This window comes from Streptomyces sp. V4I2, assembly GCF_030817655.1.
GTDB lineage: Bacteria > Actinomycetota > Actinomycetes > Streptomycetales > Streptomycetaceae > Streptomyces > Streptomyces plumbiresistens.
In genome coordinates this window covers 5,532,960-5,760,559 of the sequence record NZ_JAUSZM010000003.1, presented here as the reverse complement: position 1 = coordinate 5,760,559, position 227,600 = coordinate 5,532,960, and the positions used below count along the sequence as shown (strand labels likewise).

The following is a 227,600-nucleotide window of genomic DNA, read 5'->3' as shown; positions in this document are numbered from 1 at the left end:
CAGGACGCCGGCCGTACCGGCGATGAGTCCCACCAGTGCGCCCTCGACGGCGAGCGCGCGGACGAGCTGGCCGCGGTGGGCGCCGATGGTGCGCAGGAGCGCCAGTTGGCGCAGGCGTTGGTCGAAGACGACCCGGAACGTCGAGGTCGCGACGAGGGCGGCGGCCACGACAGCGATCGCCAGGAACATCGCGATGAGCCGGAAGACGTCCGCGTACTGGTCCACCGCGGCCCGGGCCTCCTCGGCGCGCACGGTGGCACCGGGGACGAACTCGAAAGCCGAACCGTCGGTGCGCTGGAACACCGCGGACAGCCGCTCGGTCAGGGCCTCGGCGGAGACACCGTCTTCCGCGCGGACGTCGATCCGCGGATAGCCCTCTATGTGTCCCATCGCGTTGAGGGCGGCGGCGGGGGCGTAACCGGTGGCCTCCCGGTCGGAGTTCGCCTCCACCACACCCGTGACGGTCACGGTGACCGTCCGCGTCCCCTCGGTGCCGTCTTCCGCTTCGGCGTCCCCGCCCACGGGGACGAGCAGGCCGACCCGGTCGCCCGGCTCGATGTCCAGTCGCTGCGAGGCCTGCCGGTTCACGGCCAGTTCGAGGGGGCCGTCCGGGTAACCGCCCGCCACGAGCCGCACCCGCGACAGCGGTCCGCTCCCGGGGTCGCCCTGAAGCTCCAGATAGCGTCGGGAGACCTCGGCGAGCGACACCCCGTTCTCCGTACGGGCGGCGACCTCGGCGACTCCCGGTATCGCCTGGACGGCTTTGGTCTGCGCGTCGGTGATGACGTCGTCGTCCCCCAGCACGACCAGGTCGGCGGCCTCGGGAGTGCCGCGGAACCGGTCGACGGTGGTCTGTTCGGTGATCTGCTGGGCCATCACGGTGCCGAACACGACGAACGCGGCGACGAGCACGGACAGTCCGGTCATGAGGAGCCGACCGGGCCGGGCCAGCGCCCCGGCGAGCTGGGTGCGCAGCACGGCGGCCAGCGGTCCCGGACGCTCTTCAGGACGCGGCCCCGGGCCCCGGCTCATCGGGTGCCCGCCAGGTTCTGCAGCGCGTCGGTTACCGATGCCCGGCCGGGGGTGTCCAGGTCCTCGACGACGCGGCCGTCGGCGAGGACGAGGACGCGGTCGGCGTACACGGCGGCGCCCGGGTCGTGGGTCACCATGACGACCGTCTGCCCGAGGTCACGCGCCGAGTCCCGCAGGAAGCCCAGTACTTCGGCGCCGGAGCGGGAGTCGAGATTGCCGGTGGGCTCGTCGGCGAAGACCACGGCGGGCCGTGCCACCAGGGCGCGGGCCAGCGCGACCCGCTGCTGCTGGCCGCCGGACAGCTCACCGGGCCGGTGGGTCATCCGGTCGCCGATGCCGAGGACGCCGATGAGATGGCCGAGCAGCTCCTGGTCGACGGGCCGGCCGGCCAGGTCGAGCGGCAGGGTGATGTTCTGCCTCGCGGTCAGCTGCGGCAGCAGGTTGAACGACTGGAAGACGAAGCCGATCCGGTCCCGCCGTACGGTGGTCAGCGCCCGCTCGGACAGGCCGGTGAGGTCCGTACCGTCGATCAGCACCCGCCCGGAGGTGGCGGTTTCGAGGCCGGCCAGGCAGTGCATGAGGGTGGACTTGCCGGAACCCGACGGCCCCATGATGGCGGTGAAGCGGGCGCGTGCGAAGCCGACGGTCACCCCGTCCAGGGCTCGTACGCCGGTGTCGCCATGGCCGTAGACCTTGACGAGGTCCTCCGCGCCGACGGCGGTGTCGTCGCCGACGTGGCGGGACATGCTTTCAGTTCTGTGCGCGATGGCGCGGATTCCCATGGGTCTGATTCCCCTGTGTAGCTGTTTCGGCTGTGTAGCTGTTTCGGCTGTGTAGCTGTTTCGGCTGCGTTGCCTCGTGGCGTTGAAATACGTCAGGACGACGCGATCTGCGGGACCACGAGAGTGCGTTTGGCCTCGGTGCAATGTGAATTGGCCGTCTTCGTCATGTCGGCCAGTTCCTGCTTCGTCGGTGCCTCGGCCGCACCCGTCGCATGGTCGGCGGCCCACTGCTCGTACGTGGCGATCCGCAGCCCGAGGTAGCCGTCCTTCATCTCCGCGATGCGCAGGTCACGCGTGTCCTTACGCCACTTCGCGACGGCTGCCTTGTCCGCGGGAAGCTTCTGCGCCTCGTCGATGATCTTCTGGGCCAGAGCGCAGTCGGCCGCCGACGCCTGGCTCGGCGCATCGCGCTGCTGCAACCAATAGGCGCCGCCGATTCCCACGGCCGCCATCACCACGACCGCTAGGGATATCCCGAATACCAGCGCTTTCTTGCTGCGGCTGTCGCTCTGAACGGTGATAACCATCGGATGCCCCCGGAGAATCGTCGGTGAAACGTGCTTTCGTTTCGTCAACAATCCTTGCGGAGGCGGCTTTCACGCACATCCGATCGGGAAACGACCCCCGGGCACGCGCTCGTACGACCCGGGTCGTACGCCGAGGCGCGACCGCTTCCTACACCGGAAGGATCAGCCGGTCGGCCGGACCAGCCCGGTCTGGTACGCCAGCACCACGGCCTGCACCCGGTCGCGCAGCTCCAGCTTGGTGAGGATCCGCCCGAGGTGCGTCTTCACGGTTGTCTCCGCGACGTACAGGCGAGCGGCGATCTCGGAGTTGGACAGTCCGCGGCCGACCAGTTCCAGCACGTCCCGCTCCCGCTCGGTCAGGACGGCCAGCCGGTCGTCGTCCTGCGGCTCGGGGGCGGGCACCAGTTGGCCGGCGAACCGTTCGAGCAGCCGGCGGGTCAGCCGGGGGGCCACGACGGAGTCACCCGCCGCCACCACGCGGATCGCGGCGAGGAAGTCCTCGGGCGGCACGTCCTTGAGCAGGTAGCCGCTCGCGCCGGCCTGGAGCGCGGCGAACGCGTCGTTGTCGGTGTCGAACGTGGTGAGGACGAGGATCTTGGGCGGGTTCGGGCGCTCGCCGATCCGCTCGGTGGCCTCCACCCCGTCCATGACGGGCATGCGGATGTCCATGACGACGACATCGGCCGTGGTCCGCTCCAGCAGCGCCAGCGCCTCCGCCCCGTCCCCCGCCTCTCCGACGACCTCGATGTCGGGCTGTGCGTCCAGCACCATGGCGAACCCGGCGCGCACCAGGGGCTGGTCGTCCACGACCACCACCCGGATCGGGCTCGCCGCAGCACCCGAACCGTTCATGCCGCCGCTCATGCCGCCGTTCGTTCCGCCGTTCATGCCGCCGCCTTCGCCGGAAGTTCGACCTTGATCTGCCATCCCGGGCCGAGCCGGGGGCCGGCGGTGAACCGGCCGCCGTGCACATCGACCCGCTCCCGCATGCCCACCAGCCCGTTGCCGCCCGATCCGGGCAGCACGGGAGCGGAGCCCGCCAGCTTTCCGGCCCCGTCGTCGAGGACCTCCAGTACGGCGGTGCCGTCGCGGAACTCCAGCGTGACGGTGACGTGTGCCTCGGGTCCGGCGTGCCGCAGCGCGTTGGTCATGCTTTCCTGGGCGATCCGGAAGAGGGTCAGCTCTTCGGCGGTCGAGAGCCCCTGCGGCTCACCCTCCACGCGCAGGTCCACGTGGAGTCCGGCGGCGCGGGCCCGCTCCACCAGCGGTTCCAGATGGGCCAGCCCGACCCGGCGACGGTCGTCGGCACCCTCACGGCCGCCGTCGCCATCGCCGTCGCCGTCGGTGCCGGACTTCTTCGTACCGCGCAGCACCTCCACGATGCTGCGCATGTCCTCGAGCGCGTCCCGGCCGGTGCCCGCGACCGCCTGCATCGCCTTGCTGGCCTTGTCCTGATCCGCGGCGATCGCGTATCTGGCCCCGTCCGCCTGGATGATCATCACGGCCAGGCTGTGCGCCACCACGTCGTGCAACTCACGGGCGATCGCCGCGCGTTCCTCGACGGCGGCCAGCCGGACAAGGTGGGCACGCTCCCGCTCGGCGCCGGCGGCACGCTCCTCCAGGGCCGCCACCAACAGCCGACGGGTCCGCAGTACGTACGCGGTCAGCCACACCGCCGCGCAGATCCCGGTGAAGGTCAGGTTCTCGTTGAACTCGTCCCAGTCGGCCGCCGAGCTGAGCGAGGAGATCCCGCCGAAGGCCAGCACGTTGCCCACGACAACGATGGCACCGGCGGTATAGGCCCTCCACGTCTCCTCGGCGTGGATCACCACCGTCACCATCGCGATGAGGAGGGCGATGTCGTATCCGGTGAGTTCGCCCGCCAACGGCTCGGCGAGGGCGGCCAGCAGATACTGCGTCAGGGCGAGGGCGGCGACGACCGCCATGACGGTCAGAGGAGCGCGACGGCGGAACACCACGGCCAACGCCATGGAAAGGCCGATGAGTTGGTCGTAGCCCGTGTCGTAGAACAACGTCGTGTAGGCCACCAGCACCGCGAGTGCCAGGTCGTAAGCCCTGTGCATCCACGGTTGCGGCAGTAACGGGCGCACCATGGCCGTCAGCGTACACGGCTGATCAGCGGGCACTGATGGCGTTCACAACCCCGCGTCAGCGCCGGAGGCCCGCCAGCGCGTAGGCCGACGTGCCTACGGCCGCGAGGGTCAGCGACGTCCAGGTGGCGGCGGCGGTGTCCGAGGGCTGCAGCATCCAGGTGGCCACCTGACCGGTCCCCCGGCCGAGGGCGGGACGAAGAGCGCCGCCGAGAGCCAGCCGAACGGCAGGGTCCAGCCGTATCGCCCGCCGAACGCCGCGGCCCCGATCGCGACCAGTCCCGTCAGCCCGGCGGCGTCCCGCACGATGAACCCCGTAGGTGCCAGGCCGTCGCCCATGACCGCCAGGGCCGGCGGCACCGCCCAGGTGACCGCGCCGATGAGCAGGACATGCGCCGCACGCCGGGGCACCCAGCCGAACGCGGCCGTCCGGTCCAGCGTGTGGTCCTGCCCGCTCAGTCCTGCCGCGGCCACCGCGACCGCCGCGGTCAGCACCAGTGCGGCCGTCCTCGGATCCCCCGGCCCCTCGCCCGTGCCCTGCGTGAGCGCCCACACCGTCCCGCACCGATCAGCACGAGGGCCAGCGAGGCGGGTACCTGCCGGGAGCGCGCGTACAGCGTCACCCACCTCACCGGGCCCCCTTCCCCGCCAGTACGTCCAGCAGGTCGCCCTCGCAGAACAGGGCCGCGGCCCGCAGCGCGGCCACCCGCGCCCGCTGTTCGGATGCCGGCAGCGTGCGGAGCGCGTTTGCGGGACGCGATCGTCCACAGCCAGCCGAGCGCCGAGCCGCCGACCGCCGAGCCGCCGAACGCGCCGGCCGCCCGCCACACCGCCAGATACGACTCCTGCATGACCTCGGCGACGATCTGCTCGTCCGAGCAGCGGCGGCGCAGCCGCACCGCCATCCACGGCGACGTGCGCCGGTACAACTCCTCGAATGCGGCGCGGTCGCCCTTGGCGACGAGGCGGACGAGCCGTTCCTCGTCCGCCTCCGCCAACGTTCCCTGTCGTGATCTCACGCCTGACAGACGCCCCGGCCGGCTCGACGGCTTTCCCGCGGAGGTGTTGTCCGTCACAGGTGTCAGCGGGGCGGTCGGACCGCGCCGTTCTCCCAGGCCCAGGCGGCGATCTCGACGCGGTTGCGCACACCCAGTTTGCTCTGGATGTTCGTGAGGTGCGTCTTCACCGTGGACAGGGACAGGACCAGCTCCGCGCGGATCTCCTGGTTGGTCCGGCCGACCGCCACCAGTCGCGCGACGTCCAGCTCACGGTCGGTCAGCGGGTGGGACGCCGCGCCACCGCGGTGCGCCGAGGGCGGCTGCCGGTCCTGCAGTTGCTCCAGCAGGCGCAGGGTCACGGCGGGCGAGACCAGTGCGTCGCCCCGTGCCGCGGCCCGTACGGCTTCGATGAGCAGCGCGGAACCGGCGTCCTTGAGCAGGAAGCCGCAGGCGCCGTTGCTCAGTGCGGTGTGGACGTAGTCGTCCTGGTCGAACGTGGTCACCACCACGACTCGGAGCGGGTCCAGCACGCCGGGCCCGGCCAGCGCCCGGGTGACGTCCAGGCCGTCCAGCTTCGGCATCCGGATGTCGACCAGGCAGACGTCGGGGCGCAGCCGGCGGGCCATTTCCACGCACTCGGCGCCGTCCTGCGCCTCGCCGACGACCTCGATGCCGGGCTGGGTGTTCAGGATCATGCGGAATCCGGTGCGCACCATCTCCTGGTCGTCGGCTATCAGGACCCTGGTCGCGGAGGTGCTCACGCCGGCGATCCTTCCACAGCTGTGGACAGTACGGGGAAGGCGGCGGTGACGCGCCAGCCGCCGTCCGCCGTGCCCCCCGTCTCCAGCGTGCCCTCGACCGCCTCGACGCGTTCGCGCAGGCCGACGATGCCGAAGCCGCCTCGCCCCCCGGCCGGGACGGCGGACCGTTCGCGGGGGGCGGAGTTGCGTACCTCCACCCGCAGCCGGTCGTCCTCGGCGTCGACGCGGACCGCGACCGTGGCACCGGGGGCGTGCCGGCGCACGTTGGTCAGCGCCTCCTGCACGACGCGCTGCACGGAGGTCTCCACCTCGGGCGCGAGTTTCGTCGCACGGGCCGCCGTCCCCAGGTGCAGGCTCGCGTCCTGCTCGCCGCCCGAGGAGAAGTCGGAGACCATCTTCGCGAGTTGGGGGACGAGTTCGCCGGGCCGCAGCGTGCGGTTCTCCTCTTCGCGCAGCACGCGCACCAGGCGGCGCATCGAGTCCAGCGTCTCCATCCCGGCCTTGCGGATGTTCTCGAGGATCGGGTCGACCTGGTCGGGGGCGATCGGCAGTACGGCACGGGCGGCGTCCGCCTGGACGACGATCCCGGTGACATGGTGGGCGATGAAGTCGTGCAGATCCCGGGCCAGTTCCATCCGCTCGCCCTCGCGCACGGCGACGACCGCACGGGCCCGGCGGGCGTCCAGCGACCGCAGGTAGCAGCCCAGGGCGATCGCCCCGCCGGCGGTCACCGTGATGAAGGTGGCGAAGTTGCTCGGCCAGAGCGGATCGCCCCACATCCGGTAGGGAACGACGATCGCCGCGCCGCCGAGCGTCACGACCAGCGCCACCGCGACGGCGGGTGCCGACGTCGTACGGCAGACGCGCACCAGCAGGATCAGCAGGCAGGCGAGCTCCAGGAAGCTCCACTCTTCCGGCAGCAGGTGGGTGGTGACAGCGAAGACGGTCAGCGCCAGTGAGAGGAGGGCGGTGAGCCAGGCCCGGGTCTCCAGACGTATCCAGCGGGCGGGCAGGAGCAGGATCAGGGCCGCCACGAGCCCGCTGCACAGGGGCACGACACCGAGCCGGTCCACCTCGGAGTCCGTGACCCCTGCCGGAACGTCCCATGACGACCAGGCCATCACGTCGAACAGCCACAGCAGGGCAAGACCGGCGTAGGTCGCCAACGAGACGACCGGCAGGTTCAGTTGGAGACGCCGGGTCCGAGCACGCCCTGCGGGGAACGGTGTTTTCGTGTTCACGGTCGAAGGCTAGGCAACAACGGCCGGCCGGCGGGTCGGCCGAATGGCCGAGGTGTGCCGCGGCGAATCGGCTGTCCGGCCGAGGGAAGGACCTGCCGTCCGGGCGGGATCGTCGAGGCATGCTGATCGCGGGTGCTCGACCTCATCGTCTACCGCACCAGGCAGGGGCGCTTGCCGTCGAACTCCCAGCCCGGGATGAGGTGCTGCATGGTGACGGCGTCGTCGCGTGCCCCCAACGCCTTCTCCCGGTAGAGGTCGTGGGCCGCGAGGAGCCGGTCCATGTCGAGGCGGACGCCCAGTCCCGGGCCGTCCGGGACGGCGATCTCGCCCCCGACGATGCGCGGTGGGGAGGTGGTGAGCCGTTCCAGCCCTTCCTGCCAGATCCAGTGGGTGTCCAGGGCGTTGTACTCGCCCGGGGCCGCGGCGCCGCAGTGGGTCACCATGGCCAGGGAGATGTCGAAGTGGTTGTTGGAGTGGCAGCCCCAGGTCAGGCCCATCGCGTTGCACAGCTGCGCCACGCGCACCGAGCCCTGCATGGTCCAGAAGTGGGGGTCGGCCAGCGGGATGGACACCGACTGGAGGGCCAGGGCGTGGGTCATCTGGCGCCAGTCGGTGGCGATCATGTTGGTCGCGGTGGGAAGGCCGGTGGCGCGGCGGAACTCGGCGAGGATCTCCCGTCCGGAGTAGCCGCCTTCGGCTCCGCAGGGATCCTCGGCGTAGGCGAGCGTGCCGACCAGGGGCCGGCACAGCTCGATCGCCTCACGCAGTGACCACGCGCCGTTCGGGTCGAGGGTGATCCGGGCCTCGGGGAAGCGGTCCTTGAGGGCGCGTACGGCCGCCACCTCCTCGGCACCCGCAAGGACGCCGCCCTTGAGCTTGAAGTCCCGGAACCCGTAGAGGTCGTAGGCCGCCTCGGCCTGGCGGACGATCGCCTCCGGCGACAGGGCCTCCTCGTGCCGGACCCGGTACCACTCCACCGGCGAGTCCGGTTCGCGGACGTACTCCAGGTCGGTCCGGTCCGGGTCGCCGACGTAGAAGAGATAGCCCAGCACTCTTACGGAGTCCCGCTGTTGGCCGTCTCCCAGGAGCGCGGCGACGGGCACGTCGAGGTGCTGCCCGAGGAGGTCGAGCAGCGCCGACTCGACGGCGGTGACCGTGTGAACGGTGGTCCGCAGGTCGAAGGTCTGGGCGCCCCGTCCCCCTGCGTCGCGGTCGGCGAACCGGTCGCCGATCTCGCGCAGGACACGCTTGTAGTCGCCCACCTTCGCACCGAGGACGAGGGCTTCGGCGTCGCGGAGCGTCTGGGTGATCTTCTCCCCGCCGGGCACCTCCCCCAGTCCCGTACGGCCCTCCGAGTCCTTGAGGACGACGATGTTGCGGGTGAAGTACGGGCCGTGCGCGCCGGAGAGGTTCAGCTCCATGCAGTCGCGGCCGGCGACGGGGTAGACGGCGAACTCGGTGACGGTCGGCTGACTGCTCATGATGGTCCAAGTCCCTTGTGTCATGGATGAGTCGAGTTACAGGCTGAGGACGTCGAGGGCCCACTCGGCCGCCAGGACGCCTCCCAGGCCGAGGACGGCCAGCACCGTCGTATAGGTGGTACGGACCTTGATCGCTTCGATGACGGAGAGGTTGAAGTACTCCTTGAACAGCCAGAATCCCGGGTCGTTGACGTGGGAGCACGCGATGGAACCGCAGGCGACGGCGAGCACCATCATCTCCGGGTGGACCCCGCTGCCCGCCAGGAGCGGCAGCACCACGCCGGAGGCCGTGACGACGGCGACCGTGGCCGAGCCGAGCGCGATGCGGAGGATGACGGCGACGAGCCAGGCGAGGACGATCGGCGAGATGGACCAGCCGTCCGTGGCGTCCTTGATGTAGTCGGAGATCCCGCCTTCGACGAGGACGTTCTTGAAAGCCCCGCCGGCGCCGATCACCAGGAGGATCATCGCCATCGCCTTGGCCGCCGAGGTGCAGGAGGCGCCGACCTCCTCCAGACTCCGGCCGATCCGCGGCCCGAACGCCCAGACCGCCAGGCACAGCGTCAGCAGCAGTGCGATCGGTGCCGAGCCGATGAAGGCGACGAAGTTCAGGAACGGGCTCTCGCTGGAGGTGGCCATGTCGGTCACGGCGGCGGCCACGATCAGCGCCACGGGGAAGAGCGCCACGAACAGCGACCAGCCCAGTGAGGGCATCTCCTCGTCGGTGAACTCGCGGTCGCTGACCAGGCCCTTGGGGATGGAGGGGTTCATCGCCCTGATGAACGGAAGGCGCGGCCAGGTCAGGGCGATGAGCGCGCCGGCGGGAACGGCGATGAACAGGCCGTAGAAGAGCGTCAGTCCGACGGAGGCATGGAAGGTCGCGGCGACGGCGGTGGGGCCGGGGTGCGGCGGCAGGAAGCTGTGCATGGTGGACAGGGCGATGGACATCGGCAGGCCGACCCACAGCAGCTTCGTTCCGGTGACCCTGACCAGGGTGAACGCGATCGGCACGATGATGATGAAAGCGACCTCGTAGAACATGGTCACGCCGATCAGCATGGCCGTGACCACCATGGCCACCTGGACCCAGCGCGGGCCGAAGGCGTCGAGGAGCTTGCCGGCTATCCGCTGTGCGGCGCCGGAGTCCCCCATGACACGGCCGACCATGGCGCCGAGTCCGATGGTGAGCATGGTGTCACCGATCTGGTCCCCGATGCCTTCGGAGAGGACGTCCGGGATGGTGGCCACCGGGATGCCCCGGACCAGTGCGACGCCGACCGCCACGAGCAGGAGGGCCGCGAAGCCGTTGAGCCTCAGCCTGGTCATCAGGAGAAGCAGGACCAGAACACTGATCCCGACTACGAGGAGAGGCATGGCAGTTCTCCTTTGAACTGTTGGGTGAGCAGTCGCAGGCGCCGGCGACTGTGTGGCTCATCCCCGTATGCAGATGGCGTCTACGTATGCAGATGGAGGTTAGATGGGTGAACTGAGTGGGTCAACGGGTCGGGCAGACTCGGATCGACGCGGATTTACGATGGGCCCATGTCGGAGGGGAGAGGTGTCCGCGGTGTGAAGTCGGCGGCCCGGACCGTGGCGCTGCTGGAACTGCTCGCCGCGCGGGGCGAGCAGCCCTCACGCCTGGACCAGCTCGCGGAGGAACTGGGCGTGCCGCGCAGCAGCATGTACCAGCTGCTCCAGACCCTCGTCGACTCCGGTTGGGTCCGCACCGACGCCACCGGCTCCCTCTACGGCATCGGCATCCGCGCCCTGCTCACCGGCACCAGCTACCTCGACGGCGACCGGCGCATACGTACGGTCCGCCCGTACCTCGACGAGGCGTCGGACGCGCTCGGCGAGACGATCCACATGGCACGGCTCGACGGCCCGGACGTCGTCTACCTCGCCACCCGTGAGTCCCACGAGTACCTGCGCACCATCAGCCGCGTCGGCCGCCGCGTCCCGGCCCATGCCGGCGCCCTCGGCAAGGCGCTGCTCGCCGAGCGCCCCGACGACGAACTGCCGGTCGCAGGCGGGCCGTTGACGGCCCTCACGGAGAACACGCGCACCGACCGTGCCGCACTGCTCGCCGACCTGGCCCAGGTGCGCGAGCGCGGCTACTCCATCGACCGCGAGGAGACGGTGACCGGTATCGCCGGCTTCGGCTTCGCCCTGCGGTACGACGCACCGGCCACCGACGCCATCAGCTGCTCGGTCCCGGTGGCCCGGCTGACCCGGGAACACGAGGCCCGCATCGTCTCGGTGATGCGTGAGGTACGAGCGAAGATCGAAGCCCACCTGCCGCCCGTCTCGGGCATACCCGACTGGCGCTGAGGCTGCGGGTGGTAACTGACCCGGTCACACCAAAAAATCGTGCCAGTACGCTCCGGTCATGACGGCACCTCCGACCGGCTCCGAGACAGCCCACCGCCCGACCGCGTTGCGGGGTCTCTCCCTGGCCTCGCTGGGCGTCTTCCTCCTCAGCTGGGCGCTGTGCTGGGCGAACGCGTACGTTCTCAATGACGACCTGCCGAACACCTGCGGCGACCTGCGCCGGCAGAGCTTTCCGCCGGAGGTGGCATGCGCGTCTGCGGACGGCACGCTCACCGGTGCGAACGCCGGCGGGATCGAGGTCCTGTTCTTCGCCTCACTCGTGATGTTCGTGCTGCTCACGAGCATGGTGCTGGCGCTCGCGGCCGTCCGCAGGAAGTGACGCGTACGGCGAGCTGCGGACCAGCCGCCGCAGGGCGGTGTGCACAGGATCGCGGGCATGGCATTGCGGCTTGTTCGGAGTGCGATGAACGCTCGGGACGACTCCGCGCTCGGCCGGTTCTGAGCGGAGGCGCTCGGCTGGAGTCGGTGAAGAACCGTGTGCACATCGACCTCGCCACCACCTCCGCGGACCATCAGGCGGACCTGGTCGCGCGCCTGAAGGAGCTCGGCGCGACGCCCGTCGACGTGGGCCAGGGCGATGTCCCGTGGACGGTCCTGACCGACCCGGAAGGCAACGAGTTCTGCGTGGCGGAGCCCCGGGAGATCTACCGCGACACCGGGCCGATCGCCGCGGTCGTGGCCGACTGCACCGATCCGCGGGCCATGGCCCGGTTCTGGGACGAGGCGATGGACCGGACCCTGCACGAGGTCACCGACGATCATGCAATGCTGCGCTCCGCAAAGGGCGTCGGCCCGTATCTCAAGCTCCTGCGCACACCCGACGCCCAAGACCGTGAAGCGGCGGAGGTCGTCCGGCTGCGGGCCCTCGGCGTCGCCGACTTCGACTTCGACCTCGACCTCGACCTCGGCCAGGGCAACGAGTTCGACGCCCTCGCTCCGGGCTGACGCGGAGCGTTGTTGATGACCCTGGTCACGCGGATCGAGCTGTGGCCGAGGGCATCCGGCTCCGCGCCGCCGACGCCCCGTCAGGACACGACGGGCCAGGGACGTTTGCGTCCAGACCATCTCCCTTCCAACCGTTCCTAGAGACTGAGCGGGAGAAGCTCCTATAGACCGTCAAGCGGCTTGTTTGAGCTGTTCGGCGGTGATGTGAGGGCGGGGTAGATGCTGGTAGACCTCGCGGGCGACGAACCGTTTCAAGCAGCGCATGATGTCCTTCTTGGTCATGCCTTCGGCGGTGCGTCTGGCGACGTACTCGCGGGTGCGCTGGTCGTGGCGCATGCGGACCAGCACGATCGTGTGCAGGGCCCGGTTGGCTTGGCGGTCTCCGCCCCGGTTGAGGCGGTGCCGGTTGGTGCGGCCGGAGGAGGCCGGCAGCGGGGCGGCACCGCACAGGTGGGCGAAGGATGCTTCCGAGCGCAGGCGGTCCGGGTTGTCGCCGACGGTGGTCAGCAGCTGGCCCGCGCTCTCGGGGCCGACGCCGGGCAGAGCGATCAGCCGTGGTGCGGCCCGGGTGACCAGCGGGCCCAGGTCCGCGTCGGCTTCGGCGATTTCCTCCTCCAGCCGCTGGCAGCGGCGGGCGAGCCGTCGCAGCGTGATCCTGACCGCGCAGTCCGGATCCGCGAGGTCGCCCACGGGCCGGGACCGGGCCAGGGCGTCTATCAGCTCGCCGGTGGCCAGGCCGCGCAGCCTCTCGCGCACCGCGGCCGGTGCGGTGATGATGAGCGTGCGGATCTGGTTGATGGTCTGGGTGCGGGCCTTGACGGCCGAACTGCGGGCCACCCGCAGGGTGCGGATGGCCTCCACGATCCCGTTGCGGGTCTTCGGAATGCCCGAGGCCCGGCCGGACAGCACGGCGGTCGCGGCGGCGTAGGCGTCAACCGGGTCGGACTTGCCATTGTCCCGCCTGGCCTTGCGGTCGGGTCGGTCGACCTCGATGACGGTGACACCCTTTGTGGTCAGGAAACGGGCGATCTCGGCCCCGTAGGCGCCGGTGCCCTCGATGCCTACCGCCAGAACCTCGCCGTGCGAACGCAGCCAGTGGAGCAGCTGCTCATAGCCGGCGGGACCGGTCGGGAACGGCTCGGTGGCCAGGTGCCGGCCCACGGTGTCGATCGCGGCCGCCTGGTGCAGGTCGGTGTGGGTGTCGATCCCGCCAATGACCGCTATCTCATCTGCTGCCATGCTGGACGTGCTGTCCTTCCGTACGACGCATCAGGGAGGGCACGCGCCGGTCGGGCGGACGGACAAGACAGTGATGGGACCTTTGGCCGGGCTCCTATGAGGTCACGAACGCCTGACCGGCACGCGCGCGCGGTGGCACCGCCCGACAGGCCGACGGTTCTCCCGACAGACAGCCGAAGCGCCAGTGAGTCCTTGAGTCAGACCTCCGAGCGGTGCCACCGCAATCATCACTGTGAGTCCTTTTGCCAGGACTGCTGCTCAGCCGGGTGTCCCGAACGGTGGTGGGCACCCTGGTCGTCCGCTTTCGCTCCACCACCGGGCGGCGCGCATCCGGTGCGCGGTCCGGGCAGGTGGGGGCGGGTTTCCTCACGCCTGCGGGTGTCAGGCGCCCACGGGGGAGGTGGGACCGGGGCCGGAGCCAGGGCCGGAGCCAGGGCCAGGGCCGGGGCCGGAGCCAAGGCCGGACCGGGACCGGGAGCCGGAGCCGGAGCCCGGACCGGGGCCGCCAGGTCAAAGTTGGCCGCTTCCGCCATGCACGCGTCGTCGCTTCCCAAGCCGCGGGCGCGAGTTCGGTTCTCGTGTCGCAGGCGTCGCCTCGTCCGGTCAGTCGTACTCCGGCTGCCACATGGCGTCCTGGGTCTGCTGGATCACGTCGTCGAGGCGGGCCCGGGCGACGCCCTCCGCGTCGGCGCGGCGGGCGACGGCCGTGGCGACCACGGCCGACGAGGTGCGCAGGTTCTCCACTTGCGGCAGCAGCGCGGCGCCGGGCTCCGACAGGTCGGCGAGGCCGGCGACGGCTTCCGCCGCGGCCTGGAGCATGCCGTCGGTGATCCGCTCGGCGCGGGCCACCACGGCGCCGAGCCCCAGCCCCGGGTAGAGAAGGGCGTTGTTGGCCTGGCCGATGACATAGGTGGTGCCGTCCAGCTCCACCGGAGGAACCGGGATGCCGACGGCGACCAGGGCCTTGCCGCCGGTCCACCGCAGCACGTCCGCGGGCATGGCCTCGATCTTCTCCGTGGGATTGGACAGCGGCAGCACCACCGGTCGGTCCACGTGGCGGGCCATGGAACGCACGACGTCCTCGGTGAAGGCACCGTGCTGGGTGGAGGTTCCCACCAGCACGGTCGGGTGCACATGGTCCACCACGCCTGCCAGGTCGGCCGGCCGGTCGTCGGGCCACTCGTCGTCGGGACGTGCGTACGGCTGCTGGTAGTCGCGCAGTCCCTCGGTGGAGCGTCGCAGCAGACCCTGGCGGTCCACGCACCAGATGCGGCGGGTGGCCTCCTCCCGGTCCAGTCCGTCGCGGACCATCGCGTCGCGCAGCTGGTCGGCGATGCCCACGCCCGCCGTCCCGGCGCCGAAGACCACGACCCGCTGGTCCCGCATGGGCGTACCGGTGACCCGCACCGCGTTCATGACGCAGGCCAGCGTGATCGCGCCGGTGCCCTGCATGTCGTCGTTGAACGTGCAGATCTTCTCGCCGTACTGCTGGAGGATGCGGCGGCCGTTGCCGGGGCCGAAGTCCTCCCAGTGGAGCAGCGCCTGCGGGAACAGCTCGCCCACCGCCTCCACGAAGGCGGCGACGAACGCGTCGTACGCCTCGCCGCGCACCCTGCTGTGCCGGTTGCCGATGTACAGCGGGTCGTTGAGCAGTGCCTGGTTCCCGGTGCCGACGTCGAGCATCACCGGTACCGCACGTCCCGGGTGGATGCCCGCGGCGGCGGTGTACACCGCCAGCTTTCCGACCGAGATCTGCATGCCGCCGACGCCCCAGTCGCCGATGCCGAGAAGCTGCTCCGCATCGGTCGCCACCACCAGGTCGACGTCATCGGGGCCGAGGCCGAGTGCCTGGAAGGCGGGGCGGATGTCCTGGGGGCGGTCGATGGAGAGGTAGACGCCGCGCGGGCGCCGGTACTCGTGGCTGTAGCGCTTGATCGCCTCGCCCACGGTCGGGTCGTACACGATCGGCAGCAGCTCGGTGAGGTGGTCGGTGAGCAGCCGGAAGTAGAGGACCTCGTTGCGGTCGTGGAGCTGTTCCAGGCAGACGTTCTTCGCCAGGTCGTCCGGCTGCGCCCGCAGCTGTTCCCAGGCGCGGCGCGCCTGCAGCTCCAGGGACAGCACCGCGGGCGGCAGCATCCCCACCAGGCCGTGCCGCTCCCGCTCCTCCTGAGCGAAGGCGACGCCCTTGTTGCTCAGCGGGTCGGCGAGCAGCGCGCGCCCGCCCGGTTGCTGGTGGTCGTCCTGTGCACGGTTTCGGGGCGGGGCCATCGGCTCTCCTTGCGTCGCACGACTGCCGTCGGGGCTTGTTCCTGCCGGGCCGGCTCGTTTCCTGCCAGGCGCCCCGGGTACCCCGGTCGGCACGACAGGCGCACCGGCGCTCATCCCTTTGCCGCACTTTGACGCGGCCCTTCGCGATGGACGCGGCCCTTCGCGATGAAAGAGCTGAAAGAAAAGAGGGGAATTTCCCCATGCCCAAGCCCGCCCAGCAGCAACAGCCTCCGGGTACCGAGCGGCTCGGGTGCGCCCGGAGCCTGCTGCTGCCGGCCGCGCTGGGCCGCGTACGGATCCAGGGGCCCGCCGACGTCCTCCTCGGCTACCTGCCCGACCTGGAACAGGACATCCGCACGCCGCTGCTCGCGGCCGGACACGGGGCCGCCGCCGTGGCCGCGCTCGGTGAGTGCCTCTCCCCGGTGCCGCCGGGACCGGGCGCCGGGCGGCACTGAGACGAGCGCTCCGCCGGGACGGTCGCGGTTCAAGACGGCGCATCGACGAACCGCCGTCCACAGCCGATGTGTTGCTGTGTCACGGCTGTGCCACGGCGGTGTCCTGAAGGGAAGACGGGCGTGACCTGCGGGCTCTCGGACCCCTCATAGTCAGCACAGAGCGGGAAACCGGTGGGGAACGTCGCCGGCTCCCCACTGCCCCTGCCTCGGAAGGAACCTCCCGTGATGAACCGCCACCTGCGCAAGGCCGTCGTCGCCGCTGCCGCGATCACCGCCGGACTGCTGATGACGGCCTGCCAGAACGGCACCGCCGACAGCTCGTCCGGCACGAGCCCGGCGGACACGGCAAGCCCGGTGGCGGCCGCGGAGAAGGCCTCGGACTCCAAGGACTCCAAGGGCGTCAGCGGCTCGTTCAAGAACGGCAAGGTCACCTACCTCGCCCCGGGCAAGTACATCGTGTCCGTACCGGGCAAGGAGGACCAGCAGTTCTGGGTCGCCGACGACACCGAGGTCTACGGCGCCGGCACGATATGCGGCGAGGCGGGCTCCAAGGTGGACGCGCCGTGCACACCCGACCAGCTGGAGGCGGCCCTCAAGAAGGGTGCCGTGAACGCCGACGTGGAGATGAAGAACGGCGCGGCGACCCTGGTGACCGAGCGCCGCGCCCCTCAGCAGGACACCGGATCCGACGCCGGCTCCGACTCCGACTCTCGCGAGACTGTCATCGAGGGCATCAACGAGGGCAAGGGCGTCAACGGCACCTGGTTCGGCAACGTCTCCTACCTGGCGCCGGGCAAGTACACCGTCTCCGACATGAAGGGCACCGAGCAGCAGTTCCTCGTCGCCGAGGACACCGAGATCTGGGGCTACGGCGACATCTGCGGCGACACGAACACGGGCGAGGGCGGCCAGGGCGGCATCGAGTGCACCGAGGCCGAACTGGAGACGGCCGCCAAGAAGGGCTTCAGCGCCGAGGTCGAGATCAGCAACGGCATCGCTACCACCATCACCGACGACCACTGAGCACACCGCGCGGCAGGTCCGCGGCTCGTCGCCCCGCCCTCCGCCCCGGACCCCCTGCGTGGTCCGGGGCGTCTTCGGGTGTCAGAGGGCCGAACCGGGGTTCTCGGGCCGGATCCGTCCTCGCCAGGCGCCTGTCTCTCCCCCGCGCCCTTCGATGTAGTCCTTGAAGCGGTGCAGGTCTCCCTTCACCCGGCGATCGATCATGCCGAGCATGTCCCCGCCCTTCTCGACCATGCCGGAGGGCTCGACGTCCATGGTCAGTTCCACCCGGGTGTGCGTGTCGTCGAGCCGCTCGAACCTGACCGATCCCCGCTGCCGGACATCGCCCTCGACGACCCGCCACGTGATCCGGTCGTCCGGCAGCTGGTCGACGATCTCCGTGTCGAACTCGCGCTGCACTCCCCCGATCTTGGTCTTCCAGTGGTTGTGCCGCTCGTCGAGCTGGCGCACCTCCTCGACGCCCTCCATGAAGTTCGGGAACTCCTCGAACTGCGTCCACTGGTTGTAGGCGGTGTGGACGGGAACCTCGACGTCTACTGCTTCCTTCACCGTGCTCACGGGCTCCTCCTCGCTGAGAGTCGTCGACGGTCGTTGCGCACGCCGCCGAGTACCCGTGCGCCGGGGTACGAAGACCCACATACCGCACCGAATCGCGTATCACCGCAGGAGGACGCCACCGGTACGGTCCCGCGAGCCCGGAGCCGTACCGGGTCGGCGGTCGGGGCCGGGTCGGCGGTCGGGGCCGGGTCGGCCGCGTACGGCACTTACACGCGAGCCCGGGAATCCCCGCAGGAGTTCCGCACAGCCTCCACATAGCGTTTCTGAAGCGTCGCTACTGTGTGCTGGCCGCTCGATCCCACGTACGAACGTGACCGGGCCGCGGCCCGGTGGGTCGACGGCATGTCAACTCAGGAAGACCGCACATGGACTACTGCTCCACATGCCGCCGGCATCTCAACGGCGCCCTGGTGTGCCCCGGGTGCGGTGCCTACGCCCCGGACATCGCTCCGACCACCGCCGGCGGCCGCATCGTCCCGGCCCCGGCCACCACGGTGACCTCCGTGACCACGGGTGCGGCAGCGGCATCGGAGCCCATGGCCTTCGGCGCGTGGCACGGTCGCGACGGCCGACTGCGTCACGAGGTGGCGGCCGGGGGCGGCATGGACGAGGTCCCGCAGAGCGACCCGACCGGCGGTCCTGAGGGCGGGCCGAGCGCGCCGCAGGGGCGGGCCGCGCGGCGTCGCCAGCGTGCCCGCTGGAAGAAGAACCAGCGCAAGGCCGTGGTCGCGACCGCGGTCGCGCTCATCGGCGGCGGACTGACCCTGGCCTCCATGGACCGGCAGTCCGGCGACCGGACACAGGCGGCCACGGCGCCGAAGGACCCGGCCATGGGGGCCGTCGAGGAACAGGCGGCACAGGACGCCCGCCCGACGTCGACACAGCCCGACATACAGCGCTCCTCGCCCACATCTCCCGCACAGTCGCCCGCGTCCGACCGCCCGGGCCGACAGCAGGCCACCGCCTCCCTCCCCACCACTCCGCCGAACACCCGGCCGGACGCGGCTGCCCCGCCTCGTACGACGGAAATGTCGCAGCCTCAGCCGCAGACCACTGCCCCGTCCTCGGACGGAACGGTGTCCGACCGCACCGACACGGCCGATTCGACGTCTGCGCAGACGCCCGCGCCCGCCGCCACCGGCGGTTCCGACTCCACGGAGTCGGGAACGTCGCCGGCGAGCACCGCGCCGGCCACGACGTCGCCGCCGCAGGTCTGCCTGCTCGTACTGTGCATCGGCTGACCGCGCGGCACGGGAAACCAGCCCGCTCCTGCGGTCGGTGCCCGCGTACCTCCCCATAAGAGCGGGCGCCTCGACGCCGGCTCGCCGGACTCTGTCGCCGGACTCTGTCGCCGCACTCTGTCGCACGACCAGCCGCCGCGCCCGCCCGCGGCCCCCTTCGGTGGCGCACCCCGCGCCGACAGAGGACGCTGGATGCAGGGGAAACGCGATGGAGAGACACCCCATGGCTCAGACCAGCTCAGACCACAAGGCGCACACGCCGTTTCTTTCCCGCCCCGGTGTCCGCCGCCTCGCACCGTTCGTTCTGATCACCGCGATCGCTCTGGTCTTCATCTTCGAGAACCGCGAGAGCGTGGAGATCCGCCTTCTCGTCCCAGAGGTGACCATGCCCCTGTGGGGCGCCCTTCTGATCGCCTGGGGCCTCGGCATGCTCGCCTGCGCCGTCACAGTGCGTCGGCGCCGCAGCCGGCATACACGACGGCCTCAGTAGGTTCCCGCGCCGTCTGCGACCCTGCGAGTTCAGGGGCCGCGGGATCTTGACCCGGGTTTGCTCAGCACGTACGTTCCCTGCGTCGGTGAGTAAACGGTTACTACCTGATTACCCTCAATGGGGAGGTCCCTTCACGATGAGAGCCGCAGGAGACCGGGAAGAGCTCAGCACGGACAGCGGCGACAGCGCGGGGGCGTTGTCCCGTCGGGGAATACTCAAGGGCGCGGCCGTCACCGCCGGGACGGCGGCGGTGGGGCTGGTCGCCACGCGGCCGGCCCACGCGGCGGACGCCCCGGCCGGTGTGGTCCGTGCGACCGCGCGCATGGGCGGTACGTCCATCACCATGTCGGTGGTGAACGGGGCGCTCCAGTGGTCCGCCGAGCGCAACGGCAAGACCGTGATCGACACCTCGGCCCTGGGCCTCAGGCTGAGCGACGGGACCGTCCTCGGCAGCGACGTGACGGTGCTCGGGCACCAGCACGGGACCACCCGTACCACCTGGTCCCCGGTGTACGGCCGCAACGCGACGGTCACCGACCAGTACCAGGAGCAGCGCTGGAAGCTCCAGGACACCGCTTCGGGCATCCGCTTCGGCGTCCGGATCCGCGCCTACAAGACCGGCGTCGCCCTGCGCTACGTCCTGCTCGACACAGGCACCGACACCGAGACCGACACCGTCACCATCTCCGACGAGCTGACGACGTTCGTCTTCCCGGACGACACCACCGTCTACAGCGCGCGCGACGAGGACGCGTACCTCCCGGTCGCCCCCGACGCGATCCCGTCGAGCGGAACGTCGAGCACGGACCAGGGCCCGCTGACCGACCTGCCGCTGACCGCCGCCCTCTCCAACGGGTACCTCGCCTGCGTCTGCGAGTCCGCCCGCCTGAACTTCCCCCGTCTGATGCTCAGTTCGGTCCCCGGGCAGCCGGGCACCCTCTCCGCCTTCCTGATGGAGCACACCGCCCGCGGCAGCGGCCCGGTCGAGACGACCGCCACGGTCACCGCCCCGTTCGCCACACCGTGGCGCGCGGTGGTGATCGGGGCCACGCACGCCGAACTGGTCGACAACGCCGAGCTGGTGCTCAACCTCGCCCCGCCCACTGCCCTGACCGACACCACCTGGATCAAGCCCGGCAAGGTCTTCCGCTGCGAGCTCAGCACCGCCGCCGGCCTCGTGGGCGTCGACTTCGCCGTGGCCCGCGGCATCGACTACATCGAGTACGACGCCGGCTGGTACGGCCCCGAGTTCACCACCGTCGACGCGACGACCCCGATCGCCGCCATCGACCTGCCGTCCGTCATCTCGTACGCCACGAGCAAGGGCATCGGCGTCTTCCTCTACGTCAACCGGATCGCGCTGTCCGACGCGAACGCGCTGTTCGGCCTCTACAAGAGCTGGGGCGTCGCGGGCATCAAGCTCGGCTTCATCAACGAAGGCACCCAGTCGATGACGAACCAGATCACCGGCTGGGCGCGGACGGCCGCCGAGTACGAGCTGCTGATCGACATGCACGACGACATGCGGCCGTTCGGCTACGAGCGCACGTACCCGAACTACATCAGCCTGGAAGGCGTCCGGGGCAACGAGCAGTTCCCGACCGCCACCCACAACGTGACGCTGCCCTTCGCCCGCAACATCGGCGGCCCGATCGACTACACCATCTGCTACGGCCAGTCGCGCAACAAGACGACCAACGCCCACCAGATGGCGATGGCCGCGGTGTACTACCAGCCCCTCAACTTCCTTTTCTGGTACGACAAGCCGTCCAAGTACGCCAACCCGGCGAGCTGGCCCGGACTGCCCTGGTTCAACGCCGTCCCCACCACCTGGGACGAGAGCAGGACCCTGGCCGGATCGATCGGCGAGTACGTGGCGGTCGCCCGCCGGAACGGCTCCACCTGGTACCTCGGGGCGATGACCGACGAGACGGCCCGGACGCTGCCGATCCCGCTGTCGTTCCTGGGCGGCGGAACGTACACGGCGACCGTGTACGCCGACGGCACGCCGGGCAGCAGCCCGTTCCGCACCCCGGTCGTGGTCGGTACGCAGACCGTCACCTCGGAGACCACGCTGGACGTGGCCATGGCTCCCGCCGGCGGCCAGGCGATCATCCTGAGGCCGAGCTGAGGCCGAGCTGAGGCGTAACCCGCCGTGTGTGACGTCTGGTTGGGGCTCTGCGCTGGATGAGTGCCGCTTGTCGATCAAGACAGTGGCGTGGAGTTCACCCGCAGACGCCTACCGAAGGAAGCGACCGACACGTGCGCATAAGACAGTTCGCCGAAAGAGCGGCACTCTCCGCCGCCCTGAGCCTCTCGCTCCTCGGCCTCGGAACGACCACGGCCGCCGCGGACACCAGTACCTCACTGCCGATCAGCTCGTATCGCGACATGGCTGTCGACGCGGCTCATCAGCAGGTGTTCCTCAGTGACCCGTTCGGTGGCAGCGTTCTGGTGACGGACTACACGGGCCAGGTCGTGAAGCAGATCGGCGGGGAGGCCGGTGCCTGGGGAGTCGCGCTGTCCAGCGACTCCCGGACGCTGTACGTGGCTCTCCGCGACGCCGGCGCGATCGCCGCGATCGACACCGCCACGCTGCAGGAGACCGCCCGGTACGACACCGGCACCGGTGCGGGCGCCTACGCCGGCCCGACCTCCCTCGCGCTCGCCGGCGGGAAGATCTGGTTCGGCTACAGCACCGACACCTGGCACGGCGCCCTCGGCTCCCTGGACCTGAGCGGCGCGCAGCCGGTCGTCACACGGGACCAGGGCCTCGACACGTTCCGCGGCGCGCCGCACCTCGCGGCCACGCCGCAGGATCCGGACACCCTCGTCGCCGCCGAGTCCGACGGCAACGCCGCCTCCCTGGCGGTGTACGACGTGAGCACCGGCCGGGCCGACGCACAGGCCAGGCGCGTCGATCCGGGGCCGGACGGGTGCGCGAGCCTCCAGGACCTGGCCCTGACGCCGGACGCCGCGCGGGTCGTCGTCGCCTGCGCCAACCCCTATTACCACCAGGCGTTCCGCACCGCCGACCTGTCGGACGACGGCCGCTACACCACCAGCCACTACCCCAACTCCGTGGCCATCGCCCCCGACGGCACGATCGCGGCGGGCATCGACGGCGCCTCCTCGCCCGACGTGTACCTGTTCCCGCAGGGCGACTCCACGGCCTTCCACACCTGGGACTTCCCGGCGTCGTCCCCCTACACCACCAACACCCTCCAGTCCGGCGGTCTGGCCTGGGCGCCGGACGGCAGCCGGATCTTCGCGGTCACCGAGGACAGCGGCTCCTCGTCCCTGTCGCTGCAGGTCCTGAACCACCCGCAGGTCGACACCACCGTCACCGTGCGGGCACCCGCCTCGTCGCCCCGGAACCAGGACCTCACCCTCACCGGGAAGCTCGTGGCGCCCGTGGGATTCGGCACCGGAAGCACCGTCGACATCTGGCGGCTCGACGACCCCCTGGCGGGTGAGGGCACGATGATCGGGTCCGCGACCGTCGCCGCCGACGGCACGTTCAGCTACACGGACCGGCCGAAGGCCAAGGGCAATGTCCAGTACACCGTCCAGTACTACGGCGACGCGCGGCACGCCTACGCCTATGGCTCGGTCACGGTCGACATCACCTCCGACTGAGCCCCTCCCACGACAGGCGCTCGGCCGGGGTTTCCCTGCCGAGCGCCTCTGTACGCGGACTCGCGTCGGTGAGCCGGTACGTCACCAGGCCAGGGCGTCGGCCATGGTCGACTGCCAGTACGAGACGCCGATCGAGTCGTCGACGTACACGCCCTTCGCGGGGAGTGACGGGCGGGCGCTCGCGCCCTCGCCGTAGGAGACCTCGAGGGACTTGGCCGTGTAGCCATTGGAGCCGCTGCCGTCCGCGGCCGAGAGAAGGACGCTCGCGTAGCCCGACTCGCCGGGGGCCAGCGTGACCACCGCCTGCGGCTTGGAGTCCTCGAAGGCCGGCGGGACGGACTGGGCCGCCCCGAGCCGGACGGCCGGGAAGCCGGTCAGGTCACAGTTCTTCGAGCCGGTGTTGGTGACGGTGAGGAGAAGGTGGTTGAGCGGACGGGCGACCACCGTGGCGGCCATCCGGGTGGAGGCGCTGGAGCAGGGGACGGAGGCGGACGCCGAGTCGTCCGAGCCCGCGGAGACCGAACCAGTGGAACCCGAGGAACCCGACGAACCCGAGGAACCCTTCGAGCTCGACGAGCCCGTCGTGCCGCTCGAACCGGCCGCGCCGCCCGTCGAGCCCTTGGAGGTAGAGCCGGTCTGGTCGGTCTGGTCGGTCTGGCCCGCTCCGGTGGACGTTCCCCCGCTCGCCTTCTGCGAAGGCGTGGTGGAGGCCGTGGGCGCCGCCGTGGACGAGGATCCGGCCGACGCCCCCTCGTCGCGGACGCCCTCTCCGCCGTTGCATGCCGCCAGCGTCAGCGTGGCGGCCGTGATCGCGGCGGCGACGAGCATGCGGGAGCGGCGGGTGCGGCGGGTACGTGTGGACATGAGATCCCCCTGGTGCGGTACGGGTGTTGGCATGGGCCGCTCGACCGGGTGCCGGGAGCGGCGTGCTTGGATGGCCCAAGCTTGTGCGGTGATCCGTCCCGGCCGCCACGACTGCCGGGGCATCCGGAACGCTGGAACGCTCGCAATACCTCTGACCTGGGGGAATGACCTCCCCCTGGAACGGAGGTCCGGGACGTGAGAGAGGGAGGAATGGTGGCGGGGGACGAGTTCTCGGAGCTGCTGGGCCAGTTGAAGGAGCGATCCGGGCTCAGTTACGGGGTGCTCGGGAAGCGGCTGCACACGAGTACGTCCACGCTTCACCGGTACGTCAACGGGGACGCCGTACCGACGGACTACGCGCCCGTGGAGCGGTTCGCGCGCGTGTGCAAGGCGACGCCCGAGGAACTGGTGGAACTGCATCGGCGGTGGGTTCTCGCGGATGCCCGGCGGGGGCAGAAGGCGGAGCCCGAGACCGGAGCAGGTACGGCGGCGGAGCCCGAAGCGGCGGCCGAGCCCGTTCCCGAACCCGAACCCGTTCCCGAGCCCGTTCCCGAGATCGAGCGGCCGCCCCTGACGGAGGCTCCCGTGGCGCGACGGCGGCGTACCGCCGTCCTCGTCGGCGCCGCCGTGGCCGCCGCCGTCGTGTCGGCCGTGCTCGTGGTGAATCTCGTGCCCGGCGCGAGCGGTGACGACCAGGGCGCGAAGCAGCCCGCGGGCGCCGCCTCCCGGTCCGTCGACGAAAGTCCCGGCGCCTCCGAGTCGGCCGACGGGAAAGGCAAGTCTCCCTCGCCGTCCGCGTCCCGCAGCGGCAGTCCCACGGCTTCCGTCTCCGCCTCCGCCACCCGGAGCGGTGGGGCCGGGGCGGCCCAGGGCGGCGGTGTCGAGGACGGGGCCACCGCGCCCGCCGTCGACGTCGATCCGTACAAGTGGGAAGGGCCGTGCAGCCAGCACTACCTGCTCGACCGGGAACCCGAGGACGTGCCCCCGCCGCCGCCTGAGCCGGACGCGCGCGGGTGGGTCACCGCGTTCGGCGGGGTCGCCGCCGGGCAGCAGATGCTCGAACTGACCGTGCAGGGCACCGGGAAGGCCACCGTCGTCCTGGACGAACTCCATGTGCGGATCGTGGAGAAGAGCACACCGCTCAAGTGGAACGACTTCGCGATGGGCGTCGGCTGCGGTGGCGGCGTGGAGACGGCGGCGTTCGGTGTGGACCTCGATGCCGGGCGGCCCGCGATCTCGCCCAAGGCCGGTCAGCGCGACTTCCCGTACAAGGTGAGTGAGTCGGATCCCGAGGTCTTCTACATCTTCGCCAACGCGCGGGCGTACAACGTGAGCTGGTACCTGGACCTGGAGTGGTCCAGCGGCAACCAGAAGGGCATCCTGCGCATCGACGACAACGGCAAGCCCTTCCGGACGAGCGGAAACGTGGGCCGGCCCGCGTACAACTACCCGCTCGGCGACTCCAAGTGGGCACGGGACGAGTGGAACCCGACCATCCCCGGCTGAGATCTCAGACGGTCGACCAGACCCGCGGAGGGATCCGGTCGAGTACGTCGCACAGATAGGCGAGCCGCTCGTCGATGCCCTGCGGGCTGAGGCGGCCCTGGTACCAGGTGAGCAGCTCGTCGTTGTGCAGCCGGACCGGGGCGTCCTTCCCGGCTCGCGGGTGCGCGGCCAGGAAGGGCACCACCTCGCCGGTCAGGGCGGTGCGGGCGAACGCCTCGTCGTCCGTGATCACCCGGAACGTCTCGTCGAACTCCGGCACGCCGAGCTCGACCAGGCGCCCGCGCTGGGTCATCCCGTCGAGGGCCTGCGGCCGCCGCACGACCAGCTCGGGTCCGGGGCCCGGCGCGGTGACCGCGAACACCGTCCAGAAGACGGCCTGGTCGTTGCCCGGGTCGTCGTTGACGCCGCCGGCGCCGGTCGTGTATTCGAAGGCGCAGAAGGCGCGGCCCCGGAACTCGCCGGTGATGTAGTGCCGCCCGTGCAGGTTGCTGCCCCGCTTGGGCAGCGGAGCCATGCCGCAGAGCCGGTCGACCAGCCCGTACGTGTTCGCCTGGTAGCTCCAGCCGCGCTCCTGGGCGACCCGGATCGCCTCGGCTCTCCCCTGGAGGCCGCGCGTCACGCTCCTGCGGTTGCGTACGAACATGGTGATGACGAGGGCGAACATCCCGAACACGAGCAGGATCATGAGCATGGGCATCAGCACGTCCATGGCAGGCGATTATGTTCTACAAGTCCTCGTCCCCGAACGGCAGGGCGTCCAGGTCTCCGTCGAACTCCTCGGTGTCCGGGAGCAGTTTCGGGAACATCAGGGACAGGGCGTCGTCGGACGGGTGGTCCTGGCGGCCGGTCGGGCCGGGCAGGGGCTGTTCGGTCCAGATGCATTTTCCGGTCGGGGTGTAGCGGGTGCCCCAGCGTTGGGAGAGTGCGGTGACGAGTTGCAGGCCGCGGCCGCCCTCGTCGGTGTCCGTGGCGCGGCGGATGCGGGGCATCGTCAGGCTGCCGTCGAAGACCTCGCAGATCAGGTCGGCGTCGTACAGCAGGCGGAGGCTGACCGGGCCCTTGGCGTGGCGTACGACGTTGCCGACCAGTTCGCTGGCCAGGAGTTCCGTGGTGGGGGTGAGGTCGTCCAGGTCCCAGGCGGAGAGCTGTTCGCGGACGTGGCGGCGGGCCTGGCCGGCCGCTTTGGGGTCCTCGGGGAGCGGCCAGGAGGCGATCCGGTCGCCGGTCAGGGCGTGCAGGCGGGCGACGAGGAACGCGGCGTCGTCGGCCGCCTGGTGCTCGGCGGGGAGCAGGCCGGCGGTGAGGGTGTCGCAGAGCTGTTCCAGGTCCGCGGCCGTGCCGTTCTCGTGGGCCGTGCGCAGGAGCCGGGCCAGGTCCGCCATGCCCTCGTCGATCTCGCGTGTCGACGACTCGACCAGGCCGTCGGTGTAGAGCACGAGCAGGCTGCCCTCGGGAACGTGCAACTCGACCGTCTCGAACGGTGGTTCCGCCGCGCCCAGGGGCGGGTCCGCGGCCAGGGCCGGGAAGTGCACGGTGCCGTCGGGGTGGACCAGGGCCGGCGGCGGGTGTCCGGCGCGGGCGATGGAGCAGACCTGGGTGGTGGAGTCGTAGAGCGCGTACAGGCAGGTGACGTACGACTCCTCGCCCATGCCGCCGACGATGTCGTTGAGGTGGCTCATGATCTCGTCGGGGGGCAGTTCGAGGTCGGCCAGGGTGTGGACGGCCGTGCGCAGGCGGCCCATGGTGGCCGCCTCGGGCAGGCCGTGGCCCATGACGTCGCCGACGACGAGAGCGACCTGGCCGCCGGAGAGCGGGATGATGTCGTACCAGTCGCCGCCCACGTCCATGCCCTGTCCGGCGGGGAGGTAGCGGGCGGCGGCGGTGCACGCGGGCAGGTCGGGCAGGCCCCGGGGGAGCAGGCTGCGCTGGAGTTCGCGGGAGCGGGTGTGTTCGGCGTCGTAGAGCCGGGCCCGTTCCAGGGCCTGGGCGACGAGGGCGCTGATGGTGGTCAGCAGGGTGCGTTCGTCGTGGGTGAGGCGGCGCGGCCGGTCGAAGGAGACCACGCACACCCCGAAGGTGTGCCCGGACGCGGTCAGCGGCAGGAAGGCCCAGGCCTGCTTGTCGCCGAGGTCGAGCAGGTGGGCCAGGTCGGGCCAGCGCGCGGCGAACTCCCGCACCGAGGACAGGAACAGCGGCGCGTCCGCCTCAATCGCCTCCCAGGCCGGGTTGTGCGTCGTCCACCGGACGCTGTTGACGGCGTCGAGGAAGTCGGCCGGGTAGCCGACGGCTCCGACGTTGTGGAGCCGCCGGCCTTCGACGGCCTGGACCAGGAGTCCGGCGGCGGCGAACGGCGGCAGAACCCGCTGGGCGACCGCCTCCACCACGTCCCGTGACGTCGTCGCCTTGGCGAGCGCCGCGGTCAGCTCCGCGATCCGGGCCGCGCGCTCGGACGCGGCGCTCTCGGACGCCTCACGCTCCTGTGCCAGGCGCCGTTTCTCGGTGACGTCGGTGAAGTAGAGGGTGCGGCCGTCGGGACCCGGAACCAGCCGCAGGTGGTAGCGGCGGCCGGTGTCCGGCATGTGCACGTCGAAGCCGGCGGGCTTGTCCTCGGCCGCGGCCTGCCGGCAGCGCTTCTCCAGGCCGGGGACCTGCCGTGCGGAGGGCAGGTCCCACAGGACGCGTCCGAAGAGCTCCTCCTCGGAGAAGCCCAGCGTGCGTTCCGCCTCCAGGTTGGCGAAGGTGATCCGCCACCCGTCGTCCACGGCCAGGAAGCCGTCGCTCATGTGCCGCAGGGCCCGGCTGAGCGCGTCACGCGCGGAACGGGGCTCGTCGCTGTCCCACCCCACGCCGATCATCCGCTCGGCCTCGCCCTGCTCGTCGTACGTCGCCCGGCCGCGGGCCTGGGTCCAGCCCCACGTTCCGTCCAGTTTGCGCACCCGGTACTCGGCCTCGTACACGCCGTGGTCGCGGATCGCCCGCCCCGCCGCGTCCAGGGTCGGCGCCAGGTCGTCGGGGTGGACGATCCGCATCCAGTTCTCGATCCTGCCGGTGTAGTCCTGCGGCCTGGTGCCGTAGAGCTCCAGGGCCGCCTCGTCCCAGACCAGGTCACCGGTGCGGATGTTCCAGTCCCAGGAGCCGACGCTGACCTCCTTCAGGGCCTGCCGCAGGCGGTCGGCGCTCAGCTCCGTCTGCGAGGGACCGGACGGCGGCGGCGCCTGGGCCATGCGCTCCTCGGTCCAGGCGATGACGGCCCGCAGGAAGTCCCACTGCCCGGGGGTGGGCTCGCCGCTGTCGCCCATCAGGACGGTGAGCGCGCCGATGCTGCGGTCCCCGCTGAACACCGGTACGGCGGCCAGGCCGGTGCCGGGCCACCCGGCCGGGCCGGCCTGCTCGCCGGATTCCAGCGGCACCCATACGCCGCTGCCCCGGTGCAGGGCGCGGGCCGGGGCCAGCGGGCCCTCCTGGTCGACGATCTCCCAGGAGCGCGTCAGGACGGGAGGCAGGCCGGTCGCCGACACCCAGGCGCAGCGCGGACATGGGGCCACGGAGGTGAATCGTTCCCCCCAAGGCGCCGAGCTCGCCCACCGCATGCTGGAGCGCCAGCCGGAAGACCTCGCTTTCCGCGATACCGGGGTCCACCGTGCTGAGCAGGGCCAGCCGTGCGTTCATACCCGGTATCTAACCGTTCCCGTCTCATCCGAAGCAGTGCTTCGCAGGATTATCACTCCGGGGCCGGCCACTGCTCGCGCGGGGAATCAACAGCCCGGAAACCAGGCGGAGTTATCTTGGATCACCTTCGACCACCTTGGATCGCCGACGTCACGTGACCGTCCGGCGTGACACCACGGCCCCGACCCGCCAAGGAGCGGCATGGACATCGGCGTCTTCCTCCCCATCGGCAACAACGGCTGGCTCATCTCCAAGAGTTCTCCGCAGTACATGCCGAGCTTCGAGCTGAACAAGGCCATCGTGCGGAAGGCCGAGGAGCACGGGCTCGACTTCGCCCTGTCGATGATCAAACTCAAGGGCTTCGGCGGCGAGACCGAGTTCTGGGACCACAACCTCGAGTCGTTCACACTGATGGCGGGCCTGGCCGCCGTGACCGACCGGATCAAGCTGTACGCCTCCACGCCGATCCTCGCGCTGCCGCCGGCGATCGTCGCGCGCATGGCCGTGACCGTCGACTCCATCGCCCCCGGCCGCTTCGGCGTCAACATCGTCACCGGCTGGGCGCCCGGCGAGTACTCCCAGATGGGCCTGTGGCCCGGCGACGAGCACTTCGGCAACCGGTACGACCGTGCCGTCGAGTACGTCACCGTGATGAAGGAGCTGTGGAGCGAGGGCGTCAGCAACTTCAAGGGCGAGTTCTACGAGATGGACGACTGCGTGCTGTCCCCGCGGCCGGCGAACGGGCACATTGACATCGTTGCCGCGGGCCAGAGCAACACCGGCATGAAGTTCGCCGCCGAGCACGCCGAGTACAACTTCATCCTGGGCAGCGGCGTGAACACCCCGCTCGCCCTCTCGGACACCACGGCCACGCTCGTGGACGCGGCGAAGAAGACCGGCCGCGACGTCGGCGCGCTCTCCCTCTTCATGGTCATCGCGGACGAGACCGACGAGGCCGCCCAGGCGAAGTGGAAGGACTACCACGACAACGCCGACCGCGCGGCGCTGGCGTACATGGCGGGGGAATCGGCCACGGACATGACCGCCGACGACTCCTCCACCGCGAGGACCATCGTGCTCCCCGAAGGCGCCGTGAACTTCAACATGGGCACGCTCGTCGGCTCGTACAAGACCGTCGCGAAGATGCTCGACGAAGTCGCCGAGATCGCCGGCACCAAGGGGATCATGCTGGTGTTCGACGACTTCCTCGAAGGCCTCGAGAACTTCGGCACCCGCATCCAGCCACTGATGAGCTCCCGGTCGGGCGAGCCGACCGCGGCGGCCTGATCCCCGGGTACCGCCCAGGGATCAGGAGCCGTCCGGTAGGCAGTGCGGGCAGGTCCGGTCGGGGGCGTCACGGTGGTGGTGCGCCAGGGGTCGCGGGGCGGGCGGGTCGGCCGCGGTCCGAGCCCGCCCCGTGGTGCGCCCAGGTCTCACGAACCGTCCGGCTGGCAGCGCGGGCACCACACCGTCGTGCGGCTTGCCAGGCGGGAGCGGCGTAGGTGGGTGCCGCAGCGGGGGCAGGTGGGGTCGGGGGCGTCGCGGTGGCCCGTGAGCCAGGAGTCGCGGGGTGGGACGCGGCCCGCGGTGACCGCGGAGCGCAGGGTGCGGCGCATGTGGGTGTAGAGGCGGCGGCGTTCGGGCTCGGTGAGGTCGTTCGCGCGGCCGGTGGGGTTCAGCTTGGCCCGCCACAGGATCTCGTCGGCGAGCAGATTGCCGAGTCCGGCCAGGACGGACTGGTCGGTGAGGACGGTCTTGACGCGGCCTCGGCGGGCAGTGAGCGCCGCCTCGAAGTCCTTGCGGTCCACCGCCATCGCGTCGGGACCCTGCCCCTCCAGCAGCCGTGCGACGTCGGAGTCGTCGTCGGCCAGCCAAAGGCCCCGGAGCTTGCGCTGGTCGCGGTACCGGAGCCGGCGGCCGCCGTCCAGGGTGAACAGGACGCGGTCGTGGGGTTCGGGTTCGTCGTCGGGACGGTCGCAGAGCAGCGCGCCGGTCATGCCGAAGTGCAGCATGAGGGTGGGGCCGTCGTCGGTGCGGGCGAGCAGCCATTTCCCGTGCCGCTCCGGCCGGCCGAAGCGCCGGCCCTCCAGCGCGTCGCGCAGCCGCCGCGCGCTCACCCCGTGCAGGACGCCGGCGTCGCGGACGTCGACGCGGCGGATGACCCGGCCCTTCGCGCAGCTCTCGAGCACCTCGCGGAATCCCTCGACGTCCGGCAGCTCAGGCATGGGATACGTCCTCTCTCCCCGAGGGCACCCGGGGCACTCAGGGCTCCCAGGGCTCCCAGGGCTCCCAGGGCTCCCAGGGCTCTCCCTCAGAGACATGGTGGCTCCTCGTCGGCCGCGCTGCAGCCCCGGACGAGGCCACCGAGATGACGGACACGGGCACGGAAACTACCGCCGGGTAGTGGAGAGATCCCGTAAAAGGGCGATCACATCGCCACTCGTGTCCCACTTTCCCCTCGGGTTCGGCTAGACAGTCCCCGACCCGCCATGCCGAACTCACCTCGACCAGTGAGTACTTGGCATCGCACCAGCCCCAAGGGGGAACACGCAGTGACTACGCGGGCGCGGAGAGGCTTCGCGCGCTTCAGGATCGCCGGGGCCGTCGCGCTCGCCCTGGCCGCCGCCGGTACGGGGGTCCAGGTGATGGCCGCCCAGACCGACCCGAAGGCCGCCCAGGGGGCGCCCCCGGTACCGTCCCTGACCTGGTCCGACTGCCAGGACGGCTTCGAGTGCGCGAACGCTGCGGTGCCGGTGGACTACCGGGAACCGCAGGGCCGCACCATGACCCTGGCGGTGATCCGCAAGAAGGCCGCGGACCCGGCGCAGCGCAAGGGCACCCTCTTCCTGCAGCCCGGCGGCCCCGGCAACTCGGGAGTGGACTTCGTCCGCGGCAACTACGCGAGCCTGCCGGCCGCCCTGCGTGACTCCTTCGACGTCTTCGGGTACGACGTACGCGGCGTCGGGCGCAGCTCGGCGGTGCAGTGCTGGGACGACCAGCGGTACACCCAGGCCGTCACGCAGGCCAAGGGCGCCCCCGGCCCGGACGCCTTCGAACCGGCCGTACGCCAGGCCGCCGAGTTCGACCAGGCGTGCGAGGACAACGCGGGCGACCTGCTGCCGTACGTGGGCACCGAGTACGTCGCCCGGGACATCGACCTGCTGCGCCAGGCGCTCGGCGAGGACCAACTGACGTACTACGGGCGGTCGTTCGGCACCTACATAGGAACCGTCTACGCCGCCCTGTTCCCCGAGCGGGTGCGCGCCCTCGCGCTCGACGGGGCGTACGACCCGGTGCACTACGCCGACCGGCCGTACGCCTATGACCGGCCCCAGTACCTCGCCCTGGACGGCGCCATGGACCGCTTCCTCGGCTGGTGCGCCGCCGACCCGGCCACCTGCGGGTTCGGCGACGGCGATCCGCGGGCGGCGTTCGAGAAGCTCAAGAGCGACCTGGACGCCGATCCGGTGCCGACCGCCAACGGCGGGCAGGCGAACGGCTACACCCTCGTCTACCGCCTGATGTTCAACATCAACGAGGGCAAGGTCATCTGGCCCTCGCTCGGCGAGGCCCTGCGCAAGGCGCAGCAGCGCGACAACACGTCCTTCCTGCTGCGGCCGCCGTCCCCGGCCAGCTTCGACTTCCTGGGCCCGAACGTGGCGGTCGAGTGCGTCGACAAGGACTACCCGAGTGACCCGGCCCTGCTGAAGCGGAACGTCACCGCCTTCGCCGAGGCGGCACCACTGCTCGGCCCGGCCATGGCGTACGGCCCGCCGACCTACGACCACCAGCACGCCACCGCCTGCACCCAGTGGACCGGCGAACACGTCAGCCGCTACGACGGCTCCTTCCGCGCGGAGGGCTCCGCGCCGATCCTCGTCCTCGGCACCACCGGCGACCCGGACACCCCGTACCAGGACGCGGTGGCCCTGTCCCGTGAGCTCGACAACGCCTCGCTGCTCACCTTCAAGGCCGAGGGTCACACCGCCTTCGGCAGGAGCGCCTGTGCGACGGACGCGGTCACGGCCTACCTGGTGGACCTGAAGGTCCCGGCCCGGGGCACGACCTGCGCGGACGAGACCCAGCCGCCCTCCTCCACACCCACGGTGGCCCCGCCCGGCACGACGCTCGGCGAACTCCGCAACGGTGTGAGCGACCGCCTCGACCACCTCGGCGTCCTGCGCTGACCCGCCGGCAGTCGTACGCCGCGAAGCTGCTGGGCGGCGGCACGAGCGGGTCGGCTACCTGGTCAAGGACCGGTTGGGCCGGGCTCCCTGCCGGGCGCCCGGCAGGGAGCCATGGAACTTCGGGGAGCCGACGGGCGTTGCAGAAGGACGCGCGGAACGCACGCGCGCGACCGGAACGACGTGGGCTGAAGCCGAGGTGGCACGCATGGCGATGTGGGATCGGATCAAGGACCAGGCCAAGGGTCTGCAGCAGCAGGCGCAGGGGACACGGAGCGCCGGCGGCGGACACGGGCGCCCGGGTTCGGGTTCGGGTTCGGCCGGGGGATCGCGGGCTCAGCTGGTCAGCACCCTGAAGACCCAGCTCACGTCCCTCAAGACGGAGCTGAAGAGCGGCGCCTACCGTGACGCCAGCATGGCCATGTGCGCCCTGGTCGCCGCCGCCGACGGGCATGTCGACCCGGCCGAGCGGCAGCACGTGGAGTCGCTGATCCTGAACAACGACGTCCTGCAGAACTTCCCGTCCGAACAGCTGCGCCAGCGCTTCAACAAGCACGTCGACCAGCTGGCGCTCAACTTCCAGCAGGGCAAGGCCGCGGCCATGCAGGAGATCGCCAAGGCCGCGAAGAAGCCGACGGAGGCCAGGGCGGTCGTACAGACCGGCTTCGTCGTCGCGGGCGCGGACGGCTACGTCGCGCCGGCCGAGGAGCAGATCCTCCGCGAGGCCTGCTCCGTACTGGGCGTCTCCCCCCAGGAGTTCGGCCTCTGAGCCACGACCCCGAACCGGCAACAGCAGCGGCAGACCGCGACCGGCCTCGCATCCGTACCCGGATTGCGGGGCCGGTTCGTGGTTCAGGGCGCCGGCCCGGCTTCATCAACTCCCCGTCCGCGGGCAAGCGGGGTGGGCCGGCGTCAGGGGCCGGTGCTGGGGCGGCGCCCCCGTACGAGCCGACCCGGCTTCAACATTCATCCTGCACCTGGTGCAGTCGCCGCCCGGGGATGCTCACCGAGCAGATCGTCTACCTCGGCGCCTCCGGCCTCGCCGGCATCGGCCGCTTCGTGGTCCTGTCGGCGGCGTGACGCCCCAAGCACGTCCAAGCACGTCCAAGCACGTCCAACACCACAAGAAGGCCCGGGTCTCGGACCCGGGCCTTCTTGCTGTGCAGGGTGATCGGATGCCGGGCGTCGGGCTCAGCCGTACAGGGCCACCCTCGGGTGCACCGTGCCCTCGGCCTCCGGGTCGGTGACCGTGACGCGGTAGACGGCGGTGAGGCTGTCGCCCGCGTGCAGGGTGCGCTGGGCGGTCGCGAGGTCCGTGTACAGCGTGCCGGTCTGGCTTCCGAGCTCGACGGCCTTCCAGCAGCCGCCCGGGGTGCGCCGCTCGACGGTGATGTCCGAGGGCTCGAGGAACGGTCCCGCGTCCGGCGACTCCACCAGGAGCTGCGGGGCGACGGTCTGGTCCGCCGACGATGCGTTGCGGTAGGTGACCGTGAACTCGTGCTGCTCGCCGTCGGCCACGAGGGGGGCCGTGGGCAGGTCCACGAAGTCGACGAGTACGGGCTCGGCGGGTACGGACGACACCGCCGCGGCGGTGTGCTGTGGGGTGGCCGCCGCGGCGGGTCCCGCCGCGGCGAGACCGGCCAGGCCCACGACGACAGCCAGGAGAGCAATTCTGAGGCGACTGTTCTTCGACGACACGTGCTGATCCTTCGGTTCGCACAGGTGAATTGGAACGCAGCGTAACCCGCGGTCGAGGCCCCGCGGATCAGCCTTGTGGCCGAGGCGGGAGTTCACGAAATGTGACAGCAACTCGACGCTGCGGAGCGAGAGATGAATTGCTCTCACTCTCTCGTGGATATTTCGTGGATACCCCCCGGTAGCGCTCCCCGGGCGCCAACTGCAGTCATAGCGGACTGATAACTTCCGCTCACCGGCCAGGGGGAACCATCAAAGCCGGTACCAGACCTTGAAAAATGAACCCGGACGGAATGCCTTGCGCGCTTCTCGTGAAAACCCCGGAGGAAGGCACCGCTGGCGGGTGCCGAAGAGTCGACGCGGTCGGATACTCGTGGCCGGCGGGACAGCCGTACTGGCGATGGCGCTCGTCGCACCGCTGGCGTCGGCGGCCCTGACCGGCTCGTCCCGGCCCGGTGCCACGCCGCTGCCGGACCGGGTGACCGACACCTCCCAACTTCCGTCCGGCTGGCGGCAGTCCGACGACCGCGTCGTCACCTACGACGGAGACGGCACCGGACTGCACGTACTGGTCGCCGATGCCGCCAAGGCCTACAAGTGGCGCACCGCGGCCACCCTGTCCGAGCCGGGCACCGACACCGACCAGTGGATCGGGCAGAGCTGTGTGACGGCGTCGGGCGACCGTGCCGTGGTGGTCTACGCGCCCCGGCAGGTGATCAACGACCAACTGGGCTTCCAGCAGGGCGCGTTCGCGGCCGTGGTCGACCTGGTGGACGGCACGGTGACCAAGCTGCCGGAGCTGGTCTCCCTCGCCTACTTCAACCCCGGCTGCGGCGACGGCGAACAGGCCGTGCTGTCCCGGCCGCAGGGCGAGGGCACGCAACTGCTGACCGTCGACGCGCGGCGGGCGAGCGTGACGCGTGAGCAGACCGTGCCCGGTCAGGTCACCTCGGCCGTGCCCTTCGGGACCGGCATCGCGGCGGCCACCGGCGACTCGGTCGTGTCGGTGGACCGGCAGGGCGACGTCCACACCCTGGCCCGTACAACAGAGGGGACGCCGTTCCGGCTGGTGCCGGACGCGCACAGCGGCCTCGCCTACCAGGTTCCGGCCGCCGGGAAGAAGGTGGAGGTCCGCCGGGTCACGGACGCCGGCTCGGACCGGCTGCTCGGCTCCGGCGCACTCGGGGCCCTGGCGGTGCACGGCACCGGCGGCCACGTCTTCGTGACCGGGAAGGGCGCGCAGGAGGACACACCGGGCTCCGTACTGCCGAAGAGCTGGCCGCAGGACTGGCGGGTCCTCGACGTCCCGGCCGCGTCCGAGGTCTCCACCACCGGTGATCTCGCCCTGACCCGCGTCAGCAACGGCGGCGAGGCGGCCGGCGGCGACACCGTCACCGTGGTCGCGGCCGACGGCGCCGCCCAGCCGGTCGGCATCAACGCCCTGGCAACCGACACCGGCGCGGCCTTCGACTTCCGGGTGAAGCCCGAGGCACCGCGGCAGAGCCAGGGCGCCGAGCAGTCCCCGGCCCTGGGCCGGAGCGCGGACGACCAGTCGACCGGCATCACCACGAACAGCGTCGCGGAGGACCCGTCGGCCGCCCTGCACACGAACAGCGTCGCGGAGGACCCGTCGGCCGCCCTGCACACGAACAGCGTCGAGAGCCCGTCGGCCGCCATGCGGCTGGACAGCGCCGACGACGACAGCCCCGAGCACACCACCACCGATCCCGACCGCGCCTGCGCCGTCACCCGCAACGACCCGGAACTCCAGGCGCTCCAGCCGTCCCCCGCCATGGTCGAGTGGGCGACCGACCTCGCCGTACAGGGCAAGCTCGACGTCCGCCGCCGGTCCGGCTGGAACGGCACCGACCTCTCGTCGTACACCCCGCAGGGGATGTTCCCGCCGGTCGCGCTCGAAGGCGGCGGCCGGGTGCCCGCGCAGATCATGCTCGGGGTGCTCACCCAGGAGTCCAACCTCGTGCAGGCCACCTCCCGGGCGGCCGCGGGCGAGAGCGGCAACTTCATCCAGGGCGGCTACTACGGCAACGGCGGCAGCGTCCACACCGTCGACTGGTCGGCCGCCGACTGCGGTTACGGCATCGGCCAGGTGACCAGCGGCATGGCCCGCTCGGACACCACCTACACCGCCGAGCAGCAGAAGGCGATCACCGTCGACTACGCGGCCAACATCGCCGCCAGTGTGCAGATCCTCCAGGACAAGTGGAACCAGCTGTACAAGCAGGGCATTCTCGCCAACGGCGGTGACCCCCGGTACCTGGAGAACTGGTGGTTCGCGCTGTGGGCGTACAACAGCGGCTTCAACCAGCCCGACGCATCTGACGCGGCCGCCCCCTGGGGCCTCGGCTGGTTCAACAACCCGGCCAACGGCCTCTACCCGCCGGACCGGAAGATGTTCCTGTCGTCCGGCTACGACGACGCCCGCACCCCCAACCTGTGGACCTACCCGGAGCGGGTCCTGGGCTGGGCCGCGTACTCCCAGCAGAAGACCGACCCGACGACCGGCACGACCGGCCCGGCCTTCACCGTCGGCACCTGGCCGACCGGCAAGGCGCCGGACGCCCAGCCGCCGCACGACGCCTTCTGCGATCCGGCCGCCAACGAGTGCGACACCTCCAAGCCCCGCAAGGTCGAGGGATCCAGCCAGCCCGAGGGCCCTTGCCAGCGGGACGACTTCAAGTGCTGGTGGCACGAGGCGTCGACGTGGACGGACTGCACCGCCACGTGCGGCACCGAGGTGCTGGCCTACGAGGCGACCGACCCCGAGCCGAAGGCCACGTCACCCCGCCCGGCGTCCTGCGCCTCCACCCTCCCCGCGAACGCGCTGATCGTGGACGACGTGCCGAACACGGTGAAGTTCCGGGTGGGCAGTACCAACCCCTGCGCCGGCGAGAAGAACTGGACCAGCCGGGGCACCCTGTCGTTCACCTTCGGCTCCGCCCAGCAGAACGGCGCGACCGTCTACCCGTCGAAGATCGACTTCCATCAGCTCGGTTCGGGCTTCGGCGGCCACTTCTGGTTCACCCACACCCGCGTGCCGACCTACACCGATTCGGTCGTCACCGGCACCTGGACGCCCGACCGGTCGATCGACGGCTGGGCGCGGGTCCTGGTCCACCTGCCCGACCACGAGGCCAACACCGGCCAGGCGACGTACCGCATCGATCTGGGTGACGGAACCGTCGTCGAGAAGACGATCTCCCAGGACACCGGCGGCAAGAACACCTGGGTCTCCCTGGACTCGTACGAGTTCCACGGCACCCCGACCGTCTCCCTGAGCTCGGACACGGCCGACGGCACCGGCGACGACTCGATCGCCTGGGACGCCCTGGCCTTCGAGCCCCTGCCCGCCGAACCCTCGGACGCCACTACGGCATCCCCGTCCCCGCAGAAGTAGGGGAGCCGGCACGACAGACAGCCCCCGGGCCACGAGCCCGGGGGCTGTCCGCTGCCCGGAACCACGACCACAACGGCCGGGTACGCCCTGGTGCCGGAGGGTACTTCCGGTCATACGATGACAAGTGGGCCAGATCACAGGGAGCAGGCATGATTCGTCCAGCCGACATCCGCGAGTGGCGCAACCACGACGTGGTCGATCCGAAGGGCCACAGGATCGGCATGCTCGAGGCGATCTACGTCGACACGACCACGGACGAACCGGCCGTGGCCACCGTCCGCACCGGTCTGCCCTCCCGCCGGCGACTGGTCTTCGTACCGCTCGACGAGGCCGTCCTCGGGCCCGACTACGTCAAGGTCTCCCACCCACGCGGGGAGGTACGGAAGGCCCCTTCCATCGGCACGGACGACGTCCTGCCCGCCGAGCGGGAGGAAGAGATCTTCCAGCACTACGGCATGAAGTACCGGCCGGGTGCCAACGGCGAACGCCAACTCGCGCGCCGGTGAACCCCACCCGCGGCACCAGGAGGTGTTCGAGTTGATGGTGGCCTTCCTGCTGCTCCTCCTGGTGGCCGTCACGCTGGGCATCATCGGCGCGGCGGCGGACGGTCTGGGCTACCTGCTGGCCATCGGCATCGTGCTGTTCCTGGCCGATGTGGCCTTCATCACCGTACGAGGCGCCCGGCGCCTCCGTCGGCGGCCCATCCGCTGAAAACGGAGCAATATCTGTGACCGTGAAGTGAGAAATCGGCGCGAGGCGCGATGAGTATTCCCCGGTCGACAGACTGAGCGAAATCATCGACCGTGCACGGCCGATCGCGCCATGCTACTGTCGATCTCAGTTGCAGGTGTGGTTGCCAGAAGGTTTTTTCCGACGGGCTGATCATCACGGCGACCGGAGTGCGCACACGGCAAACTCCGAACACCGTCCCAAAGGAGAACAATATGGCTACCGGCACCGTGAAGTGGTTCAACGCGGAAAAGGGCTTCGGCTTCATCGAGCAGGACGGCGGCGGCCCCGACGTCTTCGCCCACTACTCGAACATCGCCGCCCAGGGCTTCCGCGAGCTGCAGGAGGGTCAGAAGGTGTCCTTCGACATCGCGCAGGGCCAGAAGGGCCCGACGGCCGAGAACATCGTCCCCGCCTGACGCTGAATCAGACGCTGACTTCGCAGCTGGGGCCCGCACCTTGGGGTGCGGGCCCCAGCTCGCTGCGTTCCAGGGCGCACCACAGGAATACCGCGCCCGAAACCGGATATCGAATTCCCGATATCCAATGCTCGACCATATCGGTTGGAATTCACATTCGGCCCGTTCTTGCAATTCTCTGCGCTGCTCATCTGCTGCGGGAATTCCTTGGTACGTGCCGCATCAAGGAAGGTTCCGTATGAACCGCGCCTACACGCGCACTCGCACCAACGACCGCTTCTCCCGTACCCGCACCGGAGGCGCTGCCTCCGGCTCGGCCTCGGGCTCGAGCTACTCCAAGAAGCGCGGCAATCCCGGCCGCGGCGGCCGACAGGCCGCACCGCAGGGCGAGTTCGCCCTGCCGAAGACCATCACACCCGCTCTGCCCGCCGTCGAGGCGTTCGCCGAACTCGACATGCCGGAGCGGATGTTGGCCGCACTGGGCCACGAGGGCGTGACCGTTCCGTTCCCGATCCAGGCGGCGACCCTGCCGAACTCCCTCGCAGGCCGTGACGTCCTCGGCCGCGGGCGCACCGGTTCCGGCAAGACCCTCGCCTTCGGCCTGGCTCTGCTGGCCCGTACCGCGGGTCGCGTCGCCGAGCCCCGGCAGCCGCTGGCCCTGGTGCTCGTGCCCACCCGCGAGCTCGCCCAGCAGGTCACCGACGCGCTCACCCCGTACGCCCGCGCCGTGAAGCTGCGGCTGACCACCGTCGTCGGCGGCATGTCGATCGGCCGGCAGGCCGGTGCGCTGCGCGCCGGGGCCGAGGTCGTCGTCGCGACGCCGGGTCGGCTCAAGGACCTCATCGACCGGGGCGACTGCCGGCTCGACCGCGTCGACATCACCGTCCTCGACGAGGCCGACCAGATGACGGACATGGGCTTCATGCCCCAGGTCACCGCGCTGCTCGACCAGGTGCGTCCCGACGGCCAGCGGATGCTGTTCTCGGCCACCCTGGACCGCAATGTGGACCTGCTGGTCCGCCGCTACCTGACCGACCCGGTGGTGCACTCCGTCGACCCGTCCCAGGGCGCCGTCACCACGATGGAGCACCACGTGCTCCACGTGCACGGCACGGACAAGCAGCAGACGACCACCGAGATCGCGGCGCGCGACGGCCGGGTGATCATGTTCCTGGACACCAAGCACGCGGTGGACCGCCTGACCAAGCACCTCCTGAACAGCGGCGTCCGCGCCGGGGCCCTGCACGGCGGCAAGTCCCAGCCGCAGCGCACCCGGACCCTCGCCCAGTTCAAGGACGGGCATGTGACGGTGCTGGTGGCGACCAACGTCGCGGCCCGCGGCATCCACGTCGACAACCTCGACCTGGTCGTGAACGTGGACCCGCCCACCGACCCCAAGGACTACCTGCACCGCGGCGGCCGCACCGCCCGGGCCGGCGAGTCCGGCAGCGTCGTCACCCTGGTGACGCCCGACCAGCGCCGCGACATGACCCGGCTGATGATCTCGGCCGGCATCACCGCGACGGTGACCCCGGTGCGTTCCGGCGAGGAGGAGCTGACCCGCATCACGGGCGCTCAGGTCCCGTCCGGCGTCCCGGTGGTCATCACCGCGCCGGCCGTCGAGCGTCCCCGCCGCGCCGCGTCCTCCTCGTCCCGCGGTCGCCGCGGCCGTGGCGGCCAGGCCGGACAGGGCGGTCAGGGTGGCCAGGCCGGTCAGGGCCGTAGTGGTCAGAGCGGCCAGAGCCGTGGCGGTCAGAGCGGCCAGAGCGGACAGGCCCGGAGCACGAGCGAGGCCGGGCGCCGCGCGCCGGCGCGCCGGAGGTCTTCCTTCGGCTCGGCTGCGTAACGCTTTCGGGGAGGGGGAGCCCAACCGGCTCCCCCTCCCTTTCTCTCTGTCGTTCTCTCTGTCGTGACCGCCATACGCGCCACTCCCGCCATGTCCGCCATCTCGCAGGAGGCACTCTTTGACATCGGTTCAGATGCAGCGGCACCCGGCGGTTCCGGTCCCGGCTACTGTGGTGGACGTGGATGCGTCCGGGCCTCGGGTCTGTGACGACATGACGGTCGAGGTGGCCCTGTCGGTCATGGCAGGCGCCCGTGTCCAGTATCTGCTCGTGTGCGACGGGGACGACGAGAGCACCGGCTCGATCACCCGAGCCCAGCTCGCCGGCCTCCGGGACAGCTCCGCGTACACGGACCGAATGCGACTGCGGGACATCCTCGGCGGCCACTCGGTCAGGCCGTTCCCCTTCTCTTTGTGAGGCATCATGCGCTGTGTCATCGCCCGCTACCCGTTCGACCTCACCAAGAACGGGGTGCTGGACTCGATGAAGGGCATCAAGCCCGAACTCGTCACGGGTGAGTCCGTGACCATCGGCCGCCGCCGCTACCCCGTCAAGCAGGTGGGGGAGGTCCTCACCCGACAGGACCGCCGCGACTTCACCGCCGGTGAGGTCACCCGCGCGATGACCCGCCTCGGCTTCACCTGCCACGAGCACCCCGAGGTCGTGCCGGCGCCCGCGCCGGTCCTCAGCCCGCTCCAGACCGCTTCGGCGCTGCTCGGCAGCCCCGAGCCCCAGGAAGTCTGAGGACGGGCGGAAGCCCGCCTCATCGCAGCCCCAGTGAGGGCCCTGCCGACGCGCGTCGGCAGGGCCCTCACTGCTGTGCTCAGTGGTCTGTTCTCAGTGGTCGGAGTAGCTGAAGTCGCCCACGGTCCAGGCGCTGACGTCCTTGATCGCGACGCGGTACATCCCGCCCGTTTCGGGGATCCCGACGGTTCCCTGCAGGATCCGGGCCAGATGGAAGTGCAGATGCGTGGGCGCTGCGTCGGGTTCGGGCTTGTCCTCCGCCCGGCCGGCGGTGAAGACGTCGGAGAACGGGCCGAGGTGATTGGAGTCCTTCAGTACCTCCGACACCCGCTCCCGCCACACGGCTTCGGGAGCCAGTCGGCCGGTGATGACGGCACCTCCGACGACCACGGTCAGCGACATCTGATTGCTCTGCTCGGACTCCACCATGGCGGAGATGGACATGAGCAGCTCGTCAGGGTTCGGCATGAGAGCCGAGTCTATGCGGCGGACGGCCGGGGATGTGCGGAGGGCAAAATTCCTGGCCCTCCAGGCGAGTGAAATCTACCCTTGCCACGGTAGACATTGGCCTTCGTGATGGGTAACGTTTCTGTCGTAGACGAGATCCAAGGACGGAACGGACGGAGGAGCAGACGCCATCAGGATCGCCCGGACCGAGAACGTTCGGCCCGGGTACCGCAAGACCCCGGATTGGAAGGTGGTCCCCGGTCACGCAGCCGCGATCCCCGCACCCCCGCCTCTTCACCGGGCCGGGTGACGGAAGAAGCAGGTCGGCAGAGCAGTAGAGCCGACAGATGGTGTTCAATTTCCTTCGGGGCCCTGGTGCCGTACGGCACCGGGGCCCCTCGACGCGTTGGTCAACGAGGTGACATGACAGCAGATATTCCGCTCAGCGATCGTCTGGACGACGACGACTTCCCCGCGTACACGATGGGCCGGGCCGCCGCGATGCTCGGCACCACACCGGGCTTCCTGCGGGCCATCGGTGAGGCCCGGCTGATCACTCCGCTCCGCTCGGAGGGCGGACACCGCAGGTACTCCCGCTACCAGCTGCGGATCGCCGCCCGCGCCCGCGAGCTCGTCGACCGGGGCACTCCGATCGAGGCCGCGTGCCGCATCGTCATCCTCGAGGACCAGCTCGAGGAGGCCCAGCGCATCAACGCCGAGTACCGCCGGGCCGCGAGCGACGCGTCCGGCAGCTCCGGTTCCGCTTCCGGCTCCGGCTGAGCGGCGTCAGAGCCGAGCGGCGTCAGGATCGTGCGCGCGCTGCCTTGACGAACGCCGTGATCAGAGCGGGATCCTTGACCCCGCGACTCTGCTCCACACCACTGGACACGTCGACGCCCCACGGCTGCGCGGCGTCGATGGCGTCCCGCACGTTGTCCGGGCTGAGACCACCGGCGAGCAGCCACTTCTCCCCGGATCCGGCCGGCGGCCTGGTGGACCAGTCCCACGTGACACCGGAGCCCGGCACGGGCGCGTCCAGCAGCAGCATGTCCTCGCCCATGTCCCCGAAGCGCGGCACATGATCGCCGAACCCCGCGGCCCGGATCAGCGTCCACCCGCCCGTCGCCAGGTCGTCGTAATAGGCGCGGTCCTCCGGCCCGTGCAGTTGTACGGCCCGGATCCCCGCGTCGGTGGCCACGGACCGCACCTCATCCAGAGGTTCGTCGCGGAAGACGCCGACCGTGAGCACGCTCTCCGGTACGCGACGGCACAGCCGTGCCGCCGTGGCGGCGTCGATCCGGCGCGGACTGGCCGAGAACACGAACCCGATGGCGTCGGCGCCCGCCTCGACCGCCGTGTCGACGTCCCTCTCGGTCTTCAGACCACAGATCTTGACGAACAGGGAGTTGCTCACGCTGGGGCTCCAGTGGGGCGTACGACGGAACGCGGGTGAGACCACGTTACCGGCGTGGCCGCCCCGGCCTGCCCGCGATCAGGCTCCGCGCTGCCACGCGGGGTCGCGGCCCGCCAGGCCCAGGGCGCGGTCGAACAGCGGTGCGGTCGCGGGCACGGGGACCTCGGGCCCGAAGGCGCCGTACCGTCTGGCCATCTCGGCCCTGCCGGAAACGTCCTCGTACAGCGCCGCGGCGAGTTCGTCGTCCACGCCCGGTTTCCGGCCGGTGGCCACGGCCAGGTCCCAGCCGTGCAGCAGCCAGTCGCACAGCAGGATGCCGCCGACGAAGGGGGCCGGCATCCGGCCGCCGCCGGTCAGACCCGTCTCACCGTCCCAGGCCCGCGGATCGCTCCAGACGGCGGCGGTCCGAGCCGAACGGACGGCGTACGCCTCGGCCCAGTCAGGCTCCGCGGTGAAGTCGTGCCCCTCCGCGACCTCGTCCGACGGCGGCTGCTTCAGTCCGGCGGTGTGACCACGTACGGCGGTCCAGAAGATCAGGTGGTTCACCAGCGTGCGCACAGTCCATTCCGCGCACGGGGTGGGCCGTTCCAAGTCGTCGGGCCCGATCCCCCGTACGACGTCCACGGCGGCTGCGGAGGCCCGGGGCATCAGAGGTGCCCTCACAGGTGCCAGTTCCATGGCTGCCATGCTGGCAGGGCGACGGGCGACTCGTATTGAAGAAACGCGACAGCCGGGAACCGGCCGGTGTCAGCCGCCGATTCCGCCGAAGGGGTCCGGCGTCGAGCCGGAGGCGAGCGGTGACTGCGGCTGCGGCTGCGATTCCGATTGCGCCGGTGACGGTGACGGTGACTGCGCCTGAGGAGGCGTCGCGTGACAGGTGAAGCCGAGGCGGACCAGTGCACGGGTCACTTCGCCGGCGGTGAAGTCGCGGCGGTCCTGGCGGGTGATCACCTCGCCGACCTGCTTGACCGGGAACACCTTGCGCCCGATGACCACGCAGGCCCCGGTGACTTCCTCCGGTCGGATGCCGTCCATCTTCGATTCCACCTCGGACTTGACGAGGTCGAAGGGGAAACGGGCGATCACACAGCGCATGGGTGCCTCACCAAGGGTCGGGCGGAGCATGGCGGAAACGCGGGCTACGCGGGGAAACGCGGGCTACGCGGGGCCGGCGCGTGGCCGGTCCCGGGAAAACGAACAGGGCCCGCACCGTGGTGCGGGCCCTGTCGTAGCGCTAGCTAGGCAGGAACGATGTTCTCCGCCTGCGGGCCCTTCTGGCCCTGGGTGACGTCGAACGTCACCTTCTGGCCTTCCTGGAGCTCGCGGAAGCCCTGGGTGGCGATGTTCGAGTAGTGAGCGAAGACGTCAGCGCCTCCGCCGTCCTGCTCGATGAAGCCGAAGCCCTTTTCAGCGTTGAACCACTTCACGGTACCGGTGGCCATGTCATATCTCCTGAGGCAGTGCTGGGGACCCGCACCTCGCGAATCTCCTCATCGCCGTGATGATCACCTGCCCGGAAAAACCGGCAGCAAAATGGCAACCACAACTGCAACTGATGTTGAGCTTAGCACGGAAAGAATTCGGCGCCAGGGCATGACTTCGGCGAGCCGACCTGCTGGAAATGCACCCGGGAGAGAGTCTCCGAGCCGTCCAAGAATCCTTTTCCCGGTACTGCTCGAATTTCTTCCACGGCCGCGCCAGCTTTCTCCTACGGCCGCAGCAGATATTCACTCGGCGTCCTTGCGGGGGTGGCGCAGCTCCTCGTTGTGGCGCAGGGCCTCCTCCAGCTGGTCCTCCAGGGCGATGATGCGGATGGCGGCATCGATCGGGGTTCCCTGGTCTACCAGCTCACGGGCCCGGGCGGCCAGGCGCAGCTGGTGGCGCGAGTAGCGGCGGTGGCCGCCGTCCGACCGCTTCGGGGCGACCAGGTTCGCCTCGCCGAGAGCGCGGAGGAACCCGGGGCGTGGCACCGATCAGCTCGGCGGCCCGGCCCATGGTGTACGCCGGGTAGTGGTCGTCGTCGAGCCGGTCGGCGGCCTGCGACTGGTCTTCCGAGGGCATGTACGCCTTCCCGCGGGCCGCCAGGGCGCGGCCCGCCCTATGGGGCAGTTTCCCCGTACGAGAACTCTAGTCGCCCGGGTGGAATCCCTGCTGTGGCGGACACAGATGTGCGACGCCCGTCGGCCCGCATGCGCCCCCGGCCGGCTCCCCCCGTACCCGTACGGGAACTCCTGGCCGGGCCATGACCCCTCCGGAGTACGGTGGACCTGACCGGGGGCGCATGCGGCGGACCTGCGGCGAAAGAGGAACGGTGACCGACATGGGCTCGACGGCCGACCACCCGCCCGACGGCGACGAGCTCGCCGAGGTCCGCATCATCGCGGCGGACCCCGACGTCGCCCAGCGGGTCGCGCTGCTCCTGCGCCAGGTGTTCCACGCCGACGAGCCCCGCAGCTACCCCACGGGCCCCGACGGGCACGGCACCCTCCTGCATCTGACGGTCGACACCGGCCGCGTCGCCGACGCGGCGCCCGACCCCTCGACCTGGCTGATCAGCAGCCGCTCCCAGGGCCGCCGCGCGCACACGGACGAGCCGGGCTGACCAAGGGCGACCGGGTGGGCGGGCTCCGCCGTCGCTCTCCCGGGCGGGACAGTCCGCAGGAGTGACCGACGCAGGCATCGGACGAGCCGTCCCTGGGCAGCAGCAGGACAGCCGCCCGCCGAAGCCGTCGGACCCCCGGAGGGCTCCGCATCCGTGTCAGCCGTTCCCTCCGGCTCGTAAGGACCGTCCCCCTTGCCGAACGCGCCCCGCACCCTCTCTGTCCCGCCCCAGGGCATACGGATACCGACGCCGGTCACGCATCCTCCGCGTGACCGGCGCCCCCGTCCGCCGGGCCACCGCGACCCGTATCTCCTCGCGGCCGTCCTCTTCGCCGCGTACGCCGCCCTGTCCGTGGCCCGCTTCCGGCACCTGGCGAGCCGCTCCTGGGACCTCGGCATCTTCGAGCAGGCGGTCCGCGCGTACGCCCATCTGCGGGCGCCGGTCGTCGATCTCAAGGGACCGGGATTCAACGTCCTGGGCGACCACTTCAGCCCGATCACGGCGCTCCTCGCCCCCGTGTACCGCCTCTTCCCCTCCCCCGTCACGCTCCTCGTCGCCCAGGCCGCGCTCTTCGCCCTGTCCGCCGTACCGGTCACCCGCGCCGCCGTACGTCTCGTCGGCCGCCGCCGGGGACTCGCGCTCGGGATCGCGTACGGCCTGTCCTGGGGCATCCAGCGTGCCGTCGACTTCGACTTCCACGAGGTGTGTTTCGCCGTACCGCTGATCGCGTTCAGCCTGGAGGCGCTGTTGGACCGGCGATGGCGGCGGGCCTTGTTGTGGGCACTGCCGCTGGTGCTGGTGAAGGAGGACCTGGGTCTGACGGTGGCGGCGATCGCCCTGGTCGTGGTCCTGCGCGCCCGCCGGGTCTCCCCGCGCGCGGCCCGGTGGGCACTCGCCGTGGCCGCCGCGGGCGTGGCCGCGACCGTGGTTACGCTGACCGTCGTCGTCCCGGCCTTCAACACGAGTGGCGGCTACGACTACTGGAGCAAGGTCGACAGCGGCTTCGCCCTCTTCGACGGCACCGGCACCAAGCTGCGTACGCTCGCCTGGCTGCTGATCCCCACCAGCGGCCTGCTGGCCCTGCGTTCCCCGCTGTCGGTGGTCGCCCTGCCCACGCTCGGCTGGCGCTTACTCTCCGGCGACGAGCACTACTGGGGCACCGCGTGGCACTACAGCGCGGTGCTGATGCCGGTCGTCGCCCTCGCCCTCGCCGACGCGCTCACCGCCGCCCGCTGCAGCCCGCGCCCCTGGCTGCGCTCGTACGCGAACCAGCTCCCCGCCGCCACCGCGGCCGCCGCCCTCGCGCTCACGACCGCCCTCCCCCTCTCGGTGCTGAGCGAGGCCGAGGCCTACCGCACCCCCGGCCCGCGTCACCGCCGTCGAGCGCATGCTGGACCGCATCCCGGACGGCGCCACCGTCGAGGCCAACATCGGCCCGATCAGCCGGCTGACCTCGCGCTGCCGCGTCTTCTGGACCGGCGGCACGGGGAACATCACGCCGGACTACATCGCCCTGGAGAACACCGACCGCTCGATCGACGACGTCGAGGAATACGTCCGCGGGCTGCATCCGCGCGCCTTCTACGAGATCGTCGGCGCCACGCAGGGGTACGTCGTCCTCCGCCACCGCACCTGACAGCGGAGGACGACCCTTCCCTGTCGCTTACGGCGCGTCGATCAGGTCGTGCGGCGGCACGGTCACCGTGCGGGCGCCCGGCTCACCTGCCAGGACGACCTTGCGCAGGGCGACGTTGTTGGCGGTGTTCGTCTCCTGGAGGCGGTTCTCCGGGTTGGCGATCACCTGGATGTAGTACGTGCCGTTCGGCAGGTCGGTGACGTCGAAGGACTGGCCGGGACGGTACTGGGTGTACGTGTCGCCGGAGCCGACGTCGAGGACCTCGCGCACGGAGATGGAGTTCTGCTCACCGCAGGCGGTGGACAGATCGGTGTTGTACGGCTTCCAGTTGGCGTTCTTCACCGTGTAGTCGACGGCGTCGGTGTTGGCCAGGCAGAACGCCTCCTTGCCGGAGCGCACCTCCTTCGTCTGGTCCTCGCTCAGCAGCCGGTAGCTGGCGAAGTCCGTGAAGTGCCAGTGCTCGTGGCCGACGCGCGGGTCCCACTCCATGGTGCCGGTGGGCGTGTACCCGACCTGCTTGCCGTCGGCGTCGTAGAAGTACTGGTACGCGTCCATCAGGTCCTTGCCGGGGCTGCGGAACCCGTCCACGACGAGCGGCGCGGGACCGGCGTTCCACACGTTCGCGCTGAACGCGAGGTAGTCCTTGCCCGCTACGTCCCCGTCCTCGCCGTCGGTGATGGCGATGTCCCACGCCGGCAGCGACCGCAGGTCCGGCTTGGGCACGCTCGCCGCGACGCCGGCCCGGCCGGTGGGCCGCTTGGCGTTCGGCGTCAGCGCGGGCGCGATGCGGGAGCCGTCGGTGTGGCCGGTGCCGTCGCCCAGGTGGTGTGCCGTACCGCGGTCTTCGAGGGCGTGGGAGAGGGCCGGGGGTGTGGGTGCGTCGGCGCCGCGGGGGCCGTAGTGGTGGTTGTTGCCCTGGGAGGCGTGGGCGCCGTGGCTGTCACCGTGCTGGGCGGCGGTACTGAGCCCTTCTCCGCCCTCGCTCTCCTCCCGCACGGTCACCTTGATGGTCGGCTGGTCGTCGGGGATGTCGAACAGGTCGCGGTACTTCTTCGCCACCGACACCTTGGCCGTGTACTCGCCCGCCGGCAGGTCCACCGGCTTGTCGTAGTCGACCGTGCTGGAGTTGGACGCCCAGCCCTTCTCGACGCCCCACACCGAGCCGAGGGTGAACGGGTTGGTGGGGCAGCTCTCCGGATAGTGCGAGGTCGCGGGGGCGTCCGGCCGCAGCCGCCCGGAGGCGTTGTTCGGGCAGAAGGTCCCCTCGCTCGTCACCACCTCCTTGCCGTCCGCGTCGGTGACCGACACGTTCAGGAAGCCCCGCAGCCCGGAGAAGTCCTTCACCAGCCCGGCGGGCAGGGTCTTGGTCCGCGTGCTCGTCCCGTCCCGGAGGATCTGGCGGGCGACGACCGGGTCCTTGTACGACTTCCGGGTCACCTTGAACTCCAGCGGCGCGTCGTCGACGGTGACGTACGTGCCGAGGTCGAGATAGACGCCGGAGCTCCACTCGTAACGGTCGAGCGTGACGGAGTTCGACGCGGCGATCAGCTTCAGCTTCGGCTTGCCGGGGGTCGCCGCGGCCGTCTCGGCTCCGGCACCGGGGGCCGCCGCGGCCGCAGTGACGACGACGGTGAGCGCGGCTCCGGCGGCGAGTGCGGAACGTCTTAAGTGAGTCATCGGCTCTTGTCTCCCAGGTGTGCTCGATGTTCTTGACGTGCTCGATGTGCTGGATGTGCTCGATGTGCTTGATCAAGTTGTGAGCACCCTGTGAGAGTTGGGAGAGCCGTGCCGGGGTTGCCTGGTGAGGGCGAAATGAACTCGGGTGGCGTGAAGTGACGTGAACTAGGCGTCCGAGTGGCCGAGTTCGATGGCGTGATCGTCGCCTCCGCGGCCCTTGACGGTCAGTGCGGTCGCCGCGGGCGGATATCCGGTGGCGATGACGGTGTACTCGCCGACGGCCAGGGGGCCGTGCGGGGCTCGTACGACGCCCTGGAGGCGGGCGCCGGTATCGAGGTCGACCTCGACGCGGGTGACGCCGGTGCCGCCGATCTCGACGGCCAGCGCGCGGGGACGGTGGCCGGCCGCGTTGACGGCGAGGGTGACCGGGCCGGGGGTGAGCTCGGCGAAGGCGAACTCGCCCTGCTCCCCGGTGGTCCGGGTGGCCAGCAGATCACCGCGCACGTCCGTGACGACGACCACCGCGTCCTTCACGGTCGGCACTCCGGTCGGTATGGACGACGACGATGCCATGGGCGCCCTTCGCTTCCCGCAGTGCTCGTTGTCACAAAGACTCGGCAAAGGCAGCCGGGCGGCTTCGGTCCACGACACCTTCACGGCTGCGGCCGCGGTCGTTTTCATATGGATGGGGCGGAGGCAGCGCCGGACCGGGCGCAGTCCGATCGCCCCGAACGAGACGATGAGAACCGCCGATCGGCTGGTCTCGCCGCCGCCACCAAGCCGCGGCTACCGCACTGCGGGGTGCGGCTGGATCGGCTTCGGGAGCCTCTTCATCCTGCCCGCGGTGTTCAACGTCGTGGCTGCGATCCGAGGACTCATCGGCTGAGCAATGGAGGAGCTGGGTGTGGCCCAAATACTCCAATACTCCAACTGCGGGAACGGCGCCCACTCAGCCGACAGCGAAGGTGACGATCACCCGAGTCGGGTCGCGGAATGCGTCGGGGTCGATGGGCGAACGTTCCGTCAGGACGTTCACGCCCGGGCCCGCACCTTTCGCGAAGTAGGTCCACGCAGGCCCTCGGAGAGCCGGGCCGCACAGTCCCTTCGGCAGTTCCGTCTCGTCCGGGCCGAGGGCGTACGCGTCGCCGTACTGCTCGTCGAGCAGGGGCTCGCCCTCGGGGACGAGGCCTGCGCGGTGCAAGTAGTCCGGGAGTCGGCTGGTGCGGAAGGAGACCTGGGCGGTGCCGTTCTTGGTGGCGTAGTGGATTTCCGAGGCGTCGGACGGGAGGGGGGCGCCGGCTGCCGAGATCACGTTCGGGAGGCTTGTGTCGCTGCCGTCGCAGGCTCGGGGGTCGCCGAAGGGGCGGAACAGCTCGTCCTGGAAGAGCCAGATCACCCCGCCGGCCACCAGGGCGAGGACTGCCACGCCGGCCGCCAGGCACGACAGGCGACGCCGTGGGGCGGGGGCTCCGACGTCCTGCGGATATGGAGCCTCGTCCGTCTCGTCCGTCTCGTCCGTCTCGTCCGTCTCGTTCGTCTTGTCGGAGACAGTTCCCCCGCCATGGCCTTCGGTCTCAGACATGTATCCCCCACCGTCCGACTGGAAGGACCGAACATACCTACTGGAAGGTCCTGTTGAGCAGGTCCAGCAGGGCCTCCCAGTGGCGTTCCGTCGCCTCCACGCCGTACATCGCCGTGTCCGCCTGCGTGAAGCCGTGGTGGGCGCCCTCGTAGATCTCCGTGCGGTGGCGGACGCCGGCTTCTGTGAGGGCCTTCTCCAGGCGGTCGATCTGTTCGGCCGGGTTGGTGGAGTCCTGGTCGGCGTGGCCGAAGTACACCTCGGCCGTGATGTGTTCGGCGAGGAGGTGGGGGCTGTTCGGGGCCTCGGTCGCCAGGTACGCGCCGTGGAAGCCGGCCGCGGCGGCGATGCGGTCGGGGTAGGTGCCGACCGTGCGCAGGGCGAGGCCCGCGCCCAGGCAGTAGCCGGTGACGCCTGCCGGGCCGTCGGTGGTCAGGGCGGACGCGGACAGCCAGTCGAGGTAGGCGGCGGCGTCCCGCATCGCCGCCTCGGGGGTGAGGGCCTCGGCGGCCGGGCGGAGGGCCTGGATGATCTCCGGACGCTCGGCCGGGTTGATGAAGTCCGGGAGGTCCACGACGGGGGCGGGGCTGTAGCGGTAGAAGACGTTGGGGACCAGGACCGTGTAGCCCGCCGCGGCCAGGCGGTCCGCCATCGACTTGAGGTGCGGGCGCAGGCCGAAGCCGTCCATGTAGAACAGGACGGCGGGGTGCGGGGCGCCGTCGTCGGGGTGGGCCAGGTAGGCGTCGGCGGTGCCGTCCGGGGTGGGTATGCCGACGAGCGAGCCGTGCACGGAGGTCATGGGGGTGCCTTTCCATTCCTGGTCTGCAGCACGGCCCGCAGCAGGACCGCTGCCACATCGGGCCTGCGTGAGAAACAGTGCCGGATGTGACACCGAGTGTCACGCTAGCTCGGAACGAACACGCGCACCGACACCCGTGGTATCGCCCGGGCCGCCGTACGGGCCGAACTCAGCCACGTCGCCTTCGAGTTGTTCCGTCGCGAGGGCTTCGACAAAGTGACCCTCGACGACCTGGCCTCGGCCGCCGGGGTCTCCCGGAGCACCTTCCTGCGGTACTTCGGCACCAAGGAGGACGCCGTCCTCGCCGCCTTCGACGGGCAGGACCGGCGCGTCGCCGACGCCCTGCGTGCCCGCCCCGCCGACGAGGACGACTGGACGGCGCTGCGGCGGGCGCTGGACACGGTCATCGGGCGCTACCACGAGAACCCGGAGGGCGCGCTGGCGACGACCCGGCTGGTCCGGGAGACCCCGGCACTGTGTGCCCGGCACCTGGAGAAGCAGCTCAGCTGGCGGCCCGCGCTGGCCGAGGCGCTGGCCGAGCGTGCGGGCACGCCGGAATCCGTGACCGTCGGGCAGACGGTGCGGGCGGGCGCCGCGCTCGGCTGCCTGAACGTCGCCCTCGACCACTGGACCGCCTCCGACGGCCGCCTCGACCTGGTCGCGCTGCTGGATGAGGCGTTTGCGGCGCTGGCGGCGGGGGCGGGGTCGGAGTCGGCTCCGGCGCCTCGCTGAGCAAAATCATGTGACCCGAACCACACATCAGCGCCAATTCGGCGATAATCGGAACCATGAGTACCGCAACGTATGTACTGGCGGCCTCGTCGAGCGATGTACTCAACGTGATCGCCGCCTTCACCGGTGGCCTGTTCATCGCCGGTGCACTGGTGTGGGCCGTGCAGTTCGGCATGCGGGTCCAGGACCGGGAACTGCCCCGGCCCCGCCCCGAGGAGCAGGCACATCTCCCGGAGACCGGCGCCATCCGCGAGATGCGGGAGGTGCGGGAGCCGGACGAGATCCCGATACACGCGGACAAGCGGGAACGGCTCATGCCGTATCAGCTCCACCACGCCGCGACCCGACGAGGGAAGGACCAGCACCGAAGGCGCTGGCTGCCCGGTTCCAGCGGTTCCTTCGGCAGCGGCGGCATCGGGCACACATAGGCACAGGTCAGGTCCGGGTGCCCGCCGGCCGGTACACCGCCAGCGCCCAGATCACGAAGAAGTTGACGCCGACCATGATGAGCGACCAGACCGGCGCGTACGGCAGGAACAGGAACTGGGCGATCATGTTCAGGGACGCCAGGAAGATGCCGGTCATACGGGCCCAGGTGGCGCCCTTGAGGATGCCCGCGCCGGCGAGCACGGCGACCGCGCCGAGGACGAGCAGGATCACGCCCCAGCCGGTGAGGTTGATCTTGTAGACGTAGTCGCCGATGTTGGCCCACACGTCGTCCTCGGCGAGTGCGGAGATGCCCTGGAAGATCGCCAGGACGCCGTTCATCAGCAGCAGGACGCCGGCGAAGACGGCCCCGCCCGTGGCCCAGCCGGTCTCGGGCGGCATCGGGGCGTAGCCGTAGTCGGCCCGGCCGGGCGTCATGCCCTGGCGGGTGTCGTCCCGGGTCGGCTGTTGCTGCTTGCCCGTCGGCTGCTGCCCTCCGCCGGTCGGCGGCTGCGTCGCGTGCGGTTGCTGGGTCATGGGTGGGCCCCGTTTCTTCCTAGTCTGCGGGTGGTTCGAGTGGTCCGAGTGGTCCGAGTCGTACGACCCCTTCGACGATCGGACGACCCCTTCGACGATCGGGCGGCACAAAGACCCCCGCCATGGGGGTGGGCCATTCGGGTGACGTCCGGCATGCGGGTGCACGCCCACGGACCTTCACTGGAACCGGAATCTGCCAACCCCCAGTCCTGGAGACGACATGGCCCGTTACCGAGCACGCCTGGCGGCCGTCGCGCTGACCGCACTGGCCACGGTGGCCGCACTGGCCGGCTGCTCCGACGACGACAGCCCCTCCGACGTGGTCAGCAGGGCGGAGTCGGCGGCGCGCTCGGTGGGTGCCGAGGCGACGGACGCGTTCGCGTCGGCGACGGCGGAAGCGGGCCGGAGATTCGACGAGGTCAAGGGCGGCGTCGACGCCAAGGACGAGGTGAAACTGGGCACCCCGGGCACGGACGGCGAGGGCCGTACGACGGTCGAGGTCAGCGTGGACAACACGGCCGGCTCGACGAGGTCCTTCCTCGTCCAGGTCGACTTCACCGAGCGGGGCGGCGACCTGGCCGACGTGGCCGTCGTCACCGTCTCCGACGTCCCGTCCGGCGAGTCCGGGAAGGCCACGGCCCGCAGCACACGGAAGCTGGGCGGTGAGGTGGGGGCGAAGGTGGAGCGGGCGGTGCGGTACTGAGCAGCGCGGAGACGCGTCCCTCGTCACCCACCGAAGTCCCCGAAGTCCCCGAGTCCCCGAAGTCCCCGAAGTCTCTGAAGGTCAGCGCACGGCACCGCGACGACAAGGGCAGGACGATGAGCGAGACACCGATGAGCAGGACACCGGTGGCCTTCACCGAGCAGGACCACGCGGAGCGTATGACCCGGGCCGCCCGGGACGCGGCCGACGCCGGTCTCTCCGGGCTGCTCGTCACCCCGGGTCCCGACCTGGTCTGGCTGTGCGGCTACCGGCCGACCGCGCTCACCGAACGCCTCACCCTGCTGGTGCTGGTCCCCGAGTCGGAGCCCCGGCTGCTGGTCCCCGCGCTGGAACGTCCGGAGGCGGAGGCGGCCCCCGGCGCGGGCGCCCTGCGGCTGTCGGAGTGGCGGGACGGCCAGGACCCGTACGCGGCGGCGGCCGGACTGCTGCGCCCCAACGGCCACTACGGCGTCTCGGACGCCACCTGGTCCCTGCACCTCCTCGGCCTTCAGGAGGCCCTGCCGCTCACCACGTACCGCGCGCTGAGCATCGCGCTGCCGATGCTGCGGGCGGTCAAGGACGACCACGAGGTGGCCCGGCTCGCGGCGGCGGGGGCGGCGGCGGACGCGACGTACGAGGAGATCCTGTCCGTACGGTTCGCCGGGCGCCGGGAGACCGACGTGGCCGCCGACCTGGCACACCTCCTGCGCCGGCACGGGCACAGCCAGGTCGACTTCACCGTCGTCGGCTCCGGGCCCAACGGCGCCAACCCGCACCACGAGGCCGGCGAGCGCACCATCGAGGACGGCGACATGGTGGTCCTGGACTTCGGCGGTCTGAAGCACGGGTACGGCTCGGACACCACCCGGACCGTGCACGTCGGCGAGCCCACCGACGAGGAGCGAGCGGTGCACGACATCGTGCGCCAGGCGCAGCAGGCCGCCTTCGAGGCCGTGCGGCCCGGTGTGCCGTGCGAGGAGATCGACCGGGTGGCCCGCACGGTGATCGAGTACGCTGGCTACGGCGAGTACTTCATCCACCGCACCGGCCACGGCATCGGCGTCACCACGCACGAGCCGCCGTACCTCGTGCAGGGCGAGCAGCGGCCGCTCGTGCCCGGGATGTGCTTCTCCATCGAGCCCGGCATCTATCTGCCCGGCCGGTTCGGTGTCCGTATCGAGGACATCGTGACGTGCACGGAGACGGGCGGGCGGCGGCTGAACGGCACGCCGCACGAGATGGCCGTGGTGACGTGACCCACCGTCAGGACCGGTCCGCCGCGCCCGCCGCGCCCGCCACTGTGATCGCGATCTGCTCGCTCGTCCCGCTCACTCCGTTCAGCGTGGCCGTCGCCTGAAGGCGGCCCGGGCCGGACGGGAGGGCGGGGTCCGGGACGCAGGACCAGCTGCCGGCCGCCGTGGCCGTCGTCGCGCAGACCTCGCTCTCGAGGGCGTCGCGCACGGTGACCTGGGCGCCCGGGTACGCCGTACCGGCGATCTCCGGCCGGGCCGGCAACGGCACCCCGGACTCGGGACGCGTCAGCGTGGGCCCTGGCAGGCCGACGGTCACCTCGCAGGTGCCCTGGTCCTGCACCGCGCCCCCCGCGTCCGTGAGCCGCAGCACGCATCCGCGGAGCCGGGTGCCCGGTACCGCGTCCGGGGCCACCGCCAGGACGAAGGGGAAGGTCCGCCCCTGCCATCCCTGCGCCGCCGCGGACCCCGTGACCTCCGCGCCCTCGGCGCCCTCCGTGCCCTCCGCGTCTGACGCGGCTCCCGTGAACGTGTACGTCCCACCGCCCCCGCCGGACACGACCACCCCCCGATAACCGCTCCCGGCGAACGGCACGCCCGTGACCTCGCTGCCCTCGGGAGCCGTCAGCGTCAGCACCGACCCGGCCCCCAGCGCCGCCCCCTCGTATCCGGAGGCCTCGACGATCCCCTCCCGCCCGGGGGCGATGGTCACAGCCCCCCACAGCCCACGCGCCGCCGCAGTGGCGGTCTCCGGCGGCGGACCGGACACGGCCAGCGTGCCCACCACCGCGACGGCCGCCAGCGCGGCTCCTGCTGCCTTCTTCGGCCTGTGCATCGTCGGCACCACTCCTCACCGGACGTCGTAGCCCCCGATGCGTGCGATTCTCGCGGCCCGTTTCCGCAGGCGGCGTGCGTTGTGCGGCCGTATGGGCGAGCGTGGGGGCGAGCGTCGGGGCGCGCTTTGGGCGAGGAAGGCGCGGCCGTACGCCGGAGGGACCGGCCCGGATTCTTTACCAAATCAAAAGGTTTCTCGCGCATCCCCATCCGTACTTCTGTACGTCCGACCCGCCCACAGCGGGCCCCCGACCGGGCAGGAGACACGGTGCGCTTTTCGCGGAACACGACGGGAACGGTTTTCGTCGGCGGTGCCCTCACGCTGACCTTGGCTGCGTTGGCTTATCCGTCGATGCTCGGCCTCGACACCGTCTCCAGCGCTCAGGACAGAGTGATCGCCCAGACACAGTGGGGGCCGTTGACCGAGCAGGACCGTGCCTTCGTGGTCGCTGTGCGCGCGGCCGGACTGTGGGAGTACCCGCTCGGGCAGATCGGCCTGAAGAAGGGGACGACCCCGGAGGTCAAGACGGCGTCCGAGCACCTCGTGGACGGACACGCGGCGCTGGACGCCAGCTGCCGCAAGATCGCCCCGATGCTGAACATCACCCTGCCGAACGTGGCGAGCCCGCAGCAGGTGTCCTTCATAAACCAGATCGACTCGCAGACCGGCCAGGCGTTCAACTCCAACTTCGCCAACATCCTGCGGACCACGCACGGTTCGATCTTCAACACGGTCGCGAAGATCCGCTCGACCACCAAGAACAGCCTGGTGCGCCAGCTGGCCGAGCAGGCCAACAACACCGTCCTGGACCACATCACGGTCATGGAGAACACCGGCCTGGTCAACTACGACCAGGCCCTCTTCCAGCAGACCACCCCGCCGAAGCTGCCCAAGGACGACATGACTCCGCCGCCGCCGCAGCCCGGCGAACCGATGGTGGTCCTCACGCCACCGCCGACCGCGACCGCGACGCCGACCATCACGCCCTGAGAAGCAGCCCTCAGGGAGCCAGCCAGACGGTGGTGTCCGGGCCGAGGCGGCCGTCCTCCAACGGGCGGCTCGCCAGCAGCACTTCGCCCGCCGGCAGCGGTACGGCCGTCCCCGACAGGTTGGCCACGCACCGCCAGCCCTCGTGCCGGGCGAAGTCCAGCACCCCGGCCGGGCTGTCGGCCGCCCAGGTCAGCGACTCGCCCTCCAGCAGCTTGCGGCGCAGCCTCAGGGCCCTGCGGTAGAGCTCCAGGGTCGAGCCCTCTGCCCCGTCCTGTGCCTCGACCGCGTACGCCGCGAAGCGCTCCGGCTGCGGCAGCCAGGCGCCGCCCGCGCCGAAGCCGTACGAGGGTCCCGTCGTCGTCCACGGCAGCGGCACCCGGCACCCGTCGCGGCCCTTGCGGACGCGTCCCGTCTGTTCCCAGATCGGGTCCTGGAGGACCTCGAAGGGCAGGTCGGCGACCTCGGGCAGACCGAGTTCCTCGCCCTGGTAGACGTACGAGGATCCGGGCAGCGCCAGCATCAGGAGCGTGGCGGCACGGGCGCGCCGCAGGCCCTGTTCCTGGTCGATCGCGGGGGCGTGGCCGCCGGACAGCAGCCAGGCGTTCTCGTCGGTGCCGGGCGGGAGCACGAGGCGGGAGGTGTGCCGTACGACGTCGTGGTTGGACAGCACCCAGGTGGCGGAGGCGCCGGCCTCGCGGGCGGCGGCGAGGGAGCCGGTGATGACCTGGCGGAGTTCCTCCGCGTCCCAGCCGGCCTTCAGGTACTCGAAGTTGAAGGCCTGGCCGAGTTCGTCCGGGCGGGCGTACAGCACGCGTCGGGCGCCCGGCACCCAGGCCTCGGCGACCGCCATGCGGGGCGGACGGTAGGCGTCGAAGATCTTGCGCCAGTCACGGTAGATCTCGTGGACGTCGTCGCGGTCGTAGAAGGGGTGGCTGCCGGGCGGGAGCTCGGACAGCGCCTCCTCGCTGCTGAGTTCGGGGGCGCCGAGATCGCGCAGCGGTTCCTCCAGGTCCTTGGCGAGGGCGTGGGCGACGTCGACGCGGAAGCCGTCGACCCCGCGGTCGGACCAGAAGCGCAGGGTGGTGCGGAAGTCGGCGCGGACCTCCTCGTTCGCCCAGTTGAGGTCGGGCTGCTCGGGGGCGAACAGATGCAGGTACCACTGTCCGTCCGGCACCCGCTGCCAGGCGCTGCCGCCGAAGACGGACTGCCAGTCGGTGGGCGGGAGTTCGCCGTGCGGGCCGCGGCCGTCGCGGAAGACGTAGCGGTCGCGGGCGGGCGAGCCGGGCCCGGCGGCGAGTGCCTCCTGGAACCAGACGTGCTGGTGGGAGGTGTGGTTGGGGACCAGGTCGACGATCACCTTGAGGCCGAGGCGGTGGGCCTCGGCGGCGAGCGCGTCGAAGTCGTCGAGGGTGCCCAGGCGCGGGTCGACGTCACGGTGGTCGGCGACGTCATAGCCGCCGTCGGCGAGTTCGGAGGGGTAGAAGGGGCTGAGCCACAGGGCGTCGACGCCGAGTGCGGCGAGGTGGTTCAGGCGCCGGGTGATGCCCTTCAGGTCGCCGAGCCCGTCGCCGTCGGCGTCGGCGAAGCTGCGGGGGTAGACCTGGTAGACGACGGCCTGGCGCCACCAGTTGGGGTCCTTGGAGGAGAGGTCGGGAATGGGGTCGATCACGCGGTCTCCTTCGTGGCGTTCGGGACGATGGGCATCAGCATGCAGGTACCTGTCCACATTGTCGGGAAAGCGAACTCGAACGCTGTCCGGAGCGGTTCATTCCCTGTGTGACGGAATTGTGATGAGCTCTTGAACTCGCCCAGCATCACCGCAGGTTGACAGCGTTCCGTGGGGAGATCCACGATGTGCGAGCACTGTGGCGCATATGACCAATGAGCCCAGTGTTTCTCAGAACCTTTCTCAGGTCCTTTCTCAGGTCCTTTCTCAGAACCGGTGTTCTGAGAACACCTGCCACCCCCCGCACCCCGATGGGATCCCGCATGTCCATAACCAGACGTGTCACCGCGCGCCGCCTGCTGGGGACGGGCGCCGCGGCGCTCGTCCTCTGTGCCGTCTCCGCCCCCACCTCCTGGGCCACCGGCACCCCCGGTGGCGACGGCTGGAAGTCCGGCGGCACCTACCAGCCCGGCACCGGTGCCGGCACGGAGACCGAGACCGACCGCTGCCAGTTCTCGCTGGACGGCACGAGCTTCTACGACTCGGTCAAGGTCGACGACCAGAACCTGAAGCCGACCGACGACGGCAAGGTCCACATCAAGGTCCGCACGGCCGGCGACGCGAACACCTGCACGGCCTCCCTGGCCTCCTACCTCGCCCACGGCGCCACCTTCGCCACCTCCGGCGAGCAGGTCTTCGTCGACTTCGACACGGTGACCGTCAAGCCCGGCCAGACCGAGTCCCTCGACATCGCGGTGCCGGACGCGGGCTGCTTCGCGCAGATCGACCTCTACCGGGGCGCCGTCAAGTTCGACGGCGAGCTCGACGCGAACGACGGCTTCGTCCACGGCGACCTGCCCAAGGGCCCGGACCGTCCGGTCATCAAGGACAAGCTGATCGCGGCCTGGAACGGCGGCACGAAGGACTGCACGACGGCCCCGTCCGAGCCCCCGGCCTCCCCGACGCCGACCCCGTCGACCCCGGAGTCCACGGAACCCTCGACACCGGGCGAGGAGACGACGCCCCCGGCGACGGAGACTCCCTCCGAGTCCGCCTCGCCCTCCACCGAGGCCCCGAGCCCGTCGGCCTCCGAGTCCACCACCGCTCCCGCCGCCACCCCGAACGGCGGCGGTGGCGACCTCGCGGAGACCGGCGGCAGCAGCGCGACCGGCCCGATCGCGGTCGGCGCGGCGGTGCTGCTCGCGGGCGGTGCGGGCATCGTGCTGGCGACGCGGCGTCGCAAGGCGGCTCGCTCGTAATCAGGCGCAGTTGGTGTGGTCAGCGCCGGTCGGGCTGGGTTTCAGCCCGACCGGCGTTCGGGCTTCGGGCTGAGGACACGGGATTCGCCCGCGCCGCCCCTTCCCGTCCCGTCCCTGGGGGCTGCCGCCCCCAGACCCCCGCTGTCGGCCTGAACGGCCTCGTCCTCAAACGCCGGACGGGCTTGAAGCCGTGCAGTGCCGAAGAGCCTCGCCATCAAAGGCCGGACGGCCTGGATGAGGTCGCGCACTGCTTCAGCAGCGAGGCGATGTCGGCGTCCACCACCCGATACCGCACGATCCGCCCCTCCTTCTCCCCCTCCACGACCCCCGCCGCCCGCAACAGCCTGAGCGCCTGCGACACGGCGGGGTCGTTCATGCCGGTGGCGATCGCCAGGTCGGAGACGGCCAGGGGGCCGGTGCGGTGCAGGGCGAGCAGCAGGGCCAGCCGCTTGGGATCGGCGAGCAGCGAGAAGCGGTCGGCCCAGGCGCGGACATGGCCCGGTTCACCGATCGCGGCGATGGCGTCGCACACCCGGTGCCCGTCGATGGTTCGGCGATCCGCTCGATCGGCCGGAACGAGATGCATGCCGCCATCCTCGCAGGACCCCTATGTGATCTTCCATACCTGCGCAGGTACGCAGCTATGCAGGAGACCGCTTGCCACCCTACGGTGGGCTGGCCGTGGTGCTCGGGAAGCCGGTGACGACCCCTCAAGGGTCCATGCCGGAGCGGCCCTCGCCACTGTGATCGGGGAGTTTCCGTCCCGTCCGGCGCCAGCCGGGCCACTGGTCGCACGACCGGGAAGGCAGGAACGGACACGCACGACCCGTAAGCCAGGAGACCGGCCACGGCATCTCACGAGTTGATCCACGAGGTGCTGGAGCGTGACCGAATGACCCTGCCCGAGCCTGCCCGGACGTCCGTGCCCGCCCCGACGTCCTTCAAGTGGCGCCGCGAGGACACCCTCAAGACCGCCGGCCTCATGTCGGCCGTCGCCGCACTGCACGTCGTCGCCTTCGGAATCCTGCTCCTCCTCGTCGTCCCCGGGCACTACGAGGTCGGCAACAAGGCCTTCGGTATCGGCCTCGGCATCACCGCCTACACCCTCGGCATGCGGCACGCCTTCGACGCCGACCACATCGCCGCGATCGACAACACCACCCGCAAGCTGATGGCCGACGGCAAGCGCCCGGTGTCGGTGGGCTTCTGGTTCGCGCTCGGTCACTCCAGCGTGGTGGTCGTCCTCGCCCTGCTGATCGCGGGCGGCACCCAGCTCGCCGGGAAGGTCATGAGCGAGGGCTCCAGCACCCACCAGGTGCTCGGCTTCCTCGGTACGACGATCTCCGGCATGTTCCTCTACCTCATCGCCGCCCTCAACCTGGTCGCCCTGCTCGGCATCCTCAAGGTGTTCAAGGCGATGCGGGCGGGCGCGTACGACGAGGAGGAACTCGAACAGCACCTGGACTCGCGGGGGTTCATGAACCGGATCCTCGGCCGCCTCACCAAGTCCATCACCCGCCCCGGCCAGATGTTCCCGCTCGGCTTCCTCTTCGGCCTCGGCTTCGACACCGCGACCGAGGTCACCCTGATGGTGATGGCGGGCTCGGGCGCGGCGGCCGGCCTGCCCTGGTACGCGATCCTCTCCCTGCCCCTCCTCTTCGCCGCCGGCATGAGCCTGTTCGACACCCTCGACGGCACCTTCATGAACTTCGCCTACCAGTGGGCGTTCTCCAACCCGGTCCGCAAGGTCTTCTACAACCTCACGATCACTGGCCTGTCCATCGCCGTCGCCTTCTTCATCGGCACCATCGAACTCGTCGGCGTCCTGCACGAGAAGCTCGACCTGAGCGACACGGTCACCACCTGGATCGCCGACATCAACCTCGACAGCGTCGGCTACGTCATCGTCGGCCTGTTCGTGGTGGTGTGGGCGGCGGCCATCGGCTACTGGCGGCTCGCGAAGGTGGAACAGCGGTGGGCGGTACGGCCGGCGGCGGACACCCGCTAGGCGTCCACTAGGCGCCCTCCACCGTCGTCAGCCACAGCTTCACGTACCGCTCCACGTCCACGCCCAACGCCACGTCCACCAGCCGCTGTTCACGGGTGCCCTCGTGGATCTCGGACTCGCCGGGGCGGGGGCGCCGGTCGACGATCGTCTGGCCCCGGCTGGTGCCCGGGGCCAGGCTCACCTCGACCGGGAGGCGTTCGGCGGTGATGCCCCCCGGGTCGACGACCGCGCAGACCGCGCCCGCGTCGCCGAGGCCGCCGGTGGGGGTGGGGTCGCCGGAGGTGGCCGGGTCGCGGTGGGCGAGGAGTTCGCCGGCCAGCCGGAGGCGGGGCTCCGCGCTCGCGCGCAGCCGCTGGACGTCCCCGGCCGGGACGAGGACCTGCTTGAAGACGTCCAGGCCGTACATGGTGATCGGCACCCCGGCGGTCAGCAGGATCGCGGCCGACTCCGGGTCGTGCCACACGTTGAACTCCGCGACCGGCGTGGCGTTCCCGGTCGCCACCGCGCCGCCCATGAACACGATCCGCTCGATGTTGCGCACCACCTCCGGATGCGTACGCAGCAGCAGCGCGATGTTCGTCAGGGGCGCCATGGGGATCAGGGTGACCGGCGTCGGCGAGGCGAGGATCTCTCGCCGCAGCAGCGTCACCGCGTCCACGTCGACCGGCCGGCGGGTCGGCGCGGGCAGCCCCAGGTCGCCCATCCCGTCCTGGCCGTGCACATGCCGGGCCGTGCGCACCGGCTCGATCAGCGGGCGCTCGGCGCCCCGCGCGACCGGAATGTCACCGGCGCCGGCCTGCTCCAGCACGGTCAGGGTGTTGCGTACGACGCCGTCCACGTCGGTGTTCCCGGCCACGCAGGTCACCGCCCGCACGTCGAGCGCGGGGTGCCGTACGGCGAACAGCAGGGCCAGGGCGTCGTCGACACCCGTGTCGCAGTCGATGATCACCGGGATGGGCTGACCGGTCACAGCGGCGCTCCTCGCTTCGTGAAGGTGTCTCTGAGGTGTCTCTACGGTCCCTACGTCAGTGACCTTACGCAGGCCCCCACAGTTCGGTCCCGCGGTCCACGACCCGGGCGCCGATCCGGTCCAGCAGCTCCCCGGCCGGCACCGCCCCCGGACGGCTCCCGTCCCGCAGCCGTACGGCCACCAGGTCGCCGGCGGCCTCCCGCTCCCCGATCACCGCCTGGTACGGCACGAGGCGCGCCGCCCGGACCCGGGCGCCGAGGGTGCCGTCGCCGGGACCGCGCACGTCCGCGCGAAGTCCCCGCGCCAGGGCCTGCCGTACGACCTCGTGCGCCCGCTCCTCCTGCGCGTCCGCCACCGGCAGCACCACCAGCTGCAGGGGCGCGAGCCAGGCCGGGAACGCGCCGCCGTGCTGCTCGACGAGGTGCGCGACCGCCCGTTCCACGCTGCCGATGACACTGCGGTGCACCATGACCGGCCGGTGCTTCGCCCCGTCGGCGCCGATGTAGTGCAGGTCGAAGCGCTCGGGCTGGTGGAAGTCGATCTGGACGGTGGAGAGGGTGGCCTCGCGGCCGGCCGGATCGGCGATCTGGACGTCGATCTTGGGACCGTAGAAGGCGGCCTCGCCCTCGGCCGCCTCGTAGGGGATCCCCGAGTCGTCGAGCACCTCCCGCAGCAGCGCGGTTGCCCGCCGCCACAGCTCCGGGTCGGCGACGTACTTGCCGCCCTCGCCGGGCAGGGAGAGCCGGTACCGGGCCGCGCGGATGCCGAGGTCGGCGTACGCGCGGCCGATCAGCTCCAGCGCGTCCCGGGCCTCGTCCACGGCCTGCTCCAGGGTGCAGAAGATGTGCGCGTCGTTGAGCTGGATGGCCCGGACCCTGGTCAGGCCGCCCAACACCCCGGACAGCTCGGCGCGGTACATGCCGCCCAACTCAGCCATACGCAAGGGCAGTTCGCGGTAGCTGTGGGAGCGGGAGCGGTAGATCAGCGCGTGGTGGGGGCACAGGCTCGGCCGCAGGACGACCTCCTCCGCGCCCAGCTCCATCGGCGGGAACATGTCCTCGCTGTAGTGGGACCAGTGCCCCGAGATCTCGTACAGCTCCCGTTTGCCGAGGACCGGCGAGTACACGTGCCGGTAGCCGGCGGCGCGCTCGGCCTCCCGGACGTACTCCTCCAGGGTGTGCCGCACCACGGCCCCGTCGGGCAGCCAGTAGGGCAGGCCCGCGCCCATCAGCGGGTCGGTGTCGAACAGGCCGAGTTCACGGCCGAGTCGGCGGTGGTCGTGCGGGCCGGTCATGGCGTCGACAGCGGTCATGGCGGTCTCTCCTCACGGTGACCGGCGACGAGCCCCCGCACGCGAAAGCCCCGGGGCACTCGCCCCGGGGCTTTCGACTGGGTCAGCTGTCAGCGCGCCGGGACACTCTCCGGCGTCGTCGTGAGAAACACGAGTACTACGTGGGCGCGCTGCATGGGGGGACGGTAACAAGGGGGCGGGGAGCAGCGCGACGGGTTTTCGCACCAACGCCCCTCACCCGTACGGCCCGGCTCACTGGTGGCCCGTCCGTCCCGGTGGTGCCGTAAGAGGGCGCACTCGATCTTGGCAGCCCTCAGGAGAGACCCCGATGACCCGACCCCCGGCCCGCACTCTCGCCACCACCGCGCTCACCCTGTGCGCCCTCCTGACCGCCACCGCCTGCTCCGCCCTCACCACCCCGCCCACCGCCGAGAAACCCGACCTCTCCGCGACGACCACGCCGCCCTCCCCGTCCGCGAAGAGCCCGGCCGCCACCCCCGCCCTCACCGACGCTCAGGCGCAGGCCACGCTGCTCACGGACGTCGATCTGGGGGAGCCGTGGACGCCCACGCAGGGGACGGCGACCTGGCACGACACCGTGCTCAAGGCGAAGACGAGCCGCCCGCACTGCCAGCGCCTGCTCGACACCCTCTACGCCGAGGAGCTGTTCGGCGCGGACGCCCGCCCCCGCGCGGTGGTCGGACTCGACGACGACTGGAACGAGACCCAGCTGCGCCAGCAGGTCGTCGCCCACCCGGCGGCGGACGTGGACCGCACGCTGGCCTGGCTGAAGTCGCTGCCGAAGAAGTGCGCGGAGTTCACGGTCAAGACCGTCCGGGGCGACGTGCACGACGTCGAGGTCTCCGAGGCCTCGCTGCCGCAGGTCGGGGACGCCCGGCAGGGGCTGCGGATCCTCGTGTGGGGCGAGACGGCCGACGGCGAGCCCGCCGCGTTCACCCTGGACGTGGCGGTCGTGCGCGTCGGCGACAACGCGATCGGCCTCACCCACGGCGGCTTCGGCGAGGTGGCGCCCGAGGTCGCGCAGGCGGTCGTACAGCTGGGTGCGCAGCGCCTGACGGAGGTCCGCAAGCGGGGTCGGGTGGAGGCCTGAGTTTCCGGGACGGTACGGCGGTTCCGTACCGCCCGTCCCCCTTCAGTCCCCGTCCCCGTCCCCGTTCAGTCTCCGTTCAGTCCCCGTCGCCGTCGTCCCGGTCCAACCTCGTCCGGTGTCCGACCACCTCACGCGCCATTTCCAGCGCCGTACGGCTCTCCGCGAAGGCGTGGGCTCGCAGGCGGGCCAGGGCCTCGTCGGCGTCGATGCCGAGCTGGGCCATGATCATGCCGACGGCCTGGTAGACCTGGTCCTGGTCCTGGGCCAGGCCGCTCAGCCAGGGTTCCGTCTCCCGGCCCCCGTTCTCGTCCCCCCGGGGCAGCGCCATCAGGGCGACCGTCATCACGCTCGCCACCAGCAGCGCGGTGCGCAGTTCGCGGGGTGTGAGCTCGCCGGGGGTGTCGCGGTAGAGGTCGAGGGTGCCCACGCACACCGATTCGTTGCCCAGCGGGAGCGAGTACATGGCCCGTACACCGACGGCCGTGGCCTGCTGGGCGAAGACCGGCCAGCGCCGGACGTCCCGGCCGGCGGTGAGGTCGCAGGCGAGCACGGGGGCGCAGATCCGGGCGGCGGACAGACCGGGTCCGTCGCCGAGGGTGGCCTGGATCTCCGCCATGCGGGTGGCCCGTTCGCTGCTCGCGCCCAGCCGTACGGGCATGCCCTCGTTGTGCAGCGCCACGCTCGCGCCGGCCACCGGCAGCAGCTCGACCGCCACCCCGCACAGCCGCCCGGGGATCTCCTTGGGCTGGACGTCCCGCACGCCCTCCGCGATCAGGTCGACGTCACGCATGCGGTCCTGTGCGAGCTCGCGTTCGGCGTCGCCGTCCGACGTCCGGGGTGGCTCGGGGTATCCGGGTTGCGGAGCATACCGAGGGCGACCGGAGTCGCCGCCTTCCGCTCCGTACCGGCCGGGCTCGCCACCGTGGGCGCCGTTCGGACCGTCCCTGGGACGCACGGCCACCGCCTCCTTAGATCAGAGCGCGCCCACCGTCGTACAAGCCCCACTCAGGGGCGACGCCCGACTACCCCTCGCCCGAAGGGCGAAACCCGCCTGGCGTTCTCTCCGGCTAGCGCTGCTCGTACGGATCCGCCGGCTGCTTCACCCGCTCGACCGACGTGACGTCGAGCACCGCCGGCCAGGCCTCGTCGCTGCCCAGGCGGCCCTTGGGATGCCAGGTGCCGGTCACGGTGACCCAGGTGTCGACCGGCGGCGCGTCGTCGCCGCGGGCCTCGACCTTGCCGGCCGTCGCGTCGGCGGCACAGCAGGTGACGTAGAGCCGGGTGACGTACCAGGTGCCGTCCTCGCCGTGGGTGACGAAGCCGGTCATCCGGACCGTACGGCCCTTCAGCGACCGCCCGCTGTCGTAGATCGCCCTGGAGTTGAACTCGGCGAGCGTCAGCTCCACCGGGTCCCCCAAGGCGAGCGCCGGGAAGGTCCCGACCCCCTGCGCCGCCCGCTGAGCGGCCTCGCGCCCGGCGCTGTAGGAGCCGAGCGCGGGGGGCGGGAAGAGGAGCAGGGCGAGGGCGGGGAGGGTGAGGAGCCAGGCGACGCGGGGGCCGTGGTGGTGATGACCGCCCTCTTCGTGACCGTCCGCTTCGTGAGCGTCCTCTTCGTGAGCGTCGGGGGCGAACCGCCGTACCCCCGCCATGACGACACCCAGCAGTACCAGCACCACCCCCGACACGATCAGGTACGGCCGCAGTGGCGCCTGCACATACCGCAGGTACAGCTCGCTGAACAGGGATATCCGCAGGACGGCCGCGCCCATGAGGGCGAGGAGGAGGGGGGCGCCGTACCGTCGCAGGCTCACAGCAGCCACCACCCGACCAGCACGCTGCTCGCCACGGCCACCACCCAGGTCGCGGCCGAGAACCGTACGGCGAAGGCGCGTCCGAAGGTTCCCGACTGGAGGGCGATCAGTTTCAGGTCGACCATCGGGCCGACGACCATGAACGCCAGCCGGGCGGTGGGCGAGAAGCCGCTGAGCGAGGCGGCGACGAAGGCGTCGGCCTCGCTGCACACGCACAGGACGACGGCCAGGACGGCCAGCAGCAGCACCGCGAGCCAGGCCGAGCCGGTGAAGACGTCGAGCACGGACCGCGGGACGGCGATGTTGAAGGTGGCCGCGGCCGCCGCGCCGACGACGAGGAAGCCGCCCGCGTGCAGGAAGTCGTGCTGGAGCCCGGCGCCGAAGGTTCGCAGGCCGCCTGGGCCGGCCTGGGCGCGTCGCTTGGGCAGCCGTATCCACTCGTCCCGCCCGAACCGGGCCCACAGCCAGCCCATCACCACGGCCGTCCCGAGCGAGGCGACCAGCCGGCCGAGCACCATCTCGGGCTGCCGGGGGAAGGCGATGGAGGTCGCCACCAGCACGACCGGATTGATCGCGGGGGCGGAGAGGAGGAAGGCGAGGGCGGCCGCGGGGGCCACGCCCCGGCTCATCAGGCTTCCGGCCACCGGCACGGACGCGCACTCGCAGCCGGGGAGGACGACTCCCGCGGCTCCCGCGACGGGCACGGCGAGGGCCTGGTTGCGCGGGAGGAGCCGCTTGAACACCTTCTCCGGCACGAAGGCTCCGATGGCCGCCGAGACGACCGTACCGAGCAGCAGGAACGGCACGCCCTGGACGGCGATCGCCGTGAAGACCGTCCACCAGGCGGCGACGGCCGGGGTGTACAGGTCGAGCGCGAGCATCGGCCCGAGGACGGAGAGGACCGTCACGATGGCGAGCAGCGCCGCCCCGCCGAAGACAGCGTAGAAGAGCGCGCGTACGGCGAGCCGCAGGTGGTCGCCCGCCGTTCGTTGGTTCTCCACGTGCCTGTCCCGGTAGTGCGTGTGTCTGCGCTGTCTCCGCGCACGGTAGCCGGGACCGCTGTGCGACGCCCCGTTTTCGTCACAGAGGAGGCTGCGCGGGCGCGGGCCCGAGGGTGGTGGTGCCCGGGGCCGTACGGTGTCCGAGCCCCGTCCGGTAGGCGTCCAGCGCGGCCTCCACGCGCCCCGTGCGGCGCAGCAGGTCTCCCAGCAGCCGGCACAGGTCGGCCAGGTCGCCGGCCGCGCCCGCCCGCTCCAGCAGGCTCAGGGCGCGTACGTAGTGTTCCTCGGCGGCCTCGGGGTCCCGGGCGTCCTCGGCGATGATGCCGAGGAGGCGGTGGGCGGCGGCGGAGTGCAGGGCGCCGCGTTCGGCGCTGAAGTCGCTGAGCACCTCGTGCAGCAGCTCGGCCGCCTCGTCGGACTTGCCGCGCCGGTGCAGTACGTCGGCCAGCTCGACGGCGACCTGGCTGGAGTAGAGGGCGGCCCGCTTGGCGGAGAGCATCGCGAGGGCCTCCCGCAACTCGGCCTCGGCGCGCTTGAGTTCGCCGTTCTGCGCGTAGACGTACCCGCGCATCCAGTGGCAGTTGGCGAGTTCGGTGCGGAGCTGGAGCTGCCGGTACAGCTCGGCCGCCTTGCCGAGCGAGGCGTCGGCCTCGGCGATACGGCCCTCGGCGAGCAGGGTGCGGGCGACGGAGCGGTGCATCCGGGCCACCAGGGCCAGGTCGCCGGCCTGGGGTGCCAGGGCGAGGGCGAGCTCGGCGGCCTGGGCGGCACGGGCGTGGGCGCCCATGTCCATGTAGGGGCCGATGACGCTCGCGTAGAGGAGGAGCAGCGCGTCGGGGTCGTGCAGGCCGCCGCGGTTGAGCTCGTCGAGGGTGGACTCCAACAGGTAGACGGCGTAGCGCAGTTCACCGCCCAGGTAGTGGGAGACGGCCCGGCCCCGGATCGCCGGGACGCGGGCGGGCAGCGGCGCGGCCACGCGGGCGAGTGCCTCCTCGGCCCGCTCGAAGTAGAGCCGGGCGGCGGCCAGGTCGCCGGTGTCGATGCCGGACTCGCCGAGTCCGAGCAGGGCGTCGGCCTGCTCACCGACCAGACCGTGTGCCTCCGCCTGCGCGAGGACCGAAGCGAACTCCTCGGCGGCGGCCTCGGCGGCGCCGGTCGCCAGGGTGCGCTGGGCGCCGGTCAGTTGCAGCCGCAGTTCGGTGACCAGGTGGGCCGGGCGGCCGGTGGCCAGCTCCTCGAAGCCGATGCCGAGCCGCTCGGCGAGATGCCTGAGCGCGTCGTCGGAGGGGCGGACGCGGCCGGCCTCCAGGGTGGAGATGTAGGCGGGCGTGTAGGCCGGTTCGGCCACCTGTCTCTGGGTCAGCCCGCGGTCGATCCGCAGCTGCTGGACCCTGCGCCCGATGGTCACCGGGTCGTCGCGCTCCGACATGCCCAACTCCCCTAGTGCCTCTTGCCGTTCGACTCCGACAGCCCCTAGGTTAAACGGCGTATTAACCATGCTTAATACGCCGCTGCTTCTGTTTGTTTTCGTTGCTGTTGTTGCGGTTGTTGTCGTCGTCGTCCTGTCGCCGCTGCGAGGTTGTCGTGCTTGATCGCACCAGCGCCACCGAGCGTTACACCAGGGGCATCGTCGCCGCCGTCGTCGCGGTCGTCGCCCTGGTACTGGCGGCGAACGCGGGCCCGGCGAGGGCGGCGGAGCCCCCCACGCGGCACACCACGCAGCTCACGGACTCCGCGGCCTCCGCCGGCCGCTAGGGCCTGTCCGGCGGATCACACGCCGCAGCACGTGTTCTCGCGGAGCGCCTCAGCGGCCGTACGACTCGTCGAAGCAGGTCAGTGCGTGGTCCCGGCGGCCCGGGTGGAGCCGGGTCTCGGCCGGGTAGCCCAGCGGCATGAGCAGGGCGATGTGCACGTCGTCGCGTCCGTCGGCGCCGATGGCCTTCTTGACCTCGTCCTCGTCCCAGCCGTTCATCGGACTGGTCGCGAGACCGGCCGCCTGCGCGGCGATCATCAGGAACGAGGCGGCGATCATGGCGTCCTTGACGGCGTACTCGCGCTCGAGGCCGCGCCGGCCCGGGTCCTCGTAGAAGGCACGGGCGTCCTCGGGAGAGGCGGCGGCGAAGCGGCCCGACCAGGCCCCGCCCTTCAGCGCCGTCTCCCAGATGTCCCCGCGGTCCTCGCGCCAGGCGGCGGACTCGGCGACGAACACCAGCATGACCGGCGCTTCCTTGGGATGCGGCTGCCCTCCGGTGGCCCGGGTGAGGGCCTGACGCCCCTCCTCGCCGGCCACGACCACGATCGAGCGGGCCTGGAGGTTGAAGCTGGACGGCGCTTCCAGGGCCAGCTCGGTCAGCTCCCGCAGCAGCGGGGCGGGGACCGGGTCGGGCCGGTAGTGGCGGACACTGCGGCGCGTGCGGATGACCCGCGCCACGGTGGAATGATCTGCCTCTGCGGCTGCCTCTGCCTCTGTCCCTGCCGCTGCCTCTGCGGTCGCCACGATCGAACCTTTCGACGTCGAACTATCTGACATCGAGAAGCTAAGCGGTAGGCTAGAACTTAGTCAAACCGTTTGACATCGAATTAATGAAGGGGAGGTGGCCGTCTTGCGCGACTCCGTCGACGATTTCCTCGACCAATGGGCCGTCCTGCGCACGGACCTGGACCTCGACGCCATGGGCACCGTCGGGCGCATCATGCGGCTCTCACGGCTCATCGGCGCCGGACTCAAGGACTACTTCGCCGAACACGGCATGGAGACCTGGGAGTTCGACGTCCTCGCCACCCTGCGCCGGAGCAACAGGCCGCTCACCGCGAAGGAGCTGGCCGCCGGCGTCATGATCGGCTCCGCCGCCCTGACCAACCGCGTCGACCGCCTCGTCGCCCAGGGCCTCGTCACCCGCGAGGCCGTACCCGGCGACCGCCGCAGCCTCCACATCGCCCTCACGGAGGAGGGCGCCGCCCGGGTCGACGAGGTGGTGGAGGGCCACGTGAGCAACCAGCGCAAGCTGCTGGCGGGGCTGGGAGTGGAGGACGGTGAGCAGTTCAATGCGCTGTTGCGTACGTTGCTCGTGTCGTTGGGGGATGTGAGGTGAGAGGGCTCGGTGCATGGGTGGGGACGCCGACAGGGCGGCGTAGGCCGACCGATGTCGGCGTACGCCGCCCTGGGGTGGGGCGCGTTGCGGGAGGTGGCCCGCGTTGTCATGGCGGTTACTTCGGGTCGGCGTTGAACTTCGAGGTCGACCAGAAGTAGCCGAGCACGGTGAGGGCCAGGCACCAGGCGAGGGCGAGCCACCCGTTGTGGCCGATCTCGCTGCCGAGGAGGAGGCCCCGCAGGGTCTCGATGGCCGGCGTGAAGGGCTGGTACTCGGCGATCGGCTGGAACCAGCCCGGCATCGTGTCGACCGGGATGAAGGCGCTGGACAGGAGCGGCAGCAGGATCATCGGCAGCGCGTTGTTGCTGGCGGCCTCGGCGTTCGGGCTGATCAGGCCCATGCCGACGGCGACCCAGGTGAGCGCCATGGCGAAGAGCACGAGCAGCCCGAACGCCGCCAGCCACTCCAGGGCCGTGGCGTCCGTGGACCTGAAGCCGATGGCCACGCCGACGGCGCCCACGAGGACCACGCTCATCACGCACTGCAGCACGCTGCCGACGACGTGCCCGATGAGCACCGACCCGCGGTGGATCGCCATCGTGCGGAAGCGGGCGATGATGCCTTCGGTCATGTCGTTGGAGACGGACACCGCGGTCCCGATCGTGGTGCTGCCGATGGTCATGAGCAGCAGGCCCGGCACGATGTAGGCGATGTAGTCGGAGCGGTCCGCGCCGCCGCCTCCGATGCCCGCGCTCATCACGTCGCCGAAGATGTAGACGAAGAGCAGCAGCAGCATGACCGGCGTGAGCAGCAGGTTCAGCGTGAGGGACGGATAGCGGCGCGCGTGCAGGAGGTTGCGGCGCAGCATCGTGGACGAGTCGCGCACGGCGAGGGAGATCCGGGTCGGGCGGGCGGGAGCGAGGGGAGCACTCATCGGACAGCCTCCTTGGGCTGGTTGGGGACGTTGGCCGGGCCGGTCAGGGCGAAGAACACGTCGTCGAGGTCGGGGGTGTGCACGGTCAGCTCGTCGGCCTCGATGCCGACCACGTCCAGCCGGTCGAGGAGGCGGCGCAGGTCGCGCTGGCTGCCGTCGCTGGGGATCTGAAGCGCGAGTGCCTCGTCGATGGGGGTCCCCCCGCTCGAGCGAAGCCGAGAGTGGGGGAAGGTGACCTCGTGGAGAGCGGAGACCGCGGACTGATAGGCGGCCGGGTCGGTGAAGCGGAGGCGGACGTGGCCGCCGGGGATGAGCCGCTTGAGCTCCTCGGCGGTGCCCTGGGCGGCGATCTTGCCGTCGTTCAGTACCGCGATGCGGTCGGCGAGTTCGTCGGCCTCCTCCAGGTACTGGGTGGTGAGGAAGACGGTGACGCCGTCGGAGACCAGTTCGCGGATGATCTGCCACATGTTGTGGCGGCTGCGCGGGTCGAGGCCGGTGGTCGGTTCGTCGAGGAAGATGATCCGCGGGTCGCCGACCAGGGTCATGGCGATGTCGAGGCGGCGCTTCATGCCGCCGGAGTAGGTGGATGCGGGCTTCTTCGCCGCCTCGGTGAGGTCGAAGCGCTCCAGGAGTTCGGCGGCGACCCGCCGTCCCTCCTGCTTGGACAGGTGGTGCAGGTCTGCCATGAGGAGCATGTTCTCCTCGCCGGTGATCAGGCCGTCGACGGCGGAGAACTGGCCGGTGACGCCGATCGCGGCGCGGACCGCCTGGGGGTCGGTGGCCGGGCTGTGACCGCCGATGCGGATGTCGCCGGCGTCCGCGGTGATGAGGGTGGAGAGGATCTTGACGGCGGTGGTCTTGCCGGCGCCGTTCGGGCCGAGCAGGGAGAAGATCGTTCCTTCGGGGACGGTCAGGTCGATGCCGTCGAGGACGGTCTTGTCGGCGTAGGACTTGCGCAGCCCGGTCGCCGCGATGGCCAGGTTGGTCATGAGGGGCTCCTTTTAGAGGCTGCGGGCGGTGATGTCGCCGCTGGCGGTGGTGGCGTGGATGGTGAGGGCGGCGTCGGCGCCGTCGGTGTTCTTGAGCGCGTTGTGGATCCGGCCGTGGCTGGTCCCGGCGTCCAGGGAGGCGGAGACGCCGCGGGCGGCGCCGACCGTGATCCGGCCCTGCTGGGTGCGCAGCGTGACCGTGCCGCGCACGGCCTCGTCGATGCGGATGTCGCCCTGCAGGGTGCTGATCTCCGCGGGTCCGCCCAGGCGGCCGACCGAGACGTCGCCGTCGAGGACGGTGAGGCGGGCGCTTGCTGCCTCGTCGAGCTTGACCGAGCGGTAGCCGTCCGCGAAGGCGACGTCGCCGAGCCGTCCGACGCCGCGGAACTCGGCGACGGCCGACTTCGCCTCGACGCGGGAGCCGGCGGGCAGTTGGACGGTCACCTCGACGGATCCGGTGTGGCCGAGGATCCGGTTCTTCGCCTCCGGGGCCTGGATCCGCAGGACGCCGTCGCTGTAGGAGACCTCGATCTCCTCGGCCGCCTTCACGTCGCGGCTCTTGGCGGCGTTGGCGGCCAGGACCTCGACCGTGGTGTCGGTCCGGTCGGCGGCGATGAACTGGATGCGTCCGGCGGGGATGCCCAGGACGGCGGAGATCGGGGCGGGGGTGGCGAACTTCTGCATCGTGCTCTCCTTCGGCTCGTTGTTTCCGATGGACGAAAAGCTACGTTGCATTCATAGACACGGCAACACATTCGTTGCGCATAATCGCCATAAGTGCAGGTGACAGCGGATAATTCATTGCAATGATCTGGAGCCTAACGCAACAAGCCTCACTCGATTCGTTGCAATGGACCAGAAGTGAACGCTATAGTGGGGTCACCACGGCCCACGAAGGAGACTTGCCATGCCGGGAGGCAGACTCACCCAGCAGGAACGCCAGCAGATCGCGCTGGGGCTGGCCGACGGCCTCGCTTATGCGGAGATCGCCAGACGTCTCGACCGCCCGACCTCGACGGTCACGCGGGAGGTGATGCGCAACGGCGGCCCCACCGGCTACCGCGCCGATCTGGCCCACCGCGCCACCGAACACCGCGCCCACCGGCGCAGGCAGGCCACGCCCCGGGGGACGGTGGCGCCCCCGCAGGCCCACGGACGCGACGCCGAGGCCGTGCGCGAGTATGAGGAGACTTTCACCACCGTCCTCATGGCTTCGGGCATGACCACGATGACGGCCCGGGTGCTGGCCTGCCTCACCCTCACCGACACCGGCAGCCTCACCGCGTCCGAACTCGTCCAGCGCCTTCAGGTCAGCCCGGCGTCCATCTCCAAAGCGATCACGTTCCTCGACAGCCAGGGCCTCGTACGCCGGGAACGCGACGACCGCCGGCGCGAGCGCTACGTCGTCGACGACGACGTCTGGTACCAGTCGATGATGGCCAGCGCCCGGGCCCTCGTCCAGATCGTCGAGCTCGCACGGCAGGGCGTCGGCGTCCTCGGCCCCGGCACCCCGGCCGCCACCCGCCTCGAGAACATCGCCCGCTTCCTCGACTTCGTCAGCGAGAGCACGACCCGAGCGGCGGAACAGGCCCGGGCCATCCTCCACGCGAAAGTCGAAACGCCCCTGTCAGGCGGCGCCGGCTAGCTCGCGACGCCGTCGACGAAAGCGGCCCAGGCGGTCGGAGAGACGGTGAGGTGCGGGCCGGCGGCGACCTTGGAGTCGCGGACGCGATGCGGGAGGGGCGAGGTCGGCGACCTCGACGCACTCGCCGCCGGTGTCGCCGCTGTACGACGACTTACGCCACCGCGCGTTGGTCAGGTCCTCGCTGGTGCCCACAGCGCTCCTCCATCACCCGCTCGATCAGTGCCGCCGATTCCTCTCCTGAGAGGGTGCACCTCGTACAGCTAGTCCGGCAGCGCCTTGCGCAGCGCCTCGTCCAGGCGTCGCGCCAGCTGTGGGTCGGTCGGCGGGCGGTCACCGAACAGGGCGCCCAGCTGGGCGGTGAAGGTCTGGGTGAACGCGCCGTACAGCGGGGTGCGCGGGCGCTGGACGGCGCTGCTGAGCGCCGGGAGGAGGATGCGGTGGGCGTAGGCGGGGCGGCCGGCCTTGTCGCGTGGCATGCGGTCGGCGCGCTCGCCGGTCGGGGAGGGCGAGGGGCTCGCGGCGGCGAGGGGGCACGTCACCGTGTCGTCGCCGTACGCCGAGGTCCGCGTCGCCGCGAACCCCGCGTCCAGCAGACAGCGTTCGCTCTCCCTGCCGGTGAGGAAGCCGATCAGCTCGGCCGCCTTGGCCGACCGCTGGGACGCGGCGGTCACCGCGAGGTTCTGGCCGCCGAGCACCGCCCGGCCGGGCAGCGGCGCCACGCCGAGCTGTTTGGCGGTGAAGGTCTGGTGCAGCGTGCGGTAGGCGTAGGGCCAGTTCCGCAGGAAGGCGGTGCGGCCGGCGGCGAAGTCGGTGAGGGAGGCGTCCTCGTCGGAGTGGACGGCGTCCGGGAGCGTGTACGACGGGTCGGTGCGCTGGCGTAGTTCGGCGATGCCCTCGGTCAACTGCTCGGCGGTGGCGGCGTAGTGGCCGTCGGCGTCGGTGAGCGCGAGGTCCGGCGTCGCGGACGCGAACGCCTCCACGGCGTTGACCGTGCGGCCCTCGTAGGGGGCGAGCTGAGTGGTCCAGCCCTGCTCGTAGCCCTTGGGCGGCTTGTTCTCCAGCGAGCGGACGATCTCCTGGAGCCGGGTCCGGTCGATGCCCGCGCTCAGGTCGGTCTGCTGGACGCCCACCGCGTGCAGGTGGTCGCGCCGGTAGTAGAGGAGTCCGACATCGCTGTTGAACGGCACGGCGTACACCTTGCCGTCCCAACGGGCCGTGCCCGCCACCGACTTGATGACGTCACCGTCCAGCACCCCGTCGGGGAGGCGGCGCACGAGGCCGGCGGCGGCGAACTCCGGTACCCAGGTGACGTCTAGGTTGACGACGTCGTAGGCGGCGCTGCCGGACTGGAGGGCGCCGAGGAGCTGGCTGCGCTGTTCGTCGGCGCTGCCCGGCAGTTCGACCAGGCGGGCGCGGTAGCCGGTGCCGGCCTTCTCCTGCTGCCGGTTCCAGGCGTCGATGAGCTGCTGGCGGATGCCGTTCTTGCCGGTGACGTCCCGGCCGCTGGCGACGACGATGTCACCGGGCACGTCGGTGGCGGGCGCCGCGGGTTCCCCGGCGCTGTCGCCGGTGCAGGCCGTGACGGCCGTGAGCAGCAGCACGGTCAGGAGGGCCACGAGCCGCGCACAGGTGCCGCGCCCGGCCATCAGGGGTCCGGTGCGGGGGCGCCCCGTACCGCGCCCGGCCATCAACCGCGCGGTACGGGAACAACCCGCCCGCACCCCGACACCGCACCCGGCCATCTTCAGCCGCACGATCCCACCCCGGTCCAACAGCCGTACGGCGCCCCCGCATCCCACCCGAACCTCCGCCCCGCGCCCGGTCATCCGTCCTCCCCCATTCCGGCGCGGGCGACCTCGTCGGTCAGGGCCGCGCCGAGGTTCTCGCCGGCGTCCAGGCAGCGGCCGCCGCTCGCGGCGGAGATGCGGGTGGCCGGGCGGCCCGGGTCGCAGCCGCCGGCTTCCAGGGACACCATGGTCACCGGCACGCCGGCCGCCCCCGCCCTGGTCAGGACGTCGTCGAGGTTCGCGCCGGTCAGCCGGTCGTCGTCCTCGCCGTCGGTGATGTGGACGACGAGCCGGGGGCGTTCGTCCGGGCCGTCGGCGGCCAGGTCGTCGAGCGCGGCGAGCAGCGCCGCGTGCGGATCGGCCTCGGCGTCCCGCACCCGGGCCGCGTCGACGGCGCGTTCGGCCTCCTTGCGGGTGTGGCGGCCGAAGGGGAGCACGGTCTCGTACGGGCTTTCGTCGCCGGACGCCCCGGACACCGCCCACACGCCGTACTCGTCCCGGCCCCCGAGCCCGCCCAGGGACTGTTCGAGCAGGCCGGGCCCGCCGCTGGGACCCTCCCACAGGGAGGCCATCGAACCGGAGCTGTCCAGCAGGAACAGGACCCGGCCGGGGCCGTGTGCGGCGCGGTAGTCGGTGAGTGCCGTCTCCATCTCGTCCCGTCCGGCGGTCTCCTCGAGCGGCGCCGGCGCCGACAGCATCCCGGCGGGGACCGGACGGTCGGCGTCCAGCAGGGGACGCGCGCCGCTCACGGAACGGAAGCCGTCCCGGGCGAACGCGGCCTGCCCGTCCGCACCGGTGAGCCAGGCGCGGAAGTTCTCGGCCGCCGCGTCCCGCGCCGCCTCGTCCCGGTCGGCGTCCTGCCAGCGGACCCGTACGAACGTCGGCTCCAGCCCCGGTACGTCGCCGGGGTAGTGGGCGACCCGGGGCGTCCGGGTCGCCAGGTCGCAGCCGACTCCGCTGCGCAGCAGGAACTCGGGGACCAGGGCGGCGGTGCGGTTGTCCACGGCGTCGTCGTCGGGCAGCGTGCACAGCAGGTCGGTGGCCGTCGGGGCGGGCGGACCGGGCTGGGCGACGCGCTGTTCCGCACCGACCGGGTCGGCCCCGGTGCCATGGAGGCCGATCGTGGCGAGCAGGGCGGCGGCTGTGAACTCCGGGTCGGGGCGGCGCACTTCGGCCTTCGTGTCGCGTTCGTGCAGGGCGCTGATCATCCGGGTCAGCGAGGGACCGGCGAGGTCGTCCTGGTTCCCGGCGGCGAGGTTCTTCGGGACGGCGAGCACGACCGGGGAGTACACCAGCGGCTCCTCGTCGGGGTCGAGACGGGCCACGGCGTCCGTGTCCTGGGCGGCCGCGACCCGGGCGGCCTCGGCGGGGGTGGCGGGGATCCAGACGTCCGGCTGCGGGCCGACGTCCCGCTGCGGGTTGGTGTCCTCGTCCCGGGGCTCCTGCCAGGCGTCCGACTGCCCGGCGAGCGCGGTGACCGCGTCGGCGGAGCCCGCGCTGTAGACGGTGATGCCGCTGCGCCGGCAGCCGTCGCCGGTGGTGTTCTCGTCCGACGTCAGATAGGCCTCCGCCGCCGCGCTCACCGTCGGTGCGAGGTCGGGGTCGGTCAGGACCCGCAGTTCCAGCGGCGGCCCGCAGGAGGCGGGACCGCCGGTGAGGGTGACGATGCCGTAGGAGCCGAGGCTCACGGCGGCGAGGGCGAGAACGACGGCGAGGGCGAGGGGCGCGCGCCGGAGGACGGAGCCCAGCCAACGCCAGGCGCGGGTGACGGCGGTGGCTCCGGCGCGGAACGGGGCGAGGAGGGCCGCCGCGGCGGTACGGAGCAGGGCGGCACCCTTCTTTCCTTCCTCACCGGGCTGCCCGCCCGGCTTCTGCTGCTGATCCCCGTGCTCGCCGGAGGGCCACGGCCCCGCCCCGCCCATCGCCCACCTCAGCGGCGGGGCCGACCGGGCGGACAGCACGACGTCCTCCCCCGGCTCCGTCCTGCTCTGCGGCTCCCACGGCTCCCCGCGCACCGTCTTGTGCCCCGCCGCCGTCATCCGGTCCCGCAGCCGGTCCGCGAGCTCCTGGAAGGTCAACTCCTCGTCTTCCTCCAGGAGTTGTACGAGCTCCCCGGTGAACGGCGTGGGTACCGCACCGTCCCCCGCGTCCGTGCGGTGGTTGGCCTGCACGCTCATCAGCAGCAGCACGCGCCGCTTGTCGCGGAAGGTCTCCCAGATCCAGGCGGCGTTGCCCGCGAAGCAGCAGTCGAGGACCACCACGATCCGCTCGGCCGGACCGGCGGCGAGCACGGTCAGCGCGGTGGTGAACATCTCCGCGCCGGGGAAGACCGCGTGCCCGCCCGCGACCACGCTCGCGTTGCGCATCTGCAGGAACAGCTCGTCGCCCGCGCTGGGGATGGCTCCGTGCCCCGTGAAGTACAGGAACAGCAGGCCCTCCGCCTCCTCGGCGGTCCTGCGTAAGGCGTGGTCGAAGTCGTCCAGGGACGGCGAGCGGGCCACGGCGATCTCGTGCGCGCCGAAGACCCGGCCCCGCAGCAGCGCGTCCCGGAGCCGGTTCAGGTTGTGCTTGACGGCGGGAAGGTCGCCGGGCACGCCGTGCGGCGGCTTGGTGAGGTCGTACTCGGAGACCCCCACCAGCAGTGCCCGGTTCACCCGTCCACGCGGGTCGAAGCGGGTCACCGGCCTACCTGTCGTCGAGGCCCACGGTGTCGACGCGGCCCTCGGGCGGATCCCCGTCCTCGACCGCTCTGCGATTGACCCGCCAGGCCTCCACGGACCGCTTGACCTGCCCCAGCAGCTCGTTGAAGACGATGGCCGCACCCGACCCGATCATCGTGACGACGATGTCCATGCCGACGCCCATCGGGGCGCCGGGCTCGTCCGTCCGGTGCCGCTCGTGGATCTGCAGCCGGCCGGCCCGCACCAGTTCGTCGAGCGGTTTCTCCCGTTCCAGCCACTTGCGCAGCGCGCCGACGTCACCCTCGCTGGCGGTCCCGTCCAGCCGAACGCGTATGCCGTGGTTGGCCACTCCATCCCCCTCAGCCATAACTCAGCATCATGTCACCGCTGTTGGAGCCGGGGGAGGGGTCGGCAGCGCCCCGTCTTCACGAACTGAGTGTCTGCAACTGGCTCAGCTGACGCCGGATGTGGTCCAGGGCGCCCTCGCGGCGCCCCGGCACCCGGGCCCGCAAGTCGGCCAGTTCGGTGCCGAGTTCACGGGCCCGCGCCGGGTCGCCGATCTGCCCCCACTGGTGGTGGGCCCGGTCCACGGCCGCCTCCACGGCGGGCGCGTCCACCGCCTGCCCGGCACCCAGCCGGGCCGACGCCACCGCCAGCCAGGTACGGCAACTGCGCACCGGATCCCCCGCGAACATCGCCAGATCCGCCCGGACCTCGGCCCAGTGCAGGGCCTGCTCGGAGGCCCGCCCGTGCGCCCGTACGGCGGCCTGCTCGTGCTCGGCGGCCAGGGCGTCGGCGTCGTCGTGACGGCCGTCCTGGACGGCGGTGGTGATGGCGGCGTGGGGGTCGTCGGCCTGTTCCTGACGGGGCCTGACGATACGTTCTCGACGCTGACCGGCTTCGCTTTCCCGACGCCGGTCCGCATCACCCAGCCTGTCGTGGGGGTCCCCCCGCTCGAGCGAAGCCGAGAGTGGGGGAGTTTGAGGACGAGGCCGTTCAGGCCGATACGGGGGTCTGGGGGCGGAGCCCCCAGGGACGGGCACCGCGACGCCGGGCACCCCCAGGACCAGGTCCCCGTACCCGTCGCTCCCCAGCCGTGCCAACGCCTGCTCGTGCAACTGCGACACCGGCGGACGCCGCCCGCTGCGCAGAATCGTCGCGATCGCCTTCATGTACGCCGGCGCGGCCACCGCCCGCCGGGACGACGGCGGCGGCGTTACCCGGCCGTACACCGCGCTGCTGCGCCCGGAGTCGAGCGGGTGGGTGCGCAGCCAGGCCCAGGTCTCCGCGTCCGCGTGCAGGTCGAGGAGGAGGGTCGTCGTCCCCGGTGTGCGCAGGCGCAGTTCCTCGCGGAACCAGTGCCAGGGGAAGCCGGTGTAGCGGACGGTCGCGGACGTGGTGCGGGCCAGCGCGAGGTGCGGCAGGTGCTGGCGGCGGTCGAGCAGGAGCTGGCCGGTGACGAACACGGTCAGCGGGCCGGGGGCCGTCGCGGCGGCGCGCAGCCGGGTGAGGACGGCCTGGGGTTCCAGCGGGTCGGCGAGCTCGACGACGTTGGCGGTGTCGGTGCCGGACAGCACGGCGGGCGGCACGGCCGCGAGCACGGGGAGTACGGACGCCGCGTCCACCAGACAGCCCTTGCCCACCGGTGATGCGGCCAGCAGCAGCACTGTTCCCGGCATCGGTCCCTCCCCGTCCCCCGTCGATCACGTACGGCAGCACCGTAACCGCTGCGGCTGCAAAGGTGTGTCTCAGGACTGCAAACGACCCGGTACGGGCGTCCTGTTCGCGGCTCGCCGCACCGCGAACACCGTGGTGTCGTCGGCCAGTCGGCCCCGCAGTGCCGCAGCGTGCCGTCCCGTACGAAGGCGACCAGCAGCCTCGGTTCGGTCAGGCTCGGGTCGGCGGCCACGGCCCGGGCCACCTCGTCGGCGAGCGGGTAGAAGCCGCCGGTGCCGTCGCGGGCCTCGGTCACACCGTCGGTGGTCAGGAGCAGGGTCTCGTCGGGGGCGAGGGGCACCTGGTGCACGGGCGGCAGGCCCGCAGCGAGCTCGGCGAGGCCCAGCGGGAGGCCGTCGCCGGGCGGCAGGGGCCGTACGGCGAAGGGGCCGACCGCGGCGGCTCGTGGCCGAAAACGACGGCCTGCACCACGCCGGGCTCATCCGCGGGGAAGCCGAGCAGCAGCAGCGGCGGCACCCAGGCCACGCTGCGGCCGGGCGAGGACTCTCCGGCGACCGCTCACCGGTCTCCGTACTCGGCCGCTCATGGGTCTCGGCGCTCGGCATGGGTCTCGGTACTCGGCCGCTCACGGCCTCACCGATGCACGGGCCCGCGAGGCGCGCATCCGCACCGGAAACCCGCCTCCGCCGACTTGCCAGGGCCTGTCCCCAGGTGTGCTCTGGAAGGCGGGGGCGAGGAGAGAGAGGAGCGCTCTCATGGCTCAAGCGGCACCCACGCCCGGCGGCACGCGGGGCATGCACCGTCGTCCGGCCCGGCGCGTCATGACCCGGCCGCGCCGCACACCCGACCTGTTCAGCGAGCGGGTCCACACGGTGGCGCGGTACGCGATCCCCGTGGTGCTCGGGCTCGTCTACGGCTACTGGGCCGCGGCCAACCGGCGCGACGGCGGGCCCATCACCGGCGGGAACGTCCTGTTCGGCTTCGCCACGGCGATCGCGTTCATCGTGCTGTGCATCGCGGTGGCGACGTTCGCCCCGCGTCTGCAGCGCGAACTGCACTCGATAACGAAGTCCGGCTTCGCGGGCGCGGCGTTCGGCTTCCTGTACAGCCAGGCCGGCGCGAGCGTGCTCAGGTCCACGGTCATGGGCCTGGTGATCGCGGCGGCCATCTTCGGCGTGTTCTTCTACCGCTACTACACGCGCGAGGACGCGCAGGGAAACCGCATCCGCTGAGGTGCCCGGGTACGGTGCAGGGGCCCCGGCCGGTCGCCGGGGCCCCTGCGCCTCCCTCACTCATCCCTCCACTCACGGCACGGCCGGGAGCCATTCCCAGTCGCCCTCGCCCTCGCTCTCGCCCGACGAGGATCCGGTCGCGCTCCAGCTCCACGAGCCCGAGGCGCTCCAGGATCCGGAACCAGAACCGGAGACGGCCCAGGAGCCCGAACTCGACACGGCCCAGGACTCGTTCCAGTCCGGGTCGTTCCAGTCGGGGTTGGACCAGGAGTCGTCCTTCCATTCCGGGCACGGGTCCGAACAGGTCGGTACCCGGTGTCCGCCGGTGTCGACGAAGGCGGCACTCGCCCAGCCCTGGGCGCCGACGAACCAGTACCAGTACGGGTTGCCGTTGACGCTCTGGCCGCGGACCTTGCACTCGACACGGTCCTGACTGCCCGGCGCGAGCCGGTCGACGACTGCTGAGTGGCTGGTGGGCGCCGCTCTCACGTTGAGCGCGGTACCGGAGACGATGGTGCCCCAGATCGGACCGCCGGATCCGCCGCTGCCTTGTCCGTCGGCATACGTCGGCGGGGTCGCGGCTGCTGCCGAGGTTCCCGCTGCCGCGACGGCGAAGGTGCCGCCGGTGAGCAGGATCGCGGCCAGGGTCCGCAGGGCCGGAGTGGTGCGCATGGATCGGCCTCCTTCTCCCCAGAACCAGGAAACACCCGTTCGGGTGAGGCCTCCACCGGAGAGCGGAATGCCCAGTTCCGCGGGGGGTTCCGGCCGGAATCCGGCCGGAACCGGTGCCCGTTCGGCCCCGGCCCGTGCGCCCATTCGCAGTCACGCCGCTCGCACCCCCGCCGTGGCCCGTCTTGCCTGGAAGGGTGTCCACTCGACTCCGGAACGCCCTGTCGGCCGTACTCATCGCCCTGGCCTGTCTGCTCGCGCCGTTCGGCGCGCTGGCGGCCTGGGTGGCGTACGGGCTCGCCGACACGAGCCGGTACGTCACCACGATGGCGCCGCTCGCCTCCGACCCGCACGTGCGGGACGCGATCGCGGACACGGTCGGCGCCGGAATCATCCGGGAGGTGGACGTCGGCGGAGCGATGCGCCCCTTCGTGCGGGACGCGGTGCGCTCGTTCACCCGGACCGAGGCCTTCCGTACGGCCTGGGACGCGGGCAACCGGGCCGTGCACGACTCGGTGTTGAGGGCGCTGCGGGGCGGCGGCGAGGGCGCGGTGACGGTGGACCTCGCGCCGGTCGCCGCCGAGGTGAAGGACGAACTCACCGCGGACCGCGTGCCCTTGGCGCACCGCATCCCGGTCCTGCACATCGAGGTCTCCGTCCTCCCGGCCGAGGACCTGGCCCGGCTCCGGAAGGGGTTCCACGTGCTCGACGTCGCCGGTTTCTGGCTGCCCGTCACGGCGGCCGTCCTCGCGGCCACCGGGATCGCCGTCGCCGCCTGCCGCCGCCGCGCGGTCACCGCGACCGCCCTCGGCACGGCCCTGGGCGGCGCCCTCCTCGCCCTCGCGGTCGCCGTGGGCCGCCGCCTCACTCTCGCCGACCTGCCCGACCCGGCCCACCACCCGGCCGCCGGCGCGATCTACGACGCCCTCACGGCCACCCTGCGCACGGTCTCCTGGCTGCTGGTCGCCGTCGGTCTGACGGTGGCCCTGACCTGCTGGCTCACCGGCCGGTACGGGTGTCCGCCGCCGTTCCGGCGAGGTCCGCGAGCGTCCGCAGCGCCCGCCGCAGATCCGGCTCGGCGGCGGACGCGAGCCCGAGCCTGACCGCGTCCGGCGTCCGGCTCGGGTCGACGACGAAGGCGGGCCCGGGCGTGACCGCGATGCCGTGCGCGGCGGCCGCGGCCGTGAAGGTGTCCGCGCGCCAGGGCGCGGGCAGCTCCCACCAGGCGTAATAGGCGCGCGGATCCGACCGTACGGCGAACCCGTGCAGCTCTTCTTGGAGGATCCGCTGCCGGCGCCCCGCGTCCGCCCGCTTGGCCGCGACCAGCCGCGCCACGGTCCCGTCCCCGATCCACCGCACGACGGCCTCCAGCGCGAACCGCCCGGCATTCCACCCGCCGGACCGGATGGCGGCCGTCACGGCCTCGGCCCGCCACGCGGGTACGACGGCGAGACCGACGGTGAGCCCGGGGGCGACCCGCTTCGACAGCCCGTCGACGACATGGGTGATCCCGGGCGCGTGGACGGCGAGGGGGTCGCCGTCGGCCAGGAAGGACCAGATGCGGTCCTCGACGACCGGGATGCCCAAGTCGGTCGCCACGCCCGCGAGTTGGCGCCTGCGCTCTTCGCTCATCGTCACCGAGGTCGGGTTGTGCAGCGTCGGCTGCACGTACAGGGCGGAGAGGGGGGCCGTGCGGTGGGCGGCGGCCACGGACTCCGGCAGCGGACCGTCCTCGTCCGCCGCCAGCGGCACCGGTGTGATGCCCAGCCGGGCGGCGATCTCCTTGACCACGGGATACGTCAGCGGCTCGACGCCGAGCCGGCCGCCGGGCCGGACGAGTGAGGCGAGGGTGGCGGCGATCGCCTGGCGGGCGTTGCCGGTGAAGAGCAGTTGGCAGGGGCCGGGCTGCCAGCCCGGGGTGGCGAGAAGGCCGCCCGCGGCGTTCCGGGCCGCCGTGGTGCCGTCGGCGGGGGCGGGGAGCAGGGCCTCGGCCAGCACGTCGGGCCGGAGCAGGGGCTCGAGGGCGAGCGCGAGGAGTTCGGCCTGGCCGGGGGCGGACGGGTAGTTGAGCTCCAGGTTGACGGGAGCGGCCGTCGCGGGCTCGGTGAGCGCCCGTCCCACGGGTGCGGCCGGAACCGCCCGCACGAACGTCCCGCGCCCCACCTCCCCGACGACCAGCCCGCGCCGGACGAGTTCGCCGTACACCCGCCCCGCCGTCGACCCGGCGATCCCGCGCCGCCGCGCGAACACCCGCTGCGGGGGGAGCCGTTCACCGGGCTTGAGCCGACCGGCGGCGATGTCGTCGGCCAGCCGGTCGGCGAGGCGCCGGTAGTCGTCCGAGTCGTCCACGGGGTCCCCCCTCACATTGCACCGAGGGCAAAGATCTTATTGCACCGACGAGTTGGGGCGATCTAGGGTCGCTCACATGACCTCTTTCCCGGAGTTCCTCGCGTATGAGAACAAAGGCGCCGATACCTCCGCGGTTCCCCTCGTCCTGGTCCACGGCCACCCCTTCGACCGCACGATGTGGGCCCCGCAGATCGCCGAGTTCTCCACCGCCCGCCGGGTCGTCGCCCCCGACCTGCGCGGCTACGGCGAGTCCCCGCGGACCCCCGGCGTCACACGGTTCGCCCGGTTCGCCGAGGACATCGAGGCGCTCCTCGACGAGCTGAAGGTGGAGACCTTCGTCCTCGCCGGTCTGTCGATGGGCGGCCAGATCGTGATGGACGGCTACCGGCAGTTCGGGAGCCGCGTCCGGGGCCTGGTCCTCGCGGACACCTTCCCGGCGGCCGAGACACCGGAGGGCGTGACGGCCCGCAACGCCATGGCGGACCGGCTCCTGCGGGAGGGCATGCGCGGGTACGCCGACGAGGTGCTGGAGAAGATGGTGGCGCCGTACGCCTCGCCCGAGGCGAAGGCCCACGTCCACCGCATGATGACGTCCGCACCCCCCGAGGGTGCCGCCGCCGCCCTCCGCGCCCGCGCCGGACGCCCCGACTACCGCGAGCTGCTGACCCGCGTCACCGTCCCCGCGCTGGTCGTGGTGGGCGCCGACGACGAGTACACCCCGGTCTCCGACGCCGAGGCCATGCACGCGGCTCTCCCCGACTCCACGCTGCTGGTGGTCGAGGGCGCGGCGCACATGCCGAACCTGGAGCGGCCCGAGGAGTTCAACGGGGCGCTCGGGGAGTTCCTGGCGCGGGTGGACGGCCGCTCGTAGTCTCGGGACGGTGACACGACAGCGCCTGCGCAGACCCGGCATCTGGTTCGCCGCGCTGTTGTTCGCCGGGGTGAGCGTCGTCGTGGGCTGCCGGGTCGCCGACACCGACGGGATCACCCCCGTCCCCCAGCTTCTCGCGTTCCTGCCGTGGCTGCTCGCGCCCGCCGCACTGGGACTGGGCCTCGCGCTGCTCGCCCGCTGGTGGACCGGGGTGGTGTGGGCGGTGGCGGTGCTCGGGCTGCTGGCGTGGTTCATGGAGCCGTACGGGAAGATCGCCGCACCCGGCGGGCCACCCGTCGCTTCCCTGCGGGTGCTGACCTCGAACGTCGAGTTCGGACAGGCCACCGACCCTCTGATCGCGACGGTCCGCCGGGAAAAGCCGGACCTCGTCTTCGTGCAGGAGTGCGAGTCCGCGTGCGACGCGGCGCTGAAGGAGTCCCTCGGCGCCGACTACCCGCACCGGCAGGGCGTCGAGGCCGGCGGATCGGCGGGGTCCGTCCTCCTCAGCCGCTTCCCGCTCCGGGCCGCAGACCGCGTCCCCGGCACGATGGGCATGCCGGGGGCCGTCACCGAGGTGCGCGGCCGGACCGTACGGCTCCAGCTCGCGCACCCCATGCCGCCCCTGCCCGGCCAGGTGGACGTCTGGCGGCGCGAACTGGACGCCTTGCGCGACTTCGCTGCCGCGCACGCGCGGACCCCCACCATCCTGGCCGGCGACTTCAACGCCTCCCAGGACCACGCCGCCTTCCGCCGCATCCTCGACACCGGCCTGCGCGACGCGGCCCGCCTGGCCGGTTCCGACCGCACCCCCACCTGGCCGGCCCGCACGGCCGGGGCCACTCCGGCGCTGGGCGCCCAGATCGACCACGTCCTGGTCTCCGCCGACTTCGCCGCCCAGGAGGCCCGCTTCCTCGACCTCGCCGACACGGATCACCGTGCGCTGCTGGTCGAGGTCACGCTTCACCAGCGGAGATGAACCGGCGGAGATGATCCGGCGGAGATGACTTCTGGGCTCAGACGCCGATGTCCTCGCCGTCGGCACGCCATACGGCCACCACCGACGGGCGGACGTACGTGCCGGGGCCGTCGGGCCACGCGCTGGCCGGCTTCTCCACGGACGCGCCGCTGATCTCGCCCGGGTGCTGCACGGCGACGAGAACCCGTCGGTCCTGGACGATCGGGCCGCAGGTCTCGGCACCGATCGGCATGGTCAGGAACTGCTTGAGCTCACCGCGCCGGTCGCCCTTCGTGGCCACGCCGAAGAGACCGTCGTGGTAGCCGAGCTGGGCGCCGTCGGTGGAGATCCACAGGTTGCCGTACGGGTCGAAGGCCACGTTGTCCGGGCAGGAGATCGGGCTGACCTTGTCCTTCGGGAACCCGGCGAAGTAGGTCGCCGGGTCGTTCGGGTCGCCCGCGACCAGGAACAGCGACCAGGCGAACCTGGTGCTGTCGGCCAGGTTCCAGCGCTCGGTGAGCTCGAGGACGTGCCCGTGCTTGTTGGCGCCTCGCGGGTTGGCCTCGTCGGCCTTGGCGTTCGTGCCGATGCCGCGGTTGGTGTTGTTGGTGAGGGCGACGTACACCTTGCCGGAGTGCGGGTTCGGCTCGATGTCCTCGGGCCGGTCCATCTTGGTCGCGCCGACCTTGTCACCGGCGAGCCGGGTGAAGACGAAGACCTCGTCGGCGGTCATGCCCTCGACGTGCGAGACGGCACCCTTGGCGGTCGCGGTGGCCAGCGGGATCCACTCGCCGCTGCCGTCGAACTCGCCGTCGCTCGGCAGCTTGCCGGTGCCGTCGATCTCGATGGCGGGGGAGTCGCCGGTGAGCTTGGCGACGTAGAGCGTGCCCTCGTCCAGCAGGCTCAGGTTGTGCTCGCGCACCGCGCGGGAGGTCCCGTGCTTCATCCGCTTGCTGCCGACGAACTTGTAGAAGTAGTCGAAGCGCTCGTCGTCACCGGTGTAGATGACCGGACGGCCGTCGTGGGTGAGGCGGACGGTCGCACCCTCGTGCTTGAAGCGGCCGAGAGCGGTGTGCTTGCGGGGCGTGGAGGAGGGGTCGTACGGGTCGAGCTCGACGACGTACCCGAAGCGGTGCACCTCGTTCGGCTCCTGGGCCACGTCGAACCGCTTGTCGAACCGCTCCCACTTGCGTTCGGAGGCCGCGGTCCCGATGCCGTACCGCTTGTCGGTGGCGCGGCTCGCGTTGGCGAAGTACTGGTTGAAGTTCTCCTCGCCGTGGAGCGTGGTGCCCCAGGGGGTGACGCCGCCCGCGCAGTTGTTGAGGGTGCCCAGGACCTTGGTGCCGGTCGGGTCGGCGGAGGTCTTCAGCAGGTCGGACCCGGCGGCGGGCCCGGTGACGCGGAACTCGGTGGTGGCGGTGACGCGCCGGTTGAGCGGGTGCCGGGAGACGGCGGTGAGCTTGCCGGTCCTGCGGTCCCCCTCCACGACGACGGCGGACAGCCCGTGGGCCGCCCACGCGATCTCGACCTGCTCGCGGGTCGGGTTGGCGGCGTCGTAACCACGGAACATGAGCACTTCGTCGGTGTACTCGTGGTTGGCGACGAGAAGCTGCTTGTTCCGCTCGCCCGGAAGGGGCAGGAGCGCGAGGAAGTCGTTGTTGTACCCGAACTGACCGGCCTGGGCGGCGGCGGTCTGCTTCTCCGGGTCGAAGGCCGGGGCACCGCGCAGGATGGGCTCGCCCCAGCGGATGACGACGTTCTGCTTGTAGCCGTCCGGGACGGTCACGGCGTCGGCGGTGTTGGGCGCGACGGCGGTGAACCGGAGGCCGCGGGCGCCCTTGGAGGTGCCGGGCTTGTACGTGGTGGCACCCGCGGCACCGGCGGCGCCGTTTTCGGCCGCGACGGCGGGGGCGGCGAGCCCGGCCCCCGCGGCACCGGCCACGGTGACGACGGCCGCGGCCCGCATGACCGAGCGGCGACTGAGCGCACCGGCGATGACGTCACCGACGTACTCGTTGGCGGAGGTGTTGGGCGCCTCGTGGAAACAGGCGTCACCACACCGGAAACGACAGGTGAGGGCGGACCGCCCACCGGGATGCGACTCCGACGAGGTCCTGATCAACGGCAACTGCATGCGCACTTTTGCTCTCCCCTTGTTTCCCCTTGACTCCGGCGTGACGGACGTTATGGGCACGTTCGTTCGGGAGCTGGGCGCACTGGTGAACGCAGGGTGAATCTGATGTGGCCGTAGGCCAGTTGGCGTCGATGGCCCGGCGAGCAGGTGAAGGCTGGATGTGACCCTTGACGTCGCGTGCGTATCGTGACCCGCCCCTGCCAAAGATCACCACCTGGGGCCGCTAACCTTACGTGTCCGTCCTGGCCAGGGATTTACGGGCATCAACTCATGCGAAGGGTTGCGCACATGGGCATTCTCACTCTCCTGCGGAACGCGTTCGGCCGGTCACGCAAGGGGCACACCACGTCCCCTTCGCAGGAAACCGAGGTTGCCTCCCAGGAGGCCGCACCGAAGGTCCCGGCCCCGTCAACGGAGCCGACCCCGTCCCCGAAGCCGACGGCCACAGAGCCGACGGCCCCCACGGCGACGGTCCCGGAACCCCGCACCGCCACGCCGTCCACCCCCCAGTCCACGCTCTCCACGAAGGACGAGCACGACCTGGTGGCGGCGGCATTCGACAAGGTGGAGGCACCGAAGCCGGCGGAGCCGGCTGCGCCGGAAGACCCGGCGGCGGCGAAGGAGCCGACTCCGGAGCCGGAACCGATCGCGGAGGTGGCTCCCGCCCCCGCCCCTGCCCCCGAGCCGGTCGTCGAGCCGGAGCCGGTGGCGGAGGTCGCCCCCGAGCCCGTCGTCGAACCGGCAGCGGAGCCGATCGCGGAGGCCACCCCCGAGCCGGAGCAGGAGCCCGAGCCGGTCATCGAGGTCGCCCCCGAGCCGGTTGCCGAGGCGACGCCTGCCCCGGAGCCGGTGGCGGAGGTCGCCCCCGAGCAGGAGCCGACCGTCGAGGTGACGCCGGAGCCCGAGCCGGTCGTCGAGCCGGAGCCTGAGCCGGTCGCAGAGGTGGCCCCTGAGGTCGAGGCGACTCCTCAGCCCGAGCCGGTCTCGGAGACCACCCCCGAACCGCTCGCCGCCGACGGCGAGGACGCCCCACAGGGGCCACCCGCAGTCGACGACGAAAGTGGTACGGGTGGTGCGGGTGGGAACACCAAGGCCGAAGGCGAAGCCGAGGCCGTACCAGCCACCCTCCGCACGGCATACACCGCAGCCGAAACCACCCTCAAGGCCAAGAACCTCACCGGCACCCGCGCCAAGGTCTACCTCGTCCTCGACCGCTCCGCGAGCATGCGCCCGTACTACAAGGACGGCTCCGCCCAGGCCCTCGGCGAGCAGACCCTCGCCCTCGCGGCGCACATGGACCCGGAGTCCAAGGTCCACGTCGTCTTCTTCTCCACGGAAGTGGACGGCACCGGCGAGCTGACCCTCACCGACCACGACAACAAGATCGACGAGCTGCACGCCGGCCTCGGCCGCATGGGCCGTACCAGCTACCACGCCGCGGTCGAGGCAGTCGTAACCCACCACGACAAGCAAGCAGCCCCCGGCACCCCCGCCCTCGTCGTCTTCCAGACCGACGGCGCCCCGGACGCGAAGACCCCCGCCACCCAGTCCCTCACGGACGCCGCGAAGAACCACCCCACCGTGTTCTTCTCCTTCGTCGCGTTCGGTGAGCCCGACAACAAGGCCTTCGACTACCTCCGCAAGCTGAAGACCGACAACACGTCCTGCTTCCTCGCGGGCCCGACCCCCCGAGAGCTCACGGACACCGAGCTCTACGAAGGCGTACTGGCCACCTGGCGCCCGTAGCCCCGCCCCTTCGGGGGGTGGACAGCCGACCCGGTTCCACCCCCCGAAACGCATGTGAGTCGATCTTCGCGCGCCAAGTAGGATTTCGGGCATGGCGGCCACTGGATCCGAGAAGCAGGGGGCGAAGGCGTACTACGTCTCGACCCCCATTTACTACGTCAACGACGCTCCTCACCTGGGCCACGCCTACACGACCGTCGCAGGGGACGTGCTCACGCGCTGGCACCGTCAGCGCGGCGAGAAGGTGTGGTACCTCACCGGCACGGACGAGCACGGTCAGAAGATCATGCGCACCGCGGAGGCGAACGGCGTCAGCCCCCAGGAGTGGGCCGACAAGCTCGTCAACGAGGCATGGAAGCCCCTCTGGGAGCACCTGGAGATCGCGAACGACGACTTCATCCGTACGACGGAGAAGCGTCACACGGACCGCGTCCAGGAGTTCGTCCAGGATCTCCACGACAAGGGCGAGATCTACAAGGGCGGCTACGAGGGCCCGTACTGCGTGGGCTGCGAGGAGTACAAGCTCCCCGGCGACCTCATCGAGGCCGAGGACGGCACGAAGCTGTGTGCCATCCACAAGAAGCCGGTGGAGATCCTCAAGGAGGAGAACTACTTCTTCAAGCTCAGCGAGTACGGCGAGAAGCTCCTCGCCCACTACGAGGCGAACCCCGGCTTCATCCAGCCCGAGTCGGCCCGCAACGAGGTCGTGAACTTCGTCCGCCAGGGCCTTCAGGACCTCTCCATCTCCCGCTCCACCTTCGACTGGGGCGTCCCGGTCCCGTGGGACGACAAGCACGTCATCTACGTGTGGATCGACGCGCTCCTGAACTACGCGACGGCGGTCGGCTACAACGAGAACCCGGCGAAGTTCGAGAGCACCTTCCCCGCCGACGTCCACCTCGTGGGCAAGGACATCCTCCGCTTCCACGCGATCATCTGGCCCGCGATGCTGATGGCCCAGGGCCTCCCGCTGCCGGGCAAGATCGCGGCGAACGGCTGGCTGATGGTCGGCGGCGAGAAGATGAGCAAGTCCAACCTGACGGGCATCAAGCCGCAGGACCTGACCTCGCACTTCGGCGTGGACGCGTACCGCTGGTACTTCCTGCGCGCGATCGCCTTCGGCCAGGACGGCTCCTTCTCGTGGGAGGACTTCTCGGCCCGCTACACCAGCGAGCTGGCGAACGACTACGGCAACCTGGCGTCCCGCCTCGCGGCGATGGTCGGCAAGTACTTCGGCGGCGCCCTGCCGGAGGCGACGGCGTCCGGCGAGGCGGAGAAGGCGGTCCAGGACGGCCTGGCGAAGGCGGTCGCGGAAGCCGACCGGAAGATCGGCGACGAGCTGGACTTCCAGGGCGGGATCCTCGCCGTCTTCGACTTCGTCAAGCAGGTCAACGGCTACATCACGGAGCAGGAGCCGTGGAAGGTCGCGAAGGACACGAGTGACGAGGGCAAGGCCCGCCTCGCCACGATCCTCTACACGGCCGCGGAGTCCCTCCGCGCGGTGGCGGTCCTCCTGAACCCGATCATGCCGGACACCTCCCAGAAGCTCTGGGACTCGCTCGGCGCGGAGACGTCTCTCGGCGCCCTCGCGGACCAGCGGGTCCAGGAGGCGGGCGACTGGGGCAGGCTCCCGGTCGGCACGACGGTCACCAAGGGCGCGGTCCTCTTCCCCCGCCTGGAGGAGAAGCCGACGGCGTAACGCACGCGCGCGTCACGGGGCCCGGTAAGCGGAAAGGCTGCTTCCCGGGCCCTCGGCCTACCCGTACCCCCTACCTGCATGTCCACGTCCACCCGTATGGTTTCCGCCATGGCAATGGCAGTACCCGAGGTCATTCCGATCGCCTACATGCCCAGGCGTCACACCGAGTCCATCGGCCGGTTCGCGGACGGTCAGTTCCTTGCGTCGATCTCGTACGCCTTCCCCGAAGGCTTCCGTCCCGACGAGGGCTGGGAAGAACACAAACGTCTCTACGTCGCGCTCCACACCTTCGACGCCGACGGCCACTACCGCGACTCGGAGATCTGGTGCGCCGGCAGCTGGGCGGACCAGCAGCGCGCCCCCGACGGCAACGACTCCGTCCTCGGCCGCGCCCGCATCCACCTGGCGAAACTCCTGCGCAGCCTGCCGCGCCGCGCCTACACGGACATCGCCATACGCCCTTTCCAGCTCACCGTCGACGGCGTCCGCTTCGGCCTGGTGATCCGCAAGGAGGACGGCGAAACCTGGGCTGAGCTCTACCCGGACCGCCTCGAATTCGGCGAACCGTGGGACGGCCGGTACGTCACCTGACCCGCAGCTGTTGAAGGAGGGCGGCGAGGCCGCCCCGGGTCACCTGGAGTATGCGCTCGGGGTCATCGCTCTCGCGGAGGAGCAACGCGTTGTCGGTGTCCGCGAGTTCGACACAGGAAGCCCCGTCCGAGCCGCTGGAAAAGGACGACTTCTGCCACGGGATCACGTCTACAGCTCCTTCGCGAGGCGATGAATGAAGTCCCGCGACCTGGCGGGCTCAAGCGATGCCGACTCCACTTTACGGAAGAGTGTGCGCATCGACAGGAGCTGTGCAGGCGCATCCACGAAGGCCGAGCCGGACGGTGTGTCCTTCTGCACGGTGTCCAGCGCGGGCACCCGCCCGCCCGCGTACAGCAACGCCGCACTCGCCCCGCCGAAACCGTTGGCGGCGAAGGGAATCACCCGCACGGTGACGCCGGGCCGCTCCGACTGCCCAATGACTTCGTCCAGTTGGGCAAGGGCAACCCGTCGGTCAGCGACCCTGGTCCGCAGCACCGACTCGTGCAACACGGCCGTGTACGGGCACTCGCCGCCCATGGCTAGGACCGCCTTGCGGTTCATACGGTGGGAGACCCGCGCATCCAGCTCGCTCGCCGGGAGCTCCGGCCGCCAGTACGCGAACACGGAGCGGGCGTAGTCCTCGGTCTGCAAGGGCCCGGTGACATGCGTGGTGCCGATCTCCTGAACGAAGTTCGCGTGGTGTTCCAGCTCCGCCAGGTCGAGGAAGGGCGGTGGAAGCACATCCCGGTACTCCTCCCACCACCCCTCGGTACGGTCCGTCGCCATCTCCACCAGCGCGTCGATCAACTCGGCGTCCGCACAGGCGTACTGCGCCGCCATCCGCTGAACCCGCGCCTCACTGACGCCCGCGATACCGGACTCGATCTGGCTCATCGTCACCGAGATCGTGCCCAGCAGCGCGGCAGCCTGGCGTGCCGTCATCCCCGCCGCCTCGCGCAGTCTGCGCAACTCCCGCCCCAGCCGCTGCTGTCGAGCCGTCGGCTGTTTCCGTGGCACCTACGCCTCCCGATCCCATCACTTCGAGTGACCATGCTACGACAAAAGGTTGCGGCGTACTAACTTTATTCTCTACCGTCAGTGACGCGACGCACACACTGCGGAATTCTGGACCACCGGAAGCGCACCGCCCCGCCATGCCATGACGGGAGCGACGGAGCCACCGCCCACCCCGCAGCGGACCAGCAACCCCCCACCGCCACCTGGAGTTCACCCATGCCCGAAACCCAACCTCACGCCACCGCCGAACCCTGGGAGTACTCCCTCTCCATCCCCAACGACCCTCGCGCCGTGACCGTCTGCCGCCGCACCCTCCGCCTGATCCTCACCCTGCACGGCCTGATCCGCCTCGCAGACACCGCCGAACTCCTCGCGACCGAGCTGATCGCCAACGCCGTACTCCACACGAAGGGCCCCGCAACCCTCCGCGTCCGATGGTCGGCCGGCGTACTGCGAATCGGCGCGTGGGACGCAGACCCCGAACCCCCGCCCCCACCCCACGACCTGGCGGACCTCACCGACGCGGAGAACGGCCGCGGCCTCGCCCTGATCCGCGCCTGCTCCGACCTCTGGGGCTGGCAGCCGCTGGCGAGGAACGGCAGCCGGGGCAAGTACGTCTGGTGCGAACTCAACACCGCGGCTTAGGTAGAACCGATCTACGTAGATTGAATCTACCTAACCTGGCTGGAGGGCTCTCGGCATGGCGTGGGCGGCCTGTCAGTCCCGGTAGGGAAAGGGGCCAGGAAGCCGAACGCTTCCCAGCCCCGCCGCCCTCAACCAGTGCCCTACTTCAGCGCTCCCGCCCCCGCAGTCGTCACCAGCCCCGTCACCAGGTTCTTCGCCGACGTCTCCAGCCCCGCCGTAAGCACCGGCTTCCAGTTCACCGTCGTCTTCAGCTTCTTCGAGCCCGCGGCGTTGTACGCGGCCACGACATCCGTCGCCGTCCCGTTGACCAGGTTGCCGCTGCCCGCGACCGAACCCGTGCCGTCGCCGCTGAGGAGCTTCGCGACCTTCGCGCCGGACGGCAGCTTGAAGTAGTTGTGCTCGGCGACGACCTGGGCCTTGGCGCGGGAGTCGATGCTGTACTTGGCGGTGTAGCCGTTCAGCGACGTCGTGTCGTAGACGTTGTTGTAGATGTGGATCTGGCCGATGCGGGCCAGCGGGGCGCGCTGGACGATGCCCTTCCAGACGTTGTGGTGGATGGAGACCCGCAGCTTGCCGACGCTGTCGGTGTCACTGCTGCCGATCAGCATCGTCTTGTCGTGGTTGGTGAACTGGTTGCGCTCGACCGTCACCAGGTCTGAGCCGTTGGTGATGTCGAGGGCGCCGTCGTGGATCTGGTACTTGCGGCCGAAGTACGTCTTCTCCGCGCTGTCGAAGAACGGGGCGTCGGTGAAGGTGTTGTGGTCGGCCCACACGTGGGTCGCCCCGCGCAGGGTGACGGAGTCGTAGTTGGAGTTCCACTCGCCCGCCGAGCCGTCCGTCGGGTCCCACTGCGGGAAGCAGTCCTCGGTGGCGGAGAAGGTGAGGTTGCGGATGATGACGTTGTTCACGTTCTGGACCAGGAGGCTGCCGCCCTTGATCCCGGCCGCCGTGCCCGGGACGCCCACGATGCTGGTGTTGGCGGGCACCCTGAAGACGATGTTCTTCTTCTGCTTGGTCTGGGCCGCGGCGCGGGCCTTCTCCTGCGTGCCCGACGGCGCCTTCTTGCCGTAGGAGGCGGGGTCGTACGCCTTCAGGTACGAGGCCAGCGAGTAGCCCGTGCCCGACGCGTAGTCCGCGCAGGTCAGCTTCTTGCCCGCGTCGTTGGTGTTGGCGTCGATCGTGCCCTTGATCTTGATGATGCGGGGGGTGGTGTCGGTGGCGGAGCCGAGCGCCTTCACCAGCTGGGCGCGGGTGCTGACCGTGAAGGTGTGCGCGGAGTCGGCCTTCGCGCCACCGGTCGTGCCGGTGCCGGAGGACGCCCAGCCGTTCTTGGCGGCGAGCGTCTGGTGGTACAGGTCGACGGCATTGGCGTTCGCGTTCATCACGAAGACACCGGCGCCGGCCCCGGCCGCCAGGACGGCGACGGAGACGACGAGGGTGCGCCGCGAGCGGAGGGACCGGCGGTGGGAGGTGGCTGCCACGGAGGAGTCCTTATGTGGTCGTATGTCGCACGTGTTGTGTGCCGCACGTGTTGTCCGTGAAGCTCCGGTGAACGGTGCTTCCGACTCCTCAGTGGTCACCGAGGTCACAAGGGTTGCCGTGGAAAAGGAAATTGATGAGACGTCAGGCCGACGGCAGCCGCTGACCTGCCGCCGGCGCCTCCCTGTATCCCTTACATCCGCCCGCCCCCGAACCCGCCCTCCGGCGCCTCCCCCGCCGTCACCGTCGCGATCTCCTCCGCCGAGCCGAGCTCGCCGGACTTCGCCAGGCCTCCCGTGTTCGCCTCCGACGCCGATCCGCCGGCGTATATCCGGTACTCCTCCCCGCTCTTGACCGCGGAGGACGAGAAGACGACGTTCTGGATCGCCTTGGCCGTGACGTACGTCGCCACGACCTTCCCGTCGGCGTCCACGACCTGCAGCGTCGTCCCCGCGTCGACCGTCGAGTCGAGCGTCGCCGACACCCAGCCCTGCCCGGACTCGCTGCCGGGTGCGACGGCCATGCCCGCGCTGCCCGCGGCGAGCAGCACACCGCCGCTGACGGTGAAGCTGCCGTTGACGTCGAGGGCGCCGTTGCCGCCCTGTTCGGGGCCGTTGACGACGAGGGTGCCGCCGGTGATCTCGGCGGTGCCGTTGGAGTCGAAGCCGTCGCCGTCGGAGTTGATGACGAGGGTGCCGCCGGAGACCTTGAGCGTGTAGTCCCCCGCTGCCTGTCCACCGCCTCCACGACCGCCGCCGCCTTCCTCGGTCGTCGTACCGCCGGACGCGTTCACCCCGTCGTCGGAGGAGGTGATGTCCGTGGAGCCACCGCCGATCGCGATGTCCTTGCCCTCCAGCCCCTCGTTCGACCGCGTGACCTTCACCGTGCCGCCGTCGACGACCAGGTCGCCCTCCGCGTGTACGCCGTCGTCCCCGGCGGCGATCGTGACCGCGGCCCCGCTCAGATGCACGGCGGCGTCGCTGTGCACGCCGTCGGCGGAGGAGTCGACGGCGATCGTGCCGTCCTCCAGGACGGTGATGACCCCCGACTTCAGGCCGTGGGCCGAGGTGTCGTCGGTGGCCTCGCTGTGCACGCCCAGGGTGCCGCCGGTGACGACGAGGTCGGTGGCCGCGTCGACGCCGTCGCCCGCGGAGGTGACCTTGACCGTGCCGCCGTCGACGGCGATGTAACCGGCGTCCGCGTCCTCGGTGTTGTCGGCCTTGAGCCCGTCGCCCCCGGCCTCCGCCACGGTGACCGTGCCGCCGTGCACGACGACGTAGTCCTTGCCGCGGATGCCGTCGTCGGCGGCCTCGACGGTGACCGTGCCGGACGCGATGACCAGGCCGTCCTTGCTCGCGATGCCGTCGTTGCCGTTGCCGCGCACGGTGAGCGAACCGCCGCCCCTGATCGTGAGGTTGCCGGCGCTGAAGAGAGCCGCGTCGGCGCCGTCCTTCTCGGTGGACTCGGCGTAGGAGTCGGCGTCGGAGAGGCTGTTCTGGCTGCCGTCGGCCGGCACGACCACGAGCTCCTCGGCCTCGGTCGCCGCGATCGCCGCCCCGGAGGAGCTGGAGATGTCGACGCCGTCGAGGATCAACGTGACCGTCTGGTCAGGGGCGTTGACGAGGATCTGCCCGTCGGTGAGCTTCCCGCTGATCCGGTACGTCCCACCCGAGCTGATCGTGACCGTGCTCCCGTCGGCCTTCGCCCCCGAGCCGTCCGCGCCCTCCACGGCGGCCGAGTCGCCGTCGAGCGTGATCTCCACGGAATCGGAGGCGTCCACCTCACCGGCAGCCGCATGCGCCTCCTCGTTGGCGGCGAGGACGGCGGCGGCGCCCTGGGCTCCGGCCACGGCGGCGGACGTCGTACCCGAACTCTCCGTCGCCGAGCCGGTGGTGGACTCGGAGTCCACCGAAGCCGAACATCCGGCCAGTGCCGCCGCACCGAGCACCGCGGAGGCGAACGCCCCCGCGGCCCTCGTACGAAATGATCTTCTGCTCATGCCGGACTCCCGTCGAGTGCGGTGGGAAAGTGGCGCCGCAGTACGGGCAGCCAGCGGTGGGAAGGAAGGTCGGGGCGCAGAGCGGCCAGGCCGGTGCCGTACTTCGACACCGGGCATGGGCGGTGCTTCAGCGACCACAGCAGCCGGTCGGCGTCGGACCCGGCGCGGCCCGCCTTGGTCTCGACGATCGCCCGGTCCGGGGTGCGCAGGGTGGCGGTGCCGTCGGGAAGCGACCAGGTCAGGCCGGTGTCGACGGTCAGCCTGCTGCCGGTGGCCGGGAGGAAGAGGGTGGTACGCCGGTACGTCGTCGTCAGTGTCGGCACGAAGCGGAAGCGGGCGGAGTCGATCCCGGCCCCGGCGAGCACGGCGTCGGCGAACGCGCGGGCGTCGGGGCTGAGCCGCAGCGCGTCACCCGCGTACGGGATGCGGTCCTTGACCGTCGTACCGCGCGGGCCCCGCGTCTTGACCTCCACGAAGTGCTCGTCGGAGTCGAGGTAGGTGCGGATGCGGAGCTTGAAGCGCCGGCGGCGGCTCCGGGCGGCGCCCAGGTAGCCGTCGAGCTCCGGGGTGTCGTAGTAGACGGACCGGTACCGGAACTGCCGCTCGCCGCCCAGCTCCAGGACCCGTACGTCCTCGTCCAGGCCGCCGAACACGAAGGGGAGGTCGACGACCGGCAGCACGTACTTGCGGTCCAGCCGGGTCAACAGCTCGGCGCGGGCGAGGAGTTCGTCGAGCGCGATGGGCCGGAGGGTGTCGACGGCCGTCCCGAGGGAGTCGAGCGCGGTCACGCCCGTATCTCCTGCTCGGTGGGCACGGCGACGTCCTCCGCCGTCCGCCCCGCGGGAACCACGTACCGCACTTCGACGAGTGTGGTGTCGTTGACGAGGTCGATGTTCTTGACCGACAGGTTCACCACCCGCCCGCCCAGCAGTACTCCGAGGTGTGCGCGCAGGGCGTCCTCGTCGGTGTGGGCGGAGTCCAGGCGCAGGCTGCGCCGGCGGTGGCGGGGGTAGAGGCGGGGGTGATCGCCGACGTACAGGGCGGCGACCATCAGCAGGGTCAGGCTCGCGGTCAGGACGCTCACGCTGTGCGGCAGCCCGTTCAGCAGGCCGATGGCCAGGGCGGAGAAGTAGTACGCGATCTCGTGCTGGGCGATCTCGTACGACCGCAGCCGGATGATCGACAGCACCCCGAAGAGGCCCATCCCCAGCCCGATCCCGACCGACGTGGAGCTCAGGGTCATCGCCACGGCGAGCACGCCGACGTTCACGCCGAGGAAGGCCGTGACCAGGTCCCGGCGGTGGTGGCGCGGGAAGAACACGCCGAAGGTGAGGACGCAGATGGCGACGAGGTCGCAGGCAACCAGTACCAGCTGGTGCACGGCCGTTGAGGTCATGTGACGACAGTCGGGGACCTTCCTGTGAGGCCCCTTTGAGATCCCTTAAGCGACTTTGAGAAGTCTTGACCGGGTACTGAAGCCGAACTGACGGTGGACGGAGGTCGCTCGGTCCGGCCCGGGTCAGGTCGCGCGTCCTGGTCCGTCTCGGCCCGACCCTCCTCACCTGCGCGGACACCGTCCCGTCCGGCGCTCTGCCCCTGATAACATCCGGCCACTTGTGCGAGGGCGGGGACCCTCGTTGGGGGAGGGAACTTCACGTGGGCAGACACGCCCCGAGACGGGGCGGTCGTGCCGCTCTCGTCTCCGCGCTCGCGGTCGCCGTGGCGGCCGGATCCATCGCTCTGTTCTCCGCCACGGAGGACGGCGGCGGCGCCGCACAGGCCGCCACCACGGCCGCGGCGGCCGGAACCACCGAGATCGTCCTGGACGATCCGCGCTTGGAGCTGCGGCGCGCCGAGCGGCTGCTGGCGGCAGGCGAGACCGGCTTCCTGCACCGCCAGGCGGGGGCCGCCGGCCTGTTCTGGACGGACTACGAGGACGGCAGCACCGTCACCGTCGAGGGACCGTCCGGGGTCTACTCGCCGACCACCACCAGCTGCTACGACGAGCAGAAGCGCTGTGCCTCGGGCGTGTTCGGGCAGGCCGCCGACACGGTGGCGCTGCCGAACAGGACCGACGGCGGCGACCCCGTGTCGCTGTGGAGCCCGGACGGCGGTGCCCTGCGGACCCTGGACCTGAGCCAGTCGGCCGACCGCGTGGGCACGTACGGCGAGACCACCGTCACCGTCGAGTACAACGGCGTCGTCGACGGCACCGAACTGGACGGACACGTGCTGCACCTCGTCGACCTCGTCGACGGCAAGCAGCGCGACCGCGTGGTCACCGGCTACCCGGCCGACGCGTTCTGGGAGTGGAACTTCGCGCGCACCGGCGACGAGAACGGCGCCCTGCTGACCCACCCCGCCCGCGACGAGAACGGCGCCCTCACGTCGTACACCGTCGGCTACCTCGACTTCGCCACCGCGCGGCTCACCCCGGTCTTCACCGGTCTGTCCAAGGAGACGGTGCCGGAGGTCGTGCTGACCGACGACCGCGTCGGCTGGTACACGCAGGCCGCCGGTCTGCACCTCAAGCCGCGCACCGACCTCGCCGGTGAGGAGACGGTCCCGGTGGCCGGGGAGGAGACCACCGTCTCCCCCGTTCCCGTCCTCGTCGGTGACTGGCTGGTCCTGACCGGCGCCCCCGGCGTCAAGGCCGTCTCCCTGACCGACGGCACCACCAAGACCCTGCTGCCCGGGTCGTACGGCACCCCGCTGGCCACCCCGGACGGCGGCGCCCTCGTCACCGGCGGCACCACCACGACCGACTGGTGGGTGCAGCGCGTGAGCCTCGGCGCCGACGGCACCCCGCAGGTGGCGAAGCTGACCAAGGTCCCTCCGTACGAGAACAAGAAGACCGGGCTCGCGCTCAGCCGCGGCAGCCTGCGCGTCGCGGAGGACACCACGAGCAGCACCTCGGACACCACGTCCGTCCGCAGGCTCACCACCAACGGCAGCACCGTGCTGACCGCGTCCGCCGCCACGGAGAGCAGTTCGGTCAGCCCGACGTGCCCGTACCCGAACACCACCTGCTCGGCGATGTGGGGCAACTTCGACGGCACCGATCCCGAGGACGTCTACCTCGACACGTTCTACGACGGCGACGAGGGCGGCAGCGGCCTGGAGAACGCGGACCGGCTGGTCTCCATCGGCTATAACCCCCTGTCGTTCTTCGGCACCACGGGCGGCTCGATCGTCGACGTCTCCGACGACTACGCCGTCTACAACTCGGGCGGCTCCGCCCCGGCGCAGTACGTCGGCGAGTTCGGCTACGCGCAGAAGCTGAAGCGCTCGGTGCGCGCCGCCGCCCTGAACGGCTCCACGCTCTGGAGCGCCGCCGGCACCGGCAAGCTCACCTCCTACAGCCTCACCGAGGACAAGACCCTCGGCACGGTGACGGTCCCCTCGCTCGCCTGTACGCCGAGCGAGCTCCAGGCCGCGGGCCGCTGGGTGTACTGGTCCTGCGGAACGGCCTCGGCCGGCGTCTACGACACCAAGGCCGGTACCTCGGTCGCCGTACAGCCCGGTGACGTGCTGCTCGGCGACGGCTTCACCGTCCGTCACGACCACGACGCCGACCGGCTGGTCCTCACCGACGCGGCCACCGGCACCACCCGCGTGATCGCCTCCGGCCTGCCGGACAGCGGACTCGCGGTGGACCGCCGGTATCGCTGGACGGTGGACGAGTACACGGGCCTGGTCGCCTGGTTCGACTCGTTCGAGCAGACGCACGTCGCCACGACCCGCGTCACGCCGTCCGCGCCGACGGCCTTCGAGTCGGAGGCCGGGAGCTACTTGGAACCGGGCGCTTCCACCGCCTGGACCGGCCAGTGGCTCCTGTCCCGGCCGGTCAGCTCCTGGTCCCTCACCTTCACCTCGGTCCAGAGCGGCGCGACCGGCAAGGCCACCCGTACCCTCACCGGCGGCGCATCCCCGGCGTGGGTGTCGGCGAACTGGAGCGGCAGGACGGCGAGCGGGGGTTACTTCCCCAACGGCGAGTTCACCTGGACGCTCAAGGCCACCGGCCTGAGCACCTCCGCCGCAGTAACGGTGAAGTCCGGCGCGGGCTACCTGCTGCGGGGCGCGCCGGTACCCCGCGACTTCACCAGCCCCGACGGCCCGGACGGCAGGGGCGACCTGCTCACCCTCAGCTCCTCCGGCGGCCTGACCTTCCACAGCGGCACCGGAACGGGCAAGTTCGGCGACAAGTACACCGGCACGGGTTGGCCGACCTCGGTGAAGGCGATCCCCTTCGGTGACCTGAGCGGGGACCGCTGCAACGACGTCCTGGTGCGATACAGCAGCGGAGCGCTCCGCCTGTACAAGCCGGGCTGCGGCGCCGCGGTCAAGCCGTCGACGTCGTACACGACGCTGTCGACCGGCGGCTGGACCCAGTACGACGTCCTCACCTCCCCCGGCGACATCAGCAGCGACGGCCGCCCGGACCTGATCGCCCGCAACAGCTCGACCGGGGCCGTCTACCTCTACAAGGGCACCAGCACCGGCAAGCTGTCCGCCCGCGTGAAGCTCTACGACAACTGGAAGACGTACAAGAAGATCGTGGGCGTCGGCGACCTCAACGGCGACGGCATCGGCGACCTCCTCGCCCAGGACAAGGCCAACACCCTCTACCGCTACTACGGCAAGGGCAACGGCACCTTCTCCGCCCGCACCAAGCTGTTCGCGAACTGGGGCGGCTCGTACAACGTCATCGTCGGCATCGGCGACCTCACCGACGACGGCAGGGCCGACCTCGTCTCCCGCGACACCAGCGGCAACGTCTGGCGCAACAGCGGTGACGGCAAGGGGTCGTTCGGGGCACGGGTGAAGATCGCGACCGGTTGGAGCGGCTACAAGTCGCTTTCCTGAACGGTTGGTTGTGCTACAGGCGCCCGGAGTGCGTTCACCCCGGGCGCCTTCGCGCGTCTCAGGAGACGACAGGGCGCTGTGCGCTCGCCTCCTGCGGATCCTGCGGGGTCCGCGCCAGGGCGTCGGGCGTCCCGCGGGTGTTCCTGACGTAGATCACTCCCAGCACCGCGAGGAGCGACGCGGCGGAGAGTGTGTACAGGCCTCCGTTCGTGCTGCCGGTCGTGTCCTTGAGGTAGCCGAAGAGGGTGGGGGAGACGAAACCGCCCAGGTTTCCGATGGAGTTGACCACGGCCAGACCCGGTGCGGCGATCTTCAGGTCGAGTCCGGACTGGGCCATCGGCCAGTACAAGGTGGCCGCGCACTTCCCGCCGACCGCGGCGAGCGTGAGGGCGGCGAGCCCGAACCAGGGGGAGCCCAGGGTGGCGAGGAAGGTGCCCACGGCCGACAGGACCAGGGCGATCGCCAGGTAGGGGCGGCGGTCGGGAGCCTTGTCGGTGAAGTGGCTGACCGTGTACATCGCGATCACGGCGCAGATCCACGGTACGGCCGTGAGCAGCCCGACCTGGAAGGGCGACAGCCCGCCGATGTCGTCGACCAGGCTCGGCAGCCAGAAGGTGATCGCGTACCCGGTGAGTGCCATCGCGAAGAAGACGCCGGTCAGCAGGGCGACCTGAGGGTGGAACAGGAGCTTGAGCCGCGAGACCTTCGGGGCGCGGCTGCGGGCCTCCTTGTCGCGGTCGACCGCCGCGGTCAGCGCCGCCTTCTCCTCCCGCGTGAGCCAGCGGGCGTCATCGATACGGGAGACGAGGAAGAACCCGGCGATGAACCCGACGAGGATCGAGAAGGCGCCCTCCAGCGCGAACATCCAACGCCAGCCGGCGAATCCGCCCGCCCCGTGCAGCTCGAGCAGCGCCCCGGTGATGGGACCCGTCACGATGTACGCCGTCGCCGAACCGCCGAGGAAGATCGCGCTCGCCCGGCCCCGGCTGGAGTCGGGCAGCCACTGGGTGAAGTAGAGGAGCACGCCGGGGAAGAAGCCGGCCTCCGCGACGCCGAGGAGGAAGCGGAGGGCGTAGAACATCGCGACGTTGTGGATGAAGCACATCGCCACGATCACCAGACCCCAGGTGATCATGATCCGGGTCAGCCAGACCCGGGCGCCGAACCGCTCCATGAGCATGTTGCTCGGCACCTCGAACAGCGCGTACCCGATGAAGAACAGGCCCGCGCCGAGACCGTACGCGGTGGCACTCACCCCCACATCGGCCCGCAACTCGTCCTGGACGAAGCCGACGTTGGTCCGGTCCATCTGGTTGACCAGCAGCATCAGAACCAGGATCGGCAGCATGCGCCGCAGGAACTTGCCGACCGCTCGGCGTTCGGCGTCGGGTGTCACGACTTCTGACACGACTTCTGACATCGTTGTCTCCCTCGTGTGCACATACGTGAACTTCAATCACGTACGCGGGCACTGGGGGACGTTACGGAGGCTGATCTTCCGGGTCAATGGGTTGAGCAGATGTTCATGTACGCGAACGCGAACACGAGCAACTGGGCAGCCCATTGCCCCGGTGGGATCGGGGAGGCGGGGATCAGATGCAGTCGTTCGTCTCGTCCGGCGCGACGCCGTCGGTGGGCTCCTGATGGACCCCGCCGGTGCCGCCACCGCCGGCCGACGAACTCTCATAGCCGGAGTAGATGCCGAGCGCATCGCAGTGCCAGATGTCGACGGCCGCGTTCGCGATCGGCTTGCAGGTCTCGGAGTCGATCACCTTGAGGGTGAGGGTGAGCGGGATGCCCTCCTTGTGAGCTGCTAGCAGACCTCCGCGCCGGTGGCGGTGCTGCTCGCGGAGGCGATGGCTGCCTTCCCGCTCTTCTCACCCGCGAAGGCGCCCGCGGCGACGGCGCCGCCGACACCCACCGCCGCGGCCGCACCCGCTCCGGCCACGACCACCTTGCGACGCGTCAGATCCCGCTTGTGCTTCGGCCCTTCGCCGTCTGGTTTCCCGTCATGTGCAGGGAAGTCAGAGACGGCGTCTGTCAGCAGCATGGGTAAGAGCTGGGTAAGAGCCCTGCATATGAGAGTGGCCCGGAACCGACGTCGGTTCCGGGCCACTCTCACGCTGTCGCCTACTTCGGCTGCGGCTTGCGCACCGACAGGTGCAGCTCCCTCAGCCGCGCCTCCTCCAGCTCCGTCGGCGCCCCCATCATCAGGTCCTGGGCGTTGCCGTTGAGCGGGAAGGCGATGGTCTCGCGGATGTTGGGCTCGTCGGCCAGCAGCATGACGATGCGGTCGACGCCGGGGGCGATGCCGCCGTGCGGCGGGGCGCCGAAGCGGAAGGCGCGCAGCATGCCGGCGAACTTCTCCTCGACGGTCTCCCGGTCGTAGCCCGCGATCTCGAAGGCCTTGAGCATGATCTCCGGCTCGTGGTTCCGGATCGCGCCGGAGGACAGCTCGACGCCGTTGCAGACGATGTCGTACTGCCAGCCCAGGATGTCCAGCGGGTCCTGGGTCTCCAGGGCCTCCAGACCGCCCTGCGGCATGGAGAAGGGGTTGTGCGAGAAGTCGATCGCGCCGGTCTCCTCGTCCTTCTCGTACATCGGGAAGTCGACGATCCAGCAGAACCGGAAGACGTTCTCCTCGAAGTGCCCGGCGCGCTTGGCGGCCTCGACCCGCACCGCGCCCATGATCTTCGAGACCTCGTCGAACTCGCCCGCGCCGAAGAACACGGCGTGACCGGCGGCCAGGGACAGCCGCTTGGTCAGCTCGGCGACGTTCTCCTCGGTGAGGAACTTCGCGATCGGGCCGGTCAGCGAGCCGTCCTCGGCCACGCGCACCCAGGCCAGACCCTTGGCGCCCTGCGAGACCGCGAAGTCACCGAGCTGGTCGAAGAACTTCCGCGGCTGCCCGGAGACGTCGGGCACCGGCAGGGCCCGTACGTGCTTGCCCGCGAAGGCCTTGAACTCCGAGCCCTCGAAGATGTCGGTGATGTCGACGAGCTCCAGCTGGGCGCGCAGGTCCGGCTTGTCGGAGCCGTACTTCAGCATCGCCTCGCGGAACGGGATGCGCGGGAAGGGGGAGGTGACGTGACGGCCGTTCCCGAACTCCTCGAACAGCTCGGTCATGAGCTTCTCGATCGGCTGGAAGACGTCCTCCTGCTCGACGAAGCTCATCTCGACGTCGAGCTGGTAGAACTCGCCCGGCGAGCGGTCCGCGCGGGCGTCCTCGTCGCGGAAGCAGGGCGCGATCTGGAAGTAGCGGTCGAAGCCCGAGATCATCAGCAGCTGCTTGAACTGCTGCGGGGCCTGGGGGAGGGCGTAGAACTTGCCCGGGTTCAGGCGGGAGGGGACGACGAAGTCGCGGGCGCCCTCGGGAGAGGTGGCGGACAGGATCGGCGTCGCCATCTCGTTGAAGCCCAGCGCCGTCATCTTGTGCCGGATCGCGGAGATGACCGACGTACGCAGCAGGATGTTGCGGTGCATGCGCTCGCGGCGCAGGTCCAGGAAGCGGTACTCCAGACGCCGCTCCTCGTTGACCCCGTCCTCGGCGTTGATCGTGAACGGCAGGGGGGCCGCCGCGCCGAGCAGCTCGACCTCGCCGACCTCGACCTCGATCTCGCCGGACGGAAGGTCCGGGTTCACGTTCTCGGTTCCACGTGAAACGACCTTGCCGTCTACACGTACCGTCGACTCCTTGGACACCTTGTCCAGAGCCTCGTACGCCGGGGTGCCGGGGCGGGCGACCAGCTGCGTGATGCCGTAGTGGTCGCGCAGATCGATGAAGAGGATGCCGCCCAGGTCGCGCCGATTGTGCAGCCAGCCGCTCAGCCGGACGTCGGTGCCGACGTCAGAGGCGCGGAGCTCGCCGCAGGTGTGGGACCTGTACCGATGCATCGTCGTTCATCCAGCCTTCGCTGATCGGGGATCTCCGGGGCCCGGTGCCCGGACCTCCCAAGGGTACCGGCCACCCCGCGATCGACTCCCCACCATGAGGAGCCGGTGATCAGATCCGGTGATCAGTGGCACTCTTCGTCCTCGTCTTCTTAAAGTGGGTCAATGCGCACTGGCGAGCCTCTGCCAGCCGTGGGGGAGGTTCTCGCCGCCCTCGCGACCGGTCTGTGGCACTGGGACACCGCCACCGGGCTGGTCACGGTCGACACCGAGGCAGCCCGGCTGCTCGGGCTGCCCGCCGAGGAGACCGTCCTCACGGAAGCCCAGACCCGGGCCCGGCTCCACCCCGTCGACTGGAACGAGATCACCGGAGTGATCCAGCTCGCCGTCGCCGAGGACACCCTCGCCGAAGTGCGGGTCCGGATCATGGACGACCAGGGGCAGGTCGTCCGCGTCGTCCGCAGCCGCTCCAAGCCGTCCTTCGACCCGGTCAAGAAGGTGTACGAGCTGATCGGCACCCTCCAGGAGGTCACCGAACCCAGGCCCGGCACGCCCGCCGGACGCACCGCCGTCACCGGCGACTGGCGCCGCTCCCGCGAGGCCTTCCTGCTGGACGCGGGCCGCGCCCTGGCCGAGGCCCGCTCCACGACCGAGGTCCTGCGGGTCGCCGCCGGCCTGTCCATGCCCGGCTTCTCCCCGGACGGCCTCGCCGTCTTCGGCGTCGAGGGCGACCGCCTGACGATCATCGGCCACCACGGCCACCAGCCCGGCGACGAGAGCCCCTTCTCCCACATGGCCCTCGCCACGGACTACCCCGCCGCCGAGGTGGTCCGCACCGGCCGCGCCGTCTACCTCTCCTCCCCCGACGACTACAGGTCCCGCTACCCCGTCACCTGGCCGCTCGCCCAGCGCTTCGGCCGCCAGTCCTGGGCGTTCCTGCCCCTGACGGTGGCCGGCCGCACGATGGGCGCGTGGATGGCGGCCTTCGCGTATCCGGTGGCGTTCACGCCGGACGAGCGGTCGGTCCTGACGACGGTGGCCCGCATGCTCGCGCAGGCCCTCTCCCGGGCGGGGGTCGCGGAGTCGGAACGGGAGCTCACGGACGGCCTGCAACGCTCGATGCTGCCCACCCTCGGCCCCCAGATACCGGGCATGAGCGTCGCCGCGCGGTACGTCCCCACCGGCGGCGGCCTCCAGGTCGGCGGCGACTGGTACGACATGATCCCCCTGCCCAACGGCCGCTTCGCCCTGGTCATCGGCGACGTCCAGGGCCACGACGTCCGCGCCGCGGGCCTGATGGGCCAGCTCCGCATAGCGCTCAGGGCGTACGCCTCGGAGGGCCACCGCCCCGACGCGGTCCTCTCCCGCGCCTCCCGCTTCCTGCACGGCATGACGTACGGCGACACAGAGGCCACCGACCTCCGCTTCGCGACCTGCCTCTACGTGGAGGCCGACCCCACGACCGGCATCCTGGACGTCGCCCGCGCCGGCCACCCCGACCCCGCGATCCGCATGGCGGACGGCACGGTCCTGACCCGCCCCACGGCCGGCGGCCTCCCCCTGGGCATCGACCCCGACGCCGACTACCCCACCACCCGGATCACCCTCGAACCCGGCGAGACCCTGCTGCTGTGCACCGACGGCCTCATCGAGACCGGCGGCCACGACATGGAGACCGGCTGGAAGCGCATCCGCACGATCCTGGAGGACCACAAGGGCGACCTGGAGGCCCTCGCCGACGCCCTGGTCCAGGCCGTGCACGGCCCCTCCTCCCACCACACCACCGGCCCACTGGCCGACCGGCGCGAGGACGACATAGCCGTCCTGCTGCTGTCCCGGCAGGGCGAGTGCGCCGGCGACCCCGTCGTCGTACGCCCCCGGGTCCGCCGCACGATGCTCTCGGTGGCCCAGGCCGAACCCGAACGGGTCGCGGTGGCCCGGCAACAACTGCGCGAGCTCCTGCACGACTGGGCGTCGGCGGACCAGGTGGACTCGGCGGTCCTGCTGCTCTCCGAAACGCTGACCAACGTCCTCGTCCACACCGACGCGGACGCCCTGCTCCTCGCCGAGGTACGGGGCGACCCGGGCGAACGCCGGATGCGCGTCGAGGTCACGGACACCAGCGACGACCTCCCGCACAAGCGCAGACCGGGGGAACTGGCGTCGTCCGGACGCGGACTGGTGCTCATCGAACTGCTCGCGGATGTGTGGGGAGTGGATCCGCGGGGCGAGGGGAAGAGCATCTGGTTCGAGCTCTGGGAGGCGACGGGGGAGGCGTCTGCGGACGGGACGTCATAGAGAAGGTACGCGTGCAGAATCGATGCGTCTGTCCACGTTCGGATGAACATCCTTGCTATTGACGCGCGTTGTTCCCACGTCTGCCTATTTTCCGAGGCGGAGGTGATGCTCGATGTACGAGCAGAAGAACACCCCGCCGGACCAGTCGGCGGGACAACGTCAGGACGCGATCGACATCAACGACTTCGTGTTCGCGGCCACGGGGGCGCGGGTGCGGAGGCTGACCATGCCGGACGGGACGCACTGGTTTCCTGTGGTGGACGTCTGCAACCAGTTGGGGTACACCACCCCTCGCAAGGCGCTGCTGGACCATGTCCCCGAAGAGCACCGAGACATTCTCGAGACAGTGACTGGAAGTCACTCTCTCAGCATTCCCGCAGGTCGAGAGTGGCGACGAGACATGAACCTCGTGGACCTCCAAGGTCTGATCCGTTTGGTGAACGGCTGCACCAAGCCGGAGTCCCAGCCCTTCAAGGCATGGGTCTCCGAAGTCATCGCCACCATCCAGCGCGACGGCTCCTACTCACTGGAGCCTTCTCCCGCACCACTGGCCCACCCCGGCGGCTCCGCCTACGTCATGCCCCAACAGGTCGCCGACGCCATCATGCGGCTCGAAGAGCGGAACCTTCAGGCGGACGAGATGCTGGCTGCCTCTGCGGGGGAGCGCAACGAACTGCTGCGGCGGATCGGCGAGGGCCAGGACAGGATGGTCGACGCACTGCGCGACCTGACCGAGGCCCTCAGGCGACCCCGCGCCGACTCCCGGCCCGCCGCAGAATCCGAGTTGACGCACCAGCAACTCCTCGCCACCTGGAAGGCGAGGAACCTGATCGTCACCGACGACGTCCACATGGTGGCCGCCTGCCTCGCTCCCGCACTGGTGCAGGGCGGCGCCCGCTACCGGGTCGAGGAGATCGCCAACCGCACGGGACTGCCGTACGAACGCGTCCATGACTGCTTGAGGATGCTCATCAGGCGGGGTTGCGTACGGCAGGTCGGCTGCGCTCCGGACGGTGCGCCGGTCTACGTGTTGCCGTAGCACCCACGCAAGACAAGACAGGCCCGAAGCCGCAAAACAAGGTTGCGGCTTCGGGCCTGCTCGTAGCCTACTCAACTACGGGAGCCTTACAGGCCACCCTCGGACATCCCGTGCACGGCGGGGATCGTCCCCAGCCGTCCCTTCTGGAAGTCGTCGAACGCCTGCTGGAGTTCCTCACGGGTGTTCATCACGAACGGCCCGTAGTGCGCCATCGGCTCGCGGATCGGCTGTCCGCCCAGGAGGACGACCTCCAGGTCCGGCGCGTTGGAGTCCTGCTGCTCGTCCGCGCGGACCGTCAGGGAGGAACCCGCCCCGAACACGGCCGTCTGGCCGAGGTGGATCGGACGCCGCTCCGCGCCCACCGCGCCCCGCCCCGCCATGACGTACGCCAGACCGTTGAAGTCCTCCCGCCAGGGCAGGGTGAGCTCCGCACCCGGCGCCAGCGTCGCGTGGATCATCGTGATCGGCGTGTGGGTGATGCCTGGACCGGCGTGGCCGTCCAGGTCGCCGGCGATGACCCGCATCAGGGCGCCACCGTCGTGGGACGTGAGCAGCTGGACGTTGCCGCCGCGGATGTCCTGGTACCTCGGCGCCATCATCTTGTCCTTGGCCGGGAGGTTCACCCACAGCTGGAGGCCGTGGAAGAGTCCACCGGACATGACGAGAGCCTCCGGCGGCGCCTCGATGTGGAGCAGGCCCGAGCCGGCCGTCATCCACTGGGTGTCGCCGTTGGTGATGGTGCCGCCACCGCCGTTGGAGTCCTGGTGGTCGAAGATGCCGTCGACGATGTAGGTGACGGTCTCGAAGCCGCGGTGCGGGTGCCAGGGAGTCCCTTTTGGCTCCCCGGGCGCGTACTCCACCTCACCCATCTGGTCCATCATGATGAACGGGTCCAGATGGCGGTAGTTGATCCCGGCGAACGCTCGGCGCACCGGGAAGCCCTCACCCTCGAAACCGCTCGGCGCGGTCGTGACGGCGAGCACGGGACGGGCCACGGCGTCGGCGGACGCGGCGACGCGGGGCAGCGTCAGCGGGTTCTCGACGGTCACTGCAGGCATGTCGGTACCTCCTTGGTGCGTCCAGTTTAGTTGAGCATTGAACTTTCTGCCACCCAGAACAGAGAAAGCCCGGAGGGCATTCCCTCCGGGCTCTCGTCGGTAGGCGTCAGCCGTACACTCCGCGCACTCAGCCGTACATCCGCCGCATCGCGAACTCGACCATCTGCTCCACGGCCTTCGCGTCGAAGACCATGCGGTGCTCGCCCTCCATGTCGAGGACGAAGCCGTAGCCGGTCGGGAGCAGGTCGATGACCTCGGCGCCGGTGATGACGAAGTACTTGGACTCCTTGCCCGCGTACCGGCGCAGCTCCTTGAGTGAGGTGAACATGGGGATCACCGGCTGTTGGGTGTTGTGCAGGGCGAGGAAGCCGGGGTTGTCACCGCGTGGGCAGTAGACCTTGGAGGTCGCGAAGACCTGCTGGAAGTCCTCGGCGGACAGCTGCCCGGTGGTGAAGGCCCGCACCGCGTCCGCGAGCGAGGGCGGGGACGGCTCGGGGTAGAGCGGCGGCTGCTGGCCGTAGCCGCCGACGCCGCCGGACATGGGCTGCTGCGGCGGGGCGTACCCCTGCTGTGCACCGACGTTCTGGTCGTAGCCGTACATGGGCGCAAGAGTACCGAGATCGACCGAGGGGCGGGCCGGTACGGGGTGGGTCGGTACGGGGTGGGCCGGCAAACCGACAGGGAATCGACAGTGACTTGACAGCCCGCGGCCTGGTGTTCTCGCGCCCACCGCTCATAGCGTCTGTCATGTCAGATAAAAGCGCCCACGAGACGGCACCGCACGGGCAAGGGGACAGCCATGCACGGACACCACGGCGACGAGGTCCACGAACACGACAGGGGACTCTCCTACGACCTTCCTGTCCTCGCCCGCCGCCGGATGATCCGGCTGATGGCGGGGGCGAGCCTGATTCCGCTGGTGGGCTGCACGTCGGAGGAGGACACCTCGGCGTCCTCGTCCTCGTCGACCGCCCCGTCGACCGAGTCGTCGTCCTCCTCGTCGCCCGTTCAGTGCGAGACGATCCCCGAGGAGACCGAAGGCCCCTTCCCCGGCGACGGCTCCAACGGCGTGAACGTCCTGCGGGAGAGCGGTGTCGTCCGCAGCGACATCACGCGGAGCTTCGGCGACTCCGCGGGCGGCACCGCCGAGGGCGTACCCCTGACGATCACGCTCACGGTGGTGGACGCCGCCTCCGGCTGCGGCACCCCCAAGAAGGGCGCCGCCGTCTATATCTGGCAATGCGACCGGGAGGGCAGGTACTCCCTGTACAACGACGGCGTGACGGACGAGAACTATCTGCGCGGCGTCCAGGAGGCGGACGACCAGGGCCAGGTCACGTTCAAGAGCATCTTCCCCGGCTGCTACCCGGGCCGCTGGCCGCACGTCCACTTCGAGGTCTACGGCAGCCTGGCCGACGCCACTGCGGCCAGGGCGATCACGAACACCTCGCAGCTCGCGCTGCCGAAGGACGTGAGCGACACGGTGTACACCACCGACGGCTACAGCCAGAGCGTGACGAATCTCAGCGAGCTCTCCCTGGAGTCGGACAGCGTCTTCAGCGACAGCCACGACCAGCAGCTGGCGGCGGTCACGGGCAGCGTCGGCCAGGGCTACACCGCGACGCTGACGGTGCCGGTGTGACCTGTCACAGATACCGGATCGGGGTTGCTTCTTATTACCGACGGGTAGCATCATCGGTAGCTACTTGTTGGTATGTGAACTAGGTGCGAGGACAGTCCCTCGCCGATCCTCTACGGAGCCGTCGCCATGGGGCACTACAAGTCGAATCTCCGCGACATCGAGTTCAACCTCTTCGAGGTCCTCGGGCGCGACAAGCTGTACGGGACCGGACCGTTCGAGGAGATGGACACCGAGACCGCGAAGAGCATCCTCGAGGAGTTGACCCGCCTCTCGGAGAACGAGCTGGCGGAGTCCTTCACGGACGCCGACCGCAACCCGCCGGTCTTCGACCCGGAAACGAACACCGCGCCGGTACCGGCGACGTTCAAGAAGAGCTACAAGGCCTTCATGGACTCGGAGTACTGGCGCCTCGGCCTGCCCGAGGAGATCGGCGGTACGACCGCTCCCCCGTCCCTGATCTGGTCGTACGCGGAGCTGATCCTCGGCTCGAACCCGGCCGTGTGGATGTACTCCTCCGGCCCGGCGTTCGCCGGGATCCTCTTCGACGAGGGCAACGACGTACAGAAGAAGATCGCGCAGCTCGCCGTGGAGCGGACCTGGGGTTCGACCATGGTGCTCACCGAGCCCGACGCGGGCTCCGACGTGGGCGCGGGCCGCACCAAGGCGATCCCGCAGGAGGACGGCTCCTGGCACATCGAGGGCGTCAAGCGCTTCATCACGTCCGGTGAGCACGACATGGAGGAGAACATCCTCCACTACGTCCTCGCCCGCCCCGAGGGCCACGGCCCCGGCACCAAGGGCCTGTCCCTCTTCCTCGTCCCGAAGTACCTCTTCGACGTCGAGACCGGCGAGCTGGGCGAGCGCAACGGCGCGTACGCGACGAACGTCGAGCACAAGATGGGCCTCAAGGCCTCCAACACCTGCGAGATGACCTTCGGCGACCAGCACCCCGCCAAGGGCTGGCTGATCGGCGACAAGCACGACGGCATCCGCCAGATGTTCCGGATCATCGAGTTCGCGCGGATGATGGTCGGCACGAAGGCCATCTCCACGCTGTCGACGGGCTACCTGAACGCGCTGGAGTACGCCAAGGAGCGCGTCCAGGGTCCCGACCTCGCGAACTTCATGGACAAGACCGCGCCCAAGGTCACCATCACGCACCACCCGGACGTACGCCGCTCGCTGATCACGCAGAAGGCGTACGCGGAGGGCATGCGCGCCCTCGTCCTCTACACCGCCTCGATCCAGGACGCGATCCAGGTCAAGGAGGCGGAGGGCGAGGACGCCTCGACCGAGCACGCGCTCAACGACCTGCTCCTCCCGATCGTCAAGGGCTACGGCTCCGAGAAGGGCTACGAGCAGCTCGCCCAGTCCCTGCAGACCTTCGGCGGCTCCGGCTTCCTGCAGGAGTACCCGATCGAGCAGTACATCCGGGACGCCAAGATCGACACCCTGTACGAGGGCACGACCGCGATCCAGGGCCAGGACTTCTTCTTCCGGAAGATCGTCCGCAACCAGGGCGCGGCGCTGAACTCGCTCGCCGAGGACATCAAGAAGTTCCTCGCGCTGGGCACGGGCGGCGAGGAGCTGGCGGGCGCCCGCGAGCACCTGGCCAAGGCGGCCGTCGAGCTGGAGGCGATCGTCGGCCTGATGCTGACCGACCTCGCGGCGACCGAGCAGGACGTCAAGAACATCTACAAGGTGGGTCTGAACACCACCCGCCTGCTGATGGCCTCCGGTGACGTGGTCGTCGGCTATCTGCTCCTCAAGGGCGCCGCGATCGCCGCCGAGAAGCTGGAGACGGCCTCCGCCAAGGACAAGGCGTTCTACACCGGCAAGATCGCGGCGGCGAAGTTCTTCGCGGCCAACGTCCTGCCGGGCGTCACCCTGGCCCGCAAGGTCGCCGAGGGTGTCGAGCTGGACCTGATGGAGCTGGACGAGGCCGCGTTCTAGGACACATCAGACCAGCCGTACACAGCTCCACACCGTCCACACGAGGGCCCGCCCCGCATCGCCGGGAGCGGGCCCTCGTACGTCGTTAAGGTGAACCCCATGAGCGCACCCTCCCGCTTCGATCGCGGCCACACCGACGACCTCATGTCCTTCCTCGCGGCGAGTCCCTCGCCGTACCACGCGGTGGCCAACGCGGCCGAGCGCCTGGAGAAGGCCGGATTCCGACAGGTCGCGGAGACGGACGCGTGGGACGGGACGACAGGCGGCCGGTACGTGCTGCGCGGCGGGGCGATCGTGGCGTGGTACGTGCCCGAGGGTGCCGAGCCGCACACTCCCTTCCGGATCATCGGCGCGCACACCGACTCGCCGAACCTGCGGGTCAAGCCGCGGCCCGACACGGGGGCGCACGGGTGGCGGCAGGTGGCCGTGGAGATCTACGGCGGTCCGCTGCTGAACTCGTGGCTGGACCGCGATCTGGGCCTGGCGGGCCGGCTGACCCTGCGGGACGGTTCGACGCGGCTGGTGAACATCGACCGGCCGCTGCTGCGGGTGCCCCAACTCGCCATCCACCTGGACCGTTCGGTGTCGTCGGAGGGCCTCAAGCTCGACAAGCAGCGCCATCTGCAGCCCATCTGGGGGCTGGGCAACGACGTCCGGGACGGTGATCTCATCGCCTTCCTGGAGGAGGAGACGGGGATCGGCGCGGGCGAGGTCACCGGCTGGGACCTGATGACGCACTCCGTGGAGGCGCCGGCCTACCTGGGCCGGGACGGCGAGCTGCTCGCCGGGCCGCGCATGGACAACCTGCTGTCCGTGCACTCCGGGGTGGCCGCGCTGGCCGCGCTCGCCGGGGGCGACCTGCCGTGCATCCCGGTGCTCGCCGCCTTCGACCACGAGGAGAACGGCTCGCAGTCGGACACCGGCGCGGACGGACCGCTGCTCGGCAGCGTGCTGGAGCGTTCGGTGTTCGCGCGCGGAGGATCGTACGAGGACCGGGCCAGAGCCTTCGCGGGCACCGTCTGTCTGTCCTCCGACACGGGCCACGCGGTCCACCCCAACTACGCGGAGCGGCACGACCCGACGCACCACCCGCGCGTCAACGGCGGCCCGATCCTGAAGGTCAACGTCAACAACCGCTACGCCACGGACGGTTCGGGGCGTTCCGTCTTCGCCGCCGCCTGCGAGAAGGCGGACGTGCCGTTCCAGACCTTCGTCTCCAACAACTCCATGCCGTGCGGCACGACGATCGGCCCGATCACCGCCGCCCGCCACGGCATCATGACCGTCGACATCGGCGTGGCCATCCTGTCGATGCACAGCGCACGGGAGTTGTGCGGTGTCGACGACCCGCATCTGCTGGCGAACTCGCTGGTGGCGTTCCTGGCGGGCTAGGTTCCGGCTCCCAAGGGTTCCTCCCGGCATGGGGGTTGACAGCCGGGGTACTCGCAGTCACGGACCGGATCGACCGGACCGGACAGGGAGGCGACACTCATGGGCCTCGGCGGATGCATCATCCTCATCGCCGCGGGAGCCATCCTCACGTTCGCGACCGACTGGGACATGAAGGGGGTCAACCTCGACCTCGTCGGGATCATCCTGATGGTCGTGGGACTGATCGGCGTCAGCACCTTCAGCAGCATCGCGCGGCGCAGGCGCGTCGTGATGCCGCCCAACACACCGGTCGTCGAAGGGGAACGGCACCACAGCAGGCGGGACGGGTACAGCGACGGCTACGGCGTCTGACGCGCCGACAGGCAAGGTAGGGCCACCCGCATTTCAGGCACATACCCAGGAACGGCACAGGACCCCCGGCACGGTATGCACCGGGCAGGCGACGACAAGCTTGAGCATTCCGTGACCGGAGGCGTCTTGTGCTGCTGTGTGAATATCGTAAGGACTCGGGAGTCCTGAGGCCCCGGGGGGAGGAGCGGGACAGATCGGTTCCCGCACCCTCGCGCCTTTGCGTTGAGCTGATCATGGTGCCGCGGGGAGTCGTACGGGCGGGTGCGGGTCTACGGGCAGGTCGAACCACACCGCCTTGCCCTCCGGGTGCGGATGCTCGTGCCCGCCGTACGGGATGTCCGGGCCGTGACCCCAGCGGCCCTCGGTGACGGCGTCCACCAGGCACAGGCCCCGGCCGCCGCCCTGCTCCCACGTCTCCGTGGTCAACTCCCTCATCACCGGTGGGTTCTCGTCCCCGTCGTACACCACCACCCGCAGCCGCCCCTCCTCCACCGCCAGCCACAGCACCGTGCTGTCGCCCTTCGCGTGCACGCAGGCGTTGGTGACGAGTTCGGAGGTGCAGAGAATCGCGTCGTCGACGAGGGTGTCGTCCAGTTCCAGGGTGCGCAGGACGGTGGCGACGAAGTCGCGGGCGATGTGGGGCGACGTGTCGAGGGGTGGACAGAGTGCCTGAAGCGATACCTCGCACGCGAAATCTACCGACTCATCGCCCCCATCAGGACAGCCGCATGCCCTGCAGAGCCCAACGAAACCGCAAGTTGACATCCATAGGGGCATCAACAACCTCTCTTCCGCGCGGCCCCTTAGGAGAGCGCGTGCCCCGTCGTCGCGTCCACATGGTCCGGCACCTCGTCGTGGCGGTCGCCGACGGTGAGGGTGCCGGTGGGTTCGAAGACGAGGATCGCGGTCGCCTCGGGGGCGTACGGCTTGTGTTCCGTGCCGCGCGGGACCGTGAAGACCGAGCCCTTGGGGAGGACGACCGTGCGTTCACCCTCCGTCTCCCGCAAAGAGATGTGGAGTTCGCCCTCCAGGACCAGGAAGAACTCGTCGGTGAGGTCGTGAACGTGCCAGAGGTGCTCGCCCTCGACCTTCGCGACGCGTACGTCGTAGTCGTTGACGGTGGTGACAATGCGGGGGCTCCACCGCTCGGTGAAGGAGGCGAGGGCTGCGGACAGCGAGATGGGATCCATGGGGTCATCGTCGGACGTGGTGGGGCCGCCGTACGAGTGCTAGAAATCGCACATGCCGCAAGGATCCTCTCAGCGCCCTCACCGGGTGGCCGTGATCGTCGACGAGGGCACGAACCGTTCCTAAAGGCTGAGCGGGGGTGAGTCCTGTTGCCAGGATTCATGCTCAGCCGAACGCCCCGAGCGGTGTTGGGCGTTCTGGTTGCCCGCGTTCGCTCCGCGGTCCGGCGGCACGGATCGTGTCCGTGGTCCGGGGATGCGGGGGCGGGTTTCCTCACGCCCACGGGTTCCCGATCTGGCCTGGACGGTCCGATGCCCCACACGATCGCTCCGGTCGTGTGGGGGCGGTGTCGTCCGTCGCCGGATCGGGTGCCCTTGGGCGCGCCGTCCGATCGCCACGGCGGCAGTGTCTTGGCGAGTGGTCTTCCTGTTGCCGTGAGTGAGGGGCTTTTGCCAGTGCTGGGCGCCCCATTTCGAGGTGTAGGCCGGGTCCACGGCGATGATGGCGATGCTGGTCTGGTCGGCCATGGAGGTCAGGCGGGCGCGGAGTCTGCCGGTGGGCATGCCGGAGATGAGCTGCCTGAACCGGCGTTTGCGGCCGTGTTTCTCGCGGGTCTTCTCCGCGCCGAAGTCCAGGTCCTCGACCGCGATGGCCTTCACCCCGCAGGCCTTGGCCCAGTGCAGCAGCCGGGTGAGGGCGTGGCGGACCTGGGCGTCGCGGTGCTGGGCGGTGCCGGAGAGGTCGAAGAGGAACCGGCGCGGGTTCCCGATCGGGTTGCCGTGGGTGTCGAGGCGCCAGGCGGCGAGGTGATCGGCGTTCATGTCGGCGCCGATCACACCGTGCGCGAGGGCGGCGGCCAGCGGGATGGTCTTCGACACCGGGATCTGCCAGGACCGGTGAGGTACCAGCGGCCACGGGCCACGTCCCAGTGGATGCGGTAAGCCACCGCCCGGTTCGCCGCCACCCGGTCCGCCCACTCAGGGCCCCGGTGCGGGAAGGCGACCTGGCAGGCCATGACGTACCGGCCGTGTGGGGCGTTGGCCAGCTCGGCGAGCGGGGCCGGGAGCTTGATGCTGACCTCGCCGTCCGGAGCGATGCGGAGGGTCTCGTTGCCGTACCGCTTGCCGGACTCGCCGTCCGCCTGCAGGAACCAGCGTGATGCTTCCCACCGCTCGCGCCACTGGGTCTCGGTGAGCTGCGCGGCGGGCAGCTGGTGCCGGGTGCGGGCCAAACCCTTGCCGCCCCGTACGACGTGCACGGTCCCGGCCTCGCGGTCGGCGCGTTCGCGCTCCAGGCGGTCTTCCAGCGCGTGCAGGCGGCGGGCTTTGGCGTGCCACTCCTGTGTGCTGCGGTAGCCGCCCGGCGCCTTCTTCGAGCCTTTCGCGCCGACCGGCAGCGACAGCCGGTGCGCGATCGTACGGATCCCCGCCTCCAGGGACTGGATGTGGGCGAGTTGGCCACGGCGGGCGAGCGCCCACTGGTCGTGGCTGGCTTTGGTGATCGACCCGGCCCAGCGGGACGACGACACCGGCGTCAGGCCCCGCTTACGGGCAGCCCACGTTTCCGCGGAGTGCTCCAGACCATCCGCGCACCGCGCCCTCAGATCACCGGAGGCGAGCGAGCCGAGGTGCGCGCCCACCAGCGCGAGGACCTTCTCATCGGCGGGCGCGAGCTGCTTCAACCGGGTACGGACCGCCACACCCGTGGGACCGGGCACGACGAACGACGTCGCAAGCTCCCGCAACCCGCCCACCCCACACCCCCCCATACAGCCCCTCGAAAACCGGTCATCACACCCAACGAGCACCACCCGAAAAGGTCACACATTCGACAGGCAAACTCTGATTCCCATCCCGGGACAGCACCACCCAGCCGCCGACCGGGAGCCTCAGCACTCACTCACACACGCCAGAACACACTCATGCTCAGTCAGACCCCAACAGTTCCCAACCCCTTCGAGGTCGGTGTGGCCACCGAGCTCTTCGGGCTGCCGCGGCCCGAACTGGGGTTGGAGCACCCGCCGTACGAGGTGACGTTGTGCGCGCCCGCGCCCGAGGTGCGGATGAACCACGGCTTCTTCACGCTGACCCGGGTGCCCGGCCTGGACGCCGTGGACGACGCGACACGCTCGTCGTGCCCGGGTGCCCGGACAACGTCGTGCCGCGCGGCGCCGCCGTACTCGACGCGATCGGCCGCACGCACGCGCGTGGAGCCCGCGTCATCAGCCTGTGCACCGGCAGCTTCGCGCTCGCCGAGGCCGGTCTGTTGGACGGGCGGCGGGCCACGACGCACTGGCTGTGGGCGGACTCCTTTCGGGACCTGCACCCGAAAGTCCTGCTGGAGCCGGACGTGCTCCTCGTGGACGAGGGCGACATCCTCACGGCCGCGGGCAGCGCCGCCGCGCTCGATCTCGGGCTGCATGTCTGGCGCCGCGACCACGGCGCCGAGATCTCCAACGCGGTGTCCCGGCGGCTCGTCTTCGCCGCCCACCGGGACGGCGGGCAGCGACAGTTCGTGGAGCGGCCGGTGCCGGCCGTGCCGGACGAGTCGCTCGGTCCACTCCTCGCATGGGGGCAGGAACGGCTGGGGGAGCCGCTGACGGTGGCGGACCTGGCGGCCCGGGCGGCGGTCTCGCCGGCGACCCTGCACCGGCGCTTCCGCGCACAGCTCGGGACGACGCCGCTGGCGTGGCTGACGGGGGAGCGGGTGGCGCTCGCCTGCCGGCTGATCGAGCGCGGGGAGGAGCGGCTGGACGTGGTGGCGGAACGGAGCGGGCTGGGGACGGCCGCGAACCTACGCGCGCGCGTGCGGCGCGAGACCGGACTCAGCCCGTCGGCCTACCGACGGCGTTTCGGACCGGCCGCAGGAGACGCGGTGCGGGTATGAGGACGGTATGAGATTCCTCGTACGCGACCGGCTCCTCGGCATCGGTGACGACTACTGGATCGAGGACGACCGCGGCAACAAGGTGTTCCTCGTCGACGGCAAGGCGATGCGGCTGCGGGACACCTTCGAGCTGAAGGACACCCAGGGGCGCGTCCTGATCGACATCCGCCAGAAGATGTTCGCCCTGCGCGACACGATGGTGATCGAACGGGAGGGCGAACCGCTCGCCACGATCCGCCGCAAGCGGCTGTCACTGCTCCGCAACCACTACCGGGTGGCCCTGGCGGACGGCAGCACCGAACTCGACGTCAGCGGCAAGATCCTCGACCGCGAGTTCGCCATCGAGTACGACGGAGAACTACTCGCCTTCGTCTCCCGCCGCTGGCTCCATGTCCGGGAGACGTACGGAGTCGACATCGTCCGCGAGGACGCCGACCCGGCGCTGCTGATCGCCGTGGCGGTCTGCGTGATCCACCTGGGGGAGAAGGAGCGGGGGGACTGACGCCTCACTCAGCCCGTCCGGCGCTTGAGGACGAGGCTGTTCGTCCAGACCACTGCCCACCCTCACCGACGCGGCGCAGCCACCCCCAACACCCGGTCCTTCAGCGCCGGGAACTGCTCGCGGGTCGTCGCGACCTTCCCGGGGTCGAACTCCACCGTGAGGACCTCCTCGTCGGCCCCGGCCTCCCCCAGCACCTCACCCCACGGACCGACCACGATCGAGTGACCGGCCTGCGGAACTCCGGCGTGCGTCCCGGCCGTTCCACACGCGAGCACGAACGCCTGGTTCTCCACCGCCCGCGCCTGAGCCAGCAGCGTCCAGTGCGCCCGGCGGCGCTCCGGCCAGCCCGCCGGGACGACCAGGGTCTCGGCACCGGCGTCGACGAGACCGCGGAAGAGTTCGGGGAAACGGAGATCGTAGCAGGTCGCCATGCCGACGGTCGTGTCCGGCAGGCGCACCGTCACCAGGTCCGCACCCGCGCCCATCAGCACGGCCTCGCCCTTGTCGAAGCCGAAGCGGTGGATCTTGCGGTAGGAGGCCGCCAGATCGCCGGAAGGAGAGAAGACGAGGGAGGTGTTGTAGAGGGTCCCGTCCGGGGCGCGCTCCGGAATCGAACCGGCGTGCAGCCACACGCCCGTGTCGCTCGCCGCCTTCGCCATGGCCTCGTACGTCGGCCCCTGAAGCGGCTCGGCCTCGCGCCCGAACTGCTCGAACGCGAACGCGCCGGTGGTCCACAACTCGGGCAGTACGACCAGGTCCGCGCCGGCCTGATCGCCTACCAGTGATGCCACGCGCTGCCGACGTGAGTCGACCAATTCGCCCTCGTCCACGGCGATCTGGATCAAAGAGGCGCGCACACTACCACCGTCCTGGCATTCGAGCCGTTCACACGGGCCTACGATCGTCACACGAAAGCACTGCCAGCGTGCCTCACAGCAGCGTAACTTAGCGTCCCAAGACACCCGCTGACAGCCACCTCCCGCAGGCAACGCCGCCGCAACCGCCCGAGTACCGACCGCCGAGGGGTCCCGTTCCGTGAGTCTGCATCCCACTCTCCAGCCCTACGCCGACGCCTGGACCCACTCCATCGAAGCGATATCCGAGCTGGTGCAGCCGCTCGTGGAGGGTGAGTGGAACCGACGAACGCCGTGCCCCGGCTGGTCCGTCCGTGACATCGTCTCCCACGTCATCGGCCTGGACTGCGAGATGCTCGGCGATCCGCGCCCCATCCACACGCTGCCGCGCGACCTGTTCCACGTCACCAACGAGCACCAGCGCTACATGGAGATGCAGGTCGACGTCCGCCGTCACCACACGGCGCCGGAGATGACCTCCGAGCTGGAGTACGTGATCATCCGTCGCAACCGCCAGCTGCGCAACGAGTCCCGTGACCCCGGCAAAAAGGTGCGCGGCCACCTCAGCACCGAGGTCACCCTCGAAGAGGCCATGCGCGATCACGCGTTCAACGTGTGGGTGCACGAGCAGGACCTGCGCGCCGCCCTCGGCCGTCCCGGCAACCTCGACTCCCCGGGCGCGCACATCGCCCGTGACGTGCTGCTCGCCGCGCTCCCCGACATCGTGGCGGTCAAGGCCGAGGCTCCCCGCAGCTCGGCGATCGTCTTCGACGTGCACGGGCCCATCGAGTTCCTGCGCACGATCCGCATCGACATCCAGGGCCGCGGCACCCTCGAAACGGTCCCCGCGCTCGGCCCCGCCGCCACGCTCACCCTCGACTGGGAGACATACGTCCGCCTCGCCTGCGGCCGTGTGACGCCGGAGGCGGTCGCGGACCGGGTGAAGGCGGAGGGGGATCCCGCGCTGACGGGGGCGATCCTGCGGAACTTCAGGGTGACGCCGTAGGGACCTTGTCCCGGACCGAGTCGGGTGGTGGGTGGGCAGGCCTCACGCAGGAACGTGCACAGTCTCCACCCGACTGGCGACCAACCGCTCCCGCTCCCTGCGCGCCGCCCGCTTCCGCAACCGCAGAATCTGGCTGACGCCCACCGCCTGAAGCACGAACACCGAAGAGAACGCGACCCCGTAGTCGTCCCCGGTCGCATCCAACAACACCCCGATGGCGAACAGGGTGGTCATCGACGCGACAAAGCCCCCCATGTTCGTGATCCCGGACGCCGTGCCCTGCCGCTCCGGCGGATTCGCCGGCCGGGCGAAGTCGAAGCCGAGCATCGAGGCGGGGCCGCAGGCGCCGAGCACCGTACACAGCACCACCAGCAGCCACATCGGCGCATGCTCGCCGGGCCAGGACAGCGTCACGGCCCAGATCAGCGCCGTCGCCCCCACGGTCCCCAGCGCGAGCGGCAGCCGCGCCTCGTGATGCCGGGCGACGACCTGCCCGTACACCAGTCCGACGACCATGTTGGACAGCACGACGAGCGTCAGCAGCTCCCCCGCGACGGCCCGCGACAGCCCCTGCGCCTCGACGAGAAACGGCATGCCCCACAGCAGCAGGAACACCATCGCCGGGAACTGGGTCGTGAAATGCACCCACAATCCGAGCCGGGTGCCGGGCTCCCGCCAGGACGCGGCGATCTGCCGCCGTACGTAGGCCGCCCCCTGGTGGGGGAACGGCTCCGGCTCGTGCCCCTTGGGGTGGTCCTTCAGGAACAGCAGGAGCAGCACGAAGACCACGACACCGGCGAGCGCGCTGCCCGCGAAGGCCGCCGTCCAGCCGATGCCGTGCAGCAGCCGTGCCAGCACGAGGGTCGAGACCAGGTTGCCCGCCATGCCGGCCAGCCCGGCGAACTGCGCGACCATCGGGCCGCGCCGGGCCGGGAACCAGCGGGTGCCGAGCCGCAGCACGCTGATGAAGGTCATCGCGTCACCGCAGCCGAGCAGGGCGCGTGAGGCGAGGGCCATGCCGTACGACGGCGAGAAGGCGAAGCCGAGTTGTCCGGCCGTGAAGAGGACGACTCCCAGGCCCAGCACCTTCTTGGTGCCGAGCCGGTCCACCAGCAGGCCGACGGGGATCTGCATGCCCGCGTAGACGAGGAGCTGGAGGATCGAGAAGGTCGACAGCGCGGAGGCACCCACGTGGAAGCGTTCGGCGGCGTCGAGGCCGGCGACACCGAGGGACGTACGGAAGATGACGGCGACGAAGTAGACGGAGACGCCGATGCCCCAGACGGCCATGGCGCGCCGTCCGCCCGGGGGGTCACCCGGCAGGGTGACCGACGACGAGCTCATCGGACCTCCCCCCGCGCCAGGTGGGAGAACCAGTCGACGTGCCGGTGGACGATGCCGACGGCGGCCTCCGCGTCCCCGGAGCGCAGGGCGTCGAGGATCTCCTCGTGTTCGACGAGGGTCTTGGCGATGCGGTCGGGGTGGGAGTGCAGGACGGCGACGCCCATGCGCAGCTGGCGGTCGCGGAGTTGGTCGTAGAGGCGGGAGAGGATGGCGTTGCCGCCGCTGCGGACGATCTCGGCGTGGAAACAGCGGTCGGTGACGGCGGCCCCGGCGAGGTCTCCGGCGGCGGCCTGTTCCTTCTGCCGGGCCAGCAGTTCCTCGAGTCGTTCGATGAGTGCCGCGGAGGCCGGTACGGCCTTGCGCGCCGCGTGTTCCTCGACCAGCAGCCGGGTCTCGACCACGTCCTTGATCTCCTGGGCGGAGACCGGCAGGACGAGCGCTCCCTTTTTCGGGTAGAGCTTGATCAGCCCTTCCACCTCCAGCCGCAGCAGCGCCTCGCGCACCGGCGTGCGGGAAACTCCCACGGCCTCGGCGAGCTCGCCCTCCGTCAGCAGGGTGCCGCCCTCGTAACGGCGGTCCAGGACACCCTGTTTGACGTGGGAATACACGCGGTCGGCGGCGGGCGGGTGCTTGACGGCCAGGCTCATGCCCACAGCTTAGATACAACACGTACGCATGATGGCGACCGTCCAGCATCCGGACGCCGGGCGAACCGGAGCGCCGTCCGCCGGTAAAGAACGGGAACCCGCGCCAGTGGCCGCACAACCTTCTGTGCTAGTTACGAGTCACACACCTGCGGCCCCATCTTCTTCGCACACCTCAACTCGGCCGCATTTTCAGGGGCATTCGACACCAATCGGGGTATCTCAGTTGATAACCGGCATCAAGGACGGCTTCCGGGTTGTCCGCTTCCGCCGAGCCGCCGCCGTCACCGTGACCGCAGGCGCCATGCTCGCGTCCGGAGCCCTCACCGCGGCACCCGCGCAGGCCGTCACCGCGCCCACGATCGTCGCCAAGGGCGGCTACGTGATGAACAACGCGAACAGCGCGGGGCTGTACGGCAAGGCCGCGAACACCAAGCGCTCCACCGGCTCCACCACGAAGATCATGACCGCCAAGGTCGTACTCGCGCAGTCGAACCTCAACCTCGACGCCAAGGTCACGATCCAGAAGGCGTACAGCGACTACATCGTGTCGAAGGGCGCCTCCTCGGCCCGCCTGATCGTCGGCGACAAGGTCACCGTCCGTCAGCTGCTGTACGGGCTGATGCTGCCGTCCGGCTGCGACGCCGCGTACGCCCTCGCCGACAAGTTCGGCTCGGGCACGACGCGTGCGGCGCGCGTGAAGTCGTTCATCGGCAAGATGAACACCCAGGCCAAGAACCTCGGCCTGACGAACACGCACTTCGACTCGTTCGACGGCATCGGCAACGGCGCCAACTACTCGACGCCGAAGGACCTGACGAAGCTCGCCAGCAGCGCGATGAAGAGCACCACGTTCCGCACGATCGTCAAGACGAAGTCGTACACCGCCAAGACGATCACCAAGACCGGCAGCACCCGCACCATGGCGGCGTGGACGAACACCAACACCCTCCTCGGCAGCTACAGCGGCACGATCGGAGTCAAGACCGGCTCCGGCACCGAGGCCAAGTACTGCCTCGTCTTCGCCGCCACCCGCAACGGCAAGACGGTCATCGGCACGGTCCTCGCCTCCACCAGCGCCACCCAGCGCGCGACGGACGCGAAGAAGCTCATGAACTACGCGTTCGCCAGGCTCGGCTGACCCAGACCTTCGTCAACCGGCCACCACGTTTGAGTAAAGGGCCCCTCGCCTTCGGCGGAGGGCCCTTCACCATGTCGGCCGTGACCACTCCCGGGATCGTCCTCCGCCCCGCGCGCCCCACCGACCTGGACGCCATCACCGGCCTGCACACCGAGGCCCGCGCCGCGTACTACCGCGCGGGCGGCTACTCGGGCACGGAACTCACCTCCGCCGAGGCCCGGTCACAACGCCGGGCGGTCTGGCAGCGCGCCGTCCGGGACGACACCCGAAGCGTGCTGTGCGCGATGCGGGGCGAGGAGTTGGCGGGCGTCGCGGCGATGGGCCCGCCGCTCGACACCGACCTGGACGCCACGACCGTGGGACAGCTGCACCAGATCCATGTCCGCCCCGACTACTGGGGCCAGGGCGTCGGCGGCCGGCTCCACGCCGCCTACGTCCGTTTCCTGCGCGAGGCGTCCCTGCACACGGAGGTGCTCGAAGCCTGGGAGCGCAACCGCCGGGCCCACGCCTTCTACGCCCACCACGGCTGGCACCCGGACGGCCACCGCAGGCCCGGGCCCGCCGACGCGGACTACGTGCGGCTGCGCATCGACGTCTCCTCCTGATCGCCCATCACGGCAGGCACCCCGCGTGCCCGTCCCGAATCCAGTTGTACGGGCACCCGTTCGGCGTCTAGCGTCGGGGCATCGGCGTGTAGCTCAGCAGGAGAGCACCGGGCTCTGGACCCGGAGGGCGCGGGGGCGGAACCCGCCACGTCGGCTTATGAAGGACGACGCTGACAAGCAGCACTTCGCGGGGACGGCAAGCTCTTCGTACCCGTCGGCCCAGTTGGCCAAGGCATTCCGGACCGCGCTCACGCACCAGGACGCCGACACCCGCCTCCGCGCGGAGAAGCGGCAGGGGCAGTGGCGGGCCGTCCTCGCGGGCATGGCCAACGGGCTCCTGAAGGTCGGATCGCGTACCCCGGTGAAGGGGTTGCCGGCCTGGGTGACTCCCGAGGTCGTCCGCGGCGGCTTCGTCACCGGAGCGGCGAGCGCCGGAGGACCGCTTCAGGAGTACGAGACCGAGGCAGCCCGCCGGGCGGGCGTGGCCCAGGACCGGGGCGCGCTGTTCGCGCACGCCCTCACCGACGACGGACTCGAGGAGCTGTACGCGCTGCTGGACAGCGGGCGGTACGAGGTGACCGTCCCGGAAGAGGCCGCGCTGCTCACCGCGGCCTGGCTCACGCGTGCCGGGCAGGTGGACGCCGCTCTGGAACTCGTCGTGGAACTGGCGCCGTTCGCGGGACGGCTGCGCTTCACGCCCCGCCCGGCCGGACGGCCGGCGCCCGACCCCACGGCCGTACACCGGAAGACCGTCGCCGATGCGGGCGGAACCCTGGCCCGGCGCCGCCCCAACAAGGCCGTCGAGACACAACGCGAGGCCCTTGCGGTCTGGCAGCCGTTCGGGGACGAACTGCTCGTCCACTGGCTGGAGACGGCCGAGGACGGCGAGGACGGCAGGGTGCTGACCCGCACACCGGACACGGCGTGGGTCGAGCGGGGAGCGGAGCTGCTGCGCCGCTACCGCCTGCTCGCGGCGGACCACACGTACTGCGCCAAGCACCGCAGCCCCAAGGAGAACCTGGGGATTCTGCGGGGCGCGCTGGAGGAGACGGTCGCCGGACGGCCGCTGGACACGCGTCGGCTCGGGCTGCTGCGGCACGCCGTCGCGTCCATGGTGCGCAAGCGTGGGCTGCCCGGCGCCGAGCGGCACACCTCGCTGCGCCGCGAGCAGGCGGCCCAGGCGGCGCTGCCCTCGCATCACGCGCTGGCCCAGCTGGTACTTCGCCGCCTCTCCGGTCTGCCGCAGGAGGCGGGGGTCGCCGAGGTCGCCCCACTCGTCGCTCCCGTGGGCGGGCGGGAGGCGCGGGAGACGGGGCTGCCTGCCGGGGCGGCGATACCGGCGGGCGTCCGGCAGACCGTCGAGGCAGCGCTGAGCGCGCCGATCGGCACGCTCGTGGAGCGCGGTGTCGTGCCGTCCGCCGAGGTGCTCGCGGAACTCGTACCGCAGTTGGTCGCCGTGACCACCGCCCAGGCGTACCCGGACGAGGCGCTGCGGACGCTCGCGGCGGCGAACTACCGGGCGTTCCGCAACCGCCGTTCGCTGCTGCTGCTCAACCTGGAGCGGCAGGTGCGGGTGGAGGAGCTGCCCTGGGTACGGGCGATCGCCCCGCAGCGTGCCGGCGTCGAGGCGGGTGAGGCCTCGGCCGCCGCCCTGCGTCAGCTGGGCGAGCTGGCCGTGCAGGCGTTTCCCGGTACCGTCCTGCCGAATCCGCTGGTCCGCGAACTCGGCGTACTGGCCCGCCAGGCCGAACTCGGCGCGCCGCTGGTGGAGGAGCTGGCCGCGGACATCTTCATGGGCACGTTCAGCCCGAAGTTCCTCACCGCGGCCCGGGTCGCCGCGGAACTGCTCGGCGGCGGCACGCTCTACGAGCGGTACTACGCCATCGACTACCGGGCCGTCCGCAACCTGGCGATCTTCGAGGCCGGTCAGGCGCTGACGCGGTCGTACGGGGCCCGGACGTCCCCGGGCTTCGCGAAGCTGTGCGTGGAGCGGGCCGGCCTCTCCGGTTCGGCGTCCGGGTCGGTGGCCGAGAACGGCATGGTGATCGAGCAGGCGCAGATCCTCACCACGCACAATCTGGCCGCGCTGGTCCACCGGGCCGGTGTCAGCCCGGCCCTGGGCTGGGAGGACCTGGCCCGGCGCTGCTTCGTCACCGTGTGCCGCTTGACCGCCCGGGTGCAGGCCAATCCGCGGCCGCTGAGCACGATCAAGGACGCGGCCTACGCGTGGCGGCAGATGCTCTTCCACCTGTCCCTGTGCACTCCCGAGGAGCAGACGCGCACGCTGGCCTGGCTGACCGAGGAAGCCGCCCGCCACCCCGACCACGTGACAGCCCGACTGTCCCCCGCCCTCACCGGGCTCCTCCAGGTGGCGGAGGGCGGCTCGCCGGACGAGGGCGACGGCCGACGGCTCCTCGGCTGGAGCACGGGCGGGCACTGGATGCGAGGGGATCGGGTGGACCGAGGCGATCGAGGCGATCGGGGGTGGTGAAGCGGGGGCCGCGTATCCCGTCCGGGGTACGCGGCCCCCGCTCTCCTACGCCCAGGTGATCAGCCGCTTCGGCTGCTCCAGGATCGCCGCCACGTCCGCGAGGACCTTCGAGCCCAGTTCTCCGTCCACCAGGCGGTGGTCGAAGCTCAGGGCCAGCGTCGTGACCTGGCGGGGCTTCACCTTGCCCTTGTGAACCCACGGCTGGAGCCTGATCGCACCGACCGCGAGGATCGCGGACTCCCCCGGGGGAAGGATCGGCGTGCCCGTGTCGACGCCGAAGACGCCGACGTTGGTGATGGTCACGGTGCCGCCCTGCATGGCGGCGGGGGACGTCTTGCCCTCCCTCGCCGTCGCCACCAGGTCGCCCAGGGACTCCGCCAGCTGCGGCAGGGTCTTGGTGTGGGCGTCCTTGATGTTCGGGACGATCAGACCGCGCGGGGTCGCGGCCGCGATGCCCAGGTTGACGTAGTGCTTGAGCACGATCTCCTGGTTGGCCTCGTCCCAAGACGCGTTGGCATCCGGGTTGCGCCTGATCGCGACCAGCAAGGCCTTGGCGATCAGCAGCAAGGGGTTCACGCGCAGGCCCGCGAACTCCTTGTCCTCCTTGAGCTCCTTGATCAGCTTCATGGTCCGGGTCACGTCCACCGTCACGAACTCCGTGACATGCGGGGCGGTGAAGGCCGAGCCGATCATCGCCGCGGCCGTGGCCTTGCGGACGCCCTTCACTGGGATGCGGGTCTCACGGGCGGCATCGTACGAGGCCACCGGCACAGCGGAGGCCGCGGGGACGGTGGGCGCGGGCTCCGCGACCGGGGCCTGTGCCTGTGTCACCGGCTCGGGCGCCGGTGCCGCCGCCGCGTGCACGTCCTCCCGGGTGATGATGCCGTCCGGGCCGGACGGGACCACCGTCGCCAGATCGACGCCCAGGTCCTTCGCCAGCTTGCGCACCGGGGGCTTGGCAAGGGGGCGTTGCTTCGCCGGCGCGGCGGAACCGTGCCCGTTCAGCTCCGCCTGGATCGCCGTCGAGGCCTCCTGGGCGGGGATCTCCGGGCCCTTGCGGGGGCGGCGCTTGGTGGAGGAGGTCGCCACGCCGTACCCGACGAGGACCGGCTGGCGGCCCGAGCCCGCCGACTTCGGCTCTTCGGGCTTCGCTTCCACCGGGGCGGGCGCCGACGCCGCCGCGGGAGCCGCGCCGCCGCCCGACACGTCCACCGCGATGATCGACGTACCCACGTCCACCGTGGTGCCCTCGCCGAAATGCAGTGCCCGTACGACTCCGTCATAGGGGATCGGCAGTTCCACCGCCGCCTTCGCCGTCTCGACCTCGCACACCACCTGGCCGTCGGTCACCGTGTCGCCCGGCTTGACGTACCACTTGAGGATCTCGGCCTCGGTGAGCCCCTCGCCCACGTCCGGCATCTTGAACTCGCGTACGGACGCATCCGTCATCGTCGTCACGACCCTCTCCTCAGTACGCCAGGGCACGGTCGACGGCGTCGAGTACCCGGTCCAGGCCCGGCAGGTACTCCTCCTCCAGGCGGGCCGGCGGATACGGGGCGTGGTAGCCGCCGACCCGCAGCACCGGGGCTTCCAGGTGGTAGAAGCAGCGCTCGGTGATCCGGGCGGCGATCTCCGCGCCCGAGCCGAAGAACACCGGTGCCTCGTGGACCACCACCAGGCGGCCGGTCTTCTCCACCGAGGTCTGGATCGAGTCGAAGTCCAGGGGAGACACCGAACGCAGGTCCAGGATCTCCAGGGACCTGCCCTCCTCGGCGGCCACGTCGGCGACCTCCTTGCAGAGCTTCACCATGGGACCGTAGGCGGCGAGGGTGAGGTCCGTGCCCTCACGGACGACCTGGGCCTTGTGCAGCGGACCGGGGATCGCCTCCGTGTTCACCTCGCCCTTGTCCCAGTAGCGGCGCTTGGGCTCGAAGAAGATCACCGGGTCGTCGCTCTGGATCGCCTGCTGCATCATCCAGTAGGCGTCCGACGGGTTCGACGGGGAGACCACCTTCAGGCCCGCCACATGCGCGAACAGCGCCTCCGGGGACTCCGAGTGGTGCTCCACCGCGCCGATGCCGCCGCCGTACGGGATGCGGACGACGACCGGCATCTTGACCTTGCCCAGCGAGCGCGCGTGCATCTTCGCGAGCTGCGTGACGATCTGGTCGTACGCCGGGAAGACGAAGCCGTCGAACTGGATCTCCACCACCGGGCGGTAGCCGCGCAGGGCGAGGCCGATCGCGGTGCCGACGATGCCGGACTCGGCGAGGGGGGTGTCGATGACCCGGCTCTCGCCGAAGTCCTTCTGCAGGCCGTCCGTGACGCGGAAGACGCCGCCGAGCTTGCCGACGTCCTCGCCCATGATCAGGACCTTGGGGTCCGTGTCCAGGGCCGTGCGCAGCGATTCGTTGATCGCCTTCGCCAGCGCCATGCTCTTGACCGGCGTGGAGGTCGTGGAAGTCATCGTCTCGGCCATCTCAGTTGTCCCCCTCTGCCTCGGCGAACGACGCCTGGTAGGCGGCGAACTGCGCCCGCTCCTCGTCCACCAGCGCATGCCCGTCCGCGTACGCGTGCTCGAACAGGGCGAAGTGGTCCGGGTCCGGCATGGCACGGACCGCTTCGCGCACTCGCCTGCCCAACGCCTCGCTCTCGGCCTCGAGTTCCGCGAAGAATCCCTCGTCCGCGTGGTTTGAGGCTTCGAGGAAGCGGCGAAGGCGCAGGATCGGGTCCTTCGCCTCCCAGGCGGCCCGCTCGTCGTCGTGGCGGTAGCGGGTGGGGTCGTCGGAGGTGGTGTGGGCGCCCATGCGGTACGTGTATGCCTCGACCAGCGTCGGGCCCTCGCCGCCGCGGGCGCGCTCCAGCGCCCACTTGGTGACGGCCAGGCACGCCAGTACGTCGTTGCCGTCGACGCGGACGCCCGGGAAGCCGTAGCCCTGGGCGCGCTGGTAGAGCGGGACGCGGGTCTGCTTCTCGGTGGGCTCGGAGATCGCCCACTGGTTGTTCTGGCAGAAGAAGACCACGGGGGCGTTGTAGACCGCGGAGAAGGTGAAGGACTCCGCGACGTCCCCCTGGCTGGAGGCGCCGTCGCCGAAGTAGGCGATGACCGCCGAGTCTGCGCCGTCCTTGGCCACGCCCATCGCGTAGCCGGTGGCGTGCAGGGTCTGGGAGCCGATGACGATCGTGTAGAGGTGGAAGTTGTTGCTGTTCGGGTCCCAGCCGCCGTTGTTCACGCCGCGGAACATGCCGAGCAGGTTGGACGGGTCCACTCCGCGGCACCAGGCGACGCCGTGCTCGCGGTAGGTGGGGAAGACGTAGTCGTCGTCGCGCAGGGCCCGGCCGGAGCCGATCTGGGCTGCCTCCTGGCCGAGCAGCGACGCCCACAGGCCCAGCTCGCCCTGCCGCTGCAGGGAGGTGGCCTCGGCGTCGAAGCGGCGGGTGAGCACCATGTCGCGGTACAGACCGCGAAGTTCGTCGGGGGTGATGGCGGCGACGAACCTGTCGTACTCGGCGCTCTTGACGCGCTTGCCCTCGGGCGTCAGCAGCTGGACGAGTTCGGGCTCACCACTTGGCGATTTCTTTGCGGTCGAGCGCTTGCCGGCCGTGCTCTTCGCACCGGTCGTACCTGCGCTGCGTCGCGGTGTGCGCGCGGCAGTGCTCTCCACGGTCACGTGTGCTCCTCCGTCGGTCCGGCTACCCGGGTTCGCCGGGCGCCAGTGCGGCTCACCTGGGCCCTCCGGACGCACGGGGTGGGTGCGGCTCGTTCGGGAACAGGCGTGACAGGTGCCCCGGCGAGCGCCCTGCAACAGGCACGTTACCCAGTGCTCCACATTTCTGTGAAACCCCTTCTGACCTGCGATTTTGCTTGGATTTCCAAGTAAACCGAGAAATCGGGCACCATCCCTGGTCACAGCCTTGCAGGGGGCCGGAACAACGGCACGTTATCTCGGTGACCCAGGTCACGGGAAGAGTCTCCCCGAAGCGGGCCTCGCGCACGCGTGTGACACCGCCTGCGTGCGCGAAGAAGGAAAAATCACGGTATGTCCCCTCGACGGCCATGAGGTCGTCCGACGCGGTCCCCACGAGCCGCTGTCCGCCGAGACGGACCTCGAGGTGGCCGGCGAGGCGGGTGCGGCCGCCGCCGCGCTGGTACGGATTCCGGCCACCCGGCCCGACGTCGCGGTCCTCGACGTACGGCTCCGACAACCTGGGTTACGCCCCGGCCCGGCCTGGAAAGCCACTTCCGGCACATCCCGTGATCGAAAGCGACTGTCTGTGACAACCCGCAGCTCAGGGGCCTTGATCGTGCCCTAGCATCGGGCAGCGTGCCGCGCTCTTGTGTACCACCCCTGCTGCCCCACGCGCCCCCGCTGGGCGCCCTCCTCAGCCAGTACGCCGCCGGGTCCGCGCTCACCTGCGAGCCCGTCGACCAGGGGCTGCTCAACCGCGGCTACCGGCTCTGTACGACCCGCGGCCGCTACTTCCTCAAGCACCACTTCGACCCCGAGACCGCCGCCCCCGCCGCGATCGCCCGCCAGCACCGGGCGACCCAGTCCCTGGCCGACCTGGGCGTCCCGGTCGCACCCCCGCTGACCGGCCGAGACGGACGCACGGTCGCCGTCGTCGGCGGGCACGCCTACGCCCTGCACCCCTGGATCGACGGCCGGCACCGCCACGGCGGCCAGCTCACCCCCGCCCAGTGCGAACGGCTCGGAGCGCTGCTGGGGGTCGTCCACGCGAGCCTGGAGCGCGTGATGCACAGGCACGCGCGGGCGCGCACGGAACCGGTGGAGTCCGGGGAGCCGCCCGAGACGGCCAAGGCGGCCGACACCTTCGCCCTCATCGACGACCTGCTCGCCCACGTACGCCGCCACCGCCCCGCCGACTCCTTCGACGAACTGGCCCGCCATCGGCTCCTGGAGCGGCGCGCGCTCCTGGAGCAGCACGCCGACCGGCGTCCGCCGCGCGGCGGTTCGGTGGGCTGGGTGCACGGCGACTTCCACCCGTTCAACCTGCTCTACAAGGGGGACGCCCCCGCCGCGATCGTCGACTGGGACCGGCTCGGCGTGAAGCCCCGCGCCGAGGAGGCCGTACGCGCCGCCGCGATCTTCTTCGTACGGCCCGCGGGGGCCCTCGACCTGCCGAAGGTACGGGCGTACGCGCGCGCGTACCGGCGTGCGGCCGGCGCCACGCCCTCCGAACTCGCCGCGGCCGTGCACCGGGTGTGGTGGGAGCGCCTCAACGACTTCTGGATGCTGCGCTGGCACTACGAGCGCGGCGACACCCGCGCGGACCCCCAGTTCCCGGCGGCCTCGGCGCTCGCGGTGTGGTGGACGCGGGAGTACGACGCGGTGTGCGACGCGTTCGCGGACTGAGCCCCGGATCCCGGAGAGGGCTCTGAAACGAGCACGCGCGCGTGGAGCCCGTTTCCGGGCCGCACGCGCGCGTGGATGCCTCTGAGGTCAGGCGACGATCAGCCTCCGGTGGTCCCGCCGTTGCCCGTGACGCCTCCGACGGTCTCGTCCGTCGGGGGCGTGCTCGCCGGGTCGTCCGTCGGGGGCGCGGTCGTCGGGTCGTCCGTCGGGGGCGCGGTCGTCGGGTCGTCCGTCGGCGCCGACGTCGTCGGGTCGTCGGAGAACGACTGCGACGGCGTGGCGGACGGCGTGTACGACGGCGTCCACTCCGAGCCGGACCCCGTGCCCGTGCCGTCGTCCGTGGACGTGTCGGTGGGTTCGTCGGTGGGCTCGTCGGTCGGCGACTCGCTGGCCGTCTGGTTGTCGGTGGTCTGCGAGGTGGTCGGCGACGGACTGGTGTCGTTGCCGCCGCCGTTCCCGTCACCGCCGTTGAGCGCGAGCGCGACGCCCGCCGCGATGGCGATCACCGCGAGGACGGCGAGGATCCACAGCTTGCCGCGGCCGCCGCCGCCCCGGTTGCCGTGTCCCTCGAAGCCGCCTTCGTCCCCGCCGCCGTAGCGGTTGGGGAGTATCGGCTGCGGGATCTGCGTGGTGCCGGAGGAGTCGCCGCCGGGGTGCTGCATGACGGCCGTGCCGGCCATGCCCGCGGCGGGGGTGTGCCGCCCGTCGTGCGTGTCGACGGGCCCGGTGTTCCAGGTGCCGGTGTGGCCGCCCTGCTCGTACAGCATCTGCAGGCCGTACTGGATCAGCCCGCGCATCTCCTCGGCCGTCTGGAAACGGTCGTCCGGCTCCTTGGCGAGCGAGCGCATGACAAGGCCGTCGAGCTCCGGCGGAACGGCGTCGGAGACCTCGGACGGAGGCGTCGGGATGTCCTGGACGTGCTGGTAGACGACCGACAGCGGGGTCTCGCCGGTGAACGGCGGGCGCAGTGCGAGGAGCTCGTAGAGGAGGCAGCCCGTGGCGTACAGGTCGGAGCGGTGGTCGACGGCCTTGCCGAGCGCCTGCTCCGGGGAGAGGTACTGCGGGGTGCCCATGACCATGCCGGTTTGAGTCATCGTCGTGGACGCCCCGTGCAGGGCGCGGGCGATGCCGAAGTCCATCACCTTCACGGCGCCGTTCTCGGTGATGATGACGTTGGCCGGCTTGATGTCGCGGTGCACGATGCCGTGCTGGTGCGAATAGGCAAGCGCCTCCAGCACACCGGAGACGATGATCAGCGCCTGCTCGGGGCCGGGCGCCTCGGCGTTGAGGAGCAGGTCGCGGATCGTGCGTCCCTCGACGATCTCCATCACGATGTAGGGGACGGACTGGCCGCCCACGAAGTCCTCGCCGGAGTCGTACACGGCGACGATCGCGTGGTGGTTGAGCCCGGCGACCGACTGCGCCTCGCGCGTGAAGCGGGCCTTGGAGACGGGGTCCTCGGCGAGGTCGGCGCGCAGCAGCTTGACCGCCACGGTGCGTCCGAGCCGCACGTCCTCGGCAGCGAAGACCTCGGCCATGCCGCCCCGGCCGAGTCTGCGGGTCAGCCGATATCGGCCGTCCCCGACAAGTCCGCCATTACCCCACAGTTCCGGCGCATCTGACATCCCGCCGCCAGTCGCCTCGGGGTCGGACGGGCCCTGAGCGCGCTGCTGCTGTGCCATCAGTCCTCGCCGTCGTTTCTGCCCGCGGTGCGCGCGGTGTTGTTACGGTCTCCGTCGGCCACGCTACAGCCTCCGCGCAAGCCTCCGGTCCGGGAAGACCCCGGGGACCGGCCCGTGACGGACCGGCCATCAAACCCGTAGTACGTGCAGACGTGCAAATCCTGTGTACCGCCGGTACCTCCGCTGTAACGCTTGCGCGACCTTTCTTTCGCGTACGGTCACGGAACGGGCACCGCGCTTGACGTGTCAGTGCCCTCCGGCAGACTTGGCCGGGAATAGCACTTTGGATCAATGGCACGCACGGCGCCTGAAGGCCTACGGGGGACGCAGAGACATGAGCCAGGACGGCGCACACGGCCGGTACGCGGGGCGGGCGCTCGCCGGCGGCCGCTATCAGCTGCGCGACTTGCTCGGCGAAGGCGGCATGGCCTCGGTGCACCTCGCCTACGACGCCGTGCTCGACCGCCAGGTCGCGATCAAGACCCTGCACACCGAGCTGGGCCGCGAACAGGCCTTCCGCGAGCGCTTCCGCCGCGAGGCCCAGGCCGTGGCCAAGCTCACGCACACCAACATCGTCTCGGTCTTCGACACCGGCGAGGACGCGCTGGACGGCACGACGATGCCGTACATCGTCATGGAGTACGTCGAGGGCCAGCCGCTCGGCTCGGTGCTGAACGCGGACGTACGGCAGTACGGCGCGATGCCCGCCGACAAGGCGCTGAAGATCACCGCGGACGTGCTCGCCGCGCTGGAGATCAGCCACGAGATGGGGCTGGTCCACCGCGACATCAAGCCGGGCAACGTGATGATGACCAAGCGCGGCGTCGTCAAGGTCATGGACTTCGGCATCGCCCGCGCCATGCAGTCCGGTGTCACCTCGATGACCCAGACCGGCATGGTCGTCGGCACCCCGCAGTACCTGTCGCCGGAGCAGGCGCTGGGCCGCGGCGTCGACGCCCGCTCCGACCTCTACTCCGTCGGCATCATGCTGTTCCAGCTGGTCACCGGTCGGCTGCCGTTCGACGCGGACTCGCCGCTGGCGATCGCGTACGCGCACGTGCAGGAGGAGCCGGTGGCTCCCTCGTCGATCAACCGCGCCCTGCCGCCGGCGGTGGACGCGCTGGTCGCCCGCGCACTGAAGAAGAACCCGAACGAGCGCTTCCCGAGCGCCGAGGCCATGCGCGACGAGTGTCTGCGGGTGGCCGCGTCCTTCCAGCCCGCCGCCCCGAGCATCGTCCCGGGCGCGCCGACGCAGAGCGGCTCGGGCGTCGGCTCCGCGGTGTTCCCGCCGGTCGACCAGGCGACACCGGGGCCGATGGGCAGCGTGCAGACGCCGTACCAGCAGGCTCCGACGCCGAATCCGTACGGCACCCCGCAGCCGTCGGCGTCTTCTCCGGCGTACGGCTATCCGCAGCAGGCCGGCTACCAGACGCCCGGCCCGGCCGGGTACGCGCCGCAGCACGCGTCGACCCCGCCGCCGTACCACCTCACGCCCCAGACCGCCCAGACGTCGTCCTCCGGCGGCGGCAAGAGCAACAAGACGGTGATCATCGGCTCGATCGTGGTCTCGCTGCTCGCGGTCGGCGGGCTGATCGCGGCGCTGATGATGAACAGCGGCCGGGAGGAGGCGAGCGGCGACAGCGGCCCGACGGTGTCGGCGTCGACGTCGACCAAGGCGGCGGGCTACCGCGGCCCGGACACCACGAAGGTGATCGAGAAGACCGAGTGCACCGAGCCGGAGGAGTCGTACAACGACCCCGACCAGGTGCGGATGCCGGACTTCACGTTCAAGAACTGGGACTCGGTCCTCGCCTGCCTCCAGGCCGCCGGGTGGAACTACGACCCGACCCGCGTGGACGAGAACACCTACGGCGAGGACACGGTGATGAAGCAGTACCCCACGGCGGGGACGGACTTCGACCCGAAGAACCCGCCGGAGATGCAGTTCGACGTCTCCACGGGCAACCCGCCGTCGTGACGCCGGGTTTGTGATGTGAAGGGGCCCGGCAGCTTCGGCTGCCGGGCCCTTTTCGTCCGTGGTGGTGTCTGCGGGTTACAGGTACGGCCCGCCCGAACGGCCGCCCGCGCGCAGGTCCTCGCCGCCCTCCTCGTGGCCGCCGACACCCGGCGGGAGGGCGCGGCGCATCTGCTCCAGCTGAGCGCGCGCGGCCATCTGCTGGGCGAACAGGGTGGTCTGGATCCCGTGGAAGAGGCCCTCCAGCCAGCCGACCAACTGGGCCTGCGCGATACGCAGTTCCGCGTCGCTCGGGGTGGCCTCGTCCGCGAACGGCAGGGACAGCCGCTCCAGCTCCTCGACGAGCTCCGGGGCCAGCCCGTCCTCCAGTTCCTTCACCGAGCTGGAGTGGATCTCCTTGAGCCGGACCCGGCTCGCCTCGTCCAGGGGAGCCGCGCGCACCTCTTCGAGGAGCTGCTTGATCATGCTTCCGATCCGCATGACCTTCGCCGGCTGCTCGACCATCTCCGTCACGGGAACCTCGCGGGAGTCCTCGTCTCCTCCGCCGCCGAGAGCCATCCCGTCCTGGCCAACGACCAGGATCTGGGGATTCTCCGGCGACCGTTCGTTCCTCGGCATCTCCATGCCGCCATTCTCTCGCACCCGTACACCTCACCAGCGTGGTGCCCCCGGTAAGGGCTGATCCACCGTTTACGGAGGCCCGGCCTTGACATCGATCCTCTGGAGCAACCTGGAATGCCGGGATCGTGGGTGAATGTCAGGCTTGGTCCGTGACTTCATGGCTGCGCTCGCTGCGCGTGACGGGGGTGCTGATCGTGGTGGGGGCGGGGGTGGTGGTGCTGCCACCCGGGGGCGAGTGGGCGTACGCGGTGTCCGCCTCTCCCTCTCCTTCCTCTTCCCCCTCCGCATCCGCTTCCCGGTCCCCTTCCTCCTCCGCATCCGCCTCGGCCAAGCCCTCCCGGGCCGGGAGCCGCCCGGGTGAGGGACGCCAGCGGCCGGGGCGGCGGGACGAGGCGGAGCAGGCCGAACCGGTGGACACGGAAGCCGCGGTGCCGGAGGACGAGGGGGCGGCGGACACCGAGGAGAACGCGGACGCCGGCCTGGACGGCGGGACGGACGGGGACTCCACCGCCGTACCGGAACCGCCGCGCGGAACCGCTGCCGAGACCGCTGCCATGCCCCCCGCACACCCACGGCGGCCCGCGAAGAAGACCGCCGCTCACCCCGCCGAGCCCGCACTGCGGATCGTGCCGCTCGGCAGCGGGCTGATCCTCGTCGGGCTCGGGCTGGGGCTCGCCTTCGTGGCGCTCCGGATACGGCGGAGCGCCGCCTGAGGCGTTACGACGTGACGAGCAGCACCTTTCCGATGTGGCCGCTCTCCTCCACGACCCGGTGCGCGGCGGCCGCGTCGCTCATCGGAAGCTCGCGGTCGACGATCGGACGGACGTGACCGGCGTCGAGCAGCGGCCAGACGTGCTCGCGTACGGACGCGACGATCGCCGCCTTCTCGCCCAGCGGGCGGGCGCGCAGGGAGGTCGCGCTGATCGCGGCCCGCTTGCCCAGAAGCGCGCCGATGTTCAGCTCGGCCTTGATGCCGCCCTGCATGCCGATGATCGCGAGCCGGCCGTTGACGGCGAGGGCCTTGACGTTGCGGTCGAGGTACTTGGCGCCCATGTTGTCGAGGATGACGTCGGCGCCGGCCCCGTCGGTGGCCTCCTTGATCTCGGCGACGAAGTCCTGCTCGCGGTAGTTGACCAGGATGTCGGCGCCCAGCTCGGCGCAGCGCTCCAGCTTCTCCCTGGTGCCGGCCGTGACGGCGACCTTGGCACCGGCGGTCTTGGCGAGCTGGATCGCCATGGTGCCGATGCCGCTGGAGCCGCCGTGCACGAGCAGGGTCTCGCCGGGCCGGAGGTGGGCGATCATGAAGACGTTCGACCAGACCGTGGCGACCACCTCGGGCAGCGCGGCGGCCTGCTTCAGGTCGACGCCCTTGGGCAGGGGCAGCAGCTGGCCGGCCGGGACGGCGACCTGCTCGGCGTAGCCACCGCCCGCGAGCAGCGCGCACACCTCGTCGCCGACGCTCCAGCCGGAGACACCCGGGCCGGTCGCGGCGATCCGTCCGGAGCACTCCAGGCCGGGGTAGGGGGAGGCACCGGGCGGCGGGTTGTAGAAGCCCTGTCGCTGCAGTATGTCGGCGCGGTTGACGGCACTGGCCGCCACCTCGACCAGCACCTCGCCCTCGCCGGGCACGGGATCCGGGACCTCGTCCCACACCAGCGCCTCGGGCCCACCAGGTTCGGGAATCGTGATCGCATGCATGAAGGGGACGCTACCCGTCGGTCGTTGGTCGGACCCTTGTCGGTGCTCGGTCGGTGCTCGGTCGGTGCTCGGTCGGTGCTCGGGCCGGTGCTCGGGCCGGTCCTCGGGCGGACCCACTTCCGTCCCTGGGCGGATCCTCGTCGGTCCCTGGGCGGACCTCCGTCGGTCCTTCGACCGATCCTCCGGAAATTCGCTGGGCGCGACCGATGAGTTTGCGCGACCGTAAAGGTCTCCCCATGCGTAACCCAAGTGCGTGGAAGGAAACCCACCATGAGCCAGCACACGTCCGGCCTGGCCATCGAGACCGCAGGCCTGGTGAAGACGTTCGGCGAGACACGGGCCGTCGACGGAGTCGACCTCGCGGTGCCGGCAGGCACGGTCTACGGCGTCCTCGGCCCGAACGGCGCCGGAAAGACGACCACGGTGAAGATGCTCGCCACCCTGCTCCGGCCGGACGGCGGCGAGGCCCATGTCTTCGGGCACGATGTCGTACGGGACGCCGACGAGGTCCGCGGCCGGGTCAGCCTGACCGGCCAGTACGCGTCGGTGGACGAGGACCTCACCGGCACCGAGAACCTGGTCCTGCTGGGCCGGCTGCTCGGTCACCACAAGAAGGCCGCGCGGGAACGTGCCGGGCAGCTGCTGGAGGCCTTCGGCCTCACGGACGCGGCCGGCAAGCAGGTCAAGCACTACTCCGGCGGCATGCGGCGGCGTATCGACATCGCCGCCTCCATCCTCAACACCCCCGAGCTGCTCTTTCTCGACGAGCCGACGACCGGCCTCGACCCGCGCAGCCGCAACCAGGTGTGGGACATCGTGCGCGCGGTCGTCGCCCAGGGCACCACCGTGCTGCTGACCACGCAGTACCTGGACGAGGCCGACCAGCTGGCGTCCCGGATCGCGGTCATCGACCAGGGCAAGGTGATCGCCGAGGGCACCAAGGGCGAGCTGAAGGCCTCCGTGGGCGCCGGTTCCGTACATCTGCGACTGCGTGATCCGGCGCAGCGGCCGCAGGCCGAGCAGGTACTGCGGCTGGCCATGGACGCGGACGTGCAGCTGGAGCCGGATCCGGTGGCGCTGACGGCCCGCGTCGGGAGCGGGGCGTCGAACGGGCAGGGGGCGGCCGAGCAGGCGGCCCGCGCGCTCGCCGAACTGGCCCGCACCGGCGTGATCGTCGACAACTTCTCCCTGGGGCAGCCCAGCCTGGACGAGGTCTTCCTCGCCCTCACCGGACACGACACCCACGACGCGAAGAACTCCACCGACACGGACGACTCGAAGGACGAGGTGGCGGCATGAGCACCGCGACGACCACGGAGACCAAGGACCTCGCCCCGGTCAGGACCGAATCCCTCGCGGCGCTGCTCGTCACCGGTGAGCGGCCGCCGCGTCCGAGCGCCCTGTCGGCCTCGCTGACCTTCGGCTGGCGGGCCATCCTCAAGATCAAACACGTGCCGGAACAGCTCTTCGACGTCACGGCGTTCCCGATCATGATGGTGCTGATGTACACGTACCTGTTCGGGGGCGCCCTGGCCGGGTCCCCGAAGGAGTACATCCAGTTCCTGCTGCCGGGCATCCTGGTGATGTCGGTCGTGATGATCACGATGTACACCGGCGTCTCGGTGAACACCGACATCGAGAAGGGCGTCTTCGACCGGTTCCGCACGCTGCCGATCTGGCGGCCGTCGGTGATGGTCGGCTATCTCCTCGGCGACGCCCTGCGCTACACGATCGCGTCCGTCGTGATGCTCACGGTCGGCATGATCCTCGGCTACCGCCCGGACGGCGGGGTCGCCGGAGTGCTTGCCGGGATCGCGCTGCTGATCGTGTTCTCGTTCGCGTTCTCGTGGATCTGGACCATGTTCGGGCTGATGCTGCGCACCGAGAAGTCGGTGATGGGCGTCAGCATGATGGTGATCTTCCCGCTGACCTTCCTGTCCAACGTCTTCGTCGACCCGAAGACCATGCCGGGCTGGCTGCAGGCGTTCGTCAACAACAGTCCGGTGACCCATGTGGCGTCCGCGGTGCGCGGCCTGATGGCGGGCGACTGGCCGGCCGACGAGGTCGCCTGGTCGCTGGGCTGGGCGGGCCTGTTCGTGGCGGTCTTCGGGCCGATCACGATGCGGCTGTACAACCGCAAGTAGCCCCGCCCCATTACCTCTGCTACCTCTGCTACCAGTCCTGCTCACTGCGATCAGGAGTGGGGCAGCGGGCGGACGTCGGGCGCGATCTGCGAGCCCGGCGTCGCCCGCACGATGGTGATCAGCCGGTCCGTCAACTGCAGCGTGCCGACGGCCGCATCGTCGTATCCGAGCACCCGATGCCCGCGTACGACGCTCACCACCAGGTCGTCCGTCTCCTTCGGGCGCTTGCCCACCTCGGCCTTTATGACCGGCCGTTCGATGATGTCGAGCCCGCTGCCCTGCTGGATCAGGTCCTCCATCACCATGCCGGCCGCGGGGCTCAGCACGGACAGGCCGAGCAGCCGTCCGGCGGCACTGGCGCTGGTGATCACCGCGTCGGCGCCGGACTGCTTCAGCAGCGGGGCGTTCTCCTCCTCCCGTACCGCGGCCACGATCTTCGCGCCCTTGTTGAGCTGCCGGGCCGTCAGCGTCACGAGGACCGCCGTGTCGTCGCGCTGCGTCGCGATGATGATCTTCCGGGCCCGGTGCACCTCGGCCCGCATCAGGACGTCGCTGCGCGTCGCGTCCCCGATGATCCCGGCATACCCGTCCGCGGTCGCCGCGTCGATCACCTTGGAGCTGGGGTCGACCACGACGACCTGCTCCTTCTTCAGTCCCGTCGCACAGACGGTCTGGATCGCCGAGCGCCCCTTCGTGCCGAAACCGATGACGACGGTGTGGTCACGCAAGGTGGACCTCCAGCGGTTGAGTCGCCATTCCTCACGCGTGCGCTCGGTGAGAACCTCGAGCGTGGTGCCGACCAGGATGATCAGGAACAGCACGCGCATCGGCGTGATGACGAGGATGTTGGTGAGCCGGGCGGCGTCGCTGACCGGGGTGATGTCGCCGTATCCGGTGGTCGAGAGGGTGACGGTCGCGTAGTAGAGGGCGTCGAGGAGGTCGATGGAGCCGTCGGAGTTGTCGTTGTAGCCGTCGTGGTCGGCGTAGACGATCAGGGAGGTGGCGACAAGCAGGGACAACGCCATGAAAACGCGCCTGGCGACCTGCCGGAACGGGTGCTCCACCACCTTGCGGGGGAGTTTCACCCGATGGGTCACGAGATGCTCGTCCGCCTGACGGGCGATCGCGTCCTGGCCCGGAAGTTTCACGTGAAACACACCCCGATTCCGGCCGTGGCCCAGGGCAGGTCGAGCAGTTCCGTCTCCTCACCGGGCCGCGCCCCGCCCGGTGGTACGACGGCCAGGGCGTCGGACCCCGCGATGCCCCGCAGCATCGCCGGACCGTTGTAGTGCAGCGGCACGGCACTGTCACCGCGCAGGACCACAGGGATGAGCCGGGTGTCGTGCGGATGACCGTGCGCCTCGTCCCGCAGCGGCAGCGTGTACGGCTCCGGAGCGGGGCGTGCCGCGAGGGTGCGCAGCAGGGGCTCGGCGAGCGTGAGCAGACCGGAGACGGCCGCGAGAGGGTTGCCGGGCAGGCCGACGAGGTGCTGGTTCTCCTTGGTGCGGGCCAGCAGCATGGGGTGGCCGGGGCGCACCTTGACGCCGTCCACCAGGAGTTCGGCGCCGATGCGCCGAAGAGTGGGGTGGACGTGGTCGACGGGGCCGGAGGCGGTGCCGCCGGTGGTGACGATCACGTCGGAGCCCGAGGTGGTGATCGCCTTGTGGAGCGCCTTGGCGTCGTCGCCGAGCCGGCGTACGGCGGTGACCTCGGCGCCGAGCGCGCGCAGCCAGGGCGGGAGCATCGGGCCGAGCGCGTCCCTGATCAGCCCGTCGTGCGGCTTGCCCTCGGTGAGCAACTCGTCGCCGAGGACGAGGACTTCGACGCGGGGGCGGGGTACGGCGGTGAGGGTGTCGTATCCGGCGGCCGCGGCGAGGCCGAGCACCGCCGGGGTGACGAGGGTGCCGGCCGGCAGGAGGTGGTCGCCGCTGCGGCACTCCTGGCCGCGCGGGCGGATGTCCTGGCCGTGCGCCATCTCGCGGGTGGCGTGGAGGTGACCCTTGTCGTCGGTGCGGCCGTGCTCGCTGCGCAGGACGGCGGTGGTGTCGAGGGGGATGCGGGCGCCGGTGGCGATCCGGACGGCCTCGCCGTCGGTGAGCGGCTCGGGCTCCGCGCGTCCGGCGAGTAGGCCCTCCTCCCGTACGGCCCAGGGGCCGGGGCCCGCGACCGCCCAGCCGTCCATCGCCGAGGTGTCGAAGGAGGGCAGGTCGGTGAGGGCGGTGAGGGGGGCGGCCAGGGTGAGGCCGAGGGCGTCGTCGAGGACGACGGAGACGAGGGCGCGGTCGGTGCCGCGGGTGGCGGACCGGGCGGCGCGGGTGGCGATCGCGCGGGCCTCGGGCCAGGGGGTGGCCCGGTGGCGGGGGTCCGGTGGGGAAGACGCGCCGTGCCGGCCGGCTTGCGGGGCGGGTGCGGGCACGTGATCACCGGCGGCGTGGCCGTTCCCTTCCTTCACGAGGGCGAGCACCTCCTCGACGTCGAAGTCCTCGGCGTCCTCGGTGTCCTCGGCGTTCTCGGCGTTCTCGCCGGTCCGGGCGGCGCGGGGGGTCATCCGGCGTCCGGGCGGGCGTCCGGCGTGGCGTCGGGGGCCTTGTCCGGCTTGGCGTCGGCGGTGTCCTCGTCCGCCCAGCGGAGGGCGAGGGCGGCGGCCTTGCGGGACGCCTCGGCCACCGCCTGAGGGCCTCCCCCGGCCTGCGCGGCCGCGTAGCCGACGAGGAAGGTGGTCAGCGGTGCCGCGGGCCTCGCGACGCCGTGGGCGGCGTCACGGGCGAGGTCGAGCAGCACACCGGTGTCGACGTCGAGGTCGATGCCCAGCTCGTCCTTGACTGCGGAAATCCATTCATCCAACACGTGCCCATGCTCCCTGATGCGTGCCCTGGCAGTGGCGATGTCGTCCCAGGTGTCGCAGTCGAAGGACGCGACGGGGTCCGGGACGCGGGTGAGGTCGAGACCGGCGGTGAGCCGGCGCAGAGGCAGCCCGTTCGCGCTGCCGTGCGCCTTGACGAGGGCGGCCAGCTCCCGGCGCAGTGCGGGCGCGCGGTACGCGGCCACCAGCGGCTGGTCGCGGCCGTCGGCGTCGGTCAGCAGCACGCCGTCGGCGCCGGTCGCCCCGAGGGCGGTCAGCAGCCGCCGTACCGTCGCCTCGCCGAGGAACGGCAGGTCGGCGGAGAGGACGACGACCTGCTCGGCCGTGGTGTGCCGCAGCCCGGCGTCGAGTGCGGCCACCGGTCCGCCGCCGGGCGGATCCTCGCGTGCCCAGGTCGCGGGCCGCGCGGTCGGCCGGGGATCGGCGACGACGACGGTGGTACGCGCGTCGGCGCAGGCGGCGAGCACCCGGTCGAGCAGCGCCCGCCCGCCCACCCGTACGCCGGGTTTGTCCGCACCGCCGAGCCGCCGGGCGGCACCGCCGGCGAGTACGACGGCGTCGTACTCGGCGTCAGCCAGGTGCGGCTCGTTGGCGGTCACCCCCCGAGTATGCGTGCCGCCGCGATCACAGGGAACGCCGATCACAGGGAAGGCGGGAGGGTCTCGCCGTCACGGCGTGATCAGAGGGTGCGCAGGAGGACCGTCGGCTGTTCCACGCAGTCCGCCACGTACCGCAGGAAGCCGCCTGCCGTGCCGCCGTCGCACACCCGGTGGTCGAAGGTGAGCGAGAGCTGGACGACCTGGCGCACCGCCAGCTCGCCCTCGTGCACCCAGGGCTTGGGCACTATGCGGCCGATGCCGAGCATGGCGGCCTCGGGGTGGTTGATGATCGGCGTGGAGCCGTCGACGCCGAACACTCCATAGTTGTTCAGCGTGAAGGTGCCGCCGGTCAGTTCCCGGGGGGTGAGTCGGCCCGCGCGGGCCGACTCGGTCAGCCGGGCGAACTCCGCGGTCAGCGACTGAGCGTCCCGCGCCTGCGCGTCCCGTACGACGGGCACGACGAGTCCCCGCTCGGTCTGCGCGGCGAACCCGAGGTGCACGGCGTCGAGCCGGACGATCTCCCTGGCCTCCATGTCCACGGTGGAGTTGAGCTCGGGGTAACGGGCCAGGGCGGCGGTGCAGATGCGGGCCAGGAGGGCGAGGAGGGAGATCTTCGGCCCTGCGGCGGCGTTCATCGCGGTGCGCGCCCGCATGAGTTCCGTGGCGTCGGCATCCACCCAGCAGGTGGCGTCCGGGATCTCGCGCCGGCTGCGGGAGAGTTTGTCGGCTGCGGCGCCCTGGATGCCCTTGAGGGGGATGCGGGTGGCTGCGGCGGTAGGTGCGTTCGGTGCCTTCGGTGCGGAGGGGGCCGGGGTGGCGGTGGTGGTCGGCGCCACGGGCAGGTGGTGTTCGTCGGCTGACGGCATCGCCGTATGCCCGGCCGGGACCGCCGTACGCCCCTGCGCGGCGGCGGCCCGCAGTGCGTACTCGACGTCGGCCCGCAGGATCAGCCCGTCGGGCCCGGAGCCGTTCAGCTCCCTGAGGTCGAGGCCGTTCTCGCGGGCGAGGCGGCGCACCAACGGCGAGATCACCGGAACCGGACCGTCGACCGGCTCGGAGGCGCCGACCTGACCGTTCGCCACAGCGGCTGCCGGGGCAGGCTGTCCCGGCCGCACCCTGCGGCGACGCGCGGGCGCCTGAGACGTGCCGTATCCGACGAGCACGTTGCCCGAGCCCTCGGCCGGGGCGCCGGAGGCCGGCGCACCCACGGCGACCGTGATCAGCGGCGCCCCGACGGGCAGTTCCGTGCCCTCCTCGCCGAAGCGGGCGGTGACGACCCCTGCGTAGGGGCAGGGCACCTCGACCATCGCCTTGGCCGTCTCGACCTCGACCACGGGCTGGTCGACGGCGACGACGTCGCCGACCTCGACCAACCAGCGGACGATTCCCGCCTCGGTGAGCCCCTCCCCGAGGTCGGGGAGCTTGAACTCGAGCACTTGTGCCATCAGCCCTCGGCCTCCCATTGCAGACGCCCCACGGCATCCAGGATCCGGTCCACGCCGGGCAGGTGGTGACGCTCCAGCATCGGCGGCGGGTAGGGGATGTCGAACCCGGCCACGCGCAGCACCGGCGCCTCCAGACAGTGGAAGCAGCGCTCCGTGACACGGGCTGCGATCTCCCCGCCCGGCCCGCCGAACCCGCCCGACTCGTGTACGACGACCGCTCGCCCGGTCCGCCGTACCGAGGCGCAGACCGTTTCGTCGTCGAACGGCACCAGGGAGCGCAGGTCGACGACTTCGAGGTCCCAGCCCTCTTCCCGGGCTGCCTCGGCGGCTTCGAGGCAGACGGGCACGGACGGCCCGTACGTGATGAGTGTGGCGCTCCGGCCCGAGCGCCGCACCACCGCGCGGCCTATCGGTTCAACGGTCTGCGGGTCGTCCGGGTTCCAGGAGTCCTTGGACCAGTACAGGCGCTTGGGTTCGAGGAAGACGACCGGGTCGTCGGAGGCGATGGCGGCGCGCAGCAGGCCGTAGGCGTCGGCGACCGTGGCGGGCGTGACGACATGGAGGCCCGGAGTCGCCATGTAGTACGCCTCGGACGAGTCGCTGTGGTGCTCGACCCCGCCGATGCCGCCGCCGTAGGGGACCCGGATGGTCAGCGGGAGCGGCATCGCGCCGCGGGTGCGGTTGCGCATCCTCGACACATGGCTGATCAGCTGCTCGAACGCCGGGTAGGCGAACGCGTCGAACTGCATCTCCACCACCGGGCGCAGCCCGTACATCGCCATGCCGACCGCAGTGCCGAGGATGCCCGCCTCGGCCAGCGGGGTGTCCGTGCAGCGGTCCTCGCCGAACTCCTTGGCGAGCCCGTCGGTGACCCGGAAGACACCGCCGAGGGTGCCGACGTCCTCGCCCATGACGTGCACGGTCGGGTCGGCGGCCATGGCGTCGCGCATCGCGCGCGTGAGGGCCTGCGCCATGGTGGCCGGCTTGAGGGCGACGGTGGTCATCAGTGCGCCCCTTCCTGTCCCGCCGCCAGCTCGGCACGCAACTGTGCCTGCTGCTCGCGCAGTTGCGAGGTGGGCTCCGCGTACACGTGGGCGAACAGGTCCATGGGGTCGAGCGGCGGGTCCTGGTTCATGCGCTCACGCAGGTCGGCGGCCATGGTCTCGGCGGCGTTCCGGGCCGCCTGGATGCCCTCCTCGTCGAGGAGGCCCCGCTCGGTCAGCTCGTGCTCCAGAAGGGCGATCGGGTCGTGCCCGCGCCAGGTCTCGACCTCGGCGTCACCGCGGTAGCGGGTCGCGTCGTCGGCGTTGGTGTGGGCCTCGACGCGGTACGTGATCGCCTCGACCAGCGTGGGACCGCCGCCCTCGCGCGCGCGCCGTACGGCGTCGGCGAGGACCTGGTGCACGGCGGCGGCGTCGTTGCCGTCGACCAGGCGGCCGGGCATGCCGTAGCCGACGGCCTTGTGGGCCAGCGACGGGGCCGCGGTCTGCTTGGCGAGCGGGACGGAGATGGCGAAGCCGTTGTTCTGGACGAGGAAGACGACCGGGGCCTGCCAGACGGCGGCGAAGTTCAGCGCCTCGTGGAAGTCGCCCTCACTGGAGCCGCCGTCGCCGACCATCGCCAGCGCGACCACGTCGTCGCCCTTGAGGCGGGCGGCGTGCGCGAGGCCGACGGCGTGCGGGAGCTGGGTGGCGAGGGGGGTGCACAGGGGGGCCACGCGGTGCTCGCGCGGGTCGTAGCCGGTGTGCCAGTCGCCGCGCAGGAGGGTGAGGGCCTGGACGGGGTCCACGCCGCGGGCGACGGCCGCGAGGGTGTCGCGGTAGCTGGGGAAGAGCCAGTCGCGGTCCTCGAGGACCAGCGCGGCGGCGACCTCGCAGGCCTCCTGACCGGTGCTGGACGGGTAGACCGCCAGGCGGCCCTGCTTGGTGAGAGCCGTGGCCTGCGCGTTGTACCGGCGGCCGCGTACCAGTTCGGCGTACAGACGGCGCAGCAGCCCGGGATCGGCCTGCGCGGCCGCCTCGGTGCCGAGGACGCGGTACGGACGCACGTCGGGCAGCAGCGGCGCGGGGTCGGTGCGGGGCTGCCAGGCGGGCGGCGGGGTCGGCTTGTAAGCGCCCCGCTGCTCCATGACCGTCATGACGGCACCTCCTCGTGGGAGCGGCTTCAGGCGCGCCACGGGTGTGATGCGCCTCACCTACCGATTGTTCGGTCGTCGGCACATTTTGGCTACCGGCACCCTCAGGCTGTGGACAAACGGTTCTGCACAGCCTCAAATGAACGCAGTACGTCCATGGTAGAGAGGCGGGGGCGCATGGCATCTGAACAAATGGCCGAGAGCCCGGACGGCAGCGGCCCCCAGCCGCCCGCACGCCCGCTCGATCCCATCGATCTGGACATCCTGCAGATGCTCCAGGCGGACGGCCGCGCGTCGATAAGGTCGGTCGCCGAACGGGTCCATGTCTCGCGCGCCAACGCCTACGCCCGCATCAACCGCCTCATCGAGGACGGCGTCATCCGCGGCTTCGGGGCCCGCGTCAACCATGAACGCGCAGGTCAGGGCACCTCGGCGTACATCACGCTGAAGATCGTCCAGAACTCCTGGCGCACGGTCCGCGAGCAGCTCAGACAGCTGCCCGGCGCCTCCCACATCGCCCTGGTGGGCGGCGACTTCGACGTACTGCTCCTGGTGCACACGTCCGACAACAGGGCCCTGCGCGAGCTGGTGCTCACCCGCCTCCAGGCGATCCCCGAGGTGCTCAGCACGCGCACGCTGCTGGTGTTCGAGGAGGAGGACCTGGAACCGCAGGGCTGACGTCAGTACTCCTCGCGAAGCCCTGAGAACACCAACCGCGCGACGGCGTCGGCGACCTCGCGCTCGTTCATGCCCCGTCCGTCCGGCCGGTACCACTCCACAATCGAGTTGATCATCCCGAAGACGAGCCGCGTCGCGAGCCGTACCTCCACGTCGCCGCGCACGTCCCCGTCGGCGGCCGCCGCCTTGAGCAGCTCGGCGACCCGGTGGTCGAAGTCGCGACGCCGCTCCAGGGCCCACCGCTCGGTACCGGTGTTGCCGCGCACGCGCAGCAACAGCGTCACGTACGGCAGTTCGGCGATGAGCACCTCGACCATGCGCCGTACGACGTACTCCAGGCGCTCGGCGGAACGCCCCACGCGCGCGTGCTCCTCGTCGAGGATCCCGAAGAGGCCGTCCAGCGCCCGGCTGACGGCGCGGCGCAGCAGTTCCTCCTTGCCGGAGACGTGGTGGTATATCGACGACTTGGAGATGCCGGCCGCCTTGGACAGGTGCTCCATGGAGGTGCCGTCGTAGCCGCGTTCGTTGAAGACCTGGACGGCGACGGACAGCAGCGTCTCCGGTGTGTACGTGTCGCGCTTGGCGGTGGTCATGAGGTGCTGCCCTCCCGCTTGTCGGTGGCGTACGCGTGGCGGTACAGCGCGAGGGACGGCGCATAGCGCCCCGAGGGGTCGCGCATGTGCAGGTCGTCGAGGAGGGCGTAGGCCCAGTTGCGGCCGAGCCGGCGGCTCCACTCGAAGGGGCCCAGGGGGTAGTTGACCCCGAGGCGCATCGCGGTGTCGATGTCCTCCTCGGTGGCCACGCCCTTGGCGACGGCGTCGTGCGCCAGGTCGACGATGCGCGCGACCGTACGCGCCACGATCATGCCGGGGACGTCACCGATGACGCTGACCTGCTTGCCGAGCGCCTGGAAGAGGCCGACGGCCTCGGCGAGGGTCTGCTGGGCGGTGTCCTGGGAGGCGGACAGGGCGATGCGGGTGGCGCGACGGTAGTCGAGCGCGAGGTCGAAGTAGACGACGTCCCGGAACTCGACCGAGGTCTGTCCGTCGGCGAGGGCCAGCTGGCCGCCGCTCGGCAGCACCAGGCGGGTGCCGTGGTCCTCGTCGTCCTCGCGGACCGGGATGCCCGCCTCGCGGACCAGGTTGAGCAGTTCGGCGGCGGGGCCCAGGTCGCCCTCGGCGACGACGTACGCGGGCGGCTGGGCCGGTTCCGCGGTGTGCGGTTCGGGACGGTCTGCATCGTCGGCGTAGTCGTACCAGCCGCGTCCGGTCTTGCGGCCGAGCCGGCCCGACTCGACCAGGCGGCGCTGGGCGAGCGAGGGCGTGAACCGCACGTCCTGGAAGAGGGCCTGCCACACGGAGTGCGTGACCGACTCGTTGACGTCCTGGCCGATGAGGTCGGTGAGTTCGAAGGCGCCCATCTTGAAGCCGCCGCACTCGCGCAGGACCGCGTCGATGGTGGCGGGTTCGGCACCCTGCGCCTCGTGGACCGCGAGGGCCTCCGCGTAGAAGGGCCGCGCGATGCGGTTGACGATGAAGCCCGGGGTGTCGGCGCAGGCGACCGGGGTCTTGCCCCAGGCGCGGGCCATCTCGTACGCGCGCGTGGCCGACGAGACGTCGGTGGCGAACCCGGAGACGACCTCCACCAGGGGCAGCAGCGGCGCGGGGTTGAAGAAGTGCAGGCCCACCAGGCGGCCCGGGTTGCGCAGGGCGCCGCCGATGGCCGTCACCGACAGCGACGAGGTGTTGGTGGCGAGCAGGCAGTCCTCGCCGACCACGTCCTCCAGCGCGCGGAACAGCTCCTGCTTGACGTCCAGCCGCTCCAGGACGGCCTCGACGACGAGGGCGCAGTCCGCGAGGTCGGCGAGGTTCTGTGCGGGCAGCAGGCGCGCGCGTGCCGCGTCCCGGTCGGCGGCGCCGAGCCGGTCCTTCTCGACGAGCCGGTCGAGGCGGGCGCCGATCGCACCGGCAGCCTCCTGGGCCCGGCCGGGAGCGGCGTCGTACAGCCGTACGGAATGGCCGGCGACCAGCGCGACCTGGGCGATGCCCTGGCCCATGGTGCCGGTGCCGACGACGGCCACGGGGCTGCTGAGGTCGAGTGCTGTCATGTGCGCGATCCTCCCGCACGGGGTTTTCCACAGATGCGGCGGACCCCCTTGTCCCGACCGATCGTTCGGTTACTCTAACTCTGGATGGCTGTTCCTGCCCATGTTTCTGCCCAGGTCATGAGCTCGACGAAGAGTTCTTGAGACGAGGAGTTGGTCCCGCATGGCCGCCGAACTCACCGCGCACAATCTGATCGCCAAGCACCGGCCCACCCTCGACCAGGCGCTGGAAGCGATCCGCACGCGCGCGTACTGGTCCCCGCACCCCGAGCACCCCAAGGCCTACGGCGAGAACGGCAGCCTGGACATGGCGGCGGGCAAGGCCGCCTTCGACGCCCTCCTGGGCACCCGCCTCGACCTCGGCCAGCCCGGCACGGACGACTGGGTGGGCGGCGAGGTCTCGCCGTACGGCATCGAGCTGGGCGTGACCTACCCGCACGCGGACGTCGACGAGCTGCTGCCCGCCATGAAGGCCGGCCAGAAGGCCTGGCGGGACGCAGGCGCGGAGATCCGCGCGGTGGTGTGTCTGGAGATCCTCAAGCGGATCAGCGACCGGACGCACGAGTTCGCGCACGCGGTCATGCACACCTCCGGCCAGGCCTTCATGATGGCGTTCCAGGCGGGCGGCCCGCACGCGCAGGACCGCGGCCTGGAGGCGGTGGCGTACGCGTACGTGGAGCAGGTCCGCACCCCGGACACGGCGGAGTGGACCAAGCCGCAGGGCAAGCGCGACCCGCTGGCGCTCACCAAGCGGTTCACACCGGTCCCGCGCGGGATCGCGCTGGTCATCGGCTGCAACACCTTCCCGACGTGGAACGGCTATCCGGGCCTGTTCGCCTCCCTGGCCACCGGCAACGCGGTCCTGGTGAAGCCGCACCCGCGCGCGGTACTGCCGCTCGCGCTCACCGTCCAGGTCGCGCGCGAGGTCCTCACCGAGGCCGGCTTCGACCCGAACCTGGTGTCGCTGGCCGCCGAGCGTCCCGGCGAGGGCATCGCCAAGACCCTGGCCACCCGCCCCGAGATCCGGATCATCGACTACACCGGCTCGACGTCGTTCGGCGACTGGCTGGAGACCAACGCCCGCCAGGCGCAGGTCTACACGGAGAAGGCCGGCGTCAACACGGTGCTGGTCCACTCCACGGACGACTACAAAGGGATGCTGTCCAACCTGGCCTTCTCGCTGTCCCTGTACAGCGGCCAGATGTGCACCACCCCGCAGAACCTGCTCGTGCCGCGTGACGGCATCCGCACCGAGGAAGGCCCCAGGACCTTCGACGAGGTGGTCGCCGACCTCGCCCGCTCGGTGGACGGCCTGCTCGGCGACGACGCGCGCGCGAACGCCCTGCTCGGCGCGATCGTCAACCCGGACGTCAAGGCCCGCCTGGAGGCCGCGGCCGGCCTCGGCGAAGTCGCCCTCGCCTCGCGGGAGGTGAGCAACCCGGAGTTCCCGGGAGCGGTCGTCCGCACGCCCGTCATCGTGAAGCTGGACGGCGCCAAGCCGGACGACGAAGCCGCCTACATGAGCGAGTGCTTCGGCCCTGTCTCCTTCGCCGTCGCGGTCGACTCGGCGCCCGACGCACTGAAGCTGCTGCGGCGCACGATCCGCGAGAAGGGCGCGATGACGGTCGGCGCGTACACCACCGACGAGGAGGTCGAGCAGGCCGTCCAGGAGGTCTGCCTGGAGGAGGCGGCCCAGCTGTCGCTGAACCTCACGGGCGGGGTGTACGTCAACCAGACCGCCGCCTTCTCCGACTTCCACGGCTCGGGCGGCAACCCGGCGGCCAACGCGGCGCTCACCGACGGGGCGTTCGTGGCGAACCGCTTCCGGGTGGTCGAGGTGCGCCGGGAGGCCTAAGGGATGTGCGGTGCGCCCCCGGTGGCGCTCCAGTGGTACAGCGTCATGGCCACACTGGTCGCGAGGTTGTAGCTGGAGACCTGGGGGCGCATCGGCAGCGCGACCAAGTGATCGGCACGCGCGCGCAGGTCGGCCGACAGCCCGCTGCGTTCCGAGCCGAAGGCAAGGATCGCCTCGTCCGGGACCTTGGTGCCACGGATGTCCTCACCCTCCGGGTCGAGGGCGAACACCGGCCCCGACGGCAGCTCTGCCACCGTCAGCCGTTCCACGGCGGTCGCGAAGTGCAGCCCGGCGCCGCCGCGTACGACGGTGGGGTGCCAGGGATCGAGCGTCCCGGTAGTGACCACTCCGGTCGCCCCGAAACCGGCGGCCAGCCGGATCACGGCCCCCGCGTTGCCCAGGTTGCGCGGGTTGTCGAGGACCACGACGGGCGCGGTGCGGGGGGTGTGCGCCAGCCTGTCCAGGTTGGCCGCGCGGGAGGGACGTACGGCCAGGGCGGCGATCTCGGTGGGGTGCGGGCGCGGCACCAGACTCCGGTACGCCGGCGCCGGGACCTGGGTCAGGAGCGCGTCGAGTGTGTTCCGTACGTCCGGCGCCAGTTCCTCGGCGAGGGCGAGGGCGGCCGCCCGGTCGGCGGTGACCGCCACCGGAACCTCGGCACCGAAGCGCAGCGCGTGCTTGAGGGCGTGGAAGCCGTCGAGCAGCACGGACGTGTCGGCGAGCTTGTGCCAGACGTCGAGGGGGCCGGGGGCGCTCATGCCCTGAAGCCTACGGGCGCGTCCCCCGCGTCCCCCGCGTCCCCCGCGCCTCCGGCGTCCTTCGCACCGCCGGGATCCCCTGCGCTCGCCGTGTGCCCCGCGCTCTCCGGGGCGCGCGGCTTCGGCAGCGGTGTCCCGGCCGTGCCCGTGCCCATGCCCGCGAGCAGTCGTCCACGCGCGCGTGCCGCCCAGCCGCCGAGTCGGCGCAGGAACGACGTCGGCAGGAAGACCGCGTCGGCGGCGATCATGGCCAGCGAGAAGAAGGGCAGTCCGAGGATCACGGCGATCGCGGCGTGCTCGAAAATCATGACCGCCAGCAGGACGTTCTTGACGCGCCGGTTGAAGAGCGTGAACGGGAAGGCGACCTGCGCGGCGACGGTGCCGTACGTCACCAGCATCACCATCGTGCCGCTGGCCGCCAGCGCGTCGGCGAGCGCGGGCCACGGGGAGAAGTAGTCGAGGTGCAGGGGGTAGTAGACGGCGGTGCCGTCCTGCCAGCGCGAGCCCTGGACCTTGTACCAGCCCGCCGTGGCGTAGATCAGACAGGCCTCGGCCATGATCACGAGCAGGGCGCCGTTGTGGACGATGTTGGCGACGACGTCGAGCAGGATCCGGGGCTCGCGGGTCTTCGCACGGCGTCCTATGAGCCACCCCAGGGCCTGAGCGAGCCAGACCGTCCACAGCAGCAGCGGCACGAACTCCTCGCCGTCGAACAGTCGGCCCGACAGGGTCACCGCGGCCAGCGCCAGGCCGAGCACGCCCCACAGGGCCGGGCCCACCCGGTCCGGAACATGTTCCCCGCGCGCGCGTGCCTCGCGTCCGAGCCGCGCCCGCCGCGCGTCCAGCGACCACACCTGGCCGCAGCGCGTGAACACCAGGTAGATGCACATCAGGTGCAGGACGTTGTCGCCGCCGTCCCCCATGAAGATGCTGCGGTTCTGCAGCGAGAGCACGCCGACCATGAACAGCACGGACATCGTGCGGGTGCGCCACCCCAGCAGCAGCAGGACGCTCGTCAGGACGGCCAGCGTGTAGACGGCCTCGAACCAGAACCGGCCGTCGGACCACAACAGGGCCGTGAAGGCACCGTTGTCCGAGACCAGCTGCTGGGCGAGACCCCAGCTCCAGGGGCCGTCGGGGCCGTACATCTCCTCGCGGTGCGGGAACTCGCGCAGCAGGAACAGCAGCCAGGTGCCGCTGAAGCCGATGCGTATCACGGCGGTCTGGTACGGGCCGAGGGCGGACTCGGTGACACGGGCGATGCCGGCGGAGACGCCGAGCGCGAAACGGTTCACTTGACGTCCCTCTCGATGCTGTCCGCCGTGATCGACCACCAGGGCAGCACCCGGTACACCGGCTCGTCCGACACCTTCTCCTGGCTCCACTGCGGCGGGCGCACATTGGTGGTGCGGGAGCGGATCTGGACCAGATCGATCGCACCGCCCTTCCCGGCCGCGTCGTCGCGCTCCAGGCGCAGCAGCACGATGCGGCGCAGATACGTCTCGGACAGGGAGCCGCGCAGGCCCACCGGGCGGTTGTCGCTGTCGTGGGTGGCGACGAAGAAGTCCCAGGCCCGGCGCAGCTCGTTCTGCTGGGTGTGGCTCGGCAGCAGGTTGCCGTCGATGGCCCGGCCGTCCTCGGCGGACAGGTCGTACCAGCCGGTCGTGCGCACCCCGCCGTCCGCCGTGTCGATCTGGGCCCGGACCTGGACGGCGATGTTCTGCTGCAACGGGTTCGGCGCGAACAGTTTCCAGTTCTGCTCGAACTCCGGGTAGATCCAGTCGTCGATCGCCCGGCCGTGCTGCTTGGTCACCGTGTTCGACGGCGCGACGTGCAGGAACACCATGCCGATGTGCACACAGACGGCAACGGCGACGACCGCGAGGGTCACGGCGACGGCGATCTGATAGCGGAGGGAGAGGGCGGCGATGCCGGTGCGGGCCTCGCGGGGTGGTGCCTGGTCAGGCGGCGGGTCGCGGGGATCAGCCGGGTCGGGCGGGGAGCCCTGGGGACCGGCGGGCGCGGCGCCCGGCTCGCCCGGCCCGTGCGGGGCCTTCGAGCCTCCGTCGTGCACGTCCATTCCGCCCCGTTCCCGTTCCGGTCCGTCTTCCGGCCGCCCTGCCGCCTGCTGTGTGCCAGGTGCTGTGGCGCTGTGGCGCTGTGGTCCGCCGCCGCCTGCCACGAGGCACTGGCGAGGGACGCCGTAGCGCCCACGCACCACCATTCCGCCGACGCTCGCACGGAACGGTACTCACGCCCGCGCGCCCGGCACAGCCCCCACCGGCTCTTCCGCGAAGCCACCCCGGTTGTCCACAGGCGTGCCCGGGGATGCCCGGAGGTTATCCACAGCGGTTGACACCTTACGGCGCCCGTCACACCATGGAATCGCACGAACCGAACGATCGGTCGGGAGCAAGCACCGGCAGAGCCCAGGTCGAGGGGGACCTCATGGCGACAGCAGCCACGCACCAGACGGCGCGCACACTGGCGCAGGACGGCCAGGACGGCCAGGACGGCACACAGGCCGACGTCGACGACACCGCCGCGTACGAGAGGGCCTTCGACGCCGCCGTGGCCGCCGACGAGCGCGTCGAGCCGCGTGACTGGATGCCCGACGCCTACCGCGCGACCCTGGTCCGGCAGATCGCGCAGCACGCCCACTCCGAGATCATCGGCATGCAGCCGGAGGCGAACTGGATCACGCGCGCGCCCTCACTGCGCCGCAAGGCCATCCTGATGGCCAAGGTCCAGGACGAGGCAGGACACGGGCTCTACCTCTACAGCGCGGCCGAGACCCTCGGCACCGGCCGCGAGGAACTGCTCGACAAGCTCCACACCGGCCGCCAGAAGTACTCCTCGATCTTCAACTACCCCACGCTGACCTGGGCGGACGTCGGCGCGATCGGCTGGCTGGTGGACGGCGCAGCGATCACCAACCAGGTGCCCCTGTGCCGCTGCTCGTACGGCCCGTACGCGCGCGCGATGGTCCGTATCTGCAAGGAGGAGTCCTTCCACCAGCGCCAGGGGTACGAACTGCTGCTGGCCCTCAGTCGCGGCACCCCCGAGCAGCACGCGATGGCGCAGGACGCCGTGGATCGCTGGTGGTGGCCGTCCCTGATGATGTTCGGCCCGCCCGACGACGAGTCAGCGCACTCCGCGCAGTCGATGGCGTGGAAGATCAAGCGGCATTCGAACGACGAGCTGCGCCAGCGCTTCGTCGACATCTGCGTCCCCCAGGCCGAATCCCTGGGCCTCACGCTCCCCGACCCGGACCTGAGGTGGAACGAGGAGCGGGAGCACCACGACTTCGGCCCGATCGACTGGACGGAGTTCTGGGACGTCCTCAAGGGCAACGGCCCCTGCAACGAACAGCGGATAACGCAACGCAGGCGGGCCCACGACGAGGGCGCCTGGGTCCGGGAGGCGGCCTCGGCGTACGCGGCCAAGCACAGTGCCTCCGGTGCCGGAAGGGGAGTGGAGCAGGCATGACGAACACCGACTGGCCCCTGTGGGAGGTCTTCGTGCGCTCCCGCCGCGGCCTCTCGCACACCCACGCCGGCAGCCTGCACGCGCCGGACGCGGAGTTCGCCCTGCGCAACGCCCGCGATCTGTACACCCGGCGCGGCGAGGGCGTCTCGATCTGGGTCGTCCCGTCGTCCGCGATCACCGCGTCCTCGCCCGACGAGAAGGACCCGTTCTTCGAACCGTCCGCCGACAAGCCGTACCGGCACCCGACCTTCTACGAGATCCCGGAGGGGGTGAAGCACCTGTGACCACCACATCCGTCCCTACGGCTGCCGCCCTCGCCCTCGGTGACGATGCCCTGGTGCTCTCGCACCGCCTCGGGGAGTGGGCCGGCCACGCCCCCGTCCTCGAAGAGGAGGTCGCCCTCGCCAACATCGCACTGGACCTGCTCGGTCAGGCCCGTGTGCTGCTCTCGCTGGCCGGCGACGAGGACGAACTGGCGTATCTGCGCGAGGAGCGCGCTTTCACCAACCTCCAGCTGGTGGAACAGCCCAACGGCGACTTCGCCCACACCATCGCCCGCCAGCTGTACTTCTCCACCTACCAGCACCTGCTCTACGCCGAACTGGCCGCCGCGGACGGCCCCTTCGCGCCGCTCGCTGCGAAGGCCGTCAAGGAGGTCGCCTACCACCGCGACCACGCCGAACAGTGGACCCTGCGACTCGGCGACGGCACGGACGCCAGCCATGAGCGGATGCAGCGGGCGTGCGAGACGCTGTGGCGCTTCACCGGGGAGATGTTCCGGCCCGTGGCAGGGCTGGACGCCGACTGGCCGGGCATGGAGTCGACCTGGGTCGAGGCCGTCGGGGACGTCCTGCGCCGTGCCACCCTCACCGTCCCCGAGGGCCCGCGGTCCGGAGCGTGGGCGGCCGGGGCGGGCCGTCAGGGCCTGCACACCGAGTCCTTCGGGAGGATGCTCGCCGAGATGCAGCATCTGCACCGCAGCCACCCGGGGGCGTCATGGTGACGACCACTCCGCTGGAGGCGGAGTTGCTGGAGCTGGCCGGTTCGGTCCCCGACCCCGAACTGCCCGTGCTCACCCTCCATGAGCTCGGCGTGCTGCGCGCGGTGCACGTCCACGGCCCCGACTCGGTCGAGGTCGAGCTGACCCCGACGTACACCGGCTGCCCGGCCGTCGAGGCGATGTCCCTGGACATAGAGCGGATCCTGCACGAACACGGCGTCCGGGACGTCACCGTGCGCAGGGTGCTCGCGCCCGCCTGGTCGACGGACGACATCACGGACGAAGGGCGCCGCAAGCTCCGGGAGTTCGGCATCGCCCCGCCGCGCACGGGGCGGGCGGCCGGGCCGGTCGGCCTGCAGCTGGGGCCGACCCGCACGCTCGACCGGGAAGCCGGGGAAGCCGGGGAAGCCGCCGACCCCATCCGCTGCCCGCACTGCGACTCCGCCGACACCGAGTTGCTCAGCCGCTTCTCCTCCACCGCATGCAAGGCGCTGCGGCGGTGTCTGTCGTGCCGTGAACCCTTCGACCACTTCAAGGAGTTGTGATGGCCCGCTTCCACGCGCTCCCCGTGGCCGCGGTCGACCGGCTCACCGACGACTCCGTGGCCCTGACCTTCACCGTGCCCGAGGAACTGCGCGAGGAGTACCGGCACGCCCCCGGCCAGCATCTCGCCCTGCGGCGCACGGTGGACGGTACGGAGATCCGGCGCACCTACTCGATCTGCTCCCCCGCACCGGCACCGGGCGACGAGGGCCCTCGCACCCTGCGCGTCGGGGTGCGGCTGGTCGAGGGCGGGGCCTTCTCGACCTACGCGCTCAAGGAGATCAACCTCGGCGACGAGGTGGAGGTGATGACCCCGGCGGGGCGCTTCACCCTCGACCCGGCGCCCGGTGTGTACGCGGCGATCGTCGGCGGCAGCGGCATCACCCCGGTTCTGTCGATCGTGGCGACCCTGCTGGCGCGCGAGCCGGAGGCCCGGTTCTGTCTGATACGCAGCGACCGAACGTCCGCCTCGACGATGTTCCTGGAGGAGGTCGCCGACCTCAAGGACCGCTATCCGCAGCGGCTGCACCTGGTGACGGTGCTGTCCCGGGAGGAACAGCAGGCGGGGCTGCCGTCCGGGCGGCTCGACCAGGAGCGGCTCGGCGCGCTGCTTCCGGCGCTGCTGCCCGTGGGGGACGTGGCGGGATGGTTCCTGTGCGGTCCGTTCGGGCTGGTGCAGGGGGCCGAGAGGGCACTGCGGAAGCTCGGTGTTTCCCGCACCCGTATCCACGAGGAGATCTTCCATGTGGACGCCGCCGCCCCCGTGACCACCGCACCCGCTCCCGCGCACAGCACGGTGACGGCCCGACTCGACGGCCGCGGCGGGAGCTGGCCCGTCCGGCAGGGCGAGTCTCTGCTGGAGGCGGTGCTGCGCAACCGGTCCGACGCGCCCTACGCCTGCAAGGGCGGGGTGTGCGGAACCTGCCGGGCCTTCCTGGTCTCCGGCGAGGTGCGCATGGACCGCAACTTCGCGCTGGAGCCGGAGGAGACGGAGGCGGGCTATGTGCTGGCGTGCCAGTCGCATCCGGTGACGGAGAAGGTGGAGCTGGATTTCGACAGGTGAGGAGCCGCGAAACGCACCGGCGTTCCACAGGTGAGCGTCGGCAGCCCGTTCCCTTCTTCTAGAACCTGTTCTATCTTGACGGACCGTCAGATCGGCGGGCCCGGCGGAAGGACAGGACCGTGGACTTCACCTTCACCGAGGAGCAACAGGCAGCGGCCGAGGCGGCGCGGGGGGTGTTCGCCGGGGTAGCCCCGGACGCGGTGCCCAGCCCCGCTCTCACCTCAGGCGCCGTCGCGGACGACTTCGACCGTGCGCTGTGGGCCAGGCTCGCCGACGCGGACCTGTTGAGTCTGCTGCTCGACCCTGAGTACGGCGGGTCGGGCCTGGATGCCGTCGCCCTGTGCCTGGTGCTGCGCGAGGCGGCGAAGGTGCTGGCGCGGGTACCGCTGCTGGAGAACAGCGCCGCGCTCGCCGCCGTACAGACCTTCGCCGGTGCGGAGTTGAAGTCCGGTCTGGCGGTGCGGGCGGGCCGTGGGGAGGTCGTCCTGACCGTCGCCGCGAGCGGCCGCACCGGCCACGACCCGGCCGAACTCGCCGTGACCGCACGGCGGGAGGGGGAGGAGTGGCTGCTGGACGGGGTGCAGACGGCGGTGCCGTGGGCGTACGACGCCGACTTCGTCCTGGTACCCGCCCACACCGCCGCCGACCGGACCCTTCTCGCCGTGGTCCCCCGGGTGCACGCGGGGGTCGAGCTCGCCGAGCAGATCTCCACCACCGGCGAGCGGCTCGGCGAACTGCGCCTGGACTCCGTACGGATCGCGGACCGGGACGTCATCGACGCCGACGGGGCGTGGGAGTGGCTGCGGGATCTGCTGGCCACCGGGACGTGCGCGCTGGCGCTCGGTCTGGGGGAGCGGGTGCTGCGGATGACCAGCGAATACACCGGCAAGCGCGAACAGTTCGGGTTCCCGGTGGCCACGTTCCAGGCCGTCGCCGTGCAGGCCGCCGACCGCTACATCGATCTGCGGGCCATGGAGGTCACCCTGTGGCAGGCCGCGTGGCGCATCGCCTCGGGAGCCCCGGGGGCGCTGCCCGCCTCCGGTGACGTGGCCGTCGCCAAGATCTGGGCGTCGGAGGGCGTACGGCGGGTCGTGCAGACGGCGCAGCATCTGCACGGTGGATTCGGTGCCGACGTCGACTACCCCCTGCACCGGTTCCACGCCTGGGCCAAGCACCTGGAACTGTCGCTCGGCCCGGCGGCGGCCCACGAGGAGACCCTGGGCGACCTGCTGGCGGCCCACCCGCTGGCCTGAACCTCAAGCCGTCCTGAACCTCAAGCCGACCCTCGGCAGGGCTCGGCTCAGAGGACGAAGCCCGGCTGCCCCTCGTCGGTCACGACGGGGCGGCCCGCCGCCGCCCAGACCTGCATGCCGCCGTCGACGTTCACGGCGTCGACGCCCTGCTGGACGAGGTACATCGCGACCTGCGCCGAGCGCCCGCCCGAACGACAGATCACATTGACCCGGCCGTCCTGCGGCGCGGCCTCGGTCAGCTCGCCGTACCGGGCGACGAACTCACTGATGGGGATGTGCAGCGCCCCTTCGGCGTGACCCGCCTGCCACTCGTCGTCCTCGCGGACGTCCAGCAGGAAGTCGCTGTCCTTGAGGTCCGTGACCTCGACCGTGGGCACACCAGCTCCGAAATGCATGCCTCCGACGCTACCCGACGGCGCTGCCCGACGCGGGCGCGCACCGATCCGGCCACTATCCGAGCAACTCCGCCAGCTCGGCCTCGCGCGCGGCGACGTCGGCCAAGAGCTTCTCGGCGACCTCCTCCAGGAGGCGGTCCGGGTCGTCCGGGGCCATCCGGAGCATCGAGCCGATCGCGCTCTCCTCCAGTTCCCGCGCGACCACGGTGAGCAGTTCCTTGCGCTGGGCGAGCCATTCGAGGCGGGCGTAGAGATCCTCGCTGGGCGTCGGCCCCTGCTCCGGGAGCTTCGGTCCGGCGGCCCACTCCTCGGCCAGCTCCAGCAGCAGCGCCTCGTCGCCCCGGGCGTAGGCGGCGTTGACCCGCGTGATGAACTCCTCACGCCGCTTGCGCTCGGTCTCGTCCTGGGCGAGGTCAGGGTGGGCCTTGCGGGCCAGCTCGCGGTAGCGCTTGCGGGCCTCCTCGCTGGGCCGCACCCGCTGCGGGGGCCGCACCGGCTGATCGGTGAGCATCGCCTCGGCCTCCGGGAACAGCCCCTCACCGTCCATCCAGCCGTGGAAGAGCTCCTCGACTCCAGGCATCGGCATGACCCTGGCCCGCGCCTCGTCCGCCTTGCGCAGGTCCTCGGGGTCGCCGGTGCGGGCGGCCCGGGCCTCGGCGATCTGGGCGTCCAGCTCGTCGAGGCGGGTGTACATCGGGCCGAGCTTCTGGTGGTGCAGCCGGGAGAAGTTCTCGACCTCGATACGGAAGGTATCGACCGCGATCTCGTACTCGATCAGCGCCTGCTCGGCGGCCCGTACGGCCCGTTCCAGCCGCTCCTCGGGCCGGGGCACACCGGCGTCCGGCGTCGGCCGGTTCTCACCGGCGACACCACCCTGCTCAGCTTCCGGGGTCGTCACCCGACCAGCGTAGGCCACGGCGGGAGGAGCCTCTCGAACACACCGTCCTCAGCCTCCCGAGCAGGCCCTCTCAGGACACCGGACACGCCCTTGCCGGGACACCGAGCGCCCTTGATACCCAGCGCCCTGATCCAGAGCGCCCCTGACACCCAGCGCCCCTGATCCCGAGCGCCTCGGGCTCGCACCCCTCACACACCCACCTCCGCCGGGATCCGCCCCGATCGCACCGCCGCCACCAGCTGCGCGTGGTCCGCCTCCGTGCGTTCGGCGTAGGCGACGGCGAACGCGGTGATCGCCTCGTCCAGTTCCTCGTTCTTGCCGCAGTAGCCGGCGATCAGGCGCGGGTCGGCACTGTGGGCGTGGGCGCGGGCCAGGAGGGCGCCGGTCATCCGGCCGTAGTCGTCCAGCTGGTCGGCGGCGAGGGCAGTGGGGTCGACGCTGCCCTTGCGGTTGCGGAACTGCCGTACCTGGAAGGGCAGCCCGTCGACCGAGGTCCAGCCCAGCAGGATGTCGCTGACCACCTGCATGCGCTTCTGCCCCATGACCACCCGCCGGCCCTCGTGGTCGACCTTCGGCGCCTCGAACCCGGCGCTCGCCAGGTGCGGCACCAGCACCGAGGGACGCGTCTCCTTGACCTGGAGGACGAGCGGTTCGCCCCGGTGGTCGAGGAGCAGGACGACGTACGACCGGGTGCCGACGCTGCCCGTGCCGACGACGCGGAAGGCGACGTCGTGCACCGCGTGACGGGCCAGCAGCGGGAGACGGTCCTCGGAGAGCGAGGTCAGGTACTGCTCCAGGGACGCGGCCACCGACGCGGCCTCCTCGTCCGGCACCCGCCGCAGCACCGGCGCGGCGTCGACGAAGCGGCGGCCGCCGTCCTCGGTCGGCTCCGTCGACTTCGCGGCGAAGCGCCCGCTGGTGTTGGCCCGCGCCTTCTCGGAGACCCGCTCCAGGGTGCCGAGCAGGTCGTGGGCGTCGGTGTGGGAGACCAACTCCTCGTCCGCGATGGCGTTCCACGCGTCCAGGACCGGAAGCCTGGCCAGCAGCCGCATGGTGCGGCGGTAGGCACCGGTCGCGTCGTGCGCCGCCTTGCGGCAGGTGTCCTCGTCGGCGCCCGCCTCACGGGCGGCGAGCACGAGGGAGGCGGCGAGCCGCTTGAGGTCCCACTCCCAGGGGCCGTTCACCGTCTCGTCGAAGTCGTTCAGATCGATGACCAGACCGCCGCGCGCGTCGCCGTACAGACCGAAGTTGGCGGCGTGGGCGTCGCCGCAGATCTGGGCGCGGATCCTCGTCATCGGGGTGCGCGCCAGGTCGTATGCCATGAGGCCGGCCGAACCGCGCAGGAAGGCGAAGGGCGTGGCCGCCATCCTGCCGACCCGTATGGGCGTGAGCTCGGGGATACGGCCCTGGCCGGACTCCTCGACCGCGCTCACCGCGTCGGGCCGTCCCTCGTCCAGGTCGAGGACGGCGTGCGCACTGCGCGGGACGCTGCGCCGCAGCGCCCTGCCCTCCTCCTTGGGCGTGCCCTCGGCGGGCCAGTCGGCGAAGCCGCAGACCCTGGGGAGCCGACGGGTGCTCCCGGCACTCGCCGCCGCCTCCTGAACGGGGACCGCGTCCCCGACAACCGTCTCCGCACCGACCTCGGTCACAGCGACCGCCTCCCCCGCGTACGCACGAACATCAACTCGTGCCGACCGTACAGCGAGCGGCTGAAACGCGTCAGACCCTGTGGACAACTCCACAGCTGTGGAAAACGCCGAAAGCCCTCAGCGCATTGATGGCACACACCGACGGCACACCAGCGCCACAACGGCCGCGCACCGGCACCACAGCGGCCGCACCGGCACCGCAGCGACCGTCAGCACCCCGTCGGCCGTTCCCCCTCCGGCAGATGCTCCTCCGCCCAGTCCTTGAGCAGCCCCAGCGCCGGAGCCAGCGCGGCCCCCGCCTCCGTCAGCCGGTACGACACCCGCAGCGGAGGCCCCTCGTCGACCTGGCGGACGACGAGCCGGGCGGCGCCGAGTTCGGTGAGGCGGTCGGAGAGCATGCGCTCGCTGATGCCGGGGATGGCCCGGCGCAGGTCGACGAAGTAGGCGGGCCCGTTGGTGAGGACGGACACGATCGGGCCGGTCCAGCGTTTCCCGAGCAGCTGGAAGACGCGCGTGATGCCGTCGTCGACCCGCTTGCAGGCCGCGGGGTCGTGACTCTGCTCGACCGTCATGCCCTCAGGGTACTTGCCTTTCCCGATCGGACTGAAAAAAAGTAAGCGACTGTGTTATCCATAGTCGAGTACATATTACTAGCCCTCGGAACGAGCATCCCGAGGGCCTTGCCGCCGTCCCCTGGAGACCCCATGGCCACGCTCCTGATCATCGACTCCTCCGTCTTCCCCACCGACGCCTCCGCGTCCCGCTCCGTGACGGACGCCTTCCGCAAGACCTGGGAGGAGCAGCACCCCGAAGGCACGGTGATCCACCGCGACCTCGCCGCGAATCCCGTCCCGCACATCACCGCCGAGGCCCACACCGCCGGCTTCGCCGACCCGGCCGCGCACACCCCGGAGCAGGCGGCCGCCTTCTCCGCGCGCGTGCAGCTGATCGAGGAGCTTGAGCAGGCGGACGCGGTGCTGATCGGCGCCCCGATGTACAACTTCTCGATCCCGTCGACCCTCAAGGCCTGGCTGGACAACGTGATCCTCATCGGCCGCACCGCCATGACCGAGGACTCCAAGGTCAAGGGCACCCCGGTCACCGTCGTCGCGAGTCGCGGCGGCTCGTACGCGCCGGGCACCCCGCGCGAGGGCTACGAGTACGTCCAGACCTACCTGCAGGCCGTCCTCGCCGACACCCTCGCCGTGGACCTCCACTTCATCGTCCCGGAGCTCACGATGGCCCCGCAGAACCCCGCGATGACCGAACTGATCCCGCTCTTCGAGGCCTCGCGCGAGCGCGCCCTCCAGGACGCGTCCGCCAAGGCCAAGGAAGTGGCCGAGCGAGTCGCGGCGTAAGCCCGCCGGCCGGGTGGGGCGGGCATCCGTCCCACCCGGCGAAGCACCTCCACAGCAGGCCACCCGCCCTCAGGCCCTCCCTGCCGCAGGCCACGCCCGTATGCGAGTCTTCGCCGGAGCGACACGAGGAGCAGGCGATGACCGAGAGTGCGAAGGCGGCACCCCGTCGGCGGCACGCGCAGGCGAACCGGCGGCGCATCCTGTGACGTCGCGCGCGAGACGCTGAGCGCAGATCCGGAGACCACCGTCGACGACATCGCCCGCGCGGCAGGGATCGCCCGCCGCACGCTCTACGGCCATTTCGCCGGCCGGGAGGATCTCGTCAACGCCCTGGCCGAGGAGGCCGTGGAGTCGCTCCGGCAGGCGTTCGTCGAGTAGCGCAACCCGCCGAGCCCGCCGACCTGGCCCTGGCCCTGGCCCGCTACATCATGGCCGTCTGGGGCATCGGCGACCGCTTCCGCATGCTCATCGCGCTCGGCCGCCGCGACCTGGACGGCGACATCCGCGGCGCGCTGACCCCCGTACGCGATCTGGCCGGTGAACTGCTCGCGCAGGGACAGCGGGACGGAGTGTTCGCCGACCACCTGCCGGCGCCGGTGCTGGCCCACGTCATGGAGTCGGTCGTCGTCTCGATGCTGGAGTCGGTGAACGACGAGACATGGGAGGGCTCCGCCCCCGCCGCCGCCACGGCGGTGCTGCTGGCCGTCGGCAGGACACGTCCCGAGGCGGAAGCCGTCCTGCGGCACCTGCGCACGGGCGGCTGACCCCGCAGCCCGTCGCCTTCGTGGCAGAGCCTTCTTCGCAGAGGCTCCCGACCGTGAGATAGCTCACCGCCGGGCCCCCGCCACGACCAACGAGAAACGGGCCCTCACCGTGACTTTCGTCACTGGTGAAGACCCGTTCCGTCGGTTCTTCGCTGTGCGCGAGGGGGGAGTTGAACCCCCACGCCCTTTCGGGCACTGGAACCTGAATCCAGCGCGTCTGCCTATTCCGCCACCCGCGCATTGGGTGTGTCTTCGGGCTGTTCCCCCTTGGGGGCGGCGCCTTCCGACACGCAGAACATTAGCACGCAGGACGGGGTGGGTTCACATCCCTTATGGCCGGGCAGCCGCCGACCAGCACACTCTGCGTCAGTCCGCCACCCCGCCCCCGATTCCGTCAGCAGACGTATCAACGCCGACCTGTTCACGTATCAACCTCGTACCGGTCCCGACCGTCTCCGCAGGAGCGGTCCAGGTCCACAGTCCGGTGCGGGACACTTGTCTGCGGCCGCCTCTACGATCCTTGGCAGGACTACGTCCGAGAAGAGTTCGAAGGGGAGCTCCGGAGGGAACTTCGGAGGCGTCGACACCCGTCGACCGGTCCGACAGGGGGAACCAGCCGATTCGACGGCGCGTGGATACGATCAGTAAGCAGTACCAGCAGCAGTACCGGGCAAGGCAGTGCCCGCTCAGCGGGACACAGGACAGCAGCGGCTACGGAGGAGGTGCCCCATGGGAGTCCTGAAGAAGTTCGAGCAGCGTCTCGAAGGTCTGGTCAACGGCACCTTCGCCAAGGTGTTCAAGTCCGAGGTACAGCCCGTGGAGATCGCGGGAGCGCTCCAGCGCGAGTGCGACAACAACGCGACGATCTGGAACCGCGACCGGACGGTCGTACCCAACGACTTCATCGTGGAGCTGAGCACTCCGGACTTCGAGCGGCTCAGCCCCTACTCCGGCCAGCTCGGCGACGAGCTCGCCGGGATGGTGCGCGACTACGCCAAGCAGCAGCGCTACACCTTCATGGGCCCCATCAAGGTCCACCTGGAGAAGGCGGACGACCTCGACACCGGCCTGTACCGGGTGCGCAGCCGTACGCTCGCCTCCTCCACCAGCCAGCAGGCTCCCGGCGGCGCCCCGGCGGCCCCGGCCCCAGGCCGGCCGGCCCCCGGCGGCTACGGCTACCCGCCCGCCGCCGCACCCGCGGCCGCCCCGCCGATGCCCGCCGCGCCGCCGCCCGGCGGCCGTCCCGGCGGTTACGGCTACCCGCAGCCCGCGGGCGGGCAGCGGCCCCCGGTCGCACCTGCTCCCGCTCCCGCGGCCGGCGGTCGCATGCGCCACTGGATCGAGATCAACGGCACCCGCCATCAGATCTCCCGCGCGACGCTCGTGCTGGGTCGCAGCACCGAGGCCGACGTGCGGATCGACGATCCCGGCGTCTCGCGCCGGCACTGTGAGATCCGGACCGGAACGCCCCCGACGATCCAGGATCTCGGGTCCACCAACGGCATCGTGGTGGACGGGCAGCACACCACCCGCGCTACGCTCCGCGACGGCTCGCGGATCGTCGTGGGCAGTACCACCATCATTTACCGGCAAGCCGAAGGGTGAAGCGGGGGCAATGTCAGAGCTGACCCTCACGGTCATGCGGCTGGGTTTCCTGGCCGTACTGTGGCTGTTCGTGATCGTGGCCGTGCAGGTCATCCGCAGCGACCTGTTCGGTACGCGTGTCACCCAGCGCGGTTCGCGCCGGGAGAGCGGACGGCAGCAGCAGGCCGCCGCCCGGCAGGCCGCGCCCCCGCAACAGCGCCAGCAGGCCGCCGCCGGTGGCCGCCAGCGTCGTAACGCCCCCACCAAGCTGGTGGTGACCGAGGGCACCCTCACCGGTACCACGGTGGCGCTCCAGGGCCAGACCATCACCCTGGGCCGGGCGCACGACAGCACCATCGTGCTGGACGACGACTACGCCTCCAGCCGACATGCCAGGATCTACCCGGACCGTGACGGCCAGTGGATCGTCGAGGACCTGGGCTCCACCAACGGCACGTACCTCGACCGAACGCGGCTGACGACCCCCACACCGATCGCACCGGGCGCGCCCCTCCGCATCGGCAAGACCGTCATCGAGCTGCGGAAGTAGTGCTACGTCATGAATGAGCGCGAGCGGAGCGAGCACGCAGCGGCGCCCGGCACCCCGGGCCCCGGCGCGCTCCCGACCGGAGGGTGGGCACCGTGCGGATGTACCCGGAGCCGACGGGCGAGGTGCGCATGAGTCTGTCACTGCGCTTCGCCGCCGGATCGCACAAAGGCATGATCCGGGAGGGCAACGAGGACTCCGGATACGCCGGTCCGCGCCTGCTCGCCATCGCCGACGGCATGGGCGGCGCGGCGGCCGGCGAGGTCGCCTCCTCCGAGGCCATCTCCACCATCGTCGCCCTCGATGACGACGTGCCCGGCTCCGACATCCTCACCTCCCTCGGCACCGCCGTGCAGCGCGCCAACGACCAGCTGCGCGCGATGGTCGAGGAGGACCCGCAGCTGGAGGGCATGGGCACCACGCTCACCGCCCTCCTGTGGACCGGCCAGCGCCTCGGTCTCGTACACGTCGGCGACTCGCGCGCCTACCTGCTGCGCGACGGCGTCCTCACGCAGATCACGCAGGACCACACCTGGGTGCAGCGCCTGGTCGACGAGGGCCGTATCACCGAGGAAGAGGCCACCACCCACCCGCAGCGCTCCCTGCTGATGCGCGCGCTGGGCAGCGGCGAGCACGTCGAGCCCGACCTCTCCATCCGTGAGGTCCGCGCCGGCGACCGCTACCTGATCTGCTCCGACGGTCTGTCCGGGGTCGTGTCCCACCAGACCCTGGAGGACACCCTCGCCAGCTACCAGGGCCCCCAGGAGACCGTGCAGGAGCTGATCCAGCTCGCGCTACGCGGCGGCGGCCCCGACAACATCACGGTCATCATCGCCGACGTGCTCGACCTCGACACCGGGGACACCCTCGCCGGACAGCTGTCCGACACCCCTGTCGTGGTCGGCGCGGTCGCCGAGAACCAGCTCCAGCTGCACGACAACGGCATCATGCAGACCCCCGCGGGGCGCGCCTCCGGCCTCGGCCGCCAGGTGCCCGGACAGGGCGGAGGCGGCGAGTTCGGCCCGCCCGGCTCCGGCGACACCACCGGCTACATCTCCACCGCCGGCTTCGGCGACTACGGCGACGACGACTTCGTCAAGCCCCGCAAGGGCCGCAAGTGGCTCAAGAGATCCTTCTACGGCGCGCTCGCGCTGGCCGTCCTCGGCGGCGGCCTCTACGGCGGCTGGCGCTGGACGCAGACGCAGTACTACGTCGGCGCCAACGGCGAACACGTCGCCCTGTACCGGGGCATCAGCCAGGACCTCGCCTGGGTCTCGCTGTCCAAGGTGCACAAGGACCACCCCGAGATCGAACTCAAGTACCTGCCGACGTACATGCAGAAGCAGGTCAAGGCGACGATCACCGAGGGCGGACTCAAGGACGCCCAGACGAAGATCGAGGCCCTGGCGGTCCAGGCCTCCGCATGCGAGAAGGAAGCAGCGCGGCAGAAGGCCGAGAGCGAGAACAACGCCAAGACCGGCGAGGGCGAGGCCGGCGGCACCACGGGAACCACACCCGCCTCTTGGCCGTCCAAGGCATCGCCGTCGCCGAATCCATCGACGCCGACCTCGCCCGCCCCGTCCACGACTGCGCCCAAGCCCACCCCCGGCCCCAGCCTCTCCGACCAGGAGCAGAAGGTCGTCTCGCAGTGCGACAAGCAGTAGCCGAGCCGTGAGAGGCCCTGTCACACGATGAGCAGTACTACCAACCCACCGACGCACCACACGTCCACCATCGGCGCGATCGGCACGCCGAGCCGGCGCAACACCGAGCTCGCGCTGCTGGCCTTCGCCGTGGTGATCCCGGTGTTCGCCTACGCCAACGTGGGCCTGGCCATCAACGACAAGGTGCCGCCCGGTCTGCTGAGCTACGGTCTCGGACTCGGCCTGCTCGCGGGCGTCGGCCACCTCGTCGTACGGAAGTTCGCGCCCTACGCGGACCCGCTGATGCTGCCGCTGGCGACGCTGCTGAACGGGCTCGGGCTGGTCGTCATCTGGCGTCTGGACCAGTCGAAGAAGCTCAACAACTACGCCGACGCGGCACCGCGCCAACTGCTGTACTCCGCGATGGGCGTCGCGCTGCTGGTGGCCGTGCTGATCTTCCTCAAGGACCACCGCGTCCTTCAGCGCTACACCTACATCTCCATGGCCGGCGCGCTGTTCCTGCTGGTCCTGCCGCTCGTGCCCGGACTCGGGGCGAACATCTACGGCGCCAAGATCTGGATCAAGATCCCCGGCCTCGGCACGCTTCAGCCCGGCGAGTTCGCGAAGATCGCCCTCGCGGTGTTCTTCGCCGGCTACCTCATGGTCAAAAGAGACGCCCTGGCGCTGGCCAGCCGACGCTTCATGGGCCTGTACCTGCCGCGCGGCCGCGACCTCGGTCCGATTCTCGTCGTCTGGGTGATCTCGATCCTCATCCTGATCTTCGAGACCGACCTCGGAACATCCCTGCTGTTCTTCGGAATGTTCATCATCATGCTGTACGTCGCCACCGAGCGGACCAGCTGGATCGTCTTCGGTCTGCTGATGTCCGCCGTCGGCGCCGTCGGCGTGGCGAGCTTCGAGCCGCACATCCAGACGCGTGTGCAGGCCTGGCTCGACCCGATGCGCGAGTACCAGCTCAGCCGCGCCGGGACCAACGACGGCATTCTCCACTCTGAGCAGGCCATGCAGGCCCTGTGGGCCTTCGGCTCCGGCGGCACGCTCGGCACCGGCCTCGGGCAGGGCAACTCCGACCTCATCGGCTTCGCCGCCAACTCCGACTTCATCCTCGCCACCTTCGGCGAGGAACTGGGCCTGGCCGGCGTCATGGCGATCCTCCTGCTCTACGGCCTGATCGTCGAGCGAGGGGTACGCACCGCGCTCGCGGCCCGCGACCCGTTCGGCAAGCTGCTGGCCATCGGCCTGTCCGGCGCCTTCGCCCTCCAGGTCTTCGTCGTGGCCGGCGGTGTCATGGGTCTCATCCCGCTGACCGGTATGACACTGCCGTTCGTGGCCTACGGCGGTTCGTCCGTCATCGCCAACTGGGCCCTGATCGGCATCCTGTTGCGCATCAGCGACACCGCACGCCGCCCGGCGCCCGCCCCCGCTCCCAGCCCCGACGCCGAGATGACCCAGGTGGTCCGCCCGTCATGAACAAGCCCCTGCGCCGGATCGCGCTCTTCTGCGGACTCCTCGTCCTGGCACTGCTCGTCCGCGACAACTGGATCCAGTACGTCCAGGCCGACGAGCTCAAGTCCGACAAGGACAACCGCCGCGTCATCATCGAGCGGTACGCCACTCCACGCGGCGACATCATCGTCGACGGCAAGCCGATCACCGGCTCCAAGGAGACCGCCGGCAGCGACTTCAAGTACAAGCGCACCTACACCAACGGCCCCATGTGGGCACCCGTCACCGGGTACGCCTCACAGGCCTTCGGGGCCAACCAGCTGGAGAACATCGAGGACGGCATCCTCACCGGCAACGACGACCAGCTGTTCTTCCGCAACACCCTCGACATGCTCACGGGCAAGGAGAAGGAGGGTGGCAACGTGGTCACCACCCTCAACGGCGCCGCGCAGAAGGCCGCGTACAACGGCCTGGAGAAGCAGGGCGGCAAGGGTGCCGTCGTGGCCCTCGACCCTGCCACCGGCGCGATCCTGGCGCTGGCGTCCTACCCGTCGTACGACCCCTCCTCGTTCGCCGGCAACTCCACGACGACCGACACCGAGGCGTGGCAGAAGCTCCAGAAGGCCAACAACGACGAGGACCCGATGCTCAACCGGGCCCTGCGCGAGACCTACCCGCCGGGCTCCACCTTCAAGGTCGTCACCGCCGCCGCGGCGCTGGAGAACGGCCTGTACACCGGAGCGGGCCAGCAAACGGACTCGCCGCTGCCGTGGATCATGCCCGGCACGACGACACCGTTGAAGAACGAGGGCAACATCCCCTGCAAGAACGCCACTCTGCGGGAGGCCCTGCGGGTGTCCTGCAACAGCGTCTTCGGCAAGATCGGCGCCGACCTCGGCAACGACAAGATGCTCGCGGAGGCCAAGAAGTTCGGCTTCGGCGAGGAGCAGTTCACGCCGATCCGTTCCAGTGCCTCGGTCTTCTCCGACAACATGAACCCTTCGCAGACCGCGCTGTCCTCCATCGGACAGTTCAACACCGCCGCGACCCCGCTACAGATGGCCATGGTCGCCTCGGCGGTCGCCAACGACGGCACCCTGATGAAGCCGTACATGGTCGACGAACTCCAGGCACCGAGCCTCGATCCCATCGAGAAGACCGACCCGGAGAAGCTCAGCCAGCCGCTGTCCTCGAAGAACGCCCAGATTCTGCAGTCGATGATGGAAACGGTCGTCAAGGACGGCACCGGTAAGAACGCGCAGATCGACGGCGTCACCGTGGGCGGCAAGACCGGTACCGCCCAGCACGGCGTCGACAACAGCGAGAAGCCGTACGCCTGGTTCCTCTCGTACGCCAAGCTCGCCGACGGCAGCTCGCCGGTCGCCGTGGCCGTGGTGGTCGAGGACGACAGCGCCGTGCGTGACGACATCTCCGGCGGTGGCCTCGCGGCGCCCATCGCGAAGAGCGTGATGGAGGCGGTCATCAACAGCAAGCAGTGACCCCGATCACGTCCCCTTCACATCGGTGCACGTTGCGATACCGGTCCTGTATCGGGTGACGGGCTTGGCCAGGTCACACAAGGCCATCCGGGTACGGTAGGCCCGGACGGCAGCCACCCGACCGCACTACTGTGCCGGTCGGGACCGACGGAGAGGGCTGGTAGGAAGCTATGGAAGAGCCGCGTCGCCTCGGCGGCCGGTACGAGCTGGGCCAGGTGCTCGGCCGTGGTGGCATGGCGGAGGTATACCTCGCACATGACACCCGGCTCGGTCGCACCGTGGCGGTGAAGACGCTGCGCGCGGACCTCGCGCGCGACCCGTCCTTCCAGGCCCGGTTCCGCCGGGAGGCCCAGTCGGCCGCCTCGCTCAACCATCCCGCGATCGTCGCGGTCTACGACACGGGCGAGGACTACATCGACGGGGTCTCGATCCCGTACATCGTCATGGAGTACGTCGACGGCTCCACCCTCCGTGAGCTTCTCCACAGCGGCCGCAGGCTGCTGCCGGAGCGCACGCTGGAGATGACCATCGGCATCCTGCAGGCCCTGGAGTACTCGCACCGGGCCGGCATCGTCCACCGCGACATCAAGCCCGCCAACGTCATGCTGACGCGCAACGGCCAGGTCAAGGTGATGGACTTCGGCATCGCCCGCGCCATGGGCGACTCCGGCATGACGATGACGCAGACCTCCGCGGTCATCGGCACCGCCCAGTACCTCTCCCCGGAGCAGGCCAAGGGCGAGCAGGTGGACGCGCGGTCCGACCTCTACTCCACGGGCTGTCTGCTCTACGAGCTCCTGACGGTCCGGCCGCCCTTCGTGGGCGACTCCCCGGTGGCGGTCGCGTACCAGCACGTACGGGAGGAGCCCCAGCCCCCGTCCGTGTTCGACCCCGAGCTCACGCCCGAGATGGACGCCATCGTCCTGAAGGCGCTGGTCAAGGACCCGAACTACCGCTACCAGTCCGCCGACGAGATGCGCATCGACATCGAGGCGTGCCTCGACGGCCAGCCGGTCGCGGCCACGGCCGCGATGGGCTCGGTCGGCTACGGCGGCTACCCCGACGACCAGCCGACGACGGCCCTGCGCGCCGACGCGGGCGCCACGACCATGCTGCCGCCCATGAACCCGGACGACGGCGGCTACGGCTACGACGACCGCCCGGACCGGCGCCGCCAGAAGAAGTCGAACACCTCGACGATCCTGCTGGTCGTGGCCGGTGTCCTGGTGCTGGTCGGCGCGATCCTCATCGGCAAGTGGATCTTCGACGGCGGCGGGGTGAGCAACAGCACGGTCGCCGTGCCGAACTTCATCGGTCAGACGCAGGACGACGCCCAGAAACAGGCGATCAATGCCGGTCTGAAGTTCACGACCTCCGAGAAGGCCTGCGAGGCCCAGCCCAAGGGACAGATCTGCGAGCAGGACCCGAAGCCCGAGACGAAGGTCCAGAAGGACACGACGGTCAACCTGGTCGTGTCGACCGGCGCCCCGAAGGTCACCGTCCCCAGCGTGATCGACCTGACCCTCGACGAGGCCAAGGAAAAGCTCAGCGGCGACGACTACGAGTTCACGATCAAGACGGAGACCCGGGAGTCCTCGGACACGCCGGGCACCGTCCTCGACCAGGACCCGGTCAAGGGCGAGGAAGTGGAGAAGGGCTCCACGATCACCCTCACCGTCGCCAAGGCCGAGGAGAAGGCCACGGTCCCGGACGTCCTCGGCAGGACCTGTGACGAGGCCAAGGCCCAGATGACGGACAGCAACCTGGTCGGCAACTGCACCGAGATCGAGACCGACGACGTCAACCAGATCGGCAAGGTCATCCAGACCACGCCGCCGGCAGGCCAACAGGCCGACAAGAACTCCGCGGTCAACATCCAGATCGGCAAGGCGGCGGACAAGACGGAGGTCCCGAACGTCGTCGGCCAGACCGTCGGTCAGGCCAAGCAGATCCTCAACGCGGCCGGCTTCAACAACATCCAGTTCGCCAACGGCAGCGATCAGAGTGATACCGCGTTCGTGAGCCAGCAGGACCCGGGCGCGGGCAACGAGGTCGACGACCCCGCCGGTACCCAGGTCACCCTGACCACCATCGGCATCGGCAACAACAACGGCGGGAACGGCAACGGCGGGAACGGCGGCGACGACGGCAACATCTTCGGAGGCCCGACCGGAACGGCGGCCCGCACGGAGGAGTGACCTACCCGCTCCCCACCGTCGCTCGCGACGTGATCGAAGCCCCGGAACCCTCACCAGGAGGGCGCCGGGGCTTCGTTCTGAGGTCCTCCTCGAAGGACCCGGGTCAGCTGCTCAGTTCCTTGGGCGGCGTCCGCTCGTTGTTCACCGCGTCCACCCGCACCAGCTCCCCCCACACCACGTACCGGTACCGGGACGTGAACACCGGCGTGCAGGTCGTCAGGGTGATGTAGTGGCCCGCCTTCTTCTTGCCGGACTCCTTGGGGACCGCCGACAGGACCTTGACGTTGTACTTCGAGGTCTCGGGGAGGACGGCGTAGACCTTGTAGACGTACCACTTGTCCTTCGTCTCGAAGACGATGGGGTCGCCCTTTTTGAGCTTGTCGATGTTGTGGAACTTCGCGCCGTGGCCGTCGCGGTGGGCGGCGAGGCTGAAGTTGCCCTTCTTGCCGGAGGTGGGGAGGGCGGACTTGACCGGGTCGGTGTAGTAGCCGGCGACGCCGTCGTTGAGGATCTTCGACGACGTGCCCTTCTCGACCAGGACCTCGCCGTTCTTCATCGCGGGCACGTGGAGGAAGCCGATGCCTTCCCTGGTGTCCAGCGCGCCGGGACCGGTGTCCTTCTGGGTCCAGGTGTCACGGACCTTGTCGCCCTGCTGGTCCGCCTTGCGGTCGGCGAGGACGTTCGTCCACCAGAGCGAGTAGACGACGAAGAGGCCGAGGATCAGGCCCGCCGTGATGAGGAGTTCGCCGAAGACACTGACCGCCATGGCGATCCGGCCCATGCCGCGGCGGCGCGGTGCCGGCGCGGGCCCGGACATGTCGGTCTGCTCTGCGGTGCCGTCGGTGGTCGCTGCCACTTGTCATCTGCCCCTACTCGACGAGCGCATCCGGCTTGCCCTTGCTGCGCGGCCGTTCCTCGACCATCTTGCCCCAGACGATCAACCGGTACTTGCTGGTGAACTCCGGAGTGCACGTGGTGAGGGTGATGTAGCGACCCGTCGTCGTGAATCCCGACCCCGGCGGCACGGGATCCAGCACGCTCGTGTTGCTCGGCGACGTCACCGGCAGCATCTGCGCCATCTTGTAGACGAAGTACTCGTCCTGCGTCTCCACGACGATGGCGTCGCCCGGCTGCAGTTTGTTGATGTACCGGAACGGCTCCCCGTGCGTGTTGCGGTGGCCCGCGAGCCCGAAGTTGCCGGTCTTCGCCTCGGGCATCGCCGTCTTCAGCGGATCCTCGGCGTAGTGGCCGACCATGCCCCGGTCCAGCACCTTCTTGTTGCTGACGCCCTCCGCGATCGGCACCACCACGTCCAGCTTGGGGATGTGCAGCAGAGCGAAGCCCTGCCCCGGCGAGAACGTCCCGGGATTGCGCTTGCCGTTCGCCCAGTCGTCCTGGAGGCTGCTCGCCTCCCTGTCCGCCTGCGCATGCGCCCGGACGTTCGTCCACCACAGCTGGTACGTGACGAACAGCAGCATGAGGACGCCGGTGGTGATGAACACCTCACCGATCGCCCGGCTCGCGACGACCGCCGCACCGGGCTTGCGCGCCCGCGCCTGGCGCCGCGCCTCCACCCGGGAGAGCGGCCTGCCCTCGCCAGAAGACTCCGACGGCTCCGCCGCCGTCCCCCCACCGGCCCCATGGCGCCCGCCACGGCGCTTGGCGGCCCTTCTGCGGGCCGCACGACCGCCCATGGGGGTTCCTGTGGCGGACGAGGCGGATGAAGCGTCAGGGGCGGATATGGACTCGCCGCCGATCGGACGCGTCGGCGGCTCGGGTATCCGCAGCGCCACCGTCTCGTCGTCGAGGGGAGGTTCGTACGGCGCCTCGCGCCCCACGGAGGGTTCGTACGGCGCCTCGCGACCGGCGGACGGTTCATACGGCGCCTCGCGACCGGCGGACGGTTCATACGGCACCGAGTCGTACGACTCGTACGGCACCCCGCCGTACGAGTCCTCGCGCTCGGGGCGCAGCGCGGTCACGCCGTGGCCCTGCCCACCACCGGGGCGAGCCCCACCGACCTCGCCACCGCACCCTGGTCCCCGCACTGCACCAGCCAGTTGGCCAGCATCCGGTGCCCGTGTTCCGTCAGCACCGACTCGGGGTGGAACTGCACACCCTCGACGGGCAGCTCCCGGTGGCGCAGGCCCATGATGATGCCGTCGTGGGTGCGGGCCGTGACCTCCAGCTCGGCCGGAACCGTGGCCGGCTCGGCGGCAAGCGAGTGGTAGCGGGTCGCCGTGAAGGGCGTCGGCAGCCCGGCGAAGACACCCCCGCCCTCGTGCTCGACCAGCGAGGTCTTGCCGTGCAGCAGCTCGGGCGCACGGTCCACGACACCGCCGTACGCCACCTGCATCGACTGCATGCCCAGACACACGCCGAAGACGGGCACACCGGTCGCGGCGCAGTGGCGCACCATCTCGATGCAGACCCCGGCCTCCTCGGGCGTTCCCGGCCCCGGCGACAGCAGCACACCGTCGAAGCCGTCCTGGGCGTGCGCCGTCGACACCTCGTCGTTGCGCAGCACCTCGCACTCGGCGCCCAGCTGGTACAGGTACTGGACCAGGTTGAAGACGAAGCTGTCGTAGTTGTCGACGACGAGAATCCGCGCACTCACTGGTTGTCCACCGTCACATCGTTGAAGGGCAGCAGCGGTTCGGCCCACGGAAAGACGTACTGGAACAGGACGTACACGACACCAACGACCAGCACGAGTGAGATGAGCGCCTTCACCCAGGCGTTCCCCGGCAGATGCCGCCAGATAAAGCTGTACATGCCGTCCCTTCCGTCGCACCACGGCACCAGACTCACGCCGTACCGCACCAGACTAACGGCGCAGGGCCGGTGGTTTCCCTGCCTCCACAGGCTGTGTGGAGTCGAGATGCGCCCAGACGATCAGCCGGTGGCTGTGTCCCCACTCCGGATCGCACGTGGTCAGTGTGAGGTAGCGGCCCGGGCGCGTATACCCCGACTTACGTGGCACAGGGTCGATCACCTCGACGTCCGAGGGCACTGTTTTGTAGGGGCCTTTGTCGATCCGATACGTGAACCAGGTCGTCCCGTCCGTCAGCACCACCGCATCGCCCCGCCGCAGCTTCGGAAAGTCCTTGAAAGGATCCCCGTACGTGCGCCGGTGGCCGGCGACCGCGAAGTTGCCCTTCTGCCCGAGCTGCGCGGTGCGCGCGTAGTGGCCGAGGCCCTTCTTCAGGGTGTTCGTGGCGGTGTTCTCCAGGACCGGCTTGTTCCACGTGAAACCAAGACGCGGGATGTACATGATCGCGAACGGCTTCCCCGCCCGGTACGGCGCCGGCTCGGCCGGATCCTCGGAGGCGCCCGCCGGAGTCGTGGGCCGCACGGGCTCCTGCGCCCACTGGTCCTGCAAGCGGTCGATCTGGTCGTCCATCACATGGTCGGCCTTCACACCGGTCCAGAACAGCACATAGACGACGAACAGCACGATCAGGGCACCGACGGTGATGCACAACTCACTGACGGTCCTGACGACGACGCGCACCGGCAGCTCCTGAGGGGCCTACTCGGGACTCACTCCACGGGCTTCGCGTACTGCAGATCCACTGTGCCCGAGTAGCCGGGCAGAGTCACCGCCCCGTCCTCCTCGACTTTCCAGCCGAGCCCGTAGACGTTGACGTACACCATGTAGTTCTGGATCGCCGGGCTCTCCGCCAGCGCCTTCTGCAACGCGCCCGGTTCACCGACCGCGGTGATCTTGTACGGCGGTGAGTAGACGCGGCCCTGCAGGATCAGCGTGTTGCCCACGCAGCGTACGGCGCTGGTCGAGATCAGCCGTTGGTCCATGACCTTGATGCCCTTGGCGCCGCCCTTCCACAGGGCGTTGACCACGGCCTGGAGGTCCTGCTGGTGGATGACCAGGTAGTCGGGCTGCGGCTCGGGATAGCCGGGGAGCTTGGCGGTCGCGTCCGGCGGGGCGTCGTCGAGGGTGACCGAGATGGCCTTGCCCGTGAGCTTCTGGGTGCCCGCGTTCTCCTCTAGGGCCGCGAGCTTGTCGTCCTCGGCCTTGGTGCTGCCGTCGTCGCGATCGGCCAGCGCCTCGTTGCCCTGCCGCAGAGCGCCGTTGGACTCGTCCAGCTCGCCGTTCTTCTGGCTGCGCTCGTGAATGAGGTCCGACAGCTTCAGCAAGGACGCGTCCGTGCGGATGTTGGTGCCCTTGGCCGTGTTGAAACTCGTGAAGAAGATGAGTCCCGCGAGAGCGAAGACGGCCGCCGTGAGCACCCGCATGGGCCGGAAACGTCGCCGGCCGGCAGGACTGGATCCCGTCCCGGGGAAGTCGGCAGAATTGCTCAACGTACCCTTATCTCCTTCGGCGCCGCGGAAGCACTACGCTAACGGACGCCCGGGGGAGCACTAAGTGTCCCCTTGTACGCTGCCCCGGAGCCCGCCCCAGTTCCCTGCGCGGCCACGCAGCGCATCGACAGGAGAGACCCTCGTGCCGAAGTCACGTATCCGCAAGAAGGCCGACTACACGCCGCCCCCGGCGAAGCAGGCGACCGCCATCAAGCTGACCAGCCGCTCCTGGGTCGCACCGGTGATGCTGGCCATGTTCCTCATCGGACTCGCCTGGATCGTCGTCTTCTACGTGACGGACGGGTCACTGCCGATCGACTCTCTCGACAACTGGAACATCGTGGTGGGCTTCGGCTTCATCGCGGCGGGATTCGGTGTCTCCACGCAGTGGAAGTAGCGGCCGCTGGGCTCTGCCCAGGGGTATCCACTGAGTTATCCACAGCGGTTTTCCACATGGGGAAAAGAAAGACGATCTGTGGATAACCCATCGGGTGTTGACGCCGGTGTGACTGACACACCGGCAACCGAAAACTTGTTCGCCCCCTGTCCGACCTGCGGAAACACAGGTCAGCGACAGGGGGCACACCTGTTCCCGCACGGTATGCACAAGATTCGCCACACACTGTGGACAACCGCAGCTCAGGTGAGCTGCGCGGTCCTCAACACGATCACGATCACGACCACGGCCAGGACCAGCGCACAGGTGCCGTACTGGACCAGCGCGCGGCGTTCGCGCGGGGCGTGGACCATGGCGTAGCCGGTGATCAAGCCGGCGACGAGGCCGCCGATGTGGGCCTGCCAGGAGATGTTGAAGCCCGGGTTGAAGGTGAAGATGAGGTTGATCACCAACAGGGCGATGATCGGCCGCAGGTCGTAGTTGAGGCGGCGCATCAGGACGGCCGTGGCGCCGAAGAGCCCGAAGATGGCGCCGGAGGCGCCGAGGGTGGCCGTGGTCGGGGAGGCGAGCAGATAGGCGAGGGCGCTGCCCGCGAGGCCCGAGGCGAAGTAGACGGCGAGGTAGCGGGCGCGGCCCAGGGCGGCTTCGAGGGGGCCGCCGAGCCACCACAGGCTGAGCATGTTGAACCCGATGTGCCAGATTTCCTGGTGGGCGAACATCGAGGTGACCAGGCGGTACCACTGGCCGTCCGCGACGCCCATGGTGGGCGCGAAGGGGGCCGGCGGCCAGGCGCCGATGAGGGCCAGTTCGGTCGCCAGCGAGTCCGACGCCCGGATGGCGATGAACACCGCGAGGTTGATGCCGATGAGGATCTTGGTGATGAGCCGGGGATCCGCCGCGATGGTCCCGCCCGCGATGGTGCGGGGCTGGGAGGCGGTGGGGGCGTGGCCGGTGCCGGAGCCGCCGCGGACGCAGTCGGGGCACTGAAAGCCGACGGAGGCGCTGATCATGCACTCGGGGCAGATCGGCTTTTCGCAGCGGGTGCAGGTGATGCCGGTCTCGCGGTCCGGGTGCCGGTAGCAGCCGGGCAGGCTTCGGGCGTCCTGTGAACTACTCGCCGCCTGGTCCATGACATCCCCTAAGTCGTCGTACAGACATGCACCGCCCCGTCCATCCTTACGGATGAACGGGGCGTTTGGTTCCCTTCGCGCAGGCCGGAGAGGTTACCGGTCGCGCGGATCGCGGGGCCCTCGGGGGCCTTCGAGGGCTCTCGGGGGTATCAGCCCTGGCGGGTCTCGATGACGACCGACTCGATGACGACGTCCTTGACCGGGCGGTCGTTCGGTCGGGTGGTCGGGACGGCGGCGATGGCGTCCACGACCTTCTGGCTGGCCGGGTCGGTGACCTCGCCGAAAATGGTGTGCTTGCGGTTCAGCCAGGCCGTCGGGGAGACGGTGACGAAGAACTGCGAGCCATTGGTGCCCGGGCCGGCGTTCGCCATGGCCAGCAGGTAGGGCTTGTTGAAGGAGAGGTCCGGGTGGAACTCGTCCTCGAACTCGTAGCCCGGGCCGCCGATGCCGGTGCCGAGCGGGTCGCCGCCCTGGATCATGAAGCCGCTGATCACTCGGTGGAAGACCGTGCCGTCGTAGAGCTTCTTGGTGGACTTCTCGCCGGTGGCCGGGTGGGTCCACTCCCGCTCGCCCTGAGCGAGTTCGACGAAGTTACGGACCGTCTTGGGGGCGTGGTTCGGCAGGAGCCGGACTTCGATGTCGCCGTGGTTCGTCTTCAGGGTGGCGTAAAGCTGCTCGGCCACGATCTGCCTTCCGTTGTCCTTCTGTGCCCTTCCGATCCTTGCATGGTTCCTGCCGTGCGTCGTCCGGCACCCGCCCGGGCGCCCGGCGTTCGGCGGTTTCGCATGCAGAAATCCGGTCGAGTGGCCCCGGGCCGGGGGCGCATGGCATCGATCCGTGGCATTGTCGACGACAAGCTCCTGTTGCCCTGTATTCATCCGCTATTACACGTGATCGGATCTTGAGCAGTTCTTGATCGGAGATCATCCGGAGTCTGTGGCTGTGACCCGGATGCCCGCCCTCACATGCTCCGGCGCTTCCGGACATGCATGATCCGTAAAAGGGTGGAAAGTCGAAATACCGTACGCCACCGAGGAGGAGGAACCCGTGACCCGCATCGACAGCGTGCGCGCCGCGACCGGCTCGGCGAAGGACAGCGTGCTGCACGCCGCGGAAGTGGTGGCGCCCTACGCCGACACGGCCAAGGACAGGGCCGCACACTACGCACACGAGGCACGCGTACGGCTCGCGCCGAAGGTGTCGCAGGCCGCCGAACAGGCTCGTGTCCAGTACGACGCTCATCTCGCGCCGCGTCTGGAGTCGGCCCGTTCGCAGGCTCTCGCACATGTCCCGCCGAAGGTCGACCAGGCCGCACACGAGGCCGCGACCCGTACCCGTATGGCCGCCAAGCAGGCCGCCGACTACTCCCGACCGCGGATCGAGCAGGCCGTGGCCGTGGCCGGTCCCGTCCGCGACGAGGCCGCCGCCCGTAGCGTGGCCGCCGTGGCCGCCCTGCGCGGCCAGGTCTCGCCCAAGGAGATCCAGAAACTCGTCCGCAAGCACGAGCGACGGGCGCGGGCCGGCCGGCTCGCCAAGGCGCTGGCGGTGGCGGGCCTGGTCGCGGGCGGCGCCTTCGCCGCCTGGAAGTGGTGGGACAAGCAGGCCAACCCGGACTGGCTGGTCGAGCCGCCCGCCGCGACCGAGGTACCGGAGTCGAGCCACCTGACCTCGGTCGACGGCAGCGGCCAGGCCGTACTCGACCCTGAGGTACAGGCCAAGCAGGCCGAGGAGGAGGCTGCGCACCGCGACGAACGCGGGTGAGCAAGACTCTCACGTGGGGCGGGGGACCGAGCGGCCCTCCGCCCCACAACTGCCTTGAGCGGGCCACGGGTTGGGCCGGTTTCACGTGAAACAGCGCCCACTCGCCCAGGCCGCCCCGGCATGACCATGCAAAACGCCCCCTGAAACTGCGTCTCCGCAGATCAGGGGGCGTTTGGCGCGTGGAGCCTAGGGGAGTCGAACCCCTGACATCTGCCATGCAAAGACAGCGCTCTACCAACTGAGCTAAGGCCCCGGAAAATGGCCGCCCGCCCGGAAGAACCGCATACCGGGTGACGACGCTGACCAGAGTACCGGGTCACCCCCAGGATCTCGCAAAAAGATGGGGGGTCCCCGTGGACGACCACTCTCCGTAAGATGCTCCGCGTGGTTCGCTACAGCGAACCACCGTTTTTGGGGAAGCGATGGGGAGACGCAATGGACGCCGCACAGCAGGAAGCCACCGCAAGAGCGCGGGAACTGCAGCGGAACTGGTACGGGGAGCCGCTGGGGGCGCTCTTCCGTAAGCTCATAGACGATCTTGGTCTCAACCAGGCTCGTCTCGCGGGGGTTCTGGGACTGTCCGCACCGATGCTGTCGCAGCTGATGAGCGGCCAGCGGGCGAAGATCGGCAATCCTGCCGTGGTCCAGCGAGTGCAACTGCTCCAGGACCTCGCGGGACAGGTGGCGGACGGCAGCGTGAGTGCGGCCGAGGCGACCGACCGCATGGAAGAGATCAAGAAGTCGCAGGGGGGCTCGGTGCTCAGCAACACCACACAGACGACCAGCAGTTCGGGAGCGCCCACGGTCAAGCGGGTGGTCCGCGAGATCCAGTCGCTGCTGCGCTCGGTGGCCGCCGCAGGAGACATCATCGAGGCGGCCGACACTCTCGCCCCGACCCACCCGGAACTGGCAGAGTTCCTCCGGGTGTACGGCGCCGGCCGCACCTCCGACGCGGTCACGCACTACCAGTCCCACCAGAGCTGAACCCGCGGCCCGGCCACCGAAGGGGGTTCGGCAGCCGGGCCGACGGCCGAGGAGGAACGCGAGGGGGTCGCGGCCCTCGCCGGGAGGGACACGCGGGGGTGTGTCCCGAAGCGACGAGGGCGCGAGAGGGGTCGTATCGCTCATCACGGGGGAAGCAGGGAGAAGCAAGGGGGTAACCGAAGGGGGAGGGGCGACGCACAGCCATGGGTGAGGTCTTCGCCGGCCGGTACGAACTGGCCGACCCGATCGGACGCGGAGGAGTGGGTGCCGTCTGGCGCGCCTGGGACCACCGCCGCCGCCGGTATGTCGCCGCCAAGGTCCTGCAACAGAGCGACGCGCACGCGTTGTTGCGCTTCGTCCGTGAACAGGCGCTGCGGATCGACCACCCTCATGTGCTCGCACCCGCCAGCTGGGCCGCCGACGACGACAAGGTCCTGTTCACCATGGATCTGGTCGCCGGCGGTTCGCTGGTCCACCTGATCGGCGACTACGGCCCTCTCCCACCCGCCTTCGTCTGCACCCTGCTCGACCAACTCCTGGCGGGCCTCGCCGCGGTGCACGCGGAAGGCGTCGTCCACCGGGACATCAAGCCCGCCAACGTGCTCCTCGAAGCCACCGGCATGGGGCGGCCCCGGCTACGGCTGTCCGACTTCGGCATCGCGATGCGGCTGGGCGAGCCACGCCTGACGGAGACCAACCTCGTGGTGGGGACGCCCGGTTATCTCGCACCCGAGCAGATGATGGGCGCCGAACCGGACTTCCCCGCCGACCTGTTCGCCGTGGGACTGACCGCGCTGTACCTCCTCCAGGGCGCCAAGCCGGATGCCAAGGCCCTGATCCAGTACTTTGCCGCGCACGGCACCCCGAGTGCCCCCCAGGGCATTCCCGACCCGCTGTGGCAGGTCGTGGCCTCGCTCCTCCAGCCCGACCCGCACGCCCGCTTCCGCACGGCAACCGGCGCGCGCAAGGCACTCGCCTCGGCCGCCGAACTCCTTCCGGAACCCGGCCCCGACGACGAGACGATCGAAATCTTCGACCAACTCGGCCCCCTGCCCCCCGGCTTCGCCCCGACCGGCCCACTCAAGCGGGCACCCGGAGTGGAGACTGGAACGACTTCTCGGTGGTCGGCCGAGGGGGCTTCTTCCCAGTCGACGGCAGGAGCTTTCCCGCCGGCAGAGGGGGCCTCCTCGCCGGCAGCGGACGCTCGGTCGGCGGTGGGGTCTGACGGGTCGGCACTGAGGTCCCGGTCGGTGGAGGGAGCCACGGGACAGGCAGAGGGAGCCGCCGCCAAGGCCGTGGACGAGCTCGGGGCGGTGGAGCAAGCTGCCGAGGCGGTGGAAGTCGCCCGGTCGTTGGAGCAAGCTGCCCGGTCGGCAGAGGGCTCTCGGCGCGTGGAGGGAACAGCCGCGCCGGCAGCAGAGACCGCCGGGTCGGCAGGCGGTGGCGTCTCTTCGACACCAGGGGAAGGCGCGCCTTTCCGTCCCGGAGAAGGTCCGCCCGCCCACCCAGAAGCCGCCGGCATCCCCTTCCGTCTCCGTCCAGAGGAAGGGCATGCTGCTTCCCTGCCGGGAGATGCGACCCCGGTTTCCGGATCGGCCGGCGCGGCCTCGGTCGCACGGCATGGCAACGGCCCCGGGGCCGCCCACACCGGTACGGACTCCTCCTTGCCCGCCTCCGGCCGGGAACCCGTCACGCCCAGTCCAGGCACGGGCTCCTTCACGCCCGCGCCGGGCACGGGCCCCATGGCCGCCGCCCAAGCCGACTCGGGCCACGTACCCAATACCCCCGCTACAGGCACCGCGCCGCCGTCCGAGCCGAGCGCGGCCAATCCAGTCGGCCAGGGCGTGGAGACCGTATCCCCCGAGGGTCGGCAAGGAACCGGATCGGTATCGAGCCCGGTCGGCGCAACGCCGTCGCCGCCCACTCACACCCCTACGCCGCCTACCGTCCGCCCGCGACCGTCCGCCCGCACGCAACAGCCCTCGATGTCGGACACCGGCAGCTTCCTCCTGCCGCCCCCGCAGACCACCGCTGCCCCCTCCTCCCCACAGACACCCACCCCACAGCCGCACCACTGGCAACCACAACCACAGCGGCAGGCACAGCCACAGCCACACGCTCAACCCCACCCGGCTCCCCCGACCCCGCCCTTCCACGTCTCCCCCCACGACCCCACCCACGTCCTCTCCTCCTCCCCACCTCACGCCGCCGCCCCCCACTACTCCCCTCACACCCCCACAACAGCCGCCGCCTCGCACCATCCCGCTGAACCCTCTACTGCTTCGTACACCGCTCAGAGCCCGCAGGTTCCAGCTCCCGCGCAGGCGATTTCACAGCCGCGCCACCGAGCAGCCCGCTCCGCACGCCGCGGCGGCCCGCCCGCCAAGGTGGCGATCTCGCTTTTGCTGCTCGCGTTGACCTGCTATGCCGTGGGTTTCTGGGCGCTGACCCAAATCTGAGCAACCTCGGCCCTACGCCGAGCCGTCAAGCATCACCGGCCGACGGCACCGCGCGTTCTCACCGGCTCCCGCCGTCGCCCCAACCCCATCCACACCCCAAGTACCGCCAGCACCACGGTTCCCCCGCCGAGACCCCCCGCGGCGATGACCTTCATCAAGGCATTCCCGCCCGCCGCAGACGCCGCCCCGCCCTCCGACGCCGCCGTCTCCCGCTGCCCCTGTGCCGTGACCTGGAAGATGTCCCGCGGCTCGGACTGCCCCGCGTACGCGGGACCGGCCTCCGCGCCGTGCGCGACCCGCACGCGCAGGGTCAGGTCGAAGGGACCGTCACCGAAGTCGTCGGCGGTCTGGGCGGCGAGATGGACGACGAGGTAGTAGGAACCGGCGAACCGCATGCCGCTGACGTGGTCGGCCACATCAAACCGGTTGGCGTACGCGACCGGCGGCAGCGGTCGAAGCGTCGCCGACCGCTGGCTGCCGTCGTAGGCGACCCCGTCATAGTCGACATGGGCACGCACGGGGTTGTAGAGGGACAGGGTCAGCGCACTGGGCACGAAGCCCGCGTCACTGCTCGCGCTGCCCAGTTCGGCGGTGGCGTAGAGCTGCTGACCCCAGTCCACGGGTACCTCGTAGAAGAGTGTCTGCCCGGGCCGGACGTCGTCCTGCCAGACTCCCTCGCCCAGGGACGTCGCCGCTCCGAAGCCCGCACCGCCCTCGCGGCGCTCCGGTTCGCCGCTGGGGAGCGCGGGTGAGGCCGAGTCCCAGACCTCGGGCGCGCTCGTCGCCCCGGCCTGCGTGAGTCCGGGCTCCGACACGGGCTCGAGCTCGAGATCCCACTCACCGAGCAACGAAGGGGAGACATCAGCCGTCCTCTGGACACGCTCGACGACCACGTAAAAGGTGCCGGCCCCCTTGCATATGGACCCACTGCGCGTGGCCTCGCGCTCCCCCATCGCCGTGATGGGGTGGGCGCTCCGACCGGCCCCGATGCTGACCGTGTCGACGGAGCAGGTGTGGCTGTCGGCGTCCTGGACCGACACCTTGACGCCGTCGCCGGCGGAAACCGTGGCGCCAGGGGGAGGGACGGCCGTGACGGAGACGTACACGTTCGACGTGGCGTCGAGTTCGAGGCGGTAGTAGCGCTCGCCGGTGGCAGGGAGTGAACTGCGGTACGTCGTGCCGGGTGCCAGGCCTTCGGCTTCGCCGGTGCTCGTGGCGCCCCGTACCGACCGGGCGTCCTCGTCGAAGGCGTACGAGCCCGGAGCTCCGGCCGCCACCGCGGGCGACCCGCCCGGTACCACCGCCGCCATCCCCAGCACCACGCCCACGGCGGCCACCCGCCCCACGGGCCCACGACCACGCCGTGCCGCCGCCCGCCACCACGCCGTACGCCGCCCCATCACGCGCCACCCCTCGTCGTACACCGGACCGGGACCGTGGCCCATCCTGCCCCGCAGCACCGCATGACATCCGCGCAATCCGTACGAGCGTCCGAAACACCCGAATCGCAACACAAAACCCCGACCGCGAGGCGGTCGGGGTCTGTTCAGAATCCGTTGTCGGTACTCAGGAACCCGTGGGCACGGAGTCAGTCGCCTCCGTCCACAGATCCTGCTCGGCGCGATCCGCCTGGATCTGGCGGTACACGAGGAGCCCGCCGATGGCGGCCAGTGCGACCAGGAGAAGCTTCTTCACCGCGCGACCTCGTCTTTCCTTGGCGTAGGGGACTTCTGGCGCCCGACTATACACACCGACCGAGACCGATCGGTGACCTACGTCGGGCCCTCAACTCCCGTCCGGAACACAGCAAAAGAAGCGGACGGAGACGCTCCGATCAGAGGGTGATCACACTCTCACGAAGGGCTACTTTGACCACCCTTCTCCCGCATTCCCTCCTTTTTGCCACCCTTGCACCCATCCGTGTGGTGTTCATCGGAAGATCGACGCGCCACGGGCGTCGGTCCACCACTTCGCGACCCTCATACACATGATGAGGAAAGTACGCAAATCGCCCAACCCGAAAGTGAGGGGCCATGGCCCAGAACAAGGTCATGAAGCTGTGGACCGCCATCGTCACCGCCTTCCTGGCGCTGTGCACGACGCTCGGCCTGATCACGACGACCGCCGCCGCGGCCGTACCGCAGACCGGGACGCCCCGCAACAGCACCGCACACACGACGACACCGGCGACGCCCCTCTGGTGCCGGTCCTCGACCAGGGACCTGCCCCCCACGATGAAACAGCGCATCCGCGCCGAGGCCCACGGCAAGACCCCCAGCTGCCGCCACCGCCCGTCGACGGACGCTGACACGGAAGCGGGTGCGGGTGCGGGTGCGGAGTCGAGCGCCGAGTCGAGCACGGACACGGACCCTGACCCAGCGCGCGACCTCTCGACATCTCTCCTGCGCTGACCGCACGCACCGACCGCACGGCACACTGACGTAACGGCGAACTTGCGTACGCCCGGCCAGCACATCGAGCCCCGACCGCACCCGGTCGGGGCTCGACTGCGTGAAACGAGAGGGCGCCGGCACCCTGCTGAGACCACGAAGGACCGACACCACAGTCAGTCGATCCAACAGTCGAACCAGCCGCTGGCCCCACGAACGAAAGACCCCCAACCATGACCGGTTGGGGGTCTTCTCGATGGTGGGGCTAACAGGATTTGAACCTGTGGCCTCATCCTTATCAGGGATGCGCTCTAACCAACTGAGCTATAGCCCCGCCGCGCTCTGCGGTGTGTGTCCCGCGCGCTGACTCCTGAAGATTAGCGCACGACGTGGGCAGTCCCAAAATCGATAACCGGAGACCGTCAGCAGGCGGGAAACGGCACGCTCACTCGTCCTCCGCCAGCGTCAGCTCGACGCCGCCGACGAAGCCCGCGGAGAGGTTGTAGATGAACGCGCCGAGGGTCGCGAGGGCGGTCGCGAGGACGACGTCGATGACCGCGATGATCGTCGTGAACATCAGGACGTTCGGGAGGGACAGGAACGACTGGAGGTCGAAGCCGTTCGACTCGTTCGAGCCGGTGGCCTCCGAGATCGTGCCGCCGACCGTCGAGAAGACGCCCATCGCGTCCATGACCATCCACAGCACGGCGGCCGCGACGATGGTGCAGATGCCCAGGGCGATGGAGAGCAGGAAGCTGACCTTCATCACGGACCACGGGTCGGCCTTGGCGACCCGCAGACGTGCCTTGCGGGTGCGGGGCACGGTGCGCGCGCCGGTGCGGGGGCGGCGTACGGCACCCGCCGGGGCGGCCTGCGCGGGGTAGGCCTGCGGCGGGTGGTAGGGCCCGGCGGGCTGCTGCGGCTGCCGCTCCCCGGGCAGCGGGGAGGTCGCCTCGGGCGGCGCCGGCGGGGCCGGCTGCTGCGGCTGAGGCTGGGCGCCCGGAGCGGCCGTGGCCTGGCCCGCGCCGGTGGCGGGCCGCTGGGCCTGCGGACCTCGGGTGTCCGTCACAGTTCCCCCCTGGGATCCATGCGTGTCGGGCGAGGGCGACTCGGTCGCTGGGGACTTGATCGCCTGCAGGTTGGTCGTATGCGGGTCGTTCACGCGCCCGTCCGTCGTGTTCGAGTTTGTCGAGTTCGCGGCGGAGCCACGGCCGCCGCCGTCCGTTTCCTTACCGGAAGAGGTACCGCTGGAGGTACCGACCGAACCGGCGCCCGTGGCTCCGCTCACGATGGCTCACTCCTCGTGCTACTCGGGCGAGGGCGCCTCGCCCTCGTCCGTGCCGGTGGTCGCGGCACCTTCGGCGGTCTCGTCGACGGCCACGTCGCCGTCGACCTCCTCCGCCTCGCGTCCCGCCTCGGCGTTACGTGCGATGCCGACCACGGCATCGCGCTTGCCCAGGTTGATCAGTTGGACGCCCATGGTGTCACGGCCCGTCTCCCTGACTCCGCTGACCCGCGTACGAATCACACCGCCCGACAGCGTGATGGCGAGGATCTCATCGGTCTCCTCGACCACCAGCGCACCGACGAGCGATCCACGATCCTCGACGATCTTGGCAGCCTTGATGCCGAGGCCGCCGCGACCCTGGACGCGGTACTCGTCGACGGCGGTCCGCTTCGCGTACCCACCGTCCGTAGCAGTGAACACGAACGTACCGGGTCGAACAACATTCATCGAGAGCAGCTGGTCGCCCTCGCGGAAGCTCATGCCCTTGACGCCCGAGGTGGCACGGCCCATGGGACGCAGAGCTTCGTCTGTGGCGGTGAACCTGATCGATTGGGCCTTCTTGCTGATCAGAAGCAGATCATCCTCGGCCGAAACGAGTTCCGCTCCGATCAGTTCGTCGTCCGAACCGTCGTCCGTCTCCCGAAGGTTGATCGCGATGACGCCTCCCGCGCGCGGCGAATCGTAATCCTTCAGAGGCGTCTTCTTGACCAGACCGCCCTTCGTGGCGAGCACCAGGTACGGCGCCACGTCGTAGGTGCGGATCGCGAGGATCTCGGCGATCGCCTCGTCCGGCTGGAAGGCCAGCAGGTTGGCGACGTGCTGTCCACGCGCGTCACGTCCGGCGTCGGGAAGCTCGTACGCCTTCGCCCGGTAGACACGGCCCTTGTTCGTGAAGAACAGCAGCCAGTGGTGCGTCGTGGAGACGAAGAAGTGGTCGACGATGTCGTCTTCCTTGAGCTTCGCCCCGCGCACGCCCTTGCCGCCGCGCTTCTGGGCGCGGTAGTCGTCGGTCTTGGTGCGCTTGACGTAGCCGCCGCGGGTGACCGTGACGACGATGTCCTCCTCGGCGATCAGGTCCTCCATGGACATGTCGCCGTCGTAGGGCACCAGCATGGTCTTGCGGTCGTCGCCGTACTTCTCGACGATCGCGGCGAGTTCCTCGCTGACGATGCCGCGCTGGCGGACCGGGGAGGCGAGAATCTCGTTGTAGAGCCTGATCTTCGCCTGGAGTTCGTCGTGCTCCTGGACGATCTTCTGGCGCTCCAGTGCGGCCAGTCGCCGCAGCTGCATCTCCAGGATCGCGTTCGCCTGGATCTCGTCGATCTCCAGGAGCTGCATCAGGCCCGTGCGCGCGATGTCGACGGTGTCGCTGCGCCGGATCAGCGCGATGACCTCGTCGATGGCGTCCAGGGCCTTCAGCAGGCCGCGCAGGATGTGCGCCCGCTCCTCGGCCTTGCGCAGGCGGAACTTCGTACGCCGGACGATGACCTCGATCTGGTGGGTCACCCAGTGGCGGATGAACGCGTCGAGCGAGAGCGTGCGCGGGACGCCGTCCACCAGCGCCAGCATGTTGGCGCCGAAGTTCGTCTGCAGGTCGGTGTGCTTGTAGAGGTTGTTCAGTACGACCTTGGCGACCGCGTCCCTCTTCAGGACGACGACCAGACGCTGACCGGTACGCGAGGACGTCTCGTCCCGGACGTCCGCGATGCCGCCGATCTTGCCGTCCTTCACCAGGTCGGCGATCTTCTGCGCGAGGTTGTCCGGGTTCACCTGGTACGGCAGCTCGGTGACCACCAGGCACTGGCGGTTCTGGATCTCCTCGACCTCGACGACCGCCCGCATGGTGATCGAGCCGCGGCCCGTGCGGTACGCCTCCTCGATGCCCTTGCGGCCCACCACGAGGGCGCCGGTCGGGAAGTCGGGGCCCTTGATGCGCTCCATGAGCGCGTCCAGGAGCTCCTCGTGCGAGGCCTCGGAGTTCTCCAGGTACCACTGGGCGCCGGCCGCGACCTCGCGCAGGTTGTGCGGCGGGATGTTGGTCGCCATACCGACCGCGATACCGGCCGAACCGTTGATCAGCAGGTTCGGGAAGCGGGCCGGCAGGACGGTCGGCTCCTGGGAGCGGCCGTCGTAGTTGTCCGTGAAGTCGACGGTCTCCTCGTCGATGTCACGGACCATCTCCATCGACAGCGGCGCCATCTTGCACTCGGTGTAGCGCATGGCCGCCGCCGGGTCGTTGCCCGGAGAGCCGAAGTTGCCGTTGGAGTCCACCAGCGGCATCCGCATCGACCACGACTGCGCGAGGCGCACCAGCGCGTCGTAGATCGAGGAGTCGCCGTGCGGGTGGTAGTTGCCCATGACGTCGCCGACGACACGGGCGCACTTGTAGAAGCCGCGCTCGGGGCGGTAGCCGCCGTCGTACATGGCGTACAGGACGCGTCGGTGGACGGGCTTGAGACCGTCCCGGACGTCGGGCAGCGCTCGCGAGACGATGACGGACATCGCGTAGTCGAGGTACGAGCGCTGCATCTCCGTCTCGAGCCCGACGGGCTCGACACGCTGGGCGATCTCGCCGCCCGCTTCGGGCGTGAGGGGGGTGATGTCGTCGGCCATTGCTGGTGAAGATCCTTTCTGCTGCGGTCAGCTGAGACCGACTCAGATGTCGAGGAAGCGGACGTCCTTGGCGTTGCGCTGGATGAACTGGCGGCGCGCCTCGACGTCCTCGCCCATGAGGACCGAGAACAGGTCGTCGGCCTGGGCGGCGTCGTCGAGGGTGACCTGGCCGAGCACGCGGTGCTCCTGGTCCATGGTCGTGATGCGCAGTTCCTCGGCGTTCATCTCGCCGAGACCCTTGAAGCGCTGGATCGAGTCCTCGCGGATGCGCTTGCCGCGCTGGCGGCCCATCTCGATCAGCGCGTCGCGCTCGCGGTCCGAGTAGGCGTACTCGATGTCGTCCCGGCCCCACTTGATCTTGTACAGCGGGGGACGGGAGAGGTACACGTGCCCGGCCTCGACCAGCGGCCGCATGAAGCGGAACAGGAAGGTCAGCAGCAGGGTGCTGATGTGCTGGCCGTCGACGTCGGCGTCCGCCATCAGGATGATCTTGTGATAGCGCAGCTTCTCGATGTCGAAGTCCTCGTGCACTCCGGTGCCGAAGGCCGAGATCAGCGCCTGGATCTCCTGGTTCTGCAGGATCTTGTCGATCCTGGCCTTCTCCACGTTCAGGATCTTGCCGCGGATCGGGAGGATCGCCTGGTACTCCGGGTTGCGGCCGGACTTGGCTGAGCCGCCGGCGGAGTCACCCTCGACGATGAAGATCTCGCACTTGATGGGGTCGTTCGACTGGCAGTCGGAGAGCTTGCCCGGCAGGGACGCGGTCTCCAGGAGGCCCTTGCGGCGGGTCAGGTCGCGCGCCTTGCGCGCCGCCACGCGCGCGGTGGCCGCCTGGATGCCCTTGCGGACGATGTCCGCCGCCTCGACCGGGTTGCGGTCCAGCCAGTCGTTCAGGTGCTCGTAGACCGCCTTCTGGACGAAGGTCTTGGCCTCCGTGTTGCCCAGCTTGGTCTTGGTCTGGCCCTCGAACTGCGGCTCGCTGAGCTTCACCGAGATGATCGCCGTCAGACCCTCGCGGATGTCGTCACCCGTGAGGTTGTCGTCCTTCTCCCGCAGCAGCTTCTTGTCGCGCGCGTACTTGTTGATCAGGTTGGTGAGCGCCGAGCGGAAGCCCTCTTCGTGGGTACCGCCCTCATGCGTGTGGATGATGTTCGCGAAGGAGTACACGCCCTCGCTGTAACCGCTGTTCCACTGCATCGCGACTTCGAGGGAGAGGCTCTTGTCCTTGTCCTCGGCCTCGAGGTCGATCACCGTCGGGTGGACCGCCTCTCCCTTGCGGGAGTTGAGGTACTTCACGAAGTCGACGATGCCGCCCTCGTAGTGGTACGTGACGGTCTTGACCTCGGCGGTCTCGTCCGCGCCCGCCTCGTCCGCCCCGGAGGTGGCCTTCGCCGACTCGCGCTCGTCGGTGAGCTTGATCGTCAAGCCCTTGTTGAGGAACGCCATCTCCTGGAAGCGCCGCGAGAGCGTCTCGAAGGAGTACTCCGTGGTCTCGAAGATGTCGGCGTCGGCCCAGAAGGTGACCGACGTGCCGGTCTCGTCCGTGGGCTCGTGCTTGACCAACGGCGCCGTGGGGACGCCCATCTTGTAGTCCTGCGTGTGGCGGTACCCGTCGGTCTTGACCTCGACGGCGACCTTCGACGACAGGGCGTTCACGACGGAGACGCCCACGCCGTGCAGACCGCCGGAGACCGCGTAGCCGCCGCCGCCGAACTTGCCGCCCGCGTGCAGCACGGTCAGGACGACCTCGATGGCCGGCTTGCCCTCGGAGGCGACGATGCCCACCGGGATGCCACGGCCGTTGTCGATGACGCGGACGCCGCCGTCGGCCAGGATCGTCACGTCGATGGTGTCCGCGTGGCCGGCCAGCGCCTCGTCGACCGAGTTGTCGACGACCTCGTACACGAGGTGGTGCAGTCCGCGCTCGCCGGTCGAGCCGATGTACATACCGGGTCGCTTGCGGACCGCGTCCAGGCCCTCGAGGACGGTGATGGCACTGGCGTCGTACGACGCCGTGACTGAGGCCTCGGCGATTCCGGCCGTGGCCTCGGTGGACGGGATGTTCTCGTTGGGGTTGCCGGAATCGGCCACGAAGCGCCCTTTCTGGCACAGCACGAGCCGGGCTCGTCGGCGGGTTGCCGGAGCGGCTGCGGCATGTTGCGTTGTAAGCCTTGATCAGCGTTGCTCAGCTTTTCCCGGGCGGTCCCCACGATTGGGGCGGGATTAGCTTCCAGTCTACCGGTAGCGCCGACAGTGATGGGGGTTTGCCGGTACCTGAGTCCGCATGTGCCGCCCTCAACCGGCGTCTTCCGGGTCCCCATATACGGAACAGGGCTCAAGGAGGCTCACGGAGGCACTCAGCGCTTCGGACTGTCAACCCTTGGCTACTTGGGAGTCAGGTCGGCATTCGCAACCGCGTGCGGTGACCCGACGGGATCGTCCGGGACCTGTGGTTGTGACGTCAGTCACCCTTTGATACGGCCGTTCGCACGTGGGCGCAGCCGGTCACCCCGGGCGCGCCCGTCACCCGTAGGTGTCGCCGGGTCCCGTGCTGCCGGGGGCGCGCAGCGGGCCGTAGCGGCGGGGAGGGCCGCCGGGGCCCTGCACCTTGATCAGGGTCACCGTGCCGTGGCCCAGGTCCTCGTTCAGGCGTGCGATCAGCTGCGGAGCGAGCAGACGCAGGTTCGTCGCCCAGGCCGTGGAGTCGCAGCGCACGACCAGGACCCGCTCGTCCTCGTCGTACTTCTCCGGCTCACAGTGCTTGGCCAGGTCCTCGCCGACGATCTGCGGCCAGCGGCCCATCACCCCGCCCACCGCGGCCGGCGCCTCCCAACCGCGCTCGGTGATCAGCCGGTTGATCGCGGCGCCCAGCGCCATGGGGTCGCGTCCGTCGGCGCGCGCGCCGGAGCGCAGGCCGCCGCGACGCGCTTGCTTCTTCTGCTGCACCGCGTCCCCACGCGCGCGTGCCTGCTCTTTGGCGGCCCTGAGCGCCACGCGCGCGAGGTCGACGCCGGAGGGTTCGGGCTTCTTTTCGGGGGCCGGTCCGTCTTCGGTGCTCATACGCGCTCCACCGTCCCGTCCGCCACGGTGAACCGTGTACCCGTCAGCACGTGCGGTACGTCGTCGTCGACCGCGGCCGTCACCAGGACCTGCTCGCCCGGCGCGACCAACTCGGCCAGCCGCTCGCGGCGACGGGTGTCCAGCTCGGCGAAGACGTCGTCCAGAACGAGCACCGGTTCGTTGCCCTCCGCCCTGAGGAGGTCGTACGACGCCAGACGCAAGGCCAGCGCGTACGACCACGACTCGCCGTGCGAGGCATAGCCCTTGGCGGGCATCTGGCCGAGCTTGAGCAGCAGTTCGTCCCGGTGCGGTCCGACGAGCGTGACGCCCCGCTCGATCTCCTGCTTGCGAGCCTCCGCCAGCGCGGCCATGACCTGCTCGTAGAGGTCCTCGCGCGTGTGGGCCTCGCCCGGCGCGGACGGCTTGTACTCCAGGCCGACCGGGCCGCCGCCGGGCGCCAACTGCTCGTATGCCTTGTCGGCCAGCGGCTGGATCGCCGCGATCAGGTCGAGCCGCTGGGCGAGCAGCTCGGCACCCACGCGCGCGAGATGCTGGTCCCAGACGTCGAGGGTGGACAGGTCCATGGAACGGCCGCCGTGCCGGCGGGCGAGCGCGGCCGACTTCAGCAGCGTGTTGCGCTGCCTGAGGACACGCTCGTAGTCGGAACGAACGCCGGCCATCCGCGGAGAGCGGGCCGTGATCAGCTCGTCGAGGAAGCGGCGCCGCTCGCCGGGATCACCCTTGACCAGCGCGAGATCCTCGGGCGCGAACAGCACAGTCCGTACGATCCCCAGCACGTCACGCGGTCTGACCTGCGAGGACCTGTTGATGCGGGCCCGGTTGGCCCGGCCGGGGTTCAGCTCCAGCTCGACCAGCTGCTGCCGCTCGCCCTGTCTGACCTGGGCCCGGATGACCGCGCGGTCGGCACCCATGCGGACCAGCGGGGCATCCGAGGAGACACGGTGGCTGCCGAGGGTGGCGAGGTAGCCGATCGCCTCGACCAGATTCGTCTTGCCCTGCCCGTTCGGGCCGACGAAGGCGGTGACGCCCGGGTCGAGCGGAACTTCGACCCGGGCGTACGAGCGGAAGTCGGCCAGCGACAGATGCGTGACGTGCATGGTCGTGCGCCGACCTCCCCCAGCTCGTGGACTGCAGTTTGTGGACCGCTGTGCAGCCCTGTGGATTACTTCTTCTCGACCGCGTGGCCGCCGAACTGGTTCCGCAGCGCGGCGACCATCTTCATCTGCGGCGAGTCCTCCTGGCGCGACGCGAACCGCGCGAAGAGGGAGGCCGTGATCGCGGGCAGCGGCACGGCGTTGTCGATGGCGGCTTCCACAGTCCAGCGTCCCTCGCCGGAGTCCTGGGCAAAACCCTTCAGCCTGTCCAGGTGCTCGTCCTCGTCGAGGGCGTTCACCGCGAGGTCGAGCAGCCAGGAGCGAATGACCGTGCCTTCCTGCCAGGAGCGGAAGACCTCCCGGACGTCGGTCACGGAGTCGACCTTCTCCAGGAGCTCCCAGCCCTCGGCATAAGCCTGCATCATCGCGTACTCGATGCCGTTGTGGACCATCTTCGCGAAGTGGCCCGCGCCGACCTTGCCGGCGTGCACCGAGCCTGCGTCACCCTCCGGCTTGAGGGCGTCGAAGATCGGCTGCACCTTGGCGACGTTCTCCGCGTCGCCGCCGTACATCAGCGCGTAGCCGTTCTCCAGGCCCCAGACGCCGCCGGAGACTCCGCAGTCGACGAAGCCGATGCCCTTGGCCGCCAGCTCCTCCGCGTGCTTCTCGTCGTCGGTCCAGCGGGAGTTCCCGCCGTCCACGACGACGTCCCCGGGCTCCAGCAGGTCGGCGAGCTCGTCGACGGTCGCCTGGGTCGGGGCACCGGCCGGAACCATCACCCAGACCACGCGCGGACCCTTGAGCTTGCCCACAAGCTCAGCGAGGCTGTGGACGTCGGCGAGGTCCGGGTTGCGGTCGTATCCGATGACGGTGTGGCCTGCGCGGCGGATCCGCTCGCGCATGTTGCCGCCCATCTTGCCGAGGCCGACGAGACCGAGCTCCATCAGTGTTCCTTAGGTGTGCGACGTGGCGTTACGGCACTTCCGTACCTGCGTCCGAGCCTAAACCCGGACGCTCGCGCACATCTGTGGGCATACGCGCTCAGACGTAGGCCCCGACCTGCGGGTTCTCCGACGGACCCGGTCAGCCGCTCAGCCGCACCGGCATACTGCGATCTTGTGGGGGACGACCCCCACATCCCCGGCAGAGACGTCCGGCGAAGTGGCCGGGTTCACATCGCTCAGCCGCTCAGCCGCACCGGCATGATCAGGTACTTGTAGGCCTCGTCCGCCTCGGCGTCCAGGGCCGGCTTGCCGCTGAGCAGGGCCGGCTTCGTGGACGTCGTGAAGGACAGCTGGGCCACCGGGGAGTCGATGGCGCTCAGGCCGTCCAGCAGGAACGTCGGGTTGAAGGCGATCGAGACGTCGTCGCCCTCCAGCTGGGCGTCGACCCGCTCCACAGCCTGTGCGTCGTCGCTGGAACCTGCCTCCAGAATCAGCACGCCCTGCTCGAAGCTGAGTCGCACCGGGGTGTTGCGCTCGGCGACCAGGGCCACACGCTTGACGGCCTCCACGAAGGGGGCGGTCTCGATGACGGCCACGGAGTTGAACTCCGTCGGGAACAGCGAGCGGTACTTCGGGAGGTCGCCCTCCAGCAGACGCGTAGTCGTGCGACGGCCGGCGCCCTCGAAACCGATCAGGCCCTCGCCCGACCCACCGCCGGACAGCGCCAGGATGACGCTGTCGCCGCTCGTGAGGGCCTTGGCGGTGTCCAGGAGCGTCTTGGCGGGCACCAGGGCCACCGCGGACGCCTCGGGGTTCTCCGGCTTCCACAGGAACTCACGGACCGCGAAGCGGTAGCGGTCGGTGGACGCCAGCGTGACCGTGTCGCCCTCGATCTCAATGCGCACACCGGTGAGGACGGGCAGCGTGTCGTCACGGCCGGCGGCGATGGCGACCTGGGCGGCGGCCGCGGCGAAGACCTCGCCGGGAACGGTGCCCGTCGCGTTCGGCATCTGCGGCAGGGCCGGGTACTCCTCCACAGGCAGTGTGTGGAGTGTGAAGCGCGAGGAGCCGCAGACCACCGTCGCCCGTACACCGTCTGTGGAAATCTCCACCGGGCGGTTGGGTAGAGCGCGGCAGATGTCGGCCAGGAGGCGGCCGGAGACCAGCACCGTGCCCTCCTCGTCGACCTCCGCCTCCACGGACACCCGTGCCGAGACCTCGTAGTCGAAGCTGGACAGGCTCAGCTGGCCGTCCTCGGCCTTCAGGAGAAGGCCGGCGAGGACAGGCGCCGGCGGACGGGCCGGGAGGCTGCGTGCCGCCCAGGCCACTGCCTCCGCGAGTACGTCGCGTTCCACCCGGATCTTCACCGTTGCCGCCTCCTGCTGTTGCCGGCGCTTCTCGCCCTGCCTGGCTTCGTCGTCTGTCGCGGTGTCGTCGATCCCTGTGAGGGGAAGGACACCGGGGACCAGTCTGACGCACAGCACTGACAGTCGGTGCCTCTCGGGGTCAAGTCGTGACGAGGGGCAGTCGGGAGCCGGACAGCGAGTTGTGCACAGGGCCCACTTCGAAACGGATTCCCAGCTCTCTCTAGTTGGGAGTAGTAGTAGGGCCTGTGGATACCGTGGATAACCCCGTTTTCCCAGCTCAGAGGGGAAATTTTGTCCACCGACCCTGTGGGTGACGACGGTGGACAACCGGGCGTATCTGTGGAGAACGGAAAGTTCTGCACACTCCATGCACAGCCTCGGGCCACTTCTCCCCAGCACCGTCCCCAGCTTTACCCACGTTTCCCACAGCCCAACCCGGCACCTTCGTGTGACGCCTTTCACTCGACACGGTGAGGAGGCGCCTCGCGTTGCCGAACAGTGGACAGCGGTGTGGAGAAGCCGGGGATCGCTGGGGACAACCGTCCTCAGCCTGTGGGCGGCCGGTGGACAACTCGATGCACAGGCTGTGGATCATCTCGCTGTCCACAGTCTGTGGAGATCGTTCGTCCACGGATCCACAGCCACCTGACCTGGTCTGATGGTCTCTCGACGAGGGCCCCTGTGGACACGATCTGGACAACTTCCCAGTCCCCAGGATGTGGACGGAAGAAAGTCGCCGGATCTGTGGAGAGAGGCCGTAACCCGGCAGGTATTCGAACAGCGGATGTCGCGACGGACCCGGTGCCGGTCTCCGGAACGACTGAGGGCGCTCCCGGAATCCGTCCCGGGAGCGCCCTCAGAGGCGTACGAGCGGCTCTGTCATCCGTTCTTGATGCGGTTCGTGAGCTCGGTGACCTGGTTGTAGATGGAGCGCCGCTCGGCCATCAGATTGCGGATCTTGCGGTCCGCGTGCATGACGGTCGTGTGGTCGCGGCCGCCGAACAGCGCGCCGATCTTCGGCAGGGAGAGGTCTGTCAGCTCGCGGCACAGGTACATGGCGATCTGGCGGGCCGTCACCAGCGCGCGGCCGCGAGAGGTGCCGCACAGGTCCTCGACCGTGAGGCCGAAGTAGTCGGCGGTCGCGCCCATGATGGCCGTGGAGGTGATCTCCGGGGCCGAGTCCTCGCCGCCGGGGATGAGGTCCTTGAGGACGATCTCCGTCAGGCCGAGGTCCACCGGCTGCCGGTTGAGCGACGCGAACGCCGTCACCCGGATCAGCGCGCCCTCCAACTCGCGGATGTTGCGCGAGATCCGGGACGCGATGAACTCCAGCACCTCCGGCGGGGCGTTGAGCTGCTCCTGGACCGCCTTCTTGCGCAGGATCGCGATGCGCGTCTCCAGCTCGGGCGGCTGGACGTCGGTGATCAGGCCCCACTCGAAACGGTTCCGCAGCCGGTCCTCCAGCGTCACCAGCTGCTTGGGCGGCCGGTCGCTGGACAGCACGATCTGCTTGTTGGCGTTGTGGAGCGTGTTGAAGGTGTGGAAGAACTCTTCCTGCGTCGACTCCTTGTCCGCGAGGAACTGGATGTCGTCGACGAGCAGGATGTCCATCTCGCGGTAGCGCTTGCGGAAGCTGTCGCCCTTGCCGTCGCGGATCGAGTTGATGAACTCGTTCGTGAACTCCTCCGAGCTCACATAGCGGACGCGTGTGCCCGGGTAGAGGCTGCGCGCGTAGTGCCCGATCGCGTGCAGCAGATGCGTTTTGCCAAGTCCCGACTCCCCGTAGATGAACAGGGGGTTGTACGCCTTCGCGGGCGCTTCCGCGACGGCCACCGCGGCCGCGTGTGCGAAGCGGTTCGAGGCGCCGATGACGAACGTGTCGAAGAGGTACTTCGGGTTCAGGCGCGCGGTCGGCTCGCCCGGACCGGTCGCCGGCGCGGGCTGCGCGGCCAGCGGGCCGGGGGCGCCGGTGGTGGGCAGATGCGAACCGACCGGACCGCCGCGGCTCATGTGCCCGGAGCCGGACGACGGCTCGGGCCGCTCGCGGCGGGCGTCGCGCTGCTCCTCGTCGGCGCGGTGGCGGCCGTAGTCCGGTCGCTGCTCGAAGTCGGGGCGCTGGTTGTCGTACGGCGGGCGCTCCATCGACTGCGGACGGTAATCCTGTGAGTACGCGTCCTGGGAGCGGCCGCCGTAGGAGTCCTGGGACGGCGAGGCGTACGGGTCGCGCTCGGGGAAGCCGAGGCGCTGCTGCTGCCAGCCGTAGTCGTCCTGCTGCGGGCGGGGCCAGGCGCCGGGCTCGGGGCGCTGGTACTCCGAGGGGTATGCGGGGCGGGCGGTCGGCAGCCCGTCCGGGCGCGGGGTGTGGTCGCCCTGAGGGCCGGGGTGCTGCTCGGAGCGGCCCGGCCTCTGGTCGTCCGCGCGGTGGCGGCCGTAGCCCTCGTACTGGCCGGAGGGGAGCTCGGGCTCCTCGTAGCGCTGCTGGGGCCTGGGCGGCGGGCTCGGGGGGCCCGGGGGTTCGCCGGCGGAGTCGTCGACGGTGATCGCGATGCGGATCGGACGTCCGCACTCACGGCTCAGGGTTTCGCTGACGACGGGGGCGAGGCGGCCTTCGAGCACGCCCTTCGCGAATTCGTTCGGTACGGCGAGCAGTGCGGTGTCCGCCACGAGCGCGAGCGGCTGGCAGCGTCGGATCCAGTGCTCGTCCTTGACCTCGACACCCTGCCCACGCCCTTCACCGAGAAGCTGCTCGAGTACTCGTGGCCACACTGCGGCAAGATCGGCAGGTACGTCAGCCACAGGGCACGCTCTCTCACGGGTCCCACGAACGTGTGGTTCGGGAACGGTCGGGATTCAAATGGGGTGGGGCAGGTACAAGGGAACGAATCGGAGTCCAGCCACGGTAGTCAGGGCGACGGGTGCGGTTCAAGTTGTTGTCCCCAGCCTGTGGATAGTGTCTCCTGGTGACCGCTGGTTTGACCGGATGGCGTAGCCGCGCGTACCGTAACCAGGTCGAGTTGTCGATGGCTGCTGCCGCCTGCCTCCGATGGGCACAGATCATTTGGGTGATCGGTCAGCGGTGCACTCGGGCGTGACGCGAGCTACTCGTGGGCGCACGGTGACAGCCAGGACGGCACCGCGAAAACCCCGATTTATTCTGGAGCCCCCGAGTGAGCAAGCGCACCTTCCAGCCGAACAACCGTCGTCGCGCCAAGACCCACGGCTTCCGCCTGCGGATGCGCACCCGCGCCGGCCGCGCGATTCTCGCGAACCGCCGTGGCAAGGGTCGCGCCAGCCTGTCGGCCTGATTCCGGTCAGGTCATGACATCGTGCTGCCCACCGAGAACCGGCTGAGGCGGCGCGAGGACTTCGCGACCGCGGTACGACGAGGTCGTCGGGCCGGACGCCCGTCTCTCGTCGTCCACCTTCGTAGCGGTGCAACGAACCCGCACGCGCCTGGGGAGAGCGCTCCCCCGACGCGTGCGGGTTTCGTCGTGAGCAAGGCCGTGGGCGGTGCGGTGGTGCGTAACAAGGTGAAGCGCAGACTTCGCCACCTGATGCGCGATCGAGTCGCCTCGTTGCCCCCCGGTAGCCTGGTAGTCGTACGAGCGTTGCCTGCTGCGGGCGACGCCGATCATGCACAACTGGCCCAAGACCTGGATGCCGCCCTGGAGCGGTTGCTGGGAGGGGGCGCGCGATGAAGTACCCGCTGCTGGCGCTGATCAAGCTGTACCAGTGGACCATCAGCCCGCTGCTCGGGCCGGTGTGCAAGTACTACCCGTCGTGCTCTCACTACGGGTACCAGGCCATCGACCGGCATGGTGCGATCAAGGGCACGGGACTCACGGCCTGGCGCATCCTGCGGTGCAATCCGTGGTCGCTGGGCGGTGTGGACCATGTCCCGCCGCGCAAGCGTCCGCGGTGGCACGAAATGCTGCGTGGCGCCTGGCGTACACGCAGGGGCGGGCCCTCCTCCGCCGAACCGGCCACCGAGGGGCAGGCTCTTACGAGCCCGGCCGCAGAGACCCCGTCCCATGCCCAAGGAGCATGATTAGTGGACACGATTGCCAGCTTCTTCAGCTTCATCACGACACCTGTCTCCTGGGTCATCGTCCAGTTCCACACGGTGTACGGCGCCATCTTCGGCGATGACACCGGGTGGGCCTGGGGCCTGTCCATCGTGTCTCTGGTGATCCTGATCCGTATCTGCCTGATCCCGCTCTTCGTGAAGCAGATCAAGGCGACCCGGGCCATGCAGACACTGCAGCCCGAGATGAAGAAGATCCAGGAGCGCTACAAGAACGACAAGCAGCGTCAGTCCGAAGAGATGATGAAGCTGTACAAGGAGACGGGCACCAACCCGCTCTCCTCGTGCCTTCCCATCCTGGCGCAGTCGCCGTTCTTCTTCGCCCTGTACCACGTGCTCAACAGCATCGCGAACAACGACACCATCGGTTCCATCAACCAGAACCTGCTGGACAGCGCGCAGAAGGCGCACATCTTCGGCGCTCCGTTGGCCGCGAAGTTCACCGACAGCGGCTCGGACGTTGCCGCGCTCGACGCCTCGCTGACCACGGTGCGCATCGTGACCGCGGTCATGATCGTCATGATGTCGGCGTCGCAGTTCTACACGCAGCGCCAGCTGATGACGAAGAACGTCGACACCACGGTGAAGACGCCGTTCATGCAGCAGCAGAAGATGCTGATGTACGTCTTCCCCATCATGTTCGCCGTCTTCGGCATCAACTTCCCGGTCGGTGTCCTCGTCTACTGGCTGACCACCAACGTGTGGACCATGGGCCAGCAGATGTACGTCATCCGCAACAACCCGACTCCGGGTTCCAAGGCGCAGGCCGCGTACCTGGAGCGTCTGTACAAGCACGTCACCCACCACGGCAAGACGCGCGGGCGCGGCGAGAGGACCATCGTCAAGGCCATCGTGGCCAAGGGCCGCGACCGCAACGAGTTCGAGCGCAAGTTCATCAACGGCCTGAACAAGGCGGGCCTCACGGCCCAGGCCGACGGCAACGTGGTGAAGGGCGAAGCCCAGGCCGTATCGCAGACCGAGGACGGTACGCCCACGAGCGCCGCCGCTCCCAAGCGTCAGCAGCCCAAACGGCAGAGCAAGTCCCAGCGCCAGTCCGGTGCTCCCAAGGCGGCCGGTGAAGGCCCGTCGCTGATCAAGTCCGAGGAGCCCGAGGACGCCAAGCCCTCCGCCGCTGCCAAGAAGACCGGCGGTACCCGCAGCAAGGCCCAGTCCGGACAGCGCAAGGGTCCGCAGCGGCCCAAGTCCCCGTCCAAGAAGTAAGAAGGAGTCCATCCCGTGACGGAAGGCACCACCTCCGCCGCTGCCGAGGGCGTAGACACCCTGACCCGCCTGGAGCAGGAGGGCGAGATCGCGGCGGACTACCTCGAGGGTCTGCTCGACATCGCCGACCTCGATGGCGACATCGACATGGACGTCGAGGCCGATCGCGCCGCTGTGTCGATCATCAGCGACGCGGGCGGCCGCGACCTGCAGAAGCTGGTCGGCCGCGACGGCGAGGTGCTGGAAGCCCTGCAGGAGCTCACGCGCCTGGCCGTGCACCGGGAGACCGGGGACCGCAGCCGGCTGATGCTGGACATCGCGGGCTACCGCGCCAAGAAGCGCGCCGAACTGTCCGAGCTCGGTGCCAAGGCCGCGGCCGAGGTCAAGAACACCGGTGAGTCCGTGAAGCTGAAGCCGATGACACCGTTCGAGCGCAAGGTCGTGCACGACGCGGTCAAGGCTGCCGGCCTGCGCAGCGAGTCCGAGGGCGAGGAACCGCAGCGCTTCGTCGTGGTTCTTCCCGCCTGATCGGCCCGTACGTTCCTCCGGCCCCGTCTGCCCGGCAGGCGGGGCCGGACTTTGTCAGCCTGATAGTTCTGGTGGTTCTGGCGTCGGCGCCCGGCGCGTCTACGCGGTACGGAAGGACGGTCCCCCGTGACGGAGGCAGCGGAGCTTCCCCCCGCGCCCGAACATGCCCGTGAGGTGTTCGGTGATCGCTTCGCGGACGCGGTGCGATACGCGGAGCTGCTCGCCGAGGCGGGCGTGCAGCGCGGCCTGATCGGTCCACGCGAGGTGCCGCGCCTCTGGGAGCGGCACCTGCTGAACTGCGCGGTGCTCTCGGAGGTCGTTCCCGAGGGTGTGACGGTGTGCGATGTCGGCTCGGGTGCGGGTCTGCCCGGCATTCCCCTGGCGCTCGTCCGGGAGGACCTGAAGATCACGCTGCTGGAGCCCTTGCTGCGGCGCACCACCTTCCTGACCGAGGTCGTGGAGCTCCTGGGCCTGGACCATGTGACGGTCGTTCGTGGGCGAGCCGAAGAGGTCATGGGCAAGCTCACACCCGTCCATGTGGTGACGGCACGAGCCGTGGCTCCACTGGACCGGCTGGCGACCTGGGGCATCCCCCTGCTGCGTCCCTACGGGGAGATGCTCGCACTCAAGGGCGACACCGCGGAGGAGGAGCTCAAGAGTGCGGCGACGGCACTGAGCAAGCTCGGTGCCGTGGAGACATCCATCCTGCATGTGGGTGAGGGCGTGGTGGATCCGTTGTCCACCGTCGTGCGGGTCGAAGTCGGCGAGAGTCCGGGTGGTGTGCGCTTCGCCGCGAAGCGAGCGAAGGCGGCCAGGACGGGACGTGCACGTCGGCGCCGCTGATCCGTCCTGACGACGAGACGTACTCCACACAAGCTGCCAAACGTATCCATGCCGGAGTGTCGCGACAGTTCGGGCCCCGTTGCTGTGCATCGTGTTTCACGTGAAACGTCGCTCACTGCTACACGGCATCATCAGCCGGGGCCGAGCCGCGGCCGAACCCCGCGACCGAAAGCCTCTCGGTTCACTCGATGAGGGACCTGAGTTGTCCACAGACGTGGATTTCTCCACAGAACAACAGGCCTCACTGGTTCACGACCCCGAAGGCATGGGAGGCTCTGTTCATTGCGAGCCTGAAGTCGAGGAGAGTGAATCCTTGCGGTCCGACGCCAACATCGCGGGACCGATGACCGATCCGGTCCCCGGTCCCCGTACCGAGTCGATGGGGGAGGATGTTTCACGTGAAACACCACCCCCGATGGACGACACTCCGATCGGTCGTGCTGCCCAACTGGCGGTAGAGGCTCTGGGCCGCGCCGGCGAAGGTCTGCCGCGTCCCGAGCAGACCCGCGTCATGGTGGTCGCCAACCAGAAGGGCGGTGTGGGCAAGACGACGACGACCGTCAACCTTGCCGCGTCGCTCGCTCTGCATGGCAGCCGTGTCCTGGTGATCGACCTTGACCCGCAGGGCAACGCCTCCACGGCGTTGGGGATAGACCATCACGCCGAGGTCCCTTCCATCTACGACGTGTTGGTCGACAGCAGGCCTCTCGCCGAGGTCGTCCAGCCGGTCCCCGATGTCGAGGGCCTCTTCTGCGCCCCTGCCACGATCGATCTCGCCGGTGCGGAGATCGAGCTGGTGTCCCTGGTGGCGCGAGAGAGCCGACTGCAGCGGGCGATCCAGGCCTACGAGCAGCCGCTGGACTACATCCTCATCGACTGCCCGCCCTCGCTCGGCCTGCTGACGGTCAACGCGCTGGTCGCCGGCCAGGAGGTCCTCATCCCGATCCAGTGCGAGTACTACGCACTGGAGGGCCTCGGTCAGCTGCTGCGCAACGTCGATCTGGTTCGGGGGCACCTCAACCCCACCCTGCATGTATCGACGATCCTGCTCACCATGTACGACGGCCGGACGCGTCTCGCGTCCCAGGTCGCGGACGAGGTGCGCAGTCACTTCGGCGACGAGGTGCTGCGGACGAGCATTCCCCGCTCGGTCCGCATCTCCGAGGCGCCGAGCTACGGACAGACGGTGCTGACCTACGATCCAGGATCGAGCGGTGCCCTGTCCTATCTTGAGGCGGCACGAGAAATCGCGCTGAAGGGTGTCGGCGTCTCCTACGACGCGACACACGCACACATCGGCGCACAGAGCGACCGGAGCATGGTGGAGGGGATCCAGTGAGCGAGCGACGGAGGGGTTTGGGTCGTGGTCTTGGCGCACTGATCCCTGCTGCCCCGACGGAGAAGACGGTGGCTTCGGCCGCTCTGGGGAGCGCCGTTTCGACGTCCCCGGCGGCGGTGCCGGTGCTGACCACCGACCGTGGGGTGGCTGCGGCGAAGGTGGCCTCGCTGCCGCCTGTTTCACATGAAACAGATGAGCCATCGACGAACGGTGCCGTGGAGACGCCCGCGCCTCCCCTGGGTGCCCATTTCGCGGAGCTCCCCCTCGACTCCATCAAGCCGAACCCCCGGCAGCCGCGTGAGGTCTTCGACGAGGACGCTCTTCAGGAGCTCGTCACCTCCATCAAGGAGGTCGGTCTCCTCCAGCCCGTCGTCGTACGGCAGCTCGGCCCCGCGCGCTACGAGCTCATCATGGGCGAGCGGCGCTGGAGGGCCTGCCGTGAGGCGGGACTGGAGGCGATTCCGGCGATCGTCCGGGCCACGGACGACGACAAACTCCTCCTGGACGCTCTCCTGGAGAACCTGCACCGCGCCCAGCTGAATCCACTGGAAGAAGCGGCCGCCTACGACCAGCTGCTGAAGGACTTCAACTGCACGCATGATCAGCTGGCGGACCGCATCGGTCGCTCCCGTCCGCAGGTCTCCAACACGCTGCGTCTTCTGAAGCTCTCGCCGGCGGTCCAGCGGCGCGTGGCAGCCGGAGTCCTCTCGGCCGGACACGCGAGGGCCCTGCTCTCCGTCGACGACTCGGAGGAGCAGGACCGGCTGGCCCACCGGATCGTGGCTGAGGGACTCTCGGTGCGGGCCGTCGAGGAGATCGTGACCTTGATGGGCTCTCGGCCCCAGACGGCTCAGCGCTCCAAGGGCCCGCGGGCCGGTACTCGGGTCTCGCCGGCCTTGACCGACCTCGCGACCCGTCTCTCGGACCGCTTCGAGACGCGGGTGAAGGTCGACCTCGGTCAGAAGAAGGGCAAGATCACCGTCGAGTTCGCCTCGATGGAGGACCTTGAGCGGATTCTCGGCAGCCTCGCCCCCGGCGAGGGGCCGGTGCTGCAGAGGAGCCTCCTGGACGGTGACTCCGAGGAGACGGACGACTGATCTGCCGACGGGCGGGGTGATCTCGCTCAGGCGCCAGGACGGGCCGTGTCCGGTGTGTACCGGACACGGCCCGCTCTTTGCTTTCAGGCGGTATCGGTGGAATCGCATCGTGGATACGATGCGTTCGGGTATGGCGAATCCACCCGGCAGCACCTCTGAGGGGAGAGGCAGGGGCCATGCGAACGGTGAGCCGCACAGGACTGGTGAGCGCAGGCCTGGGGCTGGGCGCCGTCGGCGGCTTCGTCGGCAGCCTGCTCAGGGAACGAAGCGCTCTGACGGCCGCCCGCGACGCGGCGGGCGAAGGAAGCGAGGAACAGCCTTCATGGGGCGTCGGCTCGTACCGCTCACGCTGGACAACCTTCAGGACCTTCCCAAGCGCTGTCGCACGTGTGTCTTCTGGGAGTTGGACCCAGTCAGCGGCGAGGCCGCGGTAAAAGCCGGAACACCCGCCCTCGAGAAGGAGGCCTGGATCTCCGCCGTCCTCCTGGACTGGGGATCCTGCGGCAGGGTCGTGTATGTCGACGACGTACCGGTGGGCTTCGTGCTGTACGCCCCTCCGGCCTACGTACCCCGCTCGACGGCATTCCCCACGAGCCCTGTCTCGCCCGACGCCGTGCAACTGATGACCGCGTTCATCATGCCGGGCTACCAAGGGCAGGGACTGGGCCGGGTGATGGTCCAGACGGTCGCCAAGGATCTGCTGCGGCGGGGCTTCAAAGCGATCGAGGCATTCGGGGACGCGCGCTGGCAGGAGCCCGCCTGTCTGCTGCCCGCGGACCATCTCCTCGCGGTGGGCTTCAAGACGGTTCGGCCTCATCCCACGTACCCGCGGTTGAGGCTGGAGCTGCGGACCACGCTCTCCTGGAAGGAGGACGTGGAGATGGCACTGGACCGGCTCCTGGGTGCCGTACAGAAGGAACCGGTTCTCCGGCCGCTCTAATGCGAATGGGCCGACCCCTCAGGGCCGGCCCATTCATGTTTCACGTGAAACGTCACTCGGAGATGAAGTCCTCGAGGTCGCGGACGATCGCGGCCTTCGGCTTCGCACCGACGATGGTCTTGGCGACCTCGCCACCCTGGTACACGTTCAGGGTCGGGATGGACATGACGCCGTACTTGGCGGCCGTACCCGGGTTCTCGTCGATGTTCAGCTTGACGACCTCGATCTTGTCGCCGTACTCGGCGGCGATCGCCTCGAGGGACGGCGCGATCTGGCGGCACGGGCCGCACCAGGCAGCCCAGAAGTCCACCAGGACGGGCTTGTCGCTCTTGAGAACGTCCTGCTCGAAGGAATCGTCGGTCACATGCTTGAGGGTGCCGGCCACGGCGGGCTCCTTAACTGGTTGGTGCGGTGGGGCGGATGGGGGTCAGACGGAGGTCTTCTCGGGCTCAGCCTTCTCCTCGTCCGCGAGGGCGGCGAGGAAGCGCTCGGCGTCGAGGGCGGCGGAGCAGCCGGTGCCGGCCGCGGTGATCGCCTGGCGGTAGGTGTGGTCGACCACGTCACCGGCACCGAAGACACCGGTCAGGTTGGTCCGCGTGGAGGGCGCCTCCACCTTCAGGTAGCCCTCTTCGTCCAGTTCGAGCTGGCCCTTGAAGAGCTCGGTGCGCGGGTCGTGGCCGATCGCGATGAACAGGCCGGTGACCGGGAGAGCCGAGAGTTCGCCGGTCTTGAGGTTGCGCAGCTTCAGGCCCGAGAGCTTCTGGTCCCCCTGGATCTCGGCGACCTCGCTGTCCCAGACGAACTTGATCTTCGGGTCGGCGAAGGCACGCTCCTGCATCGCCTTGGAGGCGCGCAGGGTGTCACGGCGGTGGACGATCGTCACGGACTTGGCGAAGCGGGAGAGGAAGGTAGCCTCCTCCATCGCGGTGTCACCGCCGCCAATTACGGCGATGTCCTGGTCCTTGAAGAAGAAGCCGTCGCAGGTGGCGCACCAGGAGACTCCGCGGCCGGAGAGAGCGTCCTCGTTCGGCAGGCCGAGCTTGCGGTGCTGCGAGCCGGTGGTGACGATGACGGCCTTCGCCTGGTGGACGGTACCCGCGGTGTCGGTGACGGTCTTGATCTCACCACTCAGGTCGACGGAGACGACATCGTCCGGGATGAGCTCGGCGCCGAAGCGTTCGGCCTGGGCGCGCATGTTGTCCATGAGCTCGGGGCCCATGATGCCGTCCTGGAAGCCGGGGAAGTTCTCCACCTCGGTGGTGTTCATCAGCGCGCCACCCGCCGTAACGGCGCCCTCGAACACCAGCGGCTTCAGCGACGCGCGCGCGGTGTAGAGCGCCGCCGTGTAGCCGGCGGGCCCGGAGCCGATGATGATCACGTTTCGGACGTCACTCACGGCTTGATTCCTCGTCTCTGGACTGCGTCGTGGACCGGGGGAGCGTCTTTCAGAACTCTCACCCCACCCAACGGATCCTAAGGGGCGCGCATTCCCGCTGTGTCCGGGCACACGAGGATGCGCCACCGTACGAGATACCACGCAGGACGGAGACGAAGCGTGCGCGCTCAGGAGCCGGTGTAGGACTGCTTCAGCAAGACCTTGGCCGTAGCGGACGACTGCTTGCCCACACAGGTCGCGTCCATGAGATAGGCGGTGACCCGGGTGCCGTCAGGAGCGTCGGGAAGCACGACGAGGAGAGCTTCCGTCCCCTTGTAGATCCCCTTCTCGGTCCCGAGCGCTACGTCGTCGCGTCCGATGCCCTTCTGAATGCAGCTGGGGACCACCGGGTCCTTGAAGACCCTGGGCGAGTTGCCGGGGACGGATTCCATCCCGAGGCTGTCCGGAGCGCGGGAACCACTGTCGCCGCTCTGGTTCTGGGCGAGGAGATCGGAAACCTGCTGCTCCAGCTTCTCCTTGGAGAAGGTGTCCGCGGTGGTGGACTGGGCCTCGGGGGCGGACGGGTTGCCGTCGTTCAGCGAGGAGAACAGCACGGAACCGAATCCCAGGGCGGCGGCGGTGAACACAGCACCGAGGACGACCGCCCGGCGTCGACCGCCCCGCCGGGTCTCCTTGCGGCCCGGGCCGGTGGTCGAGGCTCGCGCGTTGCCTGCGGGGCGGTCGGTCGATGTTTCACGTGAAACAAGCGCGCTGTCGTCCGAGCCGGAGGCGGGCGACGTATCGGACAGGGACTGGGCGCTGATGGGTGCCGACGCGTCGACGGCGTGGGGAGCCGTAGCGTGCAGCAGAGCTTCCGCGGCGAGCGCGGCGTCGATCCGGCCGGCGACATCGGCAGGCATGCGCGGAGGACCCGGCAGAGTTCCGAGCAGTCCCCGGATCTCCTCCAGGGAGGCGTGGACATCCGCGCAGAGTTCGCACTCGGCCAGATGCTGTCGTACGTCCGCGGTCCGGGACGGCGGGAGCAGGCCTTCGGCGAGGTCCGAGATCTCCGCGACGCCCGGGTGCCCGGCTGTGTCAGTCGTGGATGTCACGCTCGCCCACCTCCGCCCTTCACTGCAGCTGAATCGCTTGGTCCGGTATCAGGCGGGCCCGCTTGACGCGGCCCCGCTGCGGGTGGGACGGATGTCCCCTGCGTCCGGTTCCGCCCCTCGCCCGCTTCTCTTTCGGCGCCGGTGTTTTCCGGCCGCAGATGCTTGAGCAGGGGGAGGAGTCTGGCTCGGCCACGGGCACAGCGGCTCTTCACCGTCCCGGTCGGCACGTCGAGGACGCGGGCCGCCTCGGCGACCGGGTAGCCCTGCATGTCGACCAGGACGAGCGCGGCCCGTTGGTCGGGAGGAAGGGTGCCGAGTGCCTCCAGGAGCTGACGGTGGAGGTCGTTTCGCTCCGCGGGCGCCGAGGCCGACTCGTGCGGCTCCAGCAGCTGCTCCAGGCGCTCGGTGTCGTCGACCGGAGACGTCTTGCGGGAGGCCGCCTTACGGGCGCGGTCCAGGCAGGCGTTCACTGTGATCCGGTGCAGCCACGTCGTGACCGCCGACTGGCCCCGGAAGGTGTGGGCGGCCCGGTAGGCGGAGACGAGGGCGTCCTGGACGGCGTCAGCGGCCTCCTCCCGGTCCCCCAGCGTCCGCAGGGCCACCGCCCAGAGCCGGTCCCGGTGCCGACGCACGAGTTCACCGAAGGCGTCGGCATCGCCCTCGACATGGCGGGCGAGCAGATCCTGATCGCTCACGTCGCCGTATCCGGCGCCTTCCGCCATGGGACCCCTCCCTCGCGGCGATCCTGCGTTCTCGCAGGATCGCCCTCCATCGTCGGCTGACGGACAGCAAGCCCCTAGCTGGTCACCTTGATGTCAGCGACCCGGCCGCGGAAGGTGCCTTGTTCCGTTTGCGGCAACTTGGTCAGCCAGACCAGCAGGTACCGGCTCTCGAAGGACTTGTCAGGCTTGAGCGTCACACTCGCACCGGAGCCCCCGGCGACCTTCGTGTAGGAGTCGAAGGACGTCGGCTGCGAACCTGCGTCACTGGAGGCGGCGAGAAGTTCGACCGACGTGTTCCCCACGAAGGAGACCGTCACCTTCCCGACCTGCTGCACCTTGCCGAGATCGAGGATGACACCGAGGCCCGGCTTCAGCCGCCCGAAGTCGGCGCTCGTGTAGAAGTCCGTCTGCCAGTACGTGCTGGAACTGCTGTCGTAGGTCTTGTGTATGTCGGACGGCTTCTCGGAGCCATCGCCGTACGGGTCGAAGTCGCTGGCCCCGCTGATGGCGATCGGCTTGCTGGGTGCCTGGGTCGGACTCTTGTCGTTCCCGTCCGTCGTCTGCGTCTGGTTCGTGTCGTCCGACTTGTTGCCCTGGTCCATGAGCGCATCCGCCAACTGCCAGCTGCCCAGGCCGAGGGCGGCGATGAGGAGGGCCGAGACGGCCCACTTCAGCGCCCTGCCGGTACGGCTCTGCAGTGGAGGCGGCGGGGCCTGAACAGGCTGCGTGACGCCCGGACGCGGCGCCTGACGGCCGTACGTGCCCTGCTGGTACGTCGTGCGCTGATAGTCCGGCGGGGCGGTGAACGCCGGCTCCGGCGGGCGGATGCGGGGCATCTCGCCGATCGCCTTCACCAGTTCCTCGGGCGTGGTGCACGGGGACTCGTGGCGGGAAGCGGTCGCGCCGTCGTTGGCGAGCGCCCGCATGGTCAGCTCGGACAGGCCGCGGTGGACACCGGCACGCACCTGGTCGGGGGCGATGAGGCCGATGTCCTTCGGTAGGCCGGACAGCCCGTAGGCGTCGTTCTCGTACGGCCAGCGCTGGGTGAGCGCTGCGTACAACAGCGCTCCGATCGCTTCCGTGTCGGTGCGCTGCGGGGTTTCGGAACTGATGCCGCGCAGCGCGGCGTTGACGGCGAGACCACGGATGCGCCACTGGCCGGTCGACGTGCGCAGCACGGCGTTGGGGTTCAGACGCAGATGGGCGAGGCCCTCGCGGTGGGCGGCGGCCATGGCGGAGGAGATCTGGCTGATCAACTGGTAGGCGTCGTACACCTCCAGAGGGCCGGAGGCGAGAAGCGTGGTCAGTTCGGTGGCGTCGGGCAGCCACTCGTGAACGACGTAGACGAGGTCGTTCTCCTCGACGGCGTCGAGGACTTGGACGAAGCGCGGATCGCCCAGCAGTGCAGAGGAGCGGGCCGCGGCCAGCACCGAACGGGCCCGCGAGTGATCCGCGGGCAGCAGGTGGACGCCGACGGCGCGACGCAGCTTCTCGTCCACGGCACGCCAACTGCTGAATCCGTTCAGACGGGTGACGCACTCCTCGAGCCGGTAGCGTCTGGCGAGCTTGTGTCCGCTGTGCAGCTCCGGTGGTGAGGCCTTTTCGGGACTCCCGGTCCCGCCACTCCCCTGTGCCTCGACGTCTTCCGTGTCCCGCTCCCGGTTCTTGGCCACCCCGTCGGCCGTGGACTGGTCCGCCTCGGCGGTCAGCGGCTCGTCACCGCTGTTGTCTGCCACGTCGACGGCAGCCGTGCTCCGTTCCGCCACCGTCGTTCCTGCCTCCCCATCCATTGCGCGCCATGCGACGCCGAAACCAATTGTGCCCACAGTCCGCCGCTATGCACGACACACAGTGGCGGACGATGGTTGTGCGCGTACCCCCGCCTCAGCGCCCCAGGCGCCCCCGGACCATGCCGACCAGTGAGTTCAGCTCCTCGATGCGCATCTTGCGGGCGGCGACGAAGAAGGTTCCGAGCAGTACCGCGCCGCCGGCGATCAGTGCCGCGAAGGAACCGAGGACGCCCTGACCCAGAGTGTGGCCGATGCCGTAGCAGGCGGCGCCGCTGAGCAGGGCCGCCGGTACCGAGGCGATGCAGAGACGGGCGTACGTCCGCAGGACGCGCCCGCCGTCCAGGTCCCCGCCCAGCCGCTTGCGCAGTCGGCGCCAGGCGACGCCGACTCCGATCGCGTACGCCAGGCCGTACGCGGCGGCCATGCCGACCACGGCCCAGCGAGCCGGCAGCACGATGAAGCAGACGGCGGAGGCCGCGGCGTTGACGGCTGCCACGATGACCGTGTTGTAGAAGGGGGTCCGGGTGTCCTCGTACGCGTAGAAGGCGCGCAGGACGACGTACTGCACCGAGTACGGGATCAGGCCGAGGCCGAAGGCCATCAGCATGTATCCCATGTTCGTCGCGGCGCTTGTGCCGGAGGAGCCGAAGATGAGCGTGCACATCGGGATGCCGAGCGAGACGAAGCCGAACGCGAGCGGCACGATCGCGACCGCAGTGGTGCGCAGGCCCTGCGAGATGTCGTCGCGCACGGCGCCGCCGTCGTCCTCCGCGGCCGAGCGCGAGATGCGCGGCAGCAGGGCGGCCATCAGGGAGACGGTGATGATGGCCTGCGGCAGGCCCCAGATGAGCTGGGCGTTGGCGTAGGCACTGAAGCCGGTGCCGGGGATCTTCGTGTCGGCGACCGACGCGGTGGCCAGCTGGGTGACGACGAGCGCGCCCGCCTGGTTGGCGAGGACGAACAGGATGGTCCACTTCGCGAGCATCGCGGCCTTGCCCAGGCCGTGGCCCCGCCAGTCGAAGCGCAGCCGCAGCCGGAACCCGGTCTCGCGCAGGTACGGGATCATCGCGAGGGCCTGCACCACCAGCCCGAGCAGGATGCCGATGCCGAGCAGTCGCTGACCTTCCGGCGGGATGTTCGTGACGCTCATGCCGGAGTGCTCGGCCGTGCCGTACACCCACAGGAACGTCCCGAGCGTCACGATGATGACGATGTTGTTCAGGACCGGGGTCCACATCATCGCGCCGAACCTGCCACGGGCGTTGAGGATCTGCCCCATCACCACGTGGACGCCCATGAAGAAGATGGAGGGCAGGAAGTAGCGGGTGAACGTGACGGCGACCTCGTTGGCCGCGGGGTCGCTCGCGACGGGGTTCGACAGAGCGTGCACCAGAAGCGGCGCCGCGAACATCGCGATCGCGGTGAGCGCGGCGAGTGCCACCATGACGAGCGTCAGCAGGCGGTTCGCGTACGCTTCACCGCCGTCCTCGTCGTCCTTCATGGCGCGCACGAGCTGCGGGACGAAGACGGAGTTCAGGCCGCCGCCGACGGTGAGGATGTAGATCATGGTCGGCAGCGTGTACGCCACCTGGAAGGAGTCACCCAGGAAGGCGGTGCCCAACGCCGAGACGATCAGCGCCGAGCGGACGAAGCCGGTGAGGCGGGAGACCATCGTGCCCGCCGCCATCACGGCGCTCGACTTCAGCAGGCCACCGGCCCGCCCGCCCTTCTTGGCGGTGGGCGCCGGAGCCGCGGTGGGCGTGGCGGTGAGGTTCATGGTCTGGTCGGCCGCGGGCGAGGGGGCCGCCGGAGCCCGGTACTGCGGCGCCGGTGCCTGCTCGCCCGGGGCCGCTGCCGGACCCGGCACTGACGGCGGGTCGTACTGCGGGAGGCCGCCGCCCTGCTGCTGGTCCCGGAAAAGGTGGGCGAAGGCATCCGGCTCGTGGCGTTCCCCGCCGGCCTGGGACACCAGGTCGTCGACGCCCACGAACTGGGTGGTGCGGGGATCGTCGCCGTACGGCAGGTACTGGGTCGGACCCTCCGGCTCCGGGGCCGGAGTCTGCGCCCACACGCGCGGGTCGGGGGCGTACGGCGACTGGGGGGGCTGGGCATACAGAGGCTGCTGCGGCTGGTATGTGCCCGGCGACGGCGGAGGGTGGGCCGCGCGGTCGTAGAGCGCCTTGGCGACGGGGTCCTGGGCGTAGAGATCCTGTGCCTGGTAGGGGTCCTGGTCGTAGGCATCCTGGAGGTACATGTCGGCGGGGGGCTGCGGCGGTACCTGGCCGTGCTCAGGCGGCGGGCCCTCGGGATGGCCCGAGGGGCCCGCGGCCTGGCCGCGGTCACCGTCGTACGGCGCGTTCATGGTTACCCCACCTCATCGTCCCGGGCCCACCGGCCACGACATCCTCAACGGTCCACTCTCTCACCCGTGCCGGACGGGTCTGCGCTTTCCGCTGGGGTGTCCGGTGTCGGGTCACTCTGGTGCTCAGGGTCGTCTGCCCGGGCCCGGGTGCCGGACTCTTCCTTGAGGCGGTCTTCGAGGCCCTCGGGGTTCTCTGGTCCGCGCTCGGCTTCGTCACCGCCTTCGGGGCCGTCCTCCTCGGCCTCACGGGCGGCCGCGCGCTTGCGCTGCGTGTACATCCGGAAGCCGGCAAGGACGAGCAGGAGGAAGCCGCCGCCGATGACCAGCATCACGGTCGCCGTGAACTCGGTGACCTTCACGTCGAAGGTTACGGGGTCGCCGTACTCCTGGCCGTCCTGCGTGTACAGCTGGGCGATCACCGTGGCCTTTCCGTTGGCCTTGGCCGTCGTGGTGAACTTCACCGTCTGGCTGTGACCGCCGGAGACCTCGATCCGTTGCTCGGAATAGGAATCGCCGTCGATCTCGAGGCGCTTCGGGCTCAGCGAGGTGAGCCGGAGCACCAAGCGGTCCACGCCCTGCACCAGGTTGTTCTGCACGGTCACCGGGAGGGTGGCGCTGCGGCCCGAGAGCTTGGTCTCCGACTTGTCGATCAGGTCGACCTGGCCGGTCAGTCCGGTGAGGTATTCGTGTACGTCGTTGCGGAAGCTGGTCGCCTCCGTGGCGCGGCCGCGCCAGGACGTGGACATCTCACGGTTCATCGCCCGTCCGAAGGGGGTCACCACCCGGGACTGGTTGGCGAGGATCACCTTGAAGTTGTCGAGCTTCTCCTGCGTGCCGGCGATCTGCTCGAAGGCCGACTTGGGCAGCTCCTGCTTGCGCAGCGAGGAGGGGTACTTGGACGTCGACGGCACCTTCGTGGTGGCGCCCGGGTCCGGCTTGGCCGTGGCTGCCGCCGTGAGTTCCTGGAACTGGGACCAGTTTCCGCCCTGCAGGGCCGTCACCGCTTCGGCCATGGCCTGGGCCTGGCGTGCCGACGGCATCCGCTGCGGGGCGACGACGATGCTGCGCTGCTTGTCCGTCTGAAGGTTGAGGGTGAGGCTCTGAGCCAGGAACTGCTGCACGGAGAGCGTGGCGGCGGAGGCCCTCAGCAGATCGCCCTGGAAGGCCATCGACAGCCGGGCGTCCGCGACGACCGCCGTGGTGCCGCCACCGATGGGCCGGGCCGCCGAGGGCGTGTACGGCAGGCCGCCGGTTTCTTGGAGGCTGTCACTGCGCGCGATGACCTTGTCCGCACCGGCCGAAGTGGCGACCTTGACGATCGACGGGTCGACGGCCCCTTCCACCGGCCAGGCGAAGTCGGTGGTCGGTTTCACGTGGAGGATCGTCTCCACGGTGTTCGTGACGACATCCGTGGCCTCGTTCAGACGGCTCAGCGAGCCGGTGACGCTCGTGCCGTTGTGTGCGAGCGAGGCGAGGTCCGGGTCGGCGAAGGGAAGGGCGACGACCTCTTTGTCCGCCGCGGCATCCTGCAGCTTGGCGAGCCACTGGCCCGCGAGCCTCTGATTCTGCTGGGAGCCCGGCCTGGTGGTGTTGCCCGACTTCACGCGGTAGGTGTTCGTCATCGCGTCGACCGAGGCCAGCAGGTCGGGGTCGACGACCCAGGTGACGTCGAGGTCCTTGCCCAGTGACACCAACTGGTCCAGCCGGCCTCCCGGGGCGATCTCCTTGGCGAGGTCATCGTTGAGGAAGACCGGCGTCTGCTGTTCGTTCGATCCCGTCTCCGCCGTCATGTGGACGGTGGAGATGAGCGGCCAGAGGTACGCCGTCTTCGTCTTCGTGTCGGCCTCGCCGGACTGCCACGGCAGGAACGTGCTCCGCGCGCCGAGCACCTGCTCCCAGGGCTGCGCGGCCGTCTCGCCGGAGAGCGAGACGGCGAACGGGTAGACCCCGCTGCTGCCGAGGTCGAGCTCGTCGACCGGAACCGAGATGGAGAAGCTCTCGGCAACGCCCGGTGTCAGCTTGGAGAACTTCTCGACGTACTTGCCGCCGATCTCCGGGCTCGTGACGGACTGGGTGCTGCTGCTGTTCCTGGCGGCGCTGTCGACGGCCGAGCGGGTGGTCAGCTCGCTTCCCACCCGCAGGCCCACGTGTGCGTCGGTGACGGTCTGCTTGCCGTTGTTGGTCACCGTGCCGGACACAGTCAGCGTGTCGCCGTCCGTGGGGGCGCTGGGGCTGAGCGTGTCGAGGGCCACGGACACCGTGCCCGAATCCGCGGCGGCCTGTGCCGAGGACTGACCGGCGGCGTGTGCGGACATGGCGGCGGGCAACTGGCACAGTCCGGCCAGGAGAGGCGCCCCGGCGAGCAGCGCTCCGGTGCGCCGCAGCCAGCGGCGGGCAGGTGAGGGACTCGTCCCCTGGAAGTCTGCCGCCTCGGCCACGCGCTCGCCCGTCCCTCGTCGTCGTCAGTGGTCGTCGGAATGTGCGTCCACGCATGGTAACGATGCGCGCTGAGGGGAAGTGCCGCGGACTGCTCCACAAGATCGGGGGACACGGTCGTGCTGTCCCGAATGTGCACGTATAAAGAGGATCGCCTCCGTGGGTCTCATGGGCAGGCCTTGTGCAGGTCGGGGTGGAGGGTCTGTGCCCGTTTAATGGAGGAGCTCGCGGTCGCCCGGGCCACGTACCCTCTTTTGTTGTGCCGAACGCCAACGAAGACAACTCCAGTGCCCTGAGTCAGGTGCAGCACCGCGCGGTGATTGAGCTGCTGCGAGTCGCCCCAGTCGCCGACGACCTCGCCCGCCGTTTCCAGAAGGCCGGGTTCTCACTCGCCCTGGTCGGCGGCTCGGTCCGGGACGCGTTGCTCGGCCGGCTCGGCAATGACCTGGACTTCACGACCGACGCCCGACCTCAGGACGTACTGAAGATCGTGCGGCCGTGGGCGGACTCCGTGTGGGAGGTCGGTATCGCCTTCGGCACGGTCGGGGTGCAGAAGGACGGCTACCAGATCGAGGTGACCACCTACCGGTCGGAGGCGTACGACCGGACCTCACGCAAGCCCGAGGTGTCGTACGGCGACTCCATCGAGGAGGACCTGGTCCGGCGCGACTTCACCGTGAACGCGATGGCTGTCGCGCTGCCGGAGAAGGAGTTCATCGATCCGCACGGCGGCCTGGACGACCTGGCGGCGCGCGTACTGCGCACCCCGGGCACGCCCGAGGAGTCCTTCTCGGACGACCCGCTGCGGATGATGCGGGCCGCACGCTTCGCGGCGCAGCTCGACTTCGAGGTGGCCCCCGAGGTCGTGACAGCGATGAAGGACATGTCCGAGCGTATCGAGATCGTCTCTGCCGAGCGGGTACGGGACGAGCTGAACAAGCTGATCCTCTCCGCGCACCCGCGCGAGGGTCTGACACTGCTGGTCGACACGGGGATCGCCGACCATGTCCTGCCCGAGCTTCCGGCCCTGCGGCTGGAGAGCGACGAGCACCACCGGCACAAGGACGTCTACGAACACACGCTGATCGTTCTGGAGCAGGCGATCGCGCTGGAGGGAAACGGTCCCGACCTCGTCCTCCGCCTCGCCGCACTGCTGCACGACATCGGCAAGCCGCGCACGCGCCGCTTCGAGAAGGACGGCCGGGTCTCGTTCCACCACCACGAGGTGGTCGGGGCGAAGATGACCAAGAAGCGCATGACCGCGTTGAAGTACTCCAATGATCTGGTGAAGGACGTCTCGCATCTGGTCGAACTCCACCTGCGCTTCCACGGGTACGGCACCGGGGAGTGGACCGACTCTGCGGTCCGTCGCTATGTCCGGGACGCGGGACCGCTCCTGGACCGTCTCCACAAGCTGACCCGGTCGGACTGCACGACCCGGAACAAGCGCAAGGCGGCCGCACTGTCGCGAGCGTACGACGGCCTGGAAGAGCGGATCACCCAGCTTCAGGAGAAGGAGGAGCTCGATGCGATCCGGCCCGACCTGGACGGCAACCAGATCATGGAGATCCTCGGCGTCGGGCCCGGTCCCGCTGTCGGCCGTGCGTACAAGCACATGCTGGAGCTTCGTCTGGAGAACGGGCCGATGGGGCCCGACGAGGCGGTGGCCGCACTCAAGGAGTGGTGGTCCGAGCAGGACTGAGGCCGTGGAACGGGGGCATGTTTCACGTGAAACATGCCCCCGGATGCGGAAGAGAGCCGGCGGCGGATGCGCTTGCAGGCAGGCGATGTTTCACGTGAAACATCGCCTGGCGACACTCACTGGCGTTCAGAGCGAGCCAGAGCAACGGCAACCACTCCATAGATGACGCCGATCGTGACCACCAACGGCACCGAGCGGCCATCCGGCGGCAGCATCAGGGCCGCCACGGCAGCGGCAGCGACGAAGGCGACGTTGAAGAGCACGTCGTAGACGGAGAAGATCCGGCCGCGGAAGCCGTCCTCGACCGAGGACTGGACGATCGTGTCTGTGGCGATCTTCGCGCCCTGGGTCGTCAGGCCCAGCACGAAGGCCGCGGCGAGCATGGGTGCGGTGGCGAACGGCAGGCCGAGGGAAGGCTCCAGGATCGAGGCGGCCGCAGCGCACACGACGATCCACGTGCCGGCCCCGAGTCGGCCGGCAGTCCAGGGCGTCACGACGGCCGCCGCGAAGAAGCCGGCGCCCGAGATCCCCAACGCCAGCCCCAGCAGGGCGAGTCCGTCGTCGGCGTTCGAAGCGAACTCGTACCGGCAGAGCATCAGCAGCATGACCAGCAGGGAGCCGTAGCAGAACCGCATCAACGCCATCGCGCCGAGCGCTCGAGCGGCCGACCGGCGGGAAGGCGCAGCGAGGTGGCGTACGCCCGCCACGAGGTCGCGGGCAGTGCCGGCGAGTGCTGCCCCGATCCGGGGCTTCACCAACTGGCGGTCGGGCCCCAGGAGTTCCGGTGACATACGCAGCGATGCGAGCGCTCCGCACAGGTACAGGGCGGCTCCCAGCAGCACCACGGCAGCATCCGAGTCCGCGACCACCAGCCGTACGGCGAAGGCGAGACCACCGCCCGCGGTCGCGGCGAGCGTTCCGGCGGTCGGGGAAAGGGAGTTGGCGATCATCAGGCGGTCAGCGTCGACCACGCGGGGCAGCGCGGCGGACAGGCCGGACAGGATGAAACGGTTGACGGCCGTGACGCACAGCGCGGAGACGTAGAAGAGCCAGTCGGGGACCTGGCTGACGATCAGGACAGCCGTCACCGATGCCATCAGGGCGCGCACCAGGTTGCCGTAGAGGAAGACCTGGCGGCGGCGCCAGCGGTCCAGCAGGACGCCGGCGAAGGGGCCCACCAAGGAGTAAGGCAGCAACAGGATGGCCATCGCGGAGGCGATGGCGGTGGCCGAGGTCTGCTTCTCCGGCGAGAAGACGACGTAGGAGGCGAGCGCGACCTGGTAGACGCCGTCGGCGCCCTGCGAGAGCAGACGTACGGCGAGGAGGCGTCGGAAGTTCCGGAAGCGGAGCAGGACGCGCAGGTCACGGACGACGGCCATGGGGCACAGCCTCACATACGGGGAGGGTCCCCGGGCGTAATGCCCCGGGGACCCTCAACAAGCCGAAAAGACAGACGTCTTAGCGCTCGACCTCGCCCTTGATGAACTTCTCGACGTTGTCGTAGGCCTCGTCGTCGAAGTACTGGACCGGCGGGGACTTCATGAAGTACGAGGACGCCGACAGGATCGGGCCACCGATGCCGCGGTCCTTGGCGATCTTCGCGGCACGCAGGGCGTCGATGATGACACCCGCGGAGTTCGGGGAGTCCCAGACCTCGAGCTTGTACTCCAGGTTCAGCGGGACATCACCGAAGGCACGGCCCTCGAGACGGACGTAGGCCCACTTGCGGTCGTCCAGCCAGGCCACGTAGTCCGAGGGACCGATGTGGACGTTCTTCGCGCCCATGTCACGGTCGGGGATCTGCGAGGTGACGGCCTGCGTCTTCGAGATCTTCTTGGACTCGAGGCGGTCGCGCTCCAGCATGTTCTTGAAGTCCATGTTGCCGCCGACGTTGAGCTGCATGGTGCGCTCGAGACGGACACCGCGGTCCTCGAACAGCTTCGCCATCACACGGTGGGTGATGGTGGCGCCGACCTGCGACTTGATGTCGTCGCCGACGATCGGGACGCCCGCCTCGGTGAACTTGTCCGCCCACTCCTTGGTGCCGGCGATGAAGACCGGGAGAGCGTTGACGAACGCGACCTTGGCGTCGATGGCGGCCTGGGCGTAGAACTTCGCCGCGTCCTCGGAACCGACGGGCAGGTAGCAGACGAGGACGTCAACTTGCCTGTCCTTGAGGATCTGGACCACGTCGACCGGGGTCTCGTCGGACTCCTCGATGGTCTCGCGGTAGTACTTGCCGAGACCGTCGAGCGTGTGCCCGCGCTGGACCGTGATGCCCTTGTTCGGGACGTCGCAGATCTTGATGGTGTTGTTCTCGCTGGCACCGATGGCGTCCGAGAGGTCGAGGCCGACCTTCTTCGCGTCGACGTCGAAGGCGGCGACGAACTCGACGTCACCGACGTGGTAGTCGCCGAACTGGACGTGCATCAGGCCCGGGACCTTGGACGCCGGGTCGGCGTCCTTGTAGTACTCGACGCCCTGCACCAGCGAGGCGGCGCAGTTGCCCACGCCGACGATGGCTACGCGAACCGAACCCATTCCGGTTGCTCCCTGTGTGTACGAGTGAGGCCCTGAGCGGGCTCTCACGTGGCGGTGTCGTCGGGCGAATCCGGCCGGGAGGTGTTCCCCGGCCGGGGCAGATCGCCCGTCGCTCCAGATGTGGTGTCCTGCTGAGCGGGCTCCCCGGAACCGGAACCCTTGAGGTCCCGTCCGGCCCGCTCGCTCTCGATGAGCTCGTTCAGCCAGCGCACTTCGCGCTCCACGGACTCCATTCCGTGGCGCTGGAGCTCAAGCGTGTAGTCGTCGAGGCGCTCCCGGGTGCGCGCCAGCGAGGCGCGCATCTTCTCCAGGCGCTCTTCCAGACGGCTGCGGCGGCCCTCAAGAACGCGCATGCGCACATCGCGAGAGGTCTGCCCGAAGAAGGCGAAACGCGCGGCGAAGGTCTCGTCCTCGTACGCGTCGGGCCCCGTCTGGGAGAGGAGCTCCTCGAAGTGCTCCTTACCTTCCGCCGTCAACCGATAGACGATCTTGGCGCGACGCCCTGCGAGTGGTGCGGCGAGAGCGTCCTCGGAGGTGTTCCCCGGCTCTTCGATCAACCAGCCGTTCGCGACCAGCGTCTTGAGGCAGGGGTACAGAGTCCCGTAGCTGAACGCACGGAACACACCCAGTGACGTGTTGAGTCGCTTGCGCAGCTCATAGCCGTGCATCGGGGATTCGCGGAGCAGGCCGAGTACAGCGAACTCGAGGATCCCGGAACGCCGGCTCATCGTCGCCTCCTCTCTGCCGCGACCCGTCGAGACGGGTGCCGTGACGGTCTTTATGCCGAGCTGATGTATCGACTCGATACATCCAGACGATAGAACGGCCTTCCGGTTGCGGCAAGAGGGGGGACGGTGAACGGGATCACATCACTGATTCATGGGAAGCGAGTTGCCTGGTTTGGGGTGAACTTCGGGGCTAGGCAGGTTTTGACGGTGCGTAGTCTGTGCGCCATGCACACCACCGGGAACCGAGTGACGCCTGGGGGGCGTCATGGTCCTCGGTGCAGTACGGATGAATGCGAAAGCGACCGCATCCGTACTTCGGGGGGACCGGAAACCAGCCGCCGTTTCCAGGCGCGCAAAGGTGCGCCTGCCCGAGGAGTAGTCGTTCGATGAGCGAGCACCGTCGCAAACCGCCGCAGCCGCAGGGAGGCGGACGTGCCGCGGCCCGACGCGGCCAGTCCGGTTCGTCCCCCGGCCGCCGCGCGGCTCCGCGAGGCGCCACCGGGTCTCCTTCCGACTCCTATGGGGCGAGTTCCCATGAGTCGGATTCCTACGGTCCCGGTGGCGAGGAACGTCAGTTCGGCAGCCGCGCCGAGGCCCGCCGAGCGGCACAGAGAAGCAGCAGCGGTGGCCGACGCAGAGCGGCCGAACCCGCCGGCCGCGCCGGCCGGCGCAGTGGCCCCGGCGGCGCGGCCGGCCCCGGGCGGGGCCGGGGGCGTGCAGCCGCTCCGGACAAGAAACGGATCATCGACTACCCGCGTGCCGGCAAGTACGGCGTGGCGCGCTGGGTGCCGTCGTGGAAGCTGGTGACCGGTCTGTTCATCGGCTTCTTCGGAGGCCTGGTCGCGGTCGCGGGCGTTGGGTACGCACTGGTGAGCGTCCCGAACATCGACCAGACGGCGACGGCGCAGAACAACGTCTACTACTGGGCCAACGGTGACGAGATGGTCGCCACGGGCGGTGAGACGAACCGCCAGAACGTCAACCTCTCGCAGATCCCCAAGGCGATGCAGTACGCCGTCATCTCGCAGGAGAACAAGACCTTCGAGACGGACAGCGGCATCGACCCCAAGGGCATCGCCCGTGCCGTGTTGAACATGGCCCGGGGCGGTGAGACGCAGGGTGGCTCGACCATCACCCAGCAGTACGTGAAGAACGCGATGCTGAACGACCAGTCCCAGACGGTCTCGCGAAAGTTCAAGGAGATCTTCGTCTCGATCAAGGTGGGTGCCACCAAGTCGAAGGACGAGATCATGGAGGGTTACCTGAACTCCGCGTACTACGGTCGCTCGGCGTACGGCATCCAGGCGGCTGCCCGCGCGTACTTCAACAAG

The 227,600-nt window shown here is 70.3% G+C and carries 201 protein-coding genes, 4 tRNA genes, 12 pseudogenes and 1 riboswitch (2 of these 218 cut by a window edge); of the genes and pseudogenes, 96 read left to right on the top strand and 121 right to left on the bottom strand.

The window, feature by feature from the left end; translation table 11 throughout:
- The 11 genes from QFZ76_RS27290 to QFZ76_RS27240 all read right to left on the bottom strand — a co-directional run.
- Positions 1-978 carry the start of an FtsX-like permease family protein gene (locus QFZ76_RS27290; RefSeq protein WP_307676189.1) on the bottom strand. Its footprint begins 1,596 nt before the window's first position, so the window shows 978 of its 2,574 coding nt (coding positions 1-978); the start codon lies at positions 976-978; the stop codon falls past the left edge of the window.
- Positions 979-1,028: 50 nt separating this feature from the next.
- On the bottom strand, positions 1,029-1,778 hold the full coding sequence (locus QFZ76_RS27285) for an ABC transporter ATP-binding protein (RefSeq protein WP_307676188.1): 750 nt from the start codon (positions 1,776-1,778) through the stop codon (positions 1,029-1,031).
- A gap of 128 nt (positions 1,779-1,906) precedes the next feature.
- Positions 1,907-2,341 (bottom strand): hypothetical protein, encoded by a 435-nt coding sequence (locus tag QFZ76_RS27280; RefSeq protein WP_307676187.1) that lies wholly within the window; start codon positions 2,339-2,341, stop codon positions 1,907-1,909.
- 162 nt (positions 2,342-2,503) lie between these two features.
- Complete coding sequence (locus QFZ76_RS27275; RefSeq protein WP_307680144.1) at positions 2,504-3,193, bottom strand: response regulator transcription factor; 690 nt, start codon at positions 3,191-3,193, stop codon at positions 2,504-2,506.
- A 32-nt stretch (positions 3,194-3,225) separates the two neighbouring features.
- The gene (locus tag QFZ76_RS27270; RefSeq protein WP_307676186.1) at positions 3,226-4,455 is read right to left on the bottom strand and encodes a sensor histidine kinase; all 1,230 of its coding nucleotides are present in this window, start codon (positions 4,453-4,455) and stop codon (positions 3,226-3,228) included.
- A 108-nt stretch (positions 4,456-4,563) separates the two neighbouring features.
- Positions 4,564-4,947 carry a hypothetical protein gene (locus QFZ76_RS27265; protein ID WP_307676185.1) on the bottom strand — a complete coding sequence of 128 codons (384 nt, stop codon included), beginning with the start codon at positions 4,945-4,947 and terminating at the stop codon, positions 4,564-4,566.
- Complete coding sequence (locus QFZ76_RS27260; RefSeq protein ID WP_307676184.1) at positions 4,941-5,471, bottom strand: RNA polymerase sigma factor; 531 nt, start codon at positions 5,469-5,471, stop codon at positions 4,941-4,943. The genes QFZ76_RS27265 and QFZ76_RS27260 overlap by 7 nt, the downstream gene beginning before the upstream one ends.
- A gap of 62 nt (positions 5,472-5,533) precedes the next feature.
- A complete protein-coding gene (locus QFZ76_RS27255) occupies positions 5,534-6,211 on the bottom strand; it encodes a response regulator transcription factor (RefSeq protein WP_307676183.1) in 678 nt (225 codons plus the stop codon).
- Positions 6,208-7,452 (bottom strand): sensor histidine kinase, encoded by a 1,245-nt coding sequence (locus QFZ76_RS27250; RefSeq protein ID WP_307676182.1) that lies wholly within the window; start codon positions 7,450-7,452, stop codon positions 6,208-6,210. The genes QFZ76_RS27255 and QFZ76_RS27250 overlap by 4 nt, the downstream gene beginning before the upstream one ends.
- A gap of 149 nt (positions 7,453-7,601) precedes the next feature.
- Positions 7,602-8,933: an enolase C-terminal domain-like protein gene (locus QFZ76_RS27245; protein WP_307676181.1), complete on the bottom strand. Its 1,332-nt coding sequence runs from the start codon at positions 8,931-8,933 to the stop codon at positions 7,602-7,604.
- Positions 8,934-8,969: 36 nt separating this feature from the next.
- A complete protein-coding gene (locus tag QFZ76_RS27240) occupies positions 8,970-10,307 on the bottom strand; it encodes a gluconate:H+ symporter (protein ID WP_307676180.1) in 1,338 nt (445 codons plus the stop codon).
- A 168-nt stretch (positions 10,308-10,475) separates the two neighbouring features.
- On the opposite strand from QFZ76_RS27240, the gene QFZ76_RS27235 reads away from it, so the two are divergent.
- The 3 genes and pseudogenes from QFZ76_RS27235 to QFZ76_RS27225 all read left to right on the top strand — a co-directional run.
- The gene (locus QFZ76_RS27235; RefSeq protein WP_307676179.1) at positions 10,476-11,264 is read left to right on the top strand and encodes an IclR family transcriptional regulator; all 789 of its coding nucleotides are present in this window, start codon (positions 10,476-10,478) and stop codon (positions 11,262-11,264) included.
- A 58-nt stretch (positions 11,265-11,322) separates the two neighbouring features.
- Positions 11,323-11,643 (top strand): hypothetical protein, encoded by a 321-nt coding sequence (locus tag QFZ76_RS27230; protein ID WP_307676178.1) that lies wholly within the window; start codon positions 11,323-11,325, stop codon positions 11,641-11,643.
- Between the two features lie 143 nt (positions 11,644-11,786).
- A pseudogene (locus QFZ76_RS27225) lies at positions 11,787-12,269 on the top strand (VOC family protein); the annotation flags it as partial.
- A gap of 171 nt (positions 12,270-12,440) precedes the next feature.
- Here the strand turns inward: QFZ76_RS27225 and QFZ76_RS27220 are convergent.
- Entirely contained in the window at positions 12,441-13,508 is a 1,068-nt protein-coding gene (locus QFZ76_RS27220; protein WP_307672140.1) for an IS110 family transposase, read from the bottom strand.
- Positions 13,509-14,111: 603 nt separating this feature from the next.
- Entirely contained in the window at positions 14,112-15,776 is a 1,665-nt protein-coding gene (locus QFZ76_RS27215) for an NAD-dependent malic enzyme (RefSeq protein ID WP_307676177.1), read from the bottom strand.
- A gap of 200 nt (positions 15,777-15,976) precedes the next feature.
- Between QFZ76_RS27215 and QFZ76_RS27210 the strand changes: the two genes are divergently transcribed.
- Together QFZ76_RS27210 and QFZ76_RS27205 are read left to right on the top strand one after the other, a co-directional pair.
- Positions 15,977-16,231, top strand: coding sequence for a hypothetical protein (locus QFZ76_RS27210; protein ID WP_307676176.1), 255 nt, complete (start codon positions 15,977-15,979; stop codon positions 16,229-16,231).
- Between the two features lie 225 nt (positions 16,232-16,456).
- Complete coding sequence (locus QFZ76_RS27205; protein WP_307680143.1) at positions 16,457-17,254, top strand: hypothetical protein; 798 nt, start codon at positions 16,457-16,459, stop codon at positions 17,252-17,254.
- Between the two features lie 81 nt (positions 17,255-17,335).
- On the opposite strand, the gene QFZ76_RS27200 is transcribed toward QFZ76_RS27205, so the two are convergent.
- Positions 17,336-17,812 carry an SRPBCC family protein gene (locus QFZ76_RS27200; protein WP_307676175.1) on the bottom strand — a complete coding sequence of 159 codons (477 nt, stop codon included), beginning with the start codon at positions 17,810-17,812 and terminating at the stop codon, positions 17,336-17,338.
- A 365-nt stretch (positions 17,813-18,177) separates the two neighbouring features.
- On the opposite strand from QFZ76_RS27200, the gene QFZ76_RS27195 reads away from it, so the two are divergent.
- The 4 genes from QFZ76_RS27195 to QFZ76_RS27180 all read left to right on the top strand — a co-directional run bounded on the left by QFZ76_RS27195 (position 18,178) and on the right by QFZ76_RS27180 (position 23,182).
- Complete coding sequence (locus tag QFZ76_RS27195; protein WP_307676174.1) at positions 18,178-19,053, top strand: hypothetical protein; 876 nt, start codon at positions 18,178-18,180, stop codon at positions 19,051-19,053.
- A gap of 223 nt (positions 19,054-19,276) precedes the next feature.
- On the top strand, positions 19,277-19,543 hold the full coding sequence (locus tag QFZ76_RS27190) for a hypothetical protein (protein WP_307676173.1): 267 nt from the start codon (positions 19,277-19,279) through the stop codon (positions 19,541-19,543).
- 136 nt (positions 19,544-19,679) lie between these two features.
- Positions 19,680-21,674 (top strand): glycoside hydrolase family 97 protein, encoded by a 1,995-nt coding sequence (locus tag QFZ76_RS27185; RefSeq protein WP_307676172.1) that lies wholly within the window; start codon positions 19,680-19,682, stop codon positions 21,672-21,674.
- A 131-nt stretch (positions 21,675-21,805) separates the two neighbouring features.
- A complete protein-coding gene (locus QFZ76_RS27180; protein WP_307676171.1) occupies positions 21,806-23,182 on the top strand; it encodes a hypothetical protein in 1,377 nt (458 codons plus the stop codon).
- Between the two features lie 81 nt (positions 23,183-23,263).
- Here QFZ76_RS27180 and QFZ76_RS27175 read toward each other — a convergent pair whose 3' ends face one another.
- Positions 23,264-24,046 carry a DUF4232 domain-containing protein gene (locus QFZ76_RS27175; protein WP_307676170.1) on the bottom strand — a complete coding sequence of 261 codons (783 nt, stop codon included), beginning with the start codon at positions 24,044-24,046 and terminating at the stop codon, positions 23,264-23,266.
- Positions 24,047-24,241: 195 nt separating this feature from the next.
- On the opposite strand from QFZ76_RS27175, the gene QFZ76_RS27170 reads away from it, so the two are divergent.
- The gene (locus QFZ76_RS27170; protein ID WP_307676169.1) at positions 24,242-25,552 is read left to right on the top strand and encodes a helix-turn-helix transcriptional regulator; all 1,311 of its coding nucleotides are present in this window, start codon (positions 24,242-24,244) and stop codon (positions 25,550-25,552) included.
- A gap of 4 nt (positions 25,553-25,556) precedes the next feature.
- Here QFZ76_RS27170 and QFZ76_RS27165 read toward each other — a convergent pair whose 3' ends face one another.
- Entirely contained in the window at positions 25,557-26,261 is a 705-nt protein-coding gene (locus tag QFZ76_RS27165) for a hypothetical protein (RefSeq protein ID WP_307676168.1), read from the bottom strand.
- 16 nt (positions 26,262-26,277) lie between these two features.
- Positions 26,278-29,221, bottom strand: a pseudogene (locus tag QFZ76_RS27160) (SpoIIE family protein phosphatase).
- Positions 29,222-29,422: 201 nt separating this feature from the next.
- On the opposite strand from QFZ76_RS27160, the gene rutA reads away from it, so the two are divergent.
- Entirely contained in the window at positions 29,423-30,508 is a 1,086-nt protein-coding gene (gene rutA, locus QFZ76_RS27155) for a pyrimidine utilization protein A (protein ID WP_307676167.1), read from the top strand.
- A 146-nt stretch (positions 30,509-30,654) separates the two neighbouring features.
- On the opposite strand, the gene QFZ76_RS27150 is transcribed toward rutA, so the two are convergent.
- Positions 30,655-31,446 (bottom strand): Fpg/Nei family DNA glycosylase, encoded by a 792-nt coding sequence (locus tag QFZ76_RS27150; protein WP_307676166.1) that lies wholly within the window; start codon positions 31,444-31,446, stop codon positions 30,655-30,657.
- A gap of 420 nt (positions 31,447-31,866) precedes the next feature.
- Here QFZ76_RS27150 and QFZ76_RS27145 point away from each other — a divergent pair, with 420 nt between their 5' ends.
- Together QFZ76_RS27145 and QFZ76_RS27140 are read left to right on the top strand one after the other, a co-directional pair.
- Positions 31,867-33,408: an alpha/beta hydrolase gene (locus tag QFZ76_RS27145; protein ID WP_373464539.1), complete on the top strand. Its 1,542-nt coding sequence runs from the start codon at positions 31,867-31,869 to the stop codon at positions 33,406-33,408.
- A gap of 205 nt (positions 33,409-33,613) precedes the next feature.
- Positions 33,614-34,174, top strand: a complete 561-nt coding sequence (locus tag QFZ76_RS27140) for a tellurite resistance TerB family protein (protein WP_307676164.1) — start codon at positions 33,614-33,616, stop codon at positions 34,172-34,174.
- Positions 34,175-34,596: 422 nt separating this feature from the next.
- Here QFZ76_RS27140 and QFZ76_RS27135 read toward each other — a convergent pair whose 3' ends face one another.
- Positions 34,597-35,103: a signal peptide protein gene (locus QFZ76_RS27135; protein ID WP_307676163.1), complete on the bottom strand. Its 507-nt coding sequence runs from the start codon at positions 35,101-35,103 to the stop codon at positions 34,597-34,599.
- Between the two features lie 370 nt (positions 35,104-35,473).
- Here QFZ76_RS27135 and QFZ76_RS27130 point away from each other — a divergent pair, with 370 nt between their 5' ends.
- The 7 genes from QFZ76_RS27130 to QFZ76_RS27100 all read left to right on the top strand — a co-directional run bounded on the left by QFZ76_RS27130 (position 35,474) and on the right by QFZ76_RS27100 (position 42,251).
- Positions 35,474-38,515 (top strand): hypothetical protein, encoded by a 3,042-nt coding sequence (locus QFZ76_RS27130; RefSeq protein ID WP_373464360.1) that lies wholly within the window; start codon positions 35,474-35,476, stop codon positions 38,513-38,515.
- Positions 38,516-38,664: 149 nt separating this feature from the next.
- Complete coding sequence (locus QFZ76_RS27125; protein WP_307676162.1) at positions 38,665-39,021, top strand: PRC-barrel domain-containing protein; 357 nt, start codon at positions 38,665-38,667, stop codon at positions 39,019-39,021.
- A gap of 22 nt (positions 39,022-39,043) precedes the next feature.
- Entirely contained in the window at positions 39,044-39,226 is a 183-nt protein-coding gene (locus QFZ76_RS27120) for a hypothetical protein (RefSeq protein WP_307680391.1), read from the top strand.
- Between the two features lie 233 nt (positions 39,227-39,459).
- Positions 39,460-39,663, top strand: coding sequence for a cold-shock protein (locus tag QFZ76_RS27115; protein ID WP_030939356.1), 204 nt, complete (start codon positions 39,460-39,462; stop codon positions 39,661-39,663).
- 238 nt (positions 39,664-39,901) lie between these two features.
- On the top strand, positions 39,902-41,509 hold the full coding sequence (locus tag QFZ76_RS27110; RefSeq protein WP_307676161.1) for a DEAD/DEAH box helicase: 1,608 nt from the start codon (positions 39,902-39,904) through the stop codon (positions 41,507-41,509).
- A gap of 178 nt (positions 41,510-41,687) precedes the next feature.
- Positions 41,688-41,924 carry a hypothetical protein gene (locus tag QFZ76_RS27105; protein ID WP_373464359.1) on the top strand — a complete coding sequence of 79 codons (237 nt, stop codon included), beginning with the start codon at positions 41,688-41,690 and terminating at the stop codon, positions 41,922-41,924.
- Positions 41,925-41,930: 6 nt separating this feature from the next.
- Positions 41,931-42,251 carry an SCO5918 family protein gene (locus QFZ76_RS27100; RefSeq protein ID WP_266436378.1) on the top strand — a complete coding sequence of 107 codons (321 nt, stop codon included), beginning with the start codon at positions 41,931-41,933 and terminating at the stop codon, positions 42,249-42,251.
- Positions 42,252-42,344: 93 nt separating this feature from the next.
- On the opposite strand, the gene QFZ76_RS27095 is transcribed toward QFZ76_RS27100, so the two are convergent.
- Positions 42,345-42,719: a hypothetical protein gene (locus tag QFZ76_RS27095; RefSeq protein WP_307676160.1), complete on the bottom strand. Its 375-nt coding sequence runs from the start codon at positions 42,717-42,719 to the stop codon at positions 42,345-42,347.
- Positions 42,720-43,121: 402 nt separating this feature from the next.
- Between QFZ76_RS27095 and QFZ76_RS27090 the strand changes: the two genes are divergently transcribed.
- Positions 43,122-43,478, top strand: coding sequence for a MerR family transcriptional regulator (locus QFZ76_RS27090; RefSeq protein ID WP_307676159.1), 357 nt, complete (start codon positions 43,122-43,124; stop codon positions 43,476-43,478).
- Positions 43,479-43,500: 22 nt separating this feature from the next.
- Here the strand turns inward: QFZ76_RS27090 and QFZ76_RS27085 are convergent, their stop codons facing one another.
- From QFZ76_RS27085 to QFZ76_RS27065, 5 genes and pseudogenes are all read right to left on the bottom strand, one after another.
- On the bottom strand, positions 43,501-44,112 hold the full coding sequence (locus QFZ76_RS27085; RefSeq protein WP_307676158.1) for a phosphoribosylanthranilate isomerase: 612 nt from the start codon (positions 44,110-44,112) through the stop codon (positions 43,501-43,503).
- A gap of 78 nt (positions 44,113-44,190) precedes the next feature.
- On the bottom strand, positions 44,191-44,790 hold the full coding sequence (locus QFZ76_RS27080) for a TIGR03086 family metal-binding protein (protein WP_307676157.1): 600 nt from the start codon (positions 44,788-44,790) through the stop codon (positions 44,191-44,193).
- Between the two features lie 69 nt (positions 44,791-44,859).
- The gene (locus tag QFZ76_RS27075; protein WP_307676156.1) at positions 44,860-45,207 is read right to left on the bottom strand and encodes an SCO5918 family protein; all 348 of its coding nucleotides are present in this window, start codon (positions 45,205-45,207) and stop codon (positions 44,860-44,862) included.
- Positions 45,208-45,350: 143 nt separating this feature from the next.
- The gene (locus QFZ76_RS27070) at positions 45,351-45,554 is read right to left on the bottom strand and encodes a cold-shock protein (protein ID WP_010986199.1); all 204 of its coding nucleotides are present in this window, start codon (positions 45,552-45,554) and stop codon (positions 45,351-45,353) included.
- Positions 45,555-45,839: 285 nt separating this feature from the next.
- Positions 45,840-46,173, bottom strand: a pseudogene (locus tag QFZ76_RS27065) (MerR family transcriptional regulator).
- 259 nt (positions 46,174-46,432) lie between these two features.
- Between QFZ76_RS27065 and QFZ76_RS27060 the strand changes: the two are divergent.
- Together QFZ76_RS27060 and QFZ76_RS27055 are read left to right on the top strand one after the other, a co-directional pair.
- Positions 46,433-46,714 carry a hypothetical protein gene (locus QFZ76_RS27060; RefSeq protein ID WP_307680140.1) on the top strand — a complete coding sequence of 94 codons (282 nt, stop codon included), beginning with the start codon at positions 46,433-46,435 and terminating at the stop codon, positions 46,712-46,714.
- Positions 46,715-46,954: 240 nt separating this feature from the next.
- A pseudogene (locus tag QFZ76_RS27055) lies at positions 46,955-48,350 on the top strand (DUF2079 domain-containing protein).
- Between the two features lie 27 nt (positions 48,351-48,377).
- Here the strand turns inward: QFZ76_RS27055 and QFZ76_RS27050 are convergent.
- Positions 48,378-50,027 carry a lysyl oxidase family protein gene (locus QFZ76_RS27050; protein WP_307676155.1) on the bottom strand — a complete coding sequence of 550 codons (1,650 nt, stop codon included), beginning with the start codon at positions 50,025-50,027 and terminating at the stop codon, positions 48,378-48,380.
- Positions 50,028-50,192: 165 nt separating this feature from the next.
- Positions 50,193-50,576: pseudogene (locus QFZ76_RS27045) on the bottom strand (carboxypeptidase-like regulatory domain-containing protein); the annotation flags it as partial.
- Positions 50,577-50,580: 4 nt separating this feature from the next.
- On the opposite strand from QFZ76_RS27045, the gene QFZ76_RS27040 reads away from it, so the two are divergent.
- Positions 50,581-50,913: a hypothetical protein gene (locus QFZ76_RS27040; protein WP_373464358.1), complete on the top strand. Its 333-nt coding sequence runs from the start codon at positions 50,581-50,583 to the stop codon at positions 50,911-50,913.
- 63 nt (positions 50,914-50,976) lie between these two features.
- Here QFZ76_RS27040 and QFZ76_RS27035 read toward each other — a convergent pair whose 3' ends face one another.
- Positions 50,977-51,609, bottom strand: a complete 633-nt coding sequence (locus QFZ76_RS27035) for a hypothetical protein (protein WP_307676153.1) — start codon at positions 51,607-51,609, stop codon at positions 50,977-50,979.
- Between the two features lie 37 nt (positions 51,610-51,646).
- The gene (locus QFZ76_RS27030) at positions 51,647-52,405 is read right to left on the bottom strand and encodes a dienelactone hydrolase family protein (RefSeq protein WP_307676152.1); all 759 of its coding nucleotides are present in this window, start codon (positions 52,403-52,405) and stop codon (positions 51,647-51,649) included.
- 189 nt (positions 52,406-52,594) lie between these two features.
- On the opposite strand from QFZ76_RS27030, the gene QFZ76_RS27025 reads away from it, so the two are divergent.
- Positions 52,595-53,137 (top strand): TetR family transcriptional regulator, encoded by a 543-nt coding sequence (locus QFZ76_RS27025; protein WP_373464357.1) that lies wholly within the window; start codon positions 52,595-52,597, stop codon positions 53,135-53,137.
- 56 nt (positions 53,138-53,193) lie between these two features.
- Positions 53,194-53,565 (top strand): DUF6479 family protein, encoded by a 372-nt coding sequence (locus tag QFZ76_RS27020; RefSeq protein WP_307676151.1) that lies wholly within the window; start codon positions 53,194-53,196, stop codon positions 53,563-53,565.
- Positions 53,566-53,572: 7 nt separating this feature from the next.
- Here the strand turns inward: QFZ76_RS27020 and QFZ76_RS27015 are convergent, their stop codons facing one another.
- Positions 53,573-54,100 carry a hypothetical protein gene (locus tag QFZ76_RS27015; protein ID WP_307676150.1) on the bottom strand — a complete coding sequence of 176 codons (528 nt, stop codon included), beginning with the start codon at positions 54,098-54,100 and terminating at the stop codon, positions 53,573-53,575.
- 220 nt (positions 54,101-54,320) lie between these two features.
- Between QFZ76_RS27015 and QFZ76_RS27010 the strand changes: the two genes are divergently transcribed.
- Both QFZ76_RS27010 and QFZ76_RS27005 read left to right on the top strand, forming a co-directional pair.
- The gene (locus QFZ76_RS27010; RefSeq protein ID WP_307676149.1) at positions 54,321-54,803 is read left to right on the top strand and encodes a hypothetical protein; all 483 of its coding nucleotides are present in this window, start codon (positions 54,321-54,323) and stop codon (positions 54,801-54,803) included.
- 116 nt (positions 54,804-54,919) lie between these two features.
- Complete coding sequence (locus QFZ76_RS27005) at positions 54,920-56,059, top strand: aminopeptidase P family protein (RefSeq protein ID WP_307676148.1); 1,140 nt, start codon at positions 54,920-54,922, stop codon at positions 56,057-56,059.
- Positions 56,060-56,066: 7 nt separating this feature from the next.
- Here the strand turns inward: QFZ76_RS27005 and QFZ76_RS27000 are convergent, their stop codons facing one another.
- Entirely contained in the window at positions 56,067-56,888 is an 822-nt protein-coding gene (locus QFZ76_RS27000; protein WP_307676147.1) for a carboxypeptidase regulatory-like domain-containing protein, read from the bottom strand.
- Between the two features lie 267 nt (positions 56,889-57,155).
- Here QFZ76_RS27000 and QFZ76_RS26995 point away from each other — a divergent pair, with 267 nt between their 5' ends.
- Complete coding sequence (locus QFZ76_RS26995; protein ID WP_307676146.1) at positions 57,156-57,878, top strand: DUF4142 domain-containing protein; 723 nt, start codon at positions 57,156-57,158, stop codon at positions 57,876-57,878.
- Positions 57,879-57,888: 10 nt separating this feature from the next.
- Here the strand turns inward: QFZ76_RS26995 and QFZ76_RS26990 are convergent, their stop codons facing one another.
- Complete coding sequence (locus QFZ76_RS26990) at positions 57,889-59,547, bottom strand: alpha-amylase family glycosyl hydrolase (RefSeq protein ID WP_307676145.1); 1,659 nt, start codon at positions 59,545-59,547, stop codon at positions 57,889-57,891.
- A gap of 320 nt (positions 59,548-59,867) precedes the next feature.
- Here QFZ76_RS26990 and QFZ76_RS26985 point away from each other — a divergent pair, with 320 nt between their 5' ends.
- Positions 59,868-60,803 carry an LAETG motif-containing sortase-dependent surface protein gene (locus tag QFZ76_RS26985; RefSeq protein ID WP_307676144.1) on the top strand — a complete coding sequence of 312 codons (936 nt, stop codon included), beginning with the start codon at positions 59,868-59,870 and terminating at the stop codon, positions 60,801-60,803.
- Between the two features lie 214 nt (positions 60,804-61,017).
- Here the strand turns inward: QFZ76_RS26985 and QFZ76_RS26980 are convergent, their stop codons facing one another.
- The gene (locus tag QFZ76_RS26980) at positions 61,018-61,389 is read right to left on the bottom strand and encodes a metalloregulator ArsR/SmtB family transcription factor (protein WP_307676143.1); all 372 of its coding nucleotides are present in this window, start codon (positions 61,387-61,389) and stop codon (positions 61,018-61,020) included.
- Between the two features lie 79 nt (positions 61,390-61,468).
- Positions 61,469-61,668: riboswitch (cobalamin riboswitch) on the top strand.
- Positions 61,669-61,695: 27 nt separating this feature from the next.
- Here QFZ76_RS26980 and QFZ76_RS26975 point away from each other — a divergent pair.
- Entirely contained in the window at positions 61,696-62,811 is a 1,116-nt protein-coding gene (locus QFZ76_RS26975) for a HoxN/HupN/NixA family nickel/cobalt transporter (protein WP_307676142.1), read from the top strand.
- 7 nt (positions 62,812-62,818) lie between these two features.
- Here the strand turns inward: QFZ76_RS26975 and QFZ76_RS26970 are convergent, their stop codons facing one another.
- Together QFZ76_RS26970 and thrS are read right to left on the bottom strand one after the other, a co-directional pair.
- Positions 62,819-63,781: a nucleoside hydrolase gene (locus tag QFZ76_RS26970; RefSeq protein WP_307676141.1), complete on the bottom strand. Its 963-nt coding sequence runs from the start codon at positions 63,779-63,781 to the stop codon at positions 62,819-62,821.
- Positions 63,782-63,845: 64 nt separating this feature from the next.
- Positions 63,846-65,093, bottom strand: coding sequence for a threonine--tRNA ligase (gene thrS / locus QFZ76_RS26965; RefSeq protein WP_373464356.1), 1,248 nt, complete (start codon positions 65,091-65,093; stop codon positions 63,846-63,848).
- A gap of 307 nt (positions 65,094-65,400) precedes the next feature.
- On the opposite strand from thrS, the gene QFZ76_RS26960 reads away from it, so the two are divergent.
- Entirely contained in the window at positions 65,401-66,183 is a 783-nt protein-coding gene (locus tag QFZ76_RS26960) for a hypothetical protein (protein WP_307676140.1), read from the top strand.
- A 76-nt stretch (positions 66,184-66,259) separates the two neighbouring features.
- Here the strand turns inward: QFZ76_RS26960 and QFZ76_RS26955 are convergent, their stop codons facing one another.
- From QFZ76_RS26955 to QFZ76_RS26940, 4 genes are all read right to left on the bottom strand, one after another.
- Positions 66,260-66,973 carry a GAF and ANTAR domain-containing protein gene (locus tag QFZ76_RS26955; protein ID WP_307676139.1) on the bottom strand — a complete coding sequence of 238 codons (714 nt, stop codon included), beginning with the start codon at positions 66,971-66,973 and terminating at the stop codon, positions 66,260-66,262.
- A 277-nt stretch (positions 66,974-67,250) separates the two neighbouring features.
- Positions 67,251-67,988, bottom strand: coding sequence for a TIGR03943 family protein (locus QFZ76_RS26950; protein WP_307680137.1), 738 nt, complete (start codon positions 67,986-67,988; stop codon positions 67,251-67,253).
- Positions 67,989-67,990: 2 nt separating this feature from the next.
- Positions 67,991-68,995, bottom strand: coding sequence for a permease (locus tag QFZ76_RS26945; protein ID WP_307676138.1), 1,005 nt, complete (start codon positions 68,993-68,995; stop codon positions 67,991-67,993).
- A 79-nt stretch (positions 68,996-69,074) separates the two neighbouring features.
- A complete protein-coding gene (locus tag QFZ76_RS26940; RefSeq protein WP_307676137.1) occupies positions 69,075-70,424 on the bottom strand; it encodes a helix-turn-helix transcriptional regulator in 1,350 nt (449 codons plus the stop codon).
- A 155-nt stretch (positions 70,425-70,579) separates the two neighbouring features.
- Between QFZ76_RS26940 and QFZ76_RS26935 the strand changes: the two genes are divergently transcribed.
- Positions 70,580-70,750, top strand: coding sequence for a hypothetical protein (locus tag QFZ76_RS26935; protein WP_307676136.1), 171 nt, complete (start codon positions 70,580-70,582; stop codon positions 70,748-70,750).
- A 49-nt stretch (positions 70,751-70,799) separates the two neighbouring features.
- Here QFZ76_RS26935 and QFZ76_RS26930 read toward each other — a convergent pair whose 3' ends face one another.
- Positions 70,800-71,426 carry a nitroreductase family protein gene (locus tag QFZ76_RS26930; RefSeq protein ID WP_307676135.1) on the bottom strand — a complete coding sequence of 209 codons (627 nt, stop codon included), beginning with the start codon at positions 71,424-71,426 and terminating at the stop codon, positions 70,800-70,802.
- Between the two features lie 172 nt (positions 71,427-71,598).
- Between QFZ76_RS26930 and QFZ76_RS26925 the strand changes: the two genes are divergently transcribed.
- Positions 71,599-72,087 (top strand): MarR family winged helix-turn-helix transcriptional regulator, encoded by a 489-nt coding sequence (locus QFZ76_RS26925; protein WP_307676134.1) that lies wholly within the window; start codon positions 71,599-71,601, stop codon positions 72,085-72,087.
- A 115-nt stretch (positions 72,088-72,202) separates the two neighbouring features.
- Here the strand turns inward: QFZ76_RS26925 and QFZ76_RS26920 are convergent, their stop codons facing one another.
- From QFZ76_RS26920 to QFZ76_RS26910, 3 genes are read right to left on the bottom strand one after another with little or no spacing between them, the layout of a single operon-like run.
- Entirely contained in the window at positions 72,203-73,021 is an 819-nt protein-coding gene (locus QFZ76_RS26920) for an ABC transporter permease (protein WP_307676133.1), read from the bottom strand.
- Positions 73,018-74,010, bottom strand: a complete 993-nt coding sequence (locus tag QFZ76_RS26915) for an ABC transporter ATP-binding protein (protein WP_307676132.1) — start codon at positions 74,008-74,010, stop codon at positions 73,018-73,020. The genes QFZ76_RS26920 and QFZ76_RS26915 overlap by 4 nt, the downstream gene beginning before the upstream one ends.
- A gap of 12 nt (positions 74,011-74,022) precedes the next feature.
- Complete coding sequence (locus tag QFZ76_RS26910; RefSeq protein WP_307676131.1) at positions 74,023-74,694, bottom strand: DUF4097 family beta strand repeat-containing protein; 672 nt, start codon at positions 74,692-74,694, stop codon at positions 74,023-74,025.
- Positions 74,695-74,917: 223 nt separating this feature from the next.
- On the opposite strand from QFZ76_RS26910, the gene QFZ76_RS26905 reads away from it, so the two are divergent.
- Positions 74,918-75,655, top strand: coding sequence for a helix-turn-helix domain-containing protein (locus QFZ76_RS26905; protein ID WP_307676130.1), 738 nt, complete (start codon positions 74,918-74,920; stop codon positions 75,653-75,655).
- Here QFZ76_RS26905 and QFZ76_RS26900 read toward each other — a convergent pair.
- From QFZ76_RS26900 to QFZ76_RS26875, 6 genes and pseudogenes are all read right to left on the bottom strand, one after another.
- Positions 75,652-75,847: pseudogene (locus tag QFZ76_RS26900) on the bottom strand (DUF397 domain-containing protein). The gene QFZ76_RS26905 and the pseudogene QFZ76_RS26900 sit on opposite strands and share 4 nt — an antisense overlap.
- A gap of 68 nt (positions 75,848-75,915) precedes the next feature.
- Positions 75,916-77,301 carry an extracellular solute-binding protein gene (locus tag QFZ76_RS26895; protein WP_307680136.1) on the bottom strand — a complete coding sequence of 462 codons (1,386 nt, stop codon included), beginning with the start codon at positions 77,299-77,301 and terminating at the stop codon, positions 75,916-75,918.
- 176 nt (positions 77,302-77,477) lie between these two features.
- The gene (locus QFZ76_RS26890; protein WP_307676129.1) at positions 77,478-80,123 is read right to left on the bottom strand and encodes a substrate-binding domain-containing protein; all 2,646 of its coding nucleotides are present in this window, start codon (positions 80,121-80,123) and stop codon (positions 77,478-77,480) included.
- Positions 80,124-80,127: 4 nt separating this feature from the next.
- Positions 80,128-80,490 carry a hypothetical protein gene (locus QFZ76_RS26885; protein ID WP_307676128.1) on the bottom strand — a complete coding sequence of 121 codons (363 nt, stop codon included), beginning with the start codon at positions 80,488-80,490 and terminating at the stop codon, positions 80,128-80,130.
- A 58-nt stretch (positions 80,491-80,548) separates the two neighbouring features.
- Positions 80,549-81,802, bottom strand: a complete 1,254-nt coding sequence (locus tag QFZ76_RS26880; protein ID WP_307676127.1) for a hypothetical protein — start codon at positions 81,800-81,802, stop codon at positions 80,549-80,551.
- Positions 81,803-81,871: 69 nt separating this feature from the next.
- A pseudogene (locus tag QFZ76_RS26875) lies at positions 81,872-82,304 on the bottom strand (PP2C family protein-serine/threonine phosphatase); the annotation flags it as partial.
- A 251-nt stretch (positions 82,305-82,555) separates the two neighbouring features.
- Here QFZ76_RS26875 and QFZ76_RS26870 point away from each other — a divergent pair.
- A complete protein-coding gene (locus QFZ76_RS26870) occupies positions 82,556-83,032 on the top strand; it encodes a hypothetical protein (protein ID WP_373464355.1) in 477 nt (158 codons plus the stop codon).
- 72 nt (positions 83,033-83,104) lie between these two features.
- On the opposite strand, the gene QFZ76_RS26865 is transcribed toward QFZ76_RS26870, so the two are convergent.
- Positions 83,105-83,704, bottom strand: coding sequence for an SH3 domain-containing protein (locus QFZ76_RS26865; RefSeq protein ID WP_307676126.1), 600 nt, complete (start codon positions 83,702-83,704; stop codon positions 83,105-83,107).
- Between the two features lie 194 nt (positions 83,705-83,898).
- On the opposite strand from QFZ76_RS26865, the gene QFZ76_RS26860 reads away from it, so the two are divergent.
- Positions 83,899-84,804: a hypothetical protein gene (locus tag QFZ76_RS26860; protein WP_307676125.1), complete on the top strand. Its 906-nt coding sequence runs from the start codon at positions 83,899-83,901 to the stop codon at positions 84,802-84,804.
- On the opposite strand, the gene QFZ76_RS26855 is transcribed toward QFZ76_RS26860, so the two are convergent.
- The gene (locus tag QFZ76_RS26855; protein WP_307676124.1) at positions 84,701-86,050 is read right to left on the bottom strand and encodes a PLP-dependent aminotransferase family protein; all 1,350 of its coding nucleotides are present in this window, start codon (positions 86,048-86,050) and stop codon (positions 84,701-84,703) included. The genes QFZ76_RS26860 and QFZ76_RS26855 overlap by 104 nt on opposite strands.
- Before the next feature lie 76 nt (positions 86,051-86,126).
- On the opposite strand from QFZ76_RS26855, the gene QFZ76_RS26850 reads away from it, so the two are divergent.
- Together QFZ76_RS26850 and QFZ76_RS26845 are read left to right on the top strand one after the other, a co-directional pair.
- The gene (locus QFZ76_RS26850; protein WP_307676123.1) at positions 86,127-86,921 is read left to right on the top strand and encodes an alpha/beta fold hydrolase; all 795 of its coding nucleotides are present in this window, start codon (positions 86,127-86,129) and stop codon (positions 86,919-86,921) included.
- Between the two features lie 10 nt (positions 86,922-86,931).
- Positions 86,932-87,897 carry an endonuclease/exonuclease/phosphatase family protein gene (locus QFZ76_RS26845; RefSeq protein ID WP_307676122.1) on the top strand — a complete coding sequence of 322 codons (966 nt, stop codon included), beginning with the start codon at positions 86,932-86,934 and terminating at the stop codon, positions 87,895-87,897.
- A gap of 37 nt (positions 87,898-87,934) precedes the next feature.
- On the opposite strand, the gene QFZ76_RS26840 is transcribed toward QFZ76_RS26845, so the two are convergent.
- Entirely contained in the window at positions 87,935-90,016 is a 2,082-nt protein-coding gene (locus QFZ76_RS26840; protein ID WP_307676121.1) for a PhoX family phosphatase, read from the bottom strand.
- Positions 90,017-90,298: 282 nt separating this feature from the next.
- Between QFZ76_RS26840 and QFZ76_RS26835 the strand changes: the two genes are divergently transcribed.
- The 3 genes from QFZ76_RS26835 to QFZ76_RS26825 all read left to right on the top strand — a co-directional run bounded on the left by QFZ76_RS26835 (position 90,299) and on the right by QFZ76_RS26825 (position 94,046).
- The gene (locus QFZ76_RS26835; RefSeq protein WP_307676120.1) at positions 90,299-91,756 is read left to right on the top strand and encodes a VWA domain-containing protein; all 1,458 of its coding nucleotides are present in this window, start codon (positions 90,299-90,301) and stop codon (positions 91,754-91,756) included.
- 91 nt (positions 91,757-91,847) lie between these two features.
- Positions 91,848-93,455, top strand: coding sequence for a methionine--tRNA ligase (metG, locus tag QFZ76_RS26830; protein WP_307676119.1), 1,608 nt, complete (start codon positions 91,848-91,850; stop codon positions 93,453-93,455).
- A 114-nt stretch (positions 93,456-93,569) separates the two neighbouring features.
- The gene (locus QFZ76_RS26825; protein ID WP_307680134.1) at positions 93,570-94,046 is read left to right on the top strand and encodes a hypothetical protein; all 477 of its coding nucleotides are present in this window, start codon (positions 93,570-93,572) and stop codon (positions 94,044-94,046) included.
- On the opposite strand, the gene QFZ76_RS26820 is transcribed toward QFZ76_RS26825, so the two are convergent.
- Both QFZ76_RS26820 and QFZ76_RS26815 read right to left on the bottom strand, forming a co-directional pair.
- Positions 94,039-94,212, bottom strand: a complete 174-nt coding sequence (locus QFZ76_RS26820) for a DUF397 domain-containing protein (RefSeq protein ID WP_307676118.1) — start codon at positions 94,210-94,212, stop codon at positions 94,039-94,041. The genes QFZ76_RS26825 and QFZ76_RS26820 overlap by 8 nt on opposite strands.
- Before the next feature lie 2 nt (positions 94,213-94,214).
- Positions 94,215-95,063, bottom strand: a complete 849-nt coding sequence (locus QFZ76_RS26815) for a helix-turn-helix transcriptional regulator (RefSeq protein WP_307676117.1) — start codon at positions 95,061-95,063, stop codon at positions 94,215-94,217.
- A gap of 216 nt (positions 95,064-95,279) precedes the next feature.
- Between QFZ76_RS26815 and QFZ76_RS26810 the strand changes: the two genes are divergently transcribed.
- Positions 95,280-95,708: an ATP-binding protein gene (locus QFZ76_RS26810; protein ID WP_307676116.1), complete on the top strand. Its 429-nt coding sequence runs from the start codon at positions 95,280-95,282 to the stop codon at positions 95,706-95,708.
- Positions 95,709-95,848: 140 nt separating this feature from the next.
- Here QFZ76_RS26810 and QFZ76_RS26805 read toward each other — a convergent pair whose 3' ends face one another.
- From QFZ76_RS26805 to QFZ76_RS26790, 4 genes are all read right to left on the bottom strand, one after another.
- Positions 95,849-97,189, bottom strand: coding sequence for a polysaccharide lyase family 1 protein (locus QFZ76_RS26805; RefSeq protein WP_307676115.1), 1,341 nt, complete (start codon positions 97,187-97,189; stop codon positions 95,849-95,851).
- Positions 97,190-97,380: 191 nt separating this feature from the next.
- Positions 97,381-99,186, bottom strand: coding sequence for a carbohydrate-binding domain-containing protein (locus QFZ76_RS26800; RefSeq protein ID WP_307676114.1), 1,806 nt, complete (start codon positions 99,184-99,186; stop codon positions 97,381-97,383).
- Positions 99,183-99,974: a VTC domain-containing protein gene (locus QFZ76_RS26795; protein WP_307676113.1), complete on the bottom strand. Its 792-nt coding sequence runs from the start codon at positions 99,972-99,974 to the stop codon at positions 99,183-99,185. The genes QFZ76_RS26800 and QFZ76_RS26795 overlap by 4 nt, the downstream gene beginning before the upstream one ends.
- On the bottom strand, positions 99,971-100,582 hold the full coding sequence (locus QFZ76_RS26790; RefSeq protein WP_307676112.1) for a DUF4956 domain-containing protein: 612 nt from the start codon (positions 100,580-100,582) through the stop codon (positions 99,971-99,973). The genes QFZ76_RS26795 and QFZ76_RS26790 overlap by 4 nt, the downstream gene beginning before the upstream one ends.
- 260 nt (positions 100,583-100,842) lie before the next feature.
- Here QFZ76_RS26790 and QFZ76_RS26785 point away from each other — a divergent pair, with 260 nt between their 5' ends.
- Positions 100,843-104,052, top strand: a complete 3,210-nt coding sequence (locus QFZ76_RS26785; protein ID WP_307676111.1) for a VCBS repeat-containing protein — start codon at positions 100,843-100,845, stop codon at positions 104,050-104,052.
- Between the two features lie 58 nt (positions 104,053-104,110).
- Here the strand turns inward: QFZ76_RS26785 and QFZ76_RS26780 are convergent, their stop codons facing one another.
- The 3 genes and pseudogenes from QFZ76_RS26780 to aspS form a co-directional block, all read right to left on the bottom strand.
- Entirely contained in the window at positions 104,111-105,472 is a 1,362-nt protein-coding gene (locus tag QFZ76_RS26780) for an MFS transporter (RefSeq protein WP_307676110.1), read from the bottom strand.
- A 208-nt stretch (positions 105,473-105,680) separates the two neighbouring features.
- Positions 105,681-106,102, bottom strand: a pseudogene (locus QFZ76_RS26775) (dioxygenase); the annotation flags it as partial.
- Between the two features lie 80 nt (positions 106,103-106,182).
- On the bottom strand, positions 106,183-107,946 hold the full coding sequence (aspS, locus tag QFZ76_RS26770) for an aspartate--tRNA ligase (RefSeq protein ID WP_307676109.1): 1,764 nt from the start codon (positions 107,944-107,946) through the stop codon (positions 106,183-106,185).
- A 162-nt stretch (positions 107,947-108,108) separates the two neighbouring features.
- Between aspS and QFZ76_RS26765 the strand changes: the two genes are divergently transcribed.
- Positions 108,109-110,241 (top strand): SpoIIE family protein phosphatase, encoded by a 2,133-nt coding sequence (locus tag QFZ76_RS26765; protein ID WP_307676108.1) that lies wholly within the window; start codon positions 108,109-108,111, stop codon positions 110,239-110,241.
- Between the two features lie 112 nt (positions 110,242-110,353).
- Complete coding sequence (locus tag QFZ76_RS26760) at positions 110,354-111,280, top strand: Bro-N domain-containing protein (protein ID WP_307676107.1); 927 nt, start codon at positions 110,354-110,356, stop codon at positions 111,278-111,280.
- A gap of 86 nt (positions 111,281-111,366) precedes the next feature.
- On the opposite strand, the gene QFZ76_RS26755 is transcribed toward QFZ76_RS26760, so the two are convergent.
- Positions 111,367-112,338 (bottom strand): pirin family protein, encoded by a 972-nt coding sequence (locus QFZ76_RS26755; RefSeq protein WP_307676106.1) that lies wholly within the window; start codon positions 112,336-112,338, stop codon positions 111,367-111,369.
- A gap of 127 nt (positions 112,339-112,465) precedes the next feature.
- Positions 112,466-112,939 carry an SseB family protein gene (locus QFZ76_RS26750; protein WP_266436507.1) on the bottom strand — a complete coding sequence of 158 codons (474 nt, stop codon included), beginning with the start codon at positions 112,937-112,939 and terminating at the stop codon, positions 112,466-112,468.
- A 198-nt stretch (positions 112,940-113,137) separates the two neighbouring features.
- Between QFZ76_RS26750 and QFZ76_RS26745 the strand changes: the two genes are divergently transcribed.
- The 4 genes from QFZ76_RS26745 (at position 113,138) to QFZ76_RS26730 (ending at position 117,676) form a co-directional block, all read left to right on the top strand.
- Entirely contained in the window at positions 113,138-113,980 is an 843-nt protein-coding gene (locus tag QFZ76_RS26745; RefSeq protein WP_307676105.1) for an intradiol ring-cleavage dioxygenase, read from the top strand.
- A 126-nt stretch (positions 113,981-114,106) separates the two neighbouring features.
- Complete coding sequence (locus tag QFZ76_RS26740; protein WP_307676104.1) at positions 114,107-115,933, top strand: acyl-CoA dehydrogenase; 1,827 nt, start codon at positions 114,107-114,109, stop codon at positions 115,931-115,933.
- Between the two features lie 99 nt (positions 115,934-116,032).
- Entirely contained in the window at positions 116,033-117,325 is a 1,293-nt protein-coding gene (locus QFZ76_RS26735; RefSeq protein ID WP_307676103.1) for a M18 family aminopeptidase, read from the top strand.
- Positions 117,326-117,424: 99 nt separating this feature from the next.
- Positions 117,425-117,676 (top strand): DUF6458 family protein, encoded by a 252-nt coding sequence (locus QFZ76_RS26730; protein WP_307676102.1) that lies wholly within the window; start codon positions 117,425-117,427, stop codon positions 117,674-117,676.
- Positions 117,677-117,907: 231 nt separating this feature from the next.
- Here the strand turns inward: QFZ76_RS26730 and QFZ76_RS26725 are convergent, their stop codons facing one another.
- The 3 genes and pseudogenes from QFZ76_RS26725 to QFZ76_RS26715 all read right to left on the bottom strand — a co-directional run bounded on the left by QFZ76_RS26725 (position 117,908) and on the right by QFZ76_RS26715 (position 120,617).
- Complete coding sequence (locus QFZ76_RS26725; RefSeq protein ID WP_307676101.1) at positions 117,908-118,441, bottom strand: ATP-binding protein; 534 nt, start codon at positions 118,439-118,441, stop codon at positions 117,908-117,910.
- A gap of 38 nt (positions 118,442-118,479) precedes the next feature.
- Positions 118,480-118,866: a cupin domain-containing protein gene (locus QFZ76_RS26720; protein ID WP_307676100.1), complete on the bottom strand. Its 387-nt coding sequence runs from the start codon at positions 118,864-118,866 to the stop codon at positions 118,480-118,482.
- A 120-nt stretch (positions 118,867-118,986) separates the two neighbouring features.
- Positions 118,987-120,617: pseudogene (locus tag QFZ76_RS26715) on the bottom strand (IS200/IS605 family accessory protein TnpB-related protein).
- A 168-nt stretch (positions 120,618-120,785) separates the two neighbouring features.
- On the opposite strand from QFZ76_RS26715, the pseudogene QFZ76_RS26710 reads away from it, so the two are divergent.
- Together QFZ76_RS26710 and QFZ76_RS26705 are read left to right on the top strand one after the other, a co-directional pair.
- A pseudogene (locus QFZ76_RS26710) lies at positions 120,786-121,750 on the top strand (helix-turn-helix domain-containing protein).
- Positions 121,751-121,757: 7 nt separating this feature from the next.
- Entirely contained in the window at positions 121,758-122,252 is a 495-nt protein-coding gene (locus QFZ76_RS26705) for an LURP-one-related/scramblase family protein (protein WP_307676099.1), read from the top strand.
- A gap of 62 nt (positions 122,253-122,314) precedes the next feature.
- Here QFZ76_RS26705 and QFZ76_RS26700 read toward each other — a convergent pair whose 3' ends face one another.
- A complete protein-coding gene (locus QFZ76_RS26700; protein WP_307676098.1) occupies positions 122,315-123,109 on the bottom strand; it encodes a carbon-nitrogen family hydrolase in 795 nt (264 codons plus the stop codon).
- A 178-nt stretch (positions 123,110-123,287) separates the two neighbouring features.
- Here QFZ76_RS26700 and QFZ76_RS26695 point away from each other — a divergent pair, with 178 nt between their 5' ends.
- On the top strand, positions 123,288-124,112 hold the full coding sequence (locus QFZ76_RS26695) for a maleylpyruvate isomerase family mycothiol-dependent enzyme (RefSeq protein ID WP_266436530.1): 825 nt from the start codon (positions 123,288-123,290) through the stop codon (positions 124,110-124,112).
- A 42-nt stretch (positions 124,113-124,154) separates the two neighbouring features.
- On the opposite strand, the gene QFZ76_RS26690 is transcribed toward QFZ76_RS26695, so the two are convergent.
- Both QFZ76_RS26690 and QFZ76_RS26685 read right to left on the bottom strand, forming a co-directional pair.
- Positions 124,155-125,456, bottom strand: coding sequence for a nitrate/nitrite transporter (locus QFZ76_RS26690; protein WP_307676097.1), 1,302 nt, complete (start codon positions 125,454-125,456; stop codon positions 124,155-124,157).
- On the bottom strand, positions 125,453-126,103 hold the full coding sequence (locus QFZ76_RS26685) for a GntR family transcriptional regulator (protein ID WP_307676096.1): 651 nt from the start codon (positions 126,101-126,103) through the stop codon (positions 125,453-125,455). The genes QFZ76_RS26690 and QFZ76_RS26685 overlap by 4 nt, the downstream gene beginning before the upstream one ends.
- A gap of 301 nt (positions 126,104-126,404) precedes the next feature.
- Here QFZ76_RS26685 and QFZ76_RS26680 point away from each other — a divergent pair, with 301 nt between their 5' ends.
- The 4 genes from QFZ76_RS26680 to QFZ76_RS26665 all read left to right on the top strand — a co-directional run bounded on the left by QFZ76_RS26680 (position 126,405) and on the right by QFZ76_RS26665 (position 130,337).
- A complete protein-coding gene (locus QFZ76_RS26680) occupies positions 126,405-127,241 on the top strand; it encodes a D-alanyl-D-alanine carboxypeptidase family protein (protein ID WP_373464538.1) in 837 nt (278 codons plus the stop codon).
- A gap of 71 nt (positions 127,242-127,312) precedes the next feature.
- The gene (locus QFZ76_RS26675; RefSeq protein ID WP_373464354.1) at positions 127,313-127,846 is read left to right on the top strand and encodes an N-acetyltransferase family protein; all 534 of its coding nucleotides are present in this window, start codon (positions 127,313-127,315) and stop codon (positions 127,844-127,846) included.
- 82 nt (positions 127,847-127,928) lie between these two features.
- A tRNA-Gln gene (locus tag QFZ76_RS26670) sits at positions 127,929-128,000 on the top strand.
- 3 nt (positions 128,001-128,003) lie between these two features.
- The gene (locus QFZ76_RS26665; protein WP_307676093.1) at positions 128,004-130,337 is read left to right on the top strand and encodes a hypothetical protein; all 2,334 of its coding nucleotides are present in this window, start codon (positions 128,004-128,006) and stop codon (positions 130,335-130,337) included.
- Positions 130,338-130,382: 45 nt separating this feature from the next.
- Here QFZ76_RS26665 and QFZ76_RS26660 read toward each other — a convergent pair whose 3' ends face one another.
- The 3 genes from QFZ76_RS26660 to pdhA (QFZ76_RS26650) are packed head-to-tail and all read right to left on the bottom strand — an operon-like array spanning position 130,383 to position 134,008.
- Positions 130,383-131,795 carry a dihydrolipoamide acetyltransferase family protein gene (locus tag QFZ76_RS26660; protein WP_307676092.1) on the bottom strand — a complete coding sequence of 471 codons (1,413 nt, stop codon included), beginning with the start codon at positions 131,793-131,795 and terminating at the stop codon, positions 130,383-130,385.
- Between the two features lie 10 nt (positions 131,796-131,805).
- The gene (locus tag QFZ76_RS26655; protein WP_373464353.1) at positions 131,806-132,804 is read right to left on the bottom strand and encodes an alpha-ketoacid dehydrogenase subunit beta; all 999 of its coding nucleotides are present in this window, start codon (positions 132,802-132,804) and stop codon (positions 131,806-131,808) included.
- A 13-nt stretch (positions 132,805-132,817) separates the two neighbouring features.
- Entirely contained in the window at positions 132,818-134,008 is a 1,191-nt protein-coding gene (pdhA, locus tag QFZ76_RS26650) for a pyruvate dehydrogenase (acetyl-transferring) E1 component subunit alpha (protein WP_307676090.1), read from the bottom strand.
- A gap of 343 nt (positions 134,009-134,351) precedes the next feature.
- Here pdhA (QFZ76_RS26650) and QFZ76_RS26645 point away from each other — a divergent pair.
- Together QFZ76_RS26645 and QFZ76_RS26640 are read left to right on the top strand one after the other, a co-directional pair.
- Positions 134,352-134,537: pseudogene (locus QFZ76_RS26645) on the top strand (DNA-binding response regulator); the annotation flags it as partial.
- Between the two features lie 152 nt (positions 134,538-134,689).
- Positions 134,690-135,712: a phosphotransferase gene (locus tag QFZ76_RS26640; RefSeq protein WP_307680133.1), complete on the top strand. Its 1,023-nt coding sequence runs from the start codon at positions 134,690-134,692 to the stop codon at positions 135,710-135,712.
- Between the two features lie 98 nt (positions 135,713-135,810).
- Here the strand turns inward: QFZ76_RS26640 and QFZ76_RS26635 are convergent, their stop codons facing one another.
- A complete protein-coding gene (locus tag QFZ76_RS26635) occupies positions 135,811-137,394 on the bottom strand; it encodes a protein kinase (RefSeq protein WP_307676089.1) in 1,584 nt (527 codons plus the stop codon).
- Between the two features lie 334 nt (positions 137,395-137,728).
- Here QFZ76_RS26635 and QFZ76_RS26630 point away from each other — a divergent pair, with 334 nt between their 5' ends.
- A complete protein-coding gene (locus tag QFZ76_RS26630) occupies positions 137,729-139,372 on the top strand; it encodes a protein kinase (protein ID WP_307676088.1) in 1,644 nt (547 codons plus the stop codon).
- A 75-nt stretch (positions 139,373-139,447) separates the two neighbouring features.
- Here the strand turns inward: QFZ76_RS26630 and QFZ76_RS26625 are convergent, their stop codons facing one another.
- Entirely contained in the window at positions 139,448-139,993 is a 546-nt protein-coding gene (locus tag QFZ76_RS26625) for a bacterial proteasome activator family protein (protein ID WP_266436550.1), read from the bottom strand.
- Between the two features lie 146 nt (positions 139,994-140,139).
- Here QFZ76_RS26625 and QFZ76_RS26620 point away from each other — a divergent pair, with 146 nt between their 5' ends.
- Complete coding sequence (locus tag QFZ76_RS26620) at positions 140,140-140,703, top strand: hypothetical protein (RefSeq protein ID WP_307676087.1); 564 nt, start codon at positions 140,140-140,142, stop codon at positions 140,701-140,703.
- A 4-nt stretch (positions 140,704-140,707) separates the two neighbouring features.
- Here the strand turns inward: QFZ76_RS26620 and QFZ76_RS26615 are convergent, their stop codons facing one another.
- The gene (locus QFZ76_RS26615) at positions 140,708-141,688 is read right to left on the bottom strand and encodes an NAD(P)H-quinone oxidoreductase (RefSeq protein WP_307676086.1); all 981 of its coding nucleotides are present in this window, start codon (positions 141,686-141,688) and stop codon (positions 140,708-140,710) included.
- Between the two features lie 270 nt (positions 141,689-141,958).
- On the opposite strand from QFZ76_RS26615, the gene QFZ76_RS26610 reads away from it, so the two are divergent.
- Together QFZ76_RS26610 and QFZ76_RS26605 are read left to right on the top strand one after the other, a co-directional pair.
- Entirely contained in the window at positions 141,959-142,987 is a 1,029-nt protein-coding gene (locus tag QFZ76_RS26610) for an ATP-binding cassette domain-containing protein (protein ID WP_266436556.1), read from the top strand.
- On the top strand, positions 142,984-143,832 hold the full coding sequence (locus QFZ76_RS26605; RefSeq protein WP_307676085.1) for an ABC transporter permease: 849 nt from the start codon (positions 142,984-142,986) through the stop codon (positions 143,830-143,832). The genes QFZ76_RS26610 and QFZ76_RS26605 overlap by 4 nt, the downstream gene beginning before the upstream one ends.
- A 50-nt stretch (positions 143,833-143,882) precedes the next feature.
- Here the strand turns inward: QFZ76_RS26605 and QFZ76_RS26600 are convergent, their stop codons facing one another.
- The 6 genes from QFZ76_RS26600 to pdhA (QFZ76_RS26575) form a co-directional block, all read right to left on the bottom strand.
- Complete coding sequence (locus tag QFZ76_RS26600; RefSeq protein WP_307676084.1) at positions 143,883-144,980, bottom strand: TrkA family potassium uptake protein; 1,098 nt, start codon at positions 144,978-144,980, stop codon at positions 143,883-143,885.
- Positions 144,977-146,380: a molybdopterin molybdotransferase MoeA gene (locus QFZ76_RS26595; protein WP_307676083.1), complete on the bottom strand. Its 1,404-nt coding sequence runs from the start codon at positions 146,378-146,380 to the stop codon at positions 144,977-144,979. The genes QFZ76_RS26600 and QFZ76_RS26595 overlap by 4 nt, the downstream gene beginning before the upstream one ends.
- On the bottom strand, positions 146,377-147,294 hold the full coding sequence (locus QFZ76_RS26590) for an NTP transferase domain-containing protein (protein ID WP_307676082.1): 918 nt from the start codon (positions 147,292-147,294) through the stop codon (positions 146,377-146,379). The genes QFZ76_RS26595 and QFZ76_RS26590 overlap by 4 nt, the downstream gene beginning before the upstream one ends.
- A gap of 80 nt (positions 147,295-147,374) precedes the next feature.
- Positions 147,375-148,739: a dihydrolipoamide acetyltransferase family protein gene (locus QFZ76_RS26585; RefSeq protein WP_307676081.1), complete on the bottom strand. Its 1,365-nt coding sequence runs from the start codon at positions 148,737-148,739 to the stop codon at positions 147,375-147,377.
- Positions 148,739-149,743: an alpha-ketoacid dehydrogenase subunit beta gene (locus QFZ76_RS26580; protein WP_307676080.1), complete on the bottom strand. Its 1,005-nt coding sequence runs from the start codon at positions 149,741-149,743 to the stop codon at positions 148,739-148,741. The genes QFZ76_RS26585 and QFZ76_RS26580 overlap by 1 nt, the downstream gene beginning before the upstream one ends.
- Positions 149,743-150,876: a pyruvate dehydrogenase (acetyl-transferring) E1 component subunit alpha gene (gene pdhA, locus QFZ76_RS26575; RefSeq protein WP_307676079.1), complete on the bottom strand. Its 1,134-nt coding sequence runs from the start codon at positions 150,874-150,876 to the stop codon at positions 149,743-149,745. Before pdhA (QFZ76_RS26575) ends, QFZ76_RS26580 begins: the two co-directional genes overlap by 1 nt.
- Before the next feature lie 189 nt (positions 150,877-151,065).
- Here pdhA (QFZ76_RS26575) and QFZ76_RS26570 point away from each other — a divergent pair, with 189 nt between their 5' ends.
- Entirely contained in the window at positions 151,066-151,551 is a 486-nt protein-coding gene (locus QFZ76_RS26570; RefSeq protein ID WP_307680132.1) for an Lrp/AsnC family transcriptional regulator, read from the top strand.
- 2 nt (positions 151,552-151,553) lie between these two features.
- Here QFZ76_RS26570 and QFZ76_RS26565 read toward each other — a convergent pair whose 3' ends face one another.
- Both QFZ76_RS26565 and QFZ76_RS26560 read right to left on the bottom strand, forming a co-directional pair.
- Complete coding sequence (locus tag QFZ76_RS26565; RefSeq protein WP_307676078.1) at positions 151,554-152,144, bottom strand: TetR/AcrR family transcriptional regulator; 591 nt, start codon at positions 152,142-152,144, stop codon at positions 151,554-151,556.
- Positions 152,141-153,658 carry a 3-hydroxyacyl-CoA dehydrogenase gene (locus tag QFZ76_RS26560; RefSeq protein ID WP_307676077.1) on the bottom strand — a complete coding sequence of 506 codons (1,518 nt, stop codon included), beginning with the start codon at positions 153,656-153,658 and terminating at the stop codon, positions 152,141-152,143. Before QFZ76_RS26560 ends, QFZ76_RS26565 begins: the two co-directional genes overlap by 4 nt.
- A gap of 160 nt (positions 153,659-153,818) precedes the next feature.
- Here QFZ76_RS26560 and paaN point away from each other — a divergent pair, with 160 nt between their 5' ends.
- The gene (paaN, locus tag QFZ76_RS26555; protein ID WP_307676076.1) at positions 153,819-155,510 is read left to right on the top strand and encodes a phenylacetic acid degradation protein PaaN; all 1,692 of its coding nucleotides are present in this window, start codon (positions 153,819-153,821) and stop codon (positions 155,508-155,510) included.
- Here the strand turns inward: paaN and QFZ76_RS26550 are convergent.
- From QFZ76_RS26550 to QFZ76_RS26540, 3 genes are read right to left on the bottom strand one after another with little or no spacing between them, the layout of a single operon-like run.
- Positions 155,507-156,268 carry an RNA methyltransferase gene (locus QFZ76_RS26550; RefSeq protein ID WP_307676075.1) on the bottom strand — a complete coding sequence of 254 codons (762 nt, stop codon included), beginning with the start codon at positions 156,266-156,268 and terminating at the stop codon, positions 155,507-155,509. The genes paaN and QFZ76_RS26550 overlap by 4 nt on opposite strands.
- A complete protein-coding gene (locus QFZ76_RS26545) occupies positions 156,265-157,563 on the bottom strand; it encodes an HTTM domain-containing protein (protein ID WP_307676074.1) in 1,299 nt (432 codons plus the stop codon). Before QFZ76_RS26545 ends, QFZ76_RS26550 begins: the two co-directional genes overlap by 4 nt.
- Positions 157,560-158,348, bottom strand: a complete 789-nt coding sequence (locus QFZ76_RS26540; protein ID WP_307676073.1) for a DUF5819 family protein — start codon at positions 158,346-158,348, stop codon at positions 157,560-157,562. Before QFZ76_RS26540 ends, QFZ76_RS26545 begins: the two co-directional genes overlap by 4 nt.
- A 368-nt stretch (positions 158,349-158,716) precedes the next feature.
- Between QFZ76_RS26540 and paaA the strand changes: the two genes are divergently transcribed.
- From paaA to QFZ76_RS26510, 6 genes are all read left to right on the top strand, one after another.
- Positions 158,717-159,757, top strand: a complete 1,041-nt coding sequence (paaA, locus tag QFZ76_RS26535) for a 1,2-phenylacetyl-CoA epoxidase subunit PaaA (RefSeq protein WP_307676072.1) — start codon at positions 158,717-158,719, stop codon at positions 159,755-159,757.
- Positions 159,754-160,041 carry a 1,2-phenylacetyl-CoA epoxidase subunit PaaB gene (gene paaB / locus QFZ76_RS26530; protein ID WP_054242083.1) on the top strand — a complete coding sequence of 96 codons (288 nt, stop codon included), beginning with the start codon at positions 159,754-159,756 and terminating at the stop codon, positions 160,039-160,041. The genes paaA and paaB overlap by 4 nt, the downstream gene beginning before the upstream one ends.
- Positions 160,038-160,760, top strand: coding sequence for a 1,2-phenylacetyl-CoA epoxidase subunit PaaC (gene paaC, locus QFZ76_RS26525; RefSeq protein ID WP_307676071.1), 723 nt, complete (start codon positions 160,038-160,040; stop codon positions 160,758-160,760). Before paaB ends, paaC begins: the two co-directional genes overlap by 4 nt.
- Positions 160,754-161,302, top strand: a complete 549-nt coding sequence (gene paaD, locus QFZ76_RS26520) for a 1,2-phenylacetyl-CoA epoxidase subunit PaaD (protein WP_307676070.1) — start codon at positions 160,754-160,756, stop codon at positions 161,300-161,302. Before paaC ends, paaD begins: the two co-directional genes overlap by 7 nt.
- Positions 161,302-162,363 (top strand): 2Fe-2S iron-sulfur cluster-binding protein, encoded by a 1,062-nt coding sequence (locus QFZ76_RS26515; RefSeq protein WP_307676069.1) that lies wholly within the window; start codon positions 161,302-161,304, stop codon positions 162,361-162,363. The genes paaD and QFZ76_RS26515 overlap by 1 nt, the downstream gene beginning before the upstream one ends.
- 119 nt (positions 162,364-162,482) lie before the next feature.
- Positions 162,483-163,616, top strand: a complete 1,134-nt coding sequence (locus tag QFZ76_RS26510; protein ID WP_307676068.1) for an acyl-CoA dehydrogenase family protein — start codon at positions 162,483-162,485, stop codon at positions 163,614-163,616.
- A gap of 47 nt (positions 163,617-163,663) precedes the next feature.
- Here the strand turns inward: QFZ76_RS26510 and QFZ76_RS26505 are convergent, their stop codons facing one another.
- The 4 genes from QFZ76_RS26505 to QFZ76_RS26490 all read right to left on the bottom strand — a co-directional run bounded on the left by QFZ76_RS26505 (position 163,664) and on the right by QFZ76_RS26490 (position 167,130).
- Positions 163,664-163,993 (bottom strand): rhodanese-like domain-containing protein, encoded by a 330-nt coding sequence (locus tag QFZ76_RS26505; protein ID WP_266448294.1) that lies wholly within the window; start codon positions 163,991-163,993, stop codon positions 163,664-163,666.
- A gap of 73 nt (positions 163,994-164,066) precedes the next feature.
- The gene (locus tag QFZ76_RS26500; protein WP_307676067.1) at positions 164,067-164,909 is read right to left on the bottom strand and encodes a J domain-containing protein; all 843 of its coding nucleotides are present in this window, start codon (positions 164,907-164,909) and stop codon (positions 164,067-164,069) included.
- Between the two features lie 188 nt (positions 164,910-165,097).
- A complete protein-coding gene (locus tag QFZ76_RS26495) occupies positions 165,098-166,558 on the bottom strand; it encodes a DUF2252 domain-containing protein (protein WP_307676066.1) in 1,461 nt (486 codons plus the stop codon).
- Positions 166,559-166,767: 209 nt separating this feature from the next.
- Positions 166,768-167,130 (bottom strand): helix-turn-helix domain-containing protein, encoded by a 363-nt coding sequence (locus QFZ76_RS26490; RefSeq protein ID WP_307676065.1) that lies wholly within the window; start codon positions 167,128-167,130, stop codon positions 166,768-166,770.
- Between the two features lie 132 nt (positions 167,131-167,262).
- Between QFZ76_RS26490 and QFZ76_RS26485 the strand changes: the two genes are divergently transcribed.
- From QFZ76_RS26485 to QFZ76_RS26475, 3 genes are all read left to right on the top strand, one after another.
- The gene (locus tag QFZ76_RS26485) at positions 167,263-167,916 is read left to right on the top strand and encodes an FMN-dependent NADH-azoreductase (RefSeq protein ID WP_307676064.1); all 654 of its coding nucleotides are present in this window, start codon (positions 167,263-167,265) and stop codon (positions 167,914-167,916) included.
- A gap of 147 nt (positions 167,917-168,063) precedes the next feature.
- Complete coding sequence (locus QFZ76_RS26480) at positions 168,064-168,294, top strand: helix-turn-helix domain-containing protein (protein WP_307676063.1); 231 nt, start codon at positions 168,064-168,066, stop codon at positions 168,292-168,294.
- Positions 168,295-168,344: 50 nt separating this feature from the next.
- A complete protein-coding gene (locus QFZ76_RS26475) occupies positions 168,345-168,680 on the top strand; it encodes a hypothetical protein (RefSeq protein WP_307676062.1) in 336 nt (111 codons plus the stop codon).
- Between the two features lie 155 nt (positions 168,681-168,835).
- On the opposite strand, the gene QFZ76_RS26470 is transcribed toward QFZ76_RS26475, so the two are convergent.
- Positions 168,836-168,919: transfer RNA gene (locus tag QFZ76_RS26470), tRNA-Leu, on the bottom strand.
- Positions 168,920-169,409: 490 nt separating this feature from the next.
- On the opposite strand from QFZ76_RS26470, the gene QFZ76_RS26465 reads away from it, so the two are divergent.
- The 6 genes from QFZ76_RS26465 to pknB all read left to right on the top strand — a co-directional run bounded on the left by QFZ76_RS26465 (position 169,410) and on the right by pknB (position 177,618).
- Positions 169,410-170,285, top strand: a complete 876-nt coding sequence (locus tag QFZ76_RS26465; RefSeq protein WP_266436607.1) for a DUF3662 and FHA domain-containing protein — start codon at positions 169,410-169,412, stop codon at positions 170,283-170,285.
- A 10-nt stretch (positions 170,286-170,295) separates the two neighbouring features.
- Positions 170,296-170,814, top strand: a complete 519-nt coding sequence (locus QFZ76_RS26460; protein ID WP_266436609.1) for an FHA domain-containing protein — start codon at positions 170,296-170,298, stop codon at positions 170,812-170,814.
- A 98-nt stretch (positions 170,815-170,912) separates the two neighbouring features.
- Entirely contained in the window at positions 170,913-172,475 is a 1,563-nt protein-coding gene (locus tag QFZ76_RS26455) for a Stp1/IreP family PP2C-type Ser/Thr phosphatase (RefSeq protein ID WP_307680131.1), read from the top strand.
- 27 nt (positions 172,476-172,502) lie between these two features.
- Positions 172,503-173,945 carry an FtsW/RodA/SpoVE family cell cycle protein gene (locus tag QFZ76_RS26450; protein WP_307676061.1) on the top strand — a complete coding sequence of 481 codons (1,443 nt, stop codon included), beginning with the start codon at positions 172,503-172,505 and terminating at the stop codon, positions 173,943-173,945.
- Positions 173,942-175,420 (top strand): penicillin-binding protein 2, encoded by a 1,479-nt coding sequence (locus QFZ76_RS26445; protein ID WP_307676060.1) that lies wholly within the window; start codon positions 173,942-173,944, stop codon positions 175,418-175,420. The genes QFZ76_RS26450 and QFZ76_RS26445 overlap by 4 nt, the downstream gene beginning before the upstream one ends.
- A 170-nt stretch (positions 175,421-175,590) precedes the next feature.
- The gene (gene pknB / locus QFZ76_RS26440; protein WP_307676059.1) at positions 175,591-177,618 is read left to right on the top strand and encodes a Stk1 family PASTA domain-containing Ser/Thr kinase; all 2,028 of its coding nucleotides are present in this window, start codon (positions 175,591-175,593) and stop codon (positions 177,616-177,618) included.
- Positions 177,619-177,721: 103 nt separating this feature from the next.
- On the opposite strand, the gene QFZ76_RS26435 is transcribed toward pknB, so the two are convergent.
- The 6 genes from QFZ76_RS26435 to QFZ76_RS26410 are packed head-to-tail and all read right to left on the bottom strand — an operon-like array spanning position 177,722 to position 181,941.
- Positions 177,722-178,474 (bottom strand): class E sortase, encoded by a 753-nt coding sequence (locus QFZ76_RS26435; protein ID WP_307676058.1) that lies wholly within the window; start codon positions 178,472-178,474, stop codon positions 177,722-177,724.
- Between the two features lie 13 nt (positions 178,475-178,487).
- The gene (locus QFZ76_RS26430; RefSeq protein WP_307676057.1) at positions 178,488-179,600 is read right to left on the bottom strand and encodes a class E sortase; all 1,113 of its coding nucleotides are present in this window, start codon (positions 179,598-179,600) and stop codon (positions 178,488-178,490) included.
- Positions 179,597-180,235, bottom strand: a complete 639-nt coding sequence (locus QFZ76_RS26425; protein WP_266436622.1) for an aminodeoxychorismate/anthranilate synthase component II — start codon at positions 180,233-180,235, stop codon at positions 179,597-179,599. The genes QFZ76_RS26430 and QFZ76_RS26425 overlap by 4 nt, the downstream gene beginning before the upstream one ends.
- Positions 180,232-180,393 carry a hypothetical protein gene (locus QFZ76_RS26420; protein WP_266436623.1) on the bottom strand — a complete coding sequence of 54 codons (162 nt, stop codon included), beginning with the start codon at positions 180,391-180,393 and terminating at the stop codon, positions 180,232-180,234. The genes QFZ76_RS26425 and QFZ76_RS26420 overlap by 4 nt, the downstream gene beginning before the upstream one ends.
- A 52-nt stretch (positions 180,394-180,445) precedes the next feature.
- Entirely contained in the window at positions 180,446-181,132 is a 687-nt protein-coding gene (locus tag QFZ76_RS26415) for a class E sortase (protein ID WP_307676056.1), read from the bottom strand.
- A 29-nt stretch (positions 181,133-181,161) separates the two neighbouring features.
- Positions 181,162-181,941, bottom strand: a complete 780-nt coding sequence (locus QFZ76_RS26410; protein WP_307676055.1) for a DUF881 domain-containing protein — start codon at positions 181,939-181,941, stop codon at positions 181,162-181,164.
- 142 nt (positions 181,942-182,083) lie between these two features.
- On the opposite strand from QFZ76_RS26410, the gene crgA reads away from it, so the two are divergent.
- Positions 182,084-182,338, top strand: coding sequence for a cell division protein CrgA (gene crgA, locus QFZ76_RS26405; protein ID WP_266436626.1), 255 nt, complete (start codon positions 182,084-182,086; stop codon positions 182,336-182,338).
- A 242-nt stretch (positions 182,339-182,580) separates the two neighbouring features.
- Here crgA and QFZ76_RS26400 read toward each other — a convergent pair whose 3' ends face one another.
- Together QFZ76_RS26400 and QFZ76_RS26395 are read right to left on the bottom strand one after the other, a co-directional pair.
- Positions 182,581-183,468, bottom strand: a complete 888-nt coding sequence (locus tag QFZ76_RS26400; RefSeq protein ID WP_307676054.1) for a rhomboid family intramembrane serine protease — start codon at positions 183,466-183,468, stop codon at positions 182,581-182,583.
- Between the two features lie 149 nt (positions 183,469-183,617).
- Positions 183,618-184,151, bottom strand: a complete 534-nt coding sequence (locus QFZ76_RS26395) for a peptidylprolyl isomerase (RefSeq protein ID WP_307676053.1) — start codon at positions 184,149-184,151, stop codon at positions 183,618-183,620.
- A gap of 364 nt (positions 184,152-184,515) precedes the next feature.
- On the opposite strand from QFZ76_RS26395, the gene QFZ76_RS26390 reads away from it, so the two are divergent.
- Positions 184,516-185,229, top strand: coding sequence for a DUF5324 family protein (locus QFZ76_RS26390; RefSeq protein WP_266436630.1), 714 nt, complete (start codon positions 184,516-184,518; stop codon positions 185,227-185,229).
- 180 nt (positions 185,230-185,409) lie between these two features.
- Here the strand turns inward: QFZ76_RS26390 and QFZ76_RS26385 are convergent.
- Positions 185,410-185,482: transfer RNA gene (locus QFZ76_RS26385), tRNA-Ala, on the bottom strand.
- Positions 185,483-185,664: 182 nt separating this feature from the next.
- Between QFZ76_RS26385 and QFZ76_RS26380 the strand changes: the two genes are divergently transcribed.
- Both QFZ76_RS26380 and QFZ76_RS51855 read left to right on the top strand, forming a co-directional pair.
- Positions 185,665-186,213: a DNA-binding protein gene (locus QFZ76_RS26380; protein ID WP_307676052.1), complete on the top strand. Its 549-nt coding sequence runs from the start codon at positions 185,665-185,667 to the stop codon at positions 186,211-186,213.
- Positions 186,214-186,416: 203 nt separating this feature from the next.
- Positions 186,417-187,310: pseudogene (locus QFZ76_RS51855) on the top strand (serine/threonine-protein kinase); the annotation flags it as partial.
- 1,394 nt (positions 187,311-188,704) lie between these two features.
- On the opposite strand, the gene QFZ76_RS26370 reads toward QFZ76_RS51855, so the two are convergent.
- Both QFZ76_RS26370 and QFZ76_RS26365 read right to left on the bottom strand, forming a co-directional pair.
- Positions 188,705-190,132, bottom strand: a complete 1,428-nt coding sequence (locus QFZ76_RS26370; RefSeq protein WP_307676050.1) for a hypothetical protein — start codon at positions 190,130-190,132, stop codon at positions 188,705-188,707.
- A gap of 106 nt (positions 190,133-190,238) precedes the next feature.
- Positions 190,239-190,367, bottom strand: a complete 129-nt coding sequence (locus QFZ76_RS26365) for a DLW-39 family protein (protein ID WP_003999697.1) — start codon at positions 190,365-190,367, stop codon at positions 190,239-190,241.
- A 338-nt stretch (positions 190,368-190,705) separates the two neighbouring features.
- Between QFZ76_RS26365 and QFZ76_RS26360 the strand changes: the two genes are divergently transcribed.
- Entirely contained in the window at positions 190,706-191,083 is a 378-nt protein-coding gene (locus tag QFZ76_RS26360) for a DUF6344 domain-containing protein (RefSeq protein WP_307676049.1), read from the top strand.
- A gap of 236 nt (positions 191,084-191,319) precedes the next feature.
- Here QFZ76_RS26360 and QFZ76_RS26355 read toward each other — a convergent pair.
- The 9 genes from QFZ76_RS26355 to dnaA all read right to left on the bottom strand — a co-directional run bounded on the left by QFZ76_RS26355 (position 191,320) and on the right by dnaA (position 204,245).
- Positions 191,320-191,396: transfer RNA gene (locus QFZ76_RS26355), tRNA-Ile, on the bottom strand.
- 111 nt (positions 191,397-191,507) lie between these two features.
- Positions 191,508-192,350 (bottom strand): DUF3566 domain-containing protein, encoded by an 843-nt coding sequence (locus tag QFZ76_RS26350; protein WP_307676048.1) that lies wholly within the window; start codon positions 192,348-192,350, stop codon positions 191,508-191,510.
- A gap of 18 nt (positions 192,351-192,368) precedes the next feature.
- Positions 192,369-194,963 carry a DNA gyrase subunit A gene (gene gyrA, locus QFZ76_RS26345; protein ID WP_307676047.1) on the bottom strand — a complete coding sequence of 865 codons (2,595 nt, stop codon included), beginning with the start codon at positions 194,961-194,963 and terminating at the stop codon, positions 192,369-192,371.
- Between the two features lie 42 nt (positions 194,964-195,005).
- Complete coding sequence (gene gyrB, locus QFZ76_RS26340) at positions 195,006-197,078, bottom strand: DNA topoisomerase (ATP-hydrolyzing) subunit B (RefSeq protein ID WP_307676046.1); 2,073 nt, start codon at positions 197,076-197,078, stop codon at positions 195,006-195,008.
- 408 nt (positions 197,079-197,486) lie between these two features.
- On the bottom strand, positions 197,487-198,023 hold the full coding sequence (locus QFZ76_RS26335) for a DUF721 domain-containing protein (RefSeq protein WP_307676045.1): 537 nt from the start codon (positions 198,021-198,023) through the stop codon (positions 197,487-197,489).
- Positions 198,020-199,141, bottom strand: coding sequence for a DNA replication/repair protein RecF (gene recF / locus QFZ76_RS26330; RefSeq protein WP_307676044.1), 1,122 nt, complete (start codon positions 199,139-199,141; stop codon positions 198,020-198,022). Before recF ends, QFZ76_RS26335 begins: the two co-directional genes overlap by 4 nt.
- A gap of 65 nt (positions 199,142-199,206) precedes the next feature.
- Positions 199,207-200,082, bottom strand: coding sequence for a phosphogluconate dehydrogenase (NAD(+)-dependent, decarboxylating) (gnd, locus tag QFZ76_RS26325; RefSeq protein ID WP_307676043.1), 876 nt, complete (start codon positions 200,080-200,082; stop codon positions 199,207-199,209).
- Positions 200,083-200,318: 236 nt separating this feature from the next.
- Positions 200,319-201,449, bottom strand: a complete 1,131-nt coding sequence (dnaN, locus tag QFZ76_RS26320; RefSeq protein WP_053755808.1) for a DNA polymerase III subunit beta — start codon at positions 201,447-201,449, stop codon at positions 200,319-200,321.
- Between the two features lie 879 nt (positions 201,450-202,328).
- Positions 202,329-204,245, bottom strand: coding sequence for a chromosomal replication initiator protein DnaA (dnaA, locus tag QFZ76_RS26315; RefSeq protein ID WP_307676042.1), 1,917 nt, complete (start codon positions 204,243-204,245; stop codon positions 202,329-202,331).
- A gap of 371 nt (positions 204,246-204,616) precedes the next feature.
- On the opposite strand from dnaA, the gene rpmH reads away from it, so the two are divergent.
- The 9 genes from rpmH to QFZ76_RS26270 all read left to right on the top strand — a co-directional run bounded on the left by rpmH (position 204,617) and on the right by QFZ76_RS26270 (position 211,501).
- The gene (gene rpmH, locus QFZ76_RS26310; RefSeq protein ID WP_006381191.1) at positions 204,617-204,754 is read left to right on the top strand and encodes a 50S ribosomal protein L34; all 138 of its coding nucleotides are present in this window, start codon (positions 204,617-204,619) and stop codon (positions 204,752-204,754) included.
- A 21-nt stretch (positions 204,755-204,775) separates the two neighbouring features.
- The gene (rnpA, locus tag QFZ76_RS26305; RefSeq protein ID WP_307676041.1) at positions 204,776-205,147 is read left to right on the top strand and encodes a ribonuclease P protein component; all 372 of its coding nucleotides are present in this window, start codon (positions 204,776-204,778) and stop codon (positions 205,145-205,147) included.
- On the top strand, positions 205,144-205,497 hold the full coding sequence (yidD, locus tag QFZ76_RS26300; protein WP_307676040.1) for a membrane protein insertion efficiency factor YidD: 354 nt from the start codon (positions 205,144-205,146) through the stop codon (positions 205,495-205,497). The genes rnpA and yidD overlap by 4 nt, the downstream gene beginning before the upstream one ends.
- Before the next feature lie 3 nt (positions 205,498-205,500).
- The gene (gene yidC / locus QFZ76_RS26295) at positions 205,501-206,754 is read left to right on the top strand and encodes a membrane protein insertase YidC (protein WP_307676039.1); all 1,254 of its coding nucleotides are present in this window, start codon (positions 205,501-205,503) and stop codon (positions 206,752-206,754) included.
- Between the two features lie 15 nt (positions 206,755-206,769).
- Positions 206,770-207,282 carry a R3H domain-containing nucleic acid-binding protein gene (locus tag QFZ76_RS26290; RefSeq protein ID WP_307676038.1) on the top strand — a complete coding sequence of 171 codons (513 nt, stop codon included), beginning with the start codon at positions 206,770-206,772 and terminating at the stop codon, positions 207,280-207,282.
- A 126-nt stretch (positions 207,283-207,408) separates the two neighbouring features.
- Entirely contained in the window at positions 207,409-208,125 is a 717-nt protein-coding gene (gene rsmG, locus QFZ76_RS26285) for a 16S rRNA (guanine(527)-N(7))-methyltransferase RsmG (protein WP_208780334.1), read from the top strand.
- 265 nt (positions 208,126-208,390) lie between these two features.
- On the top strand, positions 208,391-209,464 hold the full coding sequence (locus QFZ76_RS26280) for a ParA family protein (protein ID WP_307680130.1): 1,074 nt from the start codon (positions 208,391-208,393) through the stop codon (positions 209,462-209,464).
- Positions 209,461-210,561 (top strand): ParB/RepB/Spo0J family partition protein, encoded by a 1,101-nt coding sequence (locus QFZ76_RS26275; RefSeq protein ID WP_307676037.1) that lies wholly within the window; start codon positions 209,461-209,463, stop codon positions 210,559-210,561. The genes QFZ76_RS26280 and QFZ76_RS26275 overlap by 4 nt, the downstream gene beginning before the upstream one ends.
- A gap of 322 nt (positions 210,562-210,883) precedes the next feature.
- Complete coding sequence (locus QFZ76_RS26270) at positions 210,884-211,501, top strand: GNAT family N-acetyltransferase (protein ID WP_307676036.1); 618 nt, start codon at positions 210,884-210,886, stop codon at positions 211,499-211,501.
- A gap of 52 nt (positions 211,502-211,553) precedes the next feature.
- On the opposite strand, the gene trxA is transcribed toward QFZ76_RS26270, so the two are convergent.
- The 7 genes from trxA to QFZ76_RS26235 form a co-directional block, all read right to left on the bottom strand.
- A complete protein-coding gene (trxA, locus tag QFZ76_RS26265; protein WP_217234882.1) occupies positions 211,554-211,886 on the bottom strand; it encodes a thioredoxin in 333 nt (110 codons plus the stop codon).
- Between the two features lie 42 nt (positions 211,887-211,928).
- On the bottom strand, positions 211,929-212,897 hold the full coding sequence (trxB, locus tag QFZ76_RS26260) for a thioredoxin-disulfide reductase (protein WP_307676035.1): 969 nt from the start codon (positions 212,895-212,897) through the stop codon (positions 211,929-211,931).
- A 167-nt stretch (positions 212,898-213,064) separates the two neighbouring features.
- Positions 213,065-213,988 carry an anti-sigma factor gene (locus QFZ76_RS26255; RefSeq protein ID WP_307676034.1) on the bottom strand — a complete coding sequence of 308 codons (924 nt, stop codon included), beginning with the start codon at positions 213,986-213,988 and terminating at the stop codon, positions 213,065-213,067.
- Positions 213,985-214,710, bottom strand: coding sequence for an RNA polymerase sigma factor SigM (gene sigM / locus QFZ76_RS26250; RefSeq protein ID WP_307676033.1), 726 nt, complete (start codon positions 214,708-214,710; stop codon positions 213,985-213,987). The genes QFZ76_RS26255 and sigM overlap by 4 nt, the downstream gene beginning before the upstream one ends.
- A 74-nt stretch (positions 214,711-214,784) precedes the next feature.
- A complete protein-coding gene (locus tag QFZ76_RS26245; RefSeq protein ID WP_307676032.1) occupies positions 214,785-216,476 on the bottom strand; it encodes a protein kinase family protein in 1,692 nt (563 codons plus the stop codon).
- A gap of 118 nt (positions 216,477-216,594) precedes the next feature.
- Positions 216,595-218,862: a murein biosynthesis integral membrane protein MurJ gene (gene murJ / locus QFZ76_RS26240; protein ID WP_307676031.1), complete on the bottom strand. Its 2,268-nt coding sequence runs from the start codon at positions 218,860-218,862 to the stop codon at positions 216,595-216,597.
- A 44-nt stretch (positions 218,863-218,906) separates the two neighbouring features.
- Positions 218,907-221,300, bottom strand: coding sequence for a DUF6049 family protein (locus QFZ76_RS26235; protein WP_307676030.1), 2,394 nt, complete (start codon positions 221,298-221,300; stop codon positions 218,907-218,909).
- Positions 221,301-221,557: 257 nt separating this feature from the next.
- Between QFZ76_RS26235 and QFZ76_RS26230 the strand changes: the two genes are divergently transcribed.
- Positions 221,558-223,000, top strand: coding sequence for a CCA tRNA nucleotidyltransferase (locus QFZ76_RS26230; RefSeq protein WP_307676029.1), 1,443 nt, complete (start codon positions 221,558-221,560; stop codon positions 222,998-223,000).
- A 116-nt stretch (positions 223,001-223,116) separates the two neighbouring features.
- Here QFZ76_RS26230 and QFZ76_RS26225 read toward each other — a convergent pair whose 3' ends face one another.
- The 3 genes from QFZ76_RS26225 to QFZ76_RS26215 all read right to left on the bottom strand — a co-directional run bounded on the left by QFZ76_RS26225 (position 223,117) and on the right by QFZ76_RS26215 (position 226,269).
- The gene (locus tag QFZ76_RS26225) at positions 223,117-224,379 is read right to left on the bottom strand and encodes an MFS transporter (protein WP_307676028.1); all 1,263 of its coding nucleotides are present in this window, start codon (positions 224,377-224,379) and stop codon (positions 223,117-223,119) included.
- Between the two features lie 79 nt (positions 224,380-224,458).
- Positions 224,459-225,541: an inositol-3-phosphate synthase gene (locus QFZ76_RS26220; RefSeq protein ID WP_266436686.1), complete on the bottom strand. Its 1,083-nt coding sequence runs from the start codon at positions 225,539-225,541 to the stop codon at positions 224,459-224,461.
- 44 nt (positions 225,542-225,585) lie between these two features.
- Positions 225,586-226,269: a PadR family transcriptional regulator gene (locus tag QFZ76_RS26215; protein ID WP_307676027.1), complete on the bottom strand. Its 684-nt coding sequence runs from the start codon at positions 226,267-226,269 to the stop codon at positions 225,586-225,588.
- Between the two features lie 386 nt (positions 226,270-226,655).
- On the opposite strand from QFZ76_RS26215, the gene QFZ76_RS26210 reads away from it, so the two are divergent.
- Positions 226,656-227,600: the 5' portion of a transglycosylase domain-containing protein gene (locus QFZ76_RS26210; RefSeq protein WP_307676026.1), read on the top strand. It continues 1,767 nt past the right edge of the window; the window shows 945 of its 2,712 coding nt (coding positions 1-945); the start codon lies at positions 226,656-226,658; its stop codon lies off the right edge, out of view.

What these genes read in the sequence shown, in the direction of transcription:
- QFZ76_RS26675 (WP_373464354.1), top strand. Translation starts at nt 127,313, where the DNA reads ATGTCGGCCGTGACCACTCCCGGGATCGTCCTCCGCCCCGCGCGCCCC.
- recF (WP_307676044.1), bottom strand. Translation starts at nt 199,141, where the DNA reads ATGCACGTCACGCATCTGTCGCTGGCCGACTTCCGCTCGTACGCCCGG.
- rutA (WP_307676167.1), top strand. Translation starts at nt 29,423, where the DNA reads ATGGACATCGGCGTCTTCCTCCCCATCGGCAACAACGGCTGGCTCATC.
- QFZ76_RS26920 (WP_307676133.1), bottom strand. Translation starts at nt 73,021, where the DNA reads ATGAGTGCTCCCCTCGCTCCCGCCCGCCCGACCCGGATCTCCCTCGCC.
- QFZ76_RS26810 (WP_307676116.1), top strand. Translation starts at nt 95,280, where the DNA reads ATGCCCGAAACCCAACCTCACGCCACCGCCGAACCCTGGGAGTACTCC.
- QFZ76_RS26270 (WP_307676036.1), top strand. Translation starts at nt 210,884, where the DNA reads ATGGGGCGTCGGCTCGTACCGCTCACGCTGGACAACCTTCAGGACCTT.
- aspS (WP_307676109.1), bottom strand. Translation starts at nt 107,946, where the DNA reads ATGCATCGGTACAGGTCCCACACCTGCGGCGAGCTCCGCGCCTCTGAC.
- QFZ76_RS26740 (WP_307676104.1), top strand. Translation starts at nt 114,107, where the DNA reads ATGGGGCACTACAAGTCGAATCTCCGCGACATCGAGTTCAACCTCTTC.
- QFZ76_RS26685 (WP_307676096.1), bottom strand. Translation starts at nt 126,103, where the DNA reads ATGAGCCTGGCCGTCAAGCACCCGCCCGCCGCCGACCGCGTGTATTCC.
- QFZ76_RS26760 (WP_307676107.1), top strand. Translation starts at nt 110,354, where the DNA reads ATGTACGAGCAGAAGAACACCCCGCCGGACCAGTCGGCGGGACAACGT.
- sigM (WP_307676033.1), bottom strand. Translation starts at nt 214,710, where the DNA reads ATGGCGGAAGGCGCCGGATACGGCGACGTGAGCGATCAGGATCTGCTC.
- QFZ76_RS26550 (WP_307676075.1), bottom strand. Translation starts at nt 156,268, where the DNA reads ATGAGCGCCCCCGGCCCCCTCGACGTCTGGCACAAGCTCGCCGACACG.
- QFZ76_RS27110 (WP_307676161.1), top strand. Translation starts at nt 39,902, where the DNA reads ATGAACCGCGCCTACACGCGCACTCGCACCAACGACCGCTTCTCCCGT.
- QFZ76_RS27145 (WP_373464539.1), top strand. Translation starts at nt 31,867, where the DNA reads ATGGCCGCCCAGACCGACCCGAAGGCCGCCCAGGGGGCGCCCCCGGTA.
- yidD (WP_307676040.1), top strand. Translation starts at nt 205,144, where the DNA reads ATGAAGTACCCGCTGCTGGCGCTGATCAAGCTGTACCAGTGGACCATC.
- gnd (WP_307676043.1), bottom strand. Translation starts at nt 200,082, where the DNA reads ATGGAGCTCGGTCTCGTCGGCCTCGGCAAGATGGGCGGCAACATGCGC.
- pknB (WP_307676059.1), top strand. Translation starts at nt 175,591, where the DNA reads ATGGAAGAGCCGCGTCGCCTCGGCGGCCGGTACGAGCTGGGCCAGGTG.
- QFZ76_RS26565 (WP_307676078.1), bottom strand. Translation starts at nt 152,144, where the DNA reads ATGACCACCGCCAAGCGCGACACGTACACACCGGAGACGCTGCTGTCC.
- QFZ76_RS26475 (WP_307676062.1), top strand. Translation starts at nt 168,345, where the DNA reads ATGGCCGTCTGGGGCATCGGCGACCGCTTCCGCATGCTCATCGCGCTC.
- thrS (WP_373464356.1), bottom strand. Translation starts at nt 65,093, where the DNA reads ATGACCGCTGTCGACGCCATGACCGGCCCGCACGACCACCGCCGACTC.
- QFZ76_RS27240 (WP_307676180.1), bottom strand. Translation starts at nt 10,307, where the DNA reads ATGCCTCTCCTCGTAGTCGGGATCAGTGTTCTGGTCCTGCTTCTCCTG.
- QFZ76_RS27115 (WP_030939356.1), top strand. Translation starts at nt 39,460, where the DNA reads ATGGCTACCGGCACCGTGAAGTGGTTCAACGCGGAAAAGGGCTTCGGC.
- QFZ76_RS26730 (WP_307676102.1), top strand. Translation starts at nt 117,425, where the DNA reads ATGGGCCTCGGCGGATGCATCATCCTCATCGCCGCGGGAGCCATCCTC.
- pdhA (WP_307676079.1), bottom strand. Translation starts at nt 150,876, where the DNA reads ATGACGGTCATGGAGCAGCGGGGCGCTTACAAGCCGACCCCGCCGCCC.
- QFZ76_RS26335 (WP_307676045.1), bottom strand. Translation starts at nt 198,023, where the DNA reads ATGAGCACCGAAGACGGACCGGCCCCCGAAAAGAAGCCCGAACCCTCC.
- QFZ76_RS27245 (WP_307676181.1), bottom strand. Translation starts at nt 8,933, where the DNA reads ATGAGCAGTCAGCCGACCGTCACCGAGTTCGCCGTCTACCCCGTCGCC.
- QFZ76_RS27015 (WP_307676150.1), bottom strand. Translation starts at nt 54,100, where the DNA reads ATGACCCAGCAACCGCACGCGACGCAGCCGCCGACCGGCGGAGGGCAG.
- QFZ76_RS27100 (WP_266436378.1), top strand. Translation starts at nt 41,931, where the DNA reads ATGCGCTGTGTCATCGCCCGCTACCCGTTCGACCTCACCAAGAACGGG.
- QFZ76_RS26560 (WP_307676077.1), bottom strand. Translation starts at nt 153,658, where the DNA reads ATGACAGCACTCGACCTCAGCAGCCCCGTGGCCGTCGTCGGCACCGGC.
- QFZ76_RS26940 (WP_307676137.1), bottom strand. Translation starts at nt 70,424, where the DNA reads ATGTCGGAGCGCGACGACCCGGTGACCATCGGGCGCAGGGTCCAGCAG.
- QFZ76_RS26630 (WP_307676088.1), top strand. Translation starts at nt 137,729, where the DNA reads ATGAGCCAGGACGGCGCACACGGCCGGTACGCGGGGCGGGCGCTCGCC.
- QFZ76_RS26680 (WP_373464538.1), top strand. Translation starts at nt 126,405, where the DNA reads ATGCTCGCGTCCGGAGCCCTCACCGCGGCACCCGCGCAGGCCGTCACC.
- QFZ76_RS26850 (WP_307676123.1), top strand. Translation starts at nt 86,127, where the DNA reads ATGACCTCTTTCCCGGAGTTCCTCGCGTATGAGAACAAAGGCGCCGAT.
- paaD (WP_307676070.1), top strand. Translation starts at nt 160,754, where the DNA reads ATGGTGACGACCACTCCGCTGGAGGCGGAGTTGCTGGAGCTGGCCGGT.
- QFZ76_RS26800 (WP_307676114.1), bottom strand. Translation starts at nt 99,186, where the DNA reads ATGAGCAGAAGATCATTTCGTACGAGGGCCGCGGGGGCGTTCGCCTCC.
- QFZ76_RS26445 (WP_307676060.1), top strand. Translation starts at nt 173,942, where the DNA reads ATGAACAAGCCCCTGCGCCGGATCGCGCTCTTCTGCGGACTCCTCGTC.
- QFZ76_RS26585 (WP_307676081.1), bottom strand. Translation starts at nt 148,739, where the DNA reads ATGGCACAAGTGCTCGAGTTCAAGCTCCCCGACCTCGGGGAGGGGCTC.
- QFZ76_RS27210 (WP_307676176.1), top strand. Translation starts at nt 15,977, where the DNA reads ATGCCCAAGCCCGCCCAGCAGCAACAGCCTCCGGGTACCGAGCGGCTC.
- QFZ76_RS26780 (WP_307676110.1), bottom strand. Translation starts at nt 105,472, where the DNA reads ATGTCAGAAGTCGTGTCAGAAGTCGTGACACCCGACGCCGAACGCCGA.
- QFZ76_RS26720 (WP_307676100.1), bottom strand. Translation starts at nt 118,866, where the DNA reads ATGGATCCCATCTCGCTGTCCGCAGCCCTCGCCTCCTTCACCGAGCGG.
- QFZ76_RS27150 (WP_307676166.1), bottom strand. Translation starts at nt 31,446, where the DNA reads ATGCCTGAGCTGCCGGACGTCGAGGGATTCCGCGAGGTGCTCGAGAGC.
- QFZ76_RS26570 (WP_307680132.1), top strand. Translation starts at nt 151,066, where the DNA reads ATGGCCGAGAGCCCGGACGGCAGCGGCCCCCAGCCGCCCGCACGCCCG.
- QFZ76_RS26870 (WP_373464355.1), top strand. Translation starts at nt 82,556, where the DNA reads ATGGCTCAAGCGGCACCCACGCCCGGCGGCACGCGGGGCATGCACCGT.
- QFZ76_RS27230 (WP_307676178.1), top strand. Translation starts at nt 11,323, where the DNA reads ATGACGGCACCTCCGACCGGCTCCGAGACAGCCCACCGCCCGACCGCG.
- QFZ76_RS26865 (WP_307676126.1), bottom strand. Translation starts at nt 83,704, where the DNA reads ATGCGCACCACTCCGGCCCTGCGGACCCTGGCCGCGATCCTGCTCACC.
- QFZ76_RS26615 (WP_307676086.1), bottom strand. Translation starts at nt 141,688, where the DNA reads ATGCATGCGATCACGATTCCCGAACCTGGTGGGCCCGAGGCGCTGGTG.
- QFZ76_RS27270 (WP_307676186.1), bottom strand. Translation starts at nt 4,455, where the DNA reads ATGGTGCGCCCGTTACTGCCGCAACCGTGGATGCACAGGGCTTACGAC.
- QFZ76_RS26980 (WP_307676143.1), bottom strand. Translation starts at nt 61,389, where the DNA reads ATGCATCTCGTTCCGGCCGATCGAGCGGATCGCCGAACCATCGACGGG.
- QFZ76_RS26880 (WP_307676127.1), bottom strand. Translation starts at nt 81,802, where the DNA reads ATGCCGGGAACAGTGCTGCTGCTGGCCGCATCACCGGTGGGCAAGGGC.
- QFZ76_RS26400 (WP_307676054.1), bottom strand. Translation starts at nt 183,468, where the DNA reads ATGGACCAGGCGGCGAGTAGTTCACAGGACGCCCGAAGCCTGCCCGGC.
- QFZ76_RS27035 (WP_307676153.1), bottom strand. Translation starts at nt 51,609, where the DNA reads ATGTCTGAGACCGAAGGCCATGGCGGGGGAACTGTCTCCGACAAGACG.
- paaA (WP_307676072.1), top strand. Translation starts at nt 158,717, where the DNA reads ATGGCGACAGCAGCCACGCACCAGACGGCGCGCACACTGGCGCAGGAC.
- QFZ76_RS26915 (WP_307676132.1), bottom strand. Translation starts at nt 74,010, where the DNA reads ATGACCAACCTGGCCATCGCGGCGACCGGGCTGCGCAAGTCCTACGCC.
- QFZ76_RS26580 (WP_307676080.1), bottom strand. Translation starts at nt 149,743, where the DNA reads ATGACCACCGTCGCCCTCAAGCCGGCCACCATGGCGCAGGCCCTCACG.
- QFZ76_RS26420 (WP_266436623.1), bottom strand. Translation starts at nt 180,393, where the DNA reads ATGTACAGCTTTATCTGGCGGCATCTGCCGGGGAACGCCTGGGTGAAG.
- QFZ76_RS27040 (WP_373464358.1), top strand. Translation starts at nt 50,581, where the DNA reads ATGGACGACGACGATGCCATGGGCGCCCTTCGCTTCCCGCAGTGCTCG.
- QFZ76_RS27220 (WP_307672140.1), bottom strand. Translation starts at nt 13,508, where the DNA reads ATGGCAGCAGATGAGATAGCGGTCATTGGCGGGATCGACACCCACACC.
- QFZ76_RS27235 (WP_307676179.1), top strand. Translation starts at nt 10,476, where the DNA reads ATGTCGGAGGGGAGAGGTGTCCGCGGTGTGAAGTCGGCGGCCCGGACC.
- QFZ76_RS26985 (WP_307676144.1), top strand. Translation starts at nt 59,868, where the DNA reads ATGTCCATAACCAGACGTGTCACCGCGCGCCGCCTGCTGGGGACGGGC.
- QFZ76_RS27185 (WP_307676172.1), top strand. Translation starts at nt 19,680, where the DNA reads ATGAGAGCCGCAGGAGACCGGGAAGAGCTCAGCACGGACAGCGGCGAC.
- QFZ76_RS26450 (WP_307676061.1), top strand. Translation starts at nt 172,503, where the DNA reads ATGAGCAGTACTACCAACCCACCGACGCACCACACGTCCACCATCGGC.
- QFZ76_RS27125 (WP_307676162.1), top strand. Translation starts at nt 38,665, where the DNA reads ATGATTCGTCCAGCCGACATCCGCGAGTGGCGCAACCACGACGTGGTC.
- QFZ76_RS26755 (WP_307676106.1), bottom strand. Translation starts at nt 112,338, where the DNA reads ATGCCTGCAGTGACCGTCGAGAACCCGCTGACGCTGCCCCGCGTCGCC.
- QFZ76_RS26955 (WP_307676139.1), bottom strand. Translation starts at nt 66,973, where the DNA reads ATGCGTGACGTCGACCTGATCGCGGAGGGCGTGCGGGACGTCCAGCCC.
- QFZ76_RS26895 (WP_307680136.1), bottom strand. Translation starts at nt 77,301, where the DNA reads ATGGCCGGGCGCGGCACCTGTGCGCGGCTCGTGGCCCTCCTGACCGTG.
- paaN (WP_307676076.1), top strand. Translation starts at nt 153,819, where the DNA reads ATGGCCGCCGAACTCACCGCGCACAATCTGATCGCCAAGCACCGGCCC.
- QFZ76_RS27000 (WP_307676147.1), bottom strand. Translation starts at nt 56,888, where the DNA reads ATGCACAGGCCGAAGAAGGCAGCAGGAGCCGCGCTGGCGGCCGTCGCG.
- QFZ76_RS27140 (WP_307676164.1), top strand. Translation starts at nt 33,614, where the DNA reads ATGGCGATGTGGGATCGGATCAAGGACCAGGCCAAGGGTCTGCAGCAG.
- QFZ76_RS26485 (WP_307676064.1), top strand. Translation starts at nt 167,263, where the DNA reads ATGGCCACGCTCCTGATCATCGACTCCTCCGTCTTCCCCACCGACGCC.
- QFZ76_RS26735 (WP_307676103.1), top strand. Translation starts at nt 116,033, where the DNA reads ATGAGCGCACCCTCCCGCTTCGATCGCGGCCACACCGACGACCTCATG.
- QFZ76_RS26705 (WP_307676099.1), top strand. Translation starts at nt 121,758, where the DNA reads ATGAGATTCCTCGTACGCGACCGGCTCCTCGGCATCGGTGACGACTAC.
- QFZ76_RS27285 (WP_307676188.1), bottom strand. Translation starts at nt 1,778, where the DNA reads ATGTCCCGCCACGTCGGCGACGACACCGCCGTCGGCGCGGAGGACCTC.
- QFZ76_RS27070 (WP_010986199.1), bottom strand. Translation starts at nt 45,554, where the DNA reads ATGGCCACCGGTACCGTGAAGTGGTTCAACGCTGAAAAGGGCTTCGGC.
- QFZ76_RS26610 (WP_266436556.1), top strand. Translation starts at nt 141,959, where the DNA reads ATGAGCCAGCACACGTCCGGCCTGGCCATCGAGACCGCAGGCCTGGTG.
- QFZ76_RS27095 (WP_307676160.1), bottom strand. Translation starts at nt 42,719, where the DNA reads ATGCCGAACCCTGACGAGCTGCTCATGTCCATCTCCGCCATGGTGGAG.
- QFZ76_RS27280 (WP_307676187.1), bottom strand. Translation starts at nt 2,341, where the DNA reads ATGGTTATCACCGTTCAGAGCGACAGCCGCAGCAAGAAAGCGCTGGTA.
- QFZ76_RS26540 (WP_307676073.1), bottom strand. Translation starts at nt 158,348, where the DNA reads ATGGACGTGCACGACGGAGGCTCGAAGGCCCCGCACGGGCCGGGCGAG.
- QFZ76_RS26465 (WP_266436607.1), top strand. Translation starts at nt 169,410, where the DNA reads ATGGGAGTCCTGAAGAAGTTCGAGCAGCGTCTCGAAGGTCTGGTCAAC.
- QFZ76_RS26975 (WP_307676142.1), top strand. Translation starts at nt 61,696, where the DNA reads ATGACCCTGCCCGAGCCTGCCCGGACGTCCGTGCCCGCCCCGACGTCC.
- QFZ76_RS26515 (WP_307676069.1), top strand. Translation starts at nt 161,302, where the DNA reads ATGGCCCGCTTCCACGCGCTCCCCGTGGCCGCGGTCGACCGGCTCACC.
- QFZ76_RS26280 (WP_307680130.1), top strand. Translation starts at nt 208,391, where the DNA reads ATGGGAGGCTCTGTTCATTGCGAGCCTGAAGTCGAGGAGAGTGAATCC.
- QFZ76_RS27205 (WP_307680143.1), top strand. Translation starts at nt 16,457, where the DNA reads ATGAACCGCCACCTGCGCAAGGCCGTCGTCGCCGCTGCCGCGATCACC.
- QFZ76_RS27275 (WP_307680144.1), bottom strand. Translation starts at nt 3,193, where the DNA reads ATGAACGGTTCGGGTGCTGCGGCGAGCCCGATCCGGGTGGTGGTCGTG.
- QFZ76_RS27020 (WP_307676151.1), top strand. Translation starts at nt 53,194, where the DNA reads ATGAGTACCGCAACGTATGTACTGGCGGCCTCGTCGAGCGATGTACTC.
- QFZ76_RS27090 (WP_307676159.1), top strand. Translation starts at nt 43,122, where the DNA reads ATGACAGCAGATATTCCGCTCAGCGATCGTCTGGACGACGACGACTTC.
- QFZ76_RS26460 (WP_266436609.1), top strand. Translation starts at nt 170,296, where the DNA reads ATGTCAGAGCTGACCCTCACGGTCATGCGGCTGGGTTTCCTGGCCGTA.
- QFZ76_RS26905 (WP_307676130.1), top strand. Translation starts at nt 74,918, where the DNA reads ATGCCGGGAGGCAGACTCACCCAGCAGGAACGCCAGCAGATCGCGCTG.
- QFZ76_RS27175 (WP_307676170.1), bottom strand. Translation starts at nt 24,046, where the DNA reads ATGTCCACACGTACCCGCCGCACCCGCCGCTCCCGCATGCTCGTCGCC.
- QFZ76_RS26635 (WP_307676089.1), bottom strand. Translation starts at nt 137,394, where the DNA reads ATGGCACAGCAGCAGCGCGCTCAGGGCCCGTCCGACCCCGAGGCGACT.
- QFZ76_RS26825 (WP_307680134.1), top strand. Translation starts at nt 93,570, where the DNA reads ATGGCAGTACCCGAGGTCATTCCGATCGCCTACATGCCCAGGCGTCAC.
- QFZ76_RS26885 (WP_307676128.1), bottom strand. Translation starts at nt 80,490, where the DNA reads ATGGCTGAGGGGGATGGAGTGGCCAACCACGGCATACGCGTTCGGCTG.
- QFZ76_RS26725 (WP_307676101.1), bottom strand. Translation starts at nt 118,441, where the DNA reads ATGTCAACTTGCGGTTTCGTTGGGCTCTGCAGGGCATGCGGCTGTCCT.
- QFZ76_RS26665 (WP_307676093.1), top strand. Translation starts at nt 128,004, where the DNA reads ATGAAGGACGACGCTGACAAGCAGCACTTCGCGGGGACGGCAAGCTCT.
- QFZ76_RS26790 (WP_307676112.1), bottom strand. Translation starts at nt 100,582, where the DNA reads ATGACCTCAACGGCCGTGCACCAGCTGGTACTGGTTGCCTGCGACCTC.
- QFZ76_RS27030 (WP_307676152.1), bottom strand. Translation starts at nt 52,405, where the DNA reads ATGACCTCCGTGCACGGCTCGCTCGTCGGCATACCCACCCCGGACGGC.
- QFZ76_RS27060 (WP_307680140.1), top strand. Translation starts at nt 46,433, where the DNA reads ATGGGCTCGACGGCCGACCACCCGCCCGACGGCGACGAGCTCGCCGAG.
- QFZ76_RS27195 (WP_307676174.1), top strand. Translation starts at nt 18,178, where the DNA reads ATGGACTACTGCTCCACATGCCGCCGGCATCTCAACGGCGCCCTGGTG.
- gyrA (WP_307676047.1), bottom strand. Translation starts at nt 194,963, where the DNA reads ATGGCCGACGACATCACCCCCCTCACGCCCGAAGCGGGCGGCGAGATC.
- QFZ76_RS26765 (WP_307676108.1), top strand. Translation starts at nt 108,109, where the DNA reads ATGCGCACTGGCGAGCCTCTGCCAGCCGTGGGGGAGGTTCTCGCCGCC.
- QFZ76_RS27075 (WP_307676156.1), bottom strand. Translation starts at nt 45,207, where the DNA reads ATGCGCTGTGTGATCGCCCGTTTCCCCTTCGACCTCGTCAAGTCCGAG.
- QFZ76_RS26745 (WP_307676105.1), top strand. Translation starts at nt 113,138, where the DNA reads ATGCACGGACACCACGGCGACGAGGTCCACGAACACGACAGGGGACTC.
- QFZ76_RS27165 (WP_307676168.1), bottom strand. Translation starts at nt 26,261, where the DNA reads ATGGACGTGCTGATGCCCATGCTCATGATCCTGCTCGTGTTCGGGATG.
- QFZ76_RS26380 (WP_307676052.1), top strand. Translation starts at nt 185,665, where the DNA reads ATGGACGCCGCACAGCAGGAAGCCACCGCAAGAGCGCGGGAACTGCAG.
- QFZ76_RS26750 (WP_266436507.1), bottom strand. Translation starts at nt 112,939, where the DNA reads ATGTACGGCTACGACCAGAACGTCGGTGCACAGCAGGGGTACGCCCCG.
- QFZ76_RS26595 (WP_307676083.1), bottom strand. Translation starts at nt 146,380, where the DNA reads ATGACCCCCCGCGCCGCCCGGACCGGCGAGAACGCCGAGAACGCCGAG.
- QFZ76_RS26490 (WP_307676065.1), bottom strand. Translation starts at nt 167,130, where the DNA reads ATGACGGTCGAGCAGAGTCACGACCCCGCGGCCTGCAAGCGGGTCGAC.
- QFZ76_RS26625 (WP_266436550.1), bottom strand. Translation starts at nt 139,993, where the DNA reads ATGGAGATGCCGAGGAACGAACGGTCGCCGGAGAATCCCCAGATCCTG.
- QFZ76_RS26835 (WP_307676120.1), top strand. Translation starts at nt 90,299, where the DNA reads ATGGGCATTCTCACTCTCCTGCGGAACGCGTTCGGCCGGTCACGCAAG.
- QFZ76_RS27050 (WP_307676155.1), bottom strand. Translation starts at nt 50,027, where the DNA reads ATGACTCACTTAAGACGTTCCGCACTCGCCGCCGGAGCCGCGCTCACC.
- QFZ76_RS26360 (WP_307676049.1), top strand. Translation starts at nt 190,706, where the DNA reads ATGGCCCAGAACAAGGTCATGAAGCTGTGGACCGCCATCGTCACCGCC.
- QFZ76_RS26220 (WP_266436686.1), bottom strand. Translation starts at nt 225,541, where the DNA reads ATGGGTTCGGTTCGCGTAGCCATCGTCGGCGTGGGCAACTGCGCCGCC.
- QFZ76_RS27010 (WP_307676149.1), top strand. Translation starts at nt 54,321, where the DNA reads ATGGCCCGTTACCGAGCACGCCTGGCGGCCGTCGCGCTGACCGCACTG.
- QFZ76_RS27005 (WP_307676148.1), top strand. Translation starts at nt 54,920, where the DNA reads ATGAGCGAGACACCGATGAGCAGGACACCGGTGGCCTTCACCGAGCAG.
- QFZ76_RS26225 (WP_307676028.1), bottom strand. Translation starts at nt 224,379, where the DNA reads ATGGCCGTCGTCCGTGACCTGCGCGTCCTGCTCCGCTTCCGGAACTTC.
- metG (WP_307676119.1), top strand. Translation starts at nt 91,848, where the DNA reads ATGGCGGCCACTGGATCCGAGAAGCAGGGGGCGAAGGCGTACTACGTC.
- QFZ76_RS26910 (WP_307676131.1), bottom strand. Translation starts at nt 74,694, where the DNA reads ATGCAGAAGTTCGCCACCCCCGCCCCGATCTCCGCCGTCCTGGGCATC.
- QFZ76_RS27080 (WP_307676157.1), bottom strand. Translation starts at nt 44,790, where the DNA reads ATGGAACTGGCACCTGTGAGGGCACCTCTGATGCCCCGGGCCTCCGCA.
- QFZ76_RS26455 (WP_307680131.1), top strand. Translation starts at nt 170,913, where the DNA reads ATGTACCCGGAGCCGACGGGCGAGGTGCGCATGAGTCTGTCACTGCGC.
- QFZ76_RS26690 (WP_307676097.1), bottom strand. Translation starts at nt 125,456, where the DNA reads ATGAGCTCGTCGTCGGTCACCCTGCCGGGTGACCCCCCGGGCGGACGG.
- QFZ76_RS26215 (WP_307676027.1), bottom strand. Translation starts at nt 226,269, where the DNA reads ATGAGCCGGCGTTCCGGGATCCTCGAGTTCGCTGTACTCGGCCTGCTC.
- paaB (WP_054242083.1), top strand. Translation starts at nt 159,754, where the DNA reads ATGACGAACACCGACTGGCCCCTGTGGGAGGTCTTCGTGCGCTCCCGC.
- murJ (WP_307676031.1), bottom strand. Translation starts at nt 218,862, where the DNA reads ATGAACGCGCCGTACGACGGTGACCGCGGCCAGGCCGCGGGCCCCTCG.
- QFZ76_RS26960 (WP_307676140.1), top strand. Translation starts at nt 65,401, where the DNA reads ATGACCCGACCCCCGGCCCGCACTCTCGCCACCACCGCGCTCACCCTG.
- QFZ76_RS26655 (WP_373464353.1), bottom strand. Translation starts at nt 132,804, where the DNA reads ATGACTTCCACGACCTCCACGCCGGTCAAGAGCATGGCGCTGGCGAAG.
- QFZ76_RS26605 (WP_307676085.1), top strand. Translation starts at nt 142,984, where the DNA reads ATGAGCACCGCGACGACCACGGAGACCAAGGACCTCGCCCCGGTCAGG.
- QFZ76_RS27190 (WP_307676173.1), top strand. Translation starts at nt 19,277, where the DNA reads ATGGCTCAGACCAGCTCAGACCACAAGGCGCACACGCCGTTTCTTTCC.
- QFZ76_RS27215 (WP_307676177.1), bottom strand. Translation starts at nt 15,776, where the DNA reads ATGGCCCCGCCCCGAAACCGTGCACAGGACGACCACCAGCAACCGGGC.